Below are 230686 nucleotides of genomic sequence, written 5' to 3'. Positions count from 1 at the left end.
CCGCTCGGCGCAGGACCGGGTGGACATGGTCGACCGGTCCCGAGGCGGTGCCGCCGGTGGTGACCACCAGGTCCGCCTCGGACCCGGTGACCGCCGCGTACAGCGCGTCGGCGTCGTCCCCGATCCGCCGGGTGGCCAGCACGTCCACGCCGAGCGCCCGGAGCCAGGGGCCGAGCATGGGCCCCAGGGCGTCGCGGATGAGCCCGCCGTGCGGGAGGCCGGCCGTGAGCAGTTCGTCCCCCAGGACCAGGACCTCCACCCGGGGCCGTTCGACGGTGCGCAGCTCGTCGTACCCGGCGGCGGCGGCCAGACCGAGGACGGCGGGCGTCACCAGCGCGCCCGCCGGCAGGAGCTGATCGCCGGACCTGCACTCCTGGCCGCGCGGCCGGATGTCCTGTCCGGGAAGAACGGGGCGCCGGGCGCGCAGCAGGCCGGCGGAGGAGGGCTCCGCGCGGGCGGGCCGCGGGCGGCCGTGCTCGCCGGGGACGGGCGGCGGGCCGGTGTGGTCGTCCGCGGGGGTGCGCCCGGCCTCGGTACGGGCGGGGCGGAGGGGGCCGGCGTCGACGGGGCCCGGGTCGGGAAGGCCGGGGCCGACGGAGGCCGGGTCGAGACGGTCGCGGTGGACGCGGGCGGCATCCGGGGAGCCGGGGGCGGGAGGGGTGGATCCCGGGTGGTCCGACTCGGCGTGGGGGCGGGCGGCGCGGACCTGTTCCACATGGGCGTGTTCGCTGCGGATCACTCCGGTGGTGCCAGGAGGGACGCGGGCGCCGGTGGCGATCCGTACCGCCACGCCGTCGGGCAGCGCGTCCGCCTCGCCGTGACCGGCCAGCACGGAACCACCCGCACGCACCCGCCAGGGCCCCGGACCGGCCACCGCCCAGCCGTCCATGGCGGAGGTGTCGAACGGCGGCAGGTCGGTGAGCGCGGTGAGCGGCTCGGCGAGCACCTGCCCGAGCGCCTGCCCCAGTGCCGTGCGCCGGGAGCGCGCCGGGGCGGCGCGCCCCGCTCGGGCCGCGACTGCCCGGGCGTCGGCCCAGGTCATGGCCCGGTGCCCGTCCTGATCCAGGCCCGGGTCCGGCGACGCGGCGGGCCGCCCGGCCGGGCGCCGGGTGGGGCGCCTGGCCGGTGCGCCGACCAGGGCGAGGGCTTCGTCGACACCGTCGACCTCGCGGTCCGTCATTCCGCCGCGGCCTCGTTCGCCCAGCGGTCGGCGAGCGCGGCGGCCTTGCGCGCCGCCTCGGCCACCGCCTCGGGTCCGCCCCCGCCCGCCTGGGCGGCCGCGTACCCCACCAGGAAAGTGGTGAGGGGCGCGGCGGGCCGCGCGACACCGTGCGCGGCGTCGCGGGCCAGGTCCAGCAGGAGGCCGGTGTCGACCTCCAGATCGATGCCGAGCTCGTCCTTGACCGCGGTGATCCATTCGTCCAGCACGGTTCCATGCTCCCTGATCCGGGCACGGGCCGTGGCGATGTCCTCCCAGGTGTCGCAGTCGAAGGAGGCGAGAGGCCCGGTGTCGACGCGGGTGAGGCGGAGTTCCTGGGTGAGCAGGCGCAGCGGCAGGCCGGACAGACTGCCGTACTCGGTGGCGAGCAGGGCCAGTTCGCGGCGCAGCGGCTCGGTGCGGTACGCGGCGACGAGCGGCTGGTCCCGCCCGTCGGGGTCCACGGACAGCACCCCTTCGGCGTTCCCGCCCGCCAGGGTCTCCGCCAGCCGGTGGACACCGGCCGGCTCCAGGAACGGCAGGTCTCCGCTGAGGACGACGACCGCGTCGGCGCGGACATGCCGCGCTCCGGCGGCGAGCGCGGGCAGCGGCCCGCTGCCGGGAGGATCCTCGCGGGTCCACACCACGGGCCGAGCGGTGGGCCGCCGGGTGCCGACGACCACGGTCCGCCCGGCGCCCCGGGCGGCACCCAGGACGCGGTCGAGCAGCGACCGGCCGCCCACGGTCAGCCCTGGCTTGTCCGCCCCGCCGAGCCGCTTGGCGGCTCCCCCTGCCAGCACGACGACGTCGAATCGGGTCACGCCCCCCAGTATGTGGCCCGGTGGCCCGGCCCCGGTGGGCCGGGGCCCGCTACAGGGTCCGCAGCAGCACCGCCGGCTGCTCCACGCAGTCGGCCACGTACCGGAGGAAGCCGCCGGCTGTGCCGCCGTCGCACACCCGGTGGTCGAACGTCAGGGACAGCTGCACCACCTGCCGGACGGCCAGTTCGCCGTCGTGGACCCACGGCTTGGGGACGATCCGCCCGACCCCGAGCATGGCGGCCTCGGGGTGGTTGATGATCGGTGTCGAACCGTCCACCCCGAACACCCCGTAATTGTTCAGCGTGAACGTGCCGCCCGTCAGGTCCGCCGGCGTCAGCGCACCCTTCCGCGCCGCCTCCGTCAGCCGTGCGAACTCCGCGGACAGCAACTCCGCCGAGCGGCGGTGGGCGTCCTTGACGACGGGTACGACCAGGCCGCGCTCGGTCTGCGCCGCGAACCCGAGGTGCACCTCCGGGATCCGGACGATCTCCCGCGCGGCCATGTCCACGGTGGAGTTCAGCTCCGGGTGGCGGGCGAGCGCCGCTGTGCAGATCCGGGCGAGGAGGGCCAGCAGGGAGATCTTGGGGCCCCCTGCCGCGTTCATCGCGGCCCGCGCGGCCAACAGTTCCGTGGCGTCCGCGTCGACCCAGCACGTGGCGTCGGGAATCTCGTGCCGGCTGCGGGCCATCTTGTCCGCCACCACACCCCGCACGCCGCGCAGCGGCACCCGCTCACCGGCCACCGCGACCGGCGACGCGGCCGTGGCGGTGCCGTGGGCGGCCACCGGTACGGCTCCGGGCACGGCCGCCGGAGCGGCCCCGGCCGTGGCGGTGGCCCCGGCGGTGGCCGAGGTGGCCCGCTCCACGTCGGCGCGCAGGATCAGCCCGTCGGGCCCCGATCCCCGCAGCGTGCGCAGGTCGACACCGCGTTCCCGGGCCAGCCGGCGCACCAGCGGCGAGATCACCGGCACCGGGCCGTCCACGGGGCCGGCCGCGCCGGACGGCACGCCGTTCACCGCCGCGCCCACCGTGCTCGCCGAGCGGGCCGCGCCCGCCGCGCCCACCGTGCTCGCCGAGATCATCGCGCTCGAGGCGCTCGTGGCGCTCGTGGCGCTCGCCGCCGATCGCACTCGCCGTCGCCGGGCAGCCGGCGCTCCGGTGCCATAGCCGACGAGGACGTTCCCGGAGCCTTCGTCGGCGGGCCGCGTGGTGCCGCCGGCCTTCGAGCCGGTGGTGGCGCCCGTGCCGCCCGGCGTCTCCGGAGCCGAGGCCATGACCGGACCGGACCCCGCCGAGGCCCCGGGGTCCCCGGCGTCGTCCGCGTCCTCCGCGTCTCCGGGCGTCGTCGGGCCCACCGCCACGGTCAGCAGGGGCGCTCCGACCGGCAGCTCCTTGCCTTCCTCACCGAACCGCGCCGTCACCACGCCGCCGTAGGGGCACGGCACCTCCACCATCGCCTTGGCCGTCTCGACCTCGACCACCGGCTGGTCGATGGCGACGACGTCCCCCACGTCGACCAGCCACCGCACGATCTCGGCCTCGGTCAGCCCCTCACCGAGGTCCGGCAGCTTGAACTCCAGTACCCGCGCCATCAGTTGCCCGCCTCCCACTGGAGCCGTGCGACCGCGTCCAGCACCCGGTCCACACCGGGCAGATGGTGCCGCTCCAGCATCGGCGGCGGGTAGGGGATGTCGAACCCGGCCACCCTCAGCACCGGCGCCTCCAGGTAGTGGAAGCACCGCTCGGTGACCCGCGCGGCGATCTCCCCGCCCGGCCCGCCGAAACCGTTCGACTCGTGGACGACGACAGCGCGCCCCGTGCGCCGTACGGAAGCGCACACCGTCTCGTCGTCGAAGGGCACCAGTGAGCGCAGATCGACCACTTCCAGGTCCCAGCCCTCCGCCCGGGCGGCCTCGGCGGCCTCCAGGCAGACCGGCACGGACGGCCCGTAGGTGATGAGCGTCGCACTGCGGCCGGTCCGGCGCACCACGGCGCGCCCTATCGGCTCGACCGGCTCGGGCGCGTCGGGCGACCACGTGGCCTTCGACCAGTACAGCCGCTTCGGCTCCAGGAAGACCACCGGGTCGTCGGAGGCGATGGCCGCCCGCAGCAGTCCATAGGCGTCGGCGACTGTCGCGGGCGTGACGACATGGAGCCCGGGAGTCGCCATGTAGTACGCCTCGGACGAGTCGCTGTGGTGCTCGACTCCGCCGATGCCACCGCCGTAGGGCACCCGGACCACCAGCGGCATGGGCATGGCACCCCGCGTCCGGTTGCGCATCCGCGCCACATGGCTGATCAGTTGCTCGAAGGCCGGGTACGCGAAGGCGTCGAACTGCATCTCGACCACCGGCCGCAGCCCGTACATGGCCATGCCCACGGCCGTGCCCAGGATGCCGGCCTCGGCGAGCGGGGTGTCCGTACAGCGCTCCTCGCCGAACTCCTTGGCGAGTCCGTCGGTGACCCGGAAGACACCGCCGAGGGTGCCGACGTCCTCGCCCAGCACGTGCACGGACGGGTCCTCGGCCATCGCGTCGCGCATCGCGCGCTGCAGTGCCTGCGCCATGGTGGCGGGCTTGACTGCCACGGTCGTCATCGGGCGTCGTCCTCCGCTTCGGCCGCCAGCTCGGCGCGCAACTGGTCCGCCTGCTCCCGCAGTTGGGCGGTCTGCTCGGCATAGACATGGGCGAACAGGTCCATCGGTTCGAGCACCGGGTCCGCGTTCATCCGCTCCCGCAGCCGCGCGGCCATGGCCTCGGCGTCCTCGGCGGCCTGCCGGACACCCTCCTCGTCGAGGATCCCGCGCGCGGTCAGCTCCCGCTCCAGCAGCGTGACGGGGTCGTGCGCACGCCATGCCTCGACCTCGTTGTCGGCGCGGTACCGCGTCGCGTCGTCGGCGTTGGTGTGGGCGTCGACGCGGTACGTCACGGCCTCCACGAGCGTCGGCCCCCCGCCGCGCCGGGCGCGGGCCACCGCCTCGGAGAGCACCTGGTGCACCGCGGGGGCGTCGTTGCCGTCGACCAGCCGGCCCGGCATCCCGTACCCGACGGCCTTGTGGGCCAGGGAGGGCGCGGCGGTCTGCTTGGCCAGCGGGACGGAGATCGCGAAACCGTTGTTCTGGACCAGGAAGACGACGGGCGCCTGCCACACCGCCGCGAAGTTCAGCGCCTCGTGGAAGTCGCCCTCGCTGGTTCCGCCGTCCCCGACCATGGCGAGCGCCACCACGTCGTCGCCCTTGAGGCGTGCGGCGTGCGCCAGACCGACCGCGTGCGGGAGCTGGGTGGCGAGCGGCGTGCACAGCGGCGCGATGCGGTGCTCGCGGGGGTCGTACCCGGTGTGCCAGTCGCCGCGCAGCAGGGTCAGCGCCTGCACCGGGTCGAGGCCGCGCACGGCGGCGGCGAGGGTGTCGCGGTAGGACGGGAAGAGCCAGTCGCGCTCCTCCAGCACCAGGGCCGCGGCCACCTCGCACGCCTCCTGGCCGGTGCTGGACGGATAGACCGCGAGCCGGCCCTGCTTGGTGAGGGCTGTCGCCTGCGTGTTGTACCGACGGCCGCGCACCAGCTCGGCGTACAGCCGGCGCAGCAGCCCGGGCTCGAAGCCGGACGCGGCGTCCGTGCCCAGCACCCGGTACGGCGCGGGGTCCGGGAGCAGCGGTGCGGCGTCGGTGCGCGGCTTCCACGCCGGGGGCGGGGTGGGCCGGTAGGGGGCGGCACCGGGCAGCTCTTGGACCGTCATGACAGCACCTCCTCGTGGGAGCGGGCATAACACCCGAAGGGGAGCGCGGTGTGTGACGCGCCTCACCTACCGATTGTTCGGTCGTGGATGCATTTTGGCTACAGGCACCTCCAGCCTGTGGACAAACGGTTCTCCACAGCCTGGGATGTAGGCAGGTCGTCCATGGCAGAGAGGCGGGGGACGTGGCAGCTGAACAAATGGCCGACGGCCGGGAACAGGCGCCACCGGTCACCGGGCAGGATCCGCCGGCGCGTCCGCTGGACGCGATCGACCGCGACATCCTCCGCATCCTCCAAACGGATGGCCGCGCCTCGATCCGTTCCGTGGCCGAACGGGTGCACGTCTCCCGCGCCAACGCCTACGCGCGCATCAACCGGCTCATCGACGACGGGGTGATCCGCGGCTTCGGTGCGCGCGTCAACCACGAGCGGGCCGGCCAGGGGGCCTCCGCGTACATCACGCTCAAAATCGTGCAGAACTCGTGGCGCACGGTCCGCGAACAGCTCCAGGCCCTGCCGGGGGCGGCCCACATCGCGCTGGTCAGCGGCGATTTCGATGTGCTTCTGCTGGTGCACACGCCCGACAACCGCACGCTGCGCGAGTTGGTCCTGACCAAGCTCCAGTCGATCCCCGAGGTGCTGTCCACCCGCACGCTGCTGGTCTTCGAGGAGACGGACCTGCACCGCCGGCCGCTGCTGGACGAGAGCTGAGCCCGCCCGGGCCGGGGGCCTCCGGCCTCCGGGACCCGGAAGAGGCCGGGAGACGCCGGCCTCCGGGCAGGCGCCCGTCGAGGCGGGAGAAGTCATACGGGCGGACCGCCGGCCCGGCCCGCGGTGGCAGGCCGCCAAGGGACGGAAGCGGGCCGCCGGGGGCGGATGACAGGCCCAGGGTCCGGCACAGCGCACCGAGGGACCGGGACGGCCCGGCCGGGGGCCAGGTACGCCCAGGGAGGCCGCGAAGGCCGCCCGAGACCCGGGACGGGCCGCCGAAGGCCCGGGGCAGGCCGTCGGCGCGCATGGCCGACGGCGGACCGGGACCCGCCGGGGGCGGCCGGTACGGGCATCGGTGGTCCGGGGCGACGGCCGACGGCGTTCGCCGTGGTCGGCGGCGGCCCGTCCCCGACGGCGGGCGTCAGTGGTCCGTGCGCAGCCCGTCGAAGGCGAGCCGTACGACCGTGTCCACGACCTCACGGCCGGTGTGGCCGTCCGGCTGCGGCCGGTACCACTCCACCACTGAGTTGATCATTCCGAAGAGCAGCCGGGTGGCCAGCCTTATGTCCACGTCGGCGCGCAGGTCGCCATCGGCGGCGGCGGCCTTCAGCAGGTCGGCGACGCGCTGGTCGAACTCGCGGCGGCGCTCCAGGGCCCACCGCTCGGCCGTGGTGTTGCCACGGACGCGGAGCAGCAGCGTCACGTACGGCAGCTCCTCCATCAGCACCTCGACGGTGCGCCGGGTCACGTACTCCACCCGCTCGATGGCCCGCCCGCGCGCGGCACCCGGCTCGTCCAGGATCGCGAAGAGCCCGTCCAGCGCCCGGCTGACGGCGCGCCGCAGCAGCTCCTCCTTGCCGGCCACATGGTGGTAGATGGACGACTTGGAGATACCGGCGGCCTTGGACAGGTGCTCCATGGACGTGCCGTCGTACCCGCGCTCGTTGAAGACCCGGACGGCGACGGAGAGCAGCGTCTCGGGGGTGTAGGTGTCCCGCTTCGCGGTGGTCATCGGCTGTCCTGGTCCTTCATCGCGGTCTCGTCCTCGCATGCCCGGCGCAGGACGCCGAGGCACGGTGCGTAGCGGCCGGTCGGGTGGTGCTCGTGCATGGCCCTGAGCAGGCCGGCCACGGCTCGGTAGCCGAACTTCGCGGCCCACTCCATGGGACCGGCCGGGTAGTTGACGCCGAGGCGCATGGCCGTGTCGACGTCGTCGGCGCTGGCCACGCCCCGCTCCACCGCGTCCACCGCGAGGTCGACCAGCATGGCGACGGTCCGCGCGACGATCATGCCGGGGACGTCGCCGATGACGGTCACGTCCTTGCCGAGCGCCTGGAAGAGGCCCACGGCCTCCTGGAGGGTCTCGGCGGAGGTGGTCGCGGCGGTGGCGAGGGCGATCCGGGTGGCGGTCGTGTAGTCGTGGGCGAGGTCGAAGTAGACGATCTCCTCGCCCCCGCGCTCGAAGACCGTCCTGCCGTCCGCGAGCCGCAGCTCCCCGCCGCCGGGCAGGGTGATCCGGGCGCCGCGCCGGCGGCGGCGGACGGTGATGCCGGCTTCCTCCATCAGCCCGACCAGCGCCTGGGCGTGGCCCAGGTGCCCGTGCAGGGTGACCGAGGCGGGCGCCGGCGCGGGCGGTTCGGTCCGCGCGCACGGCCGGTCGGCACCCTCTCCGTACGGGTACCAGCCCCGGCCCGTCTTGCGGCCCAGGCGGCCGGACTCGACCAGGCGGCGCTGGGCCAGGGACGGGGTGAACTTCGGGTCCTGGTGGAAGGCCTCCCACACCGAGCGGGTGACGGCCTCGTTGACGTCCTGCCCGATCAGGTCGGTCAGCTCGAAGGGGCCCATCCGGAAGCCACCGCTCTCGCGCAGGACGGCGTCGATGGTGGCGGGATCCGCGCCCCGCTCCTCGTACACCCGCAGCGCCTCGGCGTAGAAGGGGCGGGCGAGGCGGTTGACGATGAAGCCGGGGGTGTCGGCGCACCGGACCGGTGTCTTGCCCCACGCCTCGGCCGTGGCGTACGCGCGCGTGGCGGCCGTCTCGTCGGTGGCGAAGCCGCTGACGACCTCCACCAGCGGGAGCAGGGGTGCCGGGTTGAAGAAGTGCAGGCCGACGAACCGGCCGGGCAGGCGCAGCGCTCCGGCGATGGCCGTGACGGAGAGCGAGGAGGTGTTGGTGGCGAGCAGGCAGTCGTCGGCGACCGTCTCCTCCAGTTCGGCGAAGAGCCGCTGCTTCACCTCCAGCCGTTCCACGATCGCCTCGACGACGAGTGCGGCGTCGGAGAGGTCGGCGAGGCGGTCGGCCTCGTGCAGCCGCGCGACGGCCGCGTCGCGCTCCCGGGGGGCCAGCCGGCCCTTCTGGACCAGCCGGTCCAGCCGGCCGGTGATGGCGGCGGCGGCTTCGCGTGCCCGGCCGGGCACGGTGTCGTGGAGCCGCACGGGGTGGCCGGCGACCAGGGCGACCTGCGCGATGCCCTGGCCCATGGTGCCGGTGCCGACCACGGCGACGGTGCGACCCGGCTCGATGGCCTCGATGTCGGTCATGACTGTGATCCTCCCCGATGAGTTGTCCACAGGTTCGGGAGGCCCCCTTGTCCCGACCGATCGTTCGGTTACTCTAGCTCTGTCCGCCCGTCCCTGCCCAGCTCGACGAGGAGTTGGTCCGTCATGGCCGCCGCGCAGCTCACCACCGACCACTTGACCGGGAAGCACCGGCCCACCCTCGACCAGGCCCTCGAAGCGATCCGCACCCGTGCCTACTGGTCCCCGCATCCGGAGCACCCCAAGGCGTACGGCGAGAACGGCTCGCTGAGCGCCGCCGAGGGTCTCGCCGCCCATCAGGCCGTCCTCGGCACCCGCTTCGAGCTGGACCAGCCGGGCACGGACGGCTGGACCGGCGGGGAGGTCTCGCCGTACGGCCCGGAGCTAGGCGTGGAGTACCCGCACGCCGATGTGGACGTGCTGCTGCCCGCCATGCGCGAGGGCATGCCCGCCTGGCGGGACGCGGGACCGGAGCTGCGCGCCCTGGTGTGCCTGGAGATCCTGGCCCGGATCAGCGCCCGGACGCACGAGTTCGCCCACGCGGTGATGCACACCAGCGGCCAGGCGTTCATGATGGCGCTCCAGGCGGGCGGCCCACACGCCCAGGACCGCGGCCTGGAGGCGGTGGCGTACGCGTACGCCGAGCAGGTCCGCACCCCGCTCGTCGCCGACTGGTCCAAGCCGCAGGGCAAGCGGGACCCGCTGGAGCTGCGGAAGGCGTTCACCCCCGTGGGGCGGGGCGTCTCCCTGCTGATCGGGTGCAACACCTTCCCGACGTGGAACGGCTATCCCGGTCTTTTCGCCTCCCTGGCCACCGGCAACCCGGTGCTCGTCAAGCCGCACCCGCGCGCCGTCCTCCCGCTGGCGCTGACGGTACGGGTGGCGCGCGAGGTGCTCGCCGAGGCCGGCTTCGACCCGAACCTGGTCGCGCTGGCCGTCGAGCGGCCCGGTGAGGGGATCGCCAAGACGCTGGCCGTCCGTCCCGAGATCCGGATCATCGACTACACCGGGTCGACCTCCTTCGGTGACTGGCTGGAGGCCAACGCCCGGCAGGCGCAGGTCTACACGGAGAAGGCGGGCGTCAACACCGTCGTCGTCGACTCCACCGACGACTACCGGGGCATGCTGTCCAACCTGGCGTTCTCCCTGTCGCTGTACAGCGGCCAGATGTGCACCACCCCGCAGAACCTGCTCATCCCGCGGGACGGCATCGCCACGGACGCCGGCCACAAGACGTACGACGAGGTGGTCGCCGACCTCGCGGGGGCGGTCAGCGGCCTGCTGGGCGACGACGCCCGGGCGAACGCCCTGCTGGGCGCCCTGGTGAACCCGGATGTGAAGGCCCGCCTGGAGGCGGCCGCCGGGATCGGCGAGGTCGCCCTGCCCTCCCGTGAGGTCGCCAACGCCGACTTCCCGGACGCCGTCGTCCGTACGCCCGTGATCGTCAAGCTCGACGGTGCCAAGCCGGACGCGGAGGCGGCGTACATGTCGGAGTGCTTCGGGCCGGTGTCCTTCGCCGTCTCGGTCGACTCCACCGCCGACGCGCTGGAGCTGCTGCGGCGCACGATCCGCGAGAAGGGCGCGATGACGGTCGGCGCGTACACCACGTCGGCCGACACCGAGCGCGCGATCGAGGAGGTGTGCCTGGAGGAGGCGGCGCAGCTCTCGCTGAACCTGACGGGCGGGGTGTACGTCAACCAGACGGCGGCGTTCTCCGACTTCCACGGCTCGGGCGGAAACCCGGCGGCGAACGCGGCCCTGTGCGACGGCGCTTTCGTGGCGAACCGCTTCCGGGTGGTGGAGGTCCGCCGCCAGACCTGACGGCCCGACCGCCGACGGACCCCGGCGGCGGCTCGGGTCGGGCACCGGGCCCGACGACTCGGGTCAGGCGCCGGCCGGGGGTCCCCCCGGGGCGAAGTCCTCGGGGGAGATCTCCGCGTACCGCTGCACCCAGGCGTGCATGGCGATGGCCGCGGCCGCCCCGGCGTTGATCGAGCGGGTGGAGCCGAACTGCGCGATGGAGCAGACCATCGCCGCGTGCTCCCGGGCCTCCTCCGTGAGGCCCGGGCCCTCCTGCCCGAACAACAGGACGCACCGGCGCGGCAGCTCGGTGCGCTCCAGCGGCACCGCCCCGGGCAGATTGTCGATGCCGATGATCGGCAGGTCCTCGGCGGCGGCCCACGCGGTCAGCGACTCGGTGTCGGGGTGGTGGCGCACATGCTGGTACCGGTCGGTGACCATCGCGCCGCGCCGGTTCCAGCGCCGGCGCCCCACGATGTGGATCTCCTTGGCCAGGAACGCGTTGGCGGTGCGGACCACCGAACCGATGTTGAAGTCGTGCCCCCAGTTCTCCACCGCCACGTGGAAGTCGTGGCGCCTGGTGTCCAGGTCCGCGACGATCGCCTCGCGCCGCCAGTAGCGGTACTGGTCGACGACATTGCGCCGGTCCCCCTGGGCGAGCAGCTCGGGGTCGTACCGCTCGTCCCGGGGCCAGGGCCGCGGATGCGGCCCGACACCGATCTCGGTGCCGTAACCGTCGTCGTACTGAAGCGGCTCGCCGGCGGGGATGTCCCCGGCGGCCGTCTGGGTCTCGCTGCTCACCCGACGAGGGTACGGGGAGCCCGCTCCTCGGACGTACGGCGCTGCCCGGCGACCGCCCCGGTCCGCCGAGCGGGCAGCAGCCGGTCCCGGCCCCGCCGCACCCGGCCGCCGAGCCACACCAGGAAGACGGTCGGCAGGAAGACCGCGTCCGCGGCGATCATCGCGAGTGAGAAGAACGGCAGGCCGAGCAGGAGCGCGATGCCCGCGTGCTCCAGCATCATCACCACCAGCAGGACGTTCTTGACCCGCCGGTTGAAGAGCGTGAACGGGAAGGCGACCTGCACGATGACGGTGCCGTACGTCAGCACCATGACCATCACGCCACTGGCGGCGAGCAGGTCGGACAGCGGCGGCCACGGGGTGAAGTAGTCCAGCTGGAGCGGGTAGTACAGCGCGGTGCCGTCCTGCCAGCGCGAGCCCTGCACCTTGTACCAGCCGGCCGTGGCGTAGATCAGGCAGACCTCAGCCATGATCACGAACAGGGTGGCGTTGTGGATGAGGTTCGCCAGGACATCGAGCAGTACGCGGGGCTGCCCCGGGGCGTACCGGCCGGCCACCCACCACAGTCCTTGCGCGGCCCACAGCAGCCAGAGCAGGGCCAGCACCCAGGTCTCGCCGCTGCGGTCCCTGAAGAGGGTCGCCGCCACCAGTCCGCAACCGAGGACCGCCCAGAGGACCGGTCCGAGCCGGTCGGGCCGGCCGGCCCGCCGCGTCAGCCGCCGGGCGTCCAGCGACCAGACCCGGCCGCACCTGGTCAGGACCAGGTACATCGACATCAGATGAATGACGTTGTCGCCGCCGTCGCCCATGAAGATGGAGCGGTTCTGCAGTGACAGCACCCCGACCATGAAGAGCACCGACACGGCGCGGGTGCGCCAGCCGAGCAGCAGCAGCGCGCTGGAGAGCACGGCCAGCACGTAGACGGTCTCGAACCAGAGCGCGCTGTCCGACCACATCAGGACGGTGAAGGAGTGGTTGTTGGCGATGAGCTGCTGCGCCATGTCCCAGGACCAGGGCCCCTCGGGCCCGTAGAGCTCATGACGGTTCGGGAACTCACGCAGCAGGAAGAACAACCAGGCCGCGGCGAAGCCGATGCGCACCACGGCGGACTGGTAGGGGCCGAGAGCCGTGGCGGTGACACGCTGGACGGCACGGGCGAGCCGGCGGTCGAGCGGCTCGGCGCGAGTGGGCTCAGGGCCGGTCGCCGGGGTGGGGGTCCGGTTCACTTGGCCCCCTCCGTACGGCTGGCCCGCACGCCGCCGGGCAGATCGGCGGCGGTCACCGGCCACCAGGGGAGCACCCGGTGGACGGGGCGGATGTCGTTCTTCTCGCCGCTCCACACCGGGGGCCGCACGCCCAGGGTGACGGAGCGCAGTTGTATGCGCTCGACGGTCCCGCCCGGGTGGTGCTCCTGGAGCCGGAGCATCGCGATACGCCGTACGTACCGCTCGGAGAGCTGGCCGCGCAGGCCGTTGGGGCGGTTGTCGTCGGTGTGCGAGTTCACGTAGAAGTCCCAGCCGCGGCGCAGTTCGTTCTGGTTGACATGGCTGGGCAGGAGATTGCCGCGGATCGCCTCACCGTCGTCGGCGGTGAGGTCGGTCCAGCCGGTGGTCCTGCGCTGTCCACCGGGGCCGGCCACTTCGGCGCGGACCTGGACGGCGACGTTCTGCTGGAGGGGGTTGGGAGCGAAGAGCTTCCAGTTCTGCTCGAACTCGGGGAAGACCCAGTCGTCGACGGCCTCGCCGTGCTGCTTGGACAGGGTGTTCGAGGGAGCGACGTGCAGGAAGATCATGGCCAGGTGGAAGCAGGCGAAGACGCCGACCACGGCCAGCGCGACGGCGGCCACCACTTGGTACGGCAGCGAGAGCGCGGCTATGCCCCCACCACGCTGCTCGCCGGGCACGGCGGACGCACCGGGCTGCCCGGGCTCCCCGGGCGCGGGAGGCGCCGAGGGCCCGGCAGTGGCGCCGGGCACGGCAGGCCCGGCGGACCGGGCCGCTCCCCGCGGCGGGTCCGGGCGGCCGAGAGTGCCGGGGTGGTCCCGGCCGGCGGCAGCGGCAGGAGCGGCGGGGCCAGTGGCCGCCGAGGCGCCGGCGTCGCCAGTGCGGCGGGCGGTACCGAGGTCGGCCCCGGCCTCCGGGGTCACGCTGCCACCGGCGGTGCGAGCGGCGGCCTCGGGTGCCGGGCCGGTGGTGGGCGGCGCCTCCGACACCTGGGGGCGCCGTTGCGGGGTCACCCGGTCGGACGAAGCCACGGCCCCGTTGTCCCGGGTGCCCCTGGGACGCCCGTGGCGCCCGCCACGCCCGCCCTCCTCGTCGTACGACTCCATCCCGCCCCGATCCCCATCCCTGCACCGCGGTTATCCACAGGGTTGACACCATACGGGCCGCCGACTCACCATTGAAGTCATTCAACCGAACGATCGGTCGGTAGGGGGCCCGGATGACGGCAGTGACCACGGACACGCAAGAGGCGTACGAGGCGGTGTTCGAGGCCGCCGTCGCCGCGGAGGAGCGGATCGAGCCGCGCGACTGGATGCCGGAGGCCTACCGCGCCACGCTGGTGCGGCAGATCGCCCAGCACGCCCACTCCGAGATCATCGGCATGCAGCCCGAGGCCAACTGGATCACGCGCGCCCCGTCCCTGCGGCGCAAGGCGATCCTGATGGCCAAGGTGCAGGACGAGGCCGGTCACGGCCTGTACCTCTACAGCGCCGCCGAAACACTGGGCACCGGCCGCGACGAGCTGCTGGACAAGCTCCACTCCGGCCGTCAGAAGTACTCCTCGATCTTCAACTACCCGACGCTGACCTGGGCCGATGTCGGCGCCATCGGCTGGCTGGTGGACGGCGCGGCCATCACCAACCAGGTGCCGCTGTGCCGCTGCTCCTACGGTCCGTACGCCCGCGCGATGGTCCGCATCTGCAAGGAGGAGTCCTTCCACCAGCGCCAGGGGTACGAGTCGCTGCTCGCCCTCTCGCGCGGGACCCCGGAGCAGCACGCGATGGCGCAGGACGCGGTGAACCGCTGGTGGTGGCCCTCGCTGATGATGTTCGGCCCGCCGGACGACGAGTCGGCGCACTCGGCGCAGTCCATGGCCTGGAAGATCAAGCGGCACTCCAACGACGAGCTGCGCCAGCGTTTCGTCGACATCTGCGTCCCGCAGGCCGAGTCGCTGGGACTCACCCTGCCCGACCCGGAGCTGCGGTGGAACGAGGAGCGCGGGCACTACGACTTCGGCCCGATCGACTGGTCGGAGTTCCACCAGGTCCTCAAGGGCAACGGCCCCTGCAACGAGCAGCGGATTACCCAGCGTCGCCGGGCGCACGAAGAGGGCGCCTGGGTGAGGGACGCGGCGGCCGCGTACGCCGCCAAGCACAGCGGGCAGCACGAGCAGCACCAGGACGGAGAGGCGACGGCATGACGACCAGCGACTGGCCGCTGTGGGAGGTGTTCGTGCGCTCGCGCCGCGGGCTGTCCCACACCCATGCGGGAAGCCTGCACGCGCCGGACGCGGAGATGGCACTGCGCAACGCCCGCGATCTGTACACCCGCCGAAACGAGGGCGTTTCCATCTGGGTGGTGCCGTCCTCGGCGATCACGGCCTCGTCACCCGACGAGAAGGACCCGTTCTTCGAGCCGTCGGCGGACAAGCCGTACCGGCACCCGACGTTCTACGAGATCCCGGAGGGGGTGAAGCACCTGTGACGGCCACGGTGAACGCCGCGGCGCTCGCCCTCGGCGACGACGCGCTGGTGCTTTCGCACCGCCTGGGGGAGTGGGCCGGCCACGCGCCCGTCCTGGAGGAGGAGGTCGCGCTGGCCAACATCGCGCTGGACCTGCTCGGCCAGGCCCGGGTACTGCTCTCCATGGTCGGGGACGAGGACGAACTGGCGTACCTGCGCGAGGAGCGCGCCTTCCGCAACGTCCAGCTGGTCGAGCAGCCGAACGGCGACTTCGCCCACACCATCGCTCGGCAGCTGTACTTCTCCACCTACCAGCGGCTGCTGTACGGCCGGCTGGCCGTCGACGGGGACGAGACCGGCCCGGGCCCGCTGTCGGGGCTGGCGGCCAAGGCGGTCAAGGAGACCGCCTACCACCAGGATCATGCCGAGCAGTGGACCCTGCGGCTGGGTGACGGCACCGCGGAGAGCCATGAGCGGATGCAGCGGGCCTGTCGGGCGCTGTGGCGGTTCACCGGCGAGCTGTTCCAGCCGGTGGAGGGGCTCGGCGTCGACTGGCGGGAGCTGGAGGCCGACTGGCTGGCCTCGGTCACCGCGGTGCTGGAGCGGGCCACGCTCACCGTGCCGGACGGACCGCGCTCCGGCGGATGGAGCGCGGGCGCGGGCCGCCAGGGGCTGCACACCGAGGCGTTCGGCCGGATGCTGGCCGAGATGCAGCACCTGCACCGCAGTCATCCCGGGGCGTCGTGGTGACCATGACGGCGCTCGAGGAGGAGCTGAGCCGGCTCGCCGGCTCGGTGCCCGATCCGGAGCTGCCCGTTCTGACGCTGGAGGAGCTCGGAGTGCTCCGCGGGGTGCGCGTTTCGGATCCCGGCCGGGTCACGGTGGAGCTGACCCCGACCTACACCGGCTGTCCGGCGATCGAGGCGATGTCCGCGGACATCGAGCGGGTGCTGCGTGAACACGGCGTACAGGACGTGTCGGTGGTGACGGTCCTGTCGCCGGCGTGGTCGACCGACGACATCAGCGCGGAGGGACGGCGCAAGCTCGCGGAGTTCGGCATAGCCCCGCCCCGCCCGCAGGGCCCGCCGGACAGCGGCACCGGCCCGGTACCTCTCACACTGGCCATTCGCTGTCCGAACTGCGGCTCGACCGACACCGAGCTACTGAGTAGGTTTTCTTCCACCGCCTGCAAGGCGCTGCGTCGCTGCACCGCGTGCCGTGAACCGTTCGACCATTTCAAGGAGTTGTAGATGTTCCATCCGCTCCGGGTGAGCCAGGTCGACCGGCTCACGGAGGACTCGGTGGCCGTCACCTTCGCCGTCCCGCCCGAGCTGCGGGAGGCGTTCCGTCACATCCCCGGCCAGCACGTCACCCTGCGGCGGGATGTGCCGGGCGGCGAGGAGCTCCGCCGTACGTACTCGATCTGTGCTCCCGCCGCCGCGGCGGGCGAGGACCCGGTGCTGCGGATCGGCGTCCGGCTGGTGGATGGTGGCGAGTTCTCGACGTACGTGCTCAAGGAGCTCGCGGTCGGCGACACCGTCGAGGTCATGGAGCCGATGGGACGCTTCCTCCTCGACCCGCGCCCCGGCCGTTTCGCCGCCGTGGTCGGCGGCAGTGGCATCACCCCGGTCCTTTCCATGGCGGCGACGCTCCTCGCCCGCGAGCCGGATGCCCGGTTCTGTCTGATACGCAGCGACCGCTCCACCGCGTCGACGATGTTCCTGGAGGAGGTCGCCGACCTCAAGGACCGTTACCCGGAGCGCTTCCAGCTGGTCACCGCGCTGTCCCGCGAGGAGCAGCAGGCCGGCTTGGCGCCCGGGCGGCTGGACCGGGAGCGGCTGGCCGGGCTGCTCCCCTCCCTGCTGCCGGTCACCGAGGTGGACGGCTGGTACCTCTGCGGGCCGCACGGACTCGTCCAGGCCACCGAGCAGGCGCTGCACGATCTCGGTGTGGAGCGCGGCCGGATCCACGAGGAGCTGTTCCACGTGGACGGTCCCGCGCCCACCACGGTGCAGGCGGTGGCGGCGGACCCGCAGCCCACGCTGGCGGCCACCCTGACGGCGACGCTGGACGGCCGGTCAGGCACCTGGCCGGTACAGGACGGCGAGCCGCTGCTGGAGACGGTCCTGCGGGCCCGCAGCGATGTTCCGTACGGGTGCAAGGACGGCGTCTGTGGTACCTGCCGGGCCTTCCTGGTCACCGGCGAGGTGCGGATGGACTACAACTACGCCCTGGAGCCGGAGGAGACGGAAGCCGGCTATGTGCTGACCTGCCAGTCGCACCCGCTGACCCCGGTGGTGGAAGTCGACTACGACCGCTGAGGCCCTGGGCGGCCTCCCGGACCCCCGGCCTCCCCGGCGGCCCGGCCGACCGATCACCGGGGTCACCGCGGTCACCGGCCGAGGAGCCAGCGGCTCACGAGCGTCCGGCGGTCATGCCACCGGCACGAAGCCGCACGCCCGCAGGCCACCGGTACGGACGTCACGCAGCCGGCAGCCGCAGGCCGGGCGGGCCCGTGCCGGGGCCGGGCCCGTGCCGGGGGCGGTCAGAGGACGATGGCCGGGCTGCCGGTGTCGGTGACCATGGGGCGTCCGGCCCCCTCCCAGGCGAGCATGCCGCCGTCGACGTTCACCGCGTCGATGCCCTGCTGCACCAGGTACTGGGTCACCTGCGCCGAACGGCCGCCGACCCGGCACATCACATAGGCGCGGCGCCCTTCGGAGACCGCCTCCGTCACCTCACCGAAGCGGGCGACGAACGCGCTCATCGGCACGTGCAGCGCGCCTTCGACATGGCCGGCCGCCCACTCGTCGTCCTCGCGCACGTCCAGCACCAGGCCGTCGGCCGGCACCGACGCCGCGTCCACCGTGGGCAGCGGTGCGAAGTTCATGGGTCAAGCCTTCCCTCGTCCGTGGGGTTCTTCTGCAACCTACTGCACCTGCCGCACCAGCGCGGCAAGTTCTTCCTCACGCTGCGCGACCTGCGACAGCAGCTGTTCGGCGATCTCCTCCAGCAGCCGGTCCGGGTCATCGGGCGCCATCCGCAGCATCGCTCCGATGGCGCTCTCCTCCAGCTCGCGGGCGACCACCGCCAACAGCTCCTTGCGCCGTGCCAGCCATTCCAGCCGGGCGTAGAGTTCCTCGCTCTCGCTGAGCTCGGCGGTGGCCGGCGCCGGGCCCGCCGCCCACTCCTCGGCCAGCTCCCGCAGCAGTACTTCGTCCCCACGCGCGTAGGCCGCGTTGACACGCGTGATGAACTCTTCGCGGCGGCGCTGCTCGGCCTCCTCCCGCGCCAGGTCGGGGTGGGCCTTGCGGACCAGTTCCCGGTAGAGCCGGCGGGCCTCGTCGCTCGGCCGTACCCGCTTGGGCGGCTGCACGGGCTGGTCGGTGAGCATCGCGGAGGCCTCGGCGGACAGACCGTCGGAGTCGACCCAGTTGTGGAACAGCTCGTCGACGCCGGGCATCGGCTGCACCAGGTCCCGGGCCTCCCGCGCCCGGCGCAGGTCCTCCGGGTCACCGGTGCGGGCCGCCCTCGCCTCCGCGATCCGGGCGTCCAGCTCGTCCAGCCGCGTGTACATCGGGCCGAGCTTCTGGTGGTGGAGACGGGAGAAGTTGTCCACCTCGACCCGGAAGGTCTCCACCGCGATCTCGAACTCGATCAGTGCCTGCTCGGCGGCGCGCACCGCTCTGGCCAGCCGCGCCTCGGGCCGCTCTGCCGCACCACCGGTCACGCCACCGGAGGCGGCAGCGGCCGTGCCGTCGGTCACGCCGCCGGCCGCGTGGCCGGGGGCCGCCGCGGTCACATCGCCGGCCGCTTCGCCGTTCATGTCGTCGCTCGGGGTCGTCACCCGCCCAGCCTACGGGCGGCCGGGCCTTCCCCTCACACTCCCAGCTCGGCGGCTATGCGTCCGGCCCTGACCGCCGCGACCAGATCGGCGTGGTCGGCCTCCGTACGGTCCGCGTAGGCCACGGCGAACCGCGCCACCGCCTCGTCCAGCTCATCGTTCTTGCCGCAGTACCCGGCGACCAGCCGCGGGTCGGCGCTGTGCGCGTGCGCCCTGGCCAGCAGCGCGCCCGTCATCCGCCCGTAGTCGTCCATCTGATCGGCGGTGAGGGCGGCCGGGTCCACACTGCCCTTGCGGTTGCGGAACTGCCGCACCTGGTACGGCCTGCCCTCCACGGTCGTCCAGCCCAGCAGGCTGTCGCTGACGACCTGCATGCGCTTCTGCCCGAGCACGACGCGCCGGCCCTCGTGCGGCACCTCGGACACCTGGAACCCCGCCTCCGGCAGATACGGCAGCAGCGCCGACGGGCGTGCCTCCTTCACCTGGAGGACCAACGGCTCGCCCCGGTGGTCGAGCAGCAGCACCACGTACGAACGCGTGCCCACGCTCCCGGTGCCGACGACCCGGAACGCCACGTCGTGTATCGCGTACCGGGCCAGCAGCGGCAACCGGTCCTCCGGCAGCGTCCGGACGTACTCCCCGAGGGACGCGGCGACCGCCGCCGCCTCCGCGTCCGGTACCCGGCGCAGTACCGGCGGGGCGTCCACGAACCGTCGTCCGCCGTCCTCGCACTCCTCGGTCGCCTTGGCGGCGAACCGGGCGCTGGTGTTGTTGCGCGCCTTCTCGGAGACCCGCTCCAGCGTGCCGAGCAGGTCCCGCGCGTCCGTGTAGGAGACCAGTTCCTCGTCGGCGATGGCGTTCCAGGCGTCCAGGGCCGGCAGCCTGGCGAGCAGCCGCATGGTCCGCCGGTAGGCGCCGACCGCGTCGAAGGCCGCTTCCCGGCATATGTCCTCGTCGGCGCCCGCGACCCGCCCGGCCAGCACCAGCGACGTCGCCAGCCGCTTGACGTCCCACTCCCACGGGCCGAAGACGGTCTCGTCGAAGTCGTTCAGGTCGATGACCAGCCGGCCGCGCGCGTCCCCGTACAGCCCGAAGTTCGCCGCGTGAGCGTCCCCGCAGATCTGCGCGCCCACGCCCGTGACCGGCGTGCCCGCCAGGTCGTGGGCCATCAGCCCGGCGGCACCGCGCAGAAACGCGAACGGATTGGCGGCCATTCTGCCCACCCTGAGGGGCGCCAGTCCCGGCACGCGGCCCCGGCTGGACTCCGCCACCGCCCGGACCGCGTCCGGCCGGGCCTCCGTCGGCGGCAGCGAGCCGTGGGAGGACCTGGGCACCCGCTCACGCAGGGCCTTCCCCCTCGCCTTGGGGCTCTCCCCCGCGCCGTCCGGGCGCCGCGCGAACCCGGGCACCACCGGTATGCGTCCGAAGCCGCCACCGCGTACGGCACCCGGCCGCGCATCACCCGCCCGTGCGCCACCCGGCCGTGCCTCACCCGGTTCCCCGGCTCCCGTGTCCGCCACCGCAGTCCCGTTCCCGCTCATCAGGCCCCCCGTTCCCGGCACCGCCGCTCGCACGCCGACTGCCCACGACCGTACCGCCGCGATCCGATCACCGTCTGCCCCTGTGGACAACCGTGCTGAGTGCACGGCTGCCCCGGTGAGCACCGGCCGACACCGGAGGGCGGCTGTCTGACCGGACGCGTCCGGTCAGACAGCGACCGCTTCGGCCATCTCCTCCTCCGCGTCCCCGTCCGTCCCCTCCGCGCGGTCATCCGGGCGGCCCTCGGCGCGGCCCGTCGCCACGTCCTCCCTCGGGTCCCGTTCCGTCCCCGCCGGCACCTCCCGCCCGGCCGGCGTGCCGTGCGCGTCGCGCCGGCGTCCCGCCTCGGCGAGCGCCGCCACACCGATCAGCGCGGCGCCCCCGGCCAGCCACAGCGCCAGGACCAGTACGTGACCGCCCAGGCCGGTTCCGCCGAAGTAGACATGGGACCGCACGCCCTCCACGAAGCCCGCGCCGTTCCAGAAGGCGTGCAGCGCCGCGAAGAAACCGGGCTGGAGCTCCGGCCGGAAGACACCGCCCGAGCTGGTGAAGTTGAGCATGACGAAGAGCACCATCACGCCCAGCGTCGTCCACCGCTTGAGGAAGGTGTGCAGTCCGACGCCGATCAACAGGATCCCCGCCGAGTACAGCCACGCCATCGCCCACACCCCGCCCAGCCCGGTGTCCACCAAGTGGAACAGAGGTCCCGCGAACACCGCCCCGATCCCGCTGACCACCAGCGACATCCCGGCCGCCAACAGCGCCCTGATCCGCAGCGGCAGCACGGCTCCCGCGCCGCCGATCACCGCCACCGAGGCATACGAGCCGATCGACAGCGCCACCAGCAGGAAGAACACGCCCTGCCCCGTCGGGTCGCCCTCCGACACCGGCACCACGTCCGTCACCTCCAGCGGGGCACCACGCCGGGCGGCGACGTCCGTGAAGACCTTCTCCACCACCGTGGCGCTGGTGTCCGACGCGGCCGACGCCACCAGCAGCTCGGGCTTGGCACCCGGCAGGTACGCGCCGAAGATCTCCTGGGCCTTGAGCGCCTCGACCGCGGTGTCGCGGTCGGCCACGGTGCGGACGTCCAGCGCGCCGTCGCCCCCGTCCTGGAGCGTCTGCGCCAGGACCCGCGCAGCCGGCGCCGAACCGACCACGTCGACCCTCAGGTCGTGGGGCTGGGGCGCGTGGAAGGCGCCGAGGTACGCCATTCCCATGCCGACACACATCAGCAGCGGCGTCAGCAAGTGCCCGAGCACATGACGCAGGGCGGTCGCGGTACTCGTGTCCCGGTGGCTCGCCGATGACACCGACATCAAGAACATCTCCATCAGTTGGCTTTTACAACATACTCATCCGTTGTACTATACAACTGAACCTTGGGGCCAGGAAACGGACAGAGAGGGCAGTCATGTCAGGGGCGCGCGACGACTCCGTCGACACCATCCAGCGGGAGCTGACGGCGTTCGCCCGGCGGGCCCGCGCCGCCGCCGCGCGGCTCCACCCCGAGCTGCCGCTCGTCTCGTACACGCTGCTCGCGCACATCGAGGACCAGCAGGGCTGCCGCGCCACCGACCTCGCGGCGCACTACATGCTCGACAAGTCGACCGTCAGCCGTCAGGTCGCCGTCCTGGAGAAACTGGGCCTGGTCGAGCGCCGCCCCGACGCCACCGACCACCGGGTCCAGGTCCTCCACCCCACCGGGGCCGGCACCGAGCTCCTCTCCGCCACGCACGCCAGCCGCCGCGCCGCCTACCAGGCCCGCCTCGCCGACTGGTCCACCGAGGACCTCGCCCGCTTCGCCCAGTACCTCCTGCGCTACAACGCGGCCGGCGACACCGACTCCTGAGGCACGGCGTACCGAGCGACCCGGGACCACCGTGGCGGCGGTTGCTCGGCGGCTACCGGCGCTGTCGCGCGACGGCGCGCAGGACCACGCCGGTCAGGCACCGGGCGACGGCCAGGGAGGCGAACAGCAGGACGACTCCGAGCAGGTGGCGCACGGCCGGGGGCCACCCCGTGCGGAAGAGCAGTACGGACCCGGTGACGCCGACACACCACGACTGGGCGATCACCAGCGAGAGCGCCACGGACACCGGGACACCCCCGAGGCCCAGTGCGTCGCCGTCCACGTCCGTGTCGAAATCGGCCGTGCCGGCCACGCCGAGCAGCACCAGCGACCAGAAGCCGATGACGACCACCAGGGCCGCGGTGAACAGCACGGCCGGGAACGCCGCGACGGCCCGCAGGAACTCCTCCCCCATCCCTCCTCCTCGCGTTCCCGGCTCGGAACTCCGCGCCCCACCGCACGGAACTCCGCTCCCCACCGCACGGCACACCGCTCCCCGGCGCCCACGGCACACCACCTGCCGGTGCGCGGCACCCCCCCGGTGCCGCGTGGCACACCGCTTTCCGGTGCCCGGCACCGGTCCGCGCGCCGGGCCCCGGCCGGTCCATGCTGGCAGGACGGCACGCCTGTCCGCATTGCCGTTCACCGGCAGTCCTCGTCCCGCCCCGATGCCAGTGACGGCCCCCGGCAGACGCGTGACACCCTTGACGTCCACGCGTCAGAAAGGCGTCAGCGGCGCGTCAGGAACGCGGAGGGGACATGGCGGAACGGGACACGGCCGAGGAGTATCTGGAGGGGTACGCCCAGATCCTGGCCGGCGCCTGCGCGACCGGCAGGAGGCTGACCCGCGACGAGCTGGAAGCGCTGCGGGCCCGGGGTGAGCGGGCCGCCGAGAACGGTGTCGGGCTCCGCGCGCTGGTCCGCGCCCACCTCTCCGCCGCCCAGCACGTGCGGCCGGGCCTGCGCGGCGCGGCCACGGACCATCTGCTGGCAGCGGTGGAACAGGCGGTGGACGCCTTCGCGGAGGGGCACGAGCGGGCGCAGCGGCTGGCGATCCGCCGTCAGGAGGCCGCCCGGCGGGAGTTCATCGACGACCTGCTCCACGGCCGCAGCGACCTCGGGCGTCTCGCCGAACGGGCGGAGCGCTTCGGGCTGTTGCTGTCCCACGCGCACGCGGTCGCCGTGGCGCAGGGGGCCGAGCCGTACGACGACGGCTACTCGGTGAGCCGCGGCATCGAATCGTCCCTCGCGGCCCGGTTCGGCCACCGCCGCATCCTGCTGACCACGAAGAACGGCCGGCTGATCTGTGTCGCGCCGGGCGACCAGGCCGACGTCCTGGACGCCTTCGCCCAGCAGGCGCACACCGCGACCGACGGCGGCCGGGTGGCCGTCGGCCGCCCCCATCCGGGGGTCGGCGGAGTCGTCCACTCCTACGAGGAGGCGCTCAACGCGCTGGACCTGGCCGCGCGCATGAATCTGAAGGACCCGGTGCTGTACGCCGCTGACTTGCTGGTCTATCCGGTGCTCACTCGCGACCGGCAGGCCATGGCCGACCTCGTGCGCACGGTGCTCGGCCCGCTCCGGGAGGCCCGGGGCGGAGCGCGGCCGCTGCTGGAGACCCTGACCGCGTACTTCGACACGGGCTGCGTGGCCGCGGAGGCCGCCCGGCGGCTTTCCTTGAGCGTACGGGCGATGACCTACCGGCTGGAGCGGATCCACCAGCTCACGGGCGCCGACCCCGGCGACCCGGTGGACCGCTACACCCTGCAGACGGCGGTGATCGGCGCCCGTCTGCTGGACTGGCCGGACGAAGAGCTCTAGGTCCGGCCTCGTCGGGCCCACGGCCCGTGAGCCCTACCCTCCGCGGTCCGGCCCCCTGAGCCCGGGCCCCCCGAGCAGCCCGGGGCCCTGGGCCCCGCTCCCCGTTCCGGACCGCTCACTGGTCCCCGGGAGACCGCTCACCGTTCCGGACCGCTCACGGGGCCGGTACGCGGCCGGGCGTGCCTGCCCAGCAGTTCGGCCAGGCCCCGGCGGGTGGCGGCCAGTACGACGCGGTCGTCGGGCTGGAGGACGTATCCGGGGTCGAGGTCCCAGACCAGACCGGTGGGGTGCTGGCCGCCGTCGGAGGGGCGGGGCACGGCCAGGTCGGGTCGCCGCTCGGCGGGGGCGGTGGTGTCCAGGGCGAGAACGCGCCAGGCCCCGGGCCGAAAGGTTTCCTCTATGGTGCGGCCCTCCAGTTGCGGGTGGCCGGCCACCGCGAGCGCCGCGAAGACCAGGACCTTGCGCTCGACCGGTATGGCACCCAGGACCTGACGGCCCATCATGGCTCCGGCGAAGGCGGGGGCGGCCAGGTGCGAGACGCTCCGGCTGCGGGTGAGGGCGTCGGGGTGAGCGGCCCGCAGCGTCCGGTAGACGGCGGTGGCGAAGTCGTCGTCGTACAGCCGCAGGGCCACGCGCAGATCCGCCTTGACCGTACGGGCGTAGAGGGCGGCCTCCAGGTTGGTGGTGTCGGAGCTGGTGAGGGCGAGCAGTGCGTGCGCCCGATGGATCTTGGCGGCCTCCAGCACGCCTTCCGAGGTGACGTCACCGATCACGGTCGGCACCCGCAGCCGGCGGGCCAGCGGGACGCCACGCGCCTCGGGGTCCTCCTCCACGCAGACCACCGGGATGCCCAGGTCGCGCAACTGGGCCAGCACCCGGGTGCCGATCTTGCCGAGCCCGAGCAGCACCACATGGCCGGACAGCCCGCGCGGCGGGCGGCGCAGGGCGGAGGCGCTGCGGAACGCGCCCAGCGCCTCCAGGGATCCCGCGACGAGGAGGGGCAGCAGCGCGAGGCCCACCAGCCCGGACAGCAGTTGGAGCACCTGGCGGGCCGTGGACTGGCCGACGGCGGGGTCGTTGATGGAGAAGAGGTCCAGCAGCGTGACATAGGCGGCGTGCAGGGGATGGTCCCCGGTGGTCAGCCAGGAGGCGACCGCCAGCGCCAGGACCGCCAGGCCCGTACCGGCGACCGCCCAGCGCAGGCGCCGGGAGAAGAGTTCGGAGAACGGGACGCCCCGGCCGGCCAGACGCCCGGCCGGCAGCACCGGGCCGGTGTGGGTCACCGCTTCGAGGACGATCGTGCCGCGCCCGGTGGCGGCGGTGACGGTACGCGGGTCGGGCAGCAGCTGGGGCCCGGCCGTGCCGCTGGTGTCCGACCCTTCCTCACCGGCCGGGTCATGGGTGGTGGCGGAGAGCAGGGCGAGGGTGCACAGCCCCGGATCGGCGACCTGGCCGCGCCCCGGCGGTGTCCGCTCCACGGCCCGCAACAGCAACCCGCCCGCGTGCACGACCTTGCTCGTGCCGGCGACGGCGGTGGCCGCCAGCGCGGGCGCCGCGGTGTCGGCGTCGGAGAGAACGGTGGTGGACGCGTCGACGGCCTCGGGATCCAGGCCGGGCAGGGTGAGGAGCGCCGCCTGGTCGAGGAGCTGCTCCAGGTGCTGGCCGAGTTTGCGGTTGTAGAGCCGGATCACCAGCCGGAGCCCGGGGTTGAGACGACGGGCCGCGAGAGCGGCCCGGATGTTCGTCTCGTCGTCGTCGTAGACCAGCGCGAGAGCGGCCGCGCCGGCCACCCCGGCCGAGGCCAGCACCCGCTCGGTCGGCTCGTCGGCCTCCACGGTGACCAGGCCGGTCGGGCCGGACACCGGCGGCACCGGTGACACCGGCGGCGCCCCGGTCATGGCGGCGGACACCCGGCCGAGGAGGGCGGAGGCCCGCCCCTGCGCCGGTACGGAGAGCCGCGGGCCGATCGCCGGTCCGCCACCGGGACGCACCAGGGTGACCCGCTCCCGGTAGACGTGACGGAGCTCCCCGGCCAGCCGGTGGGCCAGCGCGTCGTCGCCGCAGACGATCAGGTGACCGGACGGGCCGTCGGAAGACTGCTGAGGAACGAGTGAAGGCACCTGCGTAGAGTGCCTGCCCCGCGCACGGACCGCACGGAAACCGCTCGGAGCGGACCGTCCCGCGAGCACCAACCGGCACCGGCGGGCACTGGCGCCCCCGCGCGCATGTGACCCACCGCACAACGAGAAACGGGCCCCGCCGTGACTTCCGTCTCCGGCGAGAACCCGTTTCATCGGTTTCCCTACGTGCGCGAGGGGGGAGTTGAACCCCCACGCCCTTGCGGGCACTGGAACCTGAATCCAGCGCGTCTGCCTATTCCGCCACCCGCGCATTGGGTGTTGCCGCCGTGTCCCCCGCCTTTTCGGTGGGAGCGCCTGGCGACATCAGAAGATTAGCACGTCGCGGAGGGTGGATTCACATCCGTTGTTCCGGGCCCCTGGCCCCCGGCCGACGAGGCGGGTGGAGGCCGGGTGAGGCCCGTGAGCCGGCCGGACGCGCCGGGAAGCCAGAAGGCGGGGAAGCAGAAGGAGAGGGTCGGCGGGGAGGTGGGAGAGGCCGGTGCGGGAGAAGAAGAGGAAGAGCACCCGGCGGGCACGGCACGACGGCCCCTTACGGACGGGCACCCCGTCCGGCCACGACGTCCCGCCCGGCTTGGAAGCCCCGCCCGCGCCGGCACCTCGTACGGCTCCGGCACCCGCCGGTCGCGACACTTCGGACCCGCACCCCGCGCGGCTCCGGCACTCCGTCCCGCCCGCGCCGGCACCCCGTACGGTTCCGCGGCCCCGCGACCCGCACCGCGCGCGGCCCCCGGCTCCCGGCTCCGCTCCCGGCCGCCGGGCCGCCCGCTCCCGGCCCCCGACTCCGACTCCGACTTCGACGACACCCTCGCACGGGTTCCGGCGCCGCCCGGCACGGCTCCGCGCCCGGCGGCCGGCCACCGGCCCGCCACCGCGAATCCGCGCCGCCCCCGGCGCTCCCGGACCGCCCGGCACCCCCACGGCCGTCCCGCGCCCTCCCGGCCGCCGCTCCGCGAGACCGGCCGGGACCCGTCCGCCGCCCCCGGTCCGCCGGGCCGCACCCGGGGTGCGGGACACTGTCCTGGGGACGCCTCTACGATCCCTGTGAGAGGTGACACTCATCCACAGGGCAGAGAAGGGGAACCAGCCGATTTCCCGACGCGTGGATACGATCAGTAAGCAGTACCAGGACGGCAACGACGGAGGAGGTGCCCCATGGGAGTCCTGAAGCGGTTCGAGCAGCGTCTCGAAGGCCTGGTCAACGGCACCTTCGCCAAGGTCTTCAAGTCCGAGGTGCAGCCCGTCGAGATCGCGGGCGCCCTCCAGCGGGAGTGCGACAACAACGCGACGATCTGGAACCGCGAGCGCACGGTCGTCCCCAATGACTTCATCGTCGAGCTGAGTGCCCCGGACTACGAGCGCCTGAGCCCGTATTCGGGCCAGCTCGGCGACGAGCTGTCCGGCCTGGTGCGCGACTACGCCAAGCAGCAGCGCTACACCTTCATGGGCCCCATCAAGGTCCACCTGGAGAAGGCCGACGACCTCGACACGGGCCTGTACCGGGTGCGCAGCCGCACCCTCGCGTCGAGTACGTCGCAGTCGGCGCCGCAGGCGCCGGCCGGGCCCTCCCCGGCGGGCCCGCCCCCGGGCGGCCGTCCCGGTGGGTACGGTTACCCTCCGGCCGGCGCGCCTCCCATGCCGGCGGCCCCGCCGCCCGGTACGAACCGTCCGCCCGCAGCGAGCCGCCCGCCGGCCGCTCCTGGCCCCATGCCCGGCGCCCCGGTGCGCCGCTGGATCGAGATCAACGGCACCCGCCACCAGATCTCCCGCCCGACGCTGGTGCTGGGCCGAAGCACCGAAGCCGACGTGCGGATCGACGACCCCGGCGTATCGCGCCGCCACTGCGAGATCCGGACCGGAACGCCCTCGACGATCCAGGATCTGGGGTCCACCAACGGCATCGTGGTGGACGGGCAGCACACCACCCGCGCTACGCTCCGCGACGGCTCGCGGATCGTCGTGGGCAGTACCACCATCGTTTACCGGCAAGCCGAAGGGTGAAGCGGGGGCAATGTCAGAGCTGACCCTCACGGTCATGCGGTTGGGTTTCCTCGCCGTACTGTGGCTGTTCGTCATCGTGGCCGTCCAGGTCATCCGCAGCGACCTGTTCGGTACGCGTGTCACGCAGCGCGGTTCGCGCCGCGAGGCGGCGCGTCCGCAGCAGAGCGCGCGGCAGACCCCGACGCCGCCGCAGCAGCGCCAGCAGTCCGGCCGACAGCGGCGCGGCGCGCCGACCAAACTGGTCGTGTCAGAAGGGACCCTCACGGGCACCACGGTCGCCCTGCAGGGGCAGACCATCACCCTGGGCCGTGCGCACGACTCCACGATCGTGCTGGACGACGACTACGCCTCCAGCAGGCATGCCAGGATCTACCCGGACCGTGACGGCCAGTGGATCGTCGAGGATCTCGGGTCCACCAACGGCACGTATCTCGACCGGACCCGGCTCACCACCCCGACACCGATTCCGCTGGGCGCGCCGATCCGCATCGGCAAGACCGTCATCGAGCTGCGGAAGTAGTACGACAATGAGCGAGCGGAGCGAGCGAGCCGCAGCGATTCCCGCAGCGGTGCCCGCGGCGCGGATCGTCGCGGGCCGGGACAGGCTCCCGACCGGAGGGTGGGCAGTGTGGCTCGAGACCGGCTGTACCCCGAGGCAGCGTCGACAGGGCAGGTGCGCATGAGTCTGTCACTGCGCTTCGCCGCCGGATCGCACAAGGGCATGATCCGCGAGGGCAACGAGGACTCCGGTTACGCCGGTCCCCGTCTGCTCGCGATCGCCGACGGCATGGGCGGCCAGGCCGCCGGTGAGGTGGCCTCCTCCGAGGTGATCTCCACGCTCGTCACGCTCGACGACGACGTCCCGGGATCCGACATCCTCACCTCGCTCGGTACGGCGGTCCAGCGGGCCAACGACCAGCTCCGGCTGATGGTCGAGGAGGACCCCCAGCTCGAGGGCATGGGGACCACCCTGACCGCCCTGCTGTGGACCGGGCAGCGCCTCGGCCTGGTCCACGTCGGCGACTCCCGGGCGTACCTCCTCCGGGACGGTGTCCTGACCCAGATCACCCAGGACCACACCTGGGTGCAGCGGCTGGTCGACGAGGGCCGCATCACCGAGGAGGAGGCCACCACCCACCCGCAGAGGTCGCTCCTCATGCGCGCGCTGGGCAGTGGTGAGCACGTCGAGCCGGACCTGTCCATCCGCGAGGTCCGCGCCGGTGACCGGTACCTGATCTGCTCCGACGGCCTGTCCGGCGTCGTCTCCCACCAGACGATGGAGGAGACCCTCGCCAGCTACCAGGGCCCGCAGCAGACCGTCCAGGACCTCATCCAGCTCGCGCTGCGCGGCGGCGGACCGGACAACATCACGGTCATCGTGGCGGACGTCCTGGACGTCGACGGCGGCGACACCCTCGCCGGCCAGCTCAGCGACACCCCGGTGGTCGTCGGCGCGGTCGCCGAGAACCAGATCCAGCTCAACGACGGCGGCGCCATGGAGACCCCGGCGGGCCGTGCCGCCGGCCTCGGCCGGCACGCCGCCCCGCAGTCCCCCCAAGGCGCGTCCCAGGACCGGCGCGGCGGCGGCTTCGGCCCGCCCGGCAGCGGCGACGGGGTCGGTTACGACGGCATGCCGCCCGGAGGCGGTTTCGGCGCGTACACCGACGACGACTTCACCAAGCCGCGCAAAGGGCGCGCCTGGCTGAAGCGGTCGTTCTACATCGTCCTCACGCTGGCCGTCGTCGGCGGCGGGCTGTACGGCGGCCACCGCTGGACGCAGACGCAGTACTACGTCGGGGCCAACGACGAGCATGTCGCGCTCTACCGCGGCATCAGCCAGGACCTGGCGTGGATCTCGCTCTCGAAGGTCGAGAAGGACCACCCCGAGATCGAACTCAAGTACCTGCCCGACTACCAGCGCAAGCAGGTGCGGGAGACCATCACGGGCGGCAGCCTCGGCAAGGCCCAGCGCAAGATCCAGGAGCTGGGCCTCCAGGCCTCCGCCTGCAAGAAGCAGGAGCAGCGCCGTGAGGCGGCCGACCGCGCTCCCGCCGCGCCGCCCGGTGAGGGCCAGGCCGGCGGTACGACCGGTCTCGTGTCCGAACCCAAGCCCACTGCCACCACCACCGCAGCCACTCCCTCCCCGGGCCCCAGCCTTTCGGAGGAGGAGCAGAAGCTGGCCTCGAACTGCGGCAAGCAGTAAGCACCCGTAGGGGGGCCTTTCACCACCATGAGCGTTGTCACCAACACGACCACCATCGGCGCGATCGATCTACCGAGCCGCCGCAACACCGAGCTGGCGCTGCTCGGCTTCGCCGTCGCCATCCCGGTGTTCGCCTACCTGAACGTGGGCCTCGCCATCGACGGCAAGGTCCCGGCGGGCATGCTCGGGTACGGCATCGGGCTCGCCCTGCTCGCGGGCATCGCGCACCTGCTGGTGCGCAGGTTCGCGAAGTACGCCGATCCGATCCTGCTGCCGCTGGCGACGCTGCTCAACGGCCTCGGCCTGGTGCTGATCTGGCGCCTGGACCAGTCGCCGCGCATCATCTCGCGGTACGCCACCTTCAGCCCGGACGCGCCCAAGCAGCTGATGTACTCGGCGATCGGTGTCGCACTGTTTCTGCTGGTGCTGGTGTTCCTGAAGGACCACCGCGTCCTGCAGCGCTACACGTACATCTCGATGGTGGCGGCGATCATCCTGCTGCTGCTCCCCCTGGTGCCCGGTCTCGGCTCCGACGTCTTCGGCGCCAAGATCTGGATCAAGGTCGGTCCGTTCTCCATCCAGCCCGGTGAGTTCGCGAAGATCGTCATCGCGGTGTTCTTCTCCGGCTACCTGATGGTGAAGCGCGACGCGCTCGCCCTGGCCAGCCGCCGTTTCCTGGGGCTGTACCTGCCCCGTGGCCGTGACCTGGGCCCGATCCTCACCATCTGGGCCGTGAGCCTGCTCATCCTGGTCTTCGAGAACGACCTCGGTACGTCGCTGCTGTTCTTCGGCATGTTCGTGATCATGCTGTACGTGGCGACCGAGCGGACCAGCTGGATCGTCATGGGTCTGCTGATGGCGGTGGGCGGAGCGGTCGTCGTCGGCTCGTTCGCCAGCCACGTCCAGTCCCGCGTCGCCGCCTGGCTCGACCCCTTCGGGTGCCTGAAGACGGCCCCCGAGGGCTCCAACATGGCCGCCGCCTGCGACCAGATGTCCCAGGTGCTGATGTCCTTCGGTTCGGGCGGCACCCTGGGTGCCGGGCTGGGCCAGGGCAACTCCGACCTCATCGGCTTCGCCGCCAACTCCGACTTCATCTTCGCCACCGTCGGCGAGGAGCTCGGCCTGGCCGGCGTGATGGCCTTCCTGCTGCTGTACGCGCTGATCGTCGAGCGGGGCATCCGCACGGCGCTCGCCGCCCGCGACCCGTTCGGCAAGCTCCTGGCGACCGGCCTGTCCGGCGCCTTCGGCCTCCAGATCTTCGTCGTGGCCGGCGGCGTCATGGGCCTCATCCCGCTGACCGGCATGACCATGCCCTTCCTCGCCTACGGCGGTTCCTCCGTGATCGCGAACTGGGCCCTGATCGCCATCCTGCTCCGGATCAGCGACACCGCGCGCCGTCCCGCGCCGTCTCCCGCCCCGAACCCCGACGCCGAGATGACCCAGGTGGTCCGACCGTGAACAAGCCCCTGCGCCATATCGCGATCTTCTGCGGCCTGCTCGTCCTGGCCCTGCTCCTGCGGGACAACTGGATCCAGTACGTCCGCGCCAATGAGCTCGCCACGCACGAGCGCAACAAGCGGGTCACCATCGAGCGGTACGCCAGCGTGCGCGGCAACATCATCGTGGACGGCAAGCCGATCACCGGCTCGGTCGACTCCAAGGACCCCTTCTACAAGTACAAGCGCACCTACATCAACGGCCCCATGTGGGCACCGGTCACCGGTTACGCGTCGCAGGCGTACGACGCCAACCAGATCGAGAAGCTCGAGGACGGCATCCTCACCGGCAACGACGACCGGCTCTTCTTCGACCGGACCACGTCCATGTTCACCGGTGACTCCAAGAAGGGCGGCGACGTCGTCACCACCCTCAACGGCGCCGCGCAGAAGGCCGCCTTCAAGGGTCTGGGCGACAAGAAGGGCGCCGTCGCGGCCATCGACCCGGCGACCGGCAAGATCCTGGCGCTCGCCTCGACCCCCTCGTACGACCCCTCCACCTTCGCCGGGTACAGCGCCAAGGACGAGAAGGCCTGGGTGGCGCTGGAGAAGGACAAGGACAAGCCGAAGCTGAACCGCGCGCTGCGCGAGATCTACCCGCCCGGCTCGACCTTCAAGGTGGTCACCGCGGCGGCGGCCCTGGAGTACGGCGTGGTCAGCGACATCAACGCGCAGACGGACACGCCCGAGCCGTACATACTGCCCAACACCCGCACACCGATGGTCAACCACGCCGAGGGCTGCGAGAAGGCCAGCCTGAACAAGGCGCTGGAGGTCTCCTGCAACTCGGTCTTCGCCCGGCTGGGTGACCAGGTCGGCCGCGACAACATGGTGAAGATGGCCGAGAAGTTCGGCTTCAACAACGCGGAGATCGACACCCCGGTCCGCGCGGCCGCGTCCGCCTACGACAAGACGATGGACCGCCCCGGCAACGCGCTGTCCTCCATCGGCCAGTTCAACACCGCGACCACCCCGCTCCAGATGGCCATGGTCACGGCGGCGATCGCCAACGACGGCAAGCTGATGAAGCCGTACATGATCGACGAGCTGCGGTCGCCCAACCTCGATGTGCTCCAGAAGAACGAGCCGGAGGAGATGAGCCGTCCGATCTCCCCGAAGACCGCGCAGCTCGTCCAGCAGATGATGGAGAACGTCGTCGAGAACGGCACCGGCAAGAAGGCCCGGATCGACGGCGTCAAGGTGGGCGGCAAGACCGGTACGGCCCAGCACGGTGAGAAGAACAAGGCCCGCCCCTACGCCTGGTTCATCTCCTACGCCAAGACCGACAGCGGCTCCCCGGTCGCCGTCGCGGTGATCGTGGAGGACTCCGACGCGACCCGTGACGACATCAGTGGTGGCGGTCTCGCGGGCCCGATCGCCCGGGACGTGATGAAGGCGGTGCTCGACAGCAGGAAGTGATCGCGGGAAGCGGCGGCCCCGCACGTGTACCGGTCGGGTATCAGGTGGCGGTCGCGGTCTGATCGGCTTTCCGCGGCCGGTAGCGTATGCGCGAACAGCACACCGCCGGACCACACGGATGGGTGCGGTCGGGACTGACGGAGAGGGCTGGAACAGTTATGGAAGAGCCGCGTCGCCTCGGCGGCCGGTACGAGCTGGGTTCGGTGCTCGGCCGCGGTGGCATGGCCGAGGTCTATCTCGCCCACGACACCCGGCTCGGCCGCACCGTCGCCGTGAAGACGCTGCGGGCCGACCTCGCCCGGGACCCGTCCTTCCAGGCCCGGTTCCGCCGTGAGGCCCAGTCCGCCGCCTCGCTCAACCACCCGGCGATCGTCGCGGTGTACGACACCGGCGAGGACTACGTCGACAGCATCTCCATCCCGTACATCGTGATGGAGTACGTCGACGGGTCCACTCTGCGTGAGCTGCTGCACTCCGGCCGCAAGCTGCTTCCCGAACGTACGCTGGAGATGACGGTCGGCATCCTCCAGGCCCTGGAGTACTCGCACCGCGCCGGCATCGTCCACCGTGACATCAAGCCGGCCAACGTCATGCTGACCCGCACCGGCCAGGTCAAGGTCATGGACTTCGGCATCGCGCGCGCCATGGGCGACGCGGGCATGACGATGACGCAGACCTCGGCGGTGATCGGCACCGCGCAGTACCTCTCCCCGGAGCAGGCCAAGGGCGAGCAGGTCGACGCCCGGTCCGACCTGTACTCCACGGGCTGTCTGCTCTACGAGCTGCTGACGGTCCGCCCGCCGTTCGTGGGCGACTCGCCGGTCGCGGTGGCGTACCAGCATGTCCGTGAGGAGCCGCAGCCGCCCAGCAACTTCGACGCCGAGATCACCCCCGAGATGGACGCCATCGTCCTGAAGGCGCTGGTCAAGGACCCGGACTACCGCTACCAGTCGGCCGACGAGATGCGCGCCGACATCGAGGCGTGTCTGGACGGTCAGCCGGTCGCGGCGACCGCGGCGATGGGCGTGGCCGGCTACGGCGGCGGGTACCCGCCGGAGGAGCAGCCGACCACCGCGCTGCGCCACGCGGACCCGGCCGGGCAGACGTCCATGCTCCCGCCGGTCAACGCGGACGACGGCGGCTACGGCTACGACGACCGCCCGGACCGGCGCCGGCAGAACAAGTCGAACCTCTCGACGATCCTGCTGGTCCTGGCGGGCATTCTCGTACTGGTCGGCGCGGTCCTGATCGGCAAGGCCGTCTTCGGGGACACCGGGGACGACGGACCGCGTCAGGTCGATGTGCCACAGCTGGTCGGCAAGCCCCTCGGCGAGGCCCAGCGGGACGCCCAGGACGTGGGCCTGAAGGTCGTGAGCGCGGGCGCGGAGCCCTGCGGCCAGCCAAAGAACGCCATCTGTTCCCAGGACCCGGCCTCCGGCACGCTCAACGAGGGCGAGACCATCCAGGTCAAGGTCTCCGAGGGCGCCCCCAAGGTCGAGGTCCCGGACGTCACCGAGAAGTCCGAGGACAGCGCCAAGGACCTGCTCACCACCAAGGGCTTCAAGGTGGAGGTCAAGCAGGAGGAGTCCGACCAGGAGCCCGGCGAGGTCCTCAACCAGGACCCGCGGGGCGGCAGCCAGGCCGAGAAGGGGACCACGGTCACCATCACGGTGTCCAAGAAGATCCAGGCTGGTGTGCCGCAGGTGGTCGGCAACCAGTTCGCCAACGCCGAGGCGCAGCTGAAGACCCTGGGCTTCCAGGTGAACCGGACCGATGTGGACTCCGAGAAGCCCGCCGGCGAGGTCGTGAGCCAGGACCCGCAGGGCGGCGCGCGGGCCGACAAGGGCAGCACGGTCACCCTCCAGGTCTCCAAGGGCCCGCAGCAGCAGGCCCAGGTACCCAACCTGTTCGGCCAGCCGCTCGGCCAGGCCAAGCAGCTGCTCGGCCAGGCCGGTCTCCAGCTGGGCAATGTCGACGGCCCGAACGACGACAACGCCCGGGTGATCGCGCAGGACCCGGCGGCGGGCAGTGCCGCCCAGCCCAATCAGGCGATCAACGTGAAGACCTTCGCCGGCGGTGGAAACGGCAACGGCAACGGCAACAACGGCGACCCCGGGGAGGAGGACGGCGGCCTCTTCGGCGGCGTCTCCGGTATCGCCTTCCGTACCGAGGACTGACCCGGCGCGGAGCAGGACACCGAGAGAGCCCCAGCACCCCACAGGGTGCCGGGGCTCTCTCCGTACGGCGCGGGCCCCGGGAAGCGGCCCCCGGGCATGGCCGCCGGCGCCTGCCGGGGTGTACCGGGAACGCGGGGTCCGGGCCCTAGCGCAGCTCGGCCGGCGGCGTGCGGCGGCCGTCCACCTTCTCCGTACGCTCCAGCTCGCCCCACACGACGTAGCGGTAGTCCGAGGTGTACATCGGGGTGCAGGTGGTCAGCGTGATGTAGCGGCCGGGCCCGGTCCTGCCGGACTCCTTGGGGACCGGGTCCAGGACGCGCACGTTGAACTTCGAGGTCTCGGGAAGCGTCTTGTAGACCTTGTAGACGTACCAGGTGTCCTTGGTCTCGAAGACGATCGCGTCGCCGTTCCTCAGCCGGTGGATGTTGTGGAACTTCGCCCCGTGCCCGTCCCGGTGGGCGGCCAGTGAGAAGTTGCCCCGCTTGTCGGAGGGCAGGGCGGAGGCGACCGGGTCGGTGTAGTAGCCGGCGACACCGTGGTTGAGGATGTCGGGGTCGGTGCCCCGCTTGACCAGCACCTCGCCGTTCTTCATCGCCGGTACGTGGAGGAAGCCGATGCCGTCCTTGGTGTCGAGCGCGCCGGGACCGGAGGCGGCCCAGGTGTGCCGCACCTCGTCGCCCTGCTTGTCGGCCTCACGGTCGGCCAGGACGTTGGTCCACCACAGCGAGTAGACGACGAACAGGCCGAGCAGCACTCCGGTGGTGATCAGCAGCTCGCCGAAGACACTGATGACGCCGGCGATCCGGCTGCGCGCACGTGCCACTGCATCTGTCCCGTCTGGAGGTGTCTCAGCCTACGAGCGCGTCCGGTTTCCCCTTGCTGCGCGGGCGTTCCTCGACCATCTTGCCCCACACGATCATGCGGTAGGTACTGGTGAACTCGGGCGTGCAGGTCGTCAGGGTGATGTACCGGCCGGGCCCGGTGAAACCGGAACCCTCCGGTACGGGCTGGATCACCGAGACGTTCGACGGCACGGTCTGCGGCAGGAGCCCGGTCATCTCGTACGTGTAGTACGTGTCCTGCGTCTCGACCACGATCGGGTCACCGGGCGACAGCGTGTTGATGTACCGGAACGGCTCGCCGTGGGTGTTGCGGTGCCCGGCGACCGCGAAGTTGCCCCGCTCGTCGGAGGGCATCGCGGTCTTCAGCGGTGGCTCGGCGTAGTGGCCGACCATGCCCCGGTCGAGGACCTTCTCCTTGTCGATGCCCTCGGCGATCGGCACGACGACATCGAGCTTGGGGATGTACATGATCGCGAAGCCCTGTCCCGGTTCGAAGGCATCCGGTTTCCGGCCGTGTGCCCAGGCGTCCTCGATCTGGCTCTTGGCCCGGTCGCTCTGGAAGCCGGCGCGGACGTTCGTCCACCAGAGCTGGTACGTGACGAAGAGCAGCATCACCAGGCCGAAGGTGATGAACAGCTCCCCGACGACCCTGCTGGCGACGACGCCGGCGCTGTCCTTGCGGGCGCGGGCGGCGCGCCGGGCCTCGACCCGGGAGAGGGGCGCCGCGGCGGCGGGCCGGCCCGCGGCGTGCCGGCGGGCGGGCTCCACCCCGGCCGGGGGCGGGGAGGCGGTGCGCCGGCGGCGGCCGCGACCACGCGCCTTGGCGGCCTTGCGGCGCTCGGCGCGGCCCCCGGTGGGCGGCTGGGGCCCGCCGGCACCGGTGCGCCGTGCGGTGTCCGCCCGAAGGGCCATGGTCTCGTCGTCGGCCGGTGCGGGCGCGGACGCCGGCCCGGTCGCGCCCGGGGGCCGGGGCGCCCGGCCCGCCGGCCGGGCCGGCCAGGGTCCGGGCGCCACCGGGACCGCGGGGTTCGGAAGCTCGGGCTCCTGTTCCGGCAGGTTCGCCGCCCGGAACCAGGGCGAGCCGTGCCGCCCGGAGGCCGCCCCCGCCCCCGCGTCCTGCTCCGGGCGCGCGTCGGTCACGCGACAGCCTTGCCCACCACCGGTGCGAGCCCCGCCGCTCGGCCGACCGCCCCGGTGTCACCGCACTGTTCCAGCCAGTTCGCCAGCATCAGGTGCCCGTGCTCGGTGAGCACCGACTCGGGGTGGAACTGCACCCCTTCCACGGCCCGTTCCCGGTGGCGCAGCCCCATGATGATGCCGTCCTCGGTGCGGGCGGTGACCTCCAGTACGTCCGGCACGTCCGCCGGCTCGGCGGCCAGCGAGTGGTAGCGGGTCGCCGTGAAGGGCGACGGCAGCCCGGTGAAGACACCCCCGCCCTCGTGGACCACCCGGGAGGTCTTGCCGTGCAGCAGCTCGGGAGCGCGGTCCACCACCCCGCCGTACGCCACCGCCATGGACTGCATGCCCAGGCACACCCCGAAGACGGGCACACCGGTGTCGGCGCAGTGCCGCACCATGTCGACGCAGATCCCGGCCTCCTCGGGCGTCCCGGGGCCGGGGGAGAGCAGGACGCCGTCGAAGCCGTCCTGCGCGTGGCCCAGCTCGACCTCGTCGTTGCGCCGGACCTCGCACTCGGCGCCGAGCTGGTACAGGTACTGGACCAGGTTGAAGACGAAGCTGTCGTAGTTGTCGACGACGAGAATGCGTGCGCTCACTGACCGTCCACCGTCACATCGTTGAACGGAAGCAGGGGCTCCGCCCAGGGGAACACATACTGGAACAGCACGTAGACCACCGCGAGGGCCAGGACGAGCGAAATGAGCGCCCGCACCCACGCGTTGCCCGGCAGATGCCGCCAGATCCAGCCGTACATGACGTCCGCCGATCCTTCCCACGAGGTCCCTTCGGTACCGCCACCAGACTAAGGGGCGATGCCGCCGGGGCGGGTCAGCTGTGGAAAGCCGGTGCCCCCGCCCCCGCGGCCGGTCCTCACCGGCCCGTCCCCGCCCGCCGGTACCCGGTGGCCGGGCCCCGGCGAGTCAGTCGCTCACGGGCTTCGCGTGATGCAGGTCCACCGTGCCCGAGTAGCCGGGGAGGGTCACCCCGTCCTGCTCGTCGACCTTCCAGCCGAGCCCGTACGCCTTCACGTACAGCAGGTAGTTCTGCACCGCCGTGGAGCCGTTGAGCGCCCGCTGGAGCTTCCCGCGGTCGCCGACGGCCGTGATCCGGTACGGCGGTGAGTAGACGCGGCCCTGGAGGATCAGGGTGTTGCCCACGCAGCGCACCGCGCTGGTGGAGATCAGCCGTTGGTCCATGACCTTGATGCCCTTGGCGCCGCCCTTCCACAGGGCGTTGACGACGGCCTGGAGATCCTGCTGGTGGATCACCAGGTCGTTGGCCTGCGGCTCGGGATAGCCGGGCGCGGCCCGGGCGCCCACCGGGGCGTCGTTGAGCGTGACGGTGAGGCCCTGGCCGGCGACCTCGGTGGTGCCCGCCGCCTTCTCCAGGGCGGCCAGCTCGGCGTCCTCGGCCTTGGTGGAGCCGTCGTCGCGCCGGGCGAGGGCGTCGACCTCGTCGCGCACCGCCGCCGTGGTCTCGTCCAGCTCGGCGTTCTTCTGGCTGCGCTCGCGGATCAGGTCGGACAGCTTCAACAGCGAGTCGTCCGTACGGATGTTGGTGCCCCGGGCGGTGTTGAAACTGGTCACGAAGATCAGCCCGGCCAGGGCGAAAACGGCAGCGGTGAGCACCCGTCCGGGCCGCCACCTGCTGTGCCGGGCGGGCTCCGGGAGCGAGTCGGCGGAATTGCTCAACGTACCCTTATCTCCTTCAGCGCCGCGGAAGCACTACGCTAACGGACGCCCGGGCGAGGCAGTGGTCCCCCTCGCGCCCAGCCCCGGCCCCAGCCACAGTTCCCTGCGCGGTCACGCAGCGCATCGACAGGAGAGTCCCTCGTGCCGAAGTCACGTATCCGCAAGAAGGCCGACTTCACGCCGCCGCCGGCCGCGAAGCAGGCGACCGCCATCAAGCTCACCAACCGGAGCTGGGTGGCGCCGGTGATGTTGGCGCTGTTCGCCATCGGGCTGGCCTGGATCGTGGTGTTCTACGTCACCGATGGCACGCTGCCCGTCCAGTCGCTCAAGAACTGGAACATCGTGGTCGGCTTCGGCTTCATCGCGGGCGGGTTCGGCGTTTCCACGCAGTGGAAGTAGCCGCGAACCGGTCGACGACGATCGGATCCCGGCAAGCCCTGCCCTGAGTTATCCACAGCGTTGTGCACAGAGGTGGAAAAGGTCAGACGATCTGTGGATAACTCGCATCGTGTTGACGCCGATGTGACTGCGGCGACCCGCTGAACGCGAACCGCCACGCCCCTTGTCCGCCCGGGAAAACCCCAGGTCAGTGGCAAGGGGCACAGTTGTTCCCCCGGAAGGGCGCACCTGGTGCGCAGGATTGGCCACACACTGTGGACAACCATGGGGAAAGCTTTCGCTCAGCTGAGCGCGGCGGTCCTCACAACGACGGTCAGCACCGTCAACACCAGTACCAGGCCACCAGCCGCCCACTGGGTGACCGCCCGCCGTTCGCGCGGGCCGCCGATCATCCCGTACCCGAGGACGGCACCGGCGATCAGCCCGCCGATGTGCGCCTGCCAGGCGATGTTCGCCCAGAAGAAGGTCAGGACCAGGTTCAGCACGAGCAACGCCATGACGGGCCGCATGTCGTACTTCAGCCGGCGCACCAGCACCACGGTGGCGCCCAGCAGGCCGAAGACGGCGCCCGAGGCGCCCAGTGAGAAGCCGTACACCGGGGCGAGCAGATAGGTCAGGGCACTGCCCGCCAGTCCGGACAGCAGGTACAGCGCCAGATAGCGCGCCCGCCCCAGGGCCGCCTCCAGCGGCCCGCCCAGCCACCACACACCGAGCATGTTGAAGCCGACGTGCCACACCGCCTGGTGCAGGAACATCGAGGTCAGCAACCGGTACCACTGGCCGTCCGCGACCCCGACGAAGTCCCCCGCCGAGCCGTCGAACCGCAGCCCGACCAGGCCCAGCCGCACCACGAGCCCCGGGTCGGCGAGCACGGCCAGGAAGACGGCCAGATTGACGCCGATGAGGATCTTGGTCACCAGCTGCGGGTCACCGCCCGTGATGGTGCCACCGGCGATCGTCCTGGGCCGGGACGCGCCGGCGGAGTGTCCCGTACCGGAGCCGCTCCGGACGCACTCCGGGCACTGGAAGCCGACCGACGCCTCCACCATGCAGTCCGGGCAGATCGGCCGCTCGCACCGGGTGCAGCGGACGCCGGTCTCCACAGCGGGGTGGCGGTAGCAGCTCGGCACCTGCTCCATGGGATCCCCTCGTCGTCCTGGGCGCGGGCGTGGCCAACGCGACGCCCCGCCCATCCTTAAAGGACGGGCGGGGCAGAAAGTTCCCCGGGGGCACGCCCAGGCGGCACGGCCCTGGCGGCTCAGCCCCGGCGGCTCAGCCCCGGCGGCTCAGCCCCGGCGGCTCAGCCCTGGCGGGTCTCGATCACGACGGACTCGATGACCACGTCCTGGACCGGGCGGTCGGTGCGCGGGTTGGTCTGGGTGCCCGCGATGGCGTCCACGACCTTCCTGCCGGCCTCGCCGGCCACCTCGCCGAAGATGGTGTGCTTGCCGGTCAGCCAGGTGGTCGGCGAGACGGTGATGAAGAACTGCGAGCCGTTGGTGGCCGGGCCGGCGTTGGCCATGGCCAGCAGGTACGGCTTGTTGAAGGACAGCTCCGGGTGGAACTCGTCACCGAACTCGTAGCCCGGGCCGCCCGTCCCGTTGCCCAGCGGGTCGCCACCCTGGATCATGAAGCCGCTGATGACCCGGTGGAAGACCGTGCCGTTGTACAGCGGCTCCGTGGTCTTCTGGCCGGTCGCGGGGTGGGTCCACTCGCGCTCGCCGGTGGCCAGCTCGACGAAGTTCTTCACCGTCTTGGGGGCGTGGTTCGGCAGGAGCCGGATCTCGATGTCGCCCCGGTTGGTCTTCAGGGTGGCGTAAAGCTGCTCGGCCACGATGTGCCTTCCGTGAGTCTGCTCTGACGTCTGTTGATCCTCGCACGGAAGCCCCGGCCCGGGATCGAGGCGGACCGGTCCGCGCCGAAGCGGCGCGCGGCGAGGCGAACCGTGGCATTGTCGTCCACAAGCGCCCCTTGCACACCGCATTGACCACGGATGTGCCCCGGATGCCCGCTCGCGCATGCCGACGGACGTGTCGGCAGGCATGATTTCGAAAGGGGCGGAAAGGCGAATACCGACCCCGCCACCGAGGAGGAGGATGCCGTGACCCGCATGGACAGCGTGCGCGCCGCGACCGGCTCGGCGAAGGACAGCGTGCTGCACGCCGCGGAAGTGGTGGCGCCCTACGCCGGTACGGCGAAGGAACAGGCCGCGCACTACGCCCAGGAGGCGCGCGCGAAGCTCGCGCCGAAGGTCTCGCAGGCCGCCCAGCAGGCCCGTACCCAGGCCCGCGTGCAGTACGACACCCGTCTCGCGCCACATGTGCCGCCGAAGGTCGACCAGGCCGCCCACCGGGCCGTGGTCCGTACCCGCAGGGCCGCGCGCCAGGCGGCCGACTACACCGTGCCCCGGGTGGAGCAGGCGGTCGCGGCCGCCCAGCCCGTGCGGGAGGAGGCGGTCGCCCGTTCGACCGCCGCCGTGGCCGCGCTGCGCGGCGCGGTGACGGTGAAGGACATCGAGAAGATCGTCAGGAAGCGGCAACGCCGCGCCAGGGCCGGTCGCTTCAGCAAGGGCCTGCTGGTCCTCGGTGTGGTCGCCGGTGGCGCCTACGCCGCGTGGAAGTGGTGGGACAAGCAGGCCAACCCGGACTGGCTGGTCGAGCCCCCCGCTCCCACCGAGGTCTCCGAGGCCGCCCCGCTGACCTCGGTCGACGGGACCTCCGTCGAGGGCACCGTCGACAGCACCGGCAAGGCACCCCTCGACGCCGAGGGTGTGCTCGACCCCGAGGTGGAGGCCAAGCAGGCCGAGGCCGAGGCGGACGCCGAGTCCGTCGACCGCGAGGACCGCCCCTGACCACCGGGGTGGACCGCTAGCCGCGTCAGGCGGTGGAGCGCCGGGAGAGCTGAGAGCTCCCGGCGCTCTACGCTGCCGCGAGCGCGAGGTCGTCCGGGCGATCGGCCGGGTCGCCGTCCATGGGAGCGGCGGCGGGCAGGTGCCGCACCGAGGGGGAGGCCCCGTGCGCCTCGGCGCGGATGCGCTGCTTGATCGTGGGTGGCAGGGCCCGGTCGCGTACCGCCGCGGCGTGGACCGGCTGCGCCGGCAGGGCGGGCACGGACGGCGTCCCGGCAGCGGCGGGGACGGCGGGGGAGCCGGCGGAGGGGCGCGTCAGGCCGAGGAAGCCGAGGAGCGCGGACAGAACGGAGATGACGGCGGTCCGGAACTGCTTGACCTTGTCGGCGGCGGCCATGGCCCCTCGCTTTCGGGTTGAGCGATCTGCATACCTTTCTCATGATGTGTACGCATCTCGGGATTCGGCGCAATGACGCAGCCTCCCGGCAGATCGTCCGATGAACACCACCCGTCCGGCCCAGCCGTGGCCCCCGCGGGCCCCCTCCCGGCGGGCCCGACCCGGGCCCCGCACCGACGACAAGAGGCCCCTCCGATCCTGTTCCCACAGGTCGGAGGGGCCTCACGTGTGGAGCCTAGGGGAGTCGAACCCCTGACATCTGCCATGCAAAGACAGCGCTCTACCAACTGAGCTAAGGCCCCGGGACGGGAGCGACGGCCAGGGCGATGATCGCGTCCGGCCGCTGCCGCAGACCAGAGTACCGGGTGACGGGGGGTGCACCGCAAAAAGTATGGGGACTCCCGGGTGGCGACCACTCTCCGTAAGATGCTGGCGAGGTTCGCAGCAGCGAACCGAAGCGATGGGGAGACGCACATGGATGCTGCACAGCAGGAAGCGACTGCCAGAGCCAGAGAGCTCCAGCGCAGTTGGTACGGGGAGCCGCTGGGTGCGCTCTTCCGTCGGCTCATCGATGATCTGGGCCTGAACCAGGCACGCCTCGCGGCAGTGCTGGGGCTGTCGGCTCCGATGCTCTCCCAGTTGATGAGCGGCCAGCGGGCCAAGATCGGCAACCCCGCCGTGGTGCAGCGCGTGCAGGCCCTCCAGGAGCTGGCGAGCCAGGTCGCCGACGGCAGCGTCAGCGCCGTCGAGGCCACCGCGCGGATGGACGAGATCAAGAAGTCGCAGGGTGGCTCGGTGCTCACCGGCACCAGCCAGACCACCGCCAGTTCGGGCGCGCCGACGGTACGGCGGGTGGTCCGCGAGATCCAGTCGCTGCTGCGATCGGTGGCGGCGGCCGGTGACATCATCGACGCGGCCGATTCCCTCGCCCCCACCCACCCCGAGCTGGCAGAGTTCCTCCGGGTGTACGGGGCGGGGCGCACCGCCGACGCCGTCGCGCACTACGAGTCGCACCAGAGCTGATCGCGGTGTGACGCCGGCACGGGGCCAGGAACCAGGGGACTGGGAGCGGGCGCGGGCAATGGGTGAGGTCTTCGCTGGACGGTACGAACTCGTGGACCCGGTCGGGCGGGGCGGTGTCGGGGCCGTCTGGCGGGCCTGGGACCACCGCCGGCACCGGTACGTGGCGGCCAAGGTCCTCCAGCAGAGCGACGCGCACACGCTGCTGCGGTTCGTGCGCGAACAGGCGCTGAGGATCGACCACCCGCACGTCCTGGCCCCGGCGAGCTGGGCGGCCGACGACGAGAAGGTGCTGTTCACCATGGACCTGGTGAGCGGTGGGTCGCTCGCCCATGTGATCGGTGACTACGGCCCCCTGCCGCCCCGGTTCGTGGGCGTTCTCCTCGACCAGCTGCTGTCCGGCCTGGCCGCCGTGCACGCGGAGGGGGTGGTGCACCGGGACATCAAACCGGCCAACGTACTGCTGGAGGCGACCGGGACCGGACGGCCGCATTTGCGACTGTCCGACTTCGGCATCTCCCTGCGCAAGGGCGAACCGCGGCTGACCGAGACCGACCATGTGGTGGGTACGCCCGGCTACTTCGCACCCGAACAGTTATGGGGGGCCGAACCGGACTTCCCCGCCGACCTGTTCGCGGTCGGCCTGGTGGGGCTGTATCTGCTGCGGGGCCGGAAGCCGGACGCCCAGGCCCTGGTGGAGCACTTCGCCGCGCACGGCACACCGGGTCCGCCGCAGGGCGTCCCCGAGCCGCTGTGGCAGGTTCTCGCGGGCCTGCTGCAACCGGACCCGCAGGCACGTTTCCGCACGGCCACCGGGGCGCGCAAGGCGCTGGTGGGGGCGATGGAACTGCTGCCGGAACCGCTGTTCGACGACGAACCCGTCGAGATCTTCGACCAACTCGGGCCGCTCCCCGTGGGCTTCGGCCCGCAAGGCCCGGAAGGGCGGGTAGGCCCGGAAGAGCGGGCAGGCCGAGAAGGCCGGGGAGGCCCGAGACGCGTGGCAGGCACGGCAGACGCGACCGGCACGGCAGGCCCGACCGGCACGGCAGGCCCGACAGTCCCCGCCGCCCCCGCCGCTCCGGCAGGCCCGCGGGCTCCCGGCGGGTCCGCGGACGGCTCCGGCGCTCCCGGCCCCCATGGCCGCCCCGATGGTCCCGCGGGCGCGGCGACGGCGGCCGGGGCGCCCGCCGGCCCTGCCGCTCCAGCAGGCCCGGCCCCGTCCCCCGGCCGCCCCGAGGCCACGCCGCCACCGCTCCCCGGGCACCCGGCCGCGCCTGGCGGCCCCGCGCCCGGGTACGTCTCCGGGCCGCCCGCCGCCATCTGGCCGGCCGCCCCGGTGCCGTACGAAGCCGCTCCCACCCGGCAGTACACCGCCGGCGCTCCCCGGCCCGCCGCTCCGCCCGCTCCTCCCGTCCGCCACGGCCGTCCGGGGCCGCCCCCGCAGGTCGCGCTCCCGGTGCTGTTCGTCGCGCTCGTCTGCTTCGCGGTCGGCATCTGGGCGCTGCTGCGGATGTGAACCCGCTACCGGGCCGGGCGCCTGCGGGCCAGCAGGGTCCACACGGCCAGCCCGACGACCAGGGCCGCTCCCGTCCCGATCCCGGCCGCCGCGACGACCCGCATGGCGCCGTCCCCCGGTCCCGCGCCACCGTCCTCCCGCCCGACGGCGAAGATGCCGGCCGGGCCGTCGTACGGGGGCGCCGCCCCCGGCGTACCGCTCACCCAGATCCGCAGGGTCAGTCCGTACGGCTTGTCGCCGAAGCGCGGGCCCACCTGGGGGCTGAGGCTGACCCGCAGGTAGTACCAGCCCGCGAACCGCATGCCCGACTCCTTCGGGCCCGGCGCGAACCGGTTCTCGTAGCGCACCGGTGGCAGGGGGTCGATCACGGCCGATCCGCGCCGCCCGTCGTACGACAGTGAGTCGTCGCCGCCGACGGGTCCCCGCGCCGGGTTGTACAGGGTCAGGGAGAGCGCGCCTCGCACGAAGCCCCGGCCGCCCGGTGAGCCGGCCAGGTCCACGCCGGCGGAGATCCGCTGCCCCCAGTCCACCGGCACCCGGTAGAAGCGGGAGCGGCCGGGCTCGACACGATCCGTCCACAGACCGCCGGCCAGCGCGGGCGCGTCGGAGAAGCCGCTGCCGCCGCTCCGTTCGCTCGCGCTCCCGGCCGGGGCCGGGCCGACCGGGGCCGTCGCCCCGGACGGTCCTGCCGCGTCCCCCGCGTCCGTACCGTCCGCCGGGCCTCCCGGGGCGGTCGGGGCGGCACCGGACCAAGTGCCGGGCGGGGAGGTGTTCCTGAGCCTCGGCTCATGTACGTGCCGGAGCTCCAGCGCCCACGGCGCGGCGCCCGCGCCGCCCCCGGAACCGCGCTCCACGACCACGTAATGGGGACCGGACCGCTGGCACGACGGGGCTCCGGTGCCCAGCGTCCGGTGCGCGTAGGCGGCCAGCGGCCTGGGGAAGGCGGCAGCGCCGAACCGGGACTCGCCGGCTCCGCAGACGACGCCGCCCGCGTCCCGCAGGGACACCTTGAGGCCGTCCGCGAAGGAGACCGTGGCGCCCTGCCCGGGAACGGCCACGGCGGAAACATAGGCGTGCCTGTCGGCGGCCAGGTCCACGCGGTAGACCAGCCTGCCGCCAACGCCGAGGGAGTCCCGGTACGTGGCGTCCGCCGCCAGCCGGGGCGCGTCACCGGTGGCGGCGGCCCCGCGCACGGGGCGGATGTCCTCGGCGAAGGCGTACGCGTACGAACCGTCGTCCCCCGCCGCCCCGCCCACCGCCCCGGCGCACAACGCCAGGGTCGTGAGCGTCCCCGTGCCCCACCGGAGCCTCCGCCGCCTGCTCACGCGCTCCCCCTCGTCCGCGGGTTGCCGTACACAGCCGGTCCATCCTGCCGCGCCCGCCGCGCGCTGTCCGCAGGGACAGCCGAATACCGGACTTCGCGAATGCGATCTTTTTATTCGCGATGGTGAAGGGGATGGCCGACGGGCGGCGGCCCGGACAGCACGAGGCCCCGGCCGCTTCTCAGCGGCCGGGGCCTGTCGGCAGACTTTTCCGTCTCACACACCCGAACCTGCGGGCACGGAGTCGGTCGCCTCCGTCCACAGATCCTGCTCGGCGCGATCCGCCTGGATCTGGCGGTACACGAGGAGCCCGCCGATGGCGGCCAGTGCGACCAGGAGGAGCTTCTTCACCGCGCGACCTCGTCTTTCCTTGACGTAGGAGACCTTCTGGCGCCCGACTATACACACCGACCGATACCGATCGGTGACCTACGTCCCACCCAGCGGGCACCCTCCCGGAGAACGCGATCGGCCCGGACGGAGAGTCTCCGTCCGGGCCGATCGTGTCACTGTGGGGCTAACAGGATTTGAACCTGTGGCCTCATCCTTATCAGGGATGCGCTCTAACCAACTGAGCTATAGCCCCTCCGCGCTGCGCGCTGACCTCTGAAGATTAGCGCACAGGGCGTCGAGTACCAAAATCCAGGTCACTCGTCCTCGGCGAGGGTGAGCTCCACGCCACCCACGAATCCGGCGGACAGGTTGTAGATGAAGGCACCGAGCGTCGCCAGGGCGGTGGCCAGCACCACATCGATCACCGCGATCACCGAGGTGAAGATCAGCACGCGCGGCAGCGACAGGAACGACTGGATGTCGAAACCGTTGCCCTCGTGCGACCCGGTGGCATCGCTGATGGTGCCGCCGACCGCCGAGAAGACGCCCATCGCGTCCATGACCATCCACAGCACCGCCGCCGCCACCACCGAGCAGATGCCCAGCGCGATGGAGAGCAGGAAGCTCACCTTCATCACCGACCACGGATCGGCCTTGGCCACCCGCAGCCGGGCCTTGCGCGTCCGGGGCATCGTCTTCGCGCCCGTGCGGGGCAGGCGCACCGCGGACGCGTCCGTACCCCCGGCGGACGCCGGGCCGGCGGCCGTGGCCGTGGCACCGTCCTTGCCGGTGTACGCCTGCGGCGGGTGGTAAGGCTGGTCCGCCTTGGTGGACTTGGGACGCTTGCCCGGCAGCGGGCCGTCCTCGTACGTGGTCACCGTTACCCCCTGGGAGTCCGTGGCAGGGCCACGGGCACCGTTCGCTCCGGAAGCGGCCGATCCGGCGCCCGTGGCTCCACTCACGATCTACTCCTCGTGCTCCCCGGCCGAGGACTCCGTGTCCTCGGCGGCATCAGCCGCGGCGCCGCCCACCGTGGCGGCGTCCCCGGTCCCTGCGAGACCTCCGGTACCTTCCGTACCCTCGGTCTCCTCCGTCGCTTCCAACGCGTCGGCGCCTTCGACCTCTTCGGCCTCGGCACCGGCCTCGGCGTTGCGGGCGATACCGACGACGGCGTCGCGCTTGCCAAGGTTGATCAGCTGGACGCCCATGGTGTCACGGCCCGTCTCCCTGACTTCACTGACTCGCGTGCGAATCACACCGCCGGACAGCGTGATGGCGAGGATCTCGTCGCTCTCCTCCACCACCAGCGCGCCGACGAGCGAACCGCGGTCCTCGACGATCTTCGCAGCCTTGATGCCCAGACCGCCACGCCCCTGGACGCGGTACTCGTCGACGGCGGTCCGCTTGGCGTACCCGCCGTCCGTCGCGGTGAACACGAACGTACCTGGCCGCACCACATTCATCGAGAGGAGTTCGTCCCCTTCGCGGAAGCTCATCCCCTTGACCCCGGATGTCGCCCGGCCCATCGGGCGCAGCGCCTCGTCCGTCGCGGTGAACCGGATGGACTGCGCCTTCTTGCTGATCAGCAGCAGGTCGTCCTCGGCGGAGACCAGCTCGGCGCCGATCAGCTCGTCGTCGCTGCCGTCCTCCATCCCCCGGAGGTTGATCGCGATGACACCGCCGGAGCGCGGCGAGTCGTAGTCCTTCAGCGGGGTCTTCTTCACCAGGCCGGCCTTGGTGGCCAGCACCAGGTACGGCACCGCCTCGTAGTCGCGGATCGCCAGGATCTCGGCGATCTTCTCGTCCGGCTGGAAGGCCAGCAGGTTGGCTACGTGCTGGCCGCGGGCGTCCCGGCCGGCGTCGGGCAGCTCGTACGCCTTGGCGCGGTAGACCCGGCCCTTGTTGGTGAAGAACAGCAGCCAGTGGTGGGTCGTGGACACGAAGAAGTGGTCGACGATGTCGTCTTCCTTGAGCTTCGTCCCGCGTACGCCCTTGCCGCCGCGCTTCTGCGAGCGGTAGTCGACGGTCTTCGTACGCTTCACATAGCCGCCACGCGTGATGGTGACGACGATGTCCTCCTCGGCGATCAGGTCCTCGATGGACATGTCGCCGTCGAAGGGCACCAGCTTGCTGCGGCGGTCGTCACCGTACTTCTCGACCAGCGCCGCCAGTTCCTCGCTCACGATCCGGCGCTGGCGCGACTCGGAGGCCAGGATCTGGTTGTACTCGTTGATCTTCTCCTGGAGCTCGTCGTGCTCGGCGACGATCTTCTGGCGCTCCAGCGCGGCCAGCCGGCGCAGCTGCATCTCGAGGATGGCGTTGGCCTGGATCTCGTCGATCCGGAGCAGGCCCATCAGGCCCTCGCGCGCGATCTCCACGGTGTCGCTGCGCCGGATCAGCGCGATGACCTCGTCGATCGCGTCCAGCGCCTTGAGCAGACCGCGCAGGATGTGCGCGCGCTCCTCGGCCTTGCGCAGGCGGAACTTGGTACGCCGGACGATGACCTCGATCTGGTGCGTCACCCAGTGGCGGATGAACGCGTCCAGCGAGAGCGTGCGCGGCACCCCGTCGACCAGGGCGAGCATATTGGCGCCGAAGTTGGTCTGGAGGTCGGTGTGCTTGTAGAGGTTGTTCAGCACGACCTTGGCGACCGCGTCCCGCTTGAGGACGATCACCAGCCGCTGGCCGGTGCGCGAGGAGGTCTCGTCGCGCACGTCGGCAATGCCGCCGATCTTGCCGTCCTTGACCAGGTCGGCGATCTTCTGGGCGAGGTTGTCCGGGTTGACCTGGTAGGGCAGCTCGGTGACCACCAGGCACTGGCGGTTCTGGATCTCCTCGACCTCGACCACCGCGCGCATCGTGATGGAGCCGCGGCCGGTGCGGTACGCCTCCTCGATGCCCTTGCGGCCCACGACCAGGGCACCGGTGGGGAAGTCGGGGCCCTTGATGCGCTCGATCAGCGCGTCCAGGAGCTCCTCGTGGCTGGCCTCCGGGTGCTCCAGCGCCCACTGCGCGCCGGCCGCGACCTCGCGCAGGTTGTGCGGCGGGATGTTGGTCGCCATGCCGACCGCGATACCGGCCGAGCCGTTGACCAGCAGGTTGGGGAACCTGGCCGGCAGGACCGTCGGCTCCTGGTTGCGGCCGTCGTAGTTGTCCGTGAAGTCGACGGTCTCCTCGTCGATGTCCCGGAGCATCTCCATGGCCAGCGGCATCATCTTGCACTCGGTGTACCGCATGGCGGCCGCCGGGTCGTTGCCCGGGGAGCCGAAGTTGCCGTTGGAGTCCACCAGCGGCATGCGCATCGACCAGTGCTGGGCCAGGCGGACCAGGGCGTCGTAGATCGAGGAGTCGCCGTGCGGGTGGTACGTGCCCATGACGTCACCGACGACGCGGGCGCACTTGTAGAAGCCCTTCTCGGGCCGGTAGCCGCCGTCGTACATCGCGTACAGCACGCGGCGGTGGACGGGCTTGAGACCGTCGCGCACGTCCGGCAGCGCGCGCGACACGATGACGGACATCGCGTAGTCGAGGTACGAGCGCTGCATCTCGGTCTCGAGCCCGACGGGCTCGACGCGCATGCCCACACCGGGGACGGGGGGCTCCTCTTCGGGCGTGACGGTGGCAGGAGTGTTCTCGTCGGCCATTGCTGGTCTTCAGTCCTTTCGTACGGTCAGCTGAGACCGACTCAGATGTCGAGGAAGCGAACGTCCTTGGCGTTGCGCTGGATGAAGGAGCGCCGGGCCTCGACGTCCTCACCCATCAGCACCGAGAACAGGTCGTCGGCCTGGGCCGCGTCGTCCAGCGTGACCTGGCCGAGCACCCGGTGGTCCTGGTCCATGGTGGTGATGCGCAGTTCCTCGGCGTTCATCTCGCCCAGACCCTTGAAGCGCTGGATCGAGTCCTCGCGGATGCGCTTGCCCTGCTGCTTGCCCAGCTCGACCAGCGCGTCGCGCTCACGGTCGGAGTACGCGTACTCGAAGTCGTCCCGGCCCCACTTGATCTTGTACAGCGGCGGGCGGGACAGGTACACGTGGCCGGCCTCGACCAGCGGGCGCATGAAGCGGAAGAGGAAGGTCAGCAGCAGCGTGTTGATGTGCTGGCCGTCGACGTCGGCGTCCGCCATCAGGATGATCTTGTGATAGCGGAGCTTGGAGATGTCGAAGTCCTCGTGGACCCCGGTGCCGAAGGCCGAGATCAGCGCCTGCACCTCGGTGTTCTGCAGGATCTTGTCGATCCGCGCCTTCTCGACGTTCAGGATCTTGCCGCGGATCGGCAGGATGGCCTGGAACTCCGGGTTCCGGCCCGACTTGGCCGAGCCGCCGGCGGAGTCGCCCTCGACGATGAAGATCTCGCACTTGGCCGGGTCGTTCGACTGGCAGTCCGACAGCTTGCCGGGCAGCGAGGCCGACTCCAGGAGCCCCTTGCGGCGGGTCAGGTCACGCGCCTTGCGGGCGGCCACGCGCGCGGTGGCTGCCTGGATCGACTTGCGGATGATGTCCGCGGCCTCGTTGGGGTTGCGGTCCAGCCAGTCCGTGAGGTGCTCGTAGACGATCTTCTGGACGAAGGTCTTGGCCTCCGTGTTGCCCAGCTTGGTCTTGGTCTGGCCCTCGAACTGCGGCTCGCCGAGCTTCACCGAGATGATCGCCGTCAGACCCTCGCGGATGTCCTCGCCCGTGAGGTTGTCGTCCTTCTCGCGGAGCAGCTTCTTGTCGCGCGCGTACTTGTTGATCAGGCTGGTCAGCGCGGCGCGGAAGCCCTCTTCGTGGGTACCGCCCTCGTGGGTGTGGATCGTGTTCGCGAACGAGTACACACCCTCGGTGTACTGCGAGTTCCACTGCATCGCGATCTCGACCGAGAGCATGCGCTCGCGGTCCTCGGACTCGATGTCGATGACGGTGGGGTGGATCAGCTCGCCCTTGCGCGAGTTGAGGTACTTGACGAAGTCGACGATGCCGCCCTCGTAGTGGTACATCACCGTGCGCGCCGGGGTCTCCTCCGCCGCCTCGGCGTCGGGGTCGTCCGCGCCGACGGTCGCCTTCGCCGACTCGCGCTCGTCGGTCAGCGTCAGGGTCAGGCCCTTGTTGAGGAAGGCCATCTCCTGGAAGCGGCGCGACAGCGTCTCGAAGGAGTACTCCGTCGTCTCGAAGACGTCCGGGTCGGCCCAGAAGGTCACCGACGTACCGGAGTCCTCGACCGCCTCGTGCCGGGCCAGCGGGGCGGTCGGCACGCCGAGCTTGTAGTCCTGCGTCCAGCGGTAGCCGTCGCGCTTGATCTCGACCGAGACGCGGGAGGACAGCGCGTTGACGACGGACACGCCGACGCCGTGCAGACCGCCGGAGACCGCGTAGCCGCCGCCGCCGAACTTGCCGCCGGCGTGCAGGACGGTGAGGACGACCTCGACGGCCGGCTTCTTCTCGACCGGGTGCATGTCGACCGGGATACCGCGCCCGTTGTCGATGACCCGGACGCCGCCGTCGGCCAGGATCGTGACGTCGATGGAGTCCGCGTGGCCGGCAAGGGCCTCGTCGACGGAGTTGTCGACGACCTCGTACACCAAGTGGTGAAGTCCACGCTCACCGGTGGACCCGATGTACATGCCAGGCCGCTTGCGGACCGCGTCCAGACCCTCGAGGACGGTGATCGCGCTGGCGTCGTACGACGAGGTGACCTCGCCGTTCTCCCCGGCGGCAGTGGACGGAATGTTCTCGTTGGGGTTGCCGGAATCGGCCACGAAGCGCCCTTTCTGGCACAGCACAAGCCGTTGCTCCGGGCACACCGGAGCGGCTGCGTCGTTCGACATGTTCCGCGATGGGCGGGATTACCTACCAGTCTACCGGTAGCACTGACACTGATGGGGGTTTGCCGGTACCTGAGTCCGCATGTGCCGCCCTGAACCGGCGCCGACCTACTCCCCATATCCGGGAAGGGGCTCCAAGAGGCTCACAACGGCACTCAGCGCTTCGCCCTGTCAACCGCCCGCTACGTGACGACCGCCTCACCACGGCGGCCGGAAACCCCTGCGGACGAGGGCGGCCGGGGTCGGGTGGCGGGGGTGCGGGACGGACCACAGGGAGCGGTTCCCGGGAGGGCCGCCGGGGACGGGGGCCGGAGGCCGGCCGACGGGGCGGGGCGGGCGCCGCGTGCCCGTCGGGTGCGGCCCGGAGCCCGGCCGGGGCCGGGGCCGGAAGCGAGCCCGGGGGCCGGGGCGGGCGGTCGCGGTGGGGACGCGGTGCCCACGCGCACCCGGTGCGCACCCTCGCCGTGGGGACGGCGGGATGGGCCCCCGCCCCGGGCTCCGCCGCGTCGGACCGGCGCCCGGGAGCACCGCGCCAACCGGCCGACCGGGCCGGAGCACGCGGCACGGCGGCGCGCGCCGGCGCCCGTGCGATCCACCCGGCCGCCCGGCCACCCGCCTCAGCCGTAGGTGTCGCCCGGCCCCCGGCTGCCCGGGGCGCGCAACGGGCCGTAGCCCCGGCGCGGCGCCCCCGGGCCGAGGACCTTGATCAGCCGTACCGTCCCCTGACCCAGGTCCTCGTTGAGCCGGGCCACCAGCCGGGGCGCCAGCAGCCGCAACTGGGTCGCCCACACCGTGGAGTCGCACTGCACGGTGAGCACCCGCTCCTCCGGGTCCTCGTCGTACCGCAGCGGTACGCAGTGCTTGGCCAGGTCCTCACCGACGATCTGCGGCCAGCGGCCCATCACGCCGCCGACCGCGGCCGGTGTCTCCCAGCCGCGCTCGGTGATCAGCCGGTTGATCGCCGCACCCAGCGGCAGCGGGTCGCGCCCGTCCGCGCGGGCACCGGACCGCAGGCCGCCGCCGCGCCTGGCCTGCTTCTTTAGCTGGGTCGCGGCACCGCGCGCCCGGGCCTGTTCCTTCGCGGCGCGCAGCGCGACCCGCGCGAGGTCGACGCCCGAGGGCTCGGGAACCGGTCCGGGACCCGTCGAGTCGGTCACAGCCGCTCCACCGTCCCCTCCGACACCGCGTACCGCACACCCGCCAGCACTCCCGGTACGTCGTCGTCCACCGCCGCCGTCACCAGGACCTGCTCCCCGGGGGCCACCAGTTCGGCCAGCCGCTCCCGTCGCCGCGCGTCCAGCTCGGCGAAGACGTCGTCGAGCACGAGCACCGGCTCATTGCCCTCCGAGCGGAGCAGGTCGTAGGAGGCCAACCGCAGCGCCAGCGCGTACGACCAGGACTCGCCGTGACTGGCGTACCCCTTCGCCGGCAGCTCGCCGAGCTTCAGCACCAGTTCGTCCCGGTGCGGCCCGACGAGCGTGACGCCCCGCTCGATCTCCTGCTTGCGCGCGTCGGCGAGCGCGGCGATGAGCTGCTCGTACAGTTCCTCGCGAGTGGTGCCGGAGCCGGCGGCGGAGCCCCGGTACTCCAGCGCGACCGGGCCGCCGCCGGGCGCGAGTTGTTCGTACGCCTTGTCCGTCAACGGCTGGAGCGTGGCGATCAGGTCCAGCCGCTGCGCCAGCAGCTCCGCGCCCACCCGCGCCAGGTGCTGGTCCCACACGTCCAGCGTGGACAGGTCCATCGACCGGCCGCCGTGGCGGCGGGCCATGGCGGCCGACTTCAGCAGGGTGTTGCGCTGCCGCAGCACCCGGTCGTAGTCCGAGCGCACCCCCGCCATCCTCGGCGAGCGCGCGGTGATCAGCTCGTCCAGGAAGCGCCGGCGCTCGCCCGGATCGCCCTTGACCAGTGCCAGGTCCTCCGGCGCGAACAGCACCGTCCGCACGATGCCCAGCACATCCCGGGGCCTGACCTGCGAGGACCTGTTGATCCGGGCTCGGTTCGCGCGCCCCGGGTTGAGCTCCAGCTCGACCAGCTGTGAGCGCTCGCCCTGGGTGACGGCGGCCCGGATGACGGCCCGCTCGGCGCCCATCCGCACCAGCGGAGCGTCCGAGGAGACCCGGTGGCTGCCGAGCGTGGCCAGATAGCCGACGGCTTCCACGAGGTTGGTCTTGCCCTGCCCGTTGGGCCCGACGAACACGCCGACGCCCGGACCGAGCGGGACCTCGACCCGGGCGTACGAGCGGAAGTCGGCCAGCGACAGATGCGTGACATGCATGGTGTGCGCCGACCTTCCCCCGGCATGCCGTGCGCCGGAGCGCACAGCCTGTGGATCTACTTCTTGGACTCGACCGCGTGGCCACCGAACTGGTTGCGCAGCGCGGCGATCATCTTCATCTGCGGGGAGTCGTCCTGGCGCGAGGCGAACCGGGCGAACAGCGACGCGGTGATCGCCGGGAGCGGTACGGCGTTGTCGATGGCGGCCTCCACGGTCCACCGGCCCTCGCCGGAGTCCTGGGCGTAACCGCGCAGCTTCTCCAGGTGCTCGTCCTCGTCCAGCGCGTTGACCGCCAGGTCGAGCAGCCAGGAGCGGATGACCGTGCCCTCCTGCCAGGAGCGGAAGACCTCGCGCACGTCGGTGACGGAGTCGACCTTCTCCAGCAGCTCCCAGCCCTCGGCGTAGGCCTGCATCATGGCGTACTCGATGCCGTTGTGGACCATCTTGGCGAAGTGGCCGGCACCGACCTTGCCCGCGTGCACGGAGCCGAACTCGCCCTCGGGCTTGAGCGCGTCGAAGATCGGCTGGACCTTCGCGACGTTCTCGGCGTCGCCGCCGTACATCAGCGCGTAGCCGTTCTCCAGGCCCCACACACCGCCGGAGACTCCGCAGTCCACGAACCCGATGCCCTTGCCGCTGAGCTCGGCGGCGTGCTTCTCGTCGTCCGTCCAGCGGGAGTTGCCGCCGTCGACGACCACGTCACCGGGGGAGAGCAGCTGGGCCAGCTCGTCGATCGTGGACTGGGTCGCGGCTCCGGCCGGAACCATGACCCACACGACCCGCGGACCCTTCAGCTTGCCCACCAGCTCCTCAAGGCTGTTGACGTCGGCGAGGTCGGGGTTGCGGTCGTACCCGATGACGGTGTGACCAGCGCGGCGGATGCGCTCGCGCATGTTGCCGCCCATCTTGCCGAGGCCGACGAGACCGAGCTCCATCAGAGATTCCTCAATCGTTGTGTGCGAGTTGGTACCCGCGTCCGAGCCTACGCCCGGACGCCCGTGCACACCTGTGGGGTCAGCCGCTCAGCCGTACCGGCATGATCAGGTACTTGTACGCCTCGTCCGCCTCGGCGTCGACCGCCGGCCTGCCGCTCAACAGCGCGGGCTTGGTCGAGGTGGTGAAGGACAGCTGGGCGACCGGCGAGTCGATCGCGCTCAGGCCGTCCAGCAGGAAGGTCGGGTTGAAGGCGATCGAGATGTCGTCGCCCTCCAGGTTCGCCTCGACCCGCTCCACAGCCTGTGCGTCGTCGCTGGAGCCGGCCTCCAGGATCAGCACGCCCTGCTCGAAGGTCAGCCGGACCGGGGTGTTGCGCTCGGCCACCAGCGCCACACGCTTGACCGCCTCGACGAACGGCGCGGTCTCGATCACCGCGACCGAGTTGAACTCGGTGGGGAAGAGCGTCCGGTACTTGGGCAGGTCGCCTTCGAGGAGCCGGGTGGTGGTGCGCCGGCCCGCGCCCTCGAAACCGATCAGGCCCTCACCGGCGCCGGAGCTCGACAGGGCAAGCGTGACCGTGTCGCCACTGGTCAGCGACTTGGCGGTGTCCAGCAGCGTCTTGGCGGGCACCAGGGCGACGGCCGAGGCGTCCGGGGACTCCGGCTTCCACAGGAACTCGCGGACCGCGAAGCGGTACCGGTCGGTGGAGGCCAGGGTGACCGTGTCGCCCTCGATCTCGATGCGCACGCCGGTGAGGACGGGCAGCGTGTCGTCGCGGCCGGCCGCGATGGCGACCTGGGCGGCGGCGGAGGCGAAGACCTCTCCCGGGACGGTGCCGGTCGCGGTGGGCATCTGCGGCAGCGCCGGGTACTCCTCCACCGGCAGGGTGTGGAGGGTGAAGCGGGAGGAGCCGCAGACCACGGTCGCCCGTACACCGTCTGTGGAGATCTCCACCGGCCGGTTGGGCAGGGCGCGGCAGATGTCGGCGAGGAGCCGGCCGGAGACCAGGACCGTGCCGTCCTCCTCGACCTCCGCCTCGACCGAGACCCGCGCGGAGACCTCGTAGTCGAAGCTGGAGAAGCTCAGCGCGCCGTCCTCGGCCTTCAGAAGAAGACCCGCGAGTACGGGCGCGGGCGGACGGGCCGGGAGGCTGCGGGCCACCCAGGCCACTGCCTCCGCGAGTACATCGCGCTCCACCCGGATCTTCACCGGAACCGCCTCCTGCTGTTGCTGGCTCGCCCTGCTGGCCTTCCTCTTCCGGCACCGGACCCCGCCGAGGCAGGGAGTCGATGCCGGGAACCAGTCTGACGTACGCCGCCGACACTCGGTGCGGCTCAGGGTCAAGTCGGGCGGGGCGGTGCCGGGCGCTCCGGACGCGAGTTGTGCACAGGCCCCGCTTCGAAGCGGATTCCCCGGTAACTCTTAGTGGGAGTAGTAGTAGGGCCTGTGGAAACCGTGGATAACGTCATCCACGCAGGTCACACCCACTTTTTTGTCCACCGTGCCTGTGGGCGGCACCCGTGGACAACTACCGCTGTCTGTGGACGCGCGAAAGTTCTGCACAGCCGATGCACAGCCCACAGGCACTTCTCCCCAGTCCTGTCCCCAGCTTTACCCAGCTTCCCCACAGCCCAACCGAGCACCTTGGTGTGACGGCTTTCACTCGGCGCGGTGAGGCCGGGTGTTTCGTTGCCGAACAGTGGACAGCGGTGTGGAGAAGCTGTGGACCGGGCGGCGCCGCCTGTGGGCCGACGGTGGACAACCTTGATCACCGCCTGTGGACGAACAAGTTGTCCACAGCCTGTGGAGCACCGTCGGCCACAATTCCACAAGCCCCTGACCTGGCCGGACGAGCTGGAGGGCGGCGACGCTGTGGACAGGGTCTGGACAACTCCTCGCTCCCCAGGCTGTGGATCGCCGAACTCCCCGGTTCCTGTGGAGAACGGCGTGTCCCATCAGCCAATTCGAACAGGCACGGCCGCGCGGCGGGCGGGAACCGGGGAGGGGCGGGGCCGGAGCAGCGGCCGCCGAGCCCCCGGCCGGGCGCTCAAGGAGCCGGCCGACGGCGAAGGGCGCCTCCGGAACCCCGTCCGGGACGCCCTTCGCGTATCGGCCCCGCGCGGTCGCCCGCGCCCGTGTCAGCCGTTCTTGATGCGGTTGGTGAGCTCGGTGACCTGGTTGTAGATCGAGCGGCGCTCCGCCATCAGCGCCCGGATCTTGCGGTCCGCGTGCATCACCGTCGTATGGTCCCGGCCACCGAACTGCGCGCCGATCTTCGGCAGTGACAGGTCGGTCAGCTCACGGCACAGGTACATGGCGATCTGGCGGGCGGTCACCAGCACCCGGCTGCGCGAGGAGCCGCACAGGTCCTCCACCGTCAGCCCGAAGTAGTCGGCGGTGGCCGCCATGATGGCGCTCGCGGTGATCTCCGGGGCCGCGTCCTCACCGCCCGGGATCAGATCCTTGAGGACGATCTCGGTGAGGCCCAGGTCGACCGGCTGCCGGTTGAGCGAGGCGAACGCCGTCACCCGGATCAGCGCGCCCTCCAGCTCGCGGATGTTGCGCGAGATGCGGGAGGCGATGAACTCCAGGACCTCCGGCGGGGCGTTGAGCTGCTCCTGCACCGCCTTCTTGCGGAGGATGGCGATACGCGTCTCCAGCTCGGGCGGCTGGACGTCGGTGGTCAGGCCCCACTCGAAGCGGTTGCGCAGCCGGTCCTCCAGCGTCATCAGCTGCTTGGGCGGCCGGTCCGAGGACAGCACGATCTGCTTGTTGGCGTTGTGGAGCGTGTTGAAGGTGTGGAAGAACTCCTCCTGCGTCGACTCCTTGCTCGCCAGGAACTGGATGTCGTCGACCAGCAGGATGTCCACGTCGCGGTACCGCTTGCGGAAGGTGTCGCCCTTGCCGTCACGGATCGAGTTGATGAACTCGTTGGTGAACTCCTCCGAGCTCACGTACCGCACCCGGGTGCCGGGGTACAGGCTGCGCGCGTAGTGGCCGATGGCGTGCAGCAGGTGGGTCTTGCCGAGACCCGACTCCCCGTAGATGAAGAGCGGGTTGTACGCCTTGGCCGGTGCCTCGGCGACCGCGACGGCGGCCGCGTGCGCGAACCGGTTGGACGACCCGATGACGAAGGTGTCGAAGAGGTACTTGGGGTTCAGCCGGGCGTGCGGCTCGCCGGGGCCGCCGGCTCCGCCACCGGTTCCGCCGCCTGTCCCGGTGCCGTTCCCGCCGCCCGTGCCGCCCCCGCCCGGGCCGGGGCCACCGCCGGGACGGCCGGGGCGGTGCGGGCCCTGCGGGTCGGAGAGGTCGTGGCGGTCGGGGCGCTGCTGCTCGTACGGGGCGTGCTGGCGGTGGTCGGGCCCCTGGGGCCCGCGGTAGTCGTGGTGCGGCTGCTGCGGGCGGGGGCCCGCGTACGGGTCGCGGTCCTGGAACCCGCCGAGGCGCGGCTGCTGCCAGGACAGGTCCTCCTGGTTGCGCGGCCAGGCGCCGGGCTCGGGACGCTGCTGCTGGTAGTCGGGGTACGCGGGGCGCGCGGTCGGCAGCCCGTCGTCGGGCACGGCCCGGTGCCCGTAGCCGCCGTCGTCGTAGCGCGGCTGCTGCTGGGCGGGCGGGTCGCCGGCCGAGTCGTCGACGGTGATCGCGATCCGGATGGGGCGGCCGCACTCCCGGCTGAGCGTCTCGCTGATCAGCGGGGCGAGCCGGCCCTCCAGGACCCGCTTGCCCCACTCATTGGGTACGGCGAGGAGTGCCGTGTCCGCCACCAGGGCCAGCGGCTGGCACCGCTCGATCCACTGTTTGTCCTTCGGCTCGATGCCCTGCTGGCCCTCCCCCAGGAGCTGCTCGAGCACTCGTGGCCACACTGCGGCAAGATCAGCAGGTACGTCAGCCACAAGGCACGCTCTCTCACAGGTCCCACGAATGTGTGCTTCTTGGGACGGGATGGAAGGACAGGCAGGAAACGAATCGGAGTTCAGCCACGGTAGTCGCGGCGGCTCACGTGGTTCAAGTTGTTGTCCACAGCCTGTGCATAGTGGGGTGCCGGCGCACACCCCGCCGGGCCCCGGGCAGGGGGCCGGTTTGACCGGATGGCGTAGCCGTGCGTACCGTAACCAGGTCGAGTTGTCGATGGCTGCTGCCGCCTGCCTCCGATGGGCAAAGATCACGATCAGTGATTGTGAAGCGGTGCACTCGGGCGTATTGCGAGCTACTCGTGGGCGCACGGTGACAGCCAGGCGATGTCCCGCCACCACACGAATCATTTCTGGAGCCCCCGAGTGAGCAAGCGCACCTTCCAGCCGAACAACCGTCGTCGCGCGAAGACCCACGGTTTCCGCCTGCGCATGCGTACCCGTGCCGGTCGCGCCATCCTGGCGAACCGTCGCAGCAAGGGTCGCGCCAACCTGTCCGCCTGATCCTCAACAGGTCATGACGTGCTGCCTACCGAGAATCGGCTGAGGCGGCGCGAGGACTTCGCGACCGCGGTACGCCGAGGACGCCGGGCCGGCCGCCCGCTCCTCGTCGTCCACCTACGAAGCGGTGCAACGGACCCGCACGCGCCAGGGGAGAGCGCTCCCCCGACGCGTGCGGGTTTCGTCGTCAGCAAGGCCGTGGGCGGTGCGGTCGTCCGCAACCAGGTGAAGCGCAGGCTGCGGCACCTGGTGCGCGACCGGCTGCCCTCGCTGCCCCCCGGTAGCCTTGTTGTCGTACGGGCGCTGCCCGGAGCAGGCGACGCCGACCATGCACAGCTGGCCCGAGACCTGGACGCCGCCCTTCAGCGGTTGCTGGGAGGGGGCGCGCGATGAAGTACCCGCTGCTGGCTCTGATCAAGCTGTACCAGTGGACGATCAGCCCACTGCTCGGGCCCGTCTGCCGGTACTACCCGTCGTGTTCCCACTACGGATTCACGGCCATCGACCGGCACGGCGCGGTGAAGGGCACGGCTCTTACCGCCTGGCGCATCCTGCGGTGCAACCCGTGGTCGCCCGGCGGCGTGGACCACGTCCCGCCGCGCAAACGGCCTCGCTGGCACGAGCTGCTGCGTGACGCGCTGCGCGGCGGCAAGGGCGGGCACTCCGCCGAGACGAGCCCGGCCGCTGAGACCTCGCCCAATGCTCAAGGAGCCTGATTAGTGGACACGATTGCCAGTCTGTTCAGCTTCATCACCACACCTGTCTCGTGGATCATCGTCCAGTTCCACAAGCTGTACGGGGCCCTGTTCGGCCCGGACACGGGCTGGGCCTGGGGTCTCTCCATCGTGTCCCTGGTGATCTTGATCCGGATCTGCCTGATCCCGCTCTTCGTGAAGCAGATCAAGTCGACCCGGAACATGCAGGCGCTCCAGCCGAAGATGAAGGCGATCCAGGAGCGCTACAAGAACGACAAGCAGCGTCAGTCCGAAGAGATGATGAAGCTGTACAAGGAGACGGGCACCAACCCGCTCTCCTCGTGCCTCCCCATCCTGGCGCAGTCACCGTTCTTCTTCGCCCTGTACCACGTGCTTTCGAAGATCGCCTCGAACGACACCATCGGCGTGATCAATGAGCCGCTCCTGGCGAGCGCCCAGAAGGCACACATCTTCGGCGCTCCGCTCGCCGCCAAGTTCATGGACGAGCCGGGCAAGGTCCAGGCCCTCCACGCCTCGCTGACCGATGTGCGCATCGTCACGGCGGTCATGATCATCCTGATGTCGCTGTCGCAGTTCTACACACAGCGCCAGCTGATGCAGAAGAACGTCGACCTGTCGGTGAAGACGCCGTACATGCAGCAGCAGAAGATGCTCATGTACATCTTCCCGGTCATCTTCGCGGTGATGGGCATCAACTTCCCCGTGGGTGTTCTCGTCTACTGGCTGACCACCAACGTGTGGACCATGGGCCAGCAGATGTACGTGATCAACCAGAACCCGACCCCGGGCAGCAAGGCTCAGGACCACTACCTGCAGCGTCTGCTGAAGAGCGTGTCCTCCCACGGCCAGGTGCGCGGTCGCCGCCGGCGCGGTGTCGTGCAGGCGATCGTGGCGAAGGGCCCCGACCGCAACGACAACGAGCGCCGCTTCATCACGGCCCTGGCGAAGGCCGGCTTCACCGCTCAGGCCGACGGCACCGTGGCGAAGGTCGACCCGGCCGTCGCCGAGGCCGAGGCCAGCGCCGCGGCCCGCCGTCAGCAGCCCAAGCGGCAGCCCAAGGCCAAGCGTCAGGCCGGTGGCAGCCAGCAGGCGCCGGCCAAGACCTCCCTGGAGAAGACCGACGAACCGCGGGGTGGCGAGCCCGAGCAGTCCGGCAGGCCGGCCCCCGGCACCGCGCGTCAGCCCAAGTCCGGTCAGCGCAAGGGCCCGCAGCGGCCCAAGCACCCGTCGTCCAAGAAGTAAGAAGGAGTCCATCCGTGACGGAAGGCACCACCTCCGCCGCCGAGGGTGTCGACACCCTGACCCGCCTTGAGCAGGAGGGCGAGATCGCGGCCGACTACCTCGAGGGCCTGCTCGACATCGCCGACCTCGACGGTGACATCGACATGGACGTCGAGGCGGACCGCGCCGCTGTCTCGATCGTCAGCGATTCCGACAGCCGTGACCTGCAGAAGCTCGTCGGCCGTGACGGCGAGGTGCTGGAGGCGCTCCAGGAGCTGACCCGTCTCGCGGTGCACCGGGAGACCGGTGACCGCTGCCGGCTCATGCTCGACATCGCCGGTTTCCGCGCCCAGAAGCGCACCGAGCTCGCCCAGCTGGGCGCCAAGGCCGCGGACGAGGTCAAGAGCACCGGTGAACCCGTGCAGCTCGAACCGATGACCCCGTTCGAGCGCAAGGTCGTGCACGACGCGGTCGCGGCGGCCGGTCTGCGCAGTGAGTCCGAGGGCGAGGAGCCGCAGCGCTTCGTCGTCGTGCTCCCTGCCTGACCCCTTCGTCGTGTCGGCCCCGTCTGCTCGCAGGCGGGGCCGATCTTGTCAGCCTGATAGTCACTGATTCTCATCACCCAGCGCGGCAATGCGGTACGGAAGGACGGTTCCCGTGACGGAGGCAGAAGAGCTTCCTCTTGCGCCTGAAGCAGCGCGGACGGTTTTCGGCGAGTTCTTCCCGGAGGCAGTCCGGTACGCGGAACTGCTCGCGGACGCGGGAGTCAAGCGGGGCCTGATCGGTCCCCGCGAGGTGCCGCGGCTGTGGGAGCGCCACCTGCTGAACTGCGCGGTGCTCTCCGAGGTCGTGCCCGAGGGCGTCACGGTCTGCGACGTGGGCTCCGGAGCGGGACTGCCCGGCATCCCGCTGGCGCTGGTACGCCCGGACCTGAAGATCACCCTGCTCGAGCCGCTGCTGCGCCGTACGAACTTCCTCCAGGAGGTCGTCGAACTGCTGGGGCTGGATCATGTGACCGTGGTCCGGGGCCGGGCGGAGGAAGTGATGGGCAAGCTTCCCCCGGTGCATGTCGTCACCGCGCGTGCCGTGGCGCCGCTGGACCGGCTGGCCGGCTGGGGCGTGCCGCTGCTGCGGCCCTACGGCGAGATGCTCGCGCTCAAGGGTGACACCGCCGAGGAGGAGCTGCAGGGGGCCCGGGCGGCGCTCAGCAAGCTGGGAGTGGTGGGCACCTCGGTGCTGCACGTCGGTGAGGGCGTCGTCGAGCCGATGTCGACCGTCGTACGGGTGGAGGTCGGCGAGAGCCCCGGTGGTGTCAGGTTCGCCGCCAAGCGGGCCAAGGCGGCGCGGAGCTCCCGCCGCCGTTGAGTCGGCCTTGTTCCCATGACCTTCGCCCGGTCCGTCCGGACAGACCGATTGCTCGTGGGTTGATCCTCATACGTACGCAATTCGGAGTGTCGTGAGGTTCCGGCTCCTGCGGCGCGTGCATCGTGTTTCACGTGAAACGTCGCTCACTGCTGCACGGAATCATCAGCCGCGGTCGCGCGGCTGCCACGCCGCGCGACCGTACGGCCCCCGTGCGGGCTACCGAGTTGTCCACAGAGGTGGATTCCTCCACAGAACCAGGGACCTCGCTGGTTCACGACCCCGCTGGCATGGCAGGCTCTCATCATCGCGAGCCCGAAGCCGAGGAGAGTGAATCCTTGCGGTCCAACGCCAACATCGCGGGACCGATGACCGATCCGGTCCCCGGTCCCCGCACCGAATCGGCGGGGGAGGATGTTTCACGTGAAACACCGCCTCCGATGGACGACACCCCCATCGGCCGTTCTGCCCAGATGGCGGCAGAGGCTTTGGGCCGGGCCGGTGAGGGACTTCCCCGGCCCGAGCAGACCCGCGTCATGGTGGTCGCCAACCAGAAGGGCGGCGTCGGCAAGACGACCACCACGGTCAACCTCGCCGCTTCCCTCGCACTGCACGGCGCCCGGGTCCTGGTGGTCGATCTCGACCCCCAGGGCAACGCCTCCACGGCGCTCGGCATCGACCACCACGCCGAGGTTCCCTCGATCTATGACGTCCTGGTGGACAGCAGGCCCCTCTCGGAGGTCGTCCAGCCCGTCGTGGACGTCGAGGGCCTGTTCTGCGCCCCGGCCACCATCGATCTCGCCGGTGCGGAGATCGAGCTGGTGTCGCTGGTGGCCCGGGAGAGCCGGTTGCAGCGGGCGATCCAGGCATACGAGCAACCGCTGGACTACATCCTCATCGACTGCCCGCCCTCGCTCGGTCTGCTGACCGTCAACGCGCTGGTCGCCGGTGCCGAGGTCCTCATCCCCATCCAGTGCGAGTACTACGCGCTGGAGGGTTTGGGGCAGCTCCTGCGGAACGTCGACCTGGTGCGGGCCCACCTCAACCCCGGGCTGCATGTGTCGACCATCCTGCTCACCATGTACGACGGCCGGACCCGGCTCGCCTCGCAGGTGGCCGACGAGGTACGCAGCCACTTCGGTGACGAGGTACTGCGGACCAGCATCCCGCGCTCCGTCCGTATCTCGGAGGCGCCGAGCTACGGGCAGACGGTGCTCACCTACGATCCGGGATCCAGTGGCTCCCTGTCCTACCTCGAGGCGGCCCGTGAGATCGCCCTGCGCGGCGCCGGCGTGCACTACGACGCCCAGCAGGCCCACCTGGGCGGCGCCCCCACCGGGACGGCGCCGGTGGACGACCAGAACGACCAGCACACCAAGCACAGCATGTCGGAGGGGATCCAGTGAGCGAGCGACGTAGGGGACTGGGGCGTGGGCTCGGTGCACTGATCCCGGCCGCTCCGCAGGAGAGGCCGGTGCCTTCGGTGGGAGTGGGCTCCACCTCCCCGGGGGCCATCCCGACGCTGACGGCGGAGCGGGGCGTGGCCGCCGCCAAGGTGGCGACGCTGCCCCAGGCTCCGCCGGCCACGGAGGCGGAGCAGCAGGCGCCGGAAACCGAGCCGGTGGCCGAGGCCGACGCGCCGGCCGGGGCGCACTTCGCCGAACTGCCCCTGGACGTCATCACGCCCAATCCCCGGCAGCCACGCGAGGTGTTCGACGAGGACGCGCTGGCCGAGCTGGTCACCTCCATCAAGGAGGTGGGACTGCTCCAGCCCGTCGTGGTCCGTCAGCTGGGTCCTGAGCGGTATGAGCTCATCATGGGTGAGCGCCGCTGGCGGGCCTGTCGTGAGGCGGGACTGGAGCGGATTCCGGCCATCGTCCGCGCCACGGAGGACGAGCAGCTGCTCCTGGACGCGCTGCTGGAGAACCTGCACCGGGCGCAGCTGAACCCGCTGGAGGAGGCCGCGGCCTACGACCAGCTGCTGAAGGACTTCAACTGCACGCACGACCAGTTGGCGGACCGGATCGGCCGCTCACGGCCGCAGGTGTCGAACACGCTGCGCCTGCTGCGGCTGTCGCCGCCCGTACAGCGCAGAGTGGCCGCCGGTGTGCTCTCTGCCGGACATGCCCGGGCCCTGCTGTCGGTGGACGACCCCGAGACCCAGGACACTCTGGCGCGTCGCATCGTGGCCGAAGGGCTCTCCGTCCGTGCGGTCGAGGAGATCGTGACGCTGCTGGGCTCCGAGCCCAGCAGCACCCCGAGGGCGAGGGGGCCGCGCGCCGGAGCCCGGGTGACGCCGGCACTCAGCGATCTCGCCTCCCGGCTCTCCGACCGGTTCGAGACGCGGGTGAAGGTCGATCTCGGACAGAAGAAGGGAAAGATCGTCGTGGAGTTCGCCTCGGTGGAGGATCTTGACCGGATCCTCGGCACCCTGGCTCCCGGCGAGGGACGGGTCCTGCGGAAGCTCCTCTCCGAGCAGGACGCCCAGGACCGGGACTGACCCGCCGGGGGCGAAGCCTGGCCCGTCGGGGACGGGCGGGGCAGATCCGCCCCTACGCGGAAGAGCAGGGCGGGCCGTGTCCGGTGTTCACCGGGATACGGTCCGCCCTTTGGCTCTTTCCGGTATGTGTGTCATCACACGATCGATACGATGCGTCTGGGTATGCCCATCCGCCTGTTCCACTCGGAGGGAGAGCCGGGCCATGCGAGAGGTGAGCCGCAGCCAGCTGCTGACAGCAGGACTCGGACTCGGTGTGGTCGGTGGGTTCATCGGCAGCCTGCTCCGGGAACGGAGTGCGCTGACAGCCGCTCTCGGGGCGGCAGGCGAAGGAAGTGAGGATCAGCCTTCATGGGGCGTCGGCTCGTACCGCTCACGTTGGACAATCTTCCGGACCTCCCCCAACGGTGCCGCTCGTGTGTCTTTTGGGAACTCGATCCGGTCAGTGGGGAAGCCGCGGTGAAGGCGGGCACCCCGGAGCTGGAGAAGGAGGCCTGGATCTCGGCTGTCCTACTGGACTGGGGCTCCTGCGGCCGGGTCGTCTATGTGGACGACATCCCGGTGGGATACGTCCTGTACGCCCCACCGGCCTATGTGCCGCGCTCCACGGCGTTCCCCACCAGCCCGGTGTCCCCTGACGCGGTACAGCTCATAACGGCGTGGATCATGCCGGGTTACCAGGGACAGGGGCTCGGCCGGGTGATGGTGCAGACCGTGGCCAAGGACCTGCTGCGCCGGGGCTTCAAGGCGATCGAGGCGTTCGGCGATGCGCGCTGGAAGGAACCGGCCTGCGTGCTGCCCGCCGATCATCTGCTCTCGGTGGGTTTCAAGACCGTACGCCCGCACCCCGCACATCCGCGCCTGCGTCTGGAGCTGCGTACCACGCTGTCCTGGAAGGAGGACGTGGAGCTGGCTCTCGACCGGCTGCTGGGAGCGGTGCAGAAGGAGCCGGCGCTGCGGCCGCTGTGATCCGGTCCCCCGGGTCTCCGGCGCAGGTGGAACGACGAACGGCCCGTCCCCACCCGGGGACGGGCCGTTCTGGTGTTCCAGCTGCGTCGCTGCTGTTTCACGTGAAACACCGGCTCCCGGCTCGGGAGCCCGGGACTAGTTGCCGAGGAAGGGCTCCAGGTCGCGCACGATCGCGGCCTTCGGCTTGGCGCCGACGACGGTCTTGACGACCTCACCGTGCTGGTAGACGTTCATCGTCGGGATGGACATCACGCCGTACTTCGCCGCCGTGGTGGGGTTCTCGTCGATGTTGAGCTTCACCACGTCGATCTTGTCACCGTGCTCGGCGGCGATGGCCTCCAGCGACGGAGCGATCTGGCGGCAGGGACCGCACCAGGCGGCCCAGAACTCCACCAGAACCGGCTTGTCGGCCTTGAGGACTTCCTCGTCGAAGGAGTCGTCGGTCACGTTCTTCAGGGCGCCGGCCACGGCGTCCTCCTCACTTGGTGAAAATGCGGGGGTGGGGATGGCGGTCGGGTCGGGTCAGACCACGGGGGTCTTCTCCGGCTCGGCGGTCTTCTCGCTGTCGGCGAGCGCGGCCAGGTAGCGCTCCGCGTCCAGCGCGGCGGAGCAGCCGGTACCGGCCGCCGTGATGGCCTGGCGGTAGGTGTGGTCCACCACGTCTCCGGCGCCGAACACACCGGTGAGGTTGGTCCGGGTCGACGGCGCCTCGACCTTCAGGTAGCCCTCGTCGTCCAGCTCGAGCTGGCCCTTGAACAGTTCGGTGCGCGGGTCGTGGCCCACGGCGATGAACAGGCCGGTCACCGGCAGCTCGCTGGTCTCTCCCGACTTGGTGTTGCGCAGAGTCAGACCGGTGAGCTTCTGCTCGCCGTGGATCTGGGCGACCTCGCTGTCCCAGGCAAACTTGATCTTGGGGTTCGAGAACGCCCGCTCCTGCATGGCCTTGGAGGCCCGCAGGGTGTCGCGGCGGTGGATGATGGTGACGGTCTTGGCGAACCGGGACAGGAAGGTCGCCTCCTCCATCGCGGTGTCACCGCCACCGACCACGGCGATGTCCTGGTCCTTGAAGAAGAAGCCGTCGCAGGTGGCGCACCAGGAGACGCCGCGACCGGACAGCGCGTCCTCGTTCGGCAGGCCCAGCTTGCGGTGCTGGGAGCCGGTGGTGACGATGACGGCCTTGGCCCGGTGCACCGTACCGGCGGTGTCGGTGACGGTCTTGATCTCACCGGTCAGGTCGACGTTGACGATGTCGTCCGGAATGAGCTCGGCTCCGAAACGCTCCGCCTGGGCCCGCATGTTGTCCATCAGGTCCGGGCCCATGACACCGTCGGGGAAGCCGGGGAAGTTCTCCACGTCGGTCGTGTTCATCAGCGCACCACCAGCGGTGACGGCGCCTTCGAAGACCAGCGGCTTCAGCGACGCCCGCGCCGTGTAGAGCGCGGCCGTGTAGCCGGCGGGCCCGGAGCCGATGATGATCACGTTTCGGACGTCGCTCACGGGTTTCTTCCTCGTCTCTGCAGACTGCCTACTGCCTATGGGGCTGGGTCAAGGATCTCACCCCACCCAACGGATCCCGGGGGGCGGGCATTCCCGGGAGGCCCGGGCGCCATGGCGGCATCCGTCAGGGACGAGGATAGGCGTGCTTCAGCAGGACATCCGCCTTCGCGGAGCTCCCGGTCGTGGTGCAGGCCGCGTCCAGTACGTACGCCTCCACCTTGGCCGCGTCCGAGAGGTGCGGCAGTACCACCAGGTACGCCCGCTCGCCCTGGTACTGGCCGGTTTCCGCGGCGAGTGCCGCGTCCGTACGGCCCGTACCCGCCCGGATGCACGGCGGGAGGTCCACCTCGTGCAGCTTCTCGCCCTGCAGCGAAGGAGCCTGCTTCGTCCTGGGCGCGGGCTTTTCCGCCTCGGCGGCCAGCAGTGTCTCCACCCGCCCGCGCAGGTCGGTGCCGGAGAACGTGCTGTCCTCGGCGGCACTGACGGTCGAGTCGGCCTTCCTGGCGGCGGTGTCGTTCTGGGCGGGCCGCCCGGTCTGGAGGAACAGCACGCTGACACCGACGGCCGCGGCGCCGAAGACGGCGCCGAGGACGGCATTGCGGCGGCGGCGCAGTGCGGTGCGCCGGCCAGGGCCCGTGGCGGCGCGGGGACGACCGGCGGGACGGTCGGAGCGACCGGTGGCCGCAGCCAGGGGGGCGGGCGCGGTTTCACGTGGAACAGCGTCCGGGCCGGTGGAGGTGGTCGCGTCGAGCAGCGCCTCTGCGGCCAGCGCGGCATCGATGCGGCCGGCCACGTCCGCCGGCATCCGCGGTGGCCCGGGCAGGGTGCCCAGCAGCCCGCGGATCTCCTCCAGGGAGGCGAGCACATCGGCGCACAGGACGCAGCCGTCCAGGTGGCGGCGCACATCGGCCGTGTGCGACGGGGAGAGCAGCCCTTCGGTCAGGTCGGAGATCTCCGAGACGTCCGGGTGCTGAGTCGTGTCGGACGTGGATGTCACGCGCGCCCACCTCCGCCCTTCACAGCAGCAGGATCACTCGGTCCTGGATCTCTTGGCTCCGACGCCGGTGGGACGGATGTCCCTGGCGTCCGGTTCCTTCCCCCGTCCTGACCGCTGCTACCCCCGCCGTCCCCACGCAGATGAGTGACCAGGGGAAGGAGCCGTGCCCGTCCCCGGGCGCAGCGGCTTTTGATCGTTCCGGCCGGCACGTCGAGGATGCGGGCCGCTTCCGCCACCGGATAGCCCTGCATGTCCACCAGGACCAGGGCGGCGCGCTGGTCGCCCGGAAGCTTGGCGAGAGCGGCCAGCAGCTCGCGGTGGAGGTCGTGCCGCTCCGCCGGTGCCTCGGCCGACTCATGGGGTTCGAGGAGCTGCTCCAGACGCTCGGTGTCCTCCACGGGTGAGGTCCTGCGGGAGGCCGCCTTGCGGATCCGGTCCAGGCAGGCGTTGACGGTGATGCGGTGCAGCCATGTCGTCACCGCGGACTGTCCGCGAAAGGTGTGGGCGGAGCGGAAGGCGGACACCAGCGCGTCCTGTACGGCGTCGGCCGCTTCCTCCCGGTCGCCCAGGGTGCGCAGGGCGACCGCCCAGAGCCGGTCGCGGTGCCGGCGCACGAGCTCCCCGAAGGTGTCGGGGTCACCGGCGACATGGCGGGCCAGCAGTTCTTGGTCGCTCGCGTCGCCGAGTGTGGCGTCGTCCACCTGGAGCCCCCTCCCGCGTCCCCGCGTCAGCCGGTGAAGGCGACGTCGGTGATGGCCTGCTTGTGGCCCGCGCTGCTGTACCCGTCCTGGGGGGCTTGCGGCATCGCGGTCATCCACAGCAGCACGTAACGGCTCCGCACGGGCTTCTTCGCGGTGAGCTTCAGCGTCGTCGCGCTGGTCCGGCCGGACGCGATCTCCTGCATGGAGTCGACCGAGCCGGACGGCGACAGGGCATCGGCGGCGTACAGGGTCACGGTGGTGTGGTCACCGTGGTAGCGCAGCCCTATCGAGGCGGTGGAGACGTCCTTGAGCGCACCCAGGTCGTAGACGATCCCGACGCCGCGCTTCACCGAGGGCACCAGATCCGGTCCCTCGATGTAGCTCTTCGTCCGCCAGAAGGAGGAGCTGTCGTCGTCGTAGGTGTTGCCGACCGTTTCCACGCTCTGCGGGGAGCCGTCCGGGGCGTACTCCCTGGCCTCCTGGATCGCCAGCGGCACCGGTGGCGGCTTGGGCTTCTGGTCATCACCGGTGGTCGTGGTGGTGGTCTCCGAGGTCTTGGGGTCCTCGGCGCCCTTGTCGTTGTCGAGCAGTCTGTCCGCCACCTGCCAGCTGCCCAGCCCCAGCGCCGCGATGAGGAGCGCGGAGACGGTCCACTTCAGGACCTTGCCGGTACGGCTCTGGAGAGGCGCCGGGGGCAGGGGCGCCACCTGGGTGGCGCTCGTGCCGGGCCGCGGCTGGGGGCGGCCGTAGGTGCCCTGCTGGTATGTCGTGCGCTGGTAGTCGGGGGCCGAGGGGAACTGGGGCTCCGGCGGACGGATCCGGGGCATGGCCGCGACGGCCTTGGCCAGCTCGTCGGGGGTGGTGCAGGGCGGTTCCTGGCGGGAGGCGGTGGCGCCGTCGTTGACCAGGGCGCGCATGGCGAGCTCGGAGAGCCCCCGGTGCACACCGGCCCGTACCTGGTCGGGGGCGATCAGACCCACGTCCTTGGGCAGCCCGGTCAGGCCGTGGGCGTCGTTCTCGTAGGGCCAGCGCTGGGTGAGCGCCGCGTACAGCAGGGCGCCGATGGACTCGGTGTCGGCGCGCTGGGGGCGTTCGGCGCTGATGCCGCGCAGGGCGGCGTTCACGGCGAGCCCGCGGATGCGGTACTGGCCGGTGGAGGTGCGCAGGACCGCGCCGGGGGTGAGGCGGAGGTGGGCGAGGCCCTCGCGGTGCGCGGCGGCCATGGCCTGGGAGACCTGGCTGACGAGCTGGTAGGCGTCGTGCGGCTCCAGCGGCCCGGCGGCGAGCAGGGCGGTGAGTTCGGTGGCGTCCGGCAGCCATTCGTGGACGACGTAGACGAGGTCGTTCTCCTCGACCGCGTCCAGCACCTGGACGAACCGGGGGTCGCCGAGCAGCGCCGCTGAGCGGGCCGCGGCGAGCACCGAACGCGCTCGGGGGTGGTGGGCGGGGAGCAGGTGGACCCCCACGGCACGCCGCAGCTTCTCGTCGACGGCACGCCAACTGCTGAATCCGTCCAGACGGGTGACGCACTCCTCGAGCCGGTAGCGTCTGGCCAGTTTGTGGCCACTGTGGAGCTCGGGTGCCGTGATCGCGGTCTGCTGGCCGGTCCGCCGTTCGCCGTCGGTTTCCTGGGCGGATGTGTCCGCCGTGTCCTGCGCTTCCGCCACCCCGTCGGTCGCGGCCGAGTCCGCCTTGGCGGTCAGCGGGTCGTCACCGCTGTTGTCGGCCACGTCGACGGCGGCTGTGCTACGTTCCGCCACCGTCGTTCCTGCCTCCCCATCCGTTGCGCCATATCCAACAGCCATGCCAATTGTGCCCACAGTCCGCCACCATGCACGACACGCGGTGGCCCACGATGGTTGTGCGGGACCGGCGCCGACTAGCGGCCGAGGCGGCCGCGGACCATGCCGACCATGGCGTTGAGCTCCTCGATCCGCATCTTCTTCGCCGCCAGGTAGAAGACCGCGAGCAGCGCGATTCCACCACCGACCAGGGCCGCCAGGGAGCCGAGGGCGTCCTCGCCGAGCACCTTGAGGATCCCGAAGCCGGCCACCCCGCCGACGACCGCCGCCGGGACGGACGCCATGCACAGCCGTGCGTAGGTACGGATGACATGGGCGCCGTCCAGGTCGCCGCCCAGCCGGTTGCGCAGCCGCCGCCAGGCGATGCCGACCCCGACCGCGTAGGCGAGACCGTACGAGGCGGCCATGCCGACGACCGCCCACTGGGCCGGCAGGACGACGTAGCAGGCCGCCGACGCCGCCGCGTTGACCGCGGCCACGATGACCGTGTTGTAGAACGGGGTGCGGGTGTCCTCGTACGCGTAGAAGCCCCGCAGGACGACGTACTGCACCGAGTACGGGATGAGTCCCAGGCCGAACGCCATGAGGATGAAGCCCATGCCCCGGGCGGCCTCCAGGCCGCTGGAGGCGTACAGCAGGGTGCACATCGGCACACCGAGCGCCAGGAAGGTGAAGGCGACCGGGACGATGGCGACGGCGGAGTTCCGCAGGCCCTGGGAGATGTCGTCGCGGACCGCCCCGGGGTCGTTGTCGTGCGCGGCGCGCGAGATGCGCGGCAGCAGCGCGGCCATGACCGACACGGTGATGATGGCCTGCGGCATGCCCCAGATGAGCTGGGCGTTGGAGTAGGCGATGAAGCCGGCGCCGTCCTTGCCGGAGGCCTTGCCGGCCGCCGTGGCGAGCTGGGTCACGACGACGACACCGGCCTGGTTGGCGAGGACGAACAGGACGGTCCACTTGGCGAGCTTGACCGTCTTGCCCAGCCCGTGGCCCTTCCAGTCGAACCGGGGCCGGAAGCGGAAGCCCGCCTCACGCAGGTACGGGATCATCGCCAGCGCCTGGACGACCAGGCCGAGGAGGGTGCCGATGCCCAGCAGCCGGATGCCCTCGTCCGGGATGGTGGTGACTCCCATCCGGGACTCGGCGGAGGAGCCGTAGACCCAGATGAACATCCCGAAGGTGAAGATCATGACGATGTTGTTCAGGACCGGGGTCCACATCATCGCGCCGAACCTGCCGCGGGCGTTGAGGATCTGCCCCATGACCACGTGCACGCCCATGAAGAAGATCGTGGGCAGGCAGTAACGGGCGAAGGTGACGGCGACACTGTTGGCCGCCGGATCCCCGGCGATGGTGTCCGACATCGCGTGGATCAGCAGCGGGGCGGCGAAGACGGCGATGGCGACGATGCCGCCCAGCGCGACCATGACCAGGGTCAGCAGCCGGTTGGCGTAGGCCTCGCCACCGTCCTCGTCGTTCTTCATCGCGCGGACGAGCTGCGGTACGAAGACCGAGTTGAGACCGCCGCCGACGGTGAGGATGTAGATCATCGTCGGCAGGGTGTACGCGATGGTGAACGTGTCGCCGAGCAGCGCGGCTCCCAGCGCACCGGTGATCACCAGGCTGCGGACGAAGCCGGTCAGGCGGGACACGAGGGTGCCGGCCGCCATCACGGCGCTGGACTTGAGCAGGCTGGAGGCCCGGCCGCCCGGCTTCTTGGGCGCGGGCGCGGCGACCGGCTCCGGTTCGGGTTCTGGTTCGCGCGGCGCGGGCGGCCGGCCCTGGGCCTGCTGGTCCCGGTAGAGGTGCGCGAACGCGTCCGGCTCGGGCTGTTCCTCACCGGCGCGGGTCACCAGTTCGTCCACGCCGGTGAACTGCACGGTTCGGGCGTCGTCCCCGTACGGAAGGTGCCGGAAGGGGCCGTCGGGCTCGGGCGGCGGGGTGTTCGCCCAGACGCGGGGGTCCGGGGCGTACTGCGGCGCGGGGGGCTGCTCGTAGAGCGGCTGCGGCTCGGGGTAGGTGCCGGGCGGCGGCGGGGGGTGCGCGGCACGGTCGTAGAGCACCTCGCCGACCGGGTCCTGGGCGGCGAGGTCCCGCTCCTGGTACGGGTCGTACTCATAGGCGTGCTGGAGGTACGGATCGGGGGCGGGCGGGGGTGGCGGCACCTGGCCCGGCTGTCCGGGCGGGGGCGGGGGCGTCCCGCCGGAAGGCGCAGTGCCGCCGCCCGCGTCCTGGCCGCGGTCACCGTCGTACGGCGCGTTCATGGTTTACCCCACCTCATCGTCCCCGGCCGGCCGGCCACGACATCGCTCAACGGTCCACTTTCTCACCCGGGGCCGACGGGCCGCCGCTTTGCGCTCCGGTGTCCGGTGTCGGGTCACTCGGCTGCTGCGGTTCGTCACTCCGCCCGGTGCCCCCGCCCGTGGCGGGGGACGGCGTCCCGTTCTCCTCGGCCCCGTCGTCCCCGGCCTCCGCCGTGGGTTCCTCCGCCGGGGGCGGCGCCAGGGCTCCGCCGACGGACTCCGACGTGGCCGCGGTCCCGTTCTCCGCCGCGTTCTCCGTGGCGGCCTCCCGAGCCGCGGCCCGCTTGCGCTGGGAGTACATCCGGATGCCCGCGAGGACGAGCAGCAGCACACCGCCGGCGATCACCAGCATCACCGTCGGGGTGATCTCGGAGACCTTGACGGTGAAGTGCATCGGCTTGCCGTACGGCCTGCCGTCCTCCGTGTACAGCTGGGCCGTCATCGGGACCGGGCCGTTGGCGTTGGCGGAGGCGGTGAACTTGACCGTCTGGCGGTGGCCGCCGTCGATCCTGATCGGGTGCTGGGCGATGACGTCGTCACCGTTGAGCTTCAGGCGGGTCGGCTTCGTCGACGTCAGCCGCAGCACCAGGTGGTCGACCCCCTGCACCAGGGTGTTCTGCACGGTGACAGGGATGGTCGCGCTGCGGCCGGACAGCGTCAGGTCCGATTTGTCGATCAGCTGGACCGCGGTGGTCAGGCCCTTCAGGTGCTCCAGCACGCTGACGCGGTACGCGGTGGCCTCCTCCGGGCGGCCGCGCCACGAGGTGGACATCTCGCGGTTGATCGCGTTGCCGAACGGAGTGACCACCCGGTAGGCCGCGGTGAGCACCACCTTGAAGTTGTCCAGGGCGTCCTGGGTGGCCTGCATGTCCTGGAAGGCCTGGACGGACAGCTCTTGGCGGCGCAGCTTCTTGGGGTACTCGGCCGCGCCGGGCACCCGGGTGGTGGCGTCCGGGTCCGGCTTGGCGGCTGCCGCGGCGACCAGGTCGACGGGCTGTGTCCACCGCTGGGCGTTCAGGGTGCGCAGCGCGCTCGCCATGGACTCGGCCTGGGCGGGGGTCGGCATCCGCTGCGGGGCCACGACGACGCTGCGCTGCTTGCCCGGCTGCTGCTGGGTCACGGCCAGGGTGTGGGCGAGGAACTGCTGGACGGCGAGGGTGGAGCGGTTCGCGCCCGTCAGGTCGCCGTGGAAGGCGGTGGACAGCCCGGCGTCGGCGACCACCGCCGTGGTGCCGCCGCCGATCGGCCGTGCGGCGTTGGGGCTGTAGCGCAGCTCGTCGCGCATGCTGTCGCTGCGGGCGATCACCTTGTCGGCACCCGCGGAGGTGGCGACGTCCACGATCGACGGGTCGACGGCGCCCTCGACCGGCCAGGCGAAGTCCACCGACGGCTTCACATGGAGGATCGTCTCCACGGTCGTCTCGGCGACCTCGGTGGCCGGCTGGAGGTGGCTGAGGGAGCCTGGCACGTCCTTGCCGCGGTGGGCGAGCGAGGCGAGATCCGGATCGGCGTAGGGCAGCGCGATCACCTTGCGGCCGTGCACCGCCTTGTCGAGGGCGTCCAGCCACCGCTTGGCCACCGCCTGGTTCCGGCCGGGCACATCGGTGTCACCGTCCTTGACCCGGTAGTTCCGCGTCATCGCGTCCACCGTGGCCAGCAGGTCGGGGTCGATGACCCAGGTGACGGGGAGCTCCGAGCCGAGCGAGACCATGCGCTCCAGCCGTCCGCCGGGCGCGAGCTCGGCGGCCAGAGCGTCGTCCTCGAAGACCGGGGTCTGCTGGTCGTCCGAGCCGGTCTCGGCGGACAGGTGCGGTGAGGAGATCAACGGCCAGAGGTAGGTGAACTGGGTCCTCTTCTCCGCGGCCTCGGGCTGCCAGGGCAGGAAGGTGCGCTCGATTCCCAGCACCTGGTCGTACGGATCGCTCGGCGTCCGCCCCGACAGGGCGACACCGAGCTGGTAGACGCCCTCCTCGTCGAGGCCGAGCTTGTCGACCGGCACGGCGACGGTGAAATCCGTGCTGAGGCCGGCGGCCAGCTTGGGGAGCTTGACGCTGTAGGTGGTGTCGACCGGGGCGCCGTCGGTGGCCGGGGTGAAGCCGCTGCGCCTGGACACCTCGTCGATGGCGCCCCGGCTGGACAGCCGGGACCCGAGGCGCAGGTCCACATGCGCGTCGCTGACCGTCTCCTTGCCCTGGTTGGTCACGGTGCCGGTGATGGTGAGGGTGTCGCCCTCCACCGGAGCGCTGGGCGCGAGCGTGTCGAGCGACACATCGACGGTCCGGGCGTCCGCGGCCTTCTCGACGGCCTCGGCGGACGGCGCCACCGGGCCGTACACCAGCCCGGCGAGGAGCGGCATGCCGACGAGGAGAGAGGCTGTCCGCCGCAACCACCGGGCAGGAGAGGGACGTGTGCCCTGGAAGTCTGCCGCCTCGGCCACGCGCTCGCCCGTCCCTCGTCGTCTGTTGCCGTTGGTGGTTGTCGGTTCCTGCGTCCACGCATGGTAACGATGCGCGCCGGGGCTGAGTGCCGCGGACTGCTCCACATGATCGGCGGGGCCCGGCCCGCCGGCGGGGTGGACCCCGGTGCTGTGGCGATCACCCGGGGCACCAGGGGCGCGGGGGGCGCCGGGAAACCGGGGCGCCCGCGTGGGCCCGGGCACGTACCCTTTTCTGTTGTGCCGAACGCCAATGAAGACAACCCGACTGCACTGAGCCAGGTGCAACGCCGCGCGGTCAGTGAACTGCTGCGCGTGTCCCCCGTCGCCGACGACCTCGCCCGCCGCTTCCAGGAGGCGGGGTTCAGGCTCGCGCTGGTCGGCGGCTCGGTCCGGGACGCGCTCCTCGGCCGGCTCGGCAACGACCTGGACTTCACCACCGACGCCCGTCCCGAGGACGTTCTGAAGATCGTCCGGCCGTGGGCGGACTCGGTGTGGGAGGTCGGCATCGCCTTCGGCACGGTCGGGTCGCAGAAGGCGGGATACCAGATCGAGATCACCACCTACCGCTCCGAGGCGTACGACCGGACCTCGCGCAAGCCCGAGGTGTCCTACGGCGACTCCATCGAGCAGGACCTCGTCCGCCGTGACTTCACGGTCAACGCGATGGCCGTCGCGCTGCCGGAGAAGGAGTTCATCGACCCGCACGGTGGTCTGGAGGACCTGGCCCAGCGGGTGCTGCGGACGCCTGGGACGCCCGAGGAGTCCTTCTCGGACGACCCGCTGCGCATGATGCGTGCGGCCCGCTTCGCCGCTCAGCTCGGCTTCGAGGTGGCTCCGGAGGTCGTGGCCGCCATGAAGGCGATGGCCGAGCGGATCGCGATCGTCTCCGCCGAGCGCGTCCGCGACGAGCTCAACAAGCTGATCCTCTCCGCCCACCCGCGCGAGGGCCTGGCCCTGCTCGTCGACACCGGCATCGCCGATCATGTGCTGCCCGAGCTGCCCGCACTGCGGCTGGAGAGTGACGAGCACCACCGGCACAAGGACGTCTACGACCACTCGCTGATCGTGCTGGAGCAGGCCATCGACCTGGAGGAAGAGGGGCCCGACCTGGTGCTGCGGCTGGCGGCGCTGCTCCACGACATCGGCAAGCCGAGGACCCGGCGCTTCGAGCCGGACGGCCGGGTCTCGTTCCACCACCATGAGGTGGTCGGCGCCAAGATGACCAAGAAGCGGATGACCGCGCTGAAGTACTCCAACGAGATGATCAAGGACGTGGCCCGGCTGGTGGAGCTGCACCTGCGGTTCCACGGCTACGGGACCGGGGAGTGGACGGACTCGGCCGTACGCCGCTATGTGCGGGACGCCGGGCCGCTGCTCACCCGGCTGCACAAGCTCACCCGCTCGGACTGCACGACGCGCAACAAGCGCAAGGCCGGCGCCCTCTCCCGTGCCTACGACGGACTCGAAGAGCGCATCGCGCAGCTCCAGGAGCAGGAGGAGCTCGACGCGATCCGCCCCGACCTGAACGGCAACCAGATCCAGGAGGTTCTGGGCATCGGCCCCGGCCCCGCCATCGGGCAGGCGTACAAGTTCCTGCTGGAGCTGCGGCTGGAGAACGGTCCGATGGGGCACGACGCCGCTGTCGACGCGCTGAAGAAGTGGTGGGCGGCTCAGCCGTAACGCGGCGCGGTGAGCAGCGGTGAGCGATGGCCGTCCTCGGGGTCGTGTTTCACGTGAAACACGACCCCGAGTCGTTGTGCGCCCCCTTGGGAAGCGATGTTTCACGTGAAACAGCGCGGGTCACGGCCGGCGGCTCCCCATCCCACGACTCAGGCCGACGGCGACGGCGGCGTGGCAGAGCGCGACCATGACGACCAGCGGGGCCGACCGGCCGTCCGGGGGCAGCATCAGGGCGGCGACCCCGGCAGCGCCCACGAACGCCACGTTGAACAGCATGTCGTAGAGGGAGAAGACCCGGCCGCGGCAGGCGTCGTCCACCGCCGTCTGCACCACCGTGTCCGTGGCGATCTTCGTGCCCTGGGTGGTGAGCCCCAGCACAAAGGCGGCGACCAGTGTCGGCACGAGGGTGAAGGGCAGTCCCAGGGCCGGCCCCAGCACCGCCGCCGATGCGGCGCACGCCGCCATCCAGCCGAACGGGCCCAGCCGGCCGACCCCCCACGGCGCGATGACCGCGGCGGCGAAGAAACCCGCTCCCGAGACGCCCACGGCCAGTCCCAGCAGTGCCAGGCCCTCCCGCTCCGTCACCGACCAGGCGTACCGGCACAGCATCAGCACCATGACCGTCAGCGCGCCGTAGCAGAACCGCAGCACGGTCATCGCTGCCAGCGCCCCGGCCGCCTGTCGCCGCATCGCCAGGTGGCGCAGCCCTTCCAGTAGCCCCCGGGCCGTCGAGGCCAGCGCCGCGCCCAGCCGGGGCTGTACCTGATCGGGGTCGGGCCCGAGCAGCGCCCGGTCCATGCGCAGGGCGGCGAGCGCGGAGCAGAGGTAGAGGGCGGCGCCCAGCAGCACCACCGCGGCGTCGGAGTCGGCGGCCACCAGCCGCACCCCGAAGGCCAGGCCACCCCCCACGGTCGCGGCCAGGGTGCCGGCGGTGGGGGACAGGGAGTTGGCCATCACCAGCCGGTCGGGGTCCACGACCCGGGGCAGGGACGCAGAGAGCCCGGCCAGGACGAAGCGGTTGACGGCGGTGACCGCGAGGGCCGAGGCGTAGAAGAGCCAGTCGGGCACGGGCGCCAGGATGAGTACGGCGGTTCCGCAGGCGAGCAGGGCGCGGAGCAGGTTGCCGTGGAGGAACACCTGGCGGCGCTGCCAGCGGTCCAGCAGGACACCGGCGAACGGGCCGATGAGGGAGTACGGCAGCAGCAGTACCGCCATCGCGGCGGCGATCGCGGCGGGCGAGGCCTGCTTCTCCGGGGAGAACACCACGTAGGTGGCGAGCGCCACCTGGTAGACCCCGTCCGCGCACTGGGAGAGCAGTCGTACGGCGAGCAGGCGGCGGAAGTCCGAGAGGCGCAGGAGTACGCGAAGATCACCTACGACAGGCATGGCCCAAGGGTCACATACGGCGAAGGCCCCCGGGCAGATGCCACGGGGACCTTCGAAGGCCGCGGGGACGAGCTTTAGCGCTCGACCTCGCCGCGGATGAACTTCTCGACGTTTTCGCGGGCCTCGTCGTCGAAGTACTGGACCGGCGGGGACTTCATGAAGTACGAGGACGCGGAGAGGATCGGGCCGCCGATGCCGCGGTCCTTGGCGATCTTCGCCGCGCGCAGCGCGTCGATGATGACGCCGGCCGAGTTCGGGGAGTCCCAGACCTCGAGCTTGTACTCCAGGTTCAGCGGGACGTCGCCGAAGGCGCGGCCCTCGAGGCGGACGTACGCCCACTTGCGGTCGTCGAGCCAGGCCACGTAGTCGGACGGACCGATGTGGACGTTGTTCTCGCCCATGTCCCGGTCGGGGATCTGCGAGGTGACGGCCTGCGTCTTGGAGATCTTCTTGGACTCCAGGCGCTCACGCTCGAGCATGTTCTTGAAGTCCATGTTGCCGCCGACGTTCAGCTGCATCGTGCGGTCCAGGACGACACCGCGGTCCTCGAACAACTTCGCCATGACGCGGTGCGTGATGGTGGCGCCGACCTGCGACTTGATGTCGTCACCGACGATCGGGACGCCGGCCTCGGTGAACTTGTCCGCCCACTCCTTGGTGCCGGCGATGAAGACCGGGAGGGCGTTGACGAAGGCGACCTTGGCGTCGATGGCGCACTGCGCGTAGAACTTGGCGGCGGCCTCGGAACCGACCGGCAGGTAGCAGACGAGAACGTCGACCTGCTTGTCCTTGAGGACCTGGACGATGTCGACCGGGGCCTCGGAGGACTCCTCGATGGTCTGGCGGTAGTACTTGCCCAGGCCGTCCAGGGTGTGGCCGCGCTGGACCGTCACACCGGTGTTCGGCACGTCGCAGATCTTGATGGTGTTGTTCTCGCTGGCGCCGATGGCGTCCGCGAGGTCGAGGCCGACCTTCTTGGCGTCCACGTCGAAGGCGGCCACGAACTCGACGTCCCGTACGTGGTACTCGCCGAACTGGACATGCATCAGCCCCGGCACCCTGGCCGCCGGATCGGCGTCCTTGTAGTACTCGACGCCCTGCACCAGCGAGGCGGCGCAGTTGCCCACGCCGACGATGGCTACGCGAACCGAACCCATTCCGGTTGCTCCCTGTTTGTTCTCGACGAAGCCCTGCGGATGGCAGAGCCTCACTTGGCGGTGTCGTCGGACGGATCCGGCCGGGTGCTGCCCCCGTGCCGGGGCAGGCCGCCCGTCTCTCCAGATGTGTTGTCCTGCTGAGCGGCGTCCCCCGGGGCCGTGGAGCCGGACCGTCGCTGGTCCCGTCCCGCCCGCTCGCTCTCGATGAGCTCGTTCAGCCAGCGCACTTCGCGCTCCACGGACTCCATGCCGTGCCGCTGCAGCTCAAGCGTGTAGTCGTCCAGACGTTCGCGGGTGCGGGCCAGAGAAGCGCGCATCTTCTCCAGGCGCTCCTCCAGGCGGCTGCGACGGCCCTCCAGCACGCGCATCCGCACCTCGCGCTCCGTCTGCCCGAAGAAGGCGAAACGCGCGGCGAAGTGCTCGTCCTCCCAGGAGTCCGGCCCGGTATGGGACAGGAGCTCCTCGAAGTGCTCCTTGCCCTCCGCCGTCAACCGGTAGACGATCTTCGCCCGCCGGCCCGCGAGGGAGGCGGCGAGAGCGTCCTCGGGAGCGCTGCCCGGCTCCTCGACCAGCCAGCCGTTTGCGACCAGCGTCTTGAGGCAGGGGTAGAGGGTGCCGTAGCTGAAGGCCCGGAAGATCCCCAGCGAGGTGTTGAGCCGCTTGCGCAGCTCGTAACCGTGCATCGGCGCCTCGCGGAGCAGGCCGAGGACGGCGAACTCGAGGATGCCGGAGCGCCTGCTCATTCGTCGCCTCCTCCGCCGCCGCCAGGACTGCTTATGCCGTGCTGATGTATCGACTCGATACATCAGCACGATAGAGCGGCACCCCGGCCGCGACAAGTGCGCGGGTGGTGACCGGCGTCACATCGCCAAATCGCAGTAGGTGACATGCCTGATTTGGGGTGAACTTCGGTGCTGAGGAGGTTTTGGCCGTGCGTAGTCTGTGCGGCATGCACACCACCGGGAACCGCCAGACGCCAGGGGGCGTCCTTGTCCCGAGTGCATGGCGGATGAGCCCTGATGCGGGCTTGTCCGTGGTCATTTCGGGGGGACCGGAACTCAGCTGCCGCTTCCAGGCGTACTCGCCTGCCCGAGGAGTAGTCGTTCGATGAGCGAGCACCGTCGCAAACCGCCGCAGCCGCAAGGCGGCGGACGTGCCGCGGCCAGACGAGCCGCCCAGCAGCCCGCGGGGCGCCGGGCGGCTCAGGCGCGGGGAGCCCACACCGGATCCCCCGTGGGGGCCCACGGTCAGGAGCGCCCGCACACCAGCCGTGCCGAGGCCCGCAGGGCCGCCCAGCGGGGCGGCCGGGGCCGCGGCGCCGGAGCCGGGCACCCCGGCAAGAAGCGCCTGATCGACTATCCGCGCCACGACAAGTACGGGTGGCGCCGCTGGATGCCCTCGTGGAAGCTCGTGACGGGGCTGTTCCTCGGCTTCATGGGCGGGCTCATGGGGGCGGCGACGATCGCGTACGCCACGGTCGAGGTACCGGACCAGGCGCTGAGCGCCACGGCCCAGAACAATGTGTACTACTGGGACGACGACACCCAGATGGCCGCGACCGGTGGTGAGATCAACCGCCAGATCATCGGGATCGACGCCATCCCCGACGACATGGAAGCAGCGGTCAAGTCCGCCGAGAACAAGTCGTTCGACAAGGACCGGGGCATCGACCCCATGGGCATCGCGCGTGCCCTGGTCAACATGGCGAAGGGGCAGCAGACCCAGGGTGGCTCCACCATCACCCAGCAGTACGTGAAGAACGCCATGCTCGACGACCAGCGGCAGACGCTGAGCCGGAAGTTCAAGGAACTCTTCATCTCGATGAAGGTCGGCAACGAGATGAAGAAGGACGAGATCATGGAGGGGTATCTCAACACCTCCTACTTCGGGCGCGGCGCCTACGGGATCCAGGCCGCCGCCCGCACGTACTTCAACAGCGACGCCAAGAACCTGAACGCCAGTCAGTGCGCGTTCCTCGCCACGCTCCTCAAGGGCGCCACCTACTACGACCCGGCCGGCGCCACCGAGATCGACCCGGCGGCCACCCCCGAGGCGAACACCAGGGCGGCCACCAAGCGGTGGAGCTGGATCCTCGACGAGATGGTCAAGGACGGGCACCTGAGCGCCACCGAGCGCGCCAAGCACACCAGCTTCCCGAAGCTCCAGCCGCTGAAGAAGAACGCGCAGCTGAGCGGCCAGACCGGTTACCTGGTGGACCTCGCCAAGGCCTACGTCATCAACAACAACGACTCGGGCATCACCGCGGAGAAGCTCTCCAAGGGCGGTTACGAGATCCACACGACCTTCAACAAGCACAAGGTCAGGCACCTCAAGGAAGCCGTCGAGAAGGTCTACAAGGCCAACATCGACCCCGAGAAGCGCCCCAGGACGGACACCCACGTCCAGTTCGGTGGTGCCTCGGTCGACCCCAAGACCGGCGCGATCGTCGCCATCTACGGTGGCTCGGACGCCACCAAGCACTTCACCAACAACGCCGACCAGACCGGCGCCCAGGTGGGGTCGACCTTCAAGCCGTTCGTGCTGGCCGCCGCGATGAGCGAGGGCGTCCGCAACCGCCATGGCGAGCGGAGGATCATCGACCCGGACACGGCGATCTACAGCGGCAAGAACAAGCTCAAGATCAGGAACTTCGACGGCACGATCTGGCGGGACGAGAACGACAAGGAGTGGCTCCAGGTCAACGACGGCGACGAGTCGTACGGGAACATCAACCTCCGTGAGGCGATGATCCACTCCGCCAACTCGCCGTTCGTGCAGCTGGGCATGGACGTCGGCATCCCCGAGGTGCGGGAGGCGGCCATCGCGGCCGGCCTGCGCGAGAGCAGCCTGGCCAAGGCGAACGTGCCGTCGTTCTCGATCGGCATCTCCGACCCGAGCGCCATCCGGATGGCCGGTGCCTACGCGACGTTCGCGGCCAACGGCGAACAGCGTGACCCGTACTCGGTGAGGCAGGTCCGCCACAAGGGCAAGGTCATCTTCAAGCACGAGGACACCGCCAAGAGGGCGTTCTCCTCCGCCGTCGCCAGCAATGTGACCGATGTCCTCAGGGACGTCGTCGAGGACCCGGAGGGCACCGGCCGCAACGCCGCCATCCCGGGCCGTCAGGTCGCCGGCAAGACCGGTACCACCGACGGCAACAAGTCCGCCTGGTTCGTGGGCTACACGCCGCAGCTTTCGACCGCCATCGACATGTACCGGATGGACGACAACGCGGAGAACAAGAACCGCTCGTTCCTGGAGATGTTCGGTACCGGTGGCCAGGACAAGATCCACGGTTCGTCGTTCCCGTCCGAGATCTGGCAGAAGTACATGTCCACCACCCTGGAGGGCCAGCCGGTCGAGAGGTTCCCCGCGCCGGGGGACCTGGGAGCCGAACCGCTGTGGGGCGGCGGTGCGCCCAGCCCCAAGCCGACCCCCTCGGTGGAGCCCTCCAAGACCCCGTCCCCGTCGGTGTCCTCCGCGTCCCCGTCCCCGTCCCCGTCGACCTCCCCCAGCCGCCCCAAGCCCAGCGAGTCCTGCGGCCCGCTCGACTGGGACTGCGAAGCGGAGAACGGCGGTGGCCAGCAGGGCGGTCAGAACGGCGGCGACGAGACCGGCGGTGGGGGCGAGACCGACACCGGCGGTACCACCGAGGGCGGAACGACGGGAGACGTCAGTACCAGTCCCTCGACGCCCACCGGCGGAGGCACCAACGGCAACACCAACGGCGGCAACAACAACGGCGGCTGGTTCGGCGGAACGACGGGCTAGCGCCCGCCCCCGGACCGGCACCCGGCAGCGGTGACAGGGCCGCCGCACCCCCCCCCGCGCACCCCGTGCGCGTGCGGGGTGCGGCGGCCCTCGGCCGTCCGCCGCGGGATCGTCCGGCTCCGGCGCCCACCGCGGGGCCGTCCGCGTCCGGGCGTCCGCGGCCGGGCGTCCCGTCCGGGCGTCCCGACCGGGCCTCCCTTCCCGGCGCCCCTCCGCGGGCCCCTCCACGAGCCCCTTGCCGGGCCCTGACCGGGTTGCCGCTGCCGGGTCCCCCGCCGGGGCCGCTGCCGGGTTGTCCACAGCCCCGTACGGGCCCACAGGCCCGTACGGCAGGATGAGGGCCATGAGCAGAGCGAGCGTCCAGGAGCCCGTGCCCCCCACCCGGCGGGACGAAGTCGCGGCCGCCGGCAGTGAGCTGATCGGCGGGCCCATCGGCCGCTGGGCGCTGCTCGGCGGAAGCCGCCTCACCCCCGTACGGGTCGTCGTACTGGTGGCGATCGGCATGTTCGCGCTGGGCATGGTGCAGAAGCTGCCCTGCTACAACTGGGCCTGGTTCCGCGGCTCCGGCTCGCAGTACACCCACGCCTGCTACTCGGACGTGCCGCACCTGTTCATCGGGCGTGGTTTCGCCGACGGGCTCGTGCCGTACTTCGACCGGCTCGCCGGGGACATGCAGTACCTCGAGTATCCGGTGCTGACCGGCTTGTTCATGCAGGTCGCGGCCTGGCTCACCCCGGGCGGCGGCGACCTGCAGCACCGCGAGCAGATGTACTGGATGGTCAACGCCGGGATGCTGCTGGTCTGCCTGGCCGTCCTGGTGGTCTGCGTCGCCCGTACGCACCGCCACCGCCCCTGGGACGCCCTGCTGGTCGCGCTGGCGCCCGCCCTGGCCCTCACGGCCACCATCAACTGGGACCTGCTGGCGGTCGCCCTGACGGCCGCCGCCATGCTCCTGTGGTCGAGGGGCCGGCCCCTCGCGTTCGGGCTCCTCCTGGGCCTCGCCACGGCCGCCAAGCTGTATCCGGTGCTGCTGTTGGGGCCACTGCTGGTGCTGTGCTGGCGGGCGGGGAAGTGGCGGGAACTCGGCGCCGCGCTGCTGGGGACGGCGGGCTCCTGGCTGGTGGTCAACCTGCCGGTGATGCTGATGGCGCCGGAGGGCTGGAAGAAGTTCTACACCTTCAGCCAGGAACGGAACGTCGACTTCGGATCCTTCTGGCTGATCATCACCCAGCGCACCGGCGAGGGCCTCGACGTCGCCGACGTCAACACCTACGCGAGCCTGCTGATGCTGCTGGCCTGCGGTGGCATCGCCGCGCTCGCGCTCACCGCGCCCAGGCGCCCGCGCTTCGCGCAGCTCGCCCTCCTGGTGGTCGCCGCGTTCATCCTGACCAACAAGGTGTACTCGCCGCAGTACGTCCTGTGGCTCGTCCCGCTGGCCGCCCTGGCCCGCCCGCGCTGGCGGGACTTCCTGGTGTGGCAGGCCTGCGAGGTCATGTACTTCCTGGGGATCTGGATGTACCTCGCGTACACCACCAGCGACAACAAGCAGGGGCTGCCGACCGAGGGGTACCAGTTCGCGATCGCCCTGCACCTGGCCGGGACGCTGTTCCTGTGCGCCATGGTCGTGCGGGACATCCTGACGCCCGACCGGGACGGGGTGCGCCGGGACGGCTCGGACGACCCGTCCGGTGGCGTCCTGGACGGCGCCGAGGACGTCTTCGTCCTCGGGCGGGCCGCCCGCTCGTCACAGCACACCGCACACGCCGCTCAGGGGGCGCGTGTGGAGTGGGGTGTACGGGAGTGAGCCCCCGGCCGGGGCCGGGGGCCATGGGGCGGGGAGACCGGCCCTAGCGGTCCACCAGCCGGTCGAACTGGGTGGTGGTGTGCCGCAGGTGGGCCACCAGCTCGTCGCCGACCTTCGGCTCCTGCGCGTCCGACGGGACGAACAGGATCGACACCTGCATGTGCGGCGGCTCGGCGAACCAGCGCTGCTTGCCCGCCCATACGAACGGCGACAGGTTCCGGTTGACCGTCGCCAGGCCCGCCCTGGCCACACCCTTGGCGCGCGGCATCACGCCGTGCATCGCCTTCGGGGCCTCCAGGCCGACCCCGTGCGAGGTGCCGCCGGCGACGACGACCAGCCAGCCCTCGGAGGCGGTGCGCTGCTGGCGGTAGCCGAACCGCTCGCCCTTGGCCACGCGGGTGACGTCCAGGACGGCGCCCCGGTACTGGGTCGCCTCGTGGTCGCCCAGCCACAGCCGCGTACCGATGCGCGCCCGGAACCGGGTCTGCGGGAACTGCTGCTGCAGCCGCGCCAGCTCCTCGGCGCGCAGGTGGCTGACGAACATGGTGTGCAGCGGCAGCCTGGCGGCGCGCAGCCGGTCCATCCAGCCGATGACCTCGTCGACGGCGTCCGAGCCGTCCGTGCGGTCCAGCGGCAGGTGGAGCGCGAAGCCCTCCAGGCGTACGTCCTCGATGGCGGCGTGCAGCCGGCCGAGGTCCTGCTCGCTGATCCCGTGCCGCTTCATCGAGCTCATGCACTCGATGACGACCCGGGCGCCGACCAGGGCGTGGACCCCGTCCACCGAGGAGACCGAGCGGACCACCCGGTCCGGCAGCGGAACCGGTTCCTCGCCCCGCCGGAACGGGGTGAGGACGAGCAGGTCGCCGCCGAACCAGTCCTTGATCCGGGCCGCTTCGTAGGTGGTGCCCACGGCCAGCATGTCGGCGCCGAGACGGGAGGCCTCCTCCGAGAGCCGCTCGTGACCGAATCCGTATCCGTTGCCCTTGCAGACCGGCACCATGCCTGGGAACTGGTCGATCACGGACTTCTGGTGCGCCCGCCAGCGAGCGGTGTCGACGTAGAGGGAGAGCGCCATGGCCGGCCCGGAACCTTTCTGTGGCTGCGGTGTGTCAGGAGTGAGCAGAGGACTGGGAACCGTCAACGCCGGGACATGTACATGTCCAGCGCCTTGTGCAGCAGCTTGTTGAGCGGGAAGTCCCACTCGCCGATGTACTCGACCGCCTCGCCGCCCGTACCCACCTTGAACTGGATCAGGCCGAAGAGGTGGTCGGTCTCGTCCAGGGAGTCGGAGATTCCCCGCAGGTCGTAGACGGTCGCGCCCATGGCGTAGGCGTCGCGCAGCATCCGCCACTGCATCGCGTTGGAGGGGCGGACCTCGCGGCCGATGTTGTCGGACGCGCCGTAGGAGTACCAGACGTGCCCGCCGACGACGAGCATGGTGGCCGCCGACAGGTTCACGCCGTTGTGGCGGGCGAAGTACAGCCGCATGCGGTTGGGGTCCTCGTTGTTGAGCACCGTCCACATGCGCTGGAAGTACGACAGGGGGCGCGGCCGGAAGCGGTCGCGTACGGCGGTGATCTCGTACAGCCGCTGCCATTCGGCCAGGTCCTCGTAACCGCCCTGGACGACCTCGACGCCGGCCTTCTCGGCCTTCTTGATGTTGCGCCGCCACAGCTGGTTGAAGCCCTTGAGGACGTCGTCCAGCGAGCGGTCGGCAAGCGGCACCTGGAAGACGTAGCGCGGCTGGACGTCGCCGAAACCGGCGCCGCCGTCCTCGCCCTGCTGCCATCCCATCCGGCGAAGCCGGTCGGAGACCTCGAAGGCGCGCGGCTCGACGTGGGTGGCCTGCACGTCGCGCAGGCGCTTGACGTCCGGGTCCTGGATGCCGGACTTGATGGCGGCGGCGTCCCAGCGGCGGATGACGACCGGCGGGCCCATCTTCACCGAGAAGGCGCCCTGCTCCTTGAGGTGCGCCAGCATCGGCTGGAGCCACTCGTCCAGGTTGGGCGCGTACCAGTTGATCACCGGGCCCTCGGGCAGGTACGCGAGGTAACGCTTGATCTTCGGCAACTGGCGGTACAGCACCAGGCCCGCGCCGACGAGCTCACCGCTCCTGTCGAACCAGCCCAGGCTCTCCGAACGCCACTCGGTCTTCACATCCGCCCATGCCGGGACCTGGCAGTGACTCGCCGCGGGCAGGCTCTGGATGTACGCCAGATGCTGCTCTCGGCTGATGGTCCTCAGGGTCAGGCTCATGCGGGGCGCTCCTCGGCAGGTGTGTCCCCATGGGTACAGGGGCTCCGGCTCTCGCGCCGAAGCCTACTGGCACCCGAGGAGCGCCCCGACTGGCCGTACGCCGGGAGGGCCTAGCCGAGCAGGCCGCCGAAGAGGCCGCCGTGGGCCATTCCCAGGCCGAAACCGATCGCGGACGCGCCCATGCCGATGATCAGCAGGGTGCGTTCACGGGTGGTCTCGGAGATGTACTGGCCGTACGCGCCCGTGACGATGCCCACCAGGCCCGCCCAGGAGCTGATCAGGTGGAGGCTGTGGAACTGGGCCGTGATGAAGGCGATGACGCCCAGCGCCAGGGTCACCGCCATCAGCGTGTCCTGGAGCGGATGGGGCTTGCCGTCCGAGGCGAAGAGGGACGAGGAGGGGTGACGGTGGAATACCTGGGCCATGAGGTACCTCCTGGCTGAGCCGGAAGGCGGCGCATCGTAGCGCCGCCCGCACCCGATGCGTACAGATTGCGGCCCCTGGCCACCGGATTTCAACCGGAAGCCGGTGTACGGGTAGTCTGTACGGTCTGCACCGGTGTCTGCCCATGCCCAGAACACGGCCCCCGTTCGCCGGGGGTGATTGTCAGTGGCGGCCGATACCGTTGCTCACGCATCACGACCCTCCTGCCACGGAACGACCGTGGCCGCTGAGTCCAAAGGAGGTGGGTTCCACATGCGTCACTACGAGGTGATGGTCATCCTCGACCCCGATCTCGAGGAGCGCGCTGTCTCCCCGCTGATCGAGAACTTCCTCTCCGTCGTCCGTGAGGGCAACGGAAAGGTCGAGAAGGTCGACACCTGGGGCCGTCGTCGTCTCGCTTACGAGATCAAGAAGAAGCCCGAGGGCATCTACTCGGTCATCGACCTGCAGGCCGAGCCTGCGGTCGTCAAGGAGCTCGACCGCCAGATGAACCTGAACGAGTCGGTCCTCCGGACCAAGGTCCTCCGTCCCGAGATCCACTGAGCTCGTAGCTCAGTAGGTCATCGGGTCCGAGTAGCAGCAAGCAGCCAGAAGCAATCCCGCCGAGAGGTTCCCCATGGCAGGCGAGACCGTCATCACGGTCGTCGGCAATCTTGTCGACGACCCCGAGCTGCGCTTCACCCCGTCCGGTGCGGCGGTCGCGAAGTTCCGCGTCGCGTCCACTCCCCGCACCTTCGACCGTCAGACCAACGAGTGGAAGGACGGCGAGAGCCTGTTCCTCACCTGCTCGGTCTGGCGCCAGGCGGCTGAGAACGTCGCCGAGTCGCTTCAGCGCGGCATGCGCGTCGTCGTGCAGGGCCGACTGAAGCAGCGGTCCTACGAGGACCGCGAGGGCGTCAAGCGCACGGTCTTCGAGCTGGACGTCGAGGAAGTCGGCCCCAGTCTCAAGAACGCCACGGCCAAGGTCACCAAGACCACCGGCCGCGGTGGCCAGGGTGGCTACGGCGGGGGCCAGCAGGGCGGCGGCAACTGGGGCGGAGCCCCGGGTGGCGCCCCGCAGAGCGGCGGCGGTGCACCCGCCGACGATCCGTGGGCGACCAGCGCGCCGGCCACCGGTGGCCAGCAGCAGGGCGGCGGCGGAGGCGGCTGGGGCGGCAGCTCCGGCGGCGGCTACTCGGACGAGCCCCCCTTCTAGGGACACCCCGAGGGGCAGCTCGTAACCCCACTTCTTGATCACACAGGAGATACACCATGGCGAAGCCGCCTGTGCGCAAGCCGAAGAAGAAGGTCTGCGCATTCTGCAAGGACAAGACCGCGTACGTGGACTACAAGGACACGAACATGCTGCGGAAGTTCATTTCCGACCGCGGCAAGATCCGTGCCCGCCGCGTTACCGGCAACTGCACGCAGCACCAGCGTGACGTCGCCACGGCCGTCAAGAACAGCCGTGAGATGGCGCTGCTGCCCTACACGTCCACCGCGCGATAAGGGAAGGGTGACCACAACATGAAGATCATCCTCACCCACGAGGTCTCTGGCCTCGGTGCCGCCGGCGACGTCGTCGACGTCAAGGACGGATACGCCCGCAACTACCTGGTCCCGCGCGGTTTCGCGATCCGCTGGACCAAGGGCGGCGAGAAGGACGTGGCGCAGATCCGCCGCGCCCGCAAGATCCACGAGATCGCGACCATCGAGCAGGCCAACGAGGTCAAGGCCAAGCTCGAGTCCGTCCAGGTGCGTCTGGCTGTTCGCTCCGGCGACGCCGGCCGCCTCTTCGGTTCCGTGACCCCGGCTGACATCGCCTCGGCGATCAAGTCCGCCGGTGGCCCGGAGGTCGACAAGCGCCGTGTCGAGCTCGGTTCGCCGATCAAGACCCTGGGCTCGCACCAGGTGTCCGTGCGTCTGCACCCCGAGGTCGCCGCGAAGCTCGGCGTCGAGGTCGTCGCCGCGTAAGCGCAGCTCTCAGCAGTACTGCGTTCAGCAGGGTGAGGGGCCGCACCGGAAGGTGCGGCCCCTTCGCCATGTTTCACGTGAAACGCGGACGGGGCGCTCAGCGCGACGCACCCGTCACCGCCCAGCGCCCCGAGCGCATCCGCAGCCAGAGGGTCAGCATCCGGACTGTCATCATCAGCGCCATGGCCCACCACAGCGCGGTGAGTCCGCCGCCGAGCACCGGTACCAGCAGGGCGACCGGGGCGAAGACCGCCAGCGTCACCACCATGGCACCGGCCAGGTAGGGGCCGTCGCCGGCGCCCATCAGCACCCCGTCCAGCACGAACACCACCCCGGCGATCGGCTGCGAGAAGGCCACCACCAGAAGCGCGGGGAGCAGGGTGTCCTGCACCGTACGGTCCGCCGTGAACAAGGGGATGAACACCGGGCGCGCCAGCATGATCAGCGCACCGAGCACCAGGCCGGACACGATCCCCCACTGCACCATGCGCCGGCAGACCCGCCGGGCCCCATCGGCGTCGTCGGCGCCCAGGTAGCGGCCGATGATGGCCTGGCCCGCGATGGCGATCGCGTCCAGTGCGAAGGCCATCAGGCTCCACAGGGACAGGATGATCTGATGGGCGGCGACGTCGGCGTCACCGAGCCGGGCCGCGACCGCGGTGGCGATCAGCATCACGGCGCGCAGCGAAAGGGTACGGACCAGCAGCGGCACCCCGGCCTGGGCGCTGGCCTTGATCCCCGCGATGTCGGGTCGCAGCGGGGCACCATGCCGCCTCGCTCCCCGTACCACGACGAACAGGTAGGCGGCGGCCATCCCGCACTGGGCGATCACCGTGCCCCAGGCGGAACCGGCGATACCGAGGCCGGCGCCGTAGACGAGTCCCACATTGAGCGCGGCGTTGGCGGTGAAGCCGGCGATGGCGACGTACAGCGGCGTCCTGGTGTTCTGCAGGCCCCGCAGGACCCCGGTGGCGGCCAGGACCACGAGCATCGCGGGTATGCCGAGGCTGGAGACACGCAGATAGGTGGTGGCGTAGGGCGCGGCGGTGCCGGACGCGCCGAAGAGCTCGACCAGCCGGGGCGCTGTGGGCAGGGTGACGGCGACCACGGCGAGGCCCAGGAACAGGGCGAGCCAGATTCCGTCCATGCCCTGGCGAATGGCGGCGGAGAGGTCGCCGGCGCCCACCCGGCGGGCGACCGCCGCCGTGGTGGCGTAGGCGAGGAAGACGAAGACGCTCACGGCGGTGGAGAGCAGGGCGGCGGCGACGGCCAGACCGGCCAGCTGCGGAGTCCCCAGGTGCCCGATGACGGCGCTGTCCACCATCAGGAAGAGCGGCTCCGCGACGAGGGCGCCGAATGCCGGGAGGGCGAGGGCGATGATCTCGCGGTCGTGCTGTCGGCGGACGCTCGTGGGTCGCGGGGAGGCCTGGGTCATGAGCTCAATCCAATCTTCCACAGGTAAGAGATGCAATGCCATTGCAGTCCTTACGCTCAGGCGTGGCGGGGCTTCGGCGGTGCGCTGTTTGCTCTGATCTTGGCCCGGTCGGGAAAGTTTTTCTCCCCCACAGCCGGTGGACGGAAAAGGTGCAGGTCAGGCGGGGTGCGGTGGGTTGGCTATGAGTTTGTCCACACGCCTGTCCCCCGGTCCGTGCACAGGTTCCGAGGGGTTCTCCACAGCATCTGGGTCTTCACCCACAGGCCCTGTGGATAACCAGATTGGCTGACGGTGCCCGCGGGCCTACCGTGGTCCGGCGCTCGACGCGCGCAGAAGCGGAGTTGAGCCTCTCGTTTTGTCAGTGTCGTGCCGTAGAAAGAGTGGCACGGCGAGGTCCGCGGAGCGGACGGGAGGAGGTGGGCCGGTGAGCATTCCTGAGCCCTTGGACGACCCCTGGACCGAGGCCGGTCCCAGCGACCACCTGCCCGTCACCCGTCAGCGCGTCGGCGAGGGCCGGGGCCGCGGCAGGAGCCGTGACGACCAGCACGAGCGGGGCAGTGACGGCGGGCCGTGGGACAGCGGGACGGGCGGCTTCGAGCGGGTTCCCCCGCAGGACCTGGACGCGGAGCAGTCCGTGCTCGGCGGCATGCTGCTCTCCAAGGACGCCATCGCGGACGTCGTGGAGATCATCAAGGGCCAGGACTTCTACAAGCCGGCGCACGAGACGATCTACCAGGCGATCCTCGACCTGTACGCCAAGGGCGAGCCTGCCGACCCCATCACGGTGGGCGCCGAGCTGACCAAGCGCGGTGAGATCACCCGGGTCGGCGGGGCGCCGTACCTGCACACGCTGGTCCAGTCGGTGCCGACCGCTGCGAACGCCTCGTACTACGCGGAGATCGTCCACGAGCGGGCGGTGCTGCGGAGGCTGGTGCAGGCCGGCACCAAGATCACGCAGATGGGATACGCCGCAGACGGCGACGTCGACGAGATCGTCAACTCGGCCCAGGCCGAGATCTACGCCGTCACCGAGCAGCGCACCAGCGAGGACTACCTGCCGCTGGGCGACATCATGGAGGGCGCGCTCGACGAGATCGAGGCGATCGGGTCCCGAAGTGGCGAGATGACCGGTGTGCCGACCGGCTTCACGGACTTCGACTCGCTGACGAACGGTCTGCACCCCGGCCAGATGATCGTGATCGCGGCCCGTCCCGCCATGGGCAAGTCGACGCTGGCACTGGACTTCGCCCGGGCCTGCTCCATCAAGAACAACCTGCCCAGCGTGATCTTCTCGCTGGAAATGGGTCGGAACGAGATCGCGATGCGCCTGCTGTCGGCGGAGGCGCGGGTGGCGCTGCACCACATGCGCTCCGGCACGATGACGGACGAGGACTGGACGCGGCTGGCCCGGCGCATGCCGGACGTCTCGCAGGCGCCGCTCTACATCGACGACTCGCCGAACCTGTCGATGATGGAGATCCGGGCGAAGTGCCGTCGGCTGAAGCAGCGGAACAACCTGAAGCTGGTCGTCATCGACTACCTCCAGCTGATGCAGTCGGGCGGCTCCAAGCGCGCCGAGAGCCGCCAGCAGGAGGTCTCGGACATGTCCCGAAACCTGAAGCTGCTGGCGAAGGAGCTGGAGCTCCCGGTGATCGCGCTCTCCCAGCTGAACCGTGGCCCGGAGCAGCGGACGGACAAGAAGCCGATGGTCTCCGACCTGCGTGAGTCCGGGTCCATCGAGCAGGACGCGGACATGGTGATCCTGCTGCACCGTGAGGACGCCTACGAGAAGGAGTCCCCCCGCGCGGGTGAGGCGGACCTGATCGTGGCCAAGCACCGTAACGGCCCGACCGCGACGATCACGGTCGCCTTCCAGGGCCACTACTCACGCTTCGTGGACATGGCGCAGACCTGACAGTGAGCCGTAGAACCGCAGGTCAGGGGCATCACCCGATCAGGTGGTGCCCCTGAACTCCGCCTGCCCAGTACCTGTCCGGTGCGACCGTCGTCGTGTCGAGCTGAGTGGCCGGCGGGGGTGGATCGTGGAGATCGGACCGGCTGAGGACGTGACGGTGAGCCGCCGTCGTGGATGGATTCCTGCACCAGTTCGCTGAACTCGTCGGACAGGTCCTCGGATCGACGGCAGGCCCTCGTCGACTGCTGGATGCGGCTGGTGCCCGTGAGCTCGGCAGATGCCCGAAGTCGCCTTCTATCGGGTCTTCCGCACGTGGGTGGTCCCGGTATCCAGGGGAGTGCCGTCGGCGCCGGTCGGGACGATTTCCGGTACGGGGGTGCCGTGCTCATCGACCAGGGTGGAGTGCGCTTCGCCGGGAGCGAAGGCGTGGCGTTCCCCCCACTGCCGCATGGTGAGGATGACGGGGAAGAGGTCGCGGCCGGCGCCGGTGAGCACGTATTCCTGACGGCGGCCCGACGGCGCTGTGCGCTGGGCGAGGAGCCCATGAGCGGTGAGCTTGCGCAGGCGCTCGGTGAGGATGTTGCGGGCGATACCGGTACGTCGCTGGAACTCGGTGAACGATCGCGCCCCGTCCATCGCGTCGCGGATGACAAGAAGGCTCCATCGGTCGCCGACGAGGTCGAGTGTGCGGGCGACGGGGCAGTCGGGGTCGGTCCAGTCGAGCTTCGGGGCGCGCGTGGTGGGGCGCGACATGACACCTCTCAATGAGTTGCGAATTGAAACCAGCATGCCCTACCGTCCAAACAGTTGTGATTCGCTACTGATTGGGGTGGGGTGCGATGGACGTGTGGCGACGGCTTCTGCTCGCGGCGGTGTGTGGCGTCGCTGTAGCCAGCATCTATGCCGCGCAGCCGGTTCTCGAGCCGATGGGACGGGATCTCGGTGTGCCGGCGGCGCACACGGGGTGGATCGTTGCGACCGGTCAGTTCGGCTACCTGGCAGGGCTGGTGCTGCTGGTGCCGCTCGGCGATGTGGTCGTCGACAGGCGCCGGCTCATCACCGTGCACCTGGCGATCACCGCAACGGTCATGATCCTTACGGCTTCGGCGTCAGCCGCATGGATGGCGTTCGCGGGGCTCGCGGTGGCCGGGTTGTTCGCGGTCGTCGTACAGACCACGGTGGCTTATGCCGCGTCGATCTCGCCGCCTGCCGAGCGCGGACGAAGCATTGGTGTCGTGACCTCGGGTGTTGTGGTCGGCATCCTGGGCGCGCGGGTCGTCACCGGCACGCTCGCCAATGTATGGGGCTGGCGGAGCATCTATGTCGTGCTGGCGGTGCTCTCGCTCGGGCTCGCGTTTCTCGTTCTCGTCGCTCTGCCGCCGGAGGAACGTCCCAGCCGGCCTGTGGGGTACAGGCAGGCCGTCGTTTCACTTGGCGGGCTCCTCGGTCAGCGCCTGTTGCTGACGCGGGGGCTCATCGCGTTCTTCCTGTTCGCATCCTTCGGAACACTGTGGAGCGGGCTGTCCCTGCCGCTTGCGGACGCACCATGGCATCTGAGCGAAAGCCAGGTCGGGCTGTTCGGCATCGCGGGTCTCGCCGGCGCCCTCGGTGCTGCGCGCGCGGGACGCTGGGCGGATGCAGGACGGGCGACTCAGGTGGCCGGCCTCGCGCTTGTCCTGCTCGTCCTCTCGTGGGCAGCGATCGCGCAGCTTCCTTGGACCCTGGGACTCCTCATCGTCGGAATAGTGGCCCTTGACTTCGCGGTCCAGGCCGTACATGTGAGCAACCAGCACGTGCTCACCACCGCGCATCCGGAGCGCACCAGCAGCGTCATCGGCGCCTACATGGTCTTCTACTCACTCGGCTCCGCCCTCGGCGCCGCCGCGACCACTGCCGTCTTCACCATCCACGGCTGGACGGGCTCCAGTCTCCTCGGGGCAGGATTCGCGGTCTGTGCGCTGGCCGTCTGGGCGACGAACAGGCGAGTTCCCCTCGACATCGCGAGACACGGCAGGTACACAACGTCGGCGCGTGCCACGTGAGGTGATGACCTACAAGTCGACGGGATAGCGGCTCCCGGTGCCGGATCTCATGCCGGACGCCGAGCGCTGCCGGAACCGCCGCCGTGGGAGTGCTCAGGCTCCCGCGCCCGCGCCGGCCGCAAGGCCCTGGTACCGCCTACCTGGGGGATCTCGGGACGGACGAGGAGCAGGAGACCGCCGGCCGGGTGTTCGGCGGGCTGAGCGCCACGGAAGCCGCCACGGACTGACCCGCCGGGCTCCACGCGGTCCGTCCCCGGCCGGCGGACGGTCGGCGGACCGTCGGCGGACGGTGGTCAGCGGGCGGTGAGGACCACCCACACCTGGCCGGTGGCGAAGTTGAGCGGCCGGCCGGCGGGAGTGGTGAACGAGGTGCCGTGATCGGCCGAGGGACGGCTCCAGTGGGCGGCATGGCTCCTGCCGTCGCGCAGGACGAGAGCCTTACCCGAGCCGGTGGTCCGGGTGTAGGGCGAGACGCTGCCCCAGCGGTCCCGGAACGCCGAGGGGCGGACCTCGACGTCCTGCACCACCACCGTGGGCGCGCCCATCCGCCGGCCGTCCGTGGTCCGTGCCGGGGCGCCGTCCATGGACACCAGCCACCGCTTGTCGCCGGCGGACCAGGTGAAGGTGAACCGGGCCGCCGGGAAGCGCACCGTGTGCTCGTCGAGCGGTGTGCCGCCCGCCGGAGCGGGGCCGAAGCGGAAGCCGATGTCCTTGGCCGTGTCCGCCTCCGGAGCGGCGGCCAGGGCGCGGTCGGGGCGCAGGTACAGGTTGTGGGGGGCCGGGCGGCCGGGCTCGCGGAAGAACGCCCGAGGGGCCTTCTCCGGGGGGAGGGCGAACAACGGTGCCGCTCCGATGAGGGGTTTCAGGGCCGACTGGGCACCGGAGTAGGCGAGCGCCGGGCGGCCGAACTGGCGGAGGAGTTCCAGGTCCGACTCACGTGCGCTGCGCACCGGACCCACCTGGGGCGGCTGCCGGGAGGAGAAGACCGCGAGGATGCGGCTCTGTCCGGCTTCGACCTGTTCGACATAGACCAGGTCGGCTGCGTCCAGACCGGTGTGCGGCCGCGCCGGCCGGACGTTGTCGATCTTCACGGCGAGCACCGGGCCGGAACGGGCCGGTAGCCCGGTGAACGGTGAGACGCCCTCCCGGCCGGGGGAAGCGGGGCTCATCCCGTTCGGGCCGGTCGCCGAGCAGCCGACGAGGCCGGCGAGCAGTGCGGCGCACGCCGCCAAGGCGACTGTCGCGCCGCCCGGTCCCGGCCTGCACTTCGCACTCATCGGCCCCGCTCCTCGCCACCAGTGCACCACGGAAAGGGGAGCGGGGACAGTGCCGGCGGACCCGGACTCGACGGGGCTGATCCGCAACGGTAGTCCTGGGGCATGACGTCATCCTTCGAAGAACTCCTCCCGAGCACCGAACGGGCCCTGTGGCACCGGGTGGCCACCGCACAGGCCGAAGGGCGGGCGCCGTCCGTCGTCGGCGCGGTGGCCCGGGACGGCCGCCTGGTCTGGGCGGGGGCACGCGGCGGCACCGACGGGCACCTGCCGGACGCCCACACCCAGTACCGGATCGGCTCCATCACCAAGACGTTCACCGCCGTCCTGGTGATGCGACTGCGGGACGACGGCCTGCTGGATCTGGAGGACCGGCTGGAGACGCATGTGCCCGGGACGGGGGTGGGAGAGGTCACCGTCGCCCAACTCCTCGCACACAGCGCGGGGCTGACGGCCGAGCCACCCGGCCCCTGGTGGGAGCGGATGCCCGGCTCGACGCGTCCGGGAATCTCCGATGTGCTCGGGGAACGGCCGCTGCTGCATCCGGCGGGGCGCCGCCACCACTACTCCAATCCTGGTTACACGCTGCTCGGTTCGCTGGTCGCAGCGGTGCGAGGGGTGTCGTGGGAGGAGGCGTTGCGGGTGGAGGTCCTGGAGCCGCTGGGCCTGGACCGTACGACCACCCAGCCCGTGCCGCCGTACGCCGCAGGCTGGGCGGTGCATCCATGGGCCGATGTGCTGCTGCCGGAGCCGGCCGAGGACCTGGGGCTGATGGCCCCGGCGGGGCAGCTCTGGTCTACGGCGGCGGATCTCTGCCGGTTCGCCTGCTTCCTGGTGGAAGGCGATGACCGGGTACTGGGCGCGCGGTCCCTGCGCGAGATGCGCGCGCCCGCCGTGCCGCCGGATGCGGAGGACTGGGACACGGGCTACGGCCTGGGGATGCAGTTGACGCGCCGGGACGGCCGCACGCTGGCCGGGCACAGCGGTTCCCTCCCGGGCTTCCTCGTCGGGATGTGGGTGAGTGTGGCGGACGGGGTCGCCGGGGTCGCGCTGGCCAACGTCACCTCCGGACTCGTGCCCGGAGCGGTCGCCGGTGACCTGGTACGGATCGTGGCCGACGCCGAACCGCGCCTGCCCGCCGCCTGGCGTCCGCTGCCCGAGGTGGATCCGGCACTGCTGGAGCTGACGGGCCCCTGGTACTGGGGGACGTACTCCTATGTACTGCGCCTGGCGGCGGAGGGTGGGGTGGAGCTCCACCCCCTGCGGGGGCAGGGCCGCCGGTCCCGCTTCCGGGCCCGGCCGGACGGCACGTGGACCGGACTGGACGGCTACTACGCGGGGGAGACGCTGAGGGTGGTACGGCGCCAAGACGGGTCCGTGAGCCACCTCGACCTGGGCTCCTTCGTCTTCACACGGGAGCCGTACGAGGAGGGGGAAGCGGTACCCGGCGGTGTCGCGGAGGGCGGCTGGCGAGGCGGCTCCTGAGGTGTTTCACGTGAAACACCTCAGAGGCCCAGCTTGAACCCCCTGTGGGACGCCACGAAGCCCAGCCGCTCGTAGAAGCGGTGGGCGTCGGTACGGGTGACGTCGGATGTCAGCTGGACCAACTGGCAGTCCTCTCGCCGGGACTCGGCGATGGCCCACTCCACGAGCTCGGTGCCGAGCCCGGTGCCGCGCTCGTCGGCGTGGACCCGTACTCCCTCGATGATCGAGCGAGTGGCGCCACGGCGGGACAACCCGGGGACGATGGTGAGCTGAAGCGTGCCCACCACCCGGTCACCGCGTATCGCGACGACCAGACGCTGATGGGGATCGCCCGTCAGCCGCTCGAAAGCGGCGGCGTACGGCGTGAGGTCGTCGGGCGATTCCCTCTGGGCGCCCAGCGGATCGTCGGCCAGCAGCGCCACGATCGCCGGAAGGTCGGTGCGGACCGCCGGCCGGATCTCAAGATCACTCATGGTGGGCAGGCTAGCCCAGCGCAAGACCCCGCCGCCCCGGGCTGCCCCGGGCCGGGCCCGGCCGGTGGTCAGGCGGGAACGCGCAGTTCCTCGACCGCCCTGACCAGGGGGGCGAGCTCCGGGTTCTTCGCGGCCTCGTCGAGGGCTTCGCGCAGCGCGGCGTCATTGGTCGGCCGGGCCTCGGCGAGCAGGGCCAAGCCGGCTTCGCTGACATCGGTGTAGATGCCGCGGCGATCGGTCGGGCAGAGGTAGCGGGTCAGCAGGCCGCGGTCCTCGAGCCGCGTCACCAGGCGGGTGGTGGCGCTCTGGCTGAGGACGACGGCGTCGGCCACCTGCTTCATCTGCAGGTGGCCACCCGGGCCGTGGTGCTGCCGGCTGAGGACGTCGAGCAGCGAGTACTCGCGCACGCTCAGCCCGTGCTCGGCCTCCAAAGCCTTCTCGATGTGCGACTCGATCCTCCCGTGCAGCAGGGAGAGAGCGCACCAGCCCTGGGACAGGGCAGTGAGTGCCGGGTCTGTCGCTGCCATGAGGTCTCCCCTTCGGTCCGCTTGTCCCAGGATAGACGACCCCTGCAATAGCCCGCGCTTGCATTTAGCCCGCGTCTGCAATTATTGTCGACGCTCGTAAGGCGCAGAAGCAATCTTCTTGGGAAAGGCAACCCTCCATGCCGCTCGCGCTCCTCGCCCTGGCCATCGGGGCGTTCGGTATCGGAACGACCGAGTTCGTCATCATGGGACTCCTGCCCCAGGTCGCCAGCGACTACGGAGTCTCCATCCCCACCGCCGGCCTGCTGGTGACCGGCTACGCCCTGGGGGTGGTCCTGGGCGCTCCGATCATGACGGTCCTGGGCACCAGGTTCTCCCGCAAGCGCATGCTGATGGTCCTGATGGGGTTGTTCGTCGTCGGCAACCTGATGTCCGCGGTAGCACCCGGCTTCGGCCTCATGCTCACCGGCCGGGTGGTCGCCTCCCTCGCCCATGGCGCGTTCTTCGGCATCGGGTCCGTCGTCGCCGCCGACCTGGTCGCCCCGGAGAAGAAGGCCGGCGCCATCGCCATGATGTTCACCGGCCTGACCGTCGCCAATGTCGTCGGCGTACCCATGGGCACCCTGGTCGGTCAGAGTCTGGGCTGGCGGACGACCTTCTTCATCGTCGCCGCCCTCGGTGTGGCCGGCCTGGCGGGGATCGCCAAGCTCGTGCCCGACATGCCGAAGCCCGAAGGCGTTCGGCTCCGCCACGAGATCGCCGCGTTCCGCAACGTCCAGGTCCTCCTGGCCATGGCGATGACCGTGCTCGGCTTCGGTGGGGTCTTCGCCGCCATCACCTACATCGCGCCCATGATGACCGAGGCCGCCGGCTACGCCGAAGGCTCCGTCACCTGGCTGCTGGTCCTGTTCGGGCTGGGCATGGTCGGGGGCAACCTCATCGGCGGCAAGTACGCCGATCGCAGGCTGATGCCGCTGCTGTACGTGTCGCTGGGTGCCCTCGCCCTCGTGCTGGCCCTGTTCACGGTGACCGCGCACCACAAGATCGCCGCAGCGGTCAGCATCACCCTGATCGGCGCGCTGGGGTTCGCGACCGTACCGCCGTTGCAGAAGCGGGTCCTGGACCAGGCGTCCGGTGCGCCCACGCTGGCCTCAGCCGTCAACATCGGCGCCTTCAACCTCGGCAACGCCCTCTCCGCCTGGCTCGGCGGAATCGTCATCGCGGCCGGGCTGGGCATCACCGCCCCCAACTGGGTCGGTGCCGTCCTGGCCGCCTCCGCGCTCGTCCTGGCCGTGCTCTCCAGCCTGCTGGAGCGCCGGGACGGCCGGCGGACCAGCCGGGTGGTCACCAAAGCCGCCCCCGCACCGGCCGCCGAGCCCGCAGCCGCCCACCATTGAGAACGACGTACGGAGACTCACCATGACCACTGCCACCGCCGTGGCCCCGCTGACCACTCGGGACGCGGAAGCCCTCGTGGACACCGCTCGCAGCGCTGCCGAAGCAGCCGGTGCCACCGTCGCCATCACCGTCCTGGACGCGGGCGGCCACCCGCTCGCCTTCCGCCGTGACGACCGCGCCGTGCTGATCGCCGGTGAGACCAGCACCCGCAAGGCGTTCACCGCTCTCCAGCTCAATGCCCCGACCGCCGACCTGGTGGACGCCGTCCAGCCCGGCGGTCCCTTCCACACCCTTCCGACCGCCCTGGACCGTCCGCTGCTCTTCATCGCCGGTGGCGTCCCTGTCCACCGGGACGGTCGCCTCGTCGGCGCGATCGGTGTCGGTGGCGGGGCGCCGGAGCAGGACCACGCCTTCGCCACGGCCGCGGTCGAGGCGCTCGGGTAACGGGTCCGGGCGCTACCGGGGGTCCACCACGGTGCGCCCGGGGTGACGCCTTCGGCTCTCCGCCCCCTGGCCCGGACCAGTTCCGAGCCAGGGGGCGAGTCGTCGTTTCACGTGAAACACAGAGCTGCCGGAGCACCGGGCAGCGCGAAGTACGGGTCGGTGTGCGGCGCGGGCAGTTGGCGCGTTCCGGTACGGGCCAGGGAACCGTGGTCGGAGCTGACCCCGGAACAGGTGGCGCCGGCTTCCCAGGGCGCGTCCTGGCCGGTGGGCATTCCCGAAGTCCGGGCGGACTTCGGGACGGAAGGCGCTATTGCGCGGTCATCTCCCGCTCACCGGACTTCTTCACGCGGTGATTGCTGGAGGGGGCCCATGGCACGCATGGTCCGCGGTGGCCGGCGGTGCCATTCGCCCGGCCGGTGAATCGGGAAGGGATTCCCGACCCCGCCGCCACAGTGAAGATCGGACCGGCTCTGTGCGGAGTTCGGGGTGGAGACGGGCCAGTGCGTCGCCTACGGTGATTCCATGTCCGCTACGAAGATCTCCGCGACGGTGGCGGTCTCGGGGGCGAGCAATGCGGACCACCATCTGTCCCGACTTGCCACCCATATCCATACGGGCGGCGATCTCCGAGAGGTGCATGAACCGGCGAACCGTGGCCGCCAGTTCACGGACGCGGCGGTAAGGCAGCCTAACGGGAATGCGGGCCGAATAGCCGGACTTTCCACACTCGGCCCACGGAGTCCACAATCCTGCCATCCTGCGCTGACGGTCGCCGTTATCAATGTCACAGCCAGTCCGCACTTGTCCCGATTCGTGGCTGCGGTCGAGGTTTAGTGTGGCGGGCAGCGATCACGAGGCAGAGCGGGGATTGAGGTACCTTCCGCGTCGACGGAAGTGCGCAGACCGACCGACCGAAAGATGTTCGAGGCGAGGCACTCTATGGACGCTCCGACCACCACGTCGGCCGACAACGGCACCTCCGGCGACAGCGGCGGGGGTGGCGGCTGGTTCACGCCGCGCAAGCCCGTCACGGCCAGAGCCACGGCCGCTGACGCCGCTCACCGTCCCGCCGAGGAGGCGGCACGCGACGAGGACCGAATAACCGGCCCGCGTCGCCCTCTCACGGCCCTGCGCCTGGTGGGTGCCGGGACGGCTCGTGACCCCGAGCCCGCGGCCCCGGGCGCCCCCGCCGGAACCCCCGCCGGTCCGCCTGCGTCAACGGCCACGGCGACGGCTGCGGAGCCCGTCACCGAGCCGGTCGCCGGACCCGCCGACCCCGACGGGGAGCACCCCGGTCCGGTTTCCGCCGATGAGCGGGCCCAGGGCGAGCGGATCCAGGACGAGCCGGCCCAGGACGACCGCGGTGGGGCCGGCCCCGTCCGGACCGACCGAGACGGCGGGGCACACAGCCCCGTGGACCACGACCCGGAACCGTCACCCGTCGAGCCCTGGCCCGTACGGCCTCCCGTCCCCGGGGCAGCTGGCGACCGGCAACCGGTCTTCGAGCACCGGAACACCTCCGTACCGCCGACCGCCCCGCGCCGGGAGCCCCGGGCCCCGCACGACGCGGACGCCCCCCGCTCCGCGGTGCCCCGCCCGGGCACCACGGCGCCGCCCCAGGAGCCGGCCGGCGCGCAACCGCGGCCCGGTGTCAGGCCCGGGTCGCCCGACGCGATGCTCGTCCGGCGCACCCTCGCCGAGATCGACCCGGTGTCCGACAAGGTCACCGCGTACTTCTACGCCCTGCTCTTCGTCCGCCACCCGGAGCTGCGCGCCCTCTTCCCCGCCGCCATGGACAGCCAGCGCGACCGGCTGCTCAAGGCGCTGCTGACCGCCGCCGAGCACATGGACGATCCCGCCGTGCTGACCGACTACCTCCAGCACCTGGGGCGTGGCCACCGCAAGTACGGCACCGAGGCGGCCCACTATCCGGCCGTCGGCGAGGCACTCATCGGCTCACTGAGCCGGTACGCCGCCAACACGTGGAACGACGAGACCGAGGCGGCGTGGGTCCGCACGTACACCACCATCTCCCAAATCATGATCGACGCGGCGGCCGAGAACGAGCGGCACGCCCCGGCCTGGTGGAACGCCGAGGTCGTCTCGCACGACCTGCGCACACCCGACATCGCGGTCATCACCGTCCGCCCCGACCAGCCGTACCCCTTCCTGGCCGGCCAGTACACCAGCCTGGAGACGCCCTGGTGGCCGCGGATCTGGCGGCACTACTCCTTCGCCTCCGCGCCCCGCTCCGACGGTCTGCTGTCCTTCCACGTCAAGGCGGTGCCTGCCGGCTGGGTCTCCAACGCGCTGGTCCACCACGCCCGCCCCGGCGACGTCCTGCGCCTGGGCCCCCCGGCCGGGTCGATGACCGTGGACCACACCACCGACAACGGCCTGCTCTGCCTCGGGGGCGGCACCGGGATCGCGCCCATCAAGGCGCTGGTCGAGGATGTCGCCGAGCACGGCGCGCGGCGCCCCGTCGAGGTCTTCTACGGCGCCCGCACCGATCACGACCTGTACGACATCGACACCATGCTGCGGCTCCAGCAGTCGCATCCGTGGCTGGAGGTGCGGGCCGTCATCGACGGCAGGACACTGCCGGACGTGGTGCGCGAGTACGGCCCGTGGAACGAGTACGACGCGTACCTGTCCGGGCCGCCCGGCATGATCCGCAGCGGCGTCGACGCGCTGCGGGGCGTGGGGATGCCGTTCGAGCGGATCCGGCACGACTCCCTGGAGGAACTGGTCGCCGCGGCCGACTAGCCGGGCGGCGGCCGTCAGCCCAGATCGGGTGCGTGCATCGCCCGTACGCCCTCGATGTTGCCGTCCAGGTAGTGCCGCAGCGAGAGCGGTACGAGGTGCACGGCGGCGATGCCGACCCGGCTGAAGGGCACCCGTACGATCTCGTACTCGCCCTGCGGTTCGTCGACCTCCGGGCCGTGCCGCCGGGAGGGGTCCATGGACTCCAGCCGGCAGACGAAGAAGTGCTGCACCTTCACGCCCGAGACACCGCCGTCCACGATGTGCTCGACGGTGTCCACGAAACAGGGCACCACATCGGTGATCTTGGCGCCGAGCTCCTCGGAGACCTCCCGGTGCAGCGCGTGGACGACCGTCGCGTCCTCCGGCTCTACGCCGCCGCCGGGAGTGACCCAGTACGGGTCGACCCCGGGCTTCGTACGCTTGATCAGGATCAGGTCGTCGCCGTCGAGCAGGATGGCACGGGCGGTGCGCTTGACCACCGGGCGTTCGGTCATGGCTTGAAAATGGCCCGCCGTGCCCCTCCTGAAACGCCTATCGGGCTTCCTCCAGCGCGCGCAGCACATCCGCGACCAGGTCCTCGGGGTCCTCGGCCCCGACGGAGAACCGGATGAAGCCCTCCGGCACCGCGTCACCACCCCACCGGCCCCGGCGTTCCGCCGTGGACCGCACTCCGCCGAAGCTGGTCGCGTCGTCCACCAGTCGCAGCGCGTCCAGGAAGCGGTCCGCCCGGGCCCGGTCCGGCAGCACGAACGAGACGACCGACCCGAAACGCCGCATCTGCCGGGCGGCCACCGGGTGCGACGGGTCGTCGGGCAGCCCCGGGTAGCGCAGCCCGGTCACGTCCTCGCGCCCGCCCAGTGCCTCGGCGAGCAGCAGGGCGTTGGCGCACTGCCGTTCGACGCGGAGCTGGAGCGTGGCCAGGGACCGGTGGGCGAGCCATGCCTCCATCGGCCCCGGGATGGCCCCCACGACCTTGCGCCAGCGCCGTACCGCCGCCGCCCGCTCCGGGTCCCGGCAGCTGACGTGGCCCAGCAGGATGTCGCCGTGCCCGGTCATGCCCTTGGTGTCGCTGGCGACGGAGAAGTCCGCGCCCAGCTCCAGCGGACGCTGTCCGAGCGGGGTGGCGAGCGTGTTGTCGACCGCCACCAGCGTGCCGCCCCGGTGCGCCTGTGCGACCAGCCGCCGGATGTCGCACACGTCGAGACCTGGGTTGGAGGGGGTCTCGATCCACAGCAGCCGGGCGCCGTCCAGGACGGACAGCTGGGCGTCGCCGCCGGTCGGCGCGGTGCGCACCTCGACCCCGTACGCCTCGAGCCGTTCACGCAGCAGTGGCAGCGCCTGGTAGCCGTCGGACGGCAGGACGACCGCGTCGCCCGACGTGAGCTGCGAGAACAGCACGGCCGAGATGGCGGCCATCCCGGAGGCGAAGACCACGGTCCGCTCGTGCTGACCGGCCGGCCAGGACGGTGCCTCCAGTTCGCCGATGGCCCGTTCCAGGTGGGTCCACGTGGGGTTCTCGTCCCGTCCGTAGGTGTACGGGCCGGTCGGCTCGCCGGGCAGGTGGAAGTGGGCGGCGAACACCGGGCCGGGAAGCGTCGGCTCGTACTTGCGGGGCTCGGGCAGCCCGGCCCGTACCGCCCGGGTGCCGTCGCCGAGGGGCGTTCCGTCCATGACCGGCATCAGTCCTTGCCGTCGGGGAGGACGAGGTCGAGCACCCAGGACACGACCGCGATTATCAGGGCGCCGAGTACGGCGGTCCAGAAGCCCTCGACGTGGAAGTTCAGATCGAGCCTGTCGGCGAGCCAGCTGGTCAGCAGCAGCATCAGCGCGTTCACGACCAGCGTGAACAGGCCCAGGGTGAGGATGAACAGCGGCAGCGTGAGGAGCTTCACCACCGGCTTGACGAGGGAGTTCACCACTCCGAAGACGAGGGCCACCAGAATCAGGGAGAGGGCCTTCTTGCCGGTGCTCTCCCCGGTCAGGGTGATGCCGGCGATCAGCCAGATCGCCACCGCGAGCGCGCCCGCGTTCGCGATCGTCTTGACTAGGAAATTCATCATGTGTCTGATCGTGGCAGACGGGATCGGACCAAGCGCAGGGGCGGGACGGGCGATGAAGGCATTCCGACTGGACGAGCTGGAGGCCGAGCGGGCCGCCAACGACGGCGCGTATCTGCAGTTCCTGCGGGAGCGGAACATGTCGGTGGGCCTGTACGCGCTCGACGCCGGTGAGCTCGACCCCCAGCGGCCGCACAACGAGGACGAGGTGTACGTCGTGGTCAGCGGCCGGGCGTCGGTCACGGTGGGTCTGGAGACGACGCAGGTGGGCCGGGGCAGCGTGGTGTACGTACCGGCGGGCGTGGCGCACAAGTTCCACCACATCACCGAGGACCTGCGGGTGCTGGTGGTCTTCTCTCCTCCGGAGAGCTGACCGGGGGCCCGGGCTTCCCTAGGGGGCGGATCAGGGGAGAGCAAGGGCCGCGGGCCCCCCGCCGACCACCCCCGCGCCCCTAGCATCGAAGGCGTTCACCCATGGACGAGGCCCGGCGTGGCGCACAGAGACGAGGCAGGGACGATGGCAGTGAAGGAGCTTCTCGCGGGGTTGCCGTGGTGGGTCAAGTGGGTCGCCATACCCCTGATCGCGGTGCTGGTCTTCGGTGGCCTGATCGCATCGGTCGTCAGTGCGCTGATCGGTTTCCTGTTCAAGGCTCTGGTGTTCGTGGCGCTGGTGGCCGGACTCATCTACGTCGTCCGGAAGTTCACCGGCGCGTCCTCGTCCAAGAGCGACTGGTGACACCCGCCGGCGTCCGTTAGCCCGGCCGGGGGAACCCCCGACGGAAAGCACACCCCGAATGGCGGCTGCCATTAGAGTGGCAGACCTTCCGCGCGCCCTTGCCGCCAAGGGCTGACGACACGCCCCACCAGCGGTTCTGTACGACTGTTGGAGGGGGCGTCACCGCCTGGGGGTGACCTTTGGCCACAGCTACCCACTCCACCGCTCCGACCCTGATTGGCTCCGTGCAGCGGGCGTTGAGACTGCTGGAGGCGGTGGGCTCGCACGCCGACGGCGCTCCGGCCAAGCAGCTCGCGCGTGAGGCGGGGCTGCCGCTGTCCACCACGTACCACCTGCTGCGCACCCTGGCGCACGAGGGATATCTGCGGCGGGAGAGCGGTGTGTTCGTCCTGGGGGACGCGGCTGGGCGGCTGATGGGTGTCGGAGCTGTGCAGAATCGTCGCAGCAAGATCGAGGACTCGCTGGCGCGCTGGCGGGACGCCATCGGCGTGCCCGTCTACTTCGCGCTCTACCGCGAGGGGGAGATCGAGGTCGTCGCCGTCTCCGACACCCCCACCGCCCCCGCCGTCGATGAATGGGCCGACTTCCGCGAGACCGGACATGCCCACGCGATCGGCCAGTGCCTGCTGAGTCAGCTCGACGACAGGTCCCGGCAGGACTACCTGGACCGCCATCCGGTGCGGCCCGTCACCCCGTACACCGTGCCGGACCGCCGGGCGCTGCTGGAGCGGCTGGGCTCGGTGGAGCGGATGCGGCCGCTGGTCGAGCGGCAGGAGTACGCGCTGGGCACCGTCTGTGCGGCGGTGCCCATCACGGTCGGGTCCGCCGCCGCCACGATGGCCATCTCCCTGCCGCTGCACCAGGAGGAACGGCTGGGGCCGGCGATCGACCGGCTGCGTACCGAGATCGGCTGCCTGGTGAGTTCCTTCGCTTTCTCTATCAGTATCTGAAAAATCACTCCTTGTGATCTGTTAGCGCGACGAGGACGATGTCGTCAAGAGGGCCAGGAGGATCATTCCTGGCCGTTTTCATCTACTGCGGGGTACAAGATGCGCGAGTCGGTTCAGGCCGAGATCCTGATGAGCTTCGTCGTCTCCGAGGAGCTCTCCTTCAGGATCCCGGTCGAGCTGGGGTACGAGACAGCGGATCCGTTCGCGGTCCGGATGACGTTCCACCTGCCCGGCGACGCCCCTGTGACCTGGACCTTCGGTCGTGAGCTGCTGGCGGACGGGATCCAAGCGCCCAGTGGCGAGGGCGATGTGCGCATCACGCCGTCCGGTGAGGGGGAGCACGCGGACGTCAGCATCCGCCTCCAGGTCGCCGGTGAACGCGCGCTGTTCCGCGCGACAGCGCACACCCTGGTGGCCTTCCTCGACCGGACCGACAGACTGGTGCCCTTGGGCAAGGAGTGCACGCTGGGCGACTTCGAGTGCAGCCTGGAAGAGGCGCTCGGCCGGATCCTGGCCGGCTGATCCCCGCCGCCCCTTCCCCAGGCCCCTCCGCCCCGGGTGCTGCGGCCGAAGCCCCTGGCCCACGACGTCTCTCGACCGAGGACCTCCGACCGAAACGCCTCGACCGAAGACCCTGGATCGAAGCCCTGGATCGAAGCCCTTCGGGCAGGGTCACTCCGCCACGGCGGCTTCGGCCGCGGAACGTCCCCGGCCGTCACTTCTTGCGGCGCCGGCCCCGGCCGCCGCGCGACGCCGGACCGGAGGCCCCGGCCGGCGACGGCCGGTCGGCGGAGACCACCAGGGCGGCCAGGGCCGTGGTCACCGGCACCGAGGCGACCAGCCCGATCGAACCGACCAGGGTCCGGACGATCTCCTCCGCCACCAGCTCGCTGTTGGCCACCGTCCCCACGCTGCTCTGGGCGATCGAGAAGAGCAGCAGCAGCGGAAGCGCCGCGCCCGCGTACGCCAGCACCAGGGTGTTGACCACCGAGGCGATGTGGTCCCGGCCGATCCGGATCCCCGCCCGGTACAGGGCGCGCGGTCCCATCTTCGGGTCGGCCTGGTGCAGTTCCCACACCGCCGAGGTCTGGGTGACCGTCACGTCGTCCAGCACGCCGAGCGAACCGATGATGACACCGGCCAGCAGCAGTCCCGACATGTCGATGTCGGGGTAGAGGCCATGGATCAGCCCGGTGTTGTCGTCGGTGTTGCCGGTCAGCGACGCCCAGCCGATGAAGAGCGAGCCCAGCAGCCCGATCAGCAGCAGCGAGATCAGCGTGCCGAGCACCGCGACCGAGGTGCGGGCGGTCAGGCCATGGCAGCTGTAGAGCGCGATCAGCATGATGGCGCTGGCCCCGATGACCGCCACGACCAGGGGATTGGAACCCTGGAGGATGGCCGGCAGGATGAAGAGGGTCAGGACGGCGAAGCTCACGGCGAGCGCCACCAGCGCCATCACCCCACGCATCCGGCCGACCGCCACCACCGCCAGCGCGAAGACGGCCGCGAGCAGCCCCATCGGCACCTTGCGGTCGACATCGGTGACCGAGTACTGGAGATCACGGGGAGCGTCGGGGGCGTACGCCACCACCACGCCCTGCCCCTCGGACAGCTGCCGGGGCGCGTCCGGCTGGACGACCTCGATGAAGGTGCGGCCCTTGTCCTTGCCGCTGGTGACCTCGACCGTCGCCTTCTTGCACAGGCCCTGCTGGGCGTTGACCGCCTCCCGTCCCTGGGGTGTCGTGGTGTCACCGGTGGGCGGGACCTGGGCGGCGTTCACGTCCTTGCAGTCCACCTTGTCGACGCGGACGACCTCGCCCTGCTCGGTCTGCCGGTCGAAGCCGACGCCGGTGCGCTCGTGCGCCGGTGCGCCGCCCGGCCACAGGACGGCGAGACCGACCAGTACCGCCGTGGCGAAGGGGATCAGCACCGCCGCGATCACCTTGCGCAGGTGCTGGGAGACGGGTGCGGCAGGCCCATGACTGTGGCTGTGGGCGTGGAGATGTCCGTCGGGCTCGGGGGTCTGATGGGAGGAAGTCACCGACCGATCATCGCAAGAACGGCGGGGGGCCTCTGTTCAGCGTGGCCGCCAGGACGCTAGCGTGGTGGCACTTTGCACACGCGGGAGCTCGGAGCACCGGGCTGAGAGGGCGCTGACCTCCGTACATCCGTACGGAAGCAGCTGCGCCGACCGCCGAACCTGTTACCGGGTAATGCCGGCGTAGGGAGTAGGTCACGATGACCGTATCGGACGCACGCACGCCTGCCTCGAACCAGAACGACGAGGCCGGGAAGTCCATCGGATGGCACAAGGGATACGTCGAGGGCTCCCGCCCCGACATCCGGGTGCCGGTCCGCAAGGTGCACCTCACCAATGGCAAGGACGTGACGCTGTACGACACCTCGGGCCCGTACACCGACCCGGCCGTCGACACCGATGTACGCCGGGGTCTGCCGCCGCTGCGGGAGAACTGGATCATCGGCCGGGGCGACACCGAGGAGTACGCCGGCCGCCCGGTCCGCCCCGAGGACGACGGACTCAAGCACACCTCGCCGCGCGGCGGGCTGCGCAACCTCGACGCGGTGTTCCCCGGACGGCCGCGCCAGCCGCGCCGGGGCCGGGACGGGCAGGCGGTGACACAGCTCGCGTACGCCCGCCGGGGCGAGATCACCCCGGAGATGGAGTACGTCGCGATCCGCGAGAACGTCTCGCCCGAGGTCGTGCGGGAGGAGATCGCCGCCGGGCGGGCCGTGCTCCCGGCCAATGTCAACCACCCGGAGATCGAGCCGATGATCATCGGCAAGCGGTTCCTGGTGAAGGTCAACGCCAACATCGGAAACTCCGCTGTCACCTCCTCCATCGAGGAGGAGGTGGAGAAGATGACCTGGGCGACGCGCTGGGGCGCGGACACGGTCATGGACCTCTCGACCGGCCGCAACATCCACACCACCCGTGAGTGGGTGCTGCGCAACTCCCCCGTCCCGATCGGGACGGTGCCGCTGTACCAGGCCCTGGAGAAGGTCGACGGCAAGGCCGAGGAACTGACCTGGGAGATCTACAAGGACACCGTCATCGAGCAGGCCGAACAGGGCGTCGACTACATGACGGTGCACGCCGGGGTGCTGCTGCGGTACGTGCCGCTGACCGCGCGCCGCAAGACCGGCATCGTCTCGCGCGGTGGCTCGATCATGGCCGCGTGGTGCCTGGCGCACCACAGGGAGTCGTTCCTGTACGAGAACTTCGAGGAGCTCTGCGAGATCCTCGCCGCGTACGACGTGACGTACTCCCTCGGTGACGGACTGCGGCCCGGCTCCATCGCGGACGCCAACGACGAGGCGCAGTTCGCCGAGCTGCGCACGCTCGGTGAGCTCAACCGGATCGCCAAGCGGCACAACGTACAGACGATGATCGAGGGCCCGGGGCATGTCCCGATGCACAAGATCAAGGAGAACATCGACCTCCAGCAGGAGATCTGCGAGGAGGCGCCGTTCTACACCCTCGGCCCGCTGACCACCGATGTGGCTCCGGCCTACGACCACATCACCTCCGGTATCGGCGCGGCGATGATCGCCTGGTGGGGCACCGCCATGCTCTGTTACGTCACGCCCAAGGAGCACCTGGGCCTGCCCAACCGGGACGATGTGAAGACCGGCGTCATCACCTACAAGATCGCGGCGCACGCGGCCGACCTGGCCAAGGGGCACCCGGGAGCACAGGAGTGGGACGACGCGCTGTCGGACGCCCGGTTCGAGTTCCGGTGGGAGGACCAGTTCAACCTGGCCCTCGACCCGGACACCGCCCGGGAGTTCCACGACGAGACACTTCCCGCCGAACCGGCCAAGACCGCGCACTTCTGCTCCATGTGCGGTCCGAAGTTCTGCTCGATGAAGATCTCGCAGGACATCCGGCGGGAGCACGGCGGCGATCTCGCACCGGAGCTGAAGTCGGACGAGATCGAGGCCGGGATGGCGGAGAAGTCCAAGGAGTTCGCCGCCGCCGGGAACCGGGTCTATCTGCCGCTCGCCGAGTGACGTTGCCGGCGAGGCCGTGCCCGGGGTGAGGGTGGCCGCCTGTTTCACGTGAAACAGGCGGCCCCGTCACCGGCCGGTCAGTCCGGCCGGTGTCCGGGGCCGCCGAAGTCCGGGCTGGAGAAGTCCGGGCTGCTGTACGTCGGCCGGGGACTCCTGCCACCCTCGTTCGGGCTGGAGAAGTCCGGGCCGCTGTACCCGACCTTGGGGATGCGGCCGGCCGCGCGCGGTGGCGTAGCGGAGACCGGTGCGGGGACGGGGCCGGCCAGCGCTTCCCGCAGGAAGGGCAGGAGGCCCCGCTCCAGCAGGGCCTGCCGCCAGGCCTCCCGGGCCCGGGAGACCTCGTCGGCCGGCTCGCCGGCCGGCTCCTCGGCGGAGAGCTGGGTCGGCCTGTTGCGCAGGGCTGTGAGCAGCAGGCCGGTCCCGGCGGCCAGGAGCCCCGCGACCGTCACCGCGGTGAAGAACCAGCCGGCCGTCAGCAGGGGATCCGCGAACGACGGCGGCGGATCGAGCATCTTGAGCACGGCGCCGACGAGCAGGAGGATCACTGCCGATGTGCCGGCGAGGACCGGGGCCAGGACGGTGACCATGGCGCCCAGCCCGGCGCCCATACCCGCCTCCGGCTCGTCCTCCATGGCGGACGGCCCCGAGGCCGGCCTCGATCTGCCGACGGGTGCGCGGGCTTCCTCGCGGACCCGCACGTAGTGGTCGTACTCCGCGGTGGCGGCCGCGGTGATCAGCGCCGACGCGTTCAGGGCCATGGTGCGCAACTGCTCGGTGTTGAGCCGCTGCCCGGGCCCGGTCGGATCCGGACGGTCGTGCGCGGTGCGCAGCGCCTCGTCGACGAGGCGCTCGTACGCGGCGCGGTCCTCGGCCAGCAGGTGCGGAGCGCTGTTCATGTGCATCCCCCGATGCTCCGTAGGGCCTGGTCGCCCGTGTGGACCGGGCAGTTGGGCGGAAACGGAGGAGAGCCTGCTACGGATATGCCGATGGTAGAGCGGCGACGGCGGGGGTTGACAGAGGATTTCCGGAAATCGCCTGTCGGACTCGGTGTCAGGTGGGCAACGGGAGCTGAACGACCAACAGTTTTCCGGCCATGGTCACTCCGCCGTCCATGGCGATGGCCAGTCCGTCCGCGTACACGTGCGGGCCCTCGACCGTGGGGCCGGTGCTGTCCTCACCGTCCTCGGAGCCGACCTCGCCCAGCAGGTAGGGGATGGGGCTGTGGCCGTGCACGACGCGCTGTCCGCCGTAGGCCGCCAGCAGCTCCCGTACCGCCTGGGGGCCCGAGTCGTCGCGGAAGGCGAAGCGCTTGGTGAGCTTGCGGAACAGGTCCCAGCACTCGTCGGCGTCATTGCGGGTGAGGATCTCGTGGACCGTCTCGTTGACGTCCTCGGCGGTGGAGCCGTACTCCAGGTAGGCGGTGGTGTCGGAGTGCAGCAGCAGGTGCCCGTCCTCCTCGACCACCGCGTCCAGCCGGGACATCCACTGCAGGTGGACGTCCTGGAGGCGGTCCATGTCGCTCTTCTGGCCGCCGTTGAGCAGCCAGGCCGCCTGGAAGGTGGCGGTACCGGCGCCGGAGTTGACCGGGGTGTCCCCGAAGCGCTTCGCGCCGATCAGCAGCAGCTCGTGGTTGCCCATCAGGGCCTTGCAGTAGCCGCCGGACGCCGCCGCCTCGGCGGACAGCCGCATCACCAGGTCGATGACGCCGATGCCGTCCGGGCCCCGGTCGGTGAAGTCACCGAGGAACCACAGGCGGGCGTTGCCGGCGGCCCAGCGCCCCTCGGCGTCGATGAGGCCCTGCCGGCGCAGGGCGTCGAGCAGTTCGTCCAAGTAACCGTGCACGTCACCGACCACGTACAGCGGGCCGGGGCCGCTCTCGGGCGCCGGTTCGGTCACCGGCGCCGGGGCCGCGGCCCCGGCGGGGTCGACGGTCACCTGCACGGTGTCGCCCCGGTTGATCACCGGCAGGTCCCGCTCGGTGGGCGTGTAGCCCTCCGGTGGCTCACCGCCGGGGAAGGCATTGCCCGGGTGCGCGAGATCGTTCTGTACGGGTACCTGGGCGTATGGCGGTACGCGGAAGTCGCGCAACGTCGCCGTCCGCACCACGGGTCCCTGACCGGCCCCCTGAGTCATCGACCCCTCCACCACCGTCGCGACGCCCTACACCTCGCGGACCGGCCTGGTCGGGGCAGCCCGCGGTGTCGTGCGCCCATCATAGGAATGCGGGTTGTGCTGTGTGACGCACCAGGGGTGGTGAATCCGGCCGCACCGCCGGTTCGCCGGTTGTTTCGCCCCAATTGACAAGGTATGACCCCGGTCATACCCCTGGTCAGCCGCCCGCCGTGTCTCCCACCCGCTCCACCACGCCCACTCACCGCGGCACCGGAACCGCGACCGGCCGTGTCGCCGGACGGCACGTCGCTGCCCGGGGCGGCCGGGCGCCCGGGCCCCGGCCCGCGCCGGCGGCGGTCCGGCCCCCTCCCCGCGCCGGCGGTCCGGCCCCGCCCACACCCGCGGGCGCCCGCCGGGTCACACCGGCGGACGCGCGGGGGTCACTCCGGCGCCGGTGACCGGGGCGGGCTGACCGTCGTACGCGGAGGACGCCGCTGGGAGGAGGTCCGGACGATCAGCTCCGTCGGTATGACCTGCCCCACCGGCGTGTCGGCGGACCCGCCCTCGATGGCGTCGATGAGCAGCTGGACGACGGCGGTACCGATCCGGCGGGGCTTGAGGGAGAGCGTGGTGACGGGCGGGTCCGTGGCGGCGTACACGGTGGACTCGCTGCAGCAGACCAGCAGCAGATCGTCCGGGACGCGCAGTCCGTACCGCCTGGCGGCGGCGAGCAGGTCGGTGCCGTTGGGGTCGAACAGCCCGTAGACGGCGTCCGGCCGGTCGGGGCGGGCCAGCAGCCGGTCGGCGGCGACGGCCCCGGCACACGGGTCGTGGGCCGGGTACGCCTCGTAGACCGGGTCCTGGCCGACGCGCTCGCACCAGTTGAGGTACGCGGTGGTGGACAGGCGTGTGTACGTGTCGGTGGTGGTGCCGGTGAGCAGGCCGATTCGGCGGGCGCCGGCGGCGGCGAGGTGGTCGAGCAGGTCGAGTACGGCGGCTTCGTGGTCGTTGTCCACCCAGGCGGTGACCGGGAGGGTGCCGGCCGGGCGTCCGTCGGACACGACGGGCAGGCCCTGGCGGATCAGCTCGGTGACGACCGGGTCGTGGTCGGAGGGGTCGATGACGACGGTGCCGTCGAGGGCCACGTTCGACCAGACGTCGTGGCGGGAGGTGGCGGGCAGGACGACCAGGGCGTAGCCGCGGGCGAGCGCGGCGGAGGTGGCGGCCCTGGCCATCTCGGCGAAGTAGGCGAACTCGGTGAAGGTGAAAGGTTCATCCCCGTAGGTCGTCACGGTCAGGCCGATGAGGCCGGACTTGCCGGTACGGAGGGTGCGGGCCGCCGCGGAAGGGCGGTAGCCCAGCCGGTCGGCGACTTCGCGGACATGGCGGCGGGTGGCGTCCGGGAGCCTGCCCTTGCCGTTGAGGGCGTCGGAGACAGTCGTGATGGAGACCCCGGCTGCGGCGGCCACGTCCCGGATGCCCGCTCGTCCTTGCCGGCTTCCCCGGGCCTGTGCCCGGCTCACCTGGTGCTTCCCTGCTGCTGTCATGGCGAGGTGATAGTAGGGCGAGAGAGGGTGGTTGGGCCGGTCGCATATTCACTTGTTGACAGGCACGTTTCTGCATGGCCAGCACCCATAACTGCCTTGCAAAGCACGGAAGTTACCGGGTTTGCCCTGCTGCCGTTACTTGTCATGGCCCATGTGTCGGCCAACTGGGTGAGGTCCCGGGGAGGTCTCAACTCACCTCTACGAGGGACGCGCGCCACGGCGCGAGCCACCGGCGCGCGCCACCCCGGGGAGCGCTCCCCCCGCTGTCGCGCTTCTCCGGACCGCATCGCTCCGGCCCATTCGCACCGGAGCCGAATCCTCATAGGGTGAGCAGTATTGGTGGACGGACGGTCGAGGAGGACCACAGTGAGCGAGACGAGCCAGACGCGCCCCAGGCTGCGTGCCGTGCTGGACGGCATTCCCACCTACAAGCCGGGCAAGCCGGCCGCCGCCGACGACGATGGCCCGGCCGCGTACAAGCTGTCCTCCAACGAGAACCCCTACCCGCCGCTGCCGGGTGTGCTGGAGAGCGCGCTGGCCGCGGCGGCGGAGTTCAACCGCTACCCGGACATGGCGTGCACCGGCCTGATGTCCGAGCTCTCCGAGCGCTTCGGAGTACCGGTGTCGCACCTGGCCACCGGCACCGGCTCGGTGGGCGTCGCCCAGCAGTTGATCCAGGCCACCGCCGGGCCCGGCGACGAGGTGATCTACGCGTGGCGGTCCTTCGAGGCGTACCCGATCATCACGCGGGTCAGTGGCGCGACCCCGGTGCAGGTGCCGCTGACCTCCGGTGAGGTGCACGATCTGGACGCCATGGCCGACGCCGTCACCGACCGGACCCGGCTGATCTTCGTCTGCAATCCCAACAACCCGACCGGCACGGTGGTGCGGCGGGCGGAGCTGGAACGGTTCCTGGACCGGGTTCCGTCCGACGTCCTGGTGGTGCTGGACGAGGCGTACCGCGAGTTCATCCGGGACGCCGACGTGCCGGACGGCACCGAGATCTACCGGGACCGCCCGAACGTGGCCGTGCTGCGGACGTTCTCCAAGGCGTACGGGCTGGCCGGGCTCCGGGTCGGCTTCGCCATCGCCCATGAGCCGGTGGCGGCCGCGCTGCGCAAGACGGCGGTCCCCTTCGGCGTCAGCCAGGTCGCGCAGGCGGCGGCGGTGGCCTCGCTGCGCGCCGAGGACGAGTTGCTGGGGCGGGTGGGCTCCTTGGTGTGCGAGCGCACGCGGGTGTACGAGGGGCTGGTGGCCCAGGGTTGGACGGTGCCCGAGACGCAGGCGAACTTCGTCTGGCTGCGGCTGGACGAGCGCACGGTCGACTTCGCCGCGGCGTGCGAGCGGGCGGGCGTGGTCGTGCGGCCGTTCCCCGGCGAGGGCGTCCGGGTCACGATCGGGGAGAGCGAGGCGAACGACATCTTCCTGCGGGCGGCGGAGACGTACCGCAAGGAGCGGTACCAGTAGGAGACTCCCGTGGTCCGGTGGCCGCCTCAGGCCGGGCGGACCGGGTCGGCGACGAGCTCGACCCGGACCGGGTCGCCGTTGTGGACGGTGGCCAGGTGGCGGGGATCGCCGTCGATCCGGCCGAGCACGTTGCAGGGAGCGGCCAGCCGGCACTCGGTACCGCGCGACACGGGCGTGGGCCCGTACGGCAGTGCCAGGGCGTCGCCTTCGGTCCAGAAGGCGACCGTGCCCGGCTCCACCACCTGCCGGGCGTCCGCCTCCGGGGCGGGGGAGACGGGCGTGGCGAAGTAGACCTCCGCCCCCCAGGTCCGGGCGGTGGAGGTGAAGGGAAGTGCCCCCGCGAGCGCTCTGCTCGTGGGGGTTTCCCCGATGGTGGCGGTGAGGTGCCCGGCGGGCCAGGAGATACGTATCTGCACCCGTCGGATTCAACAATATGTTGAAGTTCTTGGGAAGGGACCCCCCCGGTTCCCGGTACGGATTTCGTGTAGTACATAATTGCTTGTGAATGTGAACGCTTTCACAAGCGCGCCCGGATCATCCGAAGATCAACCGGAATCGGTGGGCGACGGCGACGTCGTAAGGAGAAGATGTCGTGGACCTGGCTCTGGCGCCAGAGACGCTGGCGCGGTGGCAGTTCGGTATCACCACCGTCTACCACTTCCTTTTCGTCCCCCTGACCATCTCCCTCGCCGCGCTCACCGCCGGCCTCCAGACGGCCTGGGTGCGTACCGAGAAGGAGAAGTACCTCAGGGCGACCAAGTTCTGGGGGAAGCTCTTCCTCATCAACATCGCGATGGGTGTCGTCACCGGCATCGTGCAGGAGTTCCAGTTCGGTATGAACTGGTCTGACTACTCCCGCTTCGTCGGTGATGTCTTCGGTGCGCCGCTGGCCTTCGAGGCGCTGATCGCGTTCTTCTTCGAGTCGACCTTCATCGGGCTGTGGATCTTCGGCTGGGACAAGCTGCCGAAGCGCATCCACCTGGCCTGCATATGGATGGTCTCGATCGGCACGATCCTCTCCGCCTACTTCATCCTGGCGGCCAACTCCTGGATGCAGCACCCGGTCGGCTACCGGATCAACGAGCGGACGGGCCGCGCGGAGCTGACCGACTTCTGGGCGGTGCTCAGCCAGAACACCACGCTCACCCAGGTCTTCCACACCATGTCCGCGGCCTTCCTCACGGGTGGCGCGTTCATGGTCGGTATCGCCGCCTTCCACCTGGCGCGCAAGAAGCACATCCCGGTCATGAAGACCTCGCTGCGGCTCGGTCTGGTCACCGTGGTGGTCGGCGGCATGTTCACCGCGATCAGCGGTGACTTCCTGGGCAAGGTCATGTACCAGCAGCAGCCGATGAAGATGGCCGCGGCCGAGGCGCTGTGGGAGGGGGAGAGCCCGGCGCCCTTCTCGGTCTTCGCGGTCGGTGACGTGGACAAGGGGCACAACCGGGTCGCCGTCGAGGTCCCGGGCCTGCTGTCCTTCCTCGCGCACAGCGACTTCGAGTCGTACGTGCCCGGCATCAACGACACCAACAAGGCCCTCCAGGAGAAGTACGGCCCCGGCGACTACCGGCCCAACATCCCGGTCGCCTACTGGGGATTCCGCTGGATGATCGGCTTCGGCATGGCCTCCTTCTCGCTGGGGCTGCTGGGACTGTGGCTGACCCGCAAGAGGTTCCTGCTGCCGGCCCGGCTGCGGGTGGGCGAGGAGGACCTGCCCCACCTGGTGCTCTTCCGGAAGGCCCTCAGCCCGAGGCTCACCAAGGTGTACTGGCTGGTGGCCCTGTGGACCCTGGCCTTCCCGCTGATCGCCAACTCCTGGGGATGGATCTTCACCGAGATGGGCCGTCAGCCCTGGGTGGTGTACGGCGTGCTGCGCACCCGTGACGCTGTCTCCCCCGGCGTGTCCCAGGCCGAGGTGCTCATCTCGATGACCCTCTTCACCCTCCTGTACGCGGTGCTCGCGGTGATCGAGGTCAGGCTGCTGGTGAAGTACGTCAAGGCCGGACCGCCCGAACTCACCGAGTCCGACCTCAACCCGCCCACGAAGATCGGCGGTCACGACCGGGACCCGAAGGACCCGGAACGGGCCTCCGACCGGCCGATGGCCTTCTCGTACTGAGCCCTGGGAGCTGAGGCATGGAACTCCACGACGTCTGGTTCGTACTCATCGCCGTCCTGTGGACCGGCTACTTCTTCCTGGAGGGCTTCGACTTCGGGGTCGGCGTCCTGACCAAGCTGCTCGCCCGCGACCGGGTCGAGAAGCGAGTGCTGATCAACACCATCGGGCCCGTCTGGGACGGGAACGAGGTGTGGCTGCTCACGGCCGGCGGAGCGACCTTCGCCGCCTTCCCCGACTGGTACGCCACGCTCTTCTCGGGCTTCTACCTGCCGCTGCTGGTCATCCTGCTCTGCCTGATCGTGCGCGGTGTCGCCTTCGAGTACCGCGCGAAGCGGCCCGAGGAGCGGTGGCAGCACAACTGGGAGCAGGCCATCTTCTGGACCTCGCTGATTCCCGCGTTCCTGTGGGGGGTGGCCTTCGGCAACATCGTGCGGGGGGTGGAGATCGACGCGTCCAAGGAGTACGTGGGCACCTTCCTCGACCTGTTCAACCCGTACGCGCTGCTGGGCGGGCTGGTCACCCTGACGCTGTTCACCTTCCACGGCACGGTGTTCACCGCGCTGAAGACGGTCGGCGACATCCGGGTGCGGGCGCGGCGGCTGGCGCTCGCGCTGGGAGCGCTCACCGCCGTACTGGCGCTCGCCTTCCTGGCCTGGACGCAGGTCTCGCGCGGTGACGGGACCAGCCTGGCCGTCGCGGCCGTCGCGGTGGTGGCACTCCTCGGAGCGGTGGGCGCGGTGAGGGCCGGGCGCGAGGGGTGGTCGTTCGCGCTGTCCGGTATCACCATCGCGGCCACCGTCGCGATGCTCTTCCTGACGCTCTTCCCGAACGTCATGCCGTCCTCGCTGAACCCGGACTGGAGCCTGACGGTCACCAACGCGTCGTCCAGCCCGTACACCCTCAGGATCATGACCTGGTGCGCGGCGGTGGCCACGCCGGTGGTGCTGCTCTACCAGGGCTGGACGTACTGGGTGTTCCGCAAGCGGATCGGCACGCAGCACATAGCCGACGCCCACTAGGCGTCCCGGCAGCCATCAGTAGGGGATGTTTCACGTGAAACCGATCGACCCGCGCCTGCTCCGCCACGCCCGTGCCACCCGCCTCTTCCTGGCGGCGGTGGTGGTCCTCGGCCTGCTCGGGGCGGTGCTGGTGGTCGCCCAGGCGATGCTCATCGCCGAGGTGGTGGCCGGGGCGTTCCAGCGGGGGCTGGACCCGGCCGGTCTCGGGACACCGCTGGCGCTGCTGGTGGCGGTCGCGGTGGGACGGGCGGCCGTCTCCTGGCTGACCGAGCTGGCCGCGCACCGGGCGAGCGCGACGGTCAAGTCGGAGCTGCGCGGGCGGCTGCTGGAGCGGGCCGCCGCGCTGGGGCCGGGCTGGCTCAGCGGTCAGCGCACCGGGTCGCTGGTGGCGCTCGCCACCCGGGGAGTGGACGCGCTCGACGACTACTTCTCGCGCTACCTCCCCCAGCTCGGCCTGGCGGTCGTGGTACCGGTCGCCGTGCTGGCGCGGATCGTCACCGAGGACTGGGTGTCGGCCGCGATCATCGTGGTGACCCTGCCGCTGATCCCCGTCTTCATGGTGCTGATCGGCTGGGCCACCCAGGCGCGGATGGACCGGCAGTGGGAGCTGCTGTCCCGGCTGTCGGGGCACTTCCTCGACGTGGTGGCCGGACTGCCCACGCTGAAGGTCTTCGGGCGGGCGAAGGCGCAGGCCGAGTCGATCCGGGCGATCACGTCGGAGTACCGGCAGGCGACGCTGCGGACGCTGCGGATCGCGTTCCTGTCGTCGTTCGCGCTGGAACTGCTGTCGACGCTGTCGGTCGCGCTGGTGGCGGTCGGCGTGGGTATGCGGCTGGTCCACGGGGACCTGGATCTGTACACCGGCCTGGTCATCCTGATCCTCGCTCCCGAGGCATACCTGCCGATCCGGCAGGTGGGGGCGCAGTACCACGCGGCCGCGGAGGGGCTGTCGGCGGCGGAGGAGATCTTCACCGTGCTGGAGACCCCGGTCCGGACGGCCGGGGGCGGCGCGGTCCCCGCCTCCTCGCGCCTGGAGCTGGAGTCGGTGACGGTACGGCACCCGGGGCGCACCGCTCCGTCCCTGGACCGGGCGTCGCTGGTGGTGGAGGAAGGGGAGACGGTCGCCCTCGTCGGGCCCAGCGGGGTCGGCAAGTCCACGCTGCTCGACGTGGTGCTGGGATTCGCCGAACCGGAGCCCGGCGGACGGGTGCGCGTCGGAGGGGCGGACCTGGCCTCGGTGGATCCGGAGCGGTGGCGGGAGCGGATCGCGTGGGTGCCGCAGCGGCCGTACCTGTTCGCCGGGACCATCGCCGAGAACGTCCGGCTGGCCCGGCCGGACGCCGACGACAGGGCGGTACAGGACGCCCTGCGGAACGCGGGCGCCGACTTCGTGGACGCCTTGCCGGCCGGCGCCGGGGCGGTCCTGGGTGAGGACGGCGCCGGGCTGTCGGCGGGCCAGCGTCAGCGGCTCGCCCTGGCACGGGCGTTCCTCGCGGACCGGCCGGTGCTGCTGCTGGACGAGCCGACGGCGGCGCTGGACGGCGAGACGGAGGCGGGCGTGGTGGACGCGGTGCGCCGGCTGGCCACCGGACGGACGGTGCTGCTGGTCGTCCACCGTCCGGCCCTGCTGGCGGTGGCGGACCGGGTGGTCGCGCTGCACCCGTCGGACGAGCCTCGTGGTGGGACGGCTCCGGCGCGGAACGGCTCCCCGCCAGCCGCGTCCTCCGGGGGCTTCACGGCTGACGGGGCCGATCTCGATGAGGCCTTCGGGCTCGTGGGCGGGCTCCGCGCGGCACCCTGGGCCGGCGGGAACGGCATGGACGGTGCCGACGGCATGGACGGTGCCGACGGCACGGGCCGCCCGGACGGCACGGGCCGCCCGGACGGCGGGAGCGGCGGGTCCGGCGGGGTGGGAACGGCGGCCATCGGGGTCGCCGGCGGCCCGGTCCGGAGCCCGGGCCGGCGGCCGGACGGTCCACCGGGCACGGGGTTCCCGGACCCGGTCGCCGAAGACACCGCGGCAGCGACCGCCGAGCCGGTCCGCCGGGGCCGGCCGGGGCCGGCATGGGTGCGGGAGACGGTCCGGGGGGCGCGGGGACGGCTGGCCCTGGCACTGGCGCTGGGCAGTCTCGCCCTGGGGTCCGCCGTCGGGCTGATGGCCGTGTCCGGCTGGCTCATCTCCCGGGCGTCCGAGCAGCCGCCCGTGCTGTACCTGATGGTGGCCGTGACGGCCACCCGGGCGTTCGGCATCGGGCGGGCCGTGTTCCGGTACGCCGAGCGGCTGGTCTCGCACGACGCCGTGCTGCGGATGCTGGCCGAGTTGCGGGTCGCCGTCTACCGCGGGCTGGAGCGGATCGCACCGGCCGGGCTGCGCCGCACACGGCGGGGGGATCTGTTGTCGCGGCTCGTCTCGGACGTGGACGCCCTCCAGGACTACTGGCTGCGGTGGCTGCTGCCCGCCGGGACGGCCGTGGTCGTCGGCGCGGGAGCCGTCGGGTTCACCACGTGGCTGCTGCCGGTGGCCGGAGCCGTCCTCGCCGCCGGGCTGCTCGTGGCGGGTACCGCCGTACCGCTCGTCGGCGGAGCCGTGGCCCGGCGCGCCGAGCGGCGGCTCGCCCCGGCACGCGGTGTCCTGGCCGTCCGGGTCGTCGACCTGCTGCGCGGCTGCGCCGAGCTGACCGTGGCCGGAGCCCTCGGGAGCCGTACGGACCGGGCGCGCGCGGCGGACGCCGAGCTGACCCGGATCGCCTCGCGCCAGGCCACCGCCGCCGCGCTCGGCGACGGCCTGTCGGCGCTGGTGACCGGGGTGACCGTCGCCGCCGCCGCGCTCGTGGGCGTCCAGGCGGTGCGGGACGGCCGGCTCGACGGCGTGTCGCTGGCCGTCGTCGTGCTCACCCCCCTCGCCGCGTTCGAGGCGGTCACGGCACTGCCGTCGGCCGTGCGCCACCGCCGGCGCGTCCTGCGGAGCGCCGAGCGGGTGCGCGAGGTGCTCGACGCCCCCGTCCCGGTGCCACAGCCCGAGAACCCGGCACCGGCGCCGGCCGGAGCCTTCCCGCTGGAGCTGCGCGGGGTCACCGCCCGGTACGCGGGGCAGGAGCGGGACGCTCTCACGGGGTTCGACCTGCGCCTGGAGGCGGGCCGGCGGGTCGCCGTCGTGGGCGCTTCCGGTTCCGGGAAGACCACGCTCGCCCAAGTGCTGCTGCGATTTCTGGAGGTCCGCGCGGGCGCGTACCGGATCGGCGGGGCGGACGCCACCGCCCTCGACGGCGACGGGGTGCGGCGCCTGGTGGGGCTGTGCGCCCAGGACGCCCACATCTTCGACAGCTCCCTCCGTGAGAACCTGCGCCTGGCCCGGCCGGGCGCGGACGACGCCGAGCTGCGCCGGGCGCTGGCGCGGGCGCGGCTCCTGGACTGGGTCGACGCCCTGCCCGCCGGGCTGGACACGCTCGTCGGCGAGCACGGGTCCCGGCTGTCCGGCGGCCAGCGCCAGCGGCTGGCGCTCGCCCGCGCCCTCCTCGCCGACTTCCCGGTCCTGGTGCTGGACGAGCCGGCCGAGCACCTCGACCTGACCACGGCGGACGCCCTCACCGACGACCTGCTGCGGGCCACCGAGGGCCGCACCACCGTGCTGATCACCCACCGGCTGCGCGGCCTGGACGCGGCGGGCGCGGTGGACGAGGTGATCGTCCTGGAGGAGGGCCGGGCCGTGCAGCGCGGCCGGTACGCCGAACTCGCCGCCACGGACGGCCCGCTGCGCCGCTTGCTGGAGCGGGAACACGCCGCCGACCTGCTGCGCCCCGACCTGGCAAACAGGACCAACTAGCCCGAACTGACTAGTCTCGGGACCATGACAGCGCCCGACGCGACCCCACCGGACGACCCGAAGGACGCCATCGACGCCGCCACCCAGGCGGCTCGCGGCCTGCGCGGGCTGTCCACCGAGCTGACCGCCCGGGTGCCGCAGCTGCTGGAGGCGATGCGTTCGGTCGGCACCGGTCTGGAGCTCAGTTCCACCCTCGACCGGATCTGCGAGACCGCGGCCGAGCTCGCCGGCGCCCGCTACGCCGCGATCGGTGTCGTCGACGAGACGGGCGAGGGCCTGTCCGCCTTCGTCACCCACGGGGTGGGCGACGAGGTCGCCGAGCTGATCGGCCGCCGGCCCGACGGGCAGGCCGGACTGCTCGGCGCCCTGATCCACGACCCGGAGCCGATGCGGCTCGCCGACCTGACCGCCGACGCCCGGGCCGCCGGGTTCCCGGCCGGGCATCCGCCGATGCGGACCTTCCTCGGGGTGCCCATCCGCGTCCAGGGGAGGATCTTCGGCAATCTGTACCTGGCGGAGAAGCGGGACGGGGCCGAGTTCACCGAGTACGACCTGCACACGGTCCGGGTGCTGGCGACCGAGGCCGGGATCGCCATCGGCAACGCCCGGCTGTACGAGGCGGCCCGCCAGCGCGAGCGGTGGATCGACGGCTCGGTCGCGGTGACCACGGCCCTGCTCTCCGGCGGGGACGCCGACGACGCCCTCTCGGTCGTCGCCGAACAGGCCCGCCGGCTCGCCGACGCGTGCGCCGGGGTGGTGCTGCTGCCCGCGGAAGGCGGTGGTCTGGAGATCGTCGCCGTCTCCTCCGACGACCCGTCGAAGGAACTGGGCGTGGTCGTCCCGCCGGAGAGCCCGGCCGTCGAGCGGCTGCTGGAGGGCGAGGCGGTCTTCGTGGCGGACTCGGCCAGCGACCCCCGGATGGGCACCGACCTGGCCCGGCGGTACGGGCCGAACATGATGCTGCCGTTGCAGAGCGGCGGCCGGGTGCTCGGCGCGCTGGCCGTACCCCGCGCCCCGGGCGCACGGCAGTTCAGCGAGACCGAACGCACCCTGGCCACCCAGTTCGCCTCGCAGGCCGCGCTGGCGCTGATGATGGCGGAGGCGCAGCGGGACCGGGAGCGCCTGGCGGTGTACCAGGACCGGGACCGTATCGCCCGGGACCTGCACGACCTGGTCATCCAGCGGCTGTTCGCCACCGGGATGATGCTGGAGAGCGCCCGGCGCGGATCGGTCGTGCCCGCCGTGCGCGAAGGCGTCGGCAGGGCCGTCGAGGAACTGGACGTGACCATCCAGGAGATCCGTACCGCCATCTTCGCCCTCCAGCAGGGGCCGGCCGAGGCACCGTCCGGGCTGCGCACCCGGGTACTGAGGGAGATCAACATGGCGGCCGTCCCGCTCGGGTTCACCCCCGCGCACCGCTTCGTCGGACCGGTCGACACCCTGGTCGGCGAACTGACCGGCAAGAACCTCGTCGCGGCGCTGCGCGAGGCGCTGTCCAACGCGTTCCGGCACGCGCGGGCGCAGCGCATCGAAGTCGTGGTCGACGCCACCGCGCGGCTCCCGGACGGGGTGGCGGCGGTGCGGCTCACCGTCTCGGACGACGGGGTCGGCATCCCGGCGGGCGGGCGCCGCAGCGGGCTGCGCAACCTGGCGCGGCGGGCCGAGTCGCTCGGCGGGTCGAGCTGGTGCGGGCCCGGACTCGGCGAGGGCGGCGGCGGTACGTCGGTGGTGTGGCAGGCACCGCTCCAGGAGGTGTCCGGCCCGGCCCCCGGTACCGGCCGGCCGGACACCCAATAGCTCTCCCGGGGCCGTGGGGTAGGCCGGTCGGCGGTACCGGAGTGGCCGGCTACCGGGAATCGGGCGTATCGAGCGGGACCATCCCGGCATGTGCTGCCCACACGACCGGCGGCGGCGGCTCGTGCTGGTGCTCGCCGCGCTGCTCGTCCTCGTCCCCGCACCCGGCGCGCCCGCGCGCGAACCCGGTGACGCCAGTGCCGAGGTGGCGCGGCTGTACGAGGAGGCGGCCCGGGCCATCCGGACGTACGAGAGGGGCAGCCGCGCCGCCGCCGCGCAGCACACCCTCGCCGTCCGGCTCCAGGGCGAGCTGACCGTGCGGAGGCGCGAGCTGGCCGCGCTGTACGAACAGGTGGGCGAGGTGGCCAGGGCCCAGTACCGCACCGGCGGCTCCCTCGACCTGGCCGCCCGGGTGCTGCTCGCCGAGGATCCCGACCAGGTGATGCGGGCACAGCGGCTGGCGGGCCAGGCCAACCGGGCGGTGAACCGGCTGATGGTGCGGGCCCGGGGCGCGGAGCGGCGTATGACCCGCGCGCAGGCCAGGGCGCACGCCGCCTGGCGCGACCTGGAGGCGCGCCGCGCACGGCTGGCCGGGATCAGGCGGGACATCGAGCGCAGGCTGGAGCGAGTGCGGTGGAAGCTGCGGGCCGAGGCGGACCGCAGCGTGGCGGACGGCCGGTGCCGGACCCCGGTGCCGCTGGTCAGGCCGGGTGCGCCGGGCGGGCCGGCGCGCGGCCGGGCGGCCTGGGTCGCGCCGGTCGCGGCGAGCGAGGAGTACGCGCTGTCCGCCGGCTTCGCCCAGTCGGGCGCGCACTGGGCGAAGCGGCACACCGGCCAGGACCTGGCGGTGGAGATCGGCACACCGGTGCGGTCGATCGGCGCGGGACGGGTGCGGTCGGTGTCCTGCGGCGGCGCGTTCGGCATCGAAGTGGTGGTGGGGCACCAGGGCGGCTGGTACTCGCAGTACGCGCACCTGTCGGCCGCCGGGGTGCGGGCGGGGGACCGGGTGCTGGCCGGCCAGTGGATCGGCCAGTCCGGCACGACCGGCAACTCGACCGGCCCGCACCTGCACTTCGAGGTGCGGCTCACGCTCTACCAGGGATCGGCCGTGGACCCGCTGCGCTGGCTGCGGGAGCGCGGGGTCCGGTTGCCGGGGGGCCCGTGACGGACCGGTCACGCGCTCGCCGGTCGCCGCTCACGTGCTCGCCGGACATGCCGTCGCCGGTCGCCGGTCGCCGGTCGCCGGTCGCGGTCGCCGGTCGTGGCCGGGGGATCGCGGTGGCCGGTGGGCGGGCCTGGTCAGTGGCTCGCGAGGATGTCCTCGATGACGAGGGCCACGCCGTCCTCGTTGTTGGCGACGGTACGCCCCGAGGCGGCGGCGAGCACGTCCGGGTGTGCGTTGCCCATCGCGTACGACCTGCCCGCCCAGCTCAGCATCTCGATGTCGTTGGGCATGTCCCCGAAGGCGACCACCTCGTCGGCGGAGATGCCGCGCTCGGCGCAGCACAGCGCCAGCGTGCTCGCCTTGGACACACCCAGGCCGCTGATCTCCAGCAGGGCGGTGCTGCTGGAACGGGTGATGTTGGCGCGGTCCCCGGCCGCCGCGCGGGCCAGGGCGAGGAACCCGTCCGGGGTCAGGTCGTCGTGGTGGGCGAGCATCTTGAGGATCGGCGCGCCGTGACCCGGCTCCTCCTCGTGCAGCAGCTTCTCCACGGGGGCGACGGTCGCGCCGGGGTCGAGGAAGAAGGGCAGGTAGTCCGGTTCGTGGTGGAAGCCGGTGGTGAGCTCGACCGCGAAGGCCGTGCCGGGCGCTTCCCTGCGCAGGGCGCGGACGACGTGGAGGGCGGCGTCCCGCTCCAGCGGGCGGACCTCCAGCAGCTCCCCGCCCGCGTGCAGGTCGACGACGGCCGCGCCGTTGGCGCAGATCGCCAGGCCGTGCCCGTGGACGTGGTCGCTGACCACGCCCATCCAGCGGGCCTGCCGGCCGGTGACGAAGAAGACCTCGATGCCCGCCGCCTCGGCGGCGGCGAGCGCGGCGACGGTCCGCTCCGAGACGGTCTTGTCGTCGCGCAGCAGCGTGCCGTCCAGGTCGGTGGCGATCAGCCGGGGAGGGCGCAACGCCGTGGGCCGCGGTCGGGGAGAGGTCGCTGAGGTCACACGGCCATTCTCCCGCACCCCTCCGCACGGGCGTGCGGAGGCACGCACATCTGAGCCACCCGGGCGTGGCCCCGGGGGTGCCGGCGGGGCGGCGTAGGGTCTGCCCATGCGCCTGAGCACCGTGATTCTTCCCGCCCGCCGCTGGCACGAAGGTGGCCGCGACGCCTGGATCCGGGCGGAACGGCTGGATTTCCACACCGCGTACACCTACGACCATCTGTCCTGGCGGAGCTTCCGGGACGGCCCGTGGTTCGGCGCCGTTCCGACGCTGACGGCGGCGGCGGCGGCCACCGCGCGGATGCGGCTCGGCACGCTGGTCACCTCGCCGAACTTCCGGCACCCGGTGACCCTCGCCAAGGAGCTGCTCTCGCTCGACGACATCTCCGGGGGCCGCATCACGCTGGGCATCGGAGCGGGCGGCAGCGGCTTCGACGCCACGGTGCTGGGCCAGGAGGCATGGACGCCCCGTGAGCGGGCGGACCGGTTCGCGGAGTTCGTCCCGCTGCTGGACCGGCTGCTGACCGAGGACTCGGTGACGCACTCCGGAACGTTCTACTCGGCGCGGGAGGCGTACGGCATCCCCGGCTGTGTGCAGCGTCCGCGGCTGCCCTTCGCCGTGGCGGCCACCGGGCCGCGCGGGCTGAGGCTCGCGGCGCGGTACGGGCAGGCCTGGGTCACCACCGGTGATCCGAGGGTGTCCGACGCGGGGACGCCCCAGGATTCGTGGGAGGCGATCCGCGGGCAGGTCGAGAAGCTCGGCAAGGCGTGCGCGGACGCCGGCCGCGACGTGGCGGAACTGGACAAGATCCTCCTGACCGGGTTCACGCCGGACCGGCCGCTGGAGTCCCTCGACGCCTTCGTCGACTTCGCGGGGCGCCACTTCGAGCTGGGTTTCACCGAGATCGTGCTCCACTCGCCGATCCCGGACTCGGTCTTCGCCGCCGATGAGCGGGTCTTCGAGCGGATCGCGACCGAGGGCCTCGCCCAGTTGCGCTGACGGCCGGCGGCGCGCCGTGCCTCTAGTGGGGGAAGCGGAGGTACGCCGGGGGTACGGCGGCGGTGAGCCAGACGCCGTTGGCGCTGACGTGGAAGACATGGCCGTCCCGGTGCATCGCCCCGGCGTCGACCGCCAGCACCACGGGGCGTCCCCGCCGGGCGCCGACGCGGGTCGCGGTCTCCCGGTCCGGTGACAGGTGGACGTGGTGGCGGGCCATGGGGCGCAGTCCCTCGGCGCGGATGGCGGCCAGGTGGGCGGCGACGGTGCCGTGGTACAGGTACGGGGGCGGCGTGGCCGGTGGGAGTCCGAGGTCGACGTCGACGGTGTGACCCTGGTTCGCGCGGATCCGGTCGTCCTCGATCGTGAAGCGTTGTTTGTCGTTCACGGCCACGACATGGTGGAGCTCGGCGCGGGTGATCGGTACGCCGTGTTCGGCGGTGGCGCGCAGCAGGTCCTCGATCGCCACCCAGCCGTTCGGATCGAGCACGAGGCCGATCCGTCCCGGTTGGTGGCGGAGGTGTTTCGCCAAGTACTTCGACACCTTCACGGTGCGTCTGTCGTCCATGCCCACAGCGTGACAGGCATCACATCCGTGTGCCACACATATAAGGGGCGACAGGTTTGATCCACAGGTAACTCGTGTTATCCACAGCGGAATTGGCGACTCTGTGGACAACGTACCTGGCAAGTCAAGGCTTTTGCTCAACTTCTCCGCCTATGTCCGGACTTGCGGCAAGAGAGTCCATTGTTCTTTTCCGCAGCTCCCGTTCGGCGGCCGCGGTGATGAACGCGGCGGCGTCGGCCGGGCCGACCAGGCGGTGTACGGCGCGCATTGTCCCGGCGGGCAGGGTCACCGTGAGCCGCTCCTCGCCCGCGGCCAGGGGGCTCCCGGTGGCCAGGTGCCGCTGGAGGTGCCGGGTGGCGAAGGTCCGCATGGCGCGGGCCAGTTCGGCGTCGACAGCCCGCTGGGCGAGCGGTCGCAGCCGCCGCACCAGGGCGGCCGCCTCCGCCGCCTCGGCGTCCGTCGGCGGCCGGCGCCCGAGGCGGCGGGCGAAGACGTGCTCCGTGGTGAACTCCAGGAAACGGCTGGCCATGTGCTCGACCTGACCACGAAGTTCCCGCAGGTGTCCGGCGATCGCACGCAGGGGGACACCCACCGAGAACAACTCGACCGCCACGGCCAGCTCTTGCGGGCTCGGCACGACGAACTCGTCCTCCCGGCCCGGTACGCGTTCCAGTACGCCGAGCTCGACCGCCTCCCGCACGGCCCGGTCGCCGGGGGCGCCGCCGAACGCCTCGGCCAGCTCCGCACGGGTGATCCGGCCCGCCTCCTCGTCCGTCCAGGGGCCGTTCACCTCGGCGACCAGGCCGAGCACCCCGCCCAGCCCGCGTCCGGCGTCCCAGGCGTCCAGCAGCTCCTTGATGGAGGCCAGGGTGTAACCCCGGTCCAGCAGGTCGGCGATCTGCCGCAGCCGGGTCACATGGGCGGCCCCGTACACATTGGACCGGCCGCGCCGCTCGGGCCGGGGCAGCAGCCCGCGGTCCTGGTAGGCGCGGATCGTGCGCACCGTGGCGCCACTGCGGTGTGCCAGGTCCTCGATCCGGTACTCGGCCCCCGGCGACCCGGGCACGGCCGCGGTGGCGCTCATACCGGCGGCTCCCACCGGGCGAGCGCCCGCGCCGTCCTGGGCGCGAGACGGGAGAGCAGGCGGGCGCCGCGCGCCCCGGGCCCCACCGGAACCACCGCCCGGTTGTCCGCCACCGCCTTCAGGATCGCGTCGGCGACCTTCTCCGGCGGGTAGCCGCGCAGCCGGTACAGCCGGGTCGCCCGCGCGCGGCGGCGCTGCTCCTCCTCCGGTGTCGCCCGCGCGCGGCGGCGCTGCTCCTCCTCCGGTGTCGCCCCGCTGAAGAAGGCGGTTTTGGTGATGCCGGTGCTGACGAAGCCGGGGCACACCGCCGAGACGCCGATGCCCCGGCCGGCCAGCTCGGCGCGCAGGCACTGGCTGAGCATCAGCACGGCCGCCTTGGAGGTGCCGTACACCGGCAGGGCCCGGGTGGGCAGGAAGGCCGCGGCGGACGCGATGTTCACGATGTGGCCGCCCTGGCCGCGGTCGGCCATCCGCCCGCCGAAGAGCCGGCAGCCGTGGATCACGCCCCACAGGTTCACATCGAGGACCTTCCGCCAGTCCTCGGACGTGGTGCCCAGGAAGGCACCGGCCATGCCGATACCGGCGTTGTTGACCAGCACGTCCACCACGCCGTACTCGGTGGCGACCTTCTCGGCCAGCTTCTCCATCGCGTGCTCGTCGCTGACGTCGGTCGTCTCCGCCCAGGCCCCGGGCGCGCCGCGCAACCGGGCCAGCTCCGCCGTGCGCGCCGCTCCCTCCGCGTCCCGGTCCACGGCCACCACCCGCGCCCCCGCCTCGGCGAACGCGAGGGCGGTGGCCCGCCCGATGCCGCCGGCCGCCCCCGTGACCAGGACCAACTGGCCACCGAACCGGTCGGCGTAGGGCCGGGCCGCGGCGACCGGGGCGGGCAGCGCCGCTCCCCGCTCCTCGTGCGCGGTCACGAAATCGGTGATCCAGGCCGCCAGTTGGTCGGGCCGGGTGCGCGGTGCCCAGTGCTTGGCCGGCAGCGTGCGGCGCACCAGCCGCGGGACCCAGTGCGGCAGCTCGTCGTAGAGCCGTTCGGACAGGAAGGCGTCACCGGTCGGCACGATGAGCTGCACCGGCGGATGGGCGTAGGCGTCGGAACGGGGCCGGCGCAGCCGGGCGCGCACGTTGTCCCGGTAGAGCCAGGCGCCGTGTGCCGCGTCCCTCGACAGCGAGGAGGTCGGATAGCCGTCACCGGGCACCTTCTCCAGCCGGCGCAGCATGCCCGGCCACCGCTTGCCGAGCGGGCCGCGCCAGGCGAGCTCCGGCAGCGCCGGAGTGTGCAGCAGGTAGACGTACCAGGACTTGGCGCCCTGGCCGAGGAGCTGGCCGACGCGGCGGGGGGTGGGCCGGGCCACCCGTCGTTTGATCCAGTGCCCGAAGTGGTCCAGTGACGGCCCGGACACCGAGGTGAAGGAGGCGATCCGGCCCTCGGTGCGCGCCACGGTGGCGAACTCCCAGCCCTGCACGGATCCCCAGTCGTGCCCCACCAGGTGGACCGGCCGGTCCGGGCTGACCGCGTCCACCACGGCCAGGAAGTCGTCGGTCAGCTTCTCCAGGGTGAACCCGCCGCGCAGCGGCCGGGGCGCCGTGGACCGGCCGTGGCCGCGTACGTCGTACAGCACCACGTGGAAGTGCTCGGCGAGCCGCCCGGCGACCTCCGACCACACCTCCTTGGAGTCCGGGTAGCCGTGCAGGAGCACGACGACCGGCCGTGCGGCGTCACCCAGCTCGGCCACGCACAGCTCGATACCGCCCGTCCTGACCCAGCGCTCCCGCGCGCCCCGCAACTCCATCGGATGCTCTCCCAACGCCGCGGGTGCGGCAGATCGTCGGCCGGCCGGAACGCGCCCCGCTCGGGGGACCGGGAGCCGGTGGCCACGGACGCCGGTGGCCGGCGGCGCGCCCCGGCCCGGTGCTCCGCCACGTCGGCGAGGAGCCGCCCGGCCACCGGGCCGGGCCCGGACGGACCGGGTACCCGATGCCGTCGCCCGGCCCCCACGCACCGGGGCCGGACGCGGCCACGCGCGCCGCCTCCGGGCCCTTTGCCCGGCCACTCCCGGCCGGGGCCGGGCGGCGCTCGCTTCGGTGGCGCTCGCCCGGGCGGCGCGGCGCACTCCCCGCAGGCCCGGGGAACGCGGCGCCGGGGCCGGTCGTCACCGCCGAGGTCATGCCACCAGTCCGTCCCGGTCGGATGAGCGGTACACGTGCGCGATGTGACACTGATGAATGTGACTGTGCCCGGCGGCTGCGTCAAGAGGAGTGCACGGCCGGTGGAAAACCCTCCCTGGGCGCCACCCTTACGGGTCCCGTACGCCTGGAGTCGGACGCCGATCCAGCCGTCAGGTCTGACGACCGCTGTGGTTCGCGCCACTAGCGTCGAAGCGTGACTGTGATCGCCACCGAAAGCCTCAGCAAGCGGTTCCCGCGGGTGACCGCGCTCGACCGGCTCTCCCTGGACATCGGGCCCGGTGTGACCGGACTGGTGGGTGCCAACGGAGCCGGCAAGTCCACCATGATCAAGATCCTGCTGGGTCTGTCCCCCGCCACCGAGGGCCGGGCCGAGGTCCTGGGCCTGGACGTCGCCACCAGTGGCGCCGCCATCCGCGAGCGGGTCGGCTACATGCCCGAGCACGACTGTCTGCCCCCCGACGTCTCGGCCACCGAGTTCGTCGTCCACATGGCGCGGATGTCCGGCCTGCCGCCCACCGCGGCGCGCGAGCGCACCGCCGACACCCTGCGCCACGTCGGCCTGTACGAGGAGCGGTACCGCCCCATCGGCGGCTACTCGACCGGTATGAAGCAGCGGGTGAAGCTCGCACAGGCCCTGGTGCACGACCCGGAACTGGTCCTCCTCGACGAGCCCACCAACGGCCTGGACCCGGTGGGCCGGGACGAGATGCTGGGCCTGATCCGCCGGGTGTACACGGACTTCGGCATCTCGGTCCTGGTCACCTCCCACCTGCTCGGCGAGCTGGAACGGACCTGCGACCACGTCGTCGTCATCGACGGCGGCCGGCTGCTGCGCTCCAGCTCCACCAGCGACTTCACCCAGCTCACCGCCACTCTCGCGGTCGAGGTCACCGACACCGACAGCCACCCCGACGGCACGGCGGCGCTGCGCGACGCGCTCACCGCCGCCGGCGTCACCCTGCACGCGCGCCTGGAGGACGGGCTGCCGGGCGCCGGGCACGTCCTGCTGCTGGAGGCGACCGGCGAGGAGACGTACGACATCGTGCGCGACTCCGTCGCCGAACTGGGGCTCGGCCTCGTACGGATGGAACAGCGCCGTCACCACATCGCCGAGGTCTTCCGCCCGGAGGCGGAGGCAGCGGCCCAGGCCGCCATGGAGGTGCAGGCCCGGTGAGCACCGAGACCCAGATCCACAACATCGGTTACCGCGACTACGACGGGCCGCGCCTCGGCCGCGCCTACGCGCGCCGCTCGCTGTTCTCACAGTCGCTGCGCGGGGCCTACGGACTGGGCCGCAGCGCCAAGTCCAAGGTGCTGCCCATGATCCTCTACGCGGTGATGTGCGTCCCCGCGCTGATCCTGGTGGCGGTGGCCGTGACGACCAAGATGAAGGACCTGCCGCTGGACTACACGCGGTACGCGATCGTCACGCAGGCCGTCATCGGGCTCTACGTGGCCGCCCAGGCGCCCCAGTCGGTCTCCCGCGACCTGCGTTTCAAGACCATCCCGCTGTACTTCTCCCGGCCCATCGAGCGCGTCGACTACGTGCTGGCCAAGTACGGCGCGATGGCGTCGGCGCTGTTCATCCTCACCGCGTCACCGCTGGTCATCCTCTTCATCGGCTCCCTGCTGGCGAAGATGGACTTCGCCGACCAGAGCGCGGGCTTCGCGCAGGGACTGGTCTCGGTGGCCCTGCTCTCGGTCCTCTTCGGCGGGATCGGCCTGGTCATGGCCGCGCTGACGCCGCGCCGCGGCTTCGGCGTCGCCGCCGTCATCGCCGCCCTGACGATCTCGTACGGCGCGGTCTCCACCGTCCAGGCCATCGCCTGGAGCACCGACTCGCTGGGCGCCGTGAAGTGGCTCGGTCTCTTCTCGCCCATCACGCTCATCGACGGCGTGCAGACCGCTTTCCTGGGTGCCACGTCCTCGTTCCCCGGCAAGGCGGGTCCGGACGCCGCGGCCGGCGTGGTCTACCTGCTGGTCGTCCTGGCGCTCGTCGCCGGTTCGTACGCCGTCCTGATGCGCCGCTACCGAAAGGCCGGGCTGTGACCACCCTGAACATCGACCACACGTCCCGCTGGTTCGGCAATGTCGTGGCCGTCAACGACATCACCATGACCATAGGGCCGGGCGTCACCGGCCTGCTCGGGCCCAACGGCGCCGGGAAGTCCACCCTGATCAACATGATGGGCGGCTTCCTGGCACCCTCCACCGGCACGGTCACCCTCGACGGGCGGCCGATCTGGCGCAACGAGTCCGTCTACCGGCAGATCGGCGTCGTGCCCGAGCGTGAGGCGATGTACGACTTCCTCACCGGCCGTGAGTTCGTGGTCGCCAACGCCGAGTTGCACGGGCTGGGCGCCCAGGAGGCACAACGGGCGCTGGCCACCGTCGAGATGGAGTACGCGCAGGACCGGAAGATCGCGACGTACAGCAAGGGCATGCGGCAGCGCGTGAAGATGGCCTCGGCCCTGGTGCACGAACCGTCGGTGCTGCTGCTGGACGAGCCGTTCAACGGCATGGACCCGCGGCAGCGCATGCAACTGATGGAGTTGCTGCGGCGGATGGGGGCGGAGGGACGTACGGTCCTGTTCTCCTCCCACATCCTGGAGGAGGTCGAGCAGCTCGCCTCCCACATCGAGGTGATCGTCGCCGGGCGCCACGCGGCGAGCGGCGACTTCCGCCGGATCCGGCGGCTGATGACCGATCGCCCGCACCGCTACCTGGTGCGTTCCAGCGACGACCGGGCGCTGGCCGCCGCGCTGATCGCCGACCCGTCGACGGCCGGCATCGAGGTGGACGTCACGGAGGGCGCGCTGCGCATCCAGGCGGTGGACTTCGGGCGGTTCACCGAACTGCTGCCGAAGGTCGCCCGGGCGCACTCCATCCGGCTGCTGACGGTCTCGCCCTCGGACGAGTCCCTCGAGTCGGTCTTCTCGTACCTCGTCGCGGCCTGAAGGGAACCTTCGACTCATGTACAACCCCACGGTCGCCCGGCTCACCTACCGGGCCCTGCTCGGCCGCCGCCGGGCCGCCATCCTGTTCGTCCTGCCCGGCCTGCTGCTGCTCATCGCGGCCGCCATCCGCGGCTTCAACGGCGCCGACGACCAGGTCGCGGCGGACGTCCTGGGCGGGTTCGCGCTCGCCACGATGGTGCCGCTGATCGGCGTCATCGCCGGGACCGGCGCGATCGGCCCGGAGATCGACGACGGTTCGATCGTCTACCTGCTGGCCAAGCCGGTGAAGCGGCCCACGATCATCTTCACCAAGCTGATCGTGGCCATCGCCGTGACCATGGCCTTCTCGGCCGTGCCCACCCTGGTCGCCGGGCTCATCCTCAACGGCAACGGCCAGCAGGTGGCGGTCGCCTACACCGTCGCCGCGCTGGTCGCCTCCATCGCGTACAGCGCGCTGTTCCTGCTGCTGGGCACGGTCAGCCGGCACGCGGTCGTCATCGGGCTGGTGTACGCGCTGGTCTGGGAGGCGCTGTTCGGCAGCCTGATCTCCGGAGCGCGGACCCTGAGCGTCCAGCAGTGGGCCCTCGCCGTGGCCGAGAAGGTCAGCGGCGAGGGGCTGGTCGCCTCCGACGTGGGCCTGCCGCTGGCGGCGGTGCTGCTGGCCGCGGTGACGGTGGCGGCCACCTGGTACGCGGGCCAGAAGCTGCGCGCGCTGACCCCGGCGGCCGACGAGTAGGACGGCGCCGCGAACGCGCGAAGGGCCCCGCACGCGCGCGTGCGGGGCCCTTCGGCCACCGGTCCCAGGCCACCGGGCCCGCGCCCGCCCGCGACGGCGGGGCGGGCGGGCCGGCGGGCTCCGGTGGTCACACCTTGCGGTCACCGGCCGCCAGCAGGCCCACCACCAGCGCCGCCGCGCACACGCACAGAACCAGGCAGATCGGCACCGTCCAGCCGCCGGTCGCCTGATGGACCGCGCCCGCCGCCAACGGGCCAGCCGCGGCCAGCAGATAGCCGACCGTCTGTGCCATGCCGGACAGCCGCGACGCGGTCACCGCGTCCCCGCTGCGCAGCACGATCAACGTCAGCGCCAGCCCCACCGCGCCGCCCTGCCCGACACCCAGCACCGCCGCCCACAGCCACGCGCCCGGCACCGGGGCCACCATCAGCCCGGCGTACCCGATCGCCACCAGTGAGGTCACCAGGGCGACCAGTGAACGCTGGCCGCGCATCCGGCCGGCGAGCAGGGGCACACCGAAGGCGCCCGCCACCTGGACGAGGTTGTTGAAGGCGAAGACGACACCCGCCGTGGAGCGGCTCATGCCGTGGTCGGTGAGGATCGTCGGCAGCCAGGCGATCAGCACGTACGACCACAGGGACTGCAGCCCCATGAAGAGGGTGACCTGCCAGGCCAGCGGCGAGCGCCAGACGGCGCGGCCGGTGCCCGGGGCCGGGGTGGCCCGCGGCTCGTGGCCGGTGCGGCCGCGCGCGATCAGCACCTGCGGCAGCCAGGCCACCGCGGCCACCAGTGCGAGCAGCGACCAGCATGCCAGCGACGCCCGCCAGCTCCCGCCGAACGCCTTCTCCAGCGGCACCGACGCGGCCGCCACGACCGTCGCGCCGGTGATCATGGCACCCGTGTAGACGGAGGTCATCGAGGCGGCCCGGTCCGGGAAGTCCCGCTTGATCAGGCCGGGCATCAGCACGTTGAGCAGGGCGATGGCCGTGCCGGCCAGCACCCCGCCGCCGTACAGCGCGTACACCGACGGCAGCACCCGCACCAGGATCCCGGCGGCGAGCAGCACCAGCGTGCCCAGCAGCACCACCTCGGTGCCGAACCGCCGTGCCAGCGCGGGCGCGACCAGCGCGCCCAGGCCCAGGAAGAGCACCGGCACCGAGGTCACCAGGGAGGTGGCGGTGGACGTCAGGCCGAAGGCGTCGCTGATCTCGCCCACCAGCGGCGACACACTGGCCAGGGCCGCCCGCATGTTCAGTGAGGCGAGCACGATCCCCACCAGGAGCAGCACCGGACGCGCCAGCGACTCCCGTCGCGCGTCGGCGCCCTCCGGCGAGGGCCGGACACCGGCCTCCGCGTCCAGCAGCAACTGATCGGCATCCGGGCGTGACAAGACGAGCACCTTTCTCAACGACACATGGGGGGCTGCGCGACGGCACCGGTACGGCGCCGCCGCACCGCCCCGGCACGGCCGCACCCGTACCGAGTGGCGGCACCGCCACGGCGCGGCGGCACCGGTATCCAGCGGGATCAGCGGCCGACGATGGCCCTGACCGTCTCCATCGGGACGCGCAGCAGTTCGCGGACCGCGTTCGCCGCCGCGTCCGGGTCACCCGCCTCGACCGCCGCCACCAGCGCCTCGTGCGCCGCCAGGTCGATGGCCGGCATGGCGTGGTCACCGAGCGAGTCCACGAGGCTCTCGTGCACCTGGACGGAGAAGAACCGGTACACCTCGGTGAACGCGGCGTTGTGGGTCGCCTCGACCACCGCGCGGTGGAAGGCGATGTCCGCGTCCGCGTCCCGGTCGCCCTCCTCGCGCAGGGTCGTCAGCGCGGCGCGCAGCCGCAGCAGGTCATGGGTGTCCCGCCGCACCGCCGCCAGACGTGCCGCCTCGGCCTCCAGGGCGATCCGCAGTTCCAGGACGTCCAGGGCGCCCGCGGCCCGTACCCCGCGCAGCACGGCCGCCGGGTCGGCGGTGGAGCGGACGAAGGTGCCGTTGCCCTGGCGGGACTCCAGCAGGCCGGCGTGGACCAGGACGCGGACCGCCTCGCGGACGGTGTTGCGGCCGACACCGAGCTGACCGGCGAGGTCGTGCTCGGTGGGGATGCGGTCCCCGACCGCCCATGTGCCGTCCGCGAGCTGGCCGCGAAGCTGTTCGACCACCGTGTCCACCAGGGAGGTCCGTCCCGCCGCCCGCAACGCCATCCGCCGGTTCCTCCATCGGTCCTGAAACATCCGGTTGCCCAGTCATCCTACAACTTGCCCGGACGATTACTGTGGGCTGGTCTGCGACCACACGCTCACAACCTCGGGAGTAAGCCATGTCAGACCGCTTCGACGTCGTCGTACTCGGAGCAGGCCCCGGCGGCTACGTGGCCGCCATCCGCGCCGCCCAGCTCGGCAAGCGGGTCGCGGTGGTCGAGGAGAAGTACTGGGGCGGTGTCTGCCTGAACGTCGGCTGCATCCCCACGAAGGCGCTGCTGCGCAACGCCGAGCTGGCCCACCTCTTCACGCACGAGGCCAAGACGTACGGCATCAAGGTCGACGGAGAGGTCTCCTTCGACTACGGCGAGGCGTTCCGGCGCAGCCGCCGGGTGGCGGACGGGCGGGTCAAGGGCGTCCACTACCTGATGAAGAAGAACGGCATCACGGAGTTCACCGGCCGGGGCACCTTCCTGGACGCCCACACGCTCCGGATCGCCCAGTCCGACGGCAGCAGCTCCACCATCACGTTCGACAACTGCGTCATCGCCACCGGCGCCACGCCCCGGCTGCTGCCGGGCACGCGGCGCAGCGAACGCGTCGTCACCTACGAGGAGATGATCCTCACCGAGGAGCTGCCGCGGTCGGTGGTGATCGCGGGCGCGGGCGCGATCGGCATCGAGTTCGCGTACGTCCTGCACAACTACGGTGTGAAGGTCACGATCGTCGAGTTCCTGGACCGGATCGCGCCGATGGAGGACGCGGACATCTCGGCGGAGCTGGCGAAGCAGTACCGCAAGCTCGGGATCGACGTCCTGACCTCCACCCGGGTCGAGACGATCGACGAGTCGGGTGAGCAGGTGCGGGTCACCGTGACCGGCAAGGACGGCGAGCAGCGGGTGCTGGAGGCCGACAAGGTGCTCCAGGCGATCGGCTTCGCGCCCAATGTCACCGGCTACGGCCTGGAGGCCACCGGGGTGCGGCTCACCGAGCGCGGTGCCATCGACGTCGACGGCCGCGCGCGGACGTCGGTGCCGCACATCCACGCCATCGGCGACGTGACGGCGAAGCTGATGCTCGCGCACACGGCCGAGGCCATGGGCGTCATCGCCGCCGAGACCATCGCGGACGCCGAGACGATGGAGCTGGACCATGTGATGATCCCGCGCGCCACCTACTGCCAGCCGCAGATCGCCAGCTTCGGCTGGACCGAGGCGCAGGCTCGGGAGAAGGGCTTCGACGTCAAGGTCGCCAAGTTCCCGTTCACGGCGAACGGCAAGGCGCACGGGCTGGGTGAGACGACCGGCTTCGTGAAGCTCATCAGCGACGCCAAGTACGGCGAGCTCATCGGCGCCCACCTGATCGGCCCGGACGTCACCGAGCTGCTGCCCGAGCTGACCCTGGCGCAGCAGTGGGACCTCACGGTCCACGAGGTGGCGCGGAACGTCCACGCGCACCCGACACTCGGCGAGGCGGTCAAGGAGGCCGTGCACGGGCTCGCCGGCCACATGATCAACTTCTGACCCGTACGGGCCGGGCGGCGCGGCGCCGCACAGGGCACCGCGCCGCCGGACACCGGCGGTGCGGGCGCGTCAGCGCCGCAGCAGCTCCTCCAGCACGACGGCGATGCCGTCGTCCTCGTTGGAGGCGGTGATCTCCTGGGCAACGGCCTTCAGTTCGTCGTGGGCGTTGGCCATGGCCACGCCGTGCGTAGCCCAGGCGAACATCGGGATGTCGTTCGGCATGTCGCCGAAGGCGATCGTGTCGGCCGCCCTCAGGCCCAGCCGGCGGGCCGCGAGGGACAGGCCGGTGGCCTTGCTGAGGCCCAGCGGCAGGATCTCCACCACGCCCGCGCCGGCCATGACCACGTCCACCAGCCCGCCGACCACCTCGCGGGCCACCCGGGTCAGGGTGTCGTCGTCCAGCTCGGGGTGCTGGATGTACACCTTGTTGAGGGGGGCGGCCCACACGTCGTCCGGGTTCTCGAACGGCACGGACGGCAGCGGGCCCTCGTGGACCCGGTAGCCGGGGCCGACCAGGACCTCCCCGTCGAGACCGTCCCGGCTGGCGGCCAGGGCCAGCGGACCGACCTCGGCCTCCAGCTTCGCCAGGGCGACGCCGGCCAGCCGGCGGTCCAGGGTGACCGAGGTCAGCAGCCGGTGCTCGCCCGCGTGGTAGACCTGCGCGCCCTGGCCGCAGACGGCGAGGCCGTCGTAACCCAGGTCGTCGAGTATGTGCCGGGTCCAGGGGACGGCGCGGCCGGTGACCACGATGTGCGCGGCGCCCGCCGCCGTCGCGGCGGCGAGCGCGTCACGCGTGCGGGACGAGACCGTGCCGTCGGAGCGCAGCAGCGTCCCGTCCAGGTCGGTCGCGACCAGCTTGTAGGGGAAGGAGGTCACGGGGAAAGGGGCTCCAGGACCTCGCGTCCGCCCAGGTAGGGGCGGAGGACCGGCGGTACCCGCACGGAGCCGTCGGCCTGCTGGTGGTTCTCCAGCAGCGCCACGATGGTGCGCGGCACGGCGCACAGGGTGCCGTTCAGCGTCGCCAGCGGCTGCACGGCCTTCTTGCCGTCGCGGTCCTCACGCATCCGGACGGACAGCCGGCGCGCCTGGAAGCTGTCGCAGTTCGACGCCGACGTCAGCTCGCGGTACTTGCCCTGCGTGGGGATCCACGCCTCGCAGTCGTACTTGCGCGAGGCGGAGGCGCCCAGGTCGCCGGTGGCCACGTCGATCACCTGGAACGGCAGTTCCAGGGAGGTCAGCCACTGCTTCTCCCACTCCAGCAGCCGCTGGTGCTCGGCCTCGGCCTCCTCCGGAGCGACGTACGAGAACATCTCGACCTTGTCGAACTGGTGGACGCGGAAGATGCCACGGGTGTCCTTGCCGTACGTACCGGCCTCGCGCCGGAAGCACGGGGAGAAGCCGGCGTAGCGCAGCGGCAGCTTGTCCGCGTCGACGATCTCGTCCATGTGGTACGCGGCGAGCGGCACCTCGGACGTACCGACCAGGTAGAAGTCGTCCTTCTCCAGGTGGTACACGTTCTCGGCGGCCTGGCCGAGGAAGCCGGTTCCCTCCATGGCGCGCGGCCGGACCAGCGCCGGGGTGAGCATCGGGACGAACCCCGCCTCGGTCGCCTGCGCGATGGCCGCGTTGACCAGGGCCAGCTCCAGCAGCGCGCCCACGCCGGTCAGGTAGTAGAAGCGCGAGCCGGACACCTTGGCCCCGCGCTCGACGTCGATGGCGCCCAGCGCCTCGCCGAGCTCCAGGTGGTCCTTGGGCCGGAAGCCCTCGGCGGCGAAGTCGCGGACGGTGCCGTGCGTCTCCAGGACGACGAAGTCCTCCTCGCCGCCGACCGGCACGTCCGGGTGGACCAGGTTGCCGAGCTGGAGCAGCAGGCGCCTGGCCTCGTCGTCGGCCTCGTGCTGCTCGGCGTCGGCCGCCTTGACGTCGGCCTTGAGCTGCTCGGCCCGCTGGAGGAGCTGCGCGCGCTCCTCGGGAGACGCCTTGGGGATGAGCTTGCCGAGCGCCTTCTGCTCGGAGCGCAGTTCGTCGAAGCGGACGCCGGACGACCTGCGCCGCTCGTCGGCGGAGAGCAGGGCGTCGACGAGGCCGACGTCCTCTCCACGGGCGCGCTGGGAGGCGCGAACACGGTCGGGGTCCTCACGGAGCAGGCGAAGGTCAATCACCCCACCAGGCTACCGGGGCGGGTTCGGCGCACCCCACCCGATATCGCTGTGCGTGTCGTTTTGACCGAAATGCCGGAATGGCAGAAGGGTGTCGGTGATTCCCCCCGCCGCCGGTCGGCAAAGGCCGTCGTCACCGCCGGAAAGGGCCACCGTCAAACGGGCCGCGACTCCAGTGCCCTTGTCCCGCCGGGAACTTGGCGGAGGTTGTCCACAGGGGGATGGATGGCCCATAAGTTATCCACAGGCTGTGTGAAAGATCTGTGGACTCCGGAATTGATCATTACGAGGGTGGGTGCGGGGCGCGGAATTCGCCGCCCAAACCCACCCCACCCACTCATTCGGGTGGGAAATCCCCACTCCATGGAGTTGATCGCGGGAAACGGGGTGACGTGCGGGGCCCTCTCCGGCTGGTGGGCGCCGGGCGGTGAGCGGGTGCGGGATGGGCGCTTTGTCGACTTCGCCGGTTCCCGTCCGCCTGCGGTGTCGACTTGTCCCCAGGTCGAGAAGCCGCCCTGTGGATAACCCGGGGGCGGGTTTCCGGTGGCAGTGGGCGGAGTGAGCCGGGTACGCCGGCCCCGCCCCCTCCGGCGCCCGGCGCCGCACCCGCACCGCACGGCCGGCACCACCGCCGGGCGGCCCGCACCGCGGGGCGGACGGCCCGCACCCGGCCGGCTCGCCACCAGGTCCCGCGGCTCCCGCGGGTCGCTCAGGCCCGGCCGTCCAGGCACCGGGCCAGCCAGTCGGACGCGGCGGTGAAGGCCGGGTCCGACGTGCCCGGGCGCGGCTCGCGCAGGTCCTCCGGCGCGACACCCGCCCGCGGATAGGACCCCAGGAAGCGCACCCTGGGGCACATGCGCTTCAGGCCCATCAGCGCCTCGCCGACGCGCCGGTCGGAGATGTGGCCCTCGGCGTCCACGGCGAAGCAGTAGTTGCCGATGCCCTCACCGGTCGGCCGGGACTGGATGAGCATCAGGTTGACGCCCCGCACCGCGAACTCCTGGAGCAGTTCCAGCAGCGCGCCCGGGCGGTCGTCGCCCAGCCAGAGGACCACCGACGTCTTGTCCGCGCCGGTCGGGGCGGAGGGCCGGGCGGGCCGGCCGACCAGCACGAACCGGGTCTCGGCGTTCTGGGCGTCGTGGATCTCGGTGACCAGCGCGCGCAGTCCGTACGTCGCCGCGGCGAACTCCCCGGCGAAGGCGGCGTCGAACCGCCCCTCCTGCACCAGCCGCGCGCCGTCCGCGTTGGACGCGGCCGACTCCCACACCGCCTCCGGCAGGTGCTCGCGCAGCCAGTTGCGCACCTGAGGCTGGGCGACCGGGTGCCCGGTCACCGTCTTGATGTCCGACAGCTTCGTCCCGGGCCGCACGAGCAGCGCGAAGGCGATCGGCAGCAGCACTTCGCGGTAGATCATCAGCGGTTCGCCCGAGGCGAGTTCGTCCAGGGTCGCCGTCACCCCGCCCTCGACCGAGTTCTCGATCGGTACGAGGGCGGCGGCGGCCTCCCCGTTGCGCACGGCGTCCAGCGCCGCGGGCACCGAGACCATCGGTACGAGTTCCCGTGTCGCGGCTTCCGGGAGCGTACGCAGGGCGGCCTCGGTGAAGGTGCCCTCGGGACCGAGATACGTATAGCGAGTGGCCGACATACCGGTCACCCTAATGCGCCGGCGCGGCGGCGCGCCGCGTTATGACTCCAGCAGCCGCTGACCCACGTACTCGCCCTCGGCCGGCCCGCCGGGGACCGCGAACAGGCCGCTGGCCTCGTGCCGGATGAAGGGGGACAGGGCGTCGCCCCGGTCGAGCTTGCGCTGCACCGGTACGAAGCCCTTCAGCGGGTCCGCCTGCCAGGCGATGAACAGCAGCCCGGCGTCCGGGGTCCCGTCCGCGGCCGTCCCGTCGTGGAAGGAGAACGGGCGGCGCAGCATCGCCGCCCCGCCGTTCTGTTCGGGTGCGGTGATCCGGGCGTGGGCGTTGTCGGCGATGACGAGCCTGCCGTCGGGCCCGGTCGCCTCCAGGTCGGGCTCGGTGGTCTCACCGCCCCCGGTCAGCGGCGCCCCGTCGGACTTCCGGCGCCCGATGACCTGCTCCTGCCGCGCTCGCGGCAGCTTCTCCCAGTCGTCCAGCAGCATCCGGATCCGGCGCACGACGGCGTACGAACCGCCGGCCATCCACGGCTGCGCCCCACCCGACGGCACGAAGATCCGCTCGTCGAAGTCGGGATCGGACGGCTGGGGGTTGTTGGTGCCGTCGACCTGGCCCATCAGATTGCGGGTGGTCATCGGCCGGGCCGTGGCGCCCGGCGAGCGGTTGAAGCCGTTCATCTCCCAGCGCACCCTCGCCGCGGCCCCCGCCTCCCGCTGGATCGCGCGCAGCGCGTGGAAGGCGACCAGCGCGTCGTCGGCGCCGACCTGGACCCACAGGTCGCCGTTGGACCGCTTGGGGTCGAGCCGGTCGGACGAGAAGGCGGGCAGCGGGTCCAGCTCCGCCGGGCGCCGCGCGACCAGACCCGTACGGTCGAAGAAGGAGGCGCCGAACCCGAAGGTGACGGTCAGGGACGAGGGGCCGGCGTCCAGGGCGACCCCGGTATCGCCGTCGGCGCCGCCGGCCGGTTTCCCGGCCATCAGCAGCGCGGCGGCGGCCGACCAGCGGCGCATCAGGGCGACCGCCTCCTTGCGGCCCGCGCCGGGCGCGAGGTCGAAGGCGACCAGGTGGCCGCGCGCCTGGAGGGGCTGGGTGATCCCGGCCTGGTGCGGGCCGTGGAACGGCACGCTGGTCGAGCCGACGGTCGCCAGCGCCGTACCGGGGGGGCCGGCGACGGCCGCGTGGCCCGCCGCGCCACCGGCGGCGCCCAGCACCAGGCCGGCCGCGCCGGCCGCGCCCACGGTGCCCAGCAGCCGCCGTCGGGAGATCTCGAGGTCGTCGGTCGTGTCGCTCACGGTCAGGTCAGCCGATCTTCACGTTCTTGTCGATGGTCGTCTGGTCGATGTCGGAGGTGCGCACGGTCACCCGGATGCGCCAGTCCCCCGGCATCGGGATCTGGAGGCGCGGACTGCTCCAGTGCCCGGCGGCGACCCGGTCGGGTGTCACCGGCAGCGGACCGATGGCCTGTGCCTCCAGGGTGAAGGACACCTTCAGCTCGGGGACGTCCAAGGGCCGCCCGCCGGCGCCGTCCACGAAGACGTGCAGCGCGTTGGCGCCGGAGCGGCCGGGGTCGAGGGTGAGCCGTACGGTCCCCTTGCCCCGCCCCCCGGCCGCTCCGGTGTCGAAGGGCAGCCGCAGGTCGACGGGCCGGTCGGGCACGGCGGCCTGCGAAGCGGCCTGGGTGCGCCCGGCCTCCTCCTGGGTACGGCCCGGCTCGGTCGCCGTCAGGACGGTCGTCACGGCGAGCAGCACCACCGCGACGGACGCCTCGGCCAGTACGGACCGGCGCAGCCCGGCCCGCTCGGCGTCGGCGTCCCGGGCGCGCCTCTTGCGGGCGGTGGCCATGACGGCCCGCTGACGCGCGAGCTGGGCGGCCCGCTCGCCCGCCACGCCGGCGGCCGGCTCGTCCGGGACGGGGGGCGCGGCGTCCGTGTCCTCCCCGGGCACGGTCACGCCCGCCGTCTCCGCCAGCCGCCGCGTCCAGCGCCGGGAGGCCCACGCCACGCCCACCAGGACGGCCACCAGCGCCACCTTGGCGAGGAGCAGCCGCCCGTACGACGTGCCGGTCAGCGCGGAGAGGGAGCCGACCTGGCGCCACGACTGGTACACCCCGGTCGCGGCCAGCACGAGGACCGACCCGAACGCCACCCGCGAGAACCGCCGTACCGCGGACCCCTCGATCGACGGCTCCCGGTACAGCGCGACCAGCAGCGCGGCCAGGCCACCGAGCCAGGCGGCCATCGCCAGCAGGTGCAGGATGTCGACCGGCATCGCGACGCCGGGCTGCACGCCGGTGGAGGCGTGCTCGGAGAGCGCCCAGGTCGCGGCGATGCCGGTGGCGACCACACCGCCCCCGACCGCCAGCCCGAAGGTGAGGTCCCTGGGGTCCTCGTCGTCCCCGCGCCGGGCGTAGGCGCCGAAGAGCACCGCGACGAAGAGCGCCGCCGCGCCGAGCAGCAGCAGCCGCGAGGTGAGCGCGGCGCCCGTCTTGGTCTCCAGGACGGACCTCAGCGCGCCCAGGTCGAAGGCGTCACCGAGCTCGCCCGACCCGGTGTACGGGGCACGCAGCAGCAGCAGGGCGAGCGTCGCCGCGGTCAGCGTCAGCCAGCCGCGGACGACGAGCTGTTGCAGCGGCCGCACCGCCGCGCCGCGCCGCCAGCAGGCCAGCACGAAGGCGGCACCGCCCACCAGCAGGACGAACCCGGCGTACGAGGCGTAGCGCCCGACCCCGTACAGCACCCCGACCAGGCCGCCGCCCGTCGGCTGCTCGGGCAGCGCGACAGTGGTCGTGGACGGGGCGCCGATGGAGAAGGTGAACGCGCCGGACACCGGGTGGCTGTCCGCCGAGACGGCGTGCCAGGCGACGGTGTAGGTGCCGTCGGGCAGCCCCGCGCGCAGGTCGACGCCGTACCTGATGACCGAACCGCTGCACATGTCGCGCACCTCACCGGTGTCGGCGCGCCTGCCGCTCGGCTCCAGTACCCGGATCGCGTCGTCCCCCAGCGCGATCTGCTCGGAGAAGGTGAGCGTGACGCGCTGGGGCGCGGTGGCCACCACCGCCCCGTCCTCCGGGTCGCTCCCGGTCAGCGCGGCGTGCGCGGACGCGGGGGCCGCCCCGGCGAACAGCGCGCCGAGGAGCGCGCCCACCAGCGCGAGCAGGGTGGCCAGGCGCCGCGGCCCCGGCCGTGCCGGAGCGGTGCCGGGGCCCGGGCGCGGGACGCCGCAGAGGTGCGGGGCGGTGGCCGTCATGGTGTGTCAGTTCCCCATGCCTAGTGCTTCGCCGGGTTGTGGTTGCGGGCTTCCACCGGAAGCTCGACCTTGATCGGGTCGGACTTCTCGAAGTGCAGTTCCACCGAGACCTTCTCGCCCTGCTTCGGCTTCTGCTTGATGTTCATGAACATGATGTGGTTGCCGCCGCGTTCGAGCCTCAGCTCACCGTTGGCGGGGACGTCGAAGGACGCCACCTGCCGCATCTTCTGGTCCTTCGTCTCGTGTATCTGGACGTCGTCGGAGAGCGGGCTGGTGACCGAGGTCAGCTTGTCGGCGGTACCGCTGTCGTTCCTGATGGTCAGGAAGCCGCCCGCCATGTCCGACACGGGCTGCGGCATGAAGGCGCCGCTGACCTTCAGCTCCGGCTTGCCGGAACCGTCGTCGGACGAGGAGGAGCAGCCCGCCAGCGCCAGGCCCCCGGCGAGGGCGACGGCGGAGGCGGCGGCGGTCAGGGTGGTGCGGCGGTTCACGGGTTCTCCCCCTTGATGATCTTCGGCAGGTCCTTGGCGTACTCCTCGGCGGTGGTGTCCTCGCCGTACAGGACATAGCCCTGGTCGGTCCTGGGCGAGAACGCGATCACCTGAGCGCCGTGCATGGAGACGACCGTGCCGTCCTTCTCCTTCTTCGGCGGGTCGATGCTGATGCCGAGCTGGCGCGCGCCCGCCTGGATGGTGGCGAACTCGCCGGTGAGACCGGTGAAGGAGGGGTCCCCCGCGGAGGGCAGCCAGGTGGCGAGCGAGGCGGCGGTGTCCCGTTCGGGGTCGGTGGTGACGAAGACGACCTGGAGCCTGTCCTGGTCGGCCTTGGGGAGCTTCTTCTTGGCGATGGCGATGTTGCTCATCGTCAGCGGGCAGACGTCGGGACAGTGGGTGTAGCCGAAGTAGACCAGCGTCGGCCGGCCCTTGGTGCGCTCGCGGAGGTCGTACGGGCGGCCCTTGGTGTCGGTGAGGACCAGATCGGGCTTCTCGAACGGGCGGTCCAGGACCGCCCCGGGCTTCTCGCTGCCCGGGGCCACGGACACATCGGCGACCGGGCCGGCCTTGGCGCCGTCGTCACCGCCGCAGGCGGACAGGGTGAGGGCCGACGCGGCGACGAGCGCCGCCGCGATCAGCGGGGTGCGCCGGGCGCGGCGGGGCCGCGCGGCGCGCATCAGGTTGCGCATGGGGTTTCTCTCTCGGATCTGGGTTGCGGCGGCCCGTCAGGCCGACCGGCGGCGCCCGGCCAGGACGCCGAAGGCGACGCCGGCGGCGCCGACCAGGATGCCGACGACGCCGAGGACACGGGCGGTGGTGTCGCTGGCATCGGCCGGCGCCGCGCTCTTCTGCTGCGTACCGCCGCTCTTGGCGGGGTCGTTCTTCGCGGTGCCGGCGTGGTGGTCGTCGGCCGCCTCGGACAGCTTCAGCACCGGCGCGGGGGTCTCCGGCTCCGGGGAGCCCTCCTTGGGCTCCTCGATCCAGCGCACGACCTCCTTGTTGTCGTACGTCTGCAGGGCCTTGAAGACGAGCCGGTCGGCGTCCTCGGGCAACCGGCCCATCGACACCGGGAACTGCTGGAACTCGCCGGTGCCGATCTTCGAACCGGCCGCCGTCCAGGTGATCTTGGAGGGGGCCTCGGTGATCTTCTTGCCGTGCACCTCGAGCGGCTCGGCCAGCTTGGTCTTGGTGACCTCCACCTTCCAGCCCGGCACGGGCTGCGGCATGACCGAGGCCAGCGGGTGCTCGGCGGGCAGGCTGACCTCCAGCTTCACGGTCGAGTCGTTGTCGCGCTCGTTGGGCACCTTGAAGTTGACCGTCGCGTACCCGCCCTTGGCGGCCTCGCCCTGCGGCTGCACGCTGACGTGCGCGAAGGCGGTGCCGGAGAGCAGGAGGACGCAGGAGGCGGCGAGGCCGCCGGCGAGGGCGACACGCGGGACGGCACGGGAAACGCTCATGACAAACACTCCATGGGGAGGAAGGGGGCGAGTGCGCCGGCGCGCGTACGGTCGCGCGCGGGCACCGCGGCACCACTCCCGTCGAGCGGGCCGCGTCAGGCTGCGAGGTGGAATACGGCCGGGGGGCCGCGCCTGATCACCGCGTGCTGGAGTGTCTGGTTGCCGGCGGGCGGCGGCTGGTCGTCCCGGGCGCGCGAGGCGCGCGGACCGGGGACGGGCAGCACCTGGAGCCCGGCCACCAGGGCGCGCGCCAGGACGAGGGCGGCGCGCAGCGAGCGTACGAGAGCCGCCTCGGTGACCTCGGTGGCGCCGCGCGCCGACAGGCCGGCCAGCTTCAGCAGCGCCAGGTCGCCGCGGCGCAGCAGCCAGCCGGTCGCCAGGGCGGCCAGCAGGTGCCCGAGCACCATGGGGAGGCTGGGCCACAGCCCGGCGGCCGGTCCGGCGCCGTGCCCCGCGTGCCCGGTCACGGCGGTGGCCGGGTCGAGCCCGGCCGCGGTGAGGATCCGGTGGGCGTCGGCGGGGCTCAGCGAGGAGGCACCCGCGCCGCACACCAGCTTGGCCGCGGTCCGGACCAGTGCGTCGTCCGCCTGGACGCCGACCGTGAGGCGCGGGTTCTGCCCGAGCGCGAACAGGACGTGCAGGCCCAGTTGGCCACCGGTCAGCGCGGTGATGATCACCGGAAGCGACCGTTCCCGCCCGGCGAGGGCCGCCGCGACGCCGTAGACCGCGACGAAGCCGACGGCGAGCGTCCACCACGGGACGGTCTCGCAGCCGGCGAGCACATGCCCCAGCGCGGACAGCACGACACAGACCGCGGTGAACACCGCGGCCCTCAGCAGCCGTGGACCAGCGAACGGGGCAGACATGGCCGGGCCATCATCGCACTGCCCCCCGCACGCCCACACGGCAGGTCCGGAAGATCACCCTTTGCGGCATACACCGGCGTACGAGGTACGCGCGTCCGCCGAACGAGCGCTCCGGGGTCAACGCGGCGCTTACGGCCCACGGCAGGGGGCAATACGTATCGGTATGTCGAGCCGCAGCCAGGAGGCTGGAGCATGAGCATCTGGTGGTCTCTCCATTTGCGGCGCGAGGCTGCGAGTGTGCCGCTCGCCCGCCGCCTCCTCCTCGGCACCATGGAGACCGCGGGGGTCGACCCGGACATCTCCTACGATCTGTCGCTCGCCCTCAGCGAGGCATGCGCCAACGCGGTCGAGCACGGCGGGCGGACCGGGTCCGGGGAGGCCTGCGCGGAGTTCCGGGTGACCGCGTACCTGGACGGCGAGAAGTGCCGCATCGAGGTGGCGGACTCGGGACCGGGCTTCCCCGCGGGCCGGGTGCGCACCGTCCGCAGGCCCGTGCCCGCCGAGGCGGAGAGCGGCCGGGGCCTGAGTCTCATCGAGGAGCTGGCCGACCACGTCCACATCGGGAACAGGTCCGGCCGGGGCGGCGCGGTGGTGAGCTTCGACAAGATCGTCAAGTGGCGGTCGGACGCGCCGCTCGCGGTCGGCTGACGAAGGAGGGCCCCGCCCCGGAACCGGGTGCGGGGCCTTCGCCGACTGCCGGGCGGGATCAGCCCTTCAGGCCCGCCATCCACGCCTCGACCTCGTCGGACCGGCGCGGCAGCGCGGCCGACAGGTTCCGGTTGCCGTCCTCGGTGACCAGGATGTCGTCCTCGATGCGCACGCCGATGCCCCGGTACTCCTCCGGCACCGTGAGGTCGTCGGCCTGGAAGTACAGGCCCGGCTCCACGGTCAGGCACATCCCCGGCTCCAGCACCCCGTCCACGTACGTCTCGGTGCGGGCCACCGCGCAGTCGTGGACGTCCATGCCGAGCATGTGGCCGGTGCCGTGCAGGGTCCAGCGGCGCTGGAGACCCAGCTCCAGGACGCGCTCGACCGGACCGTCGACCAGGCCCCACTCCACCAGCCTCGTGGCGAGGACGCGCTGCGCGGCGTCGTGGAAGTCGCGGAACTTGGCGCCCGGCCTCACCGCCGCGATGCCGGCCTCCTGCGCCTCGTACACCGCGTCGTAGATCTTGCGCTGGAGCTCGGTGAAACGGCCGTTGATCGGCAGCGTCCGGGTCACGTCCGCCGTGTAGAAGGTGGTCGTCTCCACACCGGCGTCCAGCAGCAGCAGCTCGCCGTCGCGCACCGGGCCGTCGTTGCGCACCCAGTGCAGCGTGGTGGCGTGCGGGCCGGCCGCGCAGATGGAGCCGTAGCCGATGTCGTTGCCCTCGACGCGGGCGCGCAGGAAGAAGGTGCCCTCGATGTAGCGCTCGCTGGTCGCCCGCGCCTGGTCCAGCACCTTGACGACGTCCTCGAAGCCACGGGCGGTCGAGTCGCAGGCGCGCTGGAGCTCGCCGATCTCGAACTCGTCCTTCACCAGGCGGGCCTCGGAGAGGTGGACGCGCAGCTCCTCGTCGCGCTCGGCGGTGACCTTGTCGCTCAGCGCCGCCTCGATGCCGGCGTCGTGCCCCCGGACGTTGCGGACGGGGCCGGTCGCCTCGCGCAGCAGCGCGGGCAGCTCGCGGACGTCCTCGGCCGGGATGCCCAGCCGCCGCTCCGCCTCAGCGAGGGAGTACCGGCGGCCGACCCACAGCTCGCCCTGGCCGTCCAGCCAGAACTCGCCGTTCTCCCGGTCCGAGCGCGGCAGCAGGTAGACCGTCGCCCGGTGGCTGTCCCGCTCGGGCTCCAGCACCAGCACGCTGTCGTGGGTGTCGTCGCCGGTGAGGTAGGCGTACTCGGTGGAGGGGCGGAAGGCGTACTCGGTGTCGTTGGAGCGGGTCTTGAGGTTCCCCGAGGGGATCACCAGGCGCTCGCCGGGGAAGCGGCGGGACAGCGCGGCGCGCCGGGCGGCGGTGCGGGCGGCCTGCGGAACGGGCTCCAGGTCGCGCAGCTCCGTGTCGGCCCAGCCGGACTTCATGTTCTCCGCGAGCTCGTCGGACACGCCCGGGTACAGGCCGTTCTTGCGCTGCTTGATCGGCTCTTCGGACTCTTCCGGGGTCTCCGGGGTGAGCTCTTCGGCCACGGTCCGCCTCCTGTTGGTACGACCTGTTCGGTACGACACTGAACCGTCACCATCGTACGGTCGTACGGAAGAGGCCCACAGGGGCGTAAGTCACTCGAACCGGACAGCCAGCAGCACCACGTCCTCCGCGCTGCCGGTGTCCTGCGGCAGCACCGCGCGCAGCACGTGGTCGGCGACGGCGGCCGGGTCGGACCGGTCGGCCTTCGGTACCGTCGCCGCCGCCGCGTGCAACCGCGCGAAGGCCCGGTCCATGGGCTCGCCGGTGCGCCGCAGCAGGCCGTCCGTGTAGAGCAGCACCGTTTCTCCGGGTTCGACCGCGAGGTCGACGCTGGGCGCCTCCCAGCACGACAGCATGCCCAGCGGCGCCGACAGGGACGTCTCCACGTACTCGGTGCGCTGCTCCCCGGTGACCAGCGGCGGGCAGTGCCCGGCCCCGGCCAGGACCACCTTGCGCCGTGCCGGCTCGGCGTAGGCGAACAGGGCGGTGGCGGAGCGGGCGGGCTCGGTCAGCCGCAGCAGCAGTTCCAGGTCCGACAGGACGGCGACCGGGTCCTCGCCCTCCATCACGGCGTACGCCCGCAGCGAGGCCCGCAGCCGCCCCATGGCGGCCAGCGCGCTGGGCCCCGTCCCGGAGACCGAACCGACGGCCAGTCCCAGCGCGCCCTCCGGCAGCGGCAGCGCGTCGTACCAGTCCCCGCCGCCGCGCGGCGAGGTGCGGTGCCGGGCGGCGAGCTGGACGCCGGGGACCCGGGGCAGCCGGCTGGGCAGCAGTTCCTCGGCGATGGTGGCCATCGTCGCGCGGTTGCGGGCCAGCTCCAGCAGGCGGGCCAGGTGCTCGGAGGCGTACCGCCCGTAGAGGCCGACCAGGTGGCGGCGGCGCGGTGCCGGTTCGGCCGGCTCGTCGTACAGCCAGACGGCGGCGCCCAGTCCGCCGGCCGCGTCGGTGACCAGCGGCACGGCGTAACTGGCGGCGTAGCCCAGGAGGGCGGCGACCTCCCGGTGGCGCGGGTCGAGGTCCTCGTCGCGGAACAGGTCCGGGACGGCGACCGCGGCGGGCAGGCCTTCGAGGACGGGGCCGTACGGGCCGGCGCCGCGCGGCACCGTCTCGATGTGGCCCAGCTCGGCGTGGGCCAGGCCGAGGCCGACGGTGGTGGCGGGGCCGTGGCCGTCGGCCGGTTCGAGGACGGCCATGCCCCGGCGGGCGCCCACGAGGGCGGCGCCGGCGTGCAGCAGTTCGCGCAGGGCGTCGTCGAGGCAGTCGGTACGGGCGAGACGTTCGGTGAGTTCGTGCAGGGTGGTGAGGTCGGAGACCCAGCCGGCCAGCCGGTCCTGGATCATCACACCGGGCGCGGCCGACGCGGCGGGGATGCCCGGGTGGGGCGTCGCAGTGTGCGCGGGAGCGGGAACTGTTGGATCGATTCCAGCCACTTTCGGCACCTGGGGGGCGCTCATGGCTGCCGGCTTTTCGACGGGTGCGTTTCGCTCAATAGCATCGCAAACCCCCATGTCATTCTGCGCCGCTGTCACTGCATCCACATGTACACGCAGAAGTAAGGGGATGTCCAGCATTGTCACGGGAGGGCGCGCGGTGTTTACGTGCGGCCTAACTTGGCTCAAAAATGCCTCCTATGGACGCGATTTGCGATCGACTGAGCCCGTTCGAAAAGGGGCACCACCCGGGGCGGCGTCGTACGACGGGGTCCTGGGCGGGGTCCCGGCCGGCGTCCCGGGGCACCCCGGAGCCGTCTTCCGGGCCACCTCCCGGGCGGCGCGTCATCCCGGGCCGGCTGGGTACGTAACCGGTGACGGCCGGGGGCGGTTGGGGCGGGCCCGGAACCCGGAGGGGCGCCCCGGCGTCCTTGTCGCCGAGGGGCGGGCCCCGGCCCCGTGGGGCGGGGACATGCTCACGGGGACGTGACCGGCGGGACGGCGACGGTACGGCGCGAGCGACGAGCGCACCACCCCTCGCCATGCGCCGAATGAACCACGGCTCAGGACGACGGCTCAGGACGACGGCCCACGCTCGGCCCCACGCGGTGCTGTCCGCCGTGGCGGACGAGGGCCGGCCCATGCCACTGGCAAGGGCGGTGATGCTCCAGCTTGTACGCACAGTGAAGAACCACCCATGTGTCATCACGTGTGGTGATGTGGACCCTCGGCGTTCAACGGAAAGGAACGAGCGCTCATGCGCGAGATCCTCGGAAGGCGACCCAGGCTCCGGTTCCGGCGCAGGAGGGGGCCTGCCCAGCTCGACGCGGCGCTCACCTGCGCCACCGAGTGGCACTGGCCCGTGCTCCCCGGCGCCGGGCTGAAGGCGGCCGGCGGTCGTGGTGACCGGGGCCGCGGCTGTGCCTGCCCCGACCCCGAGTGCGTCGTACCCGGCGCACACCCCTTCGACCCCGGGCTGCTCGCGGCCACCACGGACGCGCGCATGGTGCGCTGGTGGTGGACCAACCGTCCCGACGCGCCGGTCGTGCTGGCCACCGGAGGACACGCGCCGTGCGCGGTCAGCCTGCCCGCCGTCGCCGGAGCGCGGGCGCTGACCGCGCTGGACCGGGCCGGCCTGCGTCTGGGCCCCGTGGTGGCGACGCCCACCCGGTGGGCGCTGCTGGTCGCGCCGTACACCCTCGAACGGCTCGGCGAGCTGCTGTACGTCAAGGACAGCGTGCCCAGCTCGCTGCGGTTCCACGGGGAGGGCGGCTATCTGGTGCTGCCGCCCTCATGGACCGGCCCCGGCCAGGTGCGCTGGGAGCGCGCGCCGTCCCCGGGCCGCCGGCTCCGTACGAGCGGCGGGCAGCGGGTCGCCGCCCCGGCGTCGCCGTGGCTGCCGGACGTCGAGGCGGTGGTGGACGCCCTGGTCGAGGCCAGCACGTCCGCCCCGGACGGCGGGAGCCGGCTGCGGTACTGAGGCGGCCGGGGCACCCGGCCGGGGCTGGCGCCGCGGTGCGCGGTGCGGTGAGCGGTGCGGGGTTCGGTCCGGGGTGCGGGCCGCCGCCCGGGGCCGGTCCGGCGGCCACTGTCACTCGTACGGGTTGAGCTGGGACCGGTTGCGGGGAATTGGGCGCGCGGGTCACCGGGCGCCCTTCCTTCGCCGATATCTTCGGGCCACCATCAGGAATTCCCGGGCAGTTGGCAGGTGGGACCCACCATGAATCTCCGCATGATCGGGCTCGGGGCGGTGGTGGTGTTCACCGCGCTGCTGCCGCTGGCGGCAGCCGCGGGACCGGCCGGAAGCCCCGGCAGCGAGGACGACGCGGGACCGGGGCCCTCGGCGCCCGAACGGGTCGTGCGAACCGCACCCGGGCGGGCCGCTCCCGAAGGGGCCGCTCCCGCGCTCCCGGTCGCGGAGCGGGCCGGCTCATCGCAGCGATCCTCCCGGCCGGGACTTCTGGCCGGATCCGACGCACCCTCGGCGGCCACCGCACGCTGCGGGCCCGAGCTGGCCTCGCCGCACGGCGTGGAGGCCCAGACCTGCGTACTGACCGAGGGGCCCGACACCTGGGCGCGGACGTACTACCGCAACGCGACGGGCGGCGGGCTGACCGCCGTACTCACCCAGATGGGCCCCGGCGGCCGGACCGTGCAGACGCGTTGCGCCGTGCCGGCGGACGACGAGCCGGGGACGTGCGAGACACCGCGCGAGGCGACGCGGGGTCCGGCCGGCGCGTACACGGCGGTGGCGGAGTTCGCGGCGAGCGGCGGGCGCGCCGGGAGCGTCGCCGACGCGGAAAGCCCGCTGCTGCTGAGGTCGGGGAGCAACTCACCCGACGCGGTCTCTCGTTGAGCGGCCCTCCGGAAGATCTCATTCCGGAGAAAGTGAAGGGCCCGGTCGCTGGCGACGGGGGATGCACCAGCGACCGGGCTTCCAGAACCGTAACAAGAGATCGGCGGTTCGCAAATTCGATCTGTCTTATTCGGACAGGGATTTACCTGCGGTATGCGGTTTTGTGGCCGAGGTCACCGACCGGTCGGGATGGCCGCTCGGTTCAGCTCAGCGTCACCTGGCGGTTGGTCAGCCCGCCGCGGGCCCGCCGCTCCTCCGCGGTGAGCGGGGTGTCGACGTCCAGCGCCGCCGCCAGCCGCTCGGCGAACGCGGCGGCCGGCTTCTCGCAGCCCTCGGCGCCCATCGTCCGGGGCAGGTCCCAGACCGGGACCACCAGGCCGTGCGCCCGGAAGGACCCCACCAGGCGGGTGTCCTCGCCCAGCGACGAGCTGCCCGCGGCGTGCAGCCGGGCGAGCGCGTCCAGCAGCCGCTCCTCGGAGTGCGGCATGACCCAGCGCAGGTGGTTCTTCTCCGGGGTCTCGCACCAGTAGGCGGCCGGGACGCCGGACAGCTTCACCGTCGGGATGGCGGCGGCGTTGGCCCGCTCCAGGGACGCGGCCACCTCCGGGGAGGTGTTCTCCGCGTCCGGTACCCAGAACTCGAATCCCGAGTGGACGGCCGGCGTGAAGTCGGCGTCCGGGTCGAGCAGGTCCTGGAGCCGCGGCCCGTCCGCCGACACCCGCTGGGCGGCGATCGGCGTGCCCGGCTCGGCGTCCAGGGCGCGCCGGAGGGTGTCGGCGAGGTCGCGGCTGAGGTCACCGGACGAGGTGTCGTTCTGCAGTGCGAGCAGGACCGAACCGTCGTCGCGGCGCAGCGCCGGCCACGCCATCGGCAGGACGGTCGCCAGCCGCACCGACGGCACTCCGTCCGGCAGCCCGCCCTTGAGGTGCAGCGGGGCGGTCGCCGCGGGGACCAGCTCGCGCAGCGCGACCCAGTCGCACTCGCCCGGCAGGCCCTCGAAGGGGCGCTGGACCAGCTCGGTCACCGCGTGCGCGGCGGCCCGGCCGTGACAGGCCTTGTAGCGGCGGCCCGAACCGCACGGGCAGGGTTCGCGGGCCCCGACGACCGGGACTTCCCCGTTGGTGACGTGCGACTTCCCGGCCTTGGTCTGGGGGCGCTTCTTGGCCATGGTGTGGCTTCTCCCGTTGCGGCAGTGCGGCGGTGCTGTGTCGGCCGCGAGCCTAGCCGTACGGAGCCGTCCGGCACGCCTCCGTCGGATACTCCGTACCGGCCCCGTGCACATCGCTCACGCACATCGCTCACGCCGGCCGGGCGTCCGCGGCCGGCCGGCCCCGCACGGGCCGCGGCTCCCGCGCGCCCGCCTCACCAGGGCCGACGGGCGCGGGATCCCGTGCTGTCCCCGCGTCCCGCACCCCGCACCGCCCGGGTCACAGGTCGTAGGTGTCGTACGCGTCGAGGAGGTCGAGCCCCGCTCCGCCGGTGACCGGGCCGGTGACGCGGGCGGCGAAGTCGTCGTGCCGGTGCCCCGCCGTGACGACCACCCAGACGGTGACCTCGCCCGACGCGCTGTCGCGGACGCCCCAGTCGTGGGCGAGGGCGCTGATGATGTTCAGTCCCCGGCCGCCGCGCGCGGTCACCGAGGGCGTGGCCGGAACGGGCCGGGTCGGCCCGCCTCCGTCCGTGACCTCGACGGTCAGGCACCCCTGTTCGTCGACGCGCCACGCGGCGCGGACGTCGCCGTCGCCCGTTCCCGGGTCGTCGGCGCCCACCCGGCTCAGCGGCCTGCCGTGGCGGCAGGAGTTGCTGAGCAGTTCGGAAAGGATCAGTACGGCGTCGTCGACGACCGACGGCGACACCCCGCTGCGGTCGAGCTGCTCCCGCATCCGGTGCCTCGCCTCACCCACGCCCGCCGGGCCATGAGGTACGGCCACACTCGACGACGTGGGCACCTCATGTGCCACCACAAACGCCACCCCCGAGACCTCCTTTGCCCCACGCCAGGTGTGAATGCCCCAATGGACTGGACCGGAAACCGGCCAGGCCGTGCGGCGTGGCGGACCCGCACCGCTCGAACACGGAACGCGCACATGGGCGCACTACAAGTGACTTCCGCCCCTGCCGTCAGAGGCGTCCCAACTGGGCGAGGACCTGTTTCGGCCGATTGGTGATGATCGCTTCCACGCCCAGCCGGACGCAGAGCTCGACGTCCTCGGGCGCGTCGACGGTCCAGACGTGGACGTGGTGGCCGGCGCGGTGGAGCCGGTCGATGTACGAGGGGTGGTTGCGGAGGATGCGGATGGAGGGGCCGGCGATCCGGGAACCGGCCGGCAGCCGCCCGTCGCGCAGCCGGGGGGAGAGGAACTGCATCAGGTAGACGACCGGCACCGCGGGCGCGGCGGCCTGGACCCGGTACAGCGAGCGGGCCGAGAAGCTCATGATCCGTACCGGCGACGGGGTGCCCGGGTGCGGATCGGTCAGTCCGAACCGCTGCAGCAGCTGGAGGAGCCGCTCCTCGACGTGGCCGGCCCAGCGGGTGGGGTGCTTGGTCTCGATGGCGAGCTGGACCGGCCGCCCGGCGTCGGCGACCAGTTCCAGCAGGCGCTCCAGGGTCAGTACGGAGGTCAGCGCGGGGTCTCCCCGGTCGGGGCGCTCATTGGACTCCTCGCGCCCCTTCCAGGTGCCGAAGTCCAGGGCGGTCAGATCCGCGAGCTCCAGGGCGGAGACGGCGCCGCGGCCGTTGGAGACCCGGTTGACGCGGCGGTCGTGGACACAGACGAGATGCCCGTCGGCCGTGAGCCGTACGTCGCATTCGAGGGCGTCCGCGCCGTCCTCGATGGCCTTCATGTACGCGGCGAGGGTGTGCTCGGGGGCGTCCTCGCTGGCGCCTCGGTGGGCGACGACCTGGATCGTGTGCTGCCGTGCTTGGGTCACCGCGTCATGGTGCCACCGGGTGGCCGTGGGCGGGGGCCGGGCGGCCGTTACCGGCCGCCCGGCGCGATGCCCGTTTTGAGGGGAAGTAAAGGATCTGCCCCGGACGCACAGCTCCGGCTTACAGTGGCCTGACGGCCAGTGGGAAAAGCTGTTCGCAGCGGACTGTTGCCGAGAGATGACGTGGAAACCGAGGAGAACGAGCTGTGAGCACCGAGCACGAGGGCCCCGCGGTTCCGTCCGCCCCTTCCGCCCCGTCCGAACCTCCCGTGCCGCCCTCCCCGGCCGCGCGCGAAACACCGCCCACCCCGCAGCCGGGTCCGGCCCCCGCCCCGGAACAGGGTCCGGCTCGGCATCCGGCCCCGGCCCCGCCGGTGGGCCCCCCGCCTCCGGGTTCGCCCCCGTTCCAGTCCGCGCCCCCCGCGGGGGCGGCGGCCGGGCACACCGCCGGCGGATGGCCGCCGCCGCCCGCGCAGCCCGCATGGGGAGCGCCCACCGCGCCGGTTCCGCCCCCGGGCGGCCCGGTGCGCAGACGTTCCGGTGGCCTGGTCGCCGGGATGCTGGTGGCCGCCCTGGTGGCGGGCGGCGTCGGTGGCGGTGTCGGCTACTGGGCGGCGGAGCGCGGCGACGGCTCGACCGGTTCGACCACCGTGTCCGTGGCCGACGCGCCCGCCGGCTTCAAGCGGGAGCCGGGCACGGTCGCGGCGGTGGCCAACCGGGCGCTGCCGAGCGTCGTGACGATCGAGGCGCAGTCCGGCGGTTCCGGGGGCGAGAGCGAGGGCGAGGGCGGCACGGGCACCGGGTTCGTGTACGACAAGGAGGGCCACATCGTCACCAACAACCATGTGGTGGCCTCCGCCGCCGAGGGCGGAACGCTGTCGGCGACGTTCTCCAACGGCAAGAAGTACGACGCCGAGGTGGTCGGCCGGGCCCAGGGCTACGACGTCGCCGTGCTCAAGCTGAAGAACGCCCCGTCCGGGCTGACCCCGCTGCCGCTGGGCAACTCCGACCGGGTGGCGGTCGGTGACTCGACCATCGCGATCGGCGCGCCGTTCGGCCTGTCCAACACGGTGACCACCGGCATCATCAGTGCCAAGAACCGCCCGGTCGCCTCCGGGGACGGCTCCGGCGGCAAGAACTCGTACATGAGCGCCCTCCAGACCGACGCCTCGATCAACCCGGGCAACTCCGGCGGCCCGCTGCTGGACGCGCGGGGCGCGGTGATCGGCATCAACTCGGCGATCCAGTCACCGGGCGGCGGTGGCTTCGGCCAGTCGCAGGCCGGGTCCGTCGGGCTCGGGTTCGCCATCCCCGTCAACCAGGCCAAGAACGTGGCCGAGCAGCTGATCAGGACGGGCCAGCCGGTCTACCCGGTGATCGGCGCGACGGTGAACATGACCGACAAGGGCGAGGGCGCCACCATCGCCGACCAGGGCACCGGCGGCGTCCCGGCGGTCGCCCCGAACGGCCCGGCGGCCAGGGCCGGCCTGCGGGCCGGGGACGTCATCACCAGGTTCGGCGACAAGGTGATCGACAGCGGCCCCACCCTGATCAGTGAGATCTGGACCCACCAGCCGGGCGACAAGGTGACGCTGACCTACCAGCGCGGTGGCAAGGAGTCGACGGTCCAGGTGACCCTGGGCCAGCGCAAGGGCGACGGCTGACCCGAGCCCCGTACGACGGTGCCCCCGGCCGCCTCGTCGCGACCGGGGGCACCCACGGCCCGTACGGGTACGGGCGGGGTCTGGGTGATCACTGCGGCTTGATGCGACCGCGCCAGGAGCCGGACTCGGTGCCGCGCCCCTCGATGTACTCCTTGAAGCGCCGCATGTCGCCCTTGACGCGCCGGTCGATCACTCCGGTCGCGTCCGCCGCCTTCTCGGCCAGCCCGCTGGGCTCGATCTCCATCACGAGCTGGACCCGGGTGTGGCTGTCGTCCAGGCGCTGGAAGCTGACCATGCCCTTCTGGTGGGTGTCGCCGCCGGTGGTGCGCCAGGTGATGCGTTCGTCGGGGAGCTGGTCGACGATCTCGGTGTCGAACTCGCGCCGTACGCCGCCGATCCTGGTCACCCAGTGGTTGTGGCTGTCGTCGAGCTGCCGGACCTCCTCCACCCCCTCCATGAAGTTCGGGTACTCCTCGAACTGGGTCCACTGGTTGTAGGCGGTGTGGACGGGGACCTCGACCTCGACCGCCTCCTTGACCTTGCTCATCACTGACCTCTTCCTCTCGGACCGCCCGAAGGGCCGGTGCCCCGGCCCGGCGGATCTCGGCACGGGCGGCGAGTACCCGGTGCTGCGTCCCCGACACCGCCGGACCACTCCTCACGGTCCCGGCCCCCACGCCTCCCCGCCCCAGCCGGTAGGCTGTAGCCCGCTCCGCGCCCGGTGAGGCGGGGCCGAGGTGGGTTGCCCGAGCGGCCTAAGGGAACGGTCTTGAAAACCGTCGTGGCAGCGATGTCACCGTGGGTTCAAATCCCACACCCACCGCAGCAGGTCAGAGAAGTAGCAGTTCAGAGGGCGGGCCCCGGATTCCGGGGCCCGCCCTCCGTGCTCACCCTGTCTCACCCCGGGTCGGCTGTGTCCCGTAGCTGACCAGGGCGTACGGGCCATCCGTGGGCCAGGACCCCGGTCGAACACCTTGCGCAGCGCCCGGTACGCCGGCGCCAGCTGCGCGGGCCCGACGGGTCCGGGCGCCGCCGCCACACCCGTCCTGGGACACGTTGACCGAGGTCAGGGGCGAGGTGGAAGAGCCCTGTGGTGCGGAGGGGGACGTAAGTCCGGCTGGCGGGTTTATCGACATGTCCTCACGCTTGCGAGGGAAACGCGCGGTCAGGGCGGATTTGCCGGGGAGCGGTGGGCAACTCTTGCACCGCGACGTCGAGAACTCGCCCGGTGCGGTCGGCCAACTGCCCGGGACCGGACCGGACTTCCGTACCTCGGTTCCTGGAGGAACAGACATGGCAAACATCCGTAGCGTCCTGCCCTCACCGCCGTCGCCGCGCTCCCCCTCGCCGTCGGGCTCTTCACGGGGGCGGCGCAGGCCGACACCGGCGGGTTCGCGGACGGCGGATCCAACGCGTCCGTGGCCACGATCAGCGGCAGTGGGGGCGGCAGTGGCGCCATCGCCGCCGAGGGCGGCCCATCGACGACCCAGCAGGTCGCGGCGGGGCAAGGAGCTTCCAACGAGAACCACACCACCAGCGTGGACGGGTCCGGCTTCACGGCGCTCCACCAGGGGACCACCGTGGTGAACTTCGCCCCGCCGCGGTGACAGCCGCCCCGGAAGGGGGCGTGGGCGCGGGGTGAGGAGGCGGCCCGTGCGCGGTACTCCGGTACCGTCGCGCGGGCCGCCTCGCGCTCGCCGTGTGCCGGGCGGACGGACCGCGGCGGGTGCGCGGCGGTCCCGCACGACGCGGATCCGGCTGCTTCCGTCGGCCGGGGACCCCGACGACCGTACGGCCGCGCCTCCACCTTCAGGAGGTGGGGCTTACGCCGCCCCTACAACCTGAGGTGGACGCGGGGTCGGGACCTGGGGCCGATCCCCCGGAGTAGTACCCGCTCCTAGCGTGGACCCATGACCGCGACTGCTGGGCCGGCGACGACTGGGCCCGTCTGCACCGGCGCCGCCCAGGCCGCCGCCGTAGCCACCGGATGTCCGTCCTACCCGTCGTTCTCCTCGTACGTACGGGCCCGTGGCCCGGTGCTGCTGCGCACCGCGCGCTCGCTGACCGCCAACCCCAGTGACGCCGAGGACCTGCTCCAGACCGCCCTGACCAAGACGTACGTCGCCTGGGAGCGCATCGAGGACCACCGGGCGCTCGACGGGTACGTGCGGCGGGCGCTGCTGAACACCCGCACCTCGCAGTGGCGCAAGCGCAAGGTGGACGAGTTCGCCTGCGAGGACCTGCCCGAACCGCTCGGGCCGGCCGAACCGGACCCGGGCGAGCAGCAGGCGCTGCGGGACGCGATGTGGCGCGCGGTCACCCGGCTGCCCGACCGTCAGCGCGCCATGGTCGTCCTGCGGTACTACGAGGACCTCAGCGAGGCCCAGACGGCCCAGGTCCTCGGGGTGTCCGTCGGTACGGTCAAGAGCGCCGTGTCCCGTGCCCTGGGCAAACTCCGGGACGATCCGGAGCTGTCCCCGGCCCGGTGACCCGCAGCGGATCTACTCCCGGGTAGTGACATACCGAGTGGTACGTGCGCAGAATTCCCCCACCCTTAACTGCCACGTAGCGCCCAACGGGAGGACGCCGTGCTGAGCACCATGCAGGACGTACCACTGACTGTGACCCGCATCCTGCAACACGGGATGACCATCCACGGCACGTCACGGATCACCACCTGGACCGGCGAGGCGGAGCCGCACCGCCGCACCTTCGCCGAGGCCGGCGCCCGGGCGCACCAGCTCGCCGGGGCGCTCCGCGACGAGCTGGGGGTCAGCGGTGACGACCGGGTGGCCACGCTGATGTGGAACAACGCCGAACACGTCGAGGCATACCTGGCGATCCCCTCCATGGGCGCCGTCCTGCACACGCTCAACCTGCGCCTCCCGGCCGAGCAGCTCATCTGGATCGTCAACCACGCCGCCGACCGGGTCCTCATCGTCAACGGCAGCCTGCTCCCCCTCCTCGCCCCGCTCCTGCCGCACCTGCCGACCGCCGAGCACGTGGTCGTCGCCGGCCCCGGCGACCGCACCCTGCTGGACGACGCCGTCCCGAGCGTCCACGAGTACGAGCAGCTCATCGCCGGCCGTCCCACCACGTACGACTGGCCCGAGCTGGACGAGCGCTCCGCCGCCGCCATGTGCTACACCTCCGGCACCACCGGCGACCCCAAGGGCGTGGTGTACTCCCACCGCTCCATCTACCTGCACTCCATGCAGGTCAACATGGCCGAGTCGATGGGCCTGACCGACGCCGACACCACCCTGGTGGTGGTCCCCCAGTTCCATGTGAACGCCTGGGGCCTGCCGCACGCCACCTTCATGGCGGGCGTCAACATGCTGATGCCCGACCGCTTCCTCCAGCCGGCCCCGCTCGCCGAGATGATCGAGCGGGTCAGGCCCAGCCACGCCGCGGCCGTCCCCACCATCTGGCAGGGCCTGCTCGCGGAGGTCACGGCCCGTCCCCGGGACATCTCCTCCATGGCCCGGGTCACCATCGGCGGCGCGGCCTGCCCGCCCTCCCTCATGGAGGCGTACGACAAGCTCGGCGTCCGCCTCTGTCACGCCTGGGGCATGACCGAGACCTCGCCGCTGGGCACCATGTCCAACCCGCCGGCCGGACTGAGCGCCGAGGAGGAGTGGCCGTACCGGATCACCCAGGGCCGCTTCCCGGCCGGTGTCGAGGCCCGGCTGGTCGGTCCCGGCGGTGACGTCCTGCCCTGGGACGGCGAGTCGGCGGGCGAGCTCGAGGTGCGCGGTCCGTGGATCGCGGGCGCCTACTACGGCGGCGCGTCCGGTGAGGCGCTCAGGCCCGGGGACAAGTTCAGCGCGGACGGCTGGCTGAAGACCGGTGACGTCGGAGTGATCAGCCCGGACGGCTACCTGACCCTCACCGATCGCGCCAAGGACGTCATCAAGTCCGGCGGGGAGTGGATCTCCTCGCAGGAGCTGGAGAACGCCCTGATGGCGCACCCGGAGGTGACCGAGGCGGCCGTCGTCGCCGTGCCCGACGAGAAGTGGGGCGAGCGGCCCCTGGCGACGGTCGTCCTCAAGGAGGGCGCGAGCGCGGACTACGCGGCGCTGCGGGCCTTCCTCGCCGAGTCGATCGCCAAGTGGCAGCTCCCGGAGCGCTGGGCGACGGTCCCGGCGGTGCCCAAGACGAGCGTGGGCAAGTTCGACAAGAAGGTGATCCGCAAGCAGTACGCGGACGGCGAACTGGACGTCACCCGGCTCTGACCGCGGGTGGGGGCACCCGGGGGCGCCCCCACCGTCAGTTCGTACCGATCTTCGCCAGCAGGTCCACGATCCGGGTCTGCACCTCGTTGCTGGTCGAGCGCTCGGCCAGGAACAGCACCGTCTCGCCCGAGGCCAGCTTCGGCAGCTCCGCCTCGTCGAGCCCGGCGGAGGTGTAGACGACCAGCGGCGTACGGTTCAACTGCCCGTTGGCCCGCAGCCAGTCGATGATCCCGGCGCGCCGTCGGCGCACCTGCATCAGGTCCATCACCACCAGGTTCGGCCGGGTCTGCGCGGCCAGCGTGACCGCCTCGCTGTCCGTGGCGGCCCGCGCCACCTGCATCCCGCGCCGCTCCAGCGTCGCCGTCAGCGCCAGCGCGATCTCCTCCTGCTCCTCGATCAGCAGCACCCGCGACGGATGCTGCTCGCTGTCCCGGGGGGCCAGCGCCTTGAGGAGCACGGCCGGATCGGCGCCGTAGGCCGCCTCCCGCGTCGCCTGTCCCAGCCCGGCCGCGAGCAGCACCGGCACCTCGGCCGCGACCGCGGCCTGGCGCAGCGACTGCAGCGCGGTACGGGTGATCGGGCCGGTCAGCGGGTCCACGAACAGCGCCGCCGGGAAAGCGGCGATCTGCGCGTCGACCTCCTCACGGGAGTGCACGATGACCGGCCGGTAGCCCCGCTCGCTCAGCGCCTCCTGCGTGGAGACGTCCGGCGCGGGCCAGACCAGCAACCGGCGCGGGTTGTCCAGGGGCTCCGGGGGCAGTTCGTCGTCCACGGGGCGCGGCGGCGGCTGGTTGGTCACCTCGACCGCGCCGCCCGGCCCGTCCAGCGGCTCCGGGCCCTCGGCCGCGTCCTCGTCCGGGGCCCCTATCTCGTACGCCCGCCCCTCCGCCGGAGCGGCCAGCCGGGGCTGGGGGTGCGGCTGCGGGTGCGGGCGCGCCGCCGTCTCGGGCGCGGGGACCCGTTCGCCCTGCGGGGGCGTGGCCAGCTTGCGGCGCCGTCCCGACCCGGAGGGCTGCGGGGTGCCCGGGGCCGGGGTTCCCGGGGCCGGGGTCTGCGGTGCTGCCGGGCTGACGGGGGTGGCCGGGGCCTGCGGTGGCACCGCCCCACCCGGGGTCTGCGCGGCTGCCGGGGTTCCCGGGGCCACGGGTGCCTGGGGGACCGCCGGTGTCTGCGGGGCGCCGGGGACCGGCGGGGCCTGCGCGATCCGCTGGCCGAACGGCACGCCCTGGCCCAGGGTGCGCACATTGAACGCCCGCCCCTGCGTCGACCCCGAGTCCTCGCCGGGCGCGGCCTCCGCCGGCAGCGGCTGGGCGACCGGACGCGGCGGCACCGGCAGGGCCTCCGGCAGCGGTACCGAACCGGTGCCGGTGTCCGCCCCGGCGCCCGGCGCCCGGTGGTGGCCGGCCGGGGCGGGGCCCTGACCCGGGACCGCAGCGGGCGCGGGCGCCCGGCCCGGTACCGGAGCGGGGGCCGGCCGGACCGGGTGCGGCTGCGGCGGTGTGTGATCGGCGGCCGGTTCGGCGCGACCGGCGTGATGGCGGTCCGCCTCGGCGGGCGGCAGCGCGAACGCCGTACGGGCGCCCTCGGGGGCGGCCGCGGGCCGCTCCTGCGCCGGGCCCAGCGCCCGGCGGGCCCGCCGCCCGGTCGGTTCCACCTGCGCCTGTCCTTGTGCCTGCGGACCGGTGCTCGTGGGCGCCGGGGCCGCCGGCAGCGCCGGCATACCGCCCTCGTGAGCCCGCCCGGCCCGCCGCCCGGCGACCGGTACGCCCTGCGGCGGCACGGTCTGCCCGAGCGCCGCGCGCCCCTGCGCGCCCTCGGCGGCGGTCACCACCGCCCCCTCGGCGGGGCTGGGCCGGCCGCGCCGCCGTCCGGTTCCGGAGGCCTCCGGGGCCTCGACGGCACCGGCCGTACCGGCTTCCTCGGCCGCCGTACCGGCCCGGCGCCGCCCGGTCGGTCCTGCGGCCACCGGGTCCTCGGCCCGGACCGGGCTGTCCAGGAACGCGTCGGTGGAGGCCCGCCGCGCCCGCCGCCGGCCGCCGCCGGGGGCACCCGGAGCGGTGGCGTCCGCGGCGGTGTCACCCGACTGCTGGGCGGGCAGCACGGCGGCCGGCGCCCCGTCGGGGCGCGGCGACGCGCTCCCCGCCGGTCCCGTCCCCGCGTCCGCGGGGCCGTCCGCGCGCGCGGTGCCCGGCGCGGTCCCGGCCGGCCGCTTGACCGTCCCGGCGCCCTCGCCCAGCGGCACCTCCAGTACGTACGCGCTGCCGCTGGTCCCGGGCATCTCGTGGGTCTGGAGCACACCGCCGTGCGCCCGGACGATGCCGCGCACGATCGGCTCGTGCACCGGGTCGCCCCCGGCGTACGGCCCGCGCACCTCGATCCGGACGACGTCGCCGCGCTGCGCGGCCGCCACCACGATGGTGGAGTCGGCGTACCCGCCGCCGGCGACGCCGGCCCGGGCCTTGCCGGTGGAGTCGATCCCGGCGACATCCGCGATCAGGTGCGCGAGGGCCGTCGACAGCCGGACCCCGTCCACCTCCGCCTCGATGGGCGGCGCGTGCACCGCGAACTGCGCCCGCCCCGGCCCGATCAGCTCCACCGCGCCTTCGACACCGGCCGCGACGACCGCGTCGAGCAGCACCTTGTCCTTGCGCAGCGCCTCGTCACCGGCGTCCAGCCGCTGGAAGCCCAGGACGTTGTCGACCAGGGTGGTCATCCGGGCGTACCCGGCGACCAGGTGGTGCAGCACCTGGTTCGCCTCGGGCCACAGCTGCCCGGCCGGGTCGGCGGCCAGCGTGCCCAGTTCGCGCCGCAGTTCCTCCAGCGGCCCGCGCAGCGACTCGCCGAGCACGGCGGTGAGCTGGGCGTGCCGGGCGGCGGCCTCCGCGTACCGCTCCTCCAGCTCCGCGTACCGCTCGTCGCGCCGCTCGATCTCGACGGCGTGCCGCTCGCTGCGGTCGGCCGTCTCGGCCGCGTGCTGCTCCAGCAGCGCCTCGTAGGACCGCCGGTCGGTGAACGTCATCACCGCGCCGACCAGCTGGTCGCCGTCCCGTACCGGCGCGGTGGTCAGGTCCACCGGCACCGGCGAACCGTCCTTGGCCCACACCACCTGCCCCCGCACCCGGTGCTTGCGCCCGGAGCGCAGGGTGTCGGCCAGCGGGGACTCCTCGTACGGGAACGCCTCGCCGTCCGCACGGGAGTGCAGCATCAGCGGGTGCAGCTCCTTGCCGCCCAGGTCACTGGCCCGCCAGCCGAGGATCTGCGCGGCGGCCGGGTTGACCAGGACGATCCGCCCGTCGGTGTCCGTGCCGACGACACCCTCGGAGGCGGCGCGCAGGATCATCTCGGTCTGGCGCTGCGACCGGGCGAGCTCCGCCTCGGTGTCGATGGTCCCCGACAGGTCGCGGACCACCAGCATCAGCAGCTCGTCGCCGGTGTAACCGCCGGTGGCCCCTCCGGCGCCGTACGAGGCGTAGGCCTCCCGCCCGTCCTCCAGACCGGCGCTCGTCACCTCGACCGGGAACTCGCTGCCGTCCGTGCGCCGCGCGACCATCCGGGCCGGCTTGGTGCGACCGCGTTCGTCGGCGGCCTCGGGGCGGCGCATGGAGCCGGGGATCAGCCGGGAGTCGAACGCCGGCAGCAGGTCGAGCAGCCCGCGCCCCACCAGCGCCGTCCCCGGCGTCTCGAACATCTCCAGGGCGATGGTGTTGGCGTTGACGACCGTGCCGTTGCAATTGACGAGGACGAGCCCGTCCGGCAGAGCGTCGAGTATGGCTGCGAGGCGAGCAGCGCCTCGGGATGGCCTGCTGCTCACGACGACGCTTCCTCCCACTGACCTACTGCCACCCCTCGGCCGGGGCCTGTCACTGAAGGGAGTCTAAAGGCACGGGATGCGGGCGCGACGGCGGATGACGAGGAGCTCTCACCAAGGTTGTGTGCGGGTTCCGCTACGACGTTCGAAAGTGCCCTGGTGGACACCCCGTCCTACGACTGTCCTGCGACCGGCCGGTGCTCTGTCTACGGTCGGACTGCGGTCGGCTTCACGACCTGGCCATCGGCAGGACCGGGCGGAGGGCTTCCCAGCGGGAGATCTCGCATCCGTTGGTCCGGTCGAAGTGCGCGTCGATCCGCTCCCCGTGCCAGGTGCCGGTGATGTGCGCGGTGGCCGGCCCGCCGTGCTGCTGGGTGCACATCCGGTCCTGGCCCACGGGGGCGAAGGGGTCGGTGCCCTGCTCGGAGAGTTCCTCCAGACGGGCGCAGGCCCTCTGGGTGGCCGGGTGGTTCCCGGAGGCCGAACGGGGGCCGCACTCCAGCTCGAACGTCCCGTCCGCCGCCGGGTTCCCGGACTCGGCCACGGTCACGGTCAGCGAGTCGGTCCGCTCCAGCAGCGGCAGGGGCAGCGGGCCGGCCCCGGCCACGGCGGCGGGCGCGGCGGCGCCCAGCGCGGTGAGGGAGGCGGCGGTGGTCAGAAGGAGACGGCGCAGCATACGAACTCCAGGGGTGTTGGATCCGTGAGGGAGGCGCCCCGCGCCTCCACCTCTCTAACGCTGCTCGGCCCCTGGCGTTGCGCAACCGGAAGTCCTTTGCTCTGCGCCCCGCCCGCCTAGTACCGTGGGGAGCGATTGGTGACACCCCCTGTGGCTGTGTCATCATCTGCACGCACCATCCGCGCTCGCGCGGGTGTGCTGGAGGCGTCGCCTAGTCCGGTCTATGGCGCCGCACTGCTAATGCGGTTTGGGTCTTAAAGCCCATCGAGGGTTCAAATCCCTCCGCCTCCGCCGCACCACCCGAAGCCCCGGCCCCACGGCCGGGGCTTCGGCCGTTCCCGGGTCGCCTCCGGTGGGCGGCGGGTGCCGGGTGGCCGGAGGGATCGGACGCGCCCGGCCGCGATCACGGCCCTGGGAGACGTTTTCCCAGCTCAGAGGGGCTGAGGGGAATGGATTTCGCGTGACGGCGCAGGTCATGTAATGTTGTTCCCGCAACGCCGACCGGGAAGAAAAGCCCGGAACGCCAAGCACTCGTAGCTTAACGGATAGAGCATCTGACTACGGATCAGAAGGTTGCAGGTTCGAATCCTGCCGAGTGCACAGCAGACCAGAGGCCCTGTGGAGTGATCCACAGGGCCTCTGGCTTTTGCCTTGACGGCAGCCTTTGACGGCAACCGCCCCGGAGGGTGGGCGGAGAGCCGATCAGACGGCTATCGCAACACCGGCCGCGCCGTCGTCATCATCCGGCCCGTTGCCGTCACCCCTCAGGGCGTCCCCAACGCGGTCGAAGGCGGAGCGCTGCAAGTCGAGGCGTACGAAGGTGTAGATGTCCATGGTCACGCGGATGGAGCTGTGACCCAGGACCTCCATGATCATTCGGGCGTCGGCGTCCTGTTCGTGGAGCAGGGACGCGCAGGTGTGGCGCAGATCATGAAGGCGGACCCTACGGACTCCGGCACGGGCGCACAGCGCTTCGAAGGAGCGGTTCAGGTTGCGCGGCTCGATCGGAGTTCCGTTCTTCGTGGTGAAGACGAGGCCGTGACCCGTCCCCTTCCAGTTCGCGCCGGGGGCCTTCCGGTCGGCGATCTGCTGGGCGCGCTGGGCGCGGAGCGCGGTCACGCATTCGCCCGGCAGAGCCACGCGGCGGGCCGAGCGCTGAGTACTGGGTGCGACGATCAGCAGTTCGCCGCCCACGCGCTGAAGAGCCTGCCGGACAGTGAGAACGCCCTCGTGGAGATCCACGTCCGACCAGCGCAAGGCCCAGCAGCTCACCCCGCCGGAGGCCGATGCGGACCGCCAGCTCCTACGCGGCCCAGAGCCGGTTGTGCTCCGGCCGCTTCTTGTCCTTGCCCTGCGCACAGCACTGGTAGGTGGCTGCCGTCTTGACCAGAGGCCCGGATGTCGGGGGCGGTGAGGCGGGCCAACGGAGCTGTGCAAAGTTTCTCCACTGGATTTCACGGCGGCCCGCCTGTGGCGGGCCGCGCGCTGGCGGCCACGGGCCGCCGCCGCTTCTGTCTCCGCCCAGCTCCGGCGGCCCCCACCCGCTCAGCGCACGGGAGCGCCAAGGCGGGCCGCCAGACCGGGAAGCAACCCGACCAGGCCGAGCACCAGGACCAGGACGACACCGACCACGCGAGGCCCTGCCGCTCGACCAGTCCGCGCTTCGCAGCCACTGGACTTCACAGCCGCAGGCACGCCCATGTGCCAGGCACCCGCGTCGACAACACCCAGGCCGGGACTGGGCGAGGGCCGTGACGAATGGTAGAAGCGTGGCTGGGGCCGGCGGGTGGTTGCTGGAGACACACGTGGCGGGTGCTCGTTCGGCGCACCCGCCGTCGTGGCTGACTTTCTGTGGCTGAGGTCGCCAACGGCACGGTCAGCTGACCAGAGAAGGCGGCGCGATCGTTCGTGCGCGGTCGTAGAGGTCCCGCGCAGTGGTGTTCTTCAGGTGCGGCCGGAGAAGGCCGAACATGGTTCTGACCCGGTCGTCGGCTCGGCCGGACTGCACCATGGGGTAGTCGTCGAGCGCCTGGTGCCAGGTGTCGCAGGCAGCTTCCAGGCGGCCGACCTCCAGTTGCCGTTCGGCCAGCATGGCGCGGTGTCGGACGCGGGCGCGGCGGTAGACGCTGTAGCGCACCTTGTCGGACTGCTGCATGGCTTCGATGGCGCCGGGGACGTCGCCGAGTTCGTAACGAACCTGGCTGATGTGGTAATTGAGCGACGCCGGGTCGTACGAGCCGAACGCCTTGCCGCGCGACTCGGCGCGATCCATGGCGGTCTCGGCCTCCCGGATGTACCGCAACGCCCGAGTCCGGTCACCGGTCTGCGCGGCGGCGTGTGCTTGCTGGCCAGCGAGGAATGCCAGCATGCGAGGCCCGGCCTTCGGGGAGGCGGCTGCTGCGGCGTCTGCCAGCTCCACGGCCTTTCCCCCGTGGCGAAGGTCGATCGCCTGGACGCTCATGCCGCGCAGAGTGGTGCAGTAGGTCAGGTGATCCTCGGCGGCGCCCGCCAGTTCCAGCGCCTTGACGTAGTACCGCTGCGCGAGGCCGTGCAGCCCCTCGTCCACGGCCATGTAGCCCGTCAGGTACAGCAGGTCCGAGGCCGCGGACAGCATCGCCTTCCGTACGTCATCCGGGGCATCGGCCCGGAGGTAGGACGCCACGGTGTTCACCATGAACGAGGCGGCCATGGGGCGTGCGTGGCGACCGCCGAACTGGTCGTCCAGTTCCGAGACGCGCTCGGTCATGGCGATGACCATGTCCACTTCGTTCATGCCGATCCGGCGGGCGCGGCCGGACTGGACCGCTTCGGCACGGCCGATGACATCCGGCCACCCGGGAATCGTGAGGGCGACGGAGAACAGGCCGGCCCCCAGGACACTGCGGCGTGATGGGTCCATGTCCTGCCTCCCGAGGTCGAGCAGCCCCTCCACGGTATCCGCGGCTGTCGTGGAGGGGTGATCGCGGGGAACGGGCAGACCGGCCTCAGCGTGCGTTACGGGCCGCCCCGGACGCCGAGAGAGGGCTTCCAGGACGCACACCCGCACGGCCCCGCGAGGCACGGTGCCGCCCAGCCAGTGGCTCACTGCCGACTCGTCGTATCGCAGGGGCGTGCCCATCTCGGTGCCCACACGGTTCACCGCCCGAGCGAATTGGCGGTAAGTCCAGCGGCTCTCGGTGAGCAGGCGCCCGAGCGCCCCGTTCGGTTCACGCTTGGCCATGCCCTCAACTCCCCGTGCCCTTGCGAACTTTCAAGGCTTCAAGTCCCGGCGCTGCTGCAACGGTACCGCTGTGCGTGGTCACACGGTTGCGTAGAGGCAGCAGGGAACGGCGAGACCTCGCCGCAGCCATCGTCTGAGGGACTGAGGGATGAAAAGCGAAGCGCGGGCCCGACTGGCCCAGTTGACCGAAGAGCGGGGTGTGGACGGGGTTCTGAGGATCGACACCTACGAGGGCGCGGACCCGCCGCCGGGCTCGAACCTGTTCCCGCCGTGTGAGTGCCCGCAGCACAGCCGTCCCGAGCCTCAGGACGCTGCGGCTGTGGCTGAGCATCGCAGTGCGCGAGGCGAACGAGCGCAGTCGCGGCGAGCGGCTGTGAGGCGGTTATCCGCAGTCATCGGCCGTTACGCCGGACCACTGCTGATCATCACCATCTCCGCATCGGTCGGCTTCGTCCTGGGCGTGGCCACCGCCTCCACCCCCCTGACTCCTCCCTGCCACGCATCCAGCCCCACGTGTGGCGAGGGAGGGCCCACTGCCGGAAGTGGTGGGCACCCGTCCGGCCGCCTTCTTCGTAAGGGCCGGCAGCCGGACGGGCTCAACTCCGCAGCATCAGCCGCGGGGTCCGTTTCAACCGTAAGAGGAGAACGCGATGAACGTGGACGAGCTGTTCACCGGCGACCTGATCACCGGCGTCCCGGCCGTCGAGGCCACGCTGCTCGACAAGATGCCCGGCGGTGGCGACAACAACGGCGACCACTGCTCCAAGTGATCCAGGGCTGACGCCAGGCGGGGCGGGGTCGTTCGCGGCCCCGCCCCGCCGCATGACTTCGGAAAGGGGACGACATGTTGTCGATGCGTCTGCGCCTGGCTGATCTCCAGGAGCCCCGGTGGAGACCGGATGGAGGCCGTTGGGTCAGCGGCGAAAGCTGGATCGAGCCCGCGAACGTGTCCGCGCTGGTCATGGAGGTCCGCGACGACCAGACGCCGTGTGTGCGGGTGAGGGTGAAGGAGTGCAAACGGGGCGAGGGCGAATTCGTCGAGGTCGTCATGATGGCCGGGGAGGCCCGTCTCACGGCGGGCGTCTTCGGCACGGCCCCGCTGTACCTGTTGGAGAAGGCCGGCGAGCTGCACGCATCATGGGACGTGGCGGCACTGGGGCCGCATCTGTCGGCTGACCGCCTGGTGCCGCGTTTCGTGGCGCGGACGCTGACGAGGCAGCATCGCTACACGTCCGAGACGTTGTTCGAGGGTGTCTACCGCCTGACCGAGCGGGCGTCGGCCACGCTCACCGCTGCTGGACTCGGCATCCGCTACCCGGAGCCAGCCGATCGTACGAGCCCAGGCAGCCGCTCGGCGGTGCGAGGTCATGTTCACCGGCAGTGGAGGGGACGAGGTCAACGCCCACCACTCCAGGACGGCCGCGGAACTACCGACGCCGGAACCCGTCCCGTGGCTCGGCCTGAAGGCGGTCCGAGCCCTGGCCGAGGTGAACGAGCACCTGGCGCCCATCCCCGTCCTGCCGGTGCCGACCCTGATGGCGTTCGGAATGCACAATCCCGGCTTTCTGCGGGCGGGAGTCTGGCCGGTGAGCCCGCTGGTACACCCGCGGATCGTCCGGTTCATGGAGCAGCTTCCGCACGAGTACAAGCGAGGCAAGGCGCTGTTCCGTGAGCGGATCAGGCGGGCGGGACTGCCGGAGTCGGTGGCGTCGCCGGCCGAACCGGAGAACTTCCTGGCCGTCCTGGAGAAGGGGCTGCGCTCCTACGGCTTGCCTGTGCTGGACGACATGCTGAAGGAGTCCGTCCTGGTCGATCTCGGCTACGTTGACGGCAAGGCACTCGCTCAGGCCCGCAAGGTCGCTGATACCGCTCTGACCGTCCCTGACCTGCTATGCGATGTCCTCGCCCTTGAGGTCGGACTGCGGAGCCTCATGTGATCAGCCACTACACGGAAGCGGAACCAGTGGAAGCGACGAACCTTCTCTACCGGGACCCGGCCCTGTACGACGTGATCCAGTCCGACAGCACCGGCGCAGGGATGTGTCAGACCCTGATCGAGACGTATCGGCCGGACGCCCGGACGCTGGTCGACTTCGGATGCGGTACCGGCAGGGACCTGGAGATCCTGGCCAAGCGCTACGAGTGCATCGGCCTGGACCTCCAGCCCGGCATGGTCGACTACGCCCGTCACGTCCGCCCGGAGCTGGACATTCGCATCGGAGACATGCGCACCACTCGACTCCGGCGATGCATGGACGTGGTGACTTGCATGGGCAACAGCCTCGCCTACGTCCACAACAACAACGAGATCACCCAGGTCTTCGCCACGTTCGCGGCTCACGCCGAGCGGGGCAGCCTGCTGATCCTCTGTTCCCCCGTCGCACCCATCACGGGGGCCGATCCGATGACTGCCACGGTCGACACCCCAAGCGGTCCGGCAACCGTCACGATCCGCCATGAGTGGGACCTGCGGACCCAGATCAACACCATGCACCGGCACTGGGCACTCCCCTCGGGGGACGAGGCCCAGGACGAGATCCGCAGACGCGTCCTCTTCCCGCGCGAGCTCGAACAGTACGCGGAGCGTGTCGGCTTCGAGATCCTGGACATGACTGACGGCTCTGGTGCTGGGCTCACCGGGCCGACCGCGTACACGGTGGCCAGATATACCTGACTTGACCAACACGGCGCGAGCGGGCTCCAGTCGTAGCAAAGGGCGGCAGTCCGGCACACCGCCGGTGACTGAGGCTTGAAGCCTGCATAGGGGGTGCCTAGTTGCTCTATCTGAGGACGACGGCAACGCTGACGGCAACGACGGCACACGGCGGCCCGTGATCGCTAACGTGGCCGATCAGTTCGGGAGGCCGTCGGGAGTCCCCGCAAGGCGGTGCCCGATCCTACGGATCAGAAGGTTGCAGATTCGAATCCTGCCGAGTGCACAGCAGGCCAGAGGCCCCGGAGAAATCCGGGGCCTCTGGTGTTTTCCCTACCCGCCGGTGAACCGGCGGTCCGCCGGGCCCCGGCAGTCGCCGCCGTGGGGTGACGCGGTGGCGACTGCCGGCTGGCCAGTCCTTGCCAACCGGGACTGAGGCCCGCCCTGGCCGGAAATAACGCTCAGCATCACCGCCGTGGCGGTGAACACGGGGGCGGACACTTCTCACCCTGATGACGCGGACCGACCGGCTTCCGGTGTGCCCCGGGGGGCGCCGGTGCCCGGCTCGGTGCTGCCCGCGAGCGACCGAGCCGGTCCCTGCCCCCGTGCCGCCCGCCCGTCCGCCGTCCCGTGGCGGGCCCGCACCCACTCGCCGAACGGAGCACCGAAATGAGGCTGTTCGCGCGCTGCGCGTCCGTAGCGCTCCTGCTGCTGTTTCCCCTGGCGGCGACTTCCGCCGCCACGGCCGTATCCGGTCCGGAACCCGCCGGGCCGGGGACCGCGCCGCTGCGCGTCACGGGGGTGCCGGTCCCGGACCAGTACATCGTGACCCTCCGGCCCAGGGCGACCGCCGTCCAGGTCACCCAGCGGCTCGGGGTCACTCCGATCTACTCCTACCACGTAGCTCTGCGCGGTTTCGCGGCCAGGCTCACCGCCTCCCAGCTCGCGTCCGCACGGGCGCTTCCCGACGTGGCGGCGGTCGAGCAGGACGCGTTCGTCACGGCCCCGCCCGCCCCCGACGCCCCCTCGTTCCGGGTACCGGCGGCGAGCTGGGGACTGGACCGGATCGACCAGCCGTACCTTCCGCTGAACAACCAGTTCCACGTGAACAGCACCGGTTCGGGAGCGTCGGCGTACATCCTCGACACCGGTATCGAGTACCGGCACGCGGAGTTCGGCGGTCGCGCGGTGTTCGGCTACGACGCGATCGGCGACGGGCGGAACGGGCAGGACTGCCACGGCCACGGCACACATGTCGCCGGGACCGTCGGCGGGGCGCACTACGGGGTCGCCCGCGGCGCCACCCTGGTCGCGGTCCGCGTCCTCGACTGCCAGGGCCGGGGCAGCAACGCGAGCGTCATCGCCGGACTCGACTGGGTGGCCCAGAACGCCAGGCAGCCCGCGGTCCTCAACGCCTCCCTGGGCGGGCCGCGCAGCCAGGCGGTGAACGACGCGGCCACCGCGCTGTCCAACCGGGGTGTCCTGCCCGTGGTCGCCGCGGGCAACGACGCCGTCGACGCCTGCACCGTCTCCCCGGCGGGCGCGTCCCGGGTCGTCACCGTCGGCGCCACCGACCACCAGGACCGCGAGACGAGCTTCTCCAACTACGGTCGCTGCCTGTGGATCTACGCACCCGGCGCGTCGATCGTCTCCGCGCGGCTGGGCGGGGGCGGCGTCACCCTGAGCGGCACCTCCATGGCGGCCCCGCACGTCACGGGCGTCGCGGCTCTCCACAAGGCCGGCAACCCGTCGGCGACACCGGAGGACGTCGCCGTATGGCTGGCCGACCAGTCGGTCAGGAACGTCCTCACGGTGAGCAAGGGGTCCCCGAACCGGTTGCTGCCGCCGGTGCGGGAGCGGGCGGCCGAGGTGGCGGAGCTGTACCGGCGGGCGGCGGGGGTGCCCGGGTGGGGGGACACGCTGGAGCGGCTGGACCCGGAGGTGGTGGATCACGCGGAGGTGTTCGGGACCGACCGGCTGGACGGGATCGACGGGGTGGTTCGGGAGCTCGTCACGGGCGGGAGCGTGTACGGGACGGTCACCGCCGTCGCCGGGCCCGATGTGCACCTGGTCGCTCCGGACGGGCGCCGGCTGGTGCTGGACACCCGTCTGCTGAGGGGCTGGGAGCTGGCCGGGGGCGCGGCGCGAGAGGTCACGGTCCCGGTGGCGGACATGCCGAAAGGCGTCCAGGGCGGGCTTTTCTGACCGGCGGGCAAAGACCCGGATCCCGCAGCGCAAGTCCCTGGACACGGATCGGTGGCGCGGCGGAAGGTGATCCGCATGAGCGATCCACTCGTGAGCGGCCTCCAACCGCCGTACTACACCGTTGTGTTCACCTCCGTACGGACGGAGGCCGACGAGGGCTACGCGGAAGTCGCCGAGCGCATGGCGGAGCTGGTGCGGGAGATACCCGGCTTCCTGGGCGTCGAGTCGGCCCGTGCGCCCGGCGGTCTCGGTATCACCGTCGGCTACTTCAGGGACGTGGACGCCATCGCGGCCTGGCGCGCGGAAGCCGAGCACCGGCAGGCCCAGCGGCACGGACGGGAGCGCTGGTACGAGCGGTACAGCGTGCACATCGGCAGGGTGGAGCGGAGTTACGGCTTCGAGCGGGGGTGAGAGGGGGGAGCGGCGGGCGAGGCGGGGCGGACCGAGGCGTTCCGGCGGCGGCTGGGGGCGCCGGGACTGGCCGGCGTGCACACGCACGTCATGCCCGAGCGGTGCTGCGCGAGGTGTGGGCCTCCTTCGACGCGACCGGGCCGCTGACCGGGACCGAGTGGCCCATCGCCGGCCGGGCCGACCGCGACCCTCTTCCCGGAGGAGGGCGTGGAGCGGTACGTGCGCGGCCGGCCCGGCGGAACGGTTCCTGGCCGGTCCGGCGGAACGGTGTCCGGCCGGTGGGGCGGAAGAGCCCTCCGGCCGGGCCCCGGAGCGGTTTCTCAGCCGATTCACAGGGAGCGGCAAGACCCCTCTCAGCGGTGGCCGCCACCGTGGCGGTATGACCGTGACCTCGCCCCAGGGCCGTACCGCACCGCTCGGAGCGAGTACCGGCGCCCGCGCCCGGGTCCTCGCCACCGGGGGCGCCGACGCGCCCCCCGCCGCACCGCTGTCCCTGGCGCCCGGGTGCGGGGACCGGCCGGCGCGGGCGGCCGGGTGCCCGTCCCGGCTGGTGGTGGGCGACCTGGTGCTCGACGAGGGGCGCCGGGAGGTGACGCGGGGCGGACGGCGCATCCGTCTGACGGCCACCGAGTTCGAGTTGCTCCGGTTCCTGATGCGCAATCCGCGCCGGGTGCTCAGCAAGGCGCGGATCCTGGACCGGGTGTGGGGCCACGGCCTCGGCGGCCGGTCGGGCAATGTGGTCGAGCTCTACATCTCGTACCTGCGCCGCAAGGTCGACGCGGGCGCCCCGCCGATGATCCACACCCGGCGGGGCGCGGGGTATCTCATCCGGCCGGGCGAGCGGGACGGTGGCGGGAAATAATTCATATACAGCGTACGAGACGCGCTTGTACGGTGTAAGGCCAGCCTGGCCCCTTACACCGTACAAGGAGCTGTCCATGTCGGCGACGACCGCCGAGAAGCACCCCGCCCCCGCCCCCGCCGGCGGTCACCCGCAGCGCTGGCTGATCCTGGGCGTCATCTGCCTCGCCCAGCTCACCGTGCTGCTCGACAACACCGTCCTCAACGTCGCCATCCCCTCTCTCACCGGTGAACTCGACGCCTCCACCTCGGACGTCCAGTGGATGATCAACGCGTACTCGCTGGTCCAGTCCGGGCTGCTGCTCACCGCCGGCAACGCCGCCGACCGCTACGGCCGCAGGAAGATGCTGCTCACCGGCCTGGCGCTGTTCGGTGTCGGCTCGCTGGCCGCCGGGTTCGCCCAGTCGTCCGGGCAGCTCATCGCGGCCCGCGCGGGCATGGGCGTCGGCGGCGCGCTGCTGATGACCACCACCCTCGCCGTCGTCGTCCAGGTCTTCGACGACAGCGAGCGGGTCAAGGCCATCGCCCTGTGGTCCACCGTCAGTTCGCTGGGCTTCGCCGCCGGTCCGCTGATCGGCGGGGTCGTGCTCGACCACTTCTGGTGGGGCGCGATCTTCCTGATCAACCTGCCGGTCGCGGTCATCGGCCTGGTCGCGGTGGCCGCCCTGGTACCGGAGTCCAAGCACAAGCAGGGTGACCGGCCCGACCTGCTCGGCGCGCTGCTGTCCACGATCGGTATGACCGCCGTCGTGTACGCGATCATCTCCGGGCCGGAACACGGCTGGACCTCCGCCCAGGTCGGGGTCCCCGCCGCGCTGGGCGCCGTCGTCCTCGGCCTCTTCGCCCTGTGGGAACTGCGCACCCCGCACCCCATGCTGGACATGCACTTCTTCCGCGACCAGCGTTTCGTGGGAGCCGTCGCCGGCACCGTCCTGGTTGCCTTCGGGATGACCGGCTCGCTGTTCCTGCTCACCCAGCACCTCCAGTTCGTGCTCGGGTACGGGCCGTTGGACGCCGGCCTGCGGACGGCCCCGCTGGCGCTCACCGTCGTTGTCCTCAACCTGACGGGTCTCGCCGCGCGGCTGCTGCCCCGGCTGGGCACGCCCCTGACCATCGCCCTCGGCATGGCCATGGTCGCGGCCGGGCTCGCCTCCATCGCGGTGCTCGGCGGGGCACACGGGTACGGAGGGATGCTGCTCGGGCTCGTCGTCATGGGCATGGGCGTCGCACTGTCCATGCCCGCCATGGCCAACGCCATCATGAGCGCGATCCCGCCGGAGAAGGCGGGCGTGGGCGCGGGCATCAACGGCACCCTCGGTGAGTTCGGCAACGGACTGGGCGTGGCGGTCCTGGGCGCGGTGCTCAACTCCCGCTTCGCCGCGCTGGTGTCGGGCGCGGCCGTCTCGGCGGCGTCGCTGCCCGCCGCGCTCGCGGCGGCGGACGGACCCGCCGACCGGGCCCGTATCGCCGACGCCTTCGCCTCCGGACTGGAGACCAGCCAACTCGTCGGCGCGGTCGCCGTCCTGGCGGGCGGGCTGCTGGCGGCGCTGCTGCTGCGCCGGGCGGAGCGCGCGCGGGCATAGCATCGGGGCCCAGGAACGAGGAGGGAAGCCCCATGGTGTCGTCGGCCGACCGCGAGAACCGTCCGGCGCGGACGAGCGTATGGCTGCAGGGCAAGGCGCCACGGACCCGCAGGGCGGAGCAGCCCACCGGCCTCGACCGCGACAAGGTCACCGCGGCGGCGGTACGGCTGCTCGACGCGGAGGGTCTGGCCAAGTTCTCCATGCGGCGGCTCGCGGCGGAACTGAACGTCACCGCCATGTCCGTCTACTGGTACGTCGACACCAAGGACGACCTGCTGGAACTGGCCATCGACAGGGTCTTCGGCGAACTGGACCTCCCCGACCCGGCCGCCGGCGACGACTGGCGGGTCCAGCTCCGCCGGCTGGCGGCCGGCCACCGCGCCCTGCTGGTCCGCCACCCCTGGACCTCGCCGCTGATGGGGAGGTTCCTCAACATCGGCCCGCACGCGATGGCGTTCTCGCTGTGCGTCCAGGAGGTCATCCGCAACACGGGCCTGCCGGCGCACGGCCAGACCGGGGCCATGGCTGCGGTCTTCCAGTTCGTGTACGGATTCGGGACCATCGAGGGCCACTTCGTCCAGCGGTGCGCCGAGGCGGGCCTGAGCCAGGACGAGTACTACCAGCGGGCGATGGCCGTGATCCGTGAGCAGCCCGGGCTCGCGGAACCCTTCGAGCGGGCCACCGAGCTGATGGCGGCGCGGGGCGGGGACACGGTGCAGGAGATGCGGGAGCGGGACTTCGAGTTCGCCCTGAAGCTGCTGATCGCGGGCATCGAGGCGCTGACCTGACACCGGCGTCCCGAGGCCCCGGGGCGCCCCCTGGGGAGCTTCCGGTGAGCCGGGGCCCGGACGCCCAGCCCCGCCGCCCGGCGGGGCTCGCCGGGGAGCCCGGCGGCCCGGCGGAGCCCGGCGTCCCGGAGGGCCCTCCAGGCCCCCGGCGACGCCCGGCGGGGGCGAGGGCCCGGCCGCTCCGATTACCGCCGCGGACCCGGTTTCGGCAGGATGGGTGCCATGACCGAGATCCGCACCCCCCGACTCGTCCTGCGCCGCTGGCACGACGACGACCTCGTCCCGCTGTCGGAGATCCACGGCGACGCCGAGGTGATGCGCTGGATCGGCGACGGGTCGGTGCGCGACCTGGAGCAGACCGCCGAGGACATCGAGCGGTGGGAGGAGGAGTGGGACGAGGAGGGCTTCGGCGTCTTCGCCGTCGAGCTCCTCGGCTCCGGCGAACTGGCGGGTGCGGTGGGCCTGTCCGTACCGGAGTACCTGCCGCAGGTGCTGCCCGCCGTGGAGATCGGCTGGCGGCTGGGCCGCCAGTTCTGGGGCCAGGGGTACGCGTCGGAGGCCGCGCACGCCACCCTGGAGTTCGCCCTCCAGGACCGGGGCCTGGACCGGGTGGTGGCCGTCTGCCCCGTGGGCGACACGGCCTCGGCCAACATCGCCCGCAAGCTCGGCATGGAGCCGGAGCGCGGGACGACGCACCCGGAGTACGGCATCGCGCTCCGCGTCCACGCCATCGACCTCACCCAGTACCAGGGCTGAGGCGTCCCGGACGGCCCGGCCGCCGGACCGTCAGGCCCCGGGCAGCCCGCCCTGGACGGCCTGGATGTCCAGTTCCACCCGCAGCGTCGTGCCGATCGCCGAGATCCCCGCCTGCACCACCTGGTTGTAGTTCATCGCGAAGTCCTCCCGCCGCAGCTCCGCCGTGGCGCGGAACGCCGCCCGGACACCGCCCCACGGGTCGGGCCCGGTGCCCAGGTAGGTCAGGTCCAGGTCGACGTCCCGCACCACGCCGTGCAGGGAGAGCCTGCCGCGCACCGTCCAGCGGTCCGGGCCGGCCGGGGTCAGGGCGTGGCTGCGGTAGGTGATCTCCGGGTGGGCCTCGACGTCCAGGAAGTCGGGGGACTTCAGGTGCTTGTCCCGCAGACCGTTCCCGGTGTCCACCGACGCCGCCGCGATGACCGCCTCCACCCGGGACCCGGTGAGGTCGGGGGTGATCTCGATCCGGCCGCCGAAGTCGGTGAAGCGGCCGTGCACGCTGGAGATGCCCAGGTGCTGGGCCACCGCGCCGATCGTCGAGTGCGCCGGGTCCAGCGTCCACACGCCGGGCGGTGGCAGTTCGACGCCGCCCGCGCGGGCCAGCACCACCGTGCCCACCTCGGCGCGTCCGCTCGCCGTCACCAGCGCGGTGGACGCCGCCGGGGCGTACCCGAGGGCCGTGACGATCACCGTGTACGGGCCGGGGACCAGCGGCACGTCCGCCGCCACCACGCCGTCCGGGTCCGCGCCGGCCCGCAGCACCTGCGCGCCGGTCATGTCGGTCATGGTCACGACGGCGTGCTGGACGGCCCAGCCGTCCCGCGTCCGTACTTGTGCGCGAAGTCCCATCCCGTGTCTCTCCTCGGTACGAAAAAAAGCGGGCGGCAGGCCGTCCCCTGCCTGCCGCCCGGCCCCGGCCGCGCCTCCGCCGGAAGCGCGGCCGGAGGTCGATCACTCGCCCGGGTGGGCGAGTTCGATGTCGTGGCCGTCGACACCGCGGCCGGCCACCGTCAGCGCTCCGGCCACCGGCGGGTAGCCGGTCGCGATGACCGTGTACTCGCCCGAGTCGAGGTCGGCGAAGCCGTACGCGCCGTCCTCGCCGGTCGTGGCCGTGGCGACGACGTTCCCGGCCGCGTCGAGCAGGGTCACCCGGGCGTCGGCCAGCGGACGGTGGTCCGCGCCGGCCCGTACCGTGCCCTGAAGCCGGGCGCCGGACCGGAGCAGCGCCTCGATCCGGGTCACACCCTGGCCGCCGATCTCGACCGGCAGGGCGAGCGGCCGGTAACCGTCGGCGTTGACCGCGACGGTCACGGAGCCGGGCACCAGTTCGGCGAAGGCGAACCCGCCGTCCTCGGCGGACTTGCCGGTGGCCAGGACATCGCCGCGCACATCGGTGACGATCACCATCGCGCCCGCCACGGGCGCCTGGTCGTCGGCCGCCCTGACGGCACCGACCAGACCACTGGTACCGGAGAGCAGGATGTCGTACGCCATCGGCTCACCGCCGACGACCACGGTGGACGCCTGCGGCTGGTAGCCGTCGGCGGACGCGATCAGTACGTACGAACCGGCTCCCGGCGCGTCCAGCGTGTACCGGCCGTCGGCCTGGGCGACCGAGCGGCCGAGCTGGCGTCCGGCGAGGGAGATCAGCGTGACGGCGGCCCGGGCCACGGGCGTGCCGTCGGCGGTCCGCACGGTGCCGTGCACGGGGGTGCCGTCCACCACGGGGGGCGGCGGGGCGGTCGTCTCCACGCCGGCCGGTCCGGTGGCCGGTCCGGCGGCCGGCCCGGCGGCCGCGTCGGGGGAGGCGGCGACCGGGGCCGAACCCGGCTGACCGGCCGGTTCCGGGGCGGCGTGGCTCTTCAGCGCCACCTCCTTGATGAACAGCGTCACCAGGAAGGCCACCAGGGCGAACGGCGTCGCGTACAGGAAGACGTCGGCCACGCCGTGCCCGTACGCGCTCTCCACCACCGTCCGGATCGGGGCGGGCAGCTCGTCCAGGTCGGGGATGCCCCCGCCGGCCGTGCCGCCGTGCCCCAGCGCCGCACCGCGCGGGCCGAGTTCGGTGAGCCCGTCCTGGACGTAGTGCGTGACCCGGTTGGCCATGACCGCGCCCAGCGCCGAGACACCGATCGCACCGCCCAGGGAGCGGAAGAAGGTGACCACGGAGGAGGCGGCGCCGAGGTCGGCCGGGGCGACCTGGTTCTGCGTGCACAGCACCAGGTTCTGCATCATCATGCCCAGGCCGAGGCCCAGGACGGCCATGAAGACCGCGAGGTGCCAGTACTCGGTGTCGTACCGCATGGTGCCGAGCAGCCCGAGGCCCGCCGTCACCAGGACGCCACCGCTGACCAGCCAGGCCTTCCAGCGGCCCGTCTTGGTGATGACCCAGCCCGACACGGTCGACGAGACGAACAGCCCGCCGATCATCGGAATGGTCATGACGCCGGACATCGTCGGCGACTCGTCGCGCGCCAGCTGGAAGTACTGGCTGAAGAAGACCGTGCCGGCGAACATCGCGACACCGACGAAGAGGGAGGCCAGCGAGGCGAGGGTGATGGTGCGGTTGCGGAACAGCCGCAGCGGGATGATCGGCTCGCTCGCCCTGGACTCCACGAGGAGGAAGAGCGCGCCGAGCACGATCGATCCGGCGACCATCGTGTACGTCTGCCAGGACAGCCAGTCGTACTTGTCACCGGCGAAGGTCACCCACACCAGCAGCAGCGAGACGGCCGCGCTGATGAAGAAGGCACCGGCCCAGTCGACCTTGACCTGGCGCTTGACCACCGGGAGCTTCAGGGTCTTCTGGAGCACGATCAGGGCGATGACGGCGAAGGGCACGCCCACGTAGAAGCACCAGCGCCAGCCGAGCCAGTCGGTGTCGGTGATGACACCGCCCAGCAGCGGGCCGCCGACGGTGGCGACGGCGAAGGTGGCGCCGAGGTAGCCGCTGTACCGGCCGCGCTCACGCGGGGAGATCATCGCGGCCATGACGATCTGGGCGAGGGCGGACAGGCCGCCGACGCCGATGCCCTGGACGACACGGCAGGCGATGAGCATGCCGGCGTTCTGCGACAGGCCGGCCGCCGCCGAGCCCAGGACGTAGATGATCAGGGCTATCTGGACCAGCAGCTTCTTGGAGAAGAGGTCCGAGAGCTTGCCCCAGAGCGGGGTGGTCGCGGTCATCGCCAGCAGCGAGGCGGTCACGACCCAGGTGTAGGCGCTCTGCCCGCCGCCCAGGTCGGAGATGATCTCCGGCAGGGCGTTGGAGACGATCGTCGAGGACAGAATGGCGACGAACATGCCGAGCAGCAGCCCGGAGAGCGCCTCCATGATCTCCCGGTGCGTCATCGGCGCGCCGCTGTCACGGGTCCTGGCGTGGCCGCCCCGCACACCGGGTGGTGTGGTCGTAGCCAATGATCTTCCTTTACGTCGTTGATGCGGGTGTACGGGTGGCGTGGGCCCGGCAGTCTCCGAAGGAGTCCCGGAGGCGGGCCAGCATCACGCTGAGCTGTCCGACTTCGTCGTCGGTCCAGTCCTTGAGGTTGTGGGCGAACAGGTCGGCCGTCCGTCGGCCGAGGTCGTCGAGCACGGCCTGCCCGGCGGGCGTCAGCCGCAGGATGCGGGAGCGTTTGTCGCCGGGGTCGGGTTCGCGCTCGATCCAGCCGCGTTCGGCGACATGGGCCACGTGCCGGCTGGTCACCGACATGTCCACGGCGAGCAGCTCGGCGAGCCGGCTCATCCGCATCTCGCCGTACCGCCCGAGCAGGCTCAGTACGGCGGCGGACCCGGCGGGGCACTCGGCCGGCAGGGTCCGCGCGAAACCGCGCTTGACGGCGCCGATGGCGCTCAGTTGCCGGGCCAGTTCTTCGTACTGACTCCGCTCGGCCATTGGCACCCCCAGGCATCTTGTTGCTTAGGGCAACCATAAATTCAGTTGGTTGCTGAAGGCAAACGAAACCGGGCGAAGGCCGCTAAAGTCCTGGCAAAGGGACGGCAAACGGAACCGGAGGTGGGGAGCGGGCCGCCGGTTCGCTAGGGTCCTGCCCCATGGCACACAACCCGCACGCCCCTCAGGGCCCCGAGGGCAACTACGACCCCTCGGGCAGCACGCAGATGTTCCGCGCCTTCGTCGACGAGGGCACGCCACGGCGGCAGCAGCAGGTGGTCGCCCAGTCGGGGCCCCGATTCGGCCTCATCGCGGGCGTCGTCGCCGCCGTGGTGATCGTCGCGGCGGTCGCCTGGCTCGCGCTCGGCTGACCGCCCGCCCCGCCCGTCTCACTCCGGACGGGCGTCCTCATGCGCACCCGTGCGCACCTACTCCGCCGGTGCCCGCCCGCCGGGCGCCGGTGCCATGGCTCGCGCGGGCGACGTCCCCGACGTGCCGGGGCGGTCGGCGGACGCGCAGCGGCACGGCACGGCCCTGGACGGCAGGCGGCCGCACCCGCCTGCCGTCCGGCGGTGCGGGTGCCACCGGCCCGGTGGACCCGGGGGCGGTCCGGACGGCGGGTTCCGGGGGGCGTGCGCCGGTGCGCCCAGAACAGCGGCGGTGACGGTACGGGGACGAGCGATGCCGTACGGGCCTCCGGGCGCCGGAGCCCGAGCCGTACGGGCGCCCGTGTCCCTGGCGGGCTCGTACCCCGCGACTCGGCGTCATCGGCCGGACAGCGGCACCACGCCGCGCCGGGCGCACGCCGCGCCAGCCGGTCGGCCCGGTGGCGCGAGACCGTGCCGGGCGCCGGGCGGCCCTCCTCGGCGTCGCCGGTGGGCGGCGGGCACCCCCGCCGCGCGTCCCGCCACCGTCACCGCGCGCCGGTACGGCCGACGCGCGGCCGACGCGAGCGGGTCAGTCGGAGATGAGGCCCTCGCGCAGCTGGGCCAGGGTCCGGGTCAGCAGCCGGGAGACGTGCATCTGGGAGATGCCGACCTCCTCGCCGATCTGCGACTGCGTCATGTTGGCGAAGAAGCGCAGCATGATGATCTGCCGCTCCCGGGAGGGGAGTTTGGCCAGCAGCGGCTTGAGGGACTCTCTGTACTCGACGCCCTCCAGCGCCGCGTCCTCGTACCCGAGCCGGTCGGCCAGCGATCCCTCGCCGCCGTCGTCCTCGAGCGACGGCGAGTCCAGCGACGAGGCCGTGTACGCGTTGCCGACCGCGAGCCCGTCCACCACGTCCTCCTCCGACACGCCCAGCACGGCGGCGAGTTCGGGGACGGTCGGGGAGCGGTCGAGCTTCTGGGCCAGCTCGTCGCTGGCCTTGGTCAGCGCCAGCCGCAGCTCCTGGAGCCGGCGCGGCACGCGCACCGACCAGGAGGTGTCGCGGAAGAAGCGCTTGATCTCGCCGACCACGGTCGGCATGGCGAAGGTGGGGAACTCAACGCCCCGCTCGCAGTCGAACCGGTCGATCGCCTTGATCAGGCCGATGGTGCCGACCTGGACGATGTCCTCCATGGGCTCGTTGCGGGAGCGGAAGCGGGCCGCCGCGTACCGCACCAGCGGCAGGTTCAGCTCGATGAGGGTGTCGCGTACGTAGGTGCGCTCCGGGCTGTCGCTCGCTCCCTCGGCGTCCAGCGCGCGCAGCCGCAGGAACAGGGAGCGGGACAGAGTGCGGGTGTCGATGGCTACCGAGGCGTCGAGAAGCACGGCGGGTTCTTCGCTCTTGGTGAGCGTGAGCACCTTCGAGCTGCCCTGTTCTGCGGACATGCCACCCCCTTGAGGTCGCGGACGGTCGCGGTGGCCGCGACCATCGGAGGAACGCAGCCTCCACGTGAATACCGGCGCCGAGACTGCGGCAAACGCGGTTCCAGCAGAATGTCACATGTCGGCAACACGCTGTAGTGACTTGTCGACAAGAATGCGGCAAAACCACGCTGGAAACAGGGGGTGTGGGGGCATTTGCCCCCGGCGGCAGGGCCGAACGGGTCTACCTGATCAGGTTACGCGTCGATTCTGTTTGCGGATCTGAGGCGGGCGAAACTGCGGGCCAGAAGTCTTGACACATGCATCTGCGAGACACCCAGTTCCTGGCTGATCTGGGACTGGGTCAGATTGCTGTAGTAACGGAGCATCAGGATGCGCTGCTCGCGCTCAGGCAGCTGGACGAGGAGGTGCCGGACGAGGTCCCGGTGCTCGACCCCGGCCAGGGCGGGGTCCTCGTAGCCGAGCCGGTCGAGCAGCCCCGGCAGCCCGTCGCCCTCCTGGGCGGCCTCCAGGGAGGTCGCGTGGTACGAGCGTCCGGCCTCGATGCAGGCCAGGACCTCCTCCTCGGAGATCTTCAGCCGCTCGGCGATCTCGGCGGTGGTGGGGGAGCGGCCGTGCGCCGTGGTCAGGTCCTCGGTGGCGCCGTTGACCTGGACCCAGAGCTCGTGCAGCCGGCGCGGTACGTGCACGGTGCGGACGTTGTCCCGGAAGTACCTCTTGATCTCGCCGACCACGGTCGGCATCGCGAACGTCGGGAACTGCACGCCCCGGTCCGGGTCGAACCGGTCGATGGCGTTGATCAGGCCGATGGTGCCGACCTGGACGACGTCCTCCATGGGCTCGTTGCGGGAGCGGAAGCGGGCCGCCGCGTACCGCACCAGGGGCAGGTTCGCCTCGATCAGCGCCCCGCGCACCCGGTGGTGCTCCGGAGTGCCCGGCTCCAGGTTCTTGAGCTGGCCGAAGAGGACCTGGGTGAGGGCCCGGGTGTCGGCGGCCCGGCCCTGCGGCTTGGCCGCGCGGTTCTCCGACTCGTTCTGGGGCGGCACCTGTTGAGGCGTCGTACTGGCCGGCACGTTCACGCCACCCCTTTGCGGTCAACATTGCGGCAACTACGGTCAACTCATCCGTCAAAAGCGGTCATAGCATCACAAGACATGTCCACTGTGTGCAAGCACCTGATAGCGTCGTGTTGTGGACAGCGAAAAGCCCCGCACCACCGGTGCGGGGCCGCGGAGCCGGAAGGCCGGGCTCAGAATTCGTAGTCGGCGATCACCCACGTGGCGAACTCCCGCCACTGCCCGGCGGCCGCCTGGTGGGCCGGGTGCTCGATGTACCGCTTCAGCGCGTCCGCGTCGGCGACGGCCGAGTTGATGGCGAAGTCGTACGCGATGGGCCGGTCGGTGATGTTCCACGCGCACTCCCAGAACTCCAGCTCCGGGATCCTCCCGCCCAGCTCCTGGAAGGCCTTCGCGCCGGCGGCCACTCGCGGCTCGTCGCGCCGCACACCGTCATTGAGCTTGAAGAGGACCAGGTGGCGGATCACAAGGACTCCTAGTTGACGAGCTCGGTCATGAAGTCACCGACGCCCTGCGCGGCGCTGGAAATGCCCTCGAACCCTACCTGCACGAGGTCGGCGGCCCGCTGCGGGGAATTGATGATCGTGTAGAGCACGAAGACGACGACGACATACAGCGTGATCTTCTTCGCTTGCACCATCGGGCCTGTCTCCCCCTGTGATCCCCTGGACGGTCGCGTGAGTCTAACCGAGCCCCCACGGGCCAAGACCCAGCCTCGTACGGCCCCTTGCCGGGGCTTCCGGGAGGCGCCGGAGCGGGAGGGGGGAACGAAGAAGGGCCCCGGCGTCGATCCGCGCGGGGCCCTCTCGTGAAGAGCGGTAGCGGAGGGATTTGAACCCTCGGTGACTTGCGCCACACTCGCTTTCGAGGCGAGCTCCTTCGGCCGCTCGGACACGCTACCGAGAGAGAGCTTAGCCCAAAGGTGCCGCTTCGCCGAAATCCATGGTCAGTGGTGTCGGCGGCGGTGCCAGCGGCGCGTGCTCAGCGGTCCCGGAAGAAGCGGGTGAGCTGTACGGAGCACTCGTCGGCCAGCACCCCCTGCACCACTTCCGGGCGGTGGTTGAGCCGCCGGTCCCGTACCAGGTCCCACAGGGACCCGACCCCGCCGGCCTTCTCGTCCAGCGCCCCGAACACCACCCGGTCCACCCGGGACTGCACCAGCGCGCCCGCGCACATCACACACGGCTCGAGCGTCACGACCAGCGTGCAACCGGTCAGCCGCCACCGGCCCAACCGCCCGGCGGCCCGGCGCAGCGCCAGCACCTCGGCGTGCGCCGTGGGGTCGCCGGTCGCCTCGCGCTCGTTGTGACCGGTCGCCAGGACCGTGCCGTCCGGGGACAGCACGACCGCGCCGACCGGCACGTCGCCGGCCCGCGCGGCGCGCTCGGCCTCCTCCATCGCCCGCCGCATCGCCGCCCGCCACGGATCCCGTACGGCATCGGCCTCCGGCACCGTCTCGGGCACGGCACGGGGGCCGGACGAGTACGGGGACGGCGGGCGGGGTTCGGGCTGCGAGGGCGAGGCGGACACGGGAACAGGGTCTCGTACCGGACGGGATGGTCCTAACGGACGGCCTCCAGCACCTCCGCCGCGCCCAGCGCGTCCGCGATCTCGCTGAGCGCGTCGGTGTCGAGCTTCAGCAGCTCCTTCTCCGACAGCCCCAGATCGGCCAGGACCTCCCGGTCCCCGACCGGCTCCGGCGGCACGGCCTCGGCCGCCACCTCCGCGTCCTCCTCCTCGTCGTCCCCGGCCGGCTCTCCCTCCTCCGTGCCGTCCAGGTCCAGCGCGTCCAGGTCGGGGGCGACGTCGTCCTCGACGTCGCCCAGCAGTTCCTTGGTGAGGATCTCCCCGTAGGAGGAGCGGGCGGCGGCGGCGCCGTCCGAGACGTAGATACGCGGGTCGTCCTCACCCTCCACACGGACGATTCCGAACCACGCGTCCTCCTGCTCGATGAAGACGATCACTGTGTCGTCGTCCACCGATGCCTCACGGGCCAGGTCGGTCAGATCCGACAAGGTCTCCACATCGTCGAGCTCTGTGTCGCTCGCTTCCCACCCGTCTTCGGTGCGCGCGAGCAGTGCGGCGAAGTACACCGTGACTCTCCCACTGATCAGAGGTGTGACGATCGGGCGGCACGTCTTCCGCATGCCCCGCCCACTCGGCATCGTGGCAGACGCGAGGGCTTCACGAGACGTCTTCCGCCGTTGCGTCGTGCACCAGTCTGGGTCCGACGGCCGGTCCGTGTCACCAGTCCTCCCCGGGGTGTCACCAGCGGAAGGTGCGCATGCGCATCGCCTGGCGCATCCTGGCGGCCCTCGCCCGGCGCGGCTGGACGCGGTCGCGCAGCGCCTTGGCCTCGTTCAGCTCGCGCAGGAACTGCGCGCGGCGCCTCCGGCGCTCCGCGTCGCTCTCCTGACGCTCCTGCTCCCGCTCCGGTTCTTCCCGGTCCGGCATGGCGACACCACCCCACCGCTGGGTCCGTCTGACCCCACCTTCCCTCCGCGACCGGGGTTGATGCCAGTGCGGCTACTGTTGAGGGCATGCGGATCCACGTCGTCGACCACCCGCTGGTGGCGCACAAACTCACCACGCTGCGCGACAGGCGCACCGACTCCCCGACCTTCCGGCGGCTCGCCGACGAGCTGGTCACCCTGCTCGCGTACGAGGCCACCCGGGACGTGCGCACCGAGCAGGTCGACATCGACACCCCCGTGACCCGGACGGCCGGGGTGAAGCTGTCCCACCCGCGCCCGCTGGTGGTGCCGATCCTCCGGGCCGGCCTGGGCATGCTCGACGGCATGGTGCGGCTGCTGCCGACCGCCGAAGTGGGTTTCCTCGGCATGATCCGCAACGAGGAGACGCTGGAGGCGTCGACGTACGCCACCCGGATGCCGGAGGACCTCTCCGGCCGTCAGGTCTACGTCCTGGACCCGATGCTGGCCACCGGTGGCACGCTGGTCGCCGCGATCCGGGAGCTGATCGAGCGCGGTGCCGACGACGTGACGGCCGTGGTGCTGCTGGCGGCGCCGGAGGGCGTCGAGGTGATGGAGCGCGAGCTGGCGGGCACGCCGGTCACCGTCGTCACCGCCTCGGTCGACGAGCGCCTCAACGAGCACGGTTACATCGTCCCGGGCCTGGGCGACGCGGGCGACCGCATGTACGGCACGGCCGACTGAGCCCAGCGGGATCGTTTCGCCGCCGGTGAGCCGGTGAGCCGGTCGGTCGGCCGGGCCAGTGGGCCGCTGAGCTGCCCCGGCCGTCGGGCTGCCGCGTCGCGGCCCGGCGACCGCTCCGTCCCGGGGTGGCCGCGGGCCCCGTGGGCCGGCCGGCCGGGGTGGGTGCCGGGCTCCGGTGGTCCGCCTCAGGTCTCGCAGGGGGCGGGCTGCTTGGTCGGGGCCGGCCGGGTCAGGGCGGCGAGGGCCGCGTTGGCGGTCTTCATCGGGGTGAGGGCACGGAACGCGGTACCGATGATCAGGTCCACGTCCGCCGTCGCGCGGGTGTCCGTCCTGACCGTCGCGCCCTTCAGTTGCGTACCGAGGACCGGGAAGGCGCCCTTGGTGGCGGCCGGCGCGCCGAGCACGACCGCCGGGCCGGCGACCTTCTTGTCGTAGGCGGCCGGAGCGTTGCCCACCTTGCCGATGGTGAAGCCGCGCCGCTTCAGCTCGTCGGCGGTCGACTTGGCGAGGCCGCCGCGCGGCGTGGCGTTGTAGACGTTGACCGTGATGTCCGCGGGCAGCGGCAGGGCCCGGGCAGCGGCGACGACGGGGCGCGTGGCGCGGCGATCGCGCTCGCAGTCGGGACCGGCCGCCGTGGCGCGTCTGCCGCTTTCCCCGCCACCGCCGCCGAAGATGTCGATGAGCTGCACCGTTCCCCAGCCGGCCAGCCCCAGGGCGAGTACCGCGGCGACGGCCGCGAGCACGATCCGGCGGCGGTGGCGCGGGCGGCGCATCCGGGGGTACGCGTTACCCGTGATGCGGTACTTACCGCCCATACCGGGGGGAGTGAGCATGCTCATGGGCGCAGCGTAGTGCCGCCCGCCGACCATGCCTACTAAAGGATCAACGGATGAGGGCCGGACGGGGCGGAAAGAGCCCGAAAGGCGCAGCGGACCGCGCCAGGACTCAGTCCAGTTCCAGCACCCGGGCGTGCAGCACCTGCCGCTGCTGCAGAGCCGCGCGTACGGCGCGGTGCAGTCCGTCCTCCAGGTAGAGGTCGCCCCGCCACTTCACGACGTGCGCGAAGAGGTCGCCGTAGAAGGTGGAGTCCTCGGCGAGGAGCGTCTCCAGATCCAGCTGGCCCTTGGTGGTCACCAGCTGATCGAGGCGGACCGGGCGCGGCGCGACATCCGCCCACTGCCGGGTGCTTTCCCGGCCGTGGTCGGGATACGGCCGCCCGTTACCGATGCGCTTGAAGATCACACGGAAAGCCTACCGGGCGAGCGGCTCCCGGCGCAGCCATGCCGCAGGGGCATACCCGGGCGACAAACATGGGGAAAACGGGCAATCCGTGCCCTCGGTGCCGGTGGCACGGGGCGACGCGCCACCGACGGGTGAAATCCCCGCCGACGGCGCGTCGCCATCCGTGCGTCATGTGTGCGGCGGGCGCGGTTCACCCCGGCCACCCGTCGGCGTGAGCCGCCCGGGCTGTTCGCCCGCCGCTACCGCCGTACGCCCGGCTACTCGGTGACCTCGTGGTCGTGGCCGTCGTGCAGGCCGCCGCCGCTGCCCGCGTCGCCCTCGGTCGGGACCGAGACGACCGGCTTGCGCAGCGAGCTCAGGTCGTGGGCGTAGGTGCCGACCGCGTTGGCGATGACGTCGATGTTGACGTCGAAGGCGGTCATGTCGATGTTGTCGATGTCGTCGCACGCCGCGTGGTAGCACGCGTCGTACGCGACGCCGGCCGTACCGCCGAACTTCTCCGCCTGCTTGACCGTCTTCACGCCCTCGGCGCCGGTGAACGTACCGCCGGAGGGGATGCCGACGGCGATGAACGGGCCGTAGTCGGAGCGGCCGGTGAAGTCGGTGCCCTCGTGCGGGGTGCCGCGCCCGTCGAGGAACTCGTTGATGTCGCGCTCGAGCTGAGCCGAACCGGTCGGGCCCGCAGGGGCGCCGACGTTGTCGGAGTTGTCCCCGTCGTACACGAACAGGCCGTAGTTGGGGGAGGCGATCATGTCGAAGTTGAGGTAGAGCTTGACCTCCTTGCGGTCCAGCGCGCTCATCTTCTCGACGTAGTGCTCCGAGCCGAGCAGGCCGTTCTCCTCGGCCGACCACCAGGCGAAGCGAATCTTGTTGGCGGGCTTCTGCTTGGACTTGGCGAGCTCCAGGGCGACTTCGAGCAGACCGGCCGAGCCGGAGCCGTTGTCGTTGATGCCGGGGCCGGCGGTCACCGAGTCGAGGTGGGCGCCGAGCATCACGGTGTTGGCCGCGTTGCCGCGCGGGGTCTCCGCGATGACGTTGTTGGTGGGCCGGTTCTGCTGGAGCTGGCGGACCTCGAAGGAGACCTCCACCGGGCCCTTGGCCAGGTCGGCGACGAGCTTCTCGCCCTCGGCCTGCGCGATGCCGCCGGTCGGGATCCGGACGGCCTTCGGGTCGCCCAGGGTGCCGGCCAGGGCGCCGGCGGTGTTGTTGTAGATGATCGCGCCGATGGCGCCCGCCGCCGCGGCCTGGGTCTGCTTCTCGGCGAAGGTGCAGCCGCCACGCTTGATCAGGGCGATCTTGCCGGTGAAGGTGCCGGTCGTGTAGTCGGCCGGCTCGCAGCCCGGCGTGGCGTCGCCGGCCGGGGCCGGGACGGCGGCCAGCGCGGCCCTGACGCCGCCGACCGGGGTCGACTTGGTGTAGGTCAGCGCCTTGATCTCGACATCGCGGGGCGAGGGCGAGACGACCGAGAGCTTCTCGGCCTGGGTCTCGGTGTACACGAAGTCGAACTGCTGGTACGAGACCTGGTAGCCGGCCTTCTTGAGCTGCTGGTACACGTACGCGGCCGAGGCGTCGTGCCCGAGCGAGCCGGCCGCGCGGTGGCCGCCGGCCGAGTCGGCTATCTGCTGGAACTTCTGGAGGTGTGTGAAGGCGTCCTTGGCGGACGACTCACGTATGAGCTTCCTGGACAGCTTGGCGGCGTCCTTGGCCGCCGCCTTGCCGGCGTCCTGCCGGTCGGCGGAAGCGGGGGAGGCGGATGCCAGCAGGAGCGGGGTCGCGAGTGCGGCTGCGGCCAGGGTGGCCACGGCTCTGCGATGGGATGCGTTCACAGAGGTCCTTCCCGGTGCGAACGAGGTGTGAGGGGAAGTTAGCGATCTTCTGCCCTCCTGTGAACACATGTGCCACAACTCACGCCATCTTTCATGCGGTTCGGCTCAATCGGCGGTGCCCCCGGCGGTGTCCGTCCCGGCGTTCGTTCCTGGCCGGGCCGCTCCGGTCGCCTCGGCCGTCCCGGTGGACCTGGACGTTTCGGCGGCCTTGGCGGTTTTGGTCGCCTCGGCCGTTTTGGCGGCGCGCTTCGCCTCCTGCTTGTACGCCCGGACCCTGGCGAGCGACTCCGGGCCGGTGATGTCGGCCGCCGAGCGGTACGAACCGGCCTCGCCGTACGCGCCCGCCGCCTCGCGCCAGCCGTCAGGGCGTACGCCGTACTGCTTGCCCAGCAGGGCCAGGAAGATCTGCGCCTTCTGCTTGCCGAACCCGGGCAGGGCCTGGAGCCTGGCGAGCAGTTCGCCACCGGTCGTCACACCCGCCCAGACCGCGCTCGCGTCACCGCCGTACTCGTCCACCAGGTACTGGCACAGCTGCTGCACCCGCTTGGCCATCGAACCGGGGTAACGGTGCACGGCCGGCTTGGCGGACAGCAGGGCGGCGAAGTCCTCCGGGTCGTGGGCGGCGATCTCGTGCGCGTCCAGGTCGTCGGCGCCCAGGCGCCGGGCGATCGTGTACGGGCCGGCGAACGCCCACTCCATCGGCACTTGCTGGTCCAGCAGCATCCCGACGAGGGCGGCGAGCGGGCTGCGGCCCAACAGCTCGTCGGCTTCCGGCTGCTGGGCGAGGTGGATGGTGGTGGTCATGGATCGATGATCGCGCCCCGGTGGGCCGCTCGCACGCGCAGATCACCGAGCGGCGAACCGGTCCAGCGCGGCGACCACCCGCGCCCGGCTCGCCGCGTCGCCCAGGTGCCCGGACCCGTCGACCACCACGAGCTCCGCGTCCGGCCAGGCGCGGCTCAGCTCCCAGGCGGTGACCGGGGGACTGCCCAGGTCGAGACGGCCGTGGAGCAGGATGCCCGGAATGCCGGCCAGCCGGTGGGCGTCCCGCAGCAGGGCCCCCTCCTCCAGCCAGGCGCCGTGCGCGAAGTAGTGGGCGCAGATGCGCGCCAGGGCGAGGCGGGCGGCGCCGGGCCGGCCGCCGTACGGGGTGCCGGCGCCGCCGGAGCCGTCGGTCTCCATGGACACCACGGCGTCCTCCCAGGCGCACCAGTCGGCCGCCGCCCGCTCGCGCACGGCCGGATCGGGGTGGGCGGTGAGGCGGGCGTAGGCGGCGATGAGGTCGGAGCCGGCTCCGGGGCCCGCTCCCTCCCGGAACCGTTCCCATGCCTCGGGGAAGAACCGGGCCGCCCCTCCGTACAGCCATGCGATCTCCGAGCGCCGGGTGGTGGTGACGGCGGAGATGACGATCTCGGTGACGCGGTGCGGGTGGCGCTCGGCGTACGCCAGGCTCAGGGTCGAGCCCCACGACCCGCCGTACAGCAGCCAGCGCTCTATGCCCAGGTGCACGCGCAGCCGCTCGATGTCGGCGACCAGGTGGTCGGTGGTGTTGGCGCCCATGTCGGTGGCCGGGTCGCTCGCGTGTGGGGTGCTGCGTCCGCAGCCCCGTTGGTCGAGGAGGACGACCCGGTAGCGGGCCGGATCGAAGACGCGGGCGTGGCCGGGGCGGCAGCCGGCACCGGGGCCGCCGTGCACGACGAGGGCGGGCTTGCCGGCCGGGTCGCCGTGCGCCTCCCAGTGCACGAGATTGCCGTCGCCGACATCGAGCATTCCCTCTTGGTGCGGCTCACTTTCCGGATACATCCGCCGGCCCTCCTTCTGCGGTGCCGCCCACGGTGCCGGCGGTGGCGGCGACAGGGTGATGCGGCAGGTGATGCAACAGGACTTTTACATTAGCGCTGTTGTATTAGCCCTGTTAGAATTTTGGGAATGGAACTCCTCGGTACCCGCCTGCGTCACCTGCTCGACCTGCTCGACGGCGGGGTCGCCGCCGTCTACGCCGATCTCGGCCAGGCCGCGATCCGGCCCCGCTACACGCCGGTCGTGCGCCACCTGGCCGCGGAAGGGCCCCGCTCCATCCGCGAGCTCGCCGAGGCGACCGGCGTGACCCACTCGGCGGCCAGTCAGACCGTCGCCCAGCTGGTCAAGGACGGCCTGGTCACGTTGGCCCCGGACGCGGCGGACGCCCGCCGCCGAGTGGCCCGGCTGACCCCCGAGGCGGAGGCGGTCCTGCCGATCCTGGACACGGAGTGGAGGGCCACGGCCGCGGCGGTGGCGGAGCTGGAGGCGGAGGTCGCGTATCCGCTGGGCCGTCTGGTGGAGGAGGCGCTCGCGGCGCTGGCCCGCCGCTCGATGCGGGACCGGATCGCGGACGTGATGGCGGAGCGGGTGACGGAGGGGTACGCGGACGGGGTGGGCGTCCAGGTGGCGGGTGGCGTCGCGGACGGGACGGCGGGCCGGCTGGCGGAGGAAAACGCATACGAGACGGGCCGGGTGGCAGAGGCGGAGCGGTGAGCGGTGCGGCTGTGGCGGTCGGGGTTTTCCCGACGGCCACGGCCGTCGGGGTGGCGGTCCGTAGAATGGGGGCCGGCCGATGTCCGTACCGGCCGCCCCGCCGCCCCGTCGCCTCCGCTCGCGGGGCCGATGCCAGCAGGAGAGAGCGTGCGCGTGCCGATGCCGCCGCGCGCCGCCTGTCCGCCGTGACGGCCCACCCGGTGCGGGGCCACCGCCCCTGAACTCGTAGATCCGCCGCGTCCGCACGTTCCCGTACGCCCGGCTTGTGTCGGCGTGCCGTGCCCGAGCACGACAGGTTCCCCTCCTTGCCCATGCGTCCCGTCTCGTTCCTCGCCGACCTCCGCGCCACGCGCCTGGTGGCGCGCCGTCCCTCCTGGGTGTCCCCGAAGGTCTTCCGTACGGAGGCACTGGCGGGCCTCGTCGTCGCACTGGCCCTGATCCCCGAGGCCATCTCGTTCTCGATCATCGCCGGGGTCGAGCCGAGTATCGGCCTGTCCGCCTCGTTCACCATGGCCGTGGTGATCGCTTTCGTCGGCGGCCGGCCGGCGATGATCTCCGCCGCGACCGGCGCCGTAGCGCTGGTCATCGCCCCGCTGAACCGCGAGCACGGCCTCGGGTACCTGGTCGCCGCTGTGATCCTCGCCGGTGTGCTGCAGGTGGTGCTGGGCGCGCTCGGGGTCGCCCACCTCATGCGGTTCGTGCCGCGCAGCGTGATGGTCGGGTTCGTCAACGCCCTCGCCGTACTGATCTTCCTCACCCAGCTCCGGGAGCTGCGCGATGTGCCGTGGGCGGTGTACCCGCTGTTCGCGGCCGGGCTGGCGGTGCTGGTCCTCTTCCCCAAACTCACCAAGGCCGTCCCAGCCCCGCTCGTCTCGATCGTCGCCCTGACGGCGATCACGGTGGCGGCGGGCATCGCGGTGCCGACGGTCGGAGACAAGGGCGACCTGCCCTCCTCCCTGCCGGTGCCGGGACTGCCCGATGTGCCGTTCACGGTGGAGACCCTCACCACCATCGCCCCGTACGCCCTCGCCATGGCGCTGGTGGGGCTGATGGAGTCGCTGATGACCGCGAAGCTGGTGGACGAGATCACCGACACGCACTCCAGCAAGACACGTGAGTCGGTCGGCCAGGGCATCGCCAATGTGGTCACCGGTTTCTTCGGCGGCATGGGCGGCTGCGCCATGATCGGCCAGACGATGATCAACGTCCGGGTCTCCGGGGCCCGTACCCGGCTGTCCACGTTCCTCGCGGGCGTCTTCCTGATGCTCCTGTGCATCGTCTTCGGGCCGCTCGTCTCCGACATCCCGATGGCGGCCCTGGTCGCGGTGATGGTGATGGTGTCGTTCGCGACCTTCGACTGGCACTCCATCGCCCCCGGGACGCTGAAGCGGATGCCGGCCGGTGAGATCACCGTCATGGTGGTCACCGTCGTGTGTGTGGTCGCCACCCACAATCTGGCGATCGGTGTGGTGGTCGGCACCCTCACCGCGATGGTCGTCTTCGCCAAGCGGGTCGCCCGTCTGACGGCCGTCTCGACCGAGCCGTCCGAGGACGGCCGGAGCGTCGTGCACACGGTGACCGGCGAGCTGTTCTTCGCCTCCTCCAACGACCTGGTGGGCCAGTTCGACTACGCGGGTGACCCGGACCGGGTGGTCATCGACCTGTCGAAGGCCCACATCTGGGACGCGTCGTCCGTCGCCGCGCTGGACGCCGTCCAGGCCAAGTACGCGCAGCGCGGCAAGACGGCCGAGATCATCGGCCTGAACGAGCAGAGCGCCCGGATGCACGGCGCCCTGACGGGGGAGCTGTCCGGCGGGCACTGAGCGTGCCCCTCGGCCCGTGCTCGCCCGGTGCGCCGTGCGCCGTGCGCCGTGCGCCGTGTGCCAGGGCCGCGCACATCGTGCCGCGTGCGCCGTGGCCCCGCGCCGCGCACGTCGTGCCTCGTGCGCCGTGGCCCGCGCCGCGCACGTCGTGCCCCGTTCCCCGTGCCGCCGGCTTCCGGCCTCCGGGCCGTTCAGGGGCGGGCCCCGGTGACCATGTGCGCCCGCGCGAGCAGGGCCACGCCCGCCTCGACGGCGGCGGGCGGACTGGCCGCGTACCCGAGGACGAGCCCCGGGGCGTACGGGAGCTGGGTGTGCCACGACAGGGGGTGCGCCTTGACGCCCTCGGCGAACGCCGCCGCGGCGAGGGCGCTGTCGTCGCCGTCCCGGACACCGTCGAACGTGACCATCAGGTGCAAGCCGGCGGCGGCGCCGTGCACCACCGCACGCGGCAGGTGCTCCGCGAACGCGGCGATCATCGCGTCCCTGCGCTGCCGGTGCCGTCCGCGCAGGCAGCGCAGGTGCCGTTCCAGCGCCCCCGACTCCATCAGCCGCGCCAGCACCAGCTGGGGCAGTACCGGGTTGCCGAGGTCCATGAACCGCTTGGCGTCCACCAGCGCCTCCCGGTACCGCGGCGGCGCCACCACCCAGCCCACCCGCAGCGCCGGGGCGAGCAGCTTGGACACGCTGCCCGCGTACACCACCCGGTCGGGGAGCATCGCCCGTAGCGCGGGCACCGGCGGCCGGTCGTAGCGGTGTTCGGCGTCGTAGTCGTCCTCGACGACCAGCCCGCCCTGCCCCGCCGCCCAGGCCATCAGGGCGCGCCGCCGCCCGCCGCCGAGCACCACTCCGGTCGGGAACTGGTGTGCCGGGGTCAGCAGAACGGCCGGCGCGCCCGTCGCGGACAGCGCGTCCACCCTTATGCCCTCGGTGTCGACCGGGACCGGCGGGGTGCGCATGCCCGCGTTGCGCAGGTGCTGCCGGGCGCCGAGCGAACCGGGGTCCTCCACCGCCAGCTCGCTGATCCCCTCCGCCCTCAGTACGTGGGCGATCAGCCCGAGCGCCTGGGCGGTGCCCGCGACGATCAGCACCTCGGCCGGATCGACGCGGATGCCCCGGTAGCGGGCCAGCCAGGCGGCGACCGCGCGGCGCAGTTCGGGGGCGCCGCGCGGGTCGCCGTACCCGAGGGCGGCGGCCGGGAGGTCGGCGAGTACGTCACGCTCGGCCCGCAGCCAGGCGGCGCGGGGGAAGGCGGCGAGGTCGGGCAGACCGGGCGTGAGGTCGACCCGGGCGGGCGCGGCGCGCAGCGCGTCGTAGACGTCCGCCCCCGGCTCGCCGTCCGTGAACAGCCGGGCAGCGGCCGGTCGCGCCCGTGGTGACGGCACCGGCACCGTCAGCGGCGCCGCCACGACGACGGTGCCGTGCCGCCCCCGCCCGGCGATGTGCCCGTCCTCGCCCAGCCGCTGGTACGCCTCCGTCACCACGCCCCGCGACACCCCGAGCTCCGCCGCGAGCACGCGGGTGGCGGGCAGCCGGCTGCCCACCGGCAGCCGTCCGTCGGAGATCGCGTGCCGCAGCCGCCCGGCCAGCCACTCGGCGAGGCCGCCCGCCGGGGCCTGGCCGGTGTCGAGCTGGAGGAAGTCGGCCGCCTTCGCGTTCCGCCGGCCCTCCATGGACCTCTGGTCTGTGCCGCCATTGGACCTGTTCACCGGACCATGGTGGGCCGATGCTCGGCTCATGACCATGGAAACGGCGAATGAGGCGCGGGAATCGAGCGGTGCGCCCGGCGGACCCGGCGCGCGGGGCGCGAACGACGACCGGGGTGGGTACGAGCGGGGTGGCCGGGCGGATGACCGGGACGGGCACGAGCGGGGCGGACCCGGGGGTGGGTACGAGCGGGGTGGCCGGGCGGATGACCGGGGCGGGCTCGGCGTAACCGACAGGCGCTACGTGCACGGCTACTCGGCGTACGAGTCCCAGCGGCTGGGCGACCAGGCGGACACCCTCGCCGGGCTGCTGCACGCCGACACGGCGTACCCCCCGGGCAGCCGGGTCTTGGAGGTCGGGTGCGGAGTGGGCGCGCAGACCGTCCACCTGGCCCGCAACAGCCCCGGCGCGCGGCTCGTCGCCGTCGACGTCTCCGCCGCCTCCCTCGAACTGGCCCGCGCCCGGGTGGCGGAACACGTCCCGGAGGCCCGGGTGGAGTGGCACCGCGCCGACCTGTACGCGCTGCCGTTCGACGACGCGGAGTTCGACCACGTCTTCGTGTGCTTCGTGCTGGAACACCTGGTGGAGCCGGGCCGGGCCCTGGCCGCCGTGCGCCGGGTGCTGCGGCCCGGCGGGACGGTCACGGTGATCGAGGGGGACCACGGCTCGGCCTTCTTCCACCCCGACAGTGCCGCCGCCCGCGCGGCGATCGACGCCCAGGTACGGCTCCAGGCGGCGGCGGGCGGCGACGCGCTGATCGGCCGCCGCCTGGAGCCGCTGCTGACCGGGGCGGGCTACGCGGACGTGGTGGTCCGCCCCCGCACCGTGTACGCCGACCGGACCCGGCCCACGCTGGTCGAGGGCTTCACCCGCGACACGTTCGTCGCCATGATCGAGGCCGTACGGGACGACGCGCTCGCCGCGGGCCTCACCACCCCGGCCGACTGGTCCCGCGGCATGGCCGACCTGCGCCGTACCGCCACCGAGGACGGCACCTTCCACTACACGTTCTTCAAGGGGACGGCAGTCAAGGGCGGCGCCGGGACGGCGAAGTAGGGCGCCGGGCGGCACGCGGGACGGGCCCGGCCATCCGCCGGCGGGAAACCGACACCGGCCGACGGCGGCCGACGCCGATCGACCCCGATCGACCCCGAGCGACCCCGATCGACACGGGCCGACGCCGCCCGGGAGGCCGGCTCCCGCGGCGGGCCCGGGTGGCAGGAGGTACCGGGCCGGGACGCGTCCGCCGGGGGACCGCCCTCGGGCGTTACGACCCGCCGTCGTCCTCGCCCTCCATGACGGGCCGGATCACCACCGGGTACTCGGGCGCGCCGGCGGGCTGGGGGCACCGGGCGATGTGCGCGGCGATCTCGGTGACCCGGTCCAGGCCGGCGCAGTCGAGCACCCAGTAACCGGCGAGGACCGGCTCCGTCTCCCCGTACGGCGCGTCGGTGATCACCGGTTGCCCCGCCGGGCCCGCACCGACGAACCGGGTCCGGGCGGGTCCGGCGAGCCCGTTGCCGTCGACCAGCTCTCCGGAGGCGGCGAGGTCGTCGTTGAGCTCCCGCATGAACGTGAACATCGCTTGCTTGTCCTGGTCGTTCCAGGCGGGACTGTGCGGCGATCCCTTGCCGTCCATCGCGTCGTAGTCGGCCTGCGCGCCCTGCACCATCACCAAGTACTTCATGTCGCCGTCCCTCCACGCTGTGACATCACCCACAGAGAAAGCACAGCAAGTGTGGGCAACTGTCCCCCTTGATCGCATTCGGGCTCACAGGCGGTGGCACCGGCCCCGTGACGGCGTGGAAACCCCCTTCCACCGCCCTTTGCCGCGGTCATACGATCATCGCGAGCCGCGCCGCGCGCATTGACCCGCCGCGGCCGTTTCCATTCTTCCGGACGCAGAAAAGGGCCCTTGTGAAGATCCGCCGCATGCTCGCAACGGCTGTCGCCGCCGCCGTGACGACGCCCGTCGTGGTGCTGTCCGTCACTCCCGCGTTCGCGGACACCCGGCCGACGGCGCGGACCCCGCAGCACCCGGCCTCCCCGGCCCGCCAGGCGAAGCCGTCCCTGGCGGAACTGGAGCGAGCCGCCACCGAGGCGGCGAAGGCACTCGACGCCGCCGTCGCGGCCGAGCGGGCGGCCGGCGAGGACGCCGCGAAGGCGAACGCCCTTACGGCGCCCCACAACGTGGCGGTCAAGACCGCCCGTCAGGTGGCGGGCGCCGCGGCCGTGGCCAAGACGGACGCCGACAAGGCCCTGGCAGCCGCCGAGAAGGCCCTCGCCGAGCTCCCGGTGGACGCCACCGACGAGCAGCGGAAGGACGCGGAGCGGAAGGTCACCGAAGCCGGGGCGGTCGTCACGGCGACCACGGAGGCCAAGGCCACCGCCGAGGCCCAGTTGACGCGGGACCTCGCGGCCGCGTACGAGGCCATGAACGCCGCCGAGCAGCGGCTGGAGCTGGCGAAGAAGGCCGTCGTCGAGGCGCGGCTGGCCAAGCAGGCGGCCGACAAGGCCCTCGCCGATGCCAAGAAGGCCGCCGACCAGGAAGACGAGGAGTGCGCCGCCGCCGAGCCGCGGCTCACCGCGGTCGTCACCGGCCTGCCGACGAAGGTCGTCGCCGGTGAGCCCGTCGACTTCTCGGTCCGCCTGACCAACGGCACGGGCGAGACCCTGGACAAGGTCCAGGCGTTCGTCAGTGTGAAGGCCACCGACAAGACCGGCCTCAAGGACCTCGGCACGTCCCTCAAGCTCCAGTGGTCCTCGACCACGTCGCCGAAGTGGCAGAACCTCGACCGCGACGACCGCTCCGGCGCCATCAGCGCGCTCAAGGCGGGCACCGGTGCCGACGTCAAGCTGCGCCTGTCGGTCGACGCCTCGGCCCCGGCCGGTGACGCCACCGCCTTCATCGGGGGCGAGTACCTCAACACGGACGGCTCCTGCGGCAGCAGCCCCACGGACAAGTACGACTTCACCATCGAGGCGGCGGTGGCCAAGCCGACCCCGGCCGCCTCCGCCAGTCCCACTCCCACGCCGACGGCCACGCCGACCCCGTCGGCCACCCCGTCCGCCACGGCCCAGGGCGGCACGTCCCCCACCCCGCTGAGCACGACGAGCGGCACCCTGGCGGCCACCGGCTCCTCCACCGCCACGCAGCAGCTCGCCCTGGCGGGCGGCGCGGCCGTCGTCCTGGGCTCCGGTGCCGTGTTCCTGGCCCGCCGCCGCAACGCCGGTACGGGCACGGGCACGAAGGGCATCGACGGCTGAGACACCCCACCGGCCCCATGACGGCCCGGACCGGCGAAGGCCCCGACCAGTGACGGTCGGGGCCTTCGCGCGCTCGCGCCGCGGCGACGTCAGAGGTCCTCCGTGTCGTCGGTGGCATCGAGGTTGATCCCGGTGGAACCGGCCGGCTCGTCGTCCAGGAGCACCTTGCCCATCGCGGCCGAGACGCCGGCCAGGAGCTCGGCCTTGCGCGCGGCGAAGAACCCCTCGAAGTCGTCCGAGACCAGGAACTCCGGCCGCACCAGATGGGTGCGGATGTGCTCGGCGACACCGTCGGGGGTGGTCTCCGCGCTCTTGGCCAGCCGCGGCAGGTAGTCGGAGGGGGCCGAACCGCCGATGATCCTGTTGGTCCGGGCCGTCAGCGGTGTCTTGTTGACGATCGAGTTGTACGTGTCGGGTTCGTACCCGGCCTTCTCGCACCACACCTTGGGGAAGATGTGGTGGATGTCGACCGACTCGTCGAAGTACCGCGTGACCTCGGCCTTCTCACCGGTACGCCAGTCGACGGCGCCCGCCTTGAGGAGGAGCGCGTAAATGCCCTTGTAGGCCGCGCTGTTCCGAGTCCGCAGGGTCAGCAGGCGGCCGGGCGCGAACTGGGCGGCGGTCACGGTACGCGGCTCGACCGGCGAGCCCTGGATCCAGTCGACCACGTCCGGCAGGTCCTGGCTGAAACGGGTCTCGGTCGATCCGCCGTAGAGCTCGCCGAACACCCCGCACCAGTACCACCGGGCGAGCTTCCGCTGTGCCCCGGCGCTCTGCGCGGCCTCCCCGGCCAGGGCGAGGACGGCGGCGAGCGGAATCAACTGGGTGCCGTAGGGCAGGAACTTGGTGTCGAAGAGGAACTGCTGGTGCAGGAACTTCGCCGCCGCCTTGAACCCGGCGATGACGGACGGCGCGAAGCGCCGATAGTCCTCCAGCGAGAGCGCCAGCATGTCCTTGCGCTTGCAGCCGATGCGCGGCAGCCGTTCCTCGTCCGTGCCCCGCTCCCTCTCCCGCGTACGCCGGGCGGCGGTCGCGAGCAGGGACACCGCCTGGAGGAAGTCGGTGTTGGAGACCTCGCGCAGGACCCGGTACTCCGGCGCCCGCCACGCGGCCCGGCACTCCTCCTCCCAGTGCCGGCGCAGGTCGAACTCGTCAGCCGCGTACGTCGCCGTCAGCAGCTCGAAGACGGTGAGAGTGACACCACCGGTGTTGACCTTCTCGAAGACCTGGCACACCGCTTGGCGCGGCGTCCCCTGGCCCAGCTCGATGACCGGGACGTGGTAGCGGTCGAAGGGCCGGACGAACGCCTCGTCGAAGTCGCGCCACAGCTCGTACTTGGCCTTGTCCCGGCCCCAGTGGTCGATGAAGCCGTAGCCCCAGTCGCCCCGGTCGAACACCGCGTGCAGGGGGAAGAGCTGTCCCTCGTACTCCAACTCGCGTGTCGAGTAGTCCTCCAGGACCTCGCCCCGGAAGTTGAGGACCTTGCGTGATTCGGGCAGGAAGCGGATGGCGTCCTCACGGTCCCCGTTCTCGTCCAGCGCCTGGGCCATGTCGACGTAGAACCAGCCGGAGACCTGGTGCTTGCGCAGGTCCTGCGTGACGACCGGCGTCCGCAGCTTCAGCGCCTGGAACAGCGAGGTCAGCCTCTGCTGCCCGTCCAGTACGAGGGAGTCCGGCTCCGGCTCCCCCACCGGCGCGGCGCCCTCGATCGGACGGTACTTGAACCGCACGTCGCCACCGGCCTTGAGCAGCATGATGGTGCCGACGGGGTAGCTGAGCGAGACCGACGCGAGCAGACCCGCGATGTTCGGATAGGGCCACACCCATCCTCGCTGGAACTCTGGCAGCTGGGCCTTGCCGACCTCCACCTGCTGCAACAGGTCGCGCAACGGTCGCTTGTCGATGCTGAAGGCTTCGTCGGCCAATCCGGCTCCTCAGAACGTCCGGGCTCCGACAGGTGCCCTGTCCGGAACCGGCTATCGCGTTGTCATGGTCAAATTACTAGCGGTGACAGGTCGAGTTGGTCGGAACCGGAACATCGAGAGCGGTTCCGGCCACATCCGATCGGGTTCGCGCCGGAGGGGCCTGCGGACCTCCGGCGCCTCAGGTGACCAGCGGGACCGGAGAGCGGAGAAACGCCGGGGACGGCTGCTCCGGAACGCCGGCGACCGGGACGGCCACCGGCAATGACGCTCACCGCGTCGCCCCGGCCGTGTTCCCGGGCCCGCGGCCACCGGCTGGGCGGAACGGGGTCCCGTTCCGCCCAGGTGCCGGGCGAAGAGAACCGACCGGGACGGCAACCGGAACGGAAACCGAGACGGCCAACGTCGAAGGGCCCCACCGCGAACGGTGGGGCCCTTCGACATCGTGCCCGGTGAGGCACTGGCGGAGGATACGAGATTCGAACTCGTGAGGGGTTGCCCCCAACACGCTTTCCAAGCGTGCGCCCTAGGCCTCTAGGCGAATCCTCCGGGGCAAACAATACAAGACGTTGAGGAGTGCTCGCGAACTCGTTCCCCGCCCCCGGCATCAGGTACCCTGGGCGCAGCCCCTCACGTGGCGCTATCTGACTGAACTCCCCCAGGGCCGGAAGGCAGCAAGGGTAGGTCGGCTCTGGCGGGTGCGTGGGGGGCCCTTGCGTTGTTGGGGAGGGGCCGGGCTCTGGCCGGGCCGATTGTCGGTGGAGCCCGATATCGTCGTAAGGGTGTCGTCCCTTGCGCTGTACCGCCGCTACCGCCCCGAGTCGTTCGCCGAGGTCATCGGTCAGGAGCATGTCACTGACCCGCTGCAGCAGGCCCTGCGGAACAACCGGGTCAATCACGCGTACCTGTTCAGCGGGCCCCGAGGGTGCGGGAAGACCACCAGCGCGCGGATCCTCGCCCGGTGTCTGAACTGCGAGCAGGGACCCACGCCGACGCCCTGCGGGCAGTGCCAGTCGTGCCAGGACCTGGCCAGGAACGGGCCGGGGTCGATCGACGTCATCGAGATCGACGCCGCTTCGCACGGAGGCGTGGACGACGCCCGTGACCTGCGGGAAAAGGCGTTCTTCGGCCCGGCGAGCAGCCGGTACAAGATCTACATCATCGACGAGGCGCACATGGTCACCTCGGCGGGCTTCAACGCCCTGCTGAAGGTGGTCGAGGAGCCGCCGGAGCACCTGAAGTTCATCTTCGCGACGACCGAGCCCGAGAAGGTCATCGGGACGATCCGGTCGCGTACGCACCACTATCCGTTCCGGCTGGTGCCGCCCGGGACGCTGCGGGACTACCTGGCCGAGGTGTGCGCCCAGGAGAAGATCCCGGTCGAGGACGGGGTGCTGCCGCTGGTCGTGCGGGCCGGCGCCGGGTCGGTGCGTGACTCCATGTCGGTCATGGACCAGCTCCTGGCGGGCGCCGCCGAGGACGGTGTGACGTACGCCATGGCGACCGCGCTGCTCGGGTACACGGACGGGTCCCTGCTGGACTCGGTCGTCGACGCGTTCGCGTCCGGGGACGGTGCCGCCGCCTTCGAGGTCGTGGACCGGGTCGTCGAGGGCGGCAACGACCCGAGACGTTTCGTGGCCGACCTGCTGGAGCGGCTGCGTGACCTGGTGATCCTGGCCGCCGTGCCGGACGCCGCCGAGAAGGGGCTCATCGAGGGGCCCGCCGATGTGGTCGAGCGGATGCAGGCGCAGGCGTCGGTGTTCGGCGCCGCCGAGCTCAGCCGGGCCGCCGATCTGGTGAACAACGGGCTGACCGAGATGCGCGGCGCCACCTCGCCGAGGCTTCAGCTGGAGCTGATCTGCGCGCGCGTGCTGCTGCCGGCCGCGTTCAGCGACGAGCGCTCGCTGCTGGCGCGGCTGGACCGGCTGGAGCGGAGCGGCGGCGCGGTGGCACAGGCTGCCGCGTTCCAGGCCACCGGGCCCGGACCGGCCATGGGGTACGTACCGGGGCCCGAGGCCCATACGGCGGTACGGGGACCGGGCACCGCGCCGGAACCCGCGCCCGCGCCACCCTCCCCCGCCACGGCTCCCGCCCCGCCGACCGCTCAGCCGCCCGCACCGGCGCCGCAGCCCGCTCCGGCGCCCCAGCCGTCGCCGCAGGCCGCCGCGCCCGCCGAGGCCCGGCCCGGCGCCTGGCCGTCCGCCACCCCGCCCGGCGCCCAGGACAGCGGCGCCCGGCCCGGTGCCTGGCCGTCGGCCGCGCCCCGGCAGCCCGGTGGCTGGCCCGGTGCCGCCGCGCCGTCCGCGCCGTCCGCGCCGTCCGCGCCGTCCACGGCGTCCGCCCCCGCGCCGCAGCAGCCCCCGGCCACCGCCGGAGCGCCGGCGTCCGCGCCCGCCGCGACGGGTCAGGGCGCCGGCCAGGTGCGCAACATGTGGCCCGACATCCTGGAGGCGGTGAAGAACCGGCGCCGGTTCACCTGGATCCTGCTCAGCCAGAACGCACAGGTGGCCGGGTTCGACGGCACCACCCTCCAGCTCGGCTTCCTCAACGCCGGAGCCCGTGACAACTTCGCGAGCAGCGGCAGCGAGGACGTGCTCAAGCAGGCGCTGGTCGAGCAGTTCAACGTCCACTGGAAGATCGAGGCGATCGTCGACCCGTCCGGCGGTTCCGGGCCCCCGCCGGCCGCCGGCGGCGGTGGCGGCGGCACGGGCGGCTTCGGTGGTGGCGGCTTCGGCGGCGGTGGCTACGGCGGCCGCCCGCCCCAGGCGCCCGCGCCCGCCCCGCACGGCGGCGCCACCCAGCCCGTACAGCAGCCGTCACAGGCCTCCCCGGAGGCACAGCCCGCGCAGCCGTCGCCGGGCGCGCAGGGCGCGCGGCCGGCCGGTTCGCACCAGGCACCGGCGCGGCAGCAGCCGGGCGGCCCGGCGTACGAGCCACCGCGTGCCCCGTCGCGGCCGCCGGTCAGCATCGAGGACGACGTGCCGGAGGAGGACGACCCGGACCTCGTGGACTCGGCCCTGTCCGGCCACGACCTGATCGTCCGCGAGCTCGGCGCCACCGTGGTGGAGGAATATACGAACGAGTGACGGCGGTCGCCCCGGCAACCCGCACAAGGCGCGCTCCGCGCCGCGGGCTACCCTGGCTGCCGTGAAGGTCCTCGTCATCGGCGGCGGCGCCCGCGAACACGCCCTGTGCCGCTCTCTCTCCCTCGATCCCGACGTCACCGCTCTGCACTGCGCGCCCGGCAACGCCGGAATCGCGGAGGTCGCCGAGCTCCACGAGGTGGACGCCCTCGACGGCTCCGCCGTGGCCCGCCTCGCCGGCGAACTGGCCGCCGACCTGGTCGTCGTCGGCCCGGAGGCGCCGCTCGTCGCCGGGGTCGCCGACGCCGTACGGGCCGCCGGCATTCCCTGTTTCGGCCCCTCCCGGGAGGCCGCGCGGCTGGAGGGCTCCAAGGCGTTCGCCAAGGACGTGATGGCCGCCGCGAACGTGCCCACCGCCCGCAGCTATGTGTGCACCACTCCCGAGGAGATCGACGCGGCGCTCGCCGCCTTCGGCGCTCCGTACGTCGTCAAGGACGACGGCCTCGCGGCCGGCAAGGGCGTCGTCGTGACCGACGACATCGAGCAGGCCCGCTCCCACGCGCGCTCGTGCGAGCGCGTGGTCATCGAGGAGTATCTGGACGGCCCCGAGGTGTCCCTCTTCGCGATCACCGACGGCACCACCGTGCTGCCGCTGACCCCGGCGCAGGACTTCAAGCGAGCCCTCGACGGCGACGAGGGGCCCAACACCGGCGGCATGGGCGCCTACTCGCCGCTGCCCTGGGCGGACCCCGAACTGGTCGACGAAGTCATGGCGACCGTCCTCCAGCCCACCGTGGACGAGCTGCGCCGCCGGGGCACCCCCTTCGCCGGCCTGCTGTACGCGGGCCTGGCGATCACATCGCGCGGGGTCCGGGTGATCGAGTTCAACGCCCGGTTCGGTGACCCGGAGACCCAGGTGGTGCTGGCCCGCCTGCGGACCCCGCTGGCGGGCGTCCTGCTGCACGCGGCCAACGGCACCCTCGACAACGAGCCGCCGCTGCGCTGGCGCGACGAGGCCGCCGTCACGGTGGTCGTCGCATCGCACAACTACCCCGGCACGCCCCGCACCGGGGACCGTGTCGAGGGCCTGGACGAGGTCGCGGAGCAGGACGCGCCCCATGCCTATGTACTGCACGCCGGCACCCGGCGGGACGGCGACGCGATCGTGAGCGCGGGCGGCCGGGTGCTGTCCGTCACCGCGACCGGTGAGGACCTGGCGCAGGCCCGGCTACGGGCCTACGCGGCGGTCGACCGCATCCGTCTGGCGGGCGCGCAGCACCGTACGGACATCGCCCGCAAGGCCGCCGGGGAGTAGGCGGACAGAAGTTCCGGGAGTGAACCCGCAGAGGGCCCGAACCGTCCTCACCTTTGCCCAAAGCCATTCCATCGAGTGACGGATGGGCCATCCGGATGACGCCTGCCGACACCCCAACTAGGGTGCCGCGCAGGCGTTCCGGCACTTGGCCCACCGGCATTGCGATGTCAGTGGTGGGTGCCACAGTGGGGGAGTGAGCAACACCGCCGCAGGCAGTCCACCGCAGGGCAAGAGGGGGTGACGTACGGCCGTGTCCGGTTCCGCTTCGGGTACTTCCGGTATGGGTGAGGAGCGAGGCGCGCGCGCCGCGCGTGCCCGGGCCCTCGCCGTGCTGCGCGTCCGCGGCAGGGCGCTGGCCGTCGCGCTGCTGCCCGCCGCCGTCGCCGTGGTGCTGCTGGCCGGCGGCCTCGCCGGCCATCTGGTCGGTGACGGCTGGGACACCGCCCGCTGGGTGGCCGGTGTCCTCGCCGTCGTCGTCCTGCTGGCGGCGGCCGCGGTGGCCCTGGTGATCTCCCGGGCGAGACCGGCGCTCAGCCCCACCGTTGAGCTCTCCGAGGAGTCGGCCCCCGATCTCTACCGGCTGGTCCATGACCTGGCGGGCCGTCTCGGCGTCCCCGCGCCCTCCGCGATAGCGCTGACTCCCGACTGCGACAGCTGGCTGGAGGACCGTACGCATCCGGCGCACGGCGCGCGCGGCACGCCCGGCCCGCCGGGTGCCCGGCGGACCGACACGGCACCGGTGCTGGTCATCGGCTCCCCCTTCCTGTGGTGGATGCGCGTGGCCGAGCTGCGCGCGGTGCTCGCGCCGGTCGTCGCCGGTACGGGACCGTCCGCGCACCCGGACATAGCGGCGGCGCGCCGGTTCGTGCGGGGGCTGGACGCGGCCGTCGCGGTCGCGGACCGGCCGGGTCTCGATCCGGTGCGGCGCCGGGGCGCGCGGCTCGTCGGCGGGGTGGTCCGGGTGTTGCTGCGCAGTTGCCGGGAGCAGGCCGCCGAGATGGAGCGGGGTGTGGCCGCCGCCGCTTCCGAGCGGGCGCAGACCGTCGATTACGGCCTGCGGATCGTCGCGCAGGAACAGGTCGGCCTGGCGTACGCGGGCTGGGACCGGCTGCTGACCCGGGTCGCCCTGCCCGCCTGGCGGATGGGCCGCTGGCCGTCGCGCCTGGACGCGGGCGTGGTGGCGGCCCTCACCGAACTGTCGCGGCGCGACCGGCTCGCCGAGGGGTTCACCTCCCGGCTGGGCGAACGCCCCGCGTGCGACCTGCTGGAGGAGCCCGGGCTCGTGGACGAGGCCGCCTCACTGCTCGCCGCCCGCCTCTTCCACGGCGGCCCCGCCGAGACGGGGCCCGGCTGGGCGCCGGTGGACTGGCAGGAGTACCCGGAGGAGGTCGTGGACCGGAAGTGGCGCACCGAGGCCGCCCGGCTCCACCGCGTCCTGGACCGGCTCGGGGTACGGCGCGGCGCTGACGCCACGCTGGCCCGGGTGATGGACCACCTGGCCGGCACCCCGCGCGGTGACACCCTGGCGGCGGCGATCAGCGCGGAGGTCGCCCGCGAAGAGGCCGGCCTCGTCGTGGTGACCCCGCCCGGCACCGGCCCGGTCACCCCACGGGCGGCTGCCCCGGGTGCTCCTGAGCCCTCGCCCCGGGCGGGCGGCACGGCTCCGGTGGCGGACCCGGCCGGCCCCGCGGCCGCGCCCATGGCCGGAACGGAAGCCCCGGCCGCCGGGGAAGTGCCCGCCAGGACCCCGACCGGCGCCGCCCCGGAGCGCGGCGCCGTTCCGGGCCACGGCTCCGGCGCGGGCCCGGTGTCCGGGCCCCCGGCGGGAGCCACCGGCCAGCGGCCCGCGCCGGCCATATCCGCAACCGGGGCCACGCCGGAAGCCGCCTCCGGTGGCGGCGCCGGCACCGCGCCGACGACCGCCGCCGCCGGGACCGGCGGCGCTGCCCCGGCGCCCGGCACCGCGCCCGTGCCCGGCGCCGCCCCGGAGGCCGCGTCCACCCCCGCGCCCGGCACCGTGTCCGCCGCCCCTGGGGCCGGCCCTCCGCCTGGCACCGGGGCCCCCGCGGGGTCCGGTACCGCACCGGGCCCGGGCACACCCGCCGCGGCCCCTCCCGTCCCGGCCCCCACCTCCGGGCCGGCGGACGACGATCCGTTGCCGCTGTTCCCGCTCCAGCCACCCCGTACCGGCCGGGAGCTGCTCGCCGACCACGTCACGGCCATGGTGTGCTGCGCGGCCGTCGACACCGCGGGGGCGGCACCCGGGCTGGACTGGCTGGACGGGCCGACCCTGCTCGTCGACGGGAAGCGGCACCCGGACCTGGGTTCTCGCGTCCTCAGCCTCATCGAGGACGCCGACCCGGAGCCGCTGCGGTCCTGGCTGGCCGCCGTGGGCGTACGGGCCGAGAAGCCCGTCCGGCTGGCGTGAGCGGCGGTGTCCGGCCGGGGGCTCGAACAGCGGCGCCCACCGGCGCCCCGACCGGCGCTCGGCGCCCGGAACGCGACGTTCCGTTCTCGCCAATCCGCGACAAACGGTGACGGACTGCATGCGTTATGTGATGTGCTGGGGATCGGCACTGACAGTCGCGGGGGAATCGAGGGAGGGGCGCACATGGGGGCGGAACAGATCCGGCGCTGGGAGTCAGGGGCCCTTGCCCATGCCGTGACGGACCCGTTCGGACAGGGCCCGGTGCCCTGGCTGCGGGGCAGTGAGCAGTATCTGGACGACACCGGGAAGGTCGTCGCCTGGTACGCGGACCCCGACCTCGCGCGCGGCCGCAACGGCGGTCCCCGCGCCGCCGACGACGTACGCCGTCAGATCAAGGGCTTCACCTCGACCGGAGCGGTGGCCCCCGGTGAGGCGATCGACTTCCACATCACCGTGGACCCGCCCCAGCAGTTCTCGGTCGACATCTATCGGATCGGTCACTACGCGGGCGACGGCGCCGCGAAGATCACCACCAGCCCGCGGCTGTCCGGCATCGTCCAGCCACCCCCGCTCACCGCCGACCGGACCGTCTCCTGCCACCACTGGTGGCTCTCCTGGCGGCTCCAGGTCCCGTCCTACTGGTCGATCGGCGCGTATGTCGCCGTCCTGACCACCGGTGACGGCTACCGGTCGCACATCCCGTTCACGGTCCGCGACGACCACCCGGCCGACCTGCTCCTGCTGCTGCCCGACATCACCTGGCAGGCCTACAACCTCTACCCGGAGGACGGCCGGACCGGCGCCAGCCTCTACCACGCGTGGGACGGGGAGGGCCGGCTGCTCGGCGAGGAGGACGCGGCGGTGACCGTCTCCTTCGACCGCCCCTACGCCGGCGCGGGCCTGCCCCTGCACGTCGGCCACGCCTACGACTTCATCCGCTGGGCGGAACGGTACGGCTACGACATCGCCTACGCCGACGCCCGCGACCTGCACGCCGGCCGGGTCGACCCCACCCGGTACCGGGGCCTGGTCTTCCCGGGCCACGACGAGTACTGGTCGGTGCCCATGCGCCGTACGGTCGAGCAGGCCCGCGACCACGGCACCTCGCTCGTCTTCCTCTCCGCCAACACCATGTACTGGCAGGTCGAGCTCTCCCCCTCGCCGTCCGGCGTCGCCGACCGCCTGCTGACCTGCCGCAAGCGCCGCGGCCCCGGCAAGCCCGCCCTGTGGCGCGAGGTCGACCGCCCGGAGCAGCAACTGCTCGGCATCCAGTACGCGGGCCGGGTCCCCGAGCCGCACCCCATGGTCGTCCGCAACGCCGACCACTGGCTCTGGGAGGCCACCGGCGCCGGCGACGGCGACGAGCTGCCGGGACTGGTCGCCGGTGAGGCCGACCGGTACTTCCCGCGCACCGCCCTGCCCGAACACCAGCGCCGCATCCTGCTGGCCCACTCGCCCTACCGGGACGCCGAGGGGGCCGTCCGCCACCAGGAGACCTCCCTGTACCGGGCCCCGTCCGGCGCGCTGGTCTTCGCGTCCGGCACTTTCGCCTGGTCACCGGCCCTGGACCGGCCGGGTCACGTCGACGTCCGGATCCAGCGCGCCACGGCCAACCTGCTGGACCGCATCTGCAAACGGGACTAAACACCCCCCTGAACCCCCTGGCCGAGGCCGAGCCTCCGCATGCGGGAGAATCGGAACCATTGGACAGAACCACGGGGAGGAACCGTGTCCGGATTCGTCGAAAAGCCTGAGCCTGTTGAGGTTCCGGGCCTGGTGCACCTGCACACCGGCAAGGTGCGCGACCTGTACCAGAACGAGGCGGGCGACCTCGTGATGGTCGCCAGCGACCGCATCTCCGCCTACGACTGGGTGCTCCCCACCGGGATCCCGGACAAGGGCAGGGTCCTCACCCAGCTCTCGCTGTGGTGGTTCGACCAGCTCGCCGACCTCATCCCGCACCACGTCATCTCCACCGAACTGCCGGCCGGCGCGCCGGCGGACTGGGCGGGCCGTGCGCTCGTCTGCAAGTCCCTGCGGATGGTCCCGGTGGAATGCGTGGCGCGCGGCTACCTCACGGGCTCCGGCCTCGCCGAGTACAACGAGACGCGCACGGTCTGCGGCCTCGCCCTCCCCGAGGGCCTCAGCGACGGCTCGGAACTCCCCGCGCCGATCTTCACGCCCGCCACCAAGGCGGCCGTCGGCGACCACGACGAGAACGTCAGTTACGAGGAGGTCGCCCGCCAGGTCGGCGCGGAGACCGCCGCCCAGCTGCGGCAGATGACCCTCGCGGTCTACAGCCGCGCCCGCGACATCGCCCGTGACCGGGGCATCATCCTCGCGGACACCAAGTTCGAGTTCGGCTTCGACGGCGACCACCTGGTGATCGCGGACGAGGTGCTGACCCCGGACTCCTCCCGCTTCTGGCCTGCCGCCTCCTGGGAGCCGGGCCGCCCCCAGCCGTCGTACGACAAGCAGTACGTGCGCGACTGGCTGACCTCACCGGCCTCCGGCTGGGACCGGAAGAGCGAGCAGCCCCCGCCCGCCCTCCCCGAGGAGGTCGTCGCCGCGACCCGTGCCAAGTACATCGAGGCGTACGAGCTGCTGACCGGCACCAGCTGGGGGTGACCGGCGCACGAAGAAACCCCCGGCCATCGGGCCGGGGGCTTCCTCTGCTGAGCGGACGACGAGGCTCGAACTCGCGACCTCAACCTTGGCAAGGTTGCGCTCTACCAACTGAGCTACGTCCGCATGCGCCGTAGCGCGGTAGCCACTATACCCAACCTCGCTCGCGCGCGAGACGCACCGCCGTGTGACGGTTCTCGGCACCCAGCTTCGAGGCGGCCGAGGAGAGGTAGTTCCGGACGGTGCCCGGTGAGAGCGAGGCGCGCTCGGCGATCTCCGCGACCGGCGCCCCGTCCGCCGCCAGCTCCAGCACCTCGGCCTCCCGCGCGGTCAGCGGCGAGTCCCCGGCGGAGATGGCGTCGGCCGCCAACTCCGGGTCCACATAGCGGTTCCCGGCGTGGACGGTACGGATGATCTCGGCCAGCCGCCGGGCGCTGACGGTCTTCGGCACGAAGCCCCTCGCCCCCGCCGCAAGCGCCCGTTTCAGGTGGCCGGGGCGGCCGTGGCTGGTCACGATCATGGTGCGGCAGCCGGGCAGCTCGGTCCGCAGCGCTGTGGCGACCTTCACACCGTCCGCCCCGGGCATCTGGAGGTCGAGCACCGCGACATCGGGCCGGTGCGCCCGTGCCATGGCGAGCGCCTCGGGGCCGGACGCCGCCTCGGCGACGACGACGAGATCGTCCTCCAGGCCGAGCAGCGCGGCCAAGGCCCCCCGGATCAGGTGCTCGTCATCGGCGAGCAGTACGCGCACGGTCACCGTGCCCCCTCCAGTCCTCCGCCGCCGGACCCGCCGGACCCGCCGGACCCGCCGGACCCGCCGGACCCGCCGGTTCCGCGGACCCCGCCGGCTCCGCCCACTCCAGCGGCTCCGGCACCCACGCGCCCGGCACCCGTACCCGCGAGGTTCGTCCTCCCGGCCGCCACACCCCCGGGACCCGCGCCCGGGGCGCCGCCGTCCCCCGTCCCCGGCGGCCCGGCGGCCGGAACGCGCGCCGTCAGCCGGAAGCGCCCGCCGGCCAGCCGGCCCGCCTCCAGCGTGCCGTCCAGCGCGGTCAGCCGCTCCCGCAGTCCCGCCAGCCCGGTCCCGGCCGGCCCCGCCGGCTCCCCGGACCCGCCGTCCCCCGCCTGTCCCGGCGGCCCGGAAGCCGACGTCCCCGGGCCGCCTCCTGCCTCGCCCGCCCCGTCGTTCTCCACCACCAGCACCGCACACCCCTCCGTCACCGTCACCGTGATCGCGCACCGCCGGGCGTCGCCGTGCCGGAGCACATTGGTCGTGGCCTCCCGGACCACCCACCCGAGCGCCGACTGCACCCGCGCCGGCAGCGCCGTACCGGCGGCCGGAGCCGCCGACTCGACGGTGCACGCGATCCCGGCCGCCGCCAGCACGCTCCGCGCGCCGTCCAGTTCGGTGCGCAGGTCGGCCTCGCGGTATCCGCGCACCACGTCCCGCACCTCCCGCTGGGAGTCCCGCGCGATGTGCTGGACCTCGGCCATCTGCTCGACCGCCCGGTCGGTCAGTCCGCGCCGCGCCAGCTGGACGGCGAGCTCGCTCTTCAGGGCGATCACCGACAGGTTGCGGCCCATCACATCGTGCAGGTCGCGCCCGAACCGCAGCCGCTCCTCCGCGACCGCCAGCCGGGCCTGGAGTTCGCGGGCCGCGTCCAGTTCCCACACCGCCTTGAGCAGCCAGCCCGAGAAGCCGCTGGTGAACGCGGTGGCGAGGCCGCCGATGAGGACGGCGAGCGCGTAACCGGCCGTCTGCCGCGGGGGCAGCGTGAGCACCACGCACACCAGCCCGGTGCCGGTCGCCGTGGCGAGGACCAGGTACAGCATGTGCCGGACCCTGGACAGGCAGAGCACCAGGTGGGCGACGCCGAAACAGACCACGCCCGGGGACATGGTCTCGGCGGACGGCGGGTCACCCAGCGCCCCGAGCCGGTGCAGGACCATCAGCCCGGCGCCCGCCCCGCCCGTCAGCAGGGCGTACGCGGCCATGAGCCGGCGCGGGCGCTTCCGCCGGTCCAGGGTCCAGCTCAGGGCGCGGGAGGCGACCACCCCACCGAGCAGCGAGTGGGCGCACACCAGCAGGAAGAGCCAGCCGCCCAGCGGGGCGGGCGTGCCGCCCAGCGCGACGGGCCCGATCACCACGACCTCGCCCAAGGCGATGGCATGGAACGTCCAGCGGGTGTAGAGCTCCAGCTTCTCCGGGTTGCTCCGCCGGCTCCACCAGCCCGTCAGCCGCCCCATGTCCGCCCCCCCTGTCCGTGTCTCCCCCGGGTCGCCTCAGCGCCGTGGCTCCCAGCGGAACCACCGCCGCACAGCAAACACCGAGACCATCACCCAGGCCAGCGAGACCGCCACGGCGCCGGCCGGCTCGCCGGGGTTCCCGCCGTCCAGCCAGCCGGCCCGTACCAGGGTCATCACCCCGGTGAGCGGCAGCAGTTCGGCCACCGACGCCACCGTGCCGGGGAAGACCTCCAGCGGTACGAAGAGCCCCGAGCCGATCGACGAGACCAGCAACAGCGGCATCGTGGTGAGCTGGGCGCTCTCCACGGTGCGGGTCAGCGCCGCGGTCGCCGCCGCCATCGCCACCAGCAGCACGATCCCGGTCAGCACGCCGCCGACGAGGAGCTCGGGCCGCCGGGGCGCGGGTACGTCCAGCAGCACGACCCCGCCCGCCACCAGCAGCGCGCACTGGCCCAGCGCGAGCACGGCCGCGGGCAGCGCGGTCCCGGTGAGGATCTCCCGGTCCGACGCCTCGCCGGTGCGCAGCCGCTTGAGCACCAGCTCCTCGCGCCGCGCCACGTACGCCGACACCAGGTTGACGTGGACGACGAACAGCAGCACCATCCCGATGCCGCCGCTGAGGGTCGCCCCGAGAGCGCTCATCCCGCTTCCGCCGAGGTCGATCCGGTCGAACGAGGACCACAACGCCCCCACCATCAGCACCGGCATCAGCAACGCCGTCGACAGCGCGTACCGGTTGCGCACGAGCAGCACCAGCTCGGCCCGTCCCAGGGCCGCCAACCGTCCCGTCATCGTCGTCACGTCACACCTCCACCGTGTCGGACCGCGAGCCGGGCACCGGCCGGGCGCCCTGGGCGATGTCGAGGAACGCCTCTTCCAGGGAGGCGGAGCGGGCGTCGAGCCCCTCCAGCCGCACCCCCGTCTCCCGCGCCCACCGCAGCAGTTCACCGAGAGCGTCCTGGAGCGCGTGGGTACGGATCTCCACGCGGCGCCCGCCCGTCTCGGCGGCCCGCAGCGAGAGCGGCAGGCGGGCGGCGCCCACCCCGTCGGGAAGGGCGAAGCGGATGCGGGCCGGCCGGGACGCCGTGACCTCCGCCGGGCTGCCGGAGACCACGATGCGCCCCTGGTGCATGATCGCCAGCCGGTCGGCGAGTGTCTCGGCCTCCTCCAGGTAGTGCGTGGTCAGCAGCACGGTCGTGCCGCTGTCCCGCAGCACCCGGACCAACTGCCAGGTGTCACGCCGCGCTTCGGCGTCGAGTCCGGTCGACGGCTCGTCCAGGAACAGCACCTCGGGTTCACCGAGCAGGGCGAGCGCCAGGTCGAGCCGGCGGCGTTCGCCTCCCGACAGCTGTTTGACCCGTACCCCCGCCCGCGCGCCCAGGCCGACCACGTCCAGTGCCTCACCGCCCGGCCGGGCGCCGCTGGTGCAGCCCGCCCACATCCGTACGGTCTCGACGACGGTCAGGTCGGAGGGGAATCCGCCTTCCTGGAGCATCACGCCGATCCGGGGCCGTACGACGGCCCGTTCCCGGTACGGATCGTGGCCCAGGACCCGTATCCGGCCACCACTGGGCGGGGAGAGTCCTTCCAGCAGCTCGACGGTGGAGGTCTTGCCGGCGCCGTTGGTGCCGAGCAGGGCGAAGATTTCGCCGCGCGCCACGGAGAAGCTGACCCCGCTCACGGCCTCGAAGCCCCCGGCGTAGGCGCGCCGGACGGCATCGGCCTGGATCACCTGGTCCGCCGCGCCGTCGGACGCGTGCTCATCTCTGGTCATGACACCAGGTTTTCGCCGCCCCGGAGCCGGGAGCAGTGCGCGGTGTCACAACCCCTCATGACATATGTCATCGCGGTCCACCGGTCTTCGGCCCGACCGACCGGACTGGGACCGGACAGACGGGACTGACCGGACTGACCGGACTGACCGGACTGAGTGGAGGAATCCGGAGTGCCCGGACACGACGAAGGCCCCGGTCGTGATGACCGGGGCCTTCGTTCTCTGAGCGGACGACGAGATTCGAACTCGCGACCCTCACCTTGGCAAGGTGATGCTCTACCAACTGAGCCACGTCCGCATTGCTCCCGACCGGCTCTCACCGGGCGGTGCGAACACCACTGTACCTGATCCTTCCCCTGGCTCTCGACTCCGTCGGGAGCGGGGAAACCCCCGAAGGGGGTCGGTAAGTGATGTAGAGCGGGTGACAGGGATCGCACACTGCGCCTTCCCCCTGGAAGGGGGATGTTCTACTACTGAACTACACCCGCACGCTCCGTGAGGTGGGGCCTCGCGGCCTCGCCCCTCGGCGTGATCCAGACTCTAGCGGATCACCGGGGGTGTCGCGCAACTCGGCGACCGGGGCCCGGGCGTGCGGTGGTCAGCTCGCCTCCCGGAACGCGTCGTAGATGCGCTGCGGGATCCTTCCCCTGGCCGGGACGTCCAGCTTGTTGGACTGCGCCCAGGCGCGGACGGCCGCCGGGTCGGGGGCGATCGAGGTGTGGCGGTACGGCCGGCGCGACCGCTCCGCGCCGGTCCGCTTCCGGCCGGCCGCCACGTACGGGGCGAGGGCCTTGCGCAGTTTCTTGGCGTTGGCGGGATTGAGGTCGATCTCGTACGTCTTCCCGTCCAGGCCGAACATGACCGTTTCCGCCGCTTCTCCTCCGTCGATGTCGTCGAAGAGCGAGACCACTACGCGCTGCGCCACGGATATCGGTCCTTTCGTGCGGTCCGCCGCCGGTGGATCAGCGCCCGGTTCCGGGCTGACGTGCGGCGGTACCGGCTTTATGGCTGTTGAGGGGAAATGCCGCTCCCTGCTGTATTCCTTTGTACAGCGGAGTGCGCCACATCGGGAAGCCCAGCCAATTGCATGCGCGTGTCCCGCGCAATGGCGACGGGCATTCTTTTCCGGAATTTTCCTGGACCGTTTTGGAGGGTTCTACAGATGTCTACCCGCGTAGAATTTGGAGACAGGTACGCTGAGGGAACCGCCCACGCAACACACCACCGGGAGTGCCAGTGGCACGCGTCGTAGTCGACGTCATGCTCAAGCCGGAGATCCTCGACCCGCAGGGACAGGCGGTGCAGCGCGCACTGCCCCGCCTCGGTTTCGAGGGGATCGCGGACGTCCGTCAGGGGAAGCGCTTCGAGCTGGATGTGGAGGGGCCGGTCGATGACGCCGCCCTCGCTCGCATTCACGAGATGGCCGAGACGTTCCTTGCCAACACCGTCATCGAGGACTTCGTCGTAAAGGTGGAGGAGTCCCAGTGACTGCCCGCATCGGAGTCGTCACCTTCCCCGGCACGCTGGACGACCGGGACGCGCTGCGCGCCGTCCGGCTCGCCGGCGCGGAGCCGGTCGAGCTGTGGCACCGCGACAAGGACCTCAAGCAGGTCGACGCGGTCGTCCTCGCCGGCGGTTTCTCGTACGGCGACTACCTGCGCGCGGGGGCCATTTCCCGGTTCTCGCCCGTGATGGGGACGATCGTCGAGCAGGCGAAGGCCGGTATGCCGGTCCTGGGCATCTGCAACGGCTTCCAGATCCTCACGGAGGCCCACCTGCTGCCCGGCGCCATGCTCCAGAACGACCACCTGCACTTCATCTGCCGCGACCAGCGGCTGCGGGTGGAGAACGCCCGCACCGCCTGGACCGCCGACTACCAGGCGGGCCAGGAGATCTCCGTACCGCTGAAGAACATGGACGGCCGGTACGTCGCCGAGGAGCGGGTGCTGGACGAGCTGGAGGCCGAGGGGCGGGTCGTCTTCCGGTACCTGGACGTCAACCCGAACGGCTCGCTGCGGGACATCGCCGGCATCACCAACGCCGCCGGGAACGTCGTCGGCCTGATGCCGCACCCCGAGCACGCCGTGGATCCGCTGGTCGGCACGGGCCGCACCGACGGCCTCGGGTTCTTCACCTCGATCCTGAAGAAGCTGGTCAACGTCTGATGACTCTGGACACCGTCAAGCACGCGGGCGAGACGCCCGACGTCGCGCAGCCGTGGGCCGAGCTCGGCCTCAAGCAGGACGAGTACGAGCGCATCCGGGAGATCCTGGGCCGGCGCCCGACCGGTGCCGAACTCGCCATGTACTCCGTCATGTGGTCCGAGCACTGCTCGTACAAGAGCAGCAAGGTCCACCTGAAGCAGTTCGGCGAGAAGGTCCCCGAGAACGACGCGATGCTCGTCGGCATCGGAGAGAACGCCGGCGTCGTGGACGTCGGCCAGGGTTACGCGGTGACCTTCAAGGTCGAGTCGCACAACCACCCGAGCTACATCGAGCCGTACCAGGGCGCGGCCACCGGCGTGGGCGGCATCGTCCGCGACATCCTCGCCATGGGCGCCCGCCCGGTCGCGGTGGTCGACCCGCTGCGGTTCGGCGCCGCCGACCACCCCGACACCAAGCGGGTCCTGCCGGGCGTCGTCGCCGGCATCGGCGGCTACGGCAACTGCCTGGGCCTGCCGAACATCGGCGGCGAGGTCGTCTTCGACTCCTGCTACCAGGGCAACCCGCTGGTCAACGCCGGCTGCATCGGTGTGATGAGGCACGAGGACATCCACCTCGCGAAGGCCTCGGGCCCCGGCAACAAGGTCATCCTCTACGGCGCCAGGACCGGTGGCGACGGCATCGGCGGCGTCTCGGTCCTCGCCTCGGAGACCTTCGACGACACCAAGCCGACGAAGCGGCCCGCCGTGCAGGTCGGTGACCCGTTCCAGGAGAAGCTCCTCATCGAGTGCACCCTGGAGATCTTCCGCGAGGACCTCGTCGCGGGCATCCAGGACCTCGGTGGCGCCGGCCTGTCCTGTGCGACCAGCGAGCTGGCGTCCGCCGGTACCGGTGGCATGCGGGTCGAGCTGGACACCGTGCCGCTGCGTGACTCCTCCCTCTCGCCCGAGGAGATCCTCATGAGCGAGTCGCAGGAGCGCATGTGCGCGATCGTGGAGCCGGGCAAGGTCGGCCGGTTCCTGGAGATCTGCGAGAAGTGGGACGTCATCGCCACCGTGATCGGTGAGGTGACCGACGGCGAGCGGCTGGAGATCTTCTGGCACGGCGAGCAGATCGTGGACGTGCCGCCGCGCACCGTCGCGCACGAGGGCCCGGTCTACCACCGGCCGTTCGAGCGCCCCGAGTGGCAGGACGCCCTCCAGGCCGACGACGCGGGGCGGCTGCCGCGCCCGGGGACCTCCGCCGAGCTGCGCGAGCAGGTGCTGAAGCTGGTCGCCCACCCGAACCAGGCGTCCAAGTCCTGGATCACCGACCAGTACGACCGGTTCGTACAGGGCAACACCGTCCTCGCCCAGCCCGAGGACTCCGGGATGATCCGGATCGACGAGGAGACCAACCTCGGCGTGGCCATGGCGACGGACGGCAACGGCCGGTACGCCAAGCTCGACCCGTACGCGGGCGCGCAGCTCGCGCTGGCGGAGTCGTACCGGAACGTGGCCGCCTCCGGCGCCAAGCCGCTGGCGATCTCCAACTGCCTGAACTTCGGCTCGCCCGAGGACCCCGCCGTGATGTGGCAGTTCGCCGAGGCCACGCGCGGCCTGGCGGACGGCTGCCTGGCGCTCGGTACCCCGGTGACCGGCGGCAATGTGTCGCTGTACAACCAGACCGGTGATGTCGCCATCCACCCGACGCCGGTGGTGGCCGTGCTCGGTGTGATCGACGACGTCAACCGCCGTACGCCGATCGCGTTCGCGCAGGAGGGCCAGCTCCTCTACCTGCTGGGTGACACCCGTGAGGAGTTCGGCGGCTCGGCCTGGTCCGAGGTCGTCCACAACCACCTCGGCGGCCTGCCGCCCGCGGTGGACCTGGACCGGGAGAAGCTGCTCGGCGAGATCCTGATCGCCGCTTCCCGCGACGGGATGATCGACGCGGCGCACGACCTGTCGGACGGCGGTCTGATCCAGGCGGTCGTCGAGTCCTGCCTGCGGGGCGGACACGGCGCGCGGCTGATCGTCCCGGAGTCGCTCGACGCCTTCACCTTCCTGTTCAGCGAGTCGGCCGGCCGCGCGGTCGTGTCCGTCCCGCGCAGCGAGGAGCTCCGCTTCACCGACATGTGCGGTGCGCGCGGGCTGCCGGCGACGCGGATCGGTGTCGTGGACGGTGACGAGATCGACGTACAGGGCGAGTTCGCCATCGCGCTGGGCGAGCTGCGCGAGGCGCACGAGGCGACCATCCCGGGCCTGCTCGTCTGAGCTCCGGCTGCCGAAGGCCCCCGCCCGGCTCCGCCGGGCGGGGGCCTTCGGCCGTGGCGCGCCCGGGACCCGGTACGCGGGCCGGGGAGCGCCGTTCGTCCCACCCGGGGCTCCGTGGGCCCGGGCTCCGGGGCCGGGCCTCCTGGCGGCCGGGCCCGGCACTAGGCTCGGTTCCATGCCACCGGCCAGGAAGCGCACCCGCGGTTACGACTCCGCCAGGATCCGCGCCGCCGTGCTCGCCCAGTTCGACCACGTACGGGCGGGGGTCCTCACCCTCACACCCGAGCAGTTCGCCTCGCCCACCCGGCTGGGCGACTGGACGGTCCGTGAACTGGCCGCGCACCTGACCATGGCGCTGGACGGCCTCGTGCGGCACCTGGGCGAGCCGGAGCCCCAGCGGGCCAAGCCCGAGCTGGCCCTGCTGGACTGGCCGTTCGCCACCGTGACCGCCGCCGAGCGGGTCGACGAGGACACCAGGGCCGTCGCCGCGAGCGCCGACCCCGCCGAGCTGTACGCCCGCACCGAGGCGGGGATCGCCGCCGCCCTGCCCGGCGCCCCCGACGAGCGCCTGGTGCCCACCCGGTTCGGGACCATGCGGCTCGGGGACTTCCTGGTGACCCGGACCGTCGAACTGATCGTCCACACCGACGACCTGAACGACGCGACCGGGCTGGGCGTCCCCTACGAGCGCCAGGCACTGGCCGCCTGCGCCCGGCTGCTCGCCGACGCCCTCGCGGTGAAGGCCCCCGGCGGCTCGGTGGAGGTGCGCGTCCCGCCGTACGCGGTCGTGCAGTGCGTGGCGGGCCCGCGCCACACCCGGGGCACGCCGCCCAACGTGGTCGAGACGGACCCGCTCACCTGGATCCGCCTCGCCACCGGACGTACGACCTGGGCGGCGGCCCTGGCGGCGGCCCAGGTCCACGCCAGTGGCGAGCGCGCCGACCTGTCGGGCGTGCTGCCGGTCCTGGGCTGAGCCGGGACCCGCGCCGGCCGCCCGGGCCTCGCCGGTCCTGGGCCCGGCACGGGCCGCGCCGGCCGCCCGGGCGCGCGGGGGGCCGGTCACCCGGCCGGCCCGGTGAGGGAACCGCCCGGCGGACCGGCTCGTCCCACCGGCATGCACACCACGCCGAAGCAGCACCTCACCGCCGCCGCAGCCCTGGCCACGCTCCTCGTCCTGTCCGGGTGCGGCACCGAACCCGGTTCCGGCACGGGCGACGGGAGCACCTCCGTGGCCACCGATGTGGCCGTCACCGGGGTCCACTGGTCCTTCGACAGCGTCACGGTGGACGGCAGGAGGAGCGCCGCCCCGGCGGGCGCGCACGTCCTGCTCGACTCCAAGGGGCAGGCCAAGGGCAGCTTCGGCTGCAACCACTTCAGCGCCAAGGCGTCCGTCGCGGGGGACACCGTCACGGTCGGCCGCGCCACGTCGACCCAGATGGTCTGCGGCGAGCCGGTGCAGAACTTCGAGAACGCGCTGAAGACCGCCTTCACCGGGAAGTTGAAGGCCCGGCTGGCGGACGGCTCGCTCACGCTCACCTCTGCCGGCGGGGACACCATCGCGCTGAGCGAGCAGCCGCCCGCGCCGCTCGTCGGCACCACCTGGACGGTCGGCTCGCTCACCTCCGGGACCACCACCACCTCCGTGCCGGCCGGTACCGAGGGCAGGGCACACCTCGTGTTCGGCAAGGACGGTTCGGTGCGCGGCAACCTCGGGTGCAACAACTTCACCTCCACCGTGCGCACGGAGGGCTCCGAGCTCACCTTCGGCCGGGTCGCCACCACCCGGAAGCTCTGCACGGGCCCGGCGATGGGGCTGGAGACCGCCCTGCTCAAGACGGTGAAGGGCACGGTGTCGTACCGGATCGAACACCGGACGCTGACCCTGACCGCCCCGAACGGCACCGGCTTCGCGGCCGAGGCCGGGGCGGCCGGTGCCGGGCCCGGCACCGGAGGGCCCGCGGCGGGGACCGGCCGCTGAGCGGGTCGCCGACCGGTCGCCGACCGGCCGCCGACCGGCCGCCGACCGGCCCGTGACGCCGGGCCCGCTGCGAGCTCCGTCACACCCCGCGCACCCCGTCCCCGCCCAAAGGTCGCAGGTCAGCGGGGTGCACCCGGAACGGGCCGCTCCGCGGCCCGCTCACCGCCCCGTCCCCAATTCGGACCAGTGGTCGATCTCGCCTACACTCGGTGGCGTGCCACGTGGTGACGGTCGACTCAATCACGATCTGCTTCCCGGAGAGAAAGGCCCCCAGGACGCTTGTGGCGTCTTCGGTGTCTGGGCCCCGGGTGAAGAGGTCGCAAAGCTCACGTACTTCGGGCTCTACGCCCTCCAGCATCGGGGCCAGGAATCCGCGGGAATCGCGGTCAGCAACGGCTCCCAGATCCTCGTCTTCAAGGACATGGGCCTGGTCTCCCAGGTCTTCGACGAAACCTCCCTCGGTTCGCTCCGGGGTCACATCGCGGTCGGTCACGCCCGCTACTCGACCACCGGTGCCTCGGTGTGGGAGAACGCGCAGCCCACGTTCCGGGCCACCGCCGGCGGTTCCATCGCGCTCGGCCACAACGGCAACCTGGTCAACACGGCGGAGCTCGCCGGGATGGTCGCCGGTCTCCCCAAGGAGAACGGCCGGGCCACGCAGGTGGCCGCCACCAACGACACCGACCTGGTCACCGCGCTGCTCGCCGGCCAGGCCGACGAGGACGGCAAGCCGCTGACCGTCGAGCAGGCCGCCGCGCGGATCCTCCCGGTCGTCAAGGGCGCCTTCTCGCTGGTCTTCATGGACGAGCACACCCTCTACGCCGCCCGTGACCCGCAGGGCATCCGCCCGCTGGTCCTCGGCCGCCTGGAGCGCGGCTGGGTGGTCGCGTCCGAGTCCGCCGCCCTGGACATCTGCGGCGCGGCCTACGTCCGCGAGGTCGAGCCGGGCGAGCTCATCGCGATCGACGAGAACGGCATCCGTACCTCGCGATTCGCGGAAGCGAAGCCCAAGGGCTGTGTCTTCGAGTACGTGTACCTGGCCCGTCCCGACACGGACATCGCCGGCCGGAACGTGTACCTCTCCCGGGTGGAGATGGGCCGGAAGCTGGCCAAGGAAGCCCCGGTCGACGCCGACCTGGTCATAGCGACCCCGGAGTCCGGCACCCCCGCCGCGATCGGTTACGCGGAGGCCAGCGGCATTCCGTTCGGTGCCGGCCTGGTCAAGAACGCCTACGTCGGCCGGACCTTCATCCAGCCGTCCCAGACCATCCGCCAGCTCGGTATCCGGCTGAAGCTCAATCCCCTGAAGGAAGTCATCAAGGGCAAGCGCCTGGTGGTAGTGGACGACTCGATCGTCCGCGGCAACACCCAGCGCGCACTCGTCCGGATGCTCCGCGAGGCCGGTGCCGCCGAGGTCCACATCCGGATCTCGTCCCCGCCGGTGAAGTGGCCGTGCTTCTTCGGCATCGACTTCGCCACCCGGGCCGAGCTGATAGCCAATGGCATGTCGGTCGAGGAGATCGGCAAGTCGCTCGGCGCCGACTCCCTCTCGTACATCTCGCTCGACGGCATGATCGAGGCCACGACCATCGACAAGCCGAAGCTGTGCCGTGCCTGCTTCGACGGCGAGTACCCGATGGAGCTTCCCGATCCCGAGCTGCTCGGCAAGCAGCTGCTGGAGACCGAGCTGGCCGCGGGCCCGGCCGCCACGGCGGCGGCCGACGCGCTCCGCCGCCCGTAGGACCCCGCAATCCCTGCAGTACGACACGAAAGTTCTCACAGTCATGTCTGAGACTGAGACCACCGGTGCCAGCTACGCAGCCGCGGGCGTCGACATCGAAGCGGGCGACCGCGCCGTCGAGCTGATGAAGGAGTGGGTGAGGAAGACCCAGCGACCCGAGGTCCTCGGCGGCCTCGGCGGTTTCGCCGGCCTCTTCGACGCCTCCGCCCTCAAGCGCTACGAGCGCCCGCTGCTCGCCTCCGCCACCGACGGCGTCGGTACGAAGGTCGACATCGCCCGCCGGCTGGGCGTGTACGACACCATCGGCCACGACCTGGTCGCGATGGTCATGGACGACATCGTCGTCTGCGGCGCGGAGCCGCTGTTCATGACCGACTACATCTGTGTCGGCAAGGTCCACCCCGAGCGGGTCGCGGGGATCGTCAAGGGCATCGCCGAGGGCTGTGTCCTGGCCGGCTGCGCCCTGGTCGGCGGCGAGACCGCCGAGCACCCCGGCCTGCTGGGCCCCGACGACTTCGACGTGGCGGGCGCCGGTACCGGTGTGGTCGAGGCGGACCGGCTGCTGGGCGCCGATCGCATCCGTACGGGTGACGTGGTCGTCGCCATGGCGTCGTCCGGCCTTCACTCCAACGGGTACTCGCTGGTCCGGCACGTGCTGTTCGACCGGGCGGGCATGCGGCTGGAGCAGCGGGTCGAGGAGCTCGGCCGGACGCTCGGCGAGGAGCTGCTGGAGCCCACCAGGATCTACTCGCTGGACTGTCTGGCGCTCACCCGGACCACCGAGGTGCACGCGTTCAGCCACATCACCGGCGGCGGCCTGGCCGCGAACCTGGCCCGGGTCATCCCCGACCACCTGCACGCGACGGTCGACCGTTCGGCCTGGGCGCCGGGCGCGATCTTCGACCTGGTCGGCGAGGCCGGCCGGGTGGAGCGCCTGGAGCTGGAGAAGACCCTGAACATGGGCGTCGGCATGATGGCCGTCGTGCCCGCCGACTCGGTCGATGTGGCGCTGGCCACACTGGCGGACCGGGGCGTCGACGCCTGGGTCGCCGGTGAGATCACCGAGCGCGGCGACCGTTCCACCGGCGCCGAGCTCACCGGTGACTACGCGAGCTGAACAGCACAGAACCCGGTCCGGGGCTGGGCCCCGGACCGGGTCTGAGAAATACAGGCGTCAAGCGCCGCGACGCTGAGACGACGGACCGGACTGGTCGTCCTCGTCGTCATCGTCGTTGTACAGCTCCGCGTAGCGGGCGTACGGGTCGTCTTCCTCGTCGTCGTCCTCGAACGGTTCCCCGTTCGGAGGCTGACTCGAAGTCGATGCGCCCAGCTCGCTGGCCAGGCGTGAGAGGTCCGTCCCACCGCTGTTGTACTTCAGCTGGCGGGCGACCTTCGTCTGCTTGGCCTTGGCCCGGCCGCGCCCCATGGCTCGACCCCCTCGGTGATGGGGCTCGGCGGCCCCAGAGTCTTGACACGCGTTCATGGTTCGGAACGGACTCTCGGTGGAGAGACCGGCCCGTAGGGCTTCAACGGTACCTGCTTCCGGGGCCATACGGTACGCCGCCCGCATGACGTGCCTCGGAGCCGGACCTTCGAGGCGCCCCGTCCTCGCTGGTCAGCTGCGATTTTAACCTCTTCTCGCGCGGCGACCCGCCGACCGGCGTGAGGCATGTCATTCCCGTGCTCTTCCCGCGCCGCCGGGGCGTCCGGCGGCGGCGCCGCTTCCGGTCCACCGGCGGGACGTCCCAGAA

197 protein-coding genes, 11 tRNA genes, 1 other RNA gene, 5 pseudogenes and 1 riboswitch (1 of these 215 cut by a window edge) are annotated in these 230686 nt (G+C 72.0%); of the genes and pseudogenes, 96 read left to right on the top strand and 118 right to left on the bottom strand.

The window, feature by feature from the left end; genetic code table 11:
- The 5 genes in view from AB0H53_RS04445 to pdhA are tightly spaced (at most 49 nt apart) and all read right to left on the bottom strand, a layout consistent with a single transcriptional unit that may run on beyond the window.
- Positions 1-1180, bottom strand: partial view of a molybdopterin molybdotransferase MoeA gene (locus AB0H53_RS04445; protein WP_362106963.1) — the 5' portion only. Its footprint begins 419 nt before the window's first position; only the first 1180 of its 1599 coding nucleotides appear in the window; its start codon is at positions 1178-1180; its stop codon lies off the left edge, out of view.
- Positions 1177-2019, bottom strand: coding sequence for an NTP transferase domain-containing protein (locus tag AB0H53_RS04440; protein WP_362106960.1), 843 nt, complete (start codon positions 2017-2019; stop codon positions 1177-1179). Before AB0H53_RS04440 ends, AB0H53_RS04445 begins: the two co-directional genes overlap by 4 nt.
- Positions 2020-2068: 49 nt before the next feature.
- On the bottom strand, positions 2069-3610 hold the full coding sequence (locus AB0H53_RS04435) for a dihydrolipoamide acetyltransferase family protein (RefSeq protein WP_362106957.1): 1542 nt from the start codon (positions 3608-3610) through the stop codon (positions 2069-2071).
- Positions 3610-4614, bottom strand: a complete 1005-nt coding sequence (locus AB0H53_RS04430; protein WP_362106954.1) for an alpha-ketoacid dehydrogenase subunit beta — start codon at positions 4612-4614, stop codon at positions 3610-3612. Before AB0H53_RS04430 ends, AB0H53_RS04435 begins: the two co-directional genes overlap by 1 nt.
- The gene (gene pdhA / locus AB0H53_RS04425; protein WP_362106951.1) at positions 4611-5753 is read right to left on the bottom strand and encodes a pyruvate dehydrogenase (acetyl-transferring) E1 component subunit alpha; all 1143 of its coding nucleotides are present in this window, start codon (positions 5751-5753) and stop codon (positions 4611-4613) included. The genes AB0H53_RS04430 and pdhA overlap by 4 nt, the downstream gene beginning before the upstream one ends.
- A gap of 197 nt (positions 5754-5950) precedes the next feature.
- On the opposite strand from pdhA, the gene AB0H53_RS04420 reads away from it, so the two are divergent.
- Complete coding sequence (locus tag AB0H53_RS04420) at positions 5951-6463, top strand: Lrp/AsnC family transcriptional regulator (RefSeq protein ID WP_362107229.1); 513 nt, start codon at positions 5951-5953, stop codon at positions 6461-6463.
- A gap of 421 nt (positions 6464-6884) precedes the next feature.
- Here AB0H53_RS04420 and AB0H53_RS04415 read toward each other — a convergent pair whose 3' ends face one another.
- On the bottom strand, positions 6885-7475 hold the full coding sequence (locus AB0H53_RS04415) for a TetR/AcrR family transcriptional regulator (RefSeq protein ID WP_362106948.1): 591 nt from the start codon (positions 7473-7475) through the stop codon (positions 6885-6887).
- Positions 7472-9004 (bottom strand): 3-hydroxyacyl-CoA dehydrogenase, encoded by a 1533-nt coding sequence (locus AB0H53_RS04410; protein WP_362106945.1) that lies wholly within the window; start codon positions 9002-9004, stop codon positions 7472-7474. The genes AB0H53_RS04415 and AB0H53_RS04410 overlap by 4 nt, the downstream gene beginning before the upstream one ends.
- A 123-nt stretch (positions 9005-9127) precedes the next feature.
- On the opposite strand from AB0H53_RS04410, the gene paaN reads away from it, so the two are divergent.
- Positions 9128-10822, top strand: a complete 1695-nt coding sequence (gene paaN, locus AB0H53_RS04405) for a phenylacetic acid degradation protein PaaN (protein ID WP_362106942.1) — start codon at positions 9128-9130, stop codon at positions 10820-10822.
- Between the two features lie 63 nt (positions 10823-10885).
- On the opposite strand, the gene AB0H53_RS04400 is transcribed toward paaN, so the two are convergent.
- The 3 genes from AB0H53_RS04400 to AB0H53_RS04390 are packed head-to-tail and all read right to left on the bottom strand — an operon-like array spanning position 10886 to position 13577.
- Positions 10886-11602 (bottom strand): TrmH family RNA methyltransferase, encoded by a 717-nt coding sequence (locus AB0H53_RS04400; RefSeq protein WP_362106939.1) that lies wholly within the window; start codon positions 11600-11602, stop codon positions 10886-10888.
- Positions 11599-12828, bottom strand: coding sequence for an HTTM domain-containing protein (locus AB0H53_RS04395; protein ID WP_362106937.1), 1230 nt, complete (start codon positions 12826-12828; stop codon positions 11599-11601). The genes AB0H53_RS04400 and AB0H53_RS04395 overlap by 4 nt, the downstream gene beginning before the upstream one ends.
- Positions 12825-13577 carry a DUF5819 family protein gene (locus AB0H53_RS04390; protein WP_362107226.1) on the bottom strand — a complete coding sequence of 251 codons (753 nt, stop codon included), beginning with the start codon at positions 13575-13577 and terminating at the stop codon, positions 12825-12827. Before AB0H53_RS04390 ends, AB0H53_RS04395 begins: the two co-directional genes overlap by 4 nt.
- A gap of 467 nt (positions 13578-14044) precedes the next feature.
- On the opposite strand from AB0H53_RS04390, the gene paaA reads away from it, so the two are divergent.
- From paaA to AB0H53_RS04365, 5 genes are read left to right on the top strand one after another with little or no spacing between them, the layout of a single operon-like run.
- A complete protein-coding gene (gene paaA / locus AB0H53_RS04385; RefSeq protein WP_362106934.1) occupies positions 14045-15025 on the top strand; it encodes a 1,2-phenylacetyl-CoA epoxidase subunit PaaA in 981 nt (326 codons plus the stop codon).
- Positions 15022-15309, top strand: a complete 288-nt coding sequence (gene paaB, locus AB0H53_RS04380; RefSeq protein ID WP_362106931.1) for a 1,2-phenylacetyl-CoA epoxidase subunit PaaB — start codon at positions 15022-15024, stop codon at positions 15307-15309. The genes paaA and paaB overlap by 4 nt, the downstream gene beginning before the upstream one ends.
- Complete coding sequence (gene paaC / locus AB0H53_RS04375; protein WP_362106928.1) at positions 15306-16037, top strand: 1,2-phenylacetyl-CoA epoxidase subunit PaaC; 732 nt, start codon at positions 15306-15308, stop codon at positions 16035-16037. Before paaB ends, paaC begins: the two co-directional genes overlap by 4 nt.
- Positions 16031-16537, top strand: coding sequence for a 1,2-phenylacetyl-CoA epoxidase subunit PaaD (paaD, locus tag AB0H53_RS04370; RefSeq protein WP_362106926.1), 507 nt, complete (start codon positions 16031-16033; stop codon positions 16535-16537). The genes paaC and paaD overlap by 7 nt, the downstream gene beginning before the upstream one ends.
- Complete coding sequence (locus tag AB0H53_RS04365) at positions 16538-17608, top strand: 2Fe-2S iron-sulfur cluster-binding protein (protein ID WP_362106923.1); 1071 nt, start codon at positions 16538-16540, stop codon at positions 17606-17608. It begins immediately after the preceding gene.
- A gap of 224 nt (positions 17609-17832) precedes the next feature.
- On the opposite strand, the gene AB0H53_RS04360 is transcribed toward AB0H53_RS04365, so the two are convergent.
- The 4 genes from AB0H53_RS04360 to AB0H53_RS04345 form a co-directional block, all read right to left on the bottom strand.
- Positions 17833-18177, bottom strand: coding sequence for a rhodanese-like domain-containing protein (locus AB0H53_RS04360; RefSeq protein WP_362106920.1), 345 nt, complete (start codon positions 18175-18177; stop codon positions 17833-17835).
- Positions 18178-18216: 39 nt separating this feature from the next.
- The gene (locus AB0H53_RS04355; protein WP_362106917.1) at positions 18217-19134 is read right to left on the bottom strand and encodes a hypothetical protein; all 918 of its coding nucleotides are present in this window, start codon (positions 19132-19134) and stop codon (positions 18217-18219) included.
- 32 nt (positions 19135-19166) lie between these two features.
- Positions 19167-20672: a DUF2252 domain-containing protein gene (locus AB0H53_RS04350; RefSeq protein ID WP_362106915.1), complete on the bottom strand. Its 1506-nt coding sequence runs from the start codon at positions 20670-20672 to the stop codon at positions 19167-19169.
- A gap of 165 nt (positions 20673-20837) precedes the next feature.
- A complete protein-coding gene (locus AB0H53_RS04345; protein WP_362107223.1) occupies positions 20838-21998 on the bottom strand; it encodes a hypothetical protein in 1161 nt (386 codons plus the stop codon).
- Between the two features lie 86 nt (positions 21999-22084).
- Here AB0H53_RS04345 and AB0H53_RS04340 point away from each other — a divergent pair, with 86 nt between their 5' ends.
- Positions 22085-22522, top strand: a complete 438-nt coding sequence (locus AB0H53_RS04340) for a MarR family winged helix-turn-helix transcriptional regulator (RefSeq protein ID WP_362106912.1) — start codon at positions 22085-22087, stop codon at positions 22520-22522.
- Positions 22523-22574: 52 nt separating this feature from the next.
- Here AB0H53_RS04340 and AB0H53_RS04335 read toward each other — a convergent pair whose 3' ends face one another.
- Positions 22575-22937 carry a hypothetical protein gene (locus AB0H53_RS04335; RefSeq protein WP_362106909.1) on the bottom strand — a complete coding sequence of 121 codons (363 nt, stop codon included), beginning with the start codon at positions 22935-22937 and terminating at the stop codon, positions 22575-22577.
- A gap of 344 nt (positions 22938-23281) precedes the next feature.
- On the opposite strand from AB0H53_RS04335, the gene AB0H53_RS04330 reads away from it, so the two are divergent.
- A complete protein-coding gene (locus tag AB0H53_RS04330; RefSeq protein WP_362106906.1) occupies positions 23282-24343 on the top strand; it encodes a helix-turn-helix domain-containing protein in 1062 nt (353 codons plus the stop codon).
- 137 nt (positions 24344-24480) lie between these two features.
- Here the strand turns inward: AB0H53_RS04330 and AB0H53_RS04325 are convergent, their stop codons facing one another.
- Together AB0H53_RS04325 and AB0H53_RS04320 are read right to left on the bottom strand one after the other, a co-directional pair.
- Entirely contained in the window at positions 24481-26463 is a 1983-nt protein-coding gene (locus tag AB0H53_RS04325; protein ID WP_362106903.1) for an NAD-binding protein, read from the bottom strand.
- Positions 26464-26650: 187 nt separating this feature from the next.
- A tRNA-Leu gene (locus tag AB0H53_RS04320) sits at positions 26651-26734 on the bottom strand.
- 902 nt (positions 26735-27636) lie between these two features.
- Here AB0H53_RS04320 and AB0H53_RS04315 point away from each other — a divergent pair.
- From AB0H53_RS04315 to pknB, 6 genes are all read left to right on the top strand, one after another.
- Positions 27637-28482 carry a DUF3662 and FHA domain-containing protein gene (locus AB0H53_RS04315; RefSeq protein WP_362106900.1) on the top strand — a complete coding sequence of 282 codons (846 nt, stop codon included), beginning with the start codon at positions 27637-27639 and terminating at the stop codon, positions 28480-28482.
- A gap of 10 nt (positions 28483-28492) precedes the next feature.
- The gene (locus tag AB0H53_RS04310) at positions 28493-29002 is read left to right on the top strand and encodes an FHA domain-containing protein (protein ID WP_362106897.1); all 510 of its coding nucleotides are present in this window, start codon (positions 28493-28495) and stop codon (positions 29000-29002) included.
- Between the two features lie 159 nt (positions 29003-29161).
- Positions 29162-30685: a Stp1/IreP family PP2C-type Ser/Thr phosphatase gene (locus AB0H53_RS04305; RefSeq protein WP_362106894.1), complete on the top strand. Its 1524-nt coding sequence runs from the start codon at positions 29162-29164 to the stop codon at positions 30683-30685.
- A gap of 27 nt (positions 30686-30712) precedes the next feature.
- A complete protein-coding gene (locus AB0H53_RS04300; RefSeq protein WP_362106892.1) occupies positions 30713-32143 on the top strand; it encodes an FtsW/RodA/SpoVE family cell cycle protein in 1431 nt (476 codons plus the stop codon).
- Positions 32140-33600 (top strand): penicillin-binding transpeptidase domain-containing protein, encoded by a 1461-nt coding sequence (locus AB0H53_RS04295; protein WP_362106890.1) that lies wholly within the window; start codon positions 32140-32142, stop codon positions 33598-33600. The genes AB0H53_RS04300 and AB0H53_RS04295 overlap by 4 nt, the downstream gene beginning before the upstream one ends.
- Positions 33601-33758: 158 nt before the next feature.
- Complete coding sequence (gene pknB / locus AB0H53_RS04290) at positions 33759-35777, top strand: Stk1 family PASTA domain-containing Ser/Thr kinase (protein WP_362106887.1); 2019 nt, start codon at positions 33759-33761, stop codon at positions 35775-35777.
- Positions 35778-35922: 145 nt separating this feature from the next.
- On the opposite strand, the gene AB0H53_RS04285 is transcribed toward pknB, so the two are convergent.
- The 5 genes from AB0H53_RS04285 to AB0H53_RS04265 all read right to left on the bottom strand — a co-directional run bounded on the left by AB0H53_RS04285 (position 35923) and on the right by AB0H53_RS04265 (position 39489).
- Positions 35923-36600: a class E sortase gene (locus tag AB0H53_RS04285; RefSeq protein WP_362106884.1), complete on the bottom strand. Its 678-nt coding sequence runs from the start codon at positions 36598-36600 to the stop codon at positions 35923-35925.
- Positions 36601-36625: 25 nt separating this feature from the next.
- Positions 36626-37759 carry a class E sortase gene (locus AB0H53_RS04280; protein WP_362106881.1) on the bottom strand — a complete coding sequence of 378 codons (1134 nt, stop codon included), beginning with the start codon at positions 37757-37759 and terminating at the stop codon, positions 36626-36628.
- Complete coding sequence (locus AB0H53_RS04275; RefSeq protein ID WP_362106878.1) at positions 37756-38394, bottom strand: aminodeoxychorismate/anthranilate synthase component II; 639 nt, start codon at positions 38392-38394, stop codon at positions 37756-37758. The genes AB0H53_RS04280 and AB0H53_RS04275 overlap by 4 nt, the downstream gene beginning before the upstream one ends.
- Positions 38391-38552 (bottom strand): hypothetical protein, encoded by a 162-nt coding sequence (locus tag AB0H53_RS04270; RefSeq protein ID WP_189549781.1) that lies wholly within the window; start codon positions 38550-38552, stop codon positions 38391-38393. Before AB0H53_RS04270 ends, AB0H53_RS04275 begins: the two co-directional genes overlap by 4 nt.
- A gap of 166 nt (positions 38553-38718) precedes the next feature.
- Positions 38719-39489, bottom strand: a complete 771-nt coding sequence (locus tag AB0H53_RS04265; protein WP_362106875.1) for a DUF881 domain-containing protein — start codon at positions 39487-39489, stop codon at positions 38719-38721.
- Positions 39490-39630: 141 nt separating this feature from the next.
- Between AB0H53_RS04265 and crgA the strand changes: the two genes are divergently transcribed.
- Positions 39631-39888: a cell division protein CrgA gene (gene crgA / locus AB0H53_RS04260; protein ID WP_362106872.1), complete on the top strand. Its 258-nt coding sequence runs from the start codon at positions 39631-39633 to the stop codon at positions 39886-39888.
- Between the two features lie 281 nt (positions 39889-40169).
- Here the strand turns inward: crgA and AB0H53_RS04255 are convergent, their stop codons facing one another.
- Positions 40170-41027 (bottom strand): rhomboid family intramembrane serine protease, encoded by an 858-nt coding sequence (locus tag AB0H53_RS04255; RefSeq protein WP_362106869.1) that lies wholly within the window; start codon positions 41025-41027, stop codon positions 40170-40172.
- 161 nt (positions 41028-41188) lie between these two features.
- A complete protein-coding gene (locus AB0H53_RS04250; protein WP_362106866.1) occupies positions 41189-41722 on the bottom strand; it encodes a peptidylprolyl isomerase in 534 nt (177 codons plus the stop codon).
- Positions 41723-41989: 267 nt separating this feature from the next.
- On the opposite strand from AB0H53_RS04250, the gene AB0H53_RS04245 reads away from it, so the two are divergent.
- Positions 41990-42739: a DUF5324 family protein gene (locus AB0H53_RS04245; protein WP_362106863.1), complete on the top strand. Its 750-nt coding sequence runs from the start codon at positions 41990-41992 to the stop codon at positions 42737-42739.
- Between the two features lie 67 nt (positions 42740-42806).
- On the opposite strand, the gene AB0H53_RS04240 is transcribed toward AB0H53_RS04245, so the two are convergent.
- Together AB0H53_RS04240 and AB0H53_RS04235 are read right to left on the bottom strand one after the other, a co-directional pair.
- The gene (locus tag AB0H53_RS04240) at positions 42807-43133 is read right to left on the bottom strand and encodes a DUF6344 domain-containing protein (RefSeq protein ID WP_362106860.1); all 327 of its coding nucleotides are present in this window, start codon (positions 43131-43133) and stop codon (positions 42807-42809) included.
- Between the two features lie 229 nt (positions 43134-43362).
- A tRNA-Ala gene (locus tag AB0H53_RS04235) sits at positions 43363-43435 on the bottom strand.
- Positions 43436-43607: 172 nt separating this feature from the next.
- Here AB0H53_RS04235 and AB0H53_RS04230 point away from each other — a divergent pair.
- Together AB0H53_RS04230 and AB0H53_RS04225 are read left to right on the top strand one after the other, a co-directional pair.
- Positions 43608-44156 (top strand): DNA-binding protein, encoded by a 549-nt coding sequence (locus AB0H53_RS04230; RefSeq protein WP_362106857.1) that lies wholly within the window; start codon positions 43608-43610, stop codon positions 44154-44156.
- A gap of 58 nt (positions 44157-44214) precedes the next feature.
- Positions 44215-45669, top strand: coding sequence for a serine/threonine-protein kinase (locus AB0H53_RS04225; protein ID WP_362106854.1), 1455 nt, complete (start codon positions 44215-44217; stop codon positions 45667-45669).
- Between the two features lie 5 nt (positions 45670-45674).
- Here AB0H53_RS04225 and AB0H53_RS04220 read toward each other — a convergent pair whose 3' ends face one another.
- The 11 genes from AB0H53_RS04220 to dnaA all read right to left on the bottom strand — a co-directional run bounded on the left by AB0H53_RS04220 (position 45675) and on the right by dnaA (position 60225).
- Complete coding sequence (locus AB0H53_RS04220) at positions 45675-46994, bottom strand: hypothetical protein (RefSeq protein WP_362106851.1); 1320 nt, start codon at positions 46992-46994, stop codon at positions 45675-45677.
- 213 nt (positions 46995-47207) lie between these two features.
- Entirely contained in the window at positions 47208-47342 is a 135-nt protein-coding gene (locus AB0H53_RS04215; protein WP_003958712.1) for a DLW-39 family protein, read from the bottom strand.
- A gap of 161 nt (positions 47343-47503) precedes the next feature.
- Positions 47504-47577 (bottom strand) — tRNA-Ile (locus tag AB0H53_RS04210).
- Between the two features lie 61 nt (positions 47578-47638).
- Positions 47639-48286 carry a DUF3566 domain-containing protein gene (locus AB0H53_RS04205; protein ID WP_362106848.1) on the bottom strand — a complete coding sequence of 216 codons (648 nt, stop codon included), beginning with the start codon at positions 48284-48286 and terminating at the stop codon, positions 47639-47641.
- Positions 48287-48289: 3 nt separating this feature from the next.
- A complete protein-coding gene (gyrA, locus tag AB0H53_RS04200) occupies positions 48290-50968 on the bottom strand; it encodes a DNA gyrase subunit A (protein ID WP_362106845.1) in 2679 nt (892 codons plus the stop codon).
- Between the two features lie 41 nt (positions 50969-51009).
- Positions 51010-53079, bottom strand: coding sequence for a DNA topoisomerase (ATP-hydrolyzing) subunit B (gene gyrB / locus AB0H53_RS04195; protein WP_362107220.1), 2070 nt, complete (start codon positions 53077-53079; stop codon positions 51010-51012).
- Positions 53080-53738: 659 nt separating this feature from the next.
- Complete coding sequence (locus AB0H53_RS04190) at positions 53739-54278, bottom strand: DciA family protein (RefSeq protein ID WP_362106842.1); 540 nt, start codon at positions 54276-54278, stop codon at positions 53739-53741.
- Positions 54275-55396: a DNA replication/repair protein RecF gene (recF, locus tag AB0H53_RS04185; protein WP_362106839.1), complete on the bottom strand. Its 1122-nt coding sequence runs from the start codon at positions 55394-55396 to the stop codon at positions 54275-54277. The genes AB0H53_RS04190 and recF overlap by 4 nt, the downstream gene beginning before the upstream one ends.
- A 56-nt stretch (positions 55397-55452) precedes the next feature.
- Complete coding sequence (gnd, locus tag AB0H53_RS04180; RefSeq protein ID WP_362106836.1) at positions 55453-56331, bottom strand: phosphogluconate dehydrogenase (NAD(+)-dependent, decarboxylating); 879 nt, start codon at positions 56329-56331, stop codon at positions 55453-55455.
- Positions 56332-56410: 79 nt separating this feature from the next.
- A complete protein-coding gene (gene dnaN, locus AB0H53_RS04175; RefSeq protein ID WP_362106833.1) occupies positions 56411-57541 on the bottom strand; it encodes a DNA polymerase III subunit beta in 1131 nt (376 codons plus the stop codon).
- A 929-nt stretch (positions 57542-58470) separates the two neighbouring features.
- Positions 58471-60225 carry a chromosomal replication initiator protein DnaA gene (gene dnaA, locus AB0H53_RS04170; protein WP_362106830.1) on the bottom strand — a complete coding sequence of 585 codons (1755 nt, stop codon included), beginning with the start codon at positions 60223-60225 and terminating at the stop codon, positions 58471-58473.
- A 384-nt stretch (positions 60226-60609) separates the two neighbouring features.
- Between dnaA and rpmH the strand changes: the two genes are divergently transcribed.
- The 9 genes from rpmH to AB0H53_RS04125 all read left to right on the top strand — a co-directional run bounded on the left by rpmH (position 60610) and on the right by AB0H53_RS04125 (position 67509).
- Positions 60610-60747: a 50S ribosomal protein L34 gene (gene rpmH, locus AB0H53_RS04165; RefSeq protein ID WP_018846094.1), complete on the top strand. Its 138-nt coding sequence runs from the start codon at positions 60610-60612 to the stop codon at positions 60745-60747.
- Positions 60748-60765: 18 nt separating this feature from the next.
- A complete protein-coding gene (rnpA, locus tag AB0H53_RS04160) occupies positions 60766-61137 on the top strand; it encodes a ribonuclease P protein component (RefSeq protein WP_362106826.1) in 372 nt (123 codons plus the stop codon).
- Complete coding sequence (yidD, locus tag AB0H53_RS04155; protein WP_356735222.1) at positions 61134-61460, top strand: membrane protein insertion efficiency factor YidD; 327 nt, start codon at positions 61134-61136, stop codon at positions 61458-61460. The genes rnpA and yidD overlap by 4 nt, the downstream gene beginning before the upstream one ends.
- Before the next feature lie 3 nt (positions 61461-61463).
- Positions 61464-62702 carry a membrane protein insertase YidC gene (gene yidC / locus AB0H53_RS04150; protein WP_362106823.1) on the top strand — a complete coding sequence of 413 codons (1239 nt, stop codon included), beginning with the start codon at positions 61464-61466 and terminating at the stop codon, positions 62700-62702.
- 14 nt (positions 62703-62716) lie between these two features.
- Positions 62717-63226, top strand: coding sequence for a R3H domain-containing nucleic acid-binding protein (locus AB0H53_RS04145; RefSeq protein ID WP_362106820.1), 510 nt, complete (start codon positions 62717-62719; stop codon positions 63224-63226).
- 112 nt (positions 63227-63338) lie between these two features.
- Positions 63339-64046 (top strand): 16S rRNA (guanine(527)-N(7))-methyltransferase RsmG, encoded by a 708-nt coding sequence (rsmG, locus tag AB0H53_RS04140; RefSeq protein WP_362106818.1) that lies wholly within the window; start codon positions 63339-63341, stop codon positions 64044-64046.
- 287 nt (positions 64047-64333) lie between these two features.
- The gene (locus AB0H53_RS04135) at positions 64334-65449 is read left to right on the top strand and encodes a ParA family protein (protein WP_362106815.1); all 1116 of its coding nucleotides are present in this window, start codon (positions 64334-64336) and stop codon (positions 65447-65449) included.
- Positions 65446-66543, top strand: a complete 1098-nt coding sequence (locus tag AB0H53_RS04130; protein ID WP_362106812.1) for a ParB/RepB/Spo0J family partition protein — start codon at positions 65446-65448, stop codon at positions 66541-66543. Before AB0H53_RS04135 ends, AB0H53_RS04130 begins: the two co-directional genes overlap by 4 nt.
- 348 nt (positions 66544-66891) lie before the next feature.
- Complete coding sequence (locus AB0H53_RS04125; protein WP_362106810.1) at positions 66892-67509, top strand: GNAT family N-acetyltransferase; 618 nt, start codon at positions 66892-66894, stop codon at positions 67507-67509.
- Positions 67510-67644: 135 nt separating this feature from the next.
- On the opposite strand, the gene trxA is transcribed toward AB0H53_RS04125, so the two are convergent.
- From trxA to AB0H53_RS04090, 7 genes are all read right to left on the bottom strand, one after another.
- Positions 67645-67977 (bottom strand): thioredoxin, encoded by a 333-nt coding sequence (gene trxA / locus AB0H53_RS04120; RefSeq protein WP_362106807.1) that lies wholly within the window; start codon positions 67975-67977, stop codon positions 67645-67647.
- A 54-nt stretch (positions 67978-68031) separates the two neighbouring features.
- Entirely contained in the window at positions 68032-69006 is a 975-nt protein-coding gene (trxB, locus tag AB0H53_RS04115; protein ID WP_362106805.1) for a thioredoxin-disulfide reductase, read from the bottom strand.
- A gap of 124 nt (positions 69007-69130) precedes the next feature.
- On the bottom strand, positions 69131-70003 hold the full coding sequence (locus tag AB0H53_RS04110) for a hypothetical protein (protein WP_362106802.1): 873 nt from the start codon (positions 70001-70003) through the stop codon (positions 69131-69133).
- Positions 70000-70704, bottom strand: a complete 705-nt coding sequence (gene sigM / locus AB0H53_RS04105; protein WP_362106799.1) for an RNA polymerase sigma factor SigM — start codon at positions 70702-70704, stop codon at positions 70000-70002. The genes AB0H53_RS04110 and sigM overlap by 4 nt, the downstream gene beginning before the upstream one ends.
- A 26-nt stretch (positions 70705-70730) precedes the next feature.
- Positions 70731-72464, bottom strand: coding sequence for a protein kinase family protein (locus AB0H53_RS04100; RefSeq protein WP_362106796.1), 1734 nt, complete (start codon positions 72462-72464; stop codon positions 70731-70733).
- A 119-nt stretch (positions 72465-72583) separates the two neighbouring features.
- Positions 72584-74770, bottom strand: a complete 2187-nt coding sequence (gene murJ, locus AB0H53_RS04095; protein ID WP_362106794.1) for a murein biosynthesis integral membrane protein MurJ — start codon at positions 74768-74770, stop codon at positions 72584-72586.
- A 46-nt stretch (positions 74771-74816) separates the two neighbouring features.
- On the bottom strand, positions 74817-77246 hold the full coding sequence (locus AB0H53_RS04090) for a DUF6049 family protein (protein ID WP_362106791.1): 2430 nt from the start codon (positions 77244-77246) through the stop codon (positions 74817-74819).
- A gap of 237 nt (positions 77247-77483) precedes the next feature.
- Here AB0H53_RS04090 and AB0H53_RS04085 point away from each other — a divergent pair, with 237 nt between their 5' ends.
- Positions 77484-78926 carry a CCA tRNA nucleotidyltransferase gene (locus AB0H53_RS04085; RefSeq protein ID WP_362106788.1) on the top strand — a complete coding sequence of 481 codons (1443 nt, stop codon included), beginning with the start codon at positions 77484-77486 and terminating at the stop codon, positions 78924-78926.
- Between the two features lie 120 nt (positions 78927-79046).
- Here AB0H53_RS04085 and AB0H53_RS04080 read toward each other — a convergent pair whose 3' ends face one another.
- The 3 genes from AB0H53_RS04080 to AB0H53_RS04070 form a co-directional block, all read right to left on the bottom strand.
- Positions 79047-80312 carry an MFS transporter gene (locus AB0H53_RS04080; RefSeq protein WP_362106785.1) on the bottom strand — a complete coding sequence of 422 codons (1266 nt, stop codon included), beginning with the start codon at positions 80310-80312 and terminating at the stop codon, positions 79047-79049.
- Between the two features lie 74 nt (positions 80313-80386).
- Complete coding sequence (locus AB0H53_RS04075; RefSeq protein ID WP_362106782.1) at positions 80387-81469, bottom strand: inositol-3-phosphate synthase; 1083 nt, start codon at positions 81467-81469, stop codon at positions 80387-80389.
- A 50-nt stretch (positions 81470-81519) separates the two neighbouring features.
- The gene (locus AB0H53_RS04070) at positions 81520-82212 is read right to left on the bottom strand and encodes a helix-turn-helix transcriptional regulator (protein WP_362106779.1); all 693 of its coding nucleotides are present in this window, start codon (positions 82210-82212) and stop codon (positions 81520-81522) included.
- Positions 82213-82576: 364 nt separating this feature from the next.
- Here AB0H53_RS04070 and AB0H53_RS04065 point away from each other — a divergent pair, with 364 nt between their 5' ends.
- Positions 82577-85240 carry a transglycosylase domain-containing protein gene (locus tag AB0H53_RS04065; RefSeq protein ID WP_362106776.1) on the top strand — a complete coding sequence of 888 codons (2664 nt, stop codon included), beginning with the start codon at positions 82577-82579 and terminating at the stop codon, positions 85238-85240.
- A gap of 334 nt (positions 85241-85574) precedes the next feature.
- A complete protein-coding gene (locus AB0H53_RS04060) occupies positions 85575-87044 on the top strand; it encodes a glycosyltransferase 87 family protein (RefSeq protein WP_362106773.1) in 1470 nt (489 codons plus the stop codon).
- Positions 87045-87087: 43 nt separating this feature from the next.
- Here the strand turns inward: AB0H53_RS04060 and AB0H53_RS04055 are convergent, their stop codons facing one another.
- The 3 genes from AB0H53_RS04055 to AB0H53_RS04045 form a co-directional block, all read right to left on the bottom strand.
- Positions 87088-88119, bottom strand: a complete 1032-nt coding sequence (locus AB0H53_RS04055) for an alanine racemase (protein ID WP_362106770.1) — start codon at positions 88117-88119, stop codon at positions 87088-87090.
- A gap of 62 nt (positions 88120-88181) precedes the next feature.
- Positions 88182-89300 carry a peptidoglycan bridge formation glycyltransferase FemA/FemB family protein gene (locus tag AB0H53_RS04050; protein WP_362106767.1) on the bottom strand — a complete coding sequence of 373 codons (1119 nt, stop codon included), beginning with the start codon at positions 89298-89300 and terminating at the stop codon, positions 88182-88184.
- Positions 89301-89410: 110 nt separating this feature from the next.
- Entirely contained in the window at positions 89411-89725 is a 315-nt protein-coding gene (locus AB0H53_RS04045; RefSeq protein ID WP_362106764.1) for a hypothetical protein, read from the bottom strand.
- A 271-nt stretch (positions 89726-89996) separates the two neighbouring features.
- Here AB0H53_RS04045 and rpsF point away from each other — a divergent pair, with 271 nt between their 5' ends.
- From rpsF to rplI, 4 genes are all read left to right on the top strand, one after another.
- A complete protein-coding gene (gene rpsF / locus AB0H53_RS04040) occupies positions 89997-90287 on the top strand; it encodes a 30S ribosomal protein S6 (protein ID WP_015609864.1) in 291 nt (96 codons plus the stop codon).
- 73 nt (positions 90288-90360) lie between these two features.
- Positions 90361-90939 carry a single-stranded DNA-binding protein gene (locus AB0H53_RS04035; protein ID WP_362106762.1) on the top strand — a complete coding sequence of 193 codons (579 nt, stop codon included), beginning with the start codon at positions 90361-90363 and terminating at the stop codon, positions 90937-90939.
- Positions 90940-90995: 56 nt separating this feature from the next.
- Entirely contained in the window at positions 90996-91232 is a 237-nt protein-coding gene (rpsR, locus tag AB0H53_RS04030; RefSeq protein ID WP_005315025.1) for a 30S ribosomal protein S18, read from the top strand.
- 18 nt (positions 91233-91250) lie between these two features.
- Positions 91251-91697, top strand: coding sequence for a 50S ribosomal protein L9 (gene rplI, locus AB0H53_RS04025; protein WP_362106759.1), 447 nt, complete (start codon positions 91251-91253; stop codon positions 91695-91697).
- A 97-nt stretch (positions 91698-91794) separates the two neighbouring features.
- Here rplI and AB0H53_RS04020 read toward each other — a convergent pair whose 3' ends face one another.
- Positions 91795-93132, bottom strand: coding sequence for an MATE family efflux transporter (locus AB0H53_RS04020; RefSeq protein ID WP_362106756.1), 1338 nt, complete (start codon positions 93130-93132; stop codon positions 91795-91797).
- A gap of 424 nt (positions 93133-93556) precedes the next feature.
- On the opposite strand from AB0H53_RS04020, the gene dnaB reads away from it, so the two are divergent.
- A complete protein-coding gene (gene dnaB / locus AB0H53_RS04015; RefSeq protein ID WP_362106753.1) occupies positions 93557-95047 on the top strand; it encodes a replicative DNA helicase in 1491 nt (496 codons plus the stop codon).
- 294 nt (positions 95048-95341) lie between these two features.
- Here dnaB and AB0H53_RS04010 read toward each other — a convergent pair whose 3' ends face one another.
- On the bottom strand, positions 95342-95800 hold the full coding sequence (locus AB0H53_RS04010; protein ID WP_362106750.1) for a helix-turn-helix domain-containing protein: 459 nt from the start codon (positions 95798-95800) through the stop codon (positions 95342-95344).
- 86 nt (positions 95801-95886) lie between these two features.
- Between AB0H53_RS04010 and AB0H53_RS04005 the strand changes: the two genes are divergently transcribed.
- Positions 95887-97089, top strand: a complete 1203-nt coding sequence (locus AB0H53_RS04005; RefSeq protein WP_362106747.1) for an MFS transporter — start codon at positions 95887-95889, stop codon at positions 97087-97089.
- 293 nt (positions 97090-97382) lie between these two features.
- Here AB0H53_RS04005 and AB0H53_RS04000 read toward each other — a convergent pair whose 3' ends face one another.
- The gene (locus tag AB0H53_RS04000) at positions 97383-98366 is read right to left on the bottom strand and encodes a DUF3048 domain-containing protein (RefSeq protein WP_362106744.1); all 984 of its coding nucleotides are present in this window, start codon (positions 98364-98366) and stop codon (positions 97383-97385) included.
- Positions 98367-98468: 102 nt separating this feature from the next.
- Here AB0H53_RS04000 and AB0H53_RS03995 point away from each other — a divergent pair, with 102 nt between their 5' ends.
- Positions 98469-99848: a serine hydrolase domain-containing protein gene (locus AB0H53_RS03995; RefSeq protein WP_362106741.1), complete on the top strand. Its 1380-nt coding sequence runs from the start codon at positions 98469-98471 to the stop codon at positions 99846-99848.
- 20 nt (positions 99849-99868) lie between these two features.
- Here AB0H53_RS03995 and AB0H53_RS03990 read toward each other — a convergent pair whose 3' ends face one another.
- Together AB0H53_RS03990 and AB0H53_RS03985 are read right to left on the bottom strand one after the other, a co-directional pair.
- Entirely contained in the window at positions 99869-100321 is a 453-nt protein-coding gene (locus AB0H53_RS03990) for a GNAT family N-acetyltransferase (RefSeq protein WP_362106738.1), read from the bottom strand.
- Positions 100322-100389: 68 nt separating this feature from the next.
- Positions 100390-100848: a MarR family transcriptional regulator gene (locus AB0H53_RS03985; RefSeq protein WP_362106735.1), complete on the bottom strand. Its 459-nt coding sequence runs from the start codon at positions 100846-100848 to the stop codon at positions 100390-100392.
- A 137-nt stretch (positions 100849-100985) separates the two neighbouring features.
- On the opposite strand from AB0H53_RS03985, the gene AB0H53_RS03980 reads away from it, so the two are divergent.
- Entirely contained in the window at positions 100986-102203 is a 1218-nt protein-coding gene (locus tag AB0H53_RS03980; protein ID WP_362106733.1) for an MFS transporter, read from the top strand.
- 22 nt (positions 102204-102225) lie between these two features.
- Positions 102226-102648 carry a heme-binding protein gene (locus AB0H53_RS03975; RefSeq protein ID WP_362106730.1) on the top strand — a complete coding sequence of 141 codons (423 nt, stop codon included), beginning with the start codon at positions 102226-102228 and terminating at the stop codon, positions 102646-102648.
- 107 nt (positions 102649-102755) lie between these two features.
- Here AB0H53_RS03975 and AB0H53_RS03970 read toward each other — a convergent pair whose 3' ends face one another.
- Complete coding sequence (locus AB0H53_RS03970; protein ID WP_362106727.1) at positions 102756-102920, bottom strand: hypothetical protein; 165 nt, start codon at positions 102918-102920, stop codon at positions 102756-102758.
- A gap of 667 nt (positions 102921-103587) precedes the next feature.
- Between AB0H53_RS03970 and AB0H53_RS03965 the strand changes: the two genes are divergently transcribed.
- Positions 103588-105414, top strand: coding sequence for a globin domain-containing protein (locus AB0H53_RS03965; protein ID WP_362106724.1), 1827 nt, complete (start codon positions 103588-103590; stop codon positions 105412-105414).
- A 14-nt stretch (positions 105415-105428) separates the two neighbouring features.
- Here the strand turns inward: AB0H53_RS03965 and AB0H53_RS03960 are convergent, their stop codons facing one another.
- Genes AB0H53_RS03960 through AB0H53_RS03950 form a run of 3 tightly spaced genes read right to left on the bottom strand, consistent with a single transcriptional unit; the run spans position 105429 to position 107474 of the window.
- Positions 105429-105908, bottom strand: coding sequence for an NUDIX hydrolase (locus AB0H53_RS03960; RefSeq protein WP_362106721.1), 480 nt, complete (start codon positions 105906-105908; stop codon positions 105429-105431).
- Between the two features lie 37 nt (positions 105909-105945).
- The gene (locus AB0H53_RS03955; RefSeq protein WP_362106718.1) at positions 105946-107085 is read right to left on the bottom strand and encodes a cystathionine gamma-lyase; all 1140 of its coding nucleotides are present in this window, start codon (positions 107083-107085) and stop codon (positions 105946-105948) included.
- 8 nt (positions 107086-107093) lie between these two features.
- On the bottom strand, positions 107094-107474 hold the full coding sequence (locus AB0H53_RS03950) for a phage holin family protein (RefSeq protein WP_362106715.1): 381 nt from the start codon (positions 107472-107474) through the stop codon (positions 107094-107096).
- A gap of 52 nt (positions 107475-107526) precedes the next feature.
- Here AB0H53_RS03950 and AB0H53_RS03945 point away from each other — a divergent pair, with 52 nt between their 5' ends.
- From AB0H53_RS03945 to AB0H53_RS03930, 4 genes are all read left to right on the top strand, one after another.
- Complete coding sequence (locus AB0H53_RS03945) at positions 107527-107844, top strand: cupin domain-containing protein (RefSeq protein ID WP_362106712.1); 318 nt, start codon at positions 107527-107529, stop codon at positions 107842-107844.
- Between the two features lie 150 nt (positions 107845-107994).
- Positions 107995-108207: a DUF5326 family protein gene (locus AB0H53_RS03940; protein ID WP_362107218.1), complete on the top strand. Its 213-nt coding sequence runs from the start codon at positions 107995-107997 to the stop codon at positions 108205-108207.
- Positions 108208-108386: 179 nt separating this feature from the next.
- Entirely contained in the window at positions 108387-109157 is a 771-nt protein-coding gene (locus AB0H53_RS03935; RefSeq protein ID WP_362106709.1) for a helix-turn-helix domain-containing protein, read from the top strand.
- 99 nt (positions 109158-109256) lie between these two features.
- Positions 109257-109679, top strand: a complete 423-nt coding sequence (locus AB0H53_RS03930; protein ID WP_362106706.1) for an SsgA family sporulation/cell division regulator — start codon at positions 109257-109259, stop codon at positions 109677-109679.
- Between the two features lie 193 nt (positions 109680-109872).
- Here AB0H53_RS03930 and AB0H53_RS03925 read toward each other — a convergent pair whose 3' ends face one another.
- A complete protein-coding gene (locus tag AB0H53_RS03925; protein ID WP_362106703.1) occupies positions 109873-111198 on the bottom strand; it encodes a YibE/F family protein in 1326 nt (441 codons plus the stop codon).
- Between the two features lie 70 nt (positions 111199-111268).
- Positions 111269-111402, top strand: a riboswitch (TPP riboswitch).
- On the opposite strand from AB0H53_RS03925, the gene thiC reads away from it, so the two are divergent.
- A complete protein-coding gene (thiC, locus tag AB0H53_RS03920; RefSeq protein ID WP_362106700.1) occupies positions 111396-113189 on the top strand; it encodes a phosphomethylpyrimidine synthase ThiC in 1794 nt (597 codons plus the stop codon). Its footprint overlaps the riboswitch before it by 7 nt.
- A 77-nt stretch (positions 113190-113266) precedes the next feature.
- Here thiC and AB0H53_RS03915 read toward each other — a convergent pair whose 3' ends face one another.
- The 3 genes from AB0H53_RS03915 to AB0H53_RS03905 form a co-directional block, all read right to left on the bottom strand.
- Complete coding sequence (locus AB0H53_RS03915) at positions 113267-114091, bottom strand: hypothetical protein (RefSeq protein ID WP_362106697.1); 825 nt, start codon at positions 114089-114091, stop codon at positions 113267-113269.
- A gap of 148 nt (positions 114092-114239) precedes the next feature.
- Complete coding sequence (locus AB0H53_RS03910; protein WP_362106694.1) at positions 114240-115322, bottom strand: metallophosphoesterase; 1083 nt, start codon at positions 115320-115322, stop codon at positions 114240-114242.
- A 419-nt stretch (positions 115323-115741) separates the two neighbouring features.
- Complete coding sequence (locus AB0H53_RS03905; protein WP_362106691.1) at positions 115742-116848, bottom strand: LacI family DNA-binding transcriptional regulator; 1107 nt, start codon at positions 116846-116848, stop codon at positions 115742-115744.
- Between the two features lie 366 nt (positions 116849-117214).
- Here AB0H53_RS03905 and hisC point away from each other — a divergent pair, with 366 nt between their 5' ends.
- Positions 117215-118315, top strand: a complete 1101-nt coding sequence (gene hisC, locus AB0H53_RS03900) for a histidinol-phosphate transaminase (protein ID WP_362106688.1) — start codon at positions 117215-117217, stop codon at positions 118313-118315.
- Positions 118316-118341: 26 nt separating this feature from the next.
- Here the strand turns inward: hisC and AB0H53_RS03895 are convergent, their stop codons facing one another.
- Positions 118342-118731, bottom strand: coding sequence for a cyclophilin-like fold protein (locus tag AB0H53_RS03895; protein ID WP_362106685.1), 390 nt, complete (start codon positions 118729-118731; stop codon positions 118342-118344).
- A gap of 176 nt (positions 118732-118907) precedes the next feature.
- On the opposite strand from AB0H53_RS03895, the gene AB0H53_RS03890 reads away from it, so the two are divergent.
- The 5 genes from AB0H53_RS03890 to AB0H53_RS03870 all read left to right on the top strand — a co-directional run bounded on the left by AB0H53_RS03890 (position 118908) and on the right by AB0H53_RS03870 (position 128235).
- Positions 118908-120434, top strand: a complete 1527-nt coding sequence (locus AB0H53_RS03890; RefSeq protein WP_362106682.1) for a cytochrome ubiquinol oxidase subunit I — start codon at positions 118908-118910, stop codon at positions 120432-120434.
- Positions 120435-120451: 17 nt separating this feature from the next.
- Positions 120452-121453, top strand: a complete 1002-nt coding sequence (gene cydB, locus AB0H53_RS03885) for a cytochrome d ubiquinol oxidase subunit II (RefSeq protein WP_362106679.1) — start codon at positions 120452-120454, stop codon at positions 121451-121453.
- Between the two features lie 34 nt (positions 121454-121487).
- The gene (cydD, locus tag AB0H53_RS03880) at positions 121488-125276 is read left to right on the top strand and encodes a thiol reductant ABC exporter subunit CydD (protein WP_362106676.1); all 3789 of its coding nucleotides are present in this window, start codon (positions 121488-121490) and stop codon (positions 125274-125276) included.
- Positions 125277-125300: 24 nt separating this feature from the next.
- The gene (locus AB0H53_RS03875; protein ID WP_362106673.1) at positions 125301-127073 is read left to right on the top strand and encodes a GAF domain-containing protein; all 1773 of its coding nucleotides are present in this window, start codon (positions 125301-125303) and stop codon (positions 127071-127073) included.
- A gap of 88 nt (positions 127074-127161) precedes the next feature.
- Positions 127162-128235 (top strand): M23 family metallopeptidase, encoded by a 1074-nt coding sequence (locus AB0H53_RS03870; RefSeq protein ID WP_362106670.1) that lies wholly within the window; start codon positions 127162-127164, stop codon positions 128233-128235.
- A gap of 134 nt (positions 128236-128369) precedes the next feature.
- Here AB0H53_RS03870 and AB0H53_RS03865 read toward each other — a convergent pair whose 3' ends face one another.
- The gene (locus AB0H53_RS03865; RefSeq protein ID WP_362106667.1) at positions 128370-129227 is read right to left on the bottom strand and encodes an HAD family hydrolase; all 858 of its coding nucleotides are present in this window, start codon (positions 129225-129227) and stop codon (positions 128370-128372) included.
- A 100-nt stretch (positions 129228-129327) separates the two neighbouring features.
- Here AB0H53_RS03865 and AB0H53_RS03860 point away from each other — a divergent pair, with 100 nt between their 5' ends.
- The gene (locus AB0H53_RS03860; RefSeq protein ID WP_362107215.1) at positions 129328-130224 is read left to right on the top strand and encodes an LLM class flavin-dependent oxidoreductase; all 897 of its coding nucleotides are present in this window, start codon (positions 129328-129330) and stop codon (positions 130222-130224) included.
- 22 nt (positions 130225-130246) lie between these two features.
- On the opposite strand, the gene AB0H53_RS03855 is transcribed toward AB0H53_RS03860, so the two are convergent.
- The 3 genes from AB0H53_RS03855 to AB0H53_RS03845 all read right to left on the bottom strand — a co-directional run bounded on the left by AB0H53_RS03855 (position 130247) and on the right by AB0H53_RS03845 (position 133672).
- Positions 130247-130789 (bottom strand): RNA 2'-phosphotransferase, encoded by a 543-nt coding sequence (locus AB0H53_RS03855; RefSeq protein ID WP_362106664.1) that lies wholly within the window; start codon positions 130787-130789, stop codon positions 130247-130249.
- A 124-nt stretch (positions 130790-130913) separates the two neighbouring features.
- The gene (locus tag AB0H53_RS03850) at positions 130914-131873 is read right to left on the bottom strand and encodes a MerR family transcriptional regulator (RefSeq protein ID WP_362106661.1); all 960 of its coding nucleotides are present in this window, start codon (positions 131871-131873) and stop codon (positions 130914-130916) included.
- Complete coding sequence (locus AB0H53_RS03845; RefSeq protein WP_362106658.1) at positions 131870-133672, bottom strand: SDR family oxidoreductase; 1803 nt, start codon at positions 133670-133672, stop codon at positions 131870-131872. The genes AB0H53_RS03850 and AB0H53_RS03845 overlap by 4 nt, the downstream gene beginning before the upstream one ends.
- 596 nt (positions 133673-134268) lie before the next feature.
- On the opposite strand from AB0H53_RS03845, the gene AB0H53_RS03840 reads away from it, so the two are divergent.
- From AB0H53_RS03840 to AB0H53_RS03825, 4 genes are read left to right on the top strand one after another with little or no spacing between them, the layout of a single operon-like run.
- The gene (locus tag AB0H53_RS03840) at positions 134269-135243 is read left to right on the top strand and encodes an ABC transporter ATP-binding protein (protein ID WP_362107212.1); all 975 of its coding nucleotides are present in this window, start codon (positions 134269-134271) and stop codon (positions 135241-135243) included.
- Positions 135240-136118, top strand: coding sequence for an ABC transporter permease (locus AB0H53_RS03835; RefSeq protein WP_362106655.1), 879 nt, complete (start codon positions 135240-135242; stop codon positions 136116-136118). The genes AB0H53_RS03840 and AB0H53_RS03835 overlap by 4 nt, the downstream gene beginning before the upstream one ends.
- Positions 136115-137026, top strand: a complete 912-nt coding sequence (locus AB0H53_RS03830) for an ABC transporter ATP-binding protein (RefSeq protein ID WP_362106652.1) — start codon at positions 136115-136117, stop codon at positions 137024-137026. The genes AB0H53_RS03835 and AB0H53_RS03830 overlap by 4 nt, the downstream gene beginning before the upstream one ends.
- 16 nt (positions 137027-137042) lie before the next feature.
- Positions 137043-137762 (top strand): ABC transporter permease, encoded by a 720-nt coding sequence (locus AB0H53_RS03825; RefSeq protein WP_362106649.1) that lies wholly within the window; start codon positions 137043-137045, stop codon positions 137760-137762.
- Between the two features lie 127 nt (positions 137763-137889).
- Here AB0H53_RS03825 and AB0H53_RS03820 read toward each other — a convergent pair whose 3' ends face one another.
- Both AB0H53_RS03820 and AB0H53_RS03815 read right to left on the bottom strand, forming a co-directional pair.
- Positions 137890-139152: an MFS transporter gene (locus AB0H53_RS03820; RefSeq protein ID WP_362106646.1), complete on the bottom strand. Its 1263-nt coding sequence runs from the start codon at positions 139150-139152 to the stop codon at positions 137890-137892.
- 137 nt (positions 139153-139289) lie between these two features.
- Positions 139290-139964 carry an FCD domain-containing protein gene (locus AB0H53_RS03815; protein WP_362106643.1) on the bottom strand — a complete coding sequence of 225 codons (675 nt, stop codon included), beginning with the start codon at positions 139962-139964 and terminating at the stop codon, positions 139290-139292.
- Positions 139965-140080: 116 nt separating this feature from the next.
- On the opposite strand from AB0H53_RS03815, the gene lpdA reads away from it, so the two are divergent.
- Positions 140081-141484: a dihydrolipoyl dehydrogenase gene (gene lpdA, locus AB0H53_RS03810; protein WP_362106640.1), complete on the top strand. Its 1404-nt coding sequence runs from the start codon at positions 140081-140083 to the stop codon at positions 141482-141484.
- Positions 141485-141553: 69 nt separating this feature from the next.
- On the opposite strand, the gene AB0H53_RS03805 is transcribed toward lpdA, so the two are convergent.
- From AB0H53_RS03805 to AB0H53_RS03765, 9 genes are all read right to left on the bottom strand, one after another.
- Positions 141554-142360, bottom strand: coding sequence for an HAD family hydrolase (locus AB0H53_RS03805; RefSeq protein ID WP_362106637.1), 807 nt, complete (start codon positions 142358-142360; stop codon positions 141554-141556).
- The gene (serS, locus tag AB0H53_RS03800; RefSeq protein WP_362106634.1) at positions 142357-143646 is read right to left on the bottom strand and encodes a serine--tRNA ligase; all 1290 of its coding nucleotides are present in this window, start codon (positions 143644-143646) and stop codon (positions 142357-142359) included. The genes AB0H53_RS03805 and serS overlap by 4 nt, the downstream gene beginning before the upstream one ends.
- 706 nt (positions 143647-144352) lie before the next feature.
- Complete coding sequence (pheA, locus tag AB0H53_RS03795) at positions 144353-145288, bottom strand: prephenate dehydratase (protein ID WP_362106631.1); 936 nt, start codon at positions 145286-145288, stop codon at positions 144353-144355.
- 39 nt (positions 145289-145327) lie between these two features.
- Positions 145328-146578 carry an iron uptake transporter deferrochelatase/peroxidase subunit gene (gene efeB, locus AB0H53_RS03790; protein WP_362106628.1) on the bottom strand — a complete coding sequence of 417 codons (1251 nt, stop codon included), beginning with the start codon at positions 146576-146578 and terminating at the stop codon, positions 145328-145330.
- A 7-nt stretch (positions 146579-146585) separates the two neighbouring features.
- A complete protein-coding gene (locus AB0H53_RS03785; RefSeq protein WP_362106626.1) occupies positions 146586-148532 on the bottom strand; it encodes a copper resistance protein CopC in 1947 nt (648 codons plus the stop codon).
- A gap of 20 nt (positions 148533-148552) precedes the next feature.
- Positions 148553-149023, bottom strand: a complete 471-nt coding sequence (locus tag AB0H53_RS03780; RefSeq protein ID WP_362106623.1) for a copper chaperone PCu(A)C — start codon at positions 149021-149023, stop codon at positions 148553-148555.
- The gene (locus AB0H53_RS03775) at positions 149020-149703 is read right to left on the bottom strand and encodes an SCO family protein (RefSeq protein ID WP_362107209.1); all 684 of its coding nucleotides are present in this window, start codon (positions 149701-149703) and stop codon (positions 149020-149022) included. The genes AB0H53_RS03780 and AB0H53_RS03775 overlap by 4 nt, the downstream gene beginning before the upstream one ends.
- A gap of 48 nt (positions 149704-149751) precedes the next feature.
- On the bottom strand, positions 149752-150483 hold the full coding sequence (locus tag AB0H53_RS03770; RefSeq protein WP_362106620.1) for a YcnI family protein: 732 nt from the start codon (positions 150481-150483) through the stop codon (positions 149752-149754).
- A 95-nt stretch (positions 150484-150578) separates the two neighbouring features.
- Positions 150579-151349 (bottom strand): hypothetical protein, encoded by a 771-nt coding sequence (locus tag AB0H53_RS03765; RefSeq protein ID WP_362106617.1) that lies wholly within the window; start codon positions 151347-151349, stop codon positions 150579-150581.
- Between the two features lie 192 nt (positions 151350-151541).
- On the opposite strand from AB0H53_RS03765, the gene AB0H53_RS03760 reads away from it, so the two are divergent.
- Positions 151542-151997 carry an ATP-binding protein gene (locus AB0H53_RS03760; RefSeq protein WP_362106614.1) on the top strand — a complete coding sequence of 152 codons (456 nt, stop codon included), beginning with the start codon at positions 151542-151544 and terminating at the stop codon, positions 151995-151997.
- Positions 151998-152055: 58 nt separating this feature from the next.
- On the opposite strand, the gene AB0H53_RS03755 is transcribed toward AB0H53_RS03760, so the two are convergent.
- Positions 152056-153513 carry an aminopeptidase P family protein gene (locus tag AB0H53_RS03755; protein WP_362106611.1) on the bottom strand — a complete coding sequence of 486 codons (1458 nt, stop codon included), beginning with the start codon at positions 153511-153513 and terminating at the stop codon, positions 152056-152058.
- Positions 153514-153603: 90 nt separating this feature from the next.
- Positions 153604-155082 (bottom strand): PP2C family protein-serine/threonine phosphatase, encoded by a 1479-nt coding sequence (locus tag AB0H53_RS03750; RefSeq protein WP_362107207.1) that lies wholly within the window; start codon positions 155080-155082, stop codon positions 153604-153606.
- Between the two features lie 616 nt (positions 155083-155698).
- Here AB0H53_RS03750 and AB0H53_RS03745 point away from each other — a divergent pair.
- Positions 155699-156421, top strand: coding sequence for a bifunctional DNA primase/polymerase (locus tag AB0H53_RS03745; protein ID WP_362106608.1), 723 nt, complete (start codon positions 155699-155701; stop codon positions 156419-156421).
- A gap of 240 nt (positions 156422-156661) precedes the next feature.
- Positions 156662-157297, top strand: coding sequence for a hypothetical protein (locus AB0H53_RS03740; protein WP_362106605.1), 636 nt, complete (start codon positions 156662-156664; stop codon positions 157295-157297).
- 202 nt (positions 157298-157499) lie between these two features.
- On the opposite strand, the gene AB0H53_RS03735 is transcribed toward AB0H53_RS03740, so the two are convergent.
- From AB0H53_RS03735 to AB0H53_RS03725, 3 genes and pseudogenes are all read right to left on the bottom strand, one after another.
- Positions 157500-158465 carry a DUF5926 family protein gene (locus AB0H53_RS03735; RefSeq protein ID WP_362106602.1) on the bottom strand — a complete coding sequence of 322 codons (966 nt, stop codon included), beginning with the start codon at positions 158463-158465 and terminating at the stop codon, positions 157500-157502.
- A 259-nt stretch (positions 158466-158724) separates the two neighbouring features.
- A pseudogene (locus AB0H53_RS03730) lies at positions 158725-159386 on the bottom strand (ATP-binding protein).
- A 32-nt stretch (positions 159387-159418) separates the two neighbouring features.
- The gene (locus AB0H53_RS03725) at positions 159419-160228 is read right to left on the bottom strand and encodes a glycerophosphodiester phosphodiesterase (RefSeq protein WP_362106599.1); all 810 of its coding nucleotides are present in this window, start codon (positions 160226-160228) and stop codon (positions 159419-159421) included.
- A 203-nt stretch (positions 160229-160431) separates the two neighbouring features.
- Here AB0H53_RS03725 and AB0H53_RS03720 point away from each other — a divergent pair, with 203 nt between their 5' ends.
- Positions 160432-161889, top strand: a complete 1458-nt coding sequence (locus AB0H53_RS03720) for a trypsin-like peptidase domain-containing protein (protein WP_362106597.1) — start codon at positions 160432-160434, stop codon at positions 161887-161889.
- Between the two features lie 88 nt (positions 161890-161977).
- Here the strand turns inward: AB0H53_RS03720 and AB0H53_RS03715 are convergent, their stop codons facing one another.
- Complete coding sequence (locus AB0H53_RS03715) at positions 161978-162436, bottom strand: SRPBCC family protein (protein ID WP_362106594.1); 459 nt, start codon at positions 162434-162436, stop codon at positions 161978-161980.
- A 189-nt stretch (positions 162437-162625) separates the two neighbouring features.
- On the opposite strand from AB0H53_RS03715, the gene AB0H53_RS03710 reads away from it, so the two are divergent.
- From AB0H53_RS03710 to AB0H53_RS03695, 4 genes and pseudogenes are all read left to right on the top strand, one after another.
- Positions 162626-162712: transfer RNA gene (locus AB0H53_RS03710), tRNA-Ser, on the top strand.
- 470 nt (positions 162713-163182) lie between these two features.
- A pseudogene (locus tag AB0H53_RS03705) lies at positions 163183-163496 on the top strand (hypothetical protein).
- A 303-nt stretch (positions 163497-163799) separates the two neighbouring features.
- Complete coding sequence (locus AB0H53_RS03700) at positions 163800-164378, top strand: SigE family RNA polymerase sigma factor (protein WP_362106592.1); 579 nt, start codon at positions 163800-163802, stop codon at positions 164376-164378.
- Between the two features lie 99 nt (positions 164379-164477).
- Positions 164478-166124, top strand: coding sequence for a long-chain fatty acid--CoA ligase (locus AB0H53_RS03695; protein WP_362106590.1), 1647 nt, complete (start codon positions 164478-164480; stop codon positions 166122-166124).
- A gap of 34 nt (positions 166125-166158) precedes the next feature.
- Here the strand turns inward: AB0H53_RS03695 and AB0H53_RS03690 are convergent, their stop codons facing one another.
- Both AB0H53_RS03690 and AB0H53_RS03685 read right to left on the bottom strand, forming a co-directional pair.
- Entirely contained in the window at positions 166159-169935 is a 3777-nt protein-coding gene (locus tag AB0H53_RS03690) for a PAS domain-containing protein (RefSeq protein WP_362106587.1), read from the bottom strand.
- Positions 169936-170161: 226 nt separating this feature from the next.
- On the bottom strand, positions 170162-170608 hold the full coding sequence (locus AB0H53_RS03685) for an SSI family serine proteinase inhibitor (protein WP_362106584.1): 447 nt from the start codon (positions 170606-170608) through the stop codon (positions 170162-170164).
- Positions 170609-170808: 200 nt separating this feature from the next.
- Between AB0H53_RS03685 and AB0H53_RS03680 the strand changes: the two genes are divergently transcribed.
- Positions 170809-170899: transfer RNA gene (locus tag AB0H53_RS03680), tRNA-Ser, on the top strand.
- Positions 170900-171135: 236 nt separating this feature from the next.
- A tRNA-Arg gene (locus AB0H53_RS03675) sits at positions 171136-171208 on the top strand.
- A gap of 102 nt (positions 171209-171310) precedes the next feature.
- Here the strand turns inward: AB0H53_RS03675 and AB0H53_RS03670 are convergent.
- Together AB0H53_RS03670 and AB0H53_RS03665 are read right to left on the bottom strand one after the other, a co-directional pair.
- Positions 171311-171850 carry a site-specific integrase gene (locus AB0H53_RS03670; RefSeq protein WP_362106582.1) on the bottom strand — a complete coding sequence of 180 codons (540 nt, stop codon included), beginning with the start codon at positions 171848-171850 and terminating at the stop codon, positions 171311-171313.
- Between the two features lie 634 nt (positions 171851-172484).
- Positions 172485-173828 carry a tetratricopeptide repeat protein gene (locus tag AB0H53_RS03665; RefSeq protein ID WP_362106579.1) on the bottom strand — a complete coding sequence of 448 codons (1344 nt, stop codon included), beginning with the start codon at positions 173826-173828 and terminating at the stop codon, positions 172485-172487.
- 1367 nt (positions 173829-175195) lie between these two features.
- On the opposite strand from AB0H53_RS03665, the gene AB0H53_RS03660 reads away from it, so the two are divergent.
- The 9 genes and pseudogenes from AB0H53_RS03660 to AB0H53_RS03620 all read left to right on the top strand — a co-directional run bounded on the left by AB0H53_RS03660 (position 175196) and on the right by AB0H53_RS03620 (position 183085).
- Positions 175196-175765, top strand: a complete 570-nt coding sequence (locus tag AB0H53_RS03660; protein WP_362106576.1) for a hypothetical protein — start codon at positions 175196-175198, stop codon at positions 175763-175765.
- Positions 175762-176502 carry a class I SAM-dependent methyltransferase gene (locus tag AB0H53_RS03655; RefSeq protein WP_362106573.1) on the top strand — a complete coding sequence of 247 codons (741 nt, stop codon included), beginning with the start codon at positions 175762-175764 and terminating at the stop codon, positions 176500-176502. Before AB0H53_RS03660 ends, AB0H53_RS03655 begins: the two co-directional genes overlap by 4 nt.
- Before the next feature lie 648 nt (positions 176503-177150).
- Positions 177151-178323 (top strand): annotated as a pseudogene (locus tag AB0H53_RS03650) (S8 family peptidase); the annotation flags it as partial.
- 438 nt (positions 178324-178761) lie between these two features.
- Complete coding sequence (locus tag AB0H53_RS03645) at positions 178762-179097, top strand: antibiotic biosynthesis monooxygenase (protein ID WP_362106570.1); 336 nt, start codon at positions 178762-178764, stop codon at positions 179095-179097.
- Between the two features lie 51 nt (positions 179098-179148).
- A pseudogene (locus AB0H53_RS03640) lies at positions 179149-179264 on the top strand (amidohydrolase); the annotation flags it as partial.
- Positions 179265-179638: 374 nt separating this feature from the next.
- Positions 179639-179959 (top strand): annotated as a pseudogene (locus AB0H53_RS03635) (winged helix-turn-helix domain-containing protein); the annotation flags it as partial.
- A gap of 76 nt (positions 179960-180035) precedes the next feature.
- Positions 180036-181541 carry an MFS transporter gene (locus tag AB0H53_RS03630; RefSeq protein WP_362106567.1) on the top strand — a complete coding sequence of 502 codons (1506 nt, stop codon included), beginning with the start codon at positions 180036-180038 and terminating at the stop codon, positions 181539-181541.
- Positions 181542-181573: 32 nt separating this feature from the next.
- The gene (locus tag AB0H53_RS03625; protein ID WP_362106564.1) at positions 181574-182329 is read left to right on the top strand and encodes a TetR/AcrR family transcriptional regulator C-terminal domain-containing protein; all 756 of its coding nucleotides are present in this window, start codon (positions 181574-181576) and stop codon (positions 182327-182329) included.
- 222 nt (positions 182330-182551) lie between these two features.
- Positions 182552-183085 carry a GNAT family N-acetyltransferase gene (locus AB0H53_RS03620; protein ID WP_362106561.1) on the top strand — a complete coding sequence of 178 codons (534 nt, stop codon included), beginning with the start codon at positions 182552-182554 and terminating at the stop codon, positions 183083-183085.
- A 30-nt stretch (positions 183086-183115) separates the two neighbouring features.
- Here the strand turns inward: AB0H53_RS03620 and AB0H53_RS03615 are convergent, their stop codons facing one another.
- The 3 genes from AB0H53_RS03615 to AB0H53_RS03605 form a co-directional block, all read right to left on the bottom strand.
- Positions 183116-183931, bottom strand: coding sequence for a YceI family protein (locus AB0H53_RS03615; RefSeq protein WP_362106558.1), 816 nt, complete (start codon positions 183929-183931; stop codon positions 183116-183118).
- Positions 183932-184033: 102 nt separating this feature from the next.
- Entirely contained in the window at positions 184034-186499 is a 2466-nt protein-coding gene (locus AB0H53_RS03610) for an MFS transporter (protein ID WP_362106555.1), read from the bottom strand.
- A gap of 10 nt (positions 186500-186509) precedes the next feature.
- Positions 186510-186974 (bottom strand): MarR family transcriptional regulator, encoded by a 465-nt coding sequence (locus AB0H53_RS03605; RefSeq protein WP_362106552.1) that lies wholly within the window; start codon positions 186972-186974, stop codon positions 186510-186512.
- 158 nt (positions 186975-187132) lie between these two features.
- Between AB0H53_RS03605 and AB0H53_RS03600 the strand changes: the two genes are divergently transcribed.
- A complete protein-coding gene (locus AB0H53_RS03600; protein ID WP_362106549.1) occupies positions 187133-187342 on the top strand; it encodes a hypothetical protein in 210 nt (69 codons plus the stop codon).
- Positions 187343-187928: 586 nt separating this feature from the next.
- Here AB0H53_RS03600 and AB0H53_RS03595 read toward each other — a convergent pair.
- The 8 genes from AB0H53_RS03595 to AB0H53_RS03560 form a co-directional block, all read right to left on the bottom strand.
- On the bottom strand, positions 187929-188783 hold the full coding sequence (locus AB0H53_RS03595; RefSeq protein ID WP_362106546.1) for an RNA polymerase sigma factor SigF: 855 nt from the start codon (positions 188781-188783) through the stop codon (positions 187929-187931).
- 233 nt (positions 188784-189016) lie between these two features.
- Entirely contained in the window at positions 189017-189853 is an 837-nt protein-coding gene (locus tag AB0H53_RS03590; RefSeq protein ID WP_362106543.1) for an RNA polymerase sigma factor SigF, read from the bottom strand.
- 176 nt (positions 189854-190029) lie between these two features.
- On the bottom strand, positions 190030-190323 hold the full coding sequence (locus AB0H53_RS03585; protein WP_362106541.1) for a Dabb family protein: 294 nt from the start codon (positions 190321-190323) through the stop codon (positions 190030-190032).
- A gap of 8 nt (positions 190324-190331) precedes the next feature.
- On the bottom strand, positions 190332-190496 hold the full coding sequence (locus tag AB0H53_RS03580) for a hypothetical protein (RefSeq protein ID WP_362106538.1): 165 nt from the start codon (positions 190494-190496) through the stop codon (positions 190332-190334).
- 176 nt (positions 190497-190672) lie between these two features.
- Positions 190673-190757, bottom strand: a tRNA-Ser gene (locus AB0H53_RS03575).
- A gap of 80 nt (positions 190758-190837) precedes the next feature.
- The gene (tadA, locus tag AB0H53_RS03570) at positions 190838-191266 is read right to left on the bottom strand and encodes a tRNA adenosine(34) deaminase TadA (protein ID WP_362107205.1); all 429 of its coding nucleotides are present in this window, start codon (positions 191264-191266) and stop codon (positions 190838-190840) included.
- 152 nt (positions 191267-191418) lie between these two features.
- Positions 191419-191949 (bottom strand): hypothetical protein, encoded by a 531-nt coding sequence (locus tag AB0H53_RS03565; protein ID WP_362106535.1) that lies wholly within the window; start codon positions 191947-191949, stop codon positions 191419-191421.
- Between the two features lie 172 nt (positions 191950-192121).
- On the bottom strand, positions 192122-192310 hold the full coding sequence (locus AB0H53_RS03560) for a hypothetical protein (protein WP_362106532.1): 189 nt from the start codon (positions 192308-192310) through the stop codon (positions 192122-192124).
- An 86-nt stretch (positions 192311-192396) separates the two neighbouring features.
- Here AB0H53_RS03560 and upp point away from each other — a divergent pair, with 86 nt between their 5' ends.
- The gene (upp, locus tag AB0H53_RS03555; RefSeq protein WP_362106529.1) at positions 192397-193032 is read left to right on the top strand and encodes a uracil phosphoribosyltransferase; all 636 of its coding nucleotides are present in this window, start codon (positions 192397-192399) and stop codon (positions 193030-193032) included.
- A 185-nt stretch (positions 193033-193217) separates the two neighbouring features.
- Here the strand turns inward: upp and AB0H53_RS03550 are convergent, their stop codons facing one another.
- The 5 genes from AB0H53_RS03550 to pip form a co-directional block, all read right to left on the bottom strand.
- Complete coding sequence (locus tag AB0H53_RS03550; RefSeq protein ID WP_362106526.1) at positions 193218-193871, bottom strand: LytR C-terminal domain-containing protein; 654 nt, start codon at positions 193869-193871, stop codon at positions 193218-193220.
- 106 nt (positions 193872-193977) lie between these two features.
- A complete protein-coding gene (locus AB0H53_RS03545) occupies positions 193978-194274 on the bottom strand; it encodes a type II toxin-antitoxin system VapB family antitoxin (protein ID WP_003949502.1) in 297 nt (98 codons plus the stop codon).
- A 257-nt stretch (positions 194275-194531) separates the two neighbouring features.
- Positions 194532-196076 (bottom strand): M28 family metallopeptidase, encoded by a 1545-nt coding sequence (locus AB0H53_RS03540; RefSeq protein WP_362107202.1) that lies wholly within the window; start codon positions 196074-196076, stop codon positions 194532-194534.
- 129 nt (positions 196077-196205) lie between these two features.
- Positions 196206-196904 (bottom strand): HhH-GPD-type base excision DNA repair protein, encoded by a 699-nt coding sequence (locus AB0H53_RS03535; RefSeq protein ID WP_362106523.1) that lies wholly within the window; start codon positions 196902-196904, stop codon positions 196206-196208.
- A gap of 42 nt (positions 196905-196946) precedes the next feature.
- Positions 196947-197903: a prolyl aminopeptidase gene (gene pip / locus AB0H53_RS03530; protein WP_362106520.1), complete on the bottom strand. Its 957-nt coding sequence runs from the start codon at positions 197901-197903 to the stop codon at positions 196947-196949.
- Positions 197904-198029: 126 nt separating this feature from the next.
- On the opposite strand from pip, the gene AB0H53_RS03525 reads away from it, so the two are divergent.
- The gene (locus AB0H53_RS03525) at positions 198030-198614 is read left to right on the top strand and encodes a helix-turn-helix domain-containing protein (protein WP_362106517.1); all 585 of its coding nucleotides are present in this window, start codon (positions 198030-198032) and stop codon (positions 198612-198614) included.
- 311 nt (positions 198615-198925) lie between these two features.
- Positions 198926-200437, top strand: a complete 1512-nt coding sequence (locus AB0H53_RS03520; RefSeq protein WP_362106515.1) for a SulP family inorganic anion transporter — start codon at positions 198926-198928, stop codon at positions 200435-200437.
- Between the two features lie 191 nt (positions 200438-200628).
- Here the strand turns inward: AB0H53_RS03520 and AB0H53_RS03515 are convergent, their stop codons facing one another.
- The gene (locus AB0H53_RS03515; RefSeq protein ID WP_362107199.1) at positions 200629-202107 is read right to left on the bottom strand and encodes a PLP-dependent aminotransferase family protein; all 1479 of its coding nucleotides are present in this window, start codon (positions 202105-202107) and stop codon (positions 200629-200631) included.
- Positions 202108-202171: 64 nt separating this feature from the next.
- Between AB0H53_RS03515 and AB0H53_RS03510 the strand changes: the two genes are divergently transcribed.
- On the top strand, positions 202172-203197 hold the full coding sequence (locus AB0H53_RS03510; protein WP_362106512.1) for a methyltransferase domain-containing protein: 1026 nt from the start codon (positions 202172-202174) through the stop codon (positions 203195-203197).
- A 211-nt stretch (positions 203198-203408) separates the two neighbouring features.
- On the opposite strand, the gene AB0H53_RS03505 is transcribed toward AB0H53_RS03510, so the two are convergent.
- A complete protein-coding gene (locus AB0H53_RS03505) occupies positions 203409-203828 on the bottom strand; it encodes a YciI family protein (RefSeq protein ID WP_362106509.1) in 420 nt (139 codons plus the stop codon).
- Positions 203829-204073: 245 nt separating this feature from the next.
- Here AB0H53_RS03505 and AB0H53_RS03500 point away from each other — a divergent pair, with 245 nt between their 5' ends.
- Complete coding sequence (locus AB0H53_RS03500) at positions 204074-205408, top strand: LPXTG cell wall anchor domain-containing protein (RefSeq protein ID WP_362106506.1); 1335 nt, start codon at positions 204074-204076, stop codon at positions 205406-205408.
- Positions 205409-205497: 89 nt separating this feature from the next.
- On the opposite strand, the gene AB0H53_RS03495 is transcribed toward AB0H53_RS03500, so the two are convergent.
- Together AB0H53_RS03495 and AB0H53_RS03490 are read right to left on the bottom strand one after the other, a co-directional pair.
- A complete protein-coding gene (locus tag AB0H53_RS03495) occupies positions 205498-207333 on the bottom strand; it encodes a DUF262 domain-containing protein (protein WP_362106503.1) in 1836 nt (611 codons plus the stop codon).
- Positions 207334-207791: 458 nt separating this feature from the next.
- A tRNA-Ser gene (locus AB0H53_RS03490) sits at positions 207792-207879 on the bottom strand.
- A gap of 72 nt (positions 207880-207951) precedes the next feature.
- Between AB0H53_RS03490 and ffs the strand changes: the two genes are divergently transcribed.
- The 6 genes from ffs (at position 207952) to AB0H53_RS03460 (ending at position 216784) form a co-directional block, all read left to right on the top strand.
- Positions 207952-208048, top strand: an RNA gene (gene ffs, locus AB0H53_RS03485) — signal recognition particle sRNA small type.
- Between the two features lie 64 nt (positions 208049-208112).
- Entirely contained in the window at positions 208113-210416 is a 2304-nt protein-coding gene (locus AB0H53_RS03480; protein ID WP_362106500.1) for a DNA polymerase III subunit gamma and tau, read from the top strand.
- Between the two features lie 61 nt (positions 210417-210477).
- Complete coding sequence (gene purD / locus AB0H53_RS03475) at positions 210478-211728, top strand: phosphoribosylamine--glycine ligase (RefSeq protein ID WP_362106497.1); 1251 nt, start codon at positions 210478-210480, stop codon at positions 211726-211728.
- 280 nt (positions 211729-212008) lie between these two features.
- Positions 212009-214156, top strand: coding sequence for a hypothetical protein (locus AB0H53_RS03470; protein ID WP_362106494.1), 2148 nt, complete (start codon positions 212009-212011; stop codon positions 214154-214156).
- A 183-nt stretch (positions 214157-214339) separates the two neighbouring features.
- Positions 214340-215800: a N,N-dimethylformamidase beta subunit family domain-containing protein gene (locus AB0H53_RS03465; RefSeq protein ID WP_362106492.1), complete on the top strand. Its 1461-nt coding sequence runs from the start codon at positions 214340-214342 to the stop codon at positions 215798-215800.
- Positions 215801-215884: 84 nt separating this feature from the next.
- A complete protein-coding gene (locus tag AB0H53_RS03460) occupies positions 215885-216784 on the top strand; it encodes a phosphoribosylaminoimidazolesuccinocarboxamide synthase (RefSeq protein ID WP_362106489.1) in 900 nt (299 codons plus the stop codon).
- A 50-nt stretch (positions 216785-216834) separates the two neighbouring features.
- Here the strand turns inward: AB0H53_RS03460 and AB0H53_RS03455 are convergent.
- The 8 genes from AB0H53_RS03455 to AB0H53_RS03420 all read right to left on the bottom strand — a co-directional run bounded on the left by AB0H53_RS03455 (position 216835) and on the right by AB0H53_RS03420 (position 221727).
- Positions 216835-216907, bottom strand: a tRNA-Gly gene (locus tag AB0H53_RS03455).
- Between the two features lie 22 nt (positions 216908-216929).
- Positions 216930-217538 (bottom strand): response regulator transcription factor, encoded by a 609-nt coding sequence (locus AB0H53_RS03450; RefSeq protein WP_362106486.1) that lies wholly within the window; start codon positions 217536-217538, stop codon positions 216930-216932.
- Positions 217535-219028, bottom strand: a complete 1494-nt coding sequence (locus AB0H53_RS03445; RefSeq protein WP_362106484.1) for a histidine kinase — start codon at positions 219026-219028, stop codon at positions 217535-217537. Before AB0H53_RS03445 ends, AB0H53_RS03450 begins: the two co-directional genes overlap by 4 nt.
- A gap of 36 nt (positions 219029-219064) precedes the next feature.
- Positions 219065-219820, bottom strand: coding sequence for an ABC transporter permease (locus tag AB0H53_RS03440; protein WP_362107196.1), 756 nt, complete (start codon positions 219818-219820; stop codon positions 219065-219067).
- 10 nt (positions 219821-219830) lie between these two features.
- Complete coding sequence (locus tag AB0H53_RS03435; RefSeq protein ID WP_362106482.1) at positions 219831-220802, bottom strand: ABC transporter ATP-binding protein; 972 nt, start codon at positions 220800-220802, stop codon at positions 219831-219833.
- A gap of 225 nt (positions 220803-221027) precedes the next feature.
- Positions 221028-221100 (bottom strand) — tRNA-Gly (locus AB0H53_RS03430).
- 118 nt (positions 221101-221218) lie between these two features.
- A tRNA-Gly gene (locus AB0H53_RS03425) sits at positions 221219-221290 on the bottom strand.
- Positions 221291-221400: 110 nt separating this feature from the next.
- Positions 221401-221727 (bottom strand): Lsr2 family protein, encoded by a 327-nt coding sequence (locus AB0H53_RS03420; RefSeq protein ID WP_362106480.1) that lies wholly within the window; start codon positions 221725-221727, stop codon positions 221401-221403.
- 311 nt (positions 221728-222038) lie between these two features.
- Here AB0H53_RS03420 and purS point away from each other — a divergent pair, with 311 nt between their 5' ends.
- The 7 genes from purS to purM all read left to right on the top strand — a co-directional run bounded on the left by purS (position 222039) and on the right by purM (position 230052).
- Positions 222039-222290 (top strand): phosphoribosylformylglycinamidine synthase subunit PurS, encoded by a 252-nt coding sequence (gene purS / locus AB0H53_RS03415; RefSeq protein WP_362106478.1) that lies wholly within the window; start codon positions 222039-222041, stop codon positions 222288-222290.
- Positions 222287-222967: a phosphoribosylformylglycinamidine synthase subunit PurQ gene (gene purQ / locus AB0H53_RS03410; protein ID WP_362106475.1), complete on the top strand. Its 681-nt coding sequence runs from the start codon at positions 222287-222289 to the stop codon at positions 222965-222967. Before purS ends, purQ begins: the two co-directional genes overlap by 4 nt.
- Positions 222967-225216 (top strand): phosphoribosylformylglycinamidine synthase subunit PurL, encoded by a 2250-nt coding sequence (gene purL / locus AB0H53_RS03405; protein ID WP_362106472.1) that lies wholly within the window; start codon positions 222967-222969, stop codon positions 225214-225216. The genes purQ and purL overlap by 1 nt, the downstream gene beginning before the upstream one ends.
- A gap of 175 nt (positions 225217-225391) precedes the next feature.
- A complete protein-coding gene (locus AB0H53_RS03400; RefSeq protein ID WP_362106469.1) occupies positions 225392-226189 on the top strand; it encodes a sterol carrier family protein in 798 nt (265 codons plus the stop codon).
- Between the two features lie 141 nt (positions 226190-226330).
- Complete coding sequence (locus AB0H53_RS03395; RefSeq protein WP_362106466.1) at positions 226331-227194, top strand: META domain-containing protein; 864 nt, start codon at positions 226331-226333, stop codon at positions 227192-227194.
- A gap of 214 nt (positions 227195-227408) precedes the next feature.
- Positions 227409-228935 (top strand): amidophosphoribosyltransferase, encoded by a 1527-nt coding sequence (gene purF, locus AB0H53_RS03390; RefSeq protein WP_362106463.1) that lies wholly within the window; start codon positions 227409-227411, stop codon positions 228933-228935.
- A 43-nt stretch (positions 228936-228978) separates the two neighbouring features.
- Complete coding sequence (purM, locus tag AB0H53_RS03385; RefSeq protein ID WP_362106460.1) at positions 228979-230052, top strand: phosphoribosylformylglycinamidine cyclo-ligase; 1074 nt, start codon at positions 228979-228981, stop codon at positions 230050-230052.
- A 57-nt stretch (positions 230053-230109) separates the two neighbouring features.
- On the opposite strand, the gene AB0H53_RS03380 is transcribed toward purM, so the two are convergent.
- A complete protein-coding gene (locus AB0H53_RS03380) occupies positions 230110-230361 on the bottom strand; it encodes a DUF3073 domain-containing protein (protein ID WP_362107193.1) in 252 nt (83 codons plus the stop codon).
- Between the last annotated feature and the right edge of the window lie 325 nt (positions 230362-230686).

The organism is Streptomyces sp. NPDC050856, assembly GCF_040653855.1.
Lineage (GTDB): Bacteria > Actinomycetota > Actinomycetes > Streptomycetales > Streptomycetaceae > Streptomyces.
This window is presented reverse-complemented; position numbering and strand designations above follow the sequence as displayed.

What these genes read in the sequence shown, in the direction of transcription:
- AB0H53_RS04435 (WP_362106957.1), bottom strand. Translation starts at nt 3,610, where the DNA reads ATGGCGCGGGTACTGGAGTTCAAGCTGCCGGACCTCGGTGAGGGGCTG.
- AB0H53_RS04430 (WP_362106954.1), bottom strand. Translation starts at nt 4,614, where the DNA reads ATGACGACCGTGGCAGTCAAGCCCGCCACCATGGCGCAGGCACTGCAG.
- pdhA (WP_362106951.1), bottom strand. Translation starts at nt 5,753, where the DNA reads ATGACGGTCCAAGAGCTGCCCGGTGCCGCCCCCTACCGGCCCACCCCG.
- AB0H53_RS04420 (WP_362107229.1), top strand. Translation starts at nt 5,951, where the DNA reads ATGGCCGACGGCCGGGAACAGGCGCCACCGGTCACCGGGCAGGATCCG.
- AB0H53_RS04415 (WP_362106948.1), bottom strand. Translation starts at nt 7,475, where the DNA reads ATGACCACCGCGAAGCGGGACACCTACACCCCCGAGACGCTGCTCTCC.
- AB0H53_RS04410 (WP_362106945.1), bottom strand. Translation starts at nt 9,004, where the DNA reads ATGACCGACATCGAGGCCATCGAGCCGGGTCGCACCGTCGCCGTGGTC.
- paaN (WP_362106942.1), top strand. Translation starts at nt 9,128, where the DNA reads ATGGCCGCCGCGCAGCTCACCACCGACCACTTGACCGGGAAGCACCGG.
- paaA (WP_362106934.1), top strand. Translation starts at nt 14,045, where the DNA reads ATGACGGCAGTGACCACGGACACGCAAGAGGCGTACGAGGCGGTGTTC.
- paaB (WP_362106931.1), top strand. Translation starts at nt 15,022, where the DNA reads ATGACGACCAGCGACTGGCCGCTGTGGGAGGTGTTCGTGCGCTCGCGC.
- AB0H53_RS04365 (WP_362106923.1), top strand. Translation starts at nt 16,538, where the DNA reads ATGTTCCATCCGCTCCGGGTGAGCCAGGTCGACCGGCTCACGGAGGAC.
- AB0H53_RS04360 (WP_362106920.1), bottom strand. Translation starts at nt 18,177, where the DNA reads ATGAACTTCGCACCGCTGCCCACGGTGGACGCGGCGTCGGTGCCGGCC.
- AB0H53_RS04350 (WP_362106915.1), bottom strand. Translation starts at nt 20,672, where the DNA reads ATGAGCGGGAACGGGACTGCGGTGGCGGACACGGGAGCCGGGGAACCG.
- AB0H53_RS04345 (WP_362107223.1), bottom strand. Translation starts at nt 21,998, where the DNA reads ATGTTCTTGATGTCGGTGTCATCGGCGAGCCACCGGGACACGAGTACC.
- AB0H53_RS04340 (WP_362106912.1), top strand. Translation starts at nt 22,085, where the DNA reads ATGTCAGGGGCGCGCGACGACTCCGTCGACACCATCCAGCGGGAGCTG.
- AB0H53_RS04335 (WP_362106909.1), bottom strand. Translation starts at nt 22,937, where the DNA reads ATGGGGGAGGAGTTCCTGCGGGCCGTCGCGGCGTTCCCGGCCGTGCTG.
- AB0H53_RS04330 (WP_362106906.1), top strand. Translation starts at nt 23,282, where the DNA reads ATGGCGGAACGGGACACGGCCGAGGAGTATCTGGAGGGGTACGCCCAG.
- AB0H53_RS04315 (WP_362106900.1), top strand. Translation starts at nt 27,637, where the DNA reads ATGGGAGTCCTGAAGCGGTTCGAGCAGCGTCTCGAAGGCCTGGTCAAC.
- AB0H53_RS04310 (WP_362106897.1), top strand. Translation starts at nt 28,493, where the DNA reads ATGTCAGAGCTGACCCTCACGGTCATGCGGTTGGGTTTCCTCGCCGTA.
- AB0H53_RS04305 (WP_362106894.1), top strand. Translation starts at nt 29,162, where the DNA reads ATGAGTCTGTCACTGCGCTTCGCCGCCGGATCGCACAAGGGCATGATC.
- AB0H53_RS04300 (WP_362106892.1), top strand. Translation starts at nt 30,713, where the DNA reads ATGAGCGTTGTCACCAACACGACCACCATCGGCGCGATCGATCTACCG.
- pknB (WP_362106887.1), top strand. Translation starts at nt 33,759, where the DNA reads ATGGAAGAGCCGCGTCGCCTCGGCGGCCGGTACGAGCTGGGTTCGGTG.
- AB0H53_RS04270 (WP_189549781.1), bottom strand. Translation starts at nt 38,552, where the DNA reads ATGTACGGCTGGATCTGGCGGCATCTGCCGGGCAACGCGTGGGTGCGG.
- AB0H53_RS04255 (WP_362106869.1), bottom strand. Translation starts at nt 41,027, where the DNA reads ATGGAGCAGGTGCCGAGCTGCTACCGCCACCCCGCTGTGGAGACCGGC.
- AB0H53_RS04240 (WP_362106860.1), bottom strand. Translation starts at nt 43,133, where the DNA reads ATGGCCGCCGCCGACAAGGTCAAGCAGTTCCGGACCGCCGTCATCTCC.
- AB0H53_RS04230 (WP_362106857.1), top strand. Translation starts at nt 43,608, where the DNA reads ATGGATGCTGCACAGCAGGAAGCGACTGCCAGAGCCAGAGAGCTCCAG.
- AB0H53_RS04225 (WP_362106854.1), top strand. Translation starts at nt 44,215, where the DNA reads ATGGGTGAGGTCTTCGCTGGACGGTACGAACTCGTGGACCCGGTCGGG.
- gyrA (WP_362106845.1), bottom strand. Translation starts at nt 50,968, where the DNA reads ATGGCCGACGAGAACACTCCTGCCACCGTCACGCCCGAAGAGGAGCCC.
- recF (WP_362106839.1), bottom strand. Translation starts at nt 55,396, where the DNA reads ATGCATGTCACGCATCTGTCGCTGGCCGACTTCCGCTCGTACGCCCGG.
- gnd (WP_362106836.1), bottom strand. Translation starts at nt 56,331, where the DNA reads ATGGAGCTCGGTCTCGTCGGCCTCGGCAAGATGGGCGGCAACATGCGC.
- yidD (WP_356735222.1), top strand. Translation starts at nt 61,134, where the DNA reads ATGAAGTACCCGCTGCTGGCTCTGATCAAGCTGTACCAGTGGACGATC.
- AB0H53_RS04135 (WP_362106815.1), top strand. Translation starts at nt 64,334, where the DNA reads ATGGCAGGCTCTCATCATCGCGAGCCCGAAGCCGAGGAGAGTGAATCC.
- AB0H53_RS04125 (WP_362106810.1), top strand. Translation starts at nt 66,892, where the DNA reads ATGGGGCGTCGGCTCGTACCGCTCACGTTGGACAATCTTCCGGACCTC.
- murJ (WP_362106794.1), bottom strand. Translation starts at nt 74,770, where the DNA reads ATGAACGCGCCGTACGACGGTGACCGCGGCCAGGACGCGGGCGGCGGC.
- AB0H53_RS04080 (WP_362106785.1), bottom strand. Translation starts at nt 80,312, where the DNA reads ATGCCTGTCGTAGGTGATCTTCGCGTACTCCTGCGCCTCTCGGACTTC.
- AB0H53_RS04075 (WP_362106782.1), bottom strand. Translation starts at nt 81,469, where the DNA reads ATGGGTTCGGTTCGCGTAGCCATCGTCGGCGTGGGCAACTGCGCCGCC.
- AB0H53_RS04070 (WP_362106779.1), bottom strand. Translation starts at nt 82,212, where the DNA reads ATGAGCAGGCGCTCCGGCATCCTCGAGTTCGCCGTCCTCGGCCTGCTC.
- AB0H53_RS04065 (WP_362106776.1), top strand. Translation starts at nt 82,577, where the DNA reads ATGAGCGAGCACCGTCGCAAACCGCCGCAGCCGCAAGGCGGCGGACGT.
- AB0H53_RS04060 (WP_362106773.1), top strand. Translation starts at nt 85,575, where the DNA reads ATGAGGGCCATGAGCAGAGCGAGCGTCCAGGAGCCCGTGCCCCCCACC.
- AB0H53_RS04055 (WP_362106770.1), bottom strand. Translation starts at nt 88,119, where the DNA reads ATGGCGCTCTCCCTCTACGTCGACACCGCTCGCTGGCGGGCGCACCAG.
- AB0H53_RS04050 (WP_362106767.1), bottom strand. Translation starts at nt 89,300, where the DNA reads ATGAGCCTGACCCTGAGGACCATCAGCCGAGAGCAGCATCTGGCGTAC.
- AB0H53_RS04045 (WP_362106764.1), bottom strand. Translation starts at nt 89,725, where the DNA reads ATGGCCCAGGTATTCCACCGTCACCCCTCCTCGTCCCTCTTCGCCTCG.
- rpsF (WP_015609864.1), top strand. Translation starts at nt 89,997, where the DNA reads ATGCGTCACTACGAGGTGATGGTCATCCTCGACCCCGATCTCGAGGAG.
- AB0H53_RS04035 (WP_362106762.1), top strand. Translation starts at nt 90,361, where the DNA reads ATGGCAGGCGAGACCGTCATCACGGTCGTCGGCAATCTTGTCGACGAC.
- rpsR (WP_005315025.1), top strand. Translation starts at nt 90,996, where the DNA reads ATGGCGAAGCCGCCTGTGCGCAAGCCGAAGAAGAAGGTCTGCGCATTC.
- rplI (WP_362106759.1), top strand. Translation starts at nt 91,251, where the DNA reads ATGAAGATCATCCTCACCCACGAGGTCTCTGGCCTCGGTGCCGCCGGC.
- AB0H53_RS04020 (WP_362106756.1), bottom strand. Translation starts at nt 93,132, where the DNA reads ATGACCCAGGCCTCCCCGCGACCCACGAGCGTCCGCCGACAGCACGAC.
- AB0H53_RS04010 (WP_362106750.1), bottom strand. Translation starts at nt 95,800, where the DNA reads ATGTCGCGCCCCACCACGCGCGCCCCGAAGCTCGACTGGACCGACCCC.
- AB0H53_RS04005 (WP_362106747.1), top strand. Translation starts at nt 95,887, where the DNA reads ATGGACGTGTGGCGACGGCTTCTGCTCGCGGCGGTGTGTGGCGTCGCT.
- AB0H53_RS04000 (WP_362106744.1), bottom strand. Translation starts at nt 98,366, where the DNA reads ATGAGTGCGAAGTGCAGGCCGGGACCGGGCGGCGCGACAGTCGCCTTG.
- AB0H53_RS03995 (WP_362106741.1), top strand. Translation starts at nt 98,469, where the DNA reads ATGACGTCATCCTTCGAAGAACTCCTCCCGAGCACCGAACGGGCCCTG.
- AB0H53_RS03990 (WP_362106738.1), bottom strand. Translation starts at nt 100,321, where the DNA reads ATGAGTGATCTTGAGATCCGGCCGGCGGTCCGCACCGACCTTCCGGCG.
- AB0H53_RS03985 (WP_362106735.1), bottom strand. Translation starts at nt 100,848, where the DNA reads ATGGCAGCGACAGACCCGGCACTCACTGCCCTGTCCCAGGGCTGGTGC.
- AB0H53_RS03980 (WP_362106733.1), top strand. Translation starts at nt 100,986, where the DNA reads ATGCCGCTCGCGCTCCTCGCCCTGGCCATCGGGGCGTTCGGTATCGGA.
- AB0H53_RS03975 (WP_362106730.1), top strand. Translation starts at nt 102,226, where the DNA reads ATGACCACTGCCACCGCCGTGGCCCCGCTGACCACTCGGGACGCGGAA.
- AB0H53_RS03970 (WP_362106727.1), bottom strand. Translation starts at nt 102,920, where the DNA reads ATGCCCACCGGCCAGGACGCGCCCTGGGAAGCCGGCGCCACCTGTTCC.
- AB0H53_RS03965 (WP_362106724.1), top strand. Translation starts at nt 103,588, where the DNA reads ATGGACGCTCCGACCACCACGTCGGCCGACAACGGCACCTCCGGCGAC.
- AB0H53_RS03960 (WP_362106721.1), bottom strand. Translation starts at nt 105,908, where the DNA reads ATGACCGAACGCCCGGTGGTCAAGCGCACCGCCCGTGCCATCCTGCTC.
- AB0H53_RS03955 (WP_362106718.1), bottom strand. Translation starts at nt 107,085, where the DNA reads ATGGACGGAACGCCCCTCGGCGACGGCACCCGGGCGGTACGGGCCGGG.
- AB0H53_RS03950 (WP_362106715.1), bottom strand. Translation starts at nt 107,474, where the DNA reads ATGATGAATTTCCTAGTCAAGACGATCGCGAACGCGGGCGCGCTCGCG.
- AB0H53_RS03945 (WP_362106712.1), top strand. Translation starts at nt 107,527, where the DNA reads ATGAAGGCATTCCGACTGGACGAGCTGGAGGCCGAGCGGGCCGCCAAC.
- AB0H53_RS03930 (WP_362106706.1), top strand. Translation starts at nt 109,257, where the DNA reads ATGCGCGAGTCGGTTCAGGCCGAGATCCTGATGAGCTTCGTCGTCTCC.
- thiC (WP_362106700.1), top strand. Translation starts at nt 111,396, where the DNA reads ATGACCGTATCGGACGCACGCACGCCTGCCTCGAACCAGAACGACGAG.
- AB0H53_RS03915 (WP_362106697.1), bottom strand. Translation starts at nt 114,091, where the DNA reads ATGCACATGAACAGCGCTCCGCACCTGCTGGCCGAGGACCGCGCCGCG.
- AB0H53_RS03910 (WP_362106694.1), bottom strand. Translation starts at nt 115,322, where the DNA reads ATGACTCAGGGGGCCGGTCAGGGACCCGTGGTGCGGACGGCGACGTTG.
- AB0H53_RS03905 (WP_362106691.1), bottom strand. Translation starts at nt 116,848, where the DNA reads ATGACAGCAGCAGGGAAGCACCAGGTGAGCCGGGCACAGGCCCGGGGA.
- cydB (WP_362106679.1), top strand. Translation starts at nt 120,452, where the DNA reads ATGGAACTCCACGACGTCTGGTTCGTACTCATCGCCGTCCTGTGGACC.
- AB0H53_RS03875 (WP_362106673.1), top strand. Translation starts at nt 125,301, where the DNA reads ATGACAGCGCCCGACGCGACCCCACCGGACGACCCGAAGGACGCCATC.
- AB0H53_RS03870 (WP_362106670.1), top strand. Translation starts at nt 127,162, where the DNA reads ATGTGCTGCCCACACGACCGGCGGCGGCGGCTCGTGCTGGTGCTCGCC.
- AB0H53_RS03855 (WP_362106664.1), bottom strand. Translation starts at nt 130,789, where the DNA reads ATGGACGACAGACGCACCGTGAAGGTGTCGAAGTACTTGGCGAAACAC.
- AB0H53_RS03850 (WP_362106661.1), bottom strand. Translation starts at nt 131,873, where the DNA reads ATGAGCGCCACCGCGGCCGTGCCCGGGTCGCCGGGGGCCGAGTACCGG.
- AB0H53_RS03845 (WP_362106658.1), bottom strand. Translation starts at nt 133,672, where the DNA reads ATGGAGTTGCGGGGCGCGCGGGAGCGCTGGGTCAGGACGGGCGGTATC.
- AB0H53_RS03825 (WP_362106649.1), top strand. Translation starts at nt 137,043, where the DNA reads ATGTACAACCCCACGGTCGCCCGGCTCACCTACCGGGCCCTGCTCGGC.
- AB0H53_RS03815 (WP_362106643.1), bottom strand. Translation starts at nt 139,964, where the DNA reads ATGGCGTTGCGGGCGGCGGGACGGACCTCCCTGGTGGACACGGTGGTC.
- lpdA (WP_362106640.1), top strand. Translation starts at nt 140,081, where the DNA reads ATGTCAGACCGCTTCGACGTCGTCGTACTCGGAGCAGGCCCCGGCGGC.
- pheA (WP_362106631.1), bottom strand. Translation starts at nt 145,288, where the DNA reads ATGTCGGCCACTCGCTATACGTATCTCGGTCCCGAGGGCACCTTCACC.
- AB0H53_RS03785 (WP_362106626.1), bottom strand. Translation starts at nt 148,532, where the DNA reads ATGACGGCCACCGCCCCGCACCTCTGCGGCGTCCCGCGCCCGGGCCCC.
- AB0H53_RS03775 (WP_362107209.1), bottom strand. Translation starts at nt 149,703, where the DNA reads ATGCGCGCCGCGCGGCCCCGCCGCGCCCGGCGCACCCCGCTGATCGCG.
- AB0H53_RS03770 (WP_362106620.1), bottom strand. Translation starts at nt 150,483, where the DNA reads ATGAGCGTTTCCCGTGCCGTCCCGCGTGTCGCCCTCGCCGGCGGCCTC.
- AB0H53_RS03765 (WP_362106617.1), bottom strand. Translation starts at nt 151,349, where the DNA reads ATGTCTGCCCCGTTCGCTGGTCCACGGCTGCTGAGGGCCGCGGTGTTC.
- AB0H53_RS03760 (WP_362106614.1), top strand. Translation starts at nt 151,542, where the DNA reads ATGAGCATCTGGTGGTCTCTCCATTTGCGGCGCGAGGCTGCGAGTGTG.
- AB0H53_RS03750 (WP_362107207.1), bottom strand. Translation starts at nt 155,082, where the DNA reads ATGCTGGACATCCCCTTACTTCTGCGTGTACATGTGGATGCAGTGACA.
- AB0H53_RS03745 (WP_362106608.1), top strand. Translation starts at nt 155,699, where the DNA reads ATGCGCGAGATCCTCGGAAGGCGACCCAGGCTCCGGTTCCGGCGCAGG.
- AB0H53_RS03740 (WP_362106605.1), top strand. Translation starts at nt 156,662, where the DNA reads ATGAATCTCCGCATGATCGGGCTCGGGGCGGTGGTGGTGTTCACCGCG.
- AB0H53_RS03735 (WP_362106602.1), bottom strand. Translation starts at nt 158,465, where the DNA reads ATGGCCAAGAAGCGCCCCCAGACCAAGGCCGGGAAGTCGCACGTCACC.
- AB0H53_RS03715 (WP_362106594.1), bottom strand. Translation starts at nt 162,436, where the DNA reads ATGAGCAAGGTCAAGGAGGCGGTCGAGGTCGAGGTCCCCGTCCACACC.
- AB0H53_RS03700 (WP_362106592.1), top strand. Translation starts at nt 163,800, where the DNA reads ATGACCGCGACTGCTGGGCCGGCGACGACTGGGCCCGTCTGCACCGGC.
- AB0H53_RS03685 (WP_362106584.1), bottom strand. Translation starts at nt 170,608, where the DNA reads ATGCTGCGCCGTCTCCTTCTGACCACCGCCGCCTCCCTCACCGCGCTG.
- AB0H53_RS03665 (WP_362106579.1), bottom strand. Translation starts at nt 173,828, where the DNA reads ATGGCCAAGCGTGAACCGAACGGGGCGCTCGGGCGCCTGCTCACCGAG.
- AB0H53_RS03660 (WP_362106576.1), top strand. Translation starts at nt 175,196, where the DNA reads ATGTTCACCGGCAGTGGAGGGGACGAGGTCAACGCCCACCACTCCAGG.
- AB0H53_RS03645 (WP_362106570.1), top strand. Translation starts at nt 178,762, where the DNA reads ATGAGCGATCCACTCGTGAGCGGCCTCCAACCGCCGTACTACACCGTT.
- AB0H53_RS03630 (WP_362106567.1), top strand. Translation starts at nt 180,036, where the DNA reads ATGTCGGCGACGACCGCCGAGAAGCACCCCGCCCCCGCCCCCGCCGGC.
- AB0H53_RS03625 (WP_362106564.1), top strand. Translation starts at nt 181,574, where the DNA reads ATGGTGTCGTCGGCCGACCGCGAGAACCGTCCGGCGCGGACGAGCGTA.
- AB0H53_RS03620 (WP_362106561.1), top strand. Translation starts at nt 182,552, where the DNA reads ATGACCGAGATCCGCACCCCCCGACTCGTCCTGCGCCGCTGGCACGAC.
- AB0H53_RS03615 (WP_362106558.1), bottom strand. Translation starts at nt 183,931, where the DNA reads ATGGGACTTCGCGCACAAGTACGGACGCGGGACGGCTGGGCCGTCCAG.
- AB0H53_RS03605 (WP_362106552.1), bottom strand. Translation starts at nt 186,974, where the DNA reads ATGGCCGAGCGGAGTCAGTACGAAGAACTGGCCCGGCAACTGAGCGCC.
- AB0H53_RS03600 (WP_362106549.1), top strand. Translation starts at nt 187,133, where the DNA reads ATGGCACACAACCCGCACGCCCCTCAGGGCCCCGAGGGCAACTACGAC.
- AB0H53_RS03595 (WP_362106546.1), bottom strand. Translation starts at nt 188,783, where the DNA reads ATGTCCGCAGAACAGGGCAGCTCGAAGGTGCTCACGCTCACCAAGAGC.
- AB0H53_RS03580 (WP_362106538.1), bottom strand. Translation starts at nt 190,496, where the DNA reads ATGGTGCAAGCGAAGAAGATCACGCTGTATGTCGTCGTCGTCTTCGTG.
- tadA (WP_362107205.1), bottom strand. Translation starts at nt 191,266, where the DNA reads ATGCGGCGGGCGATGGAGGAGGCCGAGCGCGCCGCGCGGGCCGGCGAC.
- AB0H53_RS03560 (WP_362106532.1), bottom strand. Translation starts at nt 192,310, where the DNA reads ATGCCGGACCGGGAAGAACCGGAGCGGGAGCAGGAGCGTCAGGAGAGC.
- upp (WP_362106529.1), top strand. Translation starts at nt 192,397, where the DNA reads ATGCGGATCCACGTCGTCGACCACCCGCTGGTGGCGCACAAACTCACC.
- AB0H53_RS03550 (WP_362106526.1), bottom strand. Translation starts at nt 193,871, where the DNA reads ATGAGCATGCTCACTCCCCCCGGTATGGGCGGTAAGTACCGCATCACG.
- AB0H53_RS03535 (WP_362106523.1), bottom strand. Translation starts at nt 196,904, where the DNA reads ATGACCACCACCATCCACCTCGCCCAGCAGCCGGAAGCCGACGAGCTG.
- pip (WP_362106520.1), bottom strand. Translation starts at nt 197,903, where the DNA reads ATGTATCCGGAAAGTGAGCCGCACCAAGAGGGAATGCTCGATGTCGGC.
- AB0H53_RS03525 (WP_362106517.1), top strand. Translation starts at nt 198,030, where the DNA reads ATGGAACTCCTCGGTACCCGCCTGCGTCACCTGCTCGACCTGCTCGAC.
- AB0H53_RS03520 (WP_362106515.1), top strand. Translation starts at nt 198,926, where the DNA reads ATGCGTCCCGTCTCGTTCCTCGCCGACCTCCGCGCCACGCGCCTGGTG.
- AB0H53_RS03515 (WP_362107199.1), bottom strand. Translation starts at nt 202,107, where the DNA reads ATGGAGGGCCGGCGGAACGCGAAGGCGGCCGACTTCCTCCAGCTCGAC.
- AB0H53_RS03510 (WP_362106512.1), top strand. Translation starts at nt 202,172, where the DNA reads ATGACCATGGAAACGGCGAATGAGGCGCGGGAATCGAGCGGTGCGCCC.
- AB0H53_RS03505 (WP_362106509.1), bottom strand. Translation starts at nt 203,828, where the DNA reads ATGAAGTACTTGGTGATGGTGCAGGGCGCGCAGGCCGACTACGACGCG.
- AB0H53_RS03500 (WP_362106506.1), top strand. Translation starts at nt 204,074, where the DNA reads ATGCTCGCAACGGCTGTCGCCGCCGCCGTGACGACGCCCGTCGTGGTG.
- AB0H53_RS03470 (WP_362106494.1), top strand. Translation starts at nt 212,009, where the DNA reads ATGGGTGAGGAGCGAGGCGCGCGCGCCGCGCGTGCCCGGGCCCTCGCC.
- AB0H53_RS03465 (WP_362106492.1), top strand. Translation starts at nt 214,340, where the DNA reads ATGGGGGCGGAACAGATCCGGCGCTGGGAGTCAGGGGCCCTTGCCCAT.
- AB0H53_RS03445 (WP_362106484.1), bottom strand. Translation starts at nt 219,028, where the DNA reads ATGGGGCGGCTGACGGGCTGGTGGAGCCGGCGGAGCAACCCGGAGAAG.
- AB0H53_RS03440 (WP_362107196.1), bottom strand. Translation starts at nt 219,820, where the DNA reads ATGACGGGACGGTTGGCGGCCCTGGGACGGGCCGAGCTGGTGCTGCTC.
- AB0H53_RS03435 (WP_362106482.1), bottom strand. Translation starts at nt 220,802, where the DNA reads ATGACCAGAGATGAGCACGCGTCCGACGGCGCGGCGGACCAGGTGATC.
- purL (WP_362106472.1), top strand. Translation starts at nt 222,967, where the DNA reads ATGACTCTGGACACCGTCAAGCACGCGGGCGAGACGCCCGACGTCGCG.
- AB0H53_RS03400 (WP_362106469.1), top strand. Translation starts at nt 225,392, where the DNA reads ATGCCACCGGCCAGGAAGCGCACCCGCGGTTACGACTCCGCCAGGATC.
- AB0H53_RS03395 (WP_362106466.1), top strand. Translation starts at nt 226,331, where the DNA reads ATGCACACCACGCCGAAGCAGCACCTCACCGCCGCCGCAGCCCTGGCC.
- purM (WP_362106460.1), top strand. Translation starts at nt 228,979, where the DNA reads ATGTCTGAGACTGAGACCACCGGTGCCAGCTACGCAGCCGCGGGCGTC.
- AB0H53_RS03380 (WP_362107193.1), bottom strand. Translation starts at nt 230,361, where the DNA reads ATGGGGCGCGGCCGGGCCAAGGCCAAGCAGACGAAGGTCGCCCGCCAG.